The sequence below is a fragment of the Curtobacterium sp. MCLR17_031 genome (assembly GCF_003234775.2).
Classification (GTDB): Bacteria; Actinomycetota; Actinomycetes; order Actinomycetales; family Microbacteriaceae; genus Curtobacterium; species Curtobacterium flaccumfaciens.
Map to the genome: position 1 here is coordinate 3246859 of NZ_CP126270.1, position 230686 is coordinate 3477544.

The following is a 230686-nucleotide window of genomic DNA, read 5'->3' on the forward strand; positions in this document are numbered from 1 at the left end:
CCCGGGTTGGCGAACAGCGCGTACAGCTGCGTCTTCGGTTGGGCCGAACCCCCGACGGACTTCGCCGACCAGGCGAGCTGTTCGGCGAGGCACGGGTTCGTGGTGTTGCCGAGGGACTCGTTGACGCCCACGATGCCGAACGCCTGGTCGGTCGGCACCTGGCTGCCGCACTGCGGCCAGGAGATGTCGACACCCAGCGGCGTGACCGCTGCGGATGCACCCGACGACGGGCCGGCGACGGCGATGCCGGCGGCCACCACCACCGTGGTCGCGATGGTCGCGACGAGACGACTGATACGGAACATGCTCTCCCCCTGATCGGGCCGAACCGGTCGGCCGCGCCCCACCGGCGCACGGGGAGTCTAGGGCGGTGCGTTGGACAACACACCACCCCTGTCCGTGAACTGTGCCGAACGATCCACCTGGTTCGGCCTGTGGAGGACGATCCCCTCCACACGACCGCCAACGACAGAACGGCCCGGAACCTGTGGGTTCCGGGCCGTTCTCGTGGTTGCTACCTGGTGGAGCTAAGGGGATTCGAACCCCTGACCTTCTCATTGCGAACGAGACGCGCTACCAACTGCGCCATAGCCCCAAGTGCTCGACCACACTAGCACCCTCGTTCGGCCCAGCCGAAATCGCAGGTGGGCCTTCGGGCGTGCCGCGGGTCAGACCGCGCGGCGCCGTCGCATGATCGCGTCGAGGTCGGCCTGCTGGTAGGCGTCGTCGTCGAGGACACCCATGCCGGCCCACTTGCTCGGCGGCCCGGCGGGCTCGTCGGCGGGAGCAGGAGCGGCAGGAGCAGCAGGAGCAACGCCGGCCGACGCAGCGGGGGCCGCGGGGGCCCGGAGCCCGAGCCGTTCGGCCAGACGCCCCTGGTCGTGCGCGGACAGCGACGCCGCAGCCTCTTCGAGTTCGGGTCGCATCCGCGACACCCGCGCCAGCGACGGGTCGGACTCCCCGGCGCGGATCGCGGCCGCTTCGGCCTCGGCTTCCGCCTTGGCCGCGGCGACGCGCTCCTTCAGGCGGGCAGCGAGTTCCGCCGACGACTCGGGCGACGCGGCCGGAGCGGCCGGCCGCTCCACGTAGAGGGGCTTCGGCACGTGGTTCGGGGTCCAGGAGCGGTCTGCTGCAGGCTCGGCAGGCTGCTCGGTCGACAGGGGCGGCGCCGGGTCCGTCCAGGCGGTGGACGGCCGGGAGGCGCGGGTCGCGCCCGTCTCGGCGGCCGCGAGACGCTGCTTCCGCGCCGTCGCCACCTGGTGCAGCTGGGCCAGGACCGCTGCGGACCCACCGGCGGCGACGAGTCCGGCGACACCGACGAGCCAGAGTGACGGTGCCGTGACGAAGACCACGAGGGCGATGACGACGCCGAGCGTGCCGAACAGGGTCGCTCCGAGCCGGGAACGGCGCATGCGCATCGCGGTCAGGGCCGGCACGGCGGACGCCCGCTCGAGCACCGGTGCCTGCTCGGCCAGGCGGCGGGTGATCTCACGCTGCCGCGCGGCTTCGTGGGCTCGGACGATGGCGGTGCGCTTGGCCTCTTCGGACCGGGCGACGCGCTGCGCCTGGGCGAGGGACTTCGCGTTCATCTCGATGCGGACCTCGTCCGGCAGCTCGGCGGTCTGCGCGAGGATCCGGAGGGTCTGCTGCAGCCGGATGGCGTTCCGCTCCGTGGCCAGGTACTGGCGGCGGGCGGCCCACGACGGCATCAGGTAGACGAGCCAGAGGACGGCCGCGACGAGCAGGACGATGCCGCCACCCCACGAGCCGATTCCTGCCATGCGAACACGGTAGGGGCGGCGGTTCCCGCGCCGCGTCATTGCCGGACGCGTGTTGCGCGTGTCGGGGCGGAATCCGTGGGAGGCGAGCCGCGCCTCCAGGCCCGTCAGACGTGGGACGTCAGATGCGGGGCGTCGTGTCCAGCGGCATCGCCGCCTCGTCTCGTGCGGCGAGCGGCACGGCCCCCACGCCGGGCGGCACCTGCCCCTGCACCCAGCGCTCGAGGACGCCCCCGCGGACTTCTTCGGCCACCAGCGCGAAGCAGAAGTGGTCGCGCCAGTCCCCGTTGATGTGGATGTACCGGCGACGGAGTCCCTCGTACCGGAAGCCGAGCTTCTCGACGACGCGCAGGCTCGGGGCGTTCTCCGGCCGGATGCAGATCTCGATCCGGTGCACGCCGAGCGAGCGGAAGCAGTGGTCGACGGCGAGGGCGACGGAGATCGGCGTCACGTTGTGGCCAGCGGCGTCCTCGACGACCCAGTAGCCGATGGAGGCGCTCGCGAGCGAGCCGTAGGAGATGCCGGAGACGTTGAGCTGCCCGACGAAACGGCCGTCGAGTTCCATCGCGAACGGGAGTCCGAGTCCCGCGCGGGCGTTGGCCTGGAGCGCGCGGATGCTGCCCCGGACGTCGGTGGAGACGTGTCCGGAGGGGTTCGTGGCCTCCCAGGTGCGGAGCCACGAACGGTTCGTCGCGAGTGCCGCGTCGAGGTCGCGGGTGTCGCGGAGCCGGAGGGGCCGGATGGTGACCCGCCCGTGGGACAGGGTCGGGATCGTCGTCATCGCTGGGTTCCTCCGGGGTCCCGCCCCGGTGCGGGACGGGGTGTCCCGCCCGGGTCCGTGATCACCGGACCCGAGCGGGATGGCCGACTATTCGCCCGCGTTGAACTCCTTCAGCCACGACTTGAGGTCGGGGCCGAGGTCATCGCGGTCCGAGGCGAGCTGCACGATCGCCTTGATGTAGTCGAGTTTGTCACCGGTGTCGTACCGGCGTCCACGGAACACGACGCCGTACACGCCGCCGGTCCACTCTTCCGCGCTCGCCATCTTCATGAGCGCGTCGGTCAGCTGGATCTCGCCGCCCTTGCCCGGCTCCTGCTTCTCGAGGACGTCGAAGACCTCGGGACGGATGACGTAGCGGCCGATGATGGCCAGGTTCGAGGGCGCTTCGCCCTGCGGGGGCTTCTCGACGAGGCCGGTGATCTTCACCACGTCGTCGGTGTCGGTCGGCTCGACCGTGGCGATGCCGTACAGGTGCGTCTGCGACTCGGGGACCTCGAGCAGGGCCACGATCGTGGCGTTCTTCTCGCCCTGGACCTCGATCATGCGCTGGAGCAGCGGGTCACGAGCGTCGATGATGTCGTCACCGAGGAGCACGGCGAACGGCTCGCGGCCGACGTGCATCTTCGCGCGGAGCACCGCGTGGCCGAGGCCGAGCGGGTCACCCTGTCGCACGTAGTGCATGTCGGCGAGGTCCGTCGACTGGTTCACCTTCTGCAGCTTCTCGTGGTCGCCCTTCTTGCGGAGGGTCTCCTCGAGCTCCGACACGTGGTCGAAGTGGTTTTCGAGCGCGTTCTTGTTGCGCCCGGTGATCATCAGCACGTCGGTCAGCCCGGCACCGACAGCCTCTTCCACCACGTACTGGATGGCCGGCTTGTCGACGACGGGGAGCATCTCCTTCGGCATCGCCTTGGTCGCGGGGAGGAAGCGGGTACCCAGCCCTGCGGCCGGGATCACCGCCTTCGAAATCTGGAAGCCCATGCTCAGACCGTATCCGATCCCCCTTTCGAGGGCATGTCGTCGCTCCGGGGGACACGGGACCCCGCGTGTTCCCGGCGGGAAGCCGCAACCGTGCCCCTCGGTAGACTCCTGCGCATGATCGCCGATCTCGGGAACGAGAAGCGCGCCCTGCGAGCCGAACTCCGGCAGCGGCGGCGCACCCGGACCACGACCGAACGCGACGCGGACACCGAGACCCTGACCGCGACCCTGCAGCGCTTCGTCGAGGAGCGCCAGGTGACGTCCCTCGCCCTGTACCTGTCCGCACCGGACGAGCCGAACGTCCGGCCGTTCCTGAACTGGGCGTTCGGGCAGGGCATCCGCGTGCTGCTGCCGATCACCCGCGAGGACGGCCTGCTCGACTGGGCCGTGGGCGACGGCGAGAGCGAGACCGAGAGCCTGCTCGGCCTGCCCGAGGTCGTCGGCGAGGTCCTGTCCCCGCTCGCGATCAACGACGTCGACGCGATCCTGGCCCCGGCGGCGGCGGTCGGGCACGACGGCGTCCGCATGGGCTGGGGGCGCGGCTACTACGACAAGACCCTCGGGTCCATGGCGAACCGTCCGCCCGTCTATGCTGTGATCTTCGACGCGGAGTACCTCGACGAGGTCCCGCGCGAACCCCACGACGAACCCGTTGACGGCATCATCACGCCGTCGCGCATCATCACGTTCCGGAGCTGACGTGCCCACCTACTCGTACCGTTGCACCGAGTGCGACAACGCGTTCGACATCAAGCAGTCCTTCTCCGACGCCACCCTGACGGAGTGCCCGGTCTGCGGCGGCGTCCTGCGCAAGGTGTTCTCCCCGGTCGGCGTGACCTTCAACGGCGGTGGCTTCTACCGCACCGACTCGCGCCCGGCCCCGAAGTCCGAGGGCTCGTCGAGCACCCCCGCGAAGTCCGAGTCGAAGAAGTCGGAGCCGGCGAAGAAGGCCGAGTCGAAGCCCAGCGGCTCGAAGCCCGCCGCGTCCTGACGCGGCCTGCGCTCTCCGGATAGGTTGGGGCGCGTCGCCACTCGGCGGCCGTCCTCGACCCGGAAGGAGACCCTCGCATGAAGGGCTTCAAGGAGTTCCTGCTCCGCGGCAACGTCATCGACCTGGCCGTCGCAGTCGTCATCGGTGGTGCGTTCACCGCGATCGTCAACGCGATCGTCAACGCCGTGATCAATCCGGCAATCGGCGCGGTCTTCAACGCGTCCAGCCTGGACAAGGCGCTGCCCGTCGTCATCCCGACCGTGTCCGGCGGGAACGCGACGATGTACTTCGGTGCGGTCATCGGCGCGGTGATCAACTTCGTGATCGTCGCCGCGGTCGTGTACTTCGCGCTCGTCGTGCCCGTCAACCACCTGAAGAAGGTGGCGTTCGAGCGCGTCAAGAACGACGAGCAGCAGACCCCGCAGGACGTCCCCCCGACCGACGTCGAGGTGCTGCTCGAGATCCGCGACCTGCTCCGCCCGCAGAACGGCGGCGCGACCAGCACGGGGGCGCACATCGCCCCGTCGAACGCTCCCGAGGGGCCCGGCATCGGCGGCTCGACGAAGCTCTAACGCGCGACGGAACCAGGTTCCGGGCACAACACCACGGAGATCCGCGGTGCTGTGTCCGGAACCTGGTTTCGTTTGCGAGGGGGCCCGTCAGGCGGCGGGGACCGCGCGACGCTTCGCGAACATCGCGACGGCGTACTGCGCACCGGCGAGCACGTGCCCCGCCGTGCCGAGGTACACGAACACCAAGGCCACGACCCGGACCCACGGCGCGTTCTCGTCGACGGTGTGCACCGCGGAGAACAGCAGCACCGGCAGCCCGACGAACAGCAGGGCCGAGCGGATCTTGCCCGTCCACGTGACGTCGAGGTCCGGGTTGCCGTGGAACAGCACGCTCGACAGGACGACGAGCACCAGGTCGACGAGCACCACGACGGCCACCACCCACCAGGGCAGCAGGCCGACGAGCACCAGGGACAGCACGATCGCGATGATCGCCAGGCGGTCGGCGACGGGGTCGATGGCCTTGCCGAGCTTGGAGCCCTGGTCGAACCTGCGGGCGATGAAGCCGTCCGCCCAGTCGCTCACGCCGATCACGACGAGGGCGACGAGCGCCCACCCCGGGTGGCCGGCGACGACGAGGCCGATGAACACCGGGATCAGCACGAGGCGGAACAGCGTGATCAGGTTCGGCCAGGTCTGCCAGTCGGGGCGCTGTCGCGCGGTGTCAGTCATCACGGGCCAGGCTACCGGTTACCAGTGCGGGGGGACGTCGCGCCGGAGCTGGTCGTCGTTCTCACCGTCGCGGTGCCGCGCCGGTTCCGGCGGCGGTGCGGGGTCGTAGCCCGCCACCGGCTGGGTGGTGACGCGTCTGCGGCGCCGCACCGGGCCTCCCGGCTGGTCGGCCGTCTCGCCTCCGTCGGCGGCGGGACGGACGGGAGGCGCGGCTGACGACGCGTCGTCGACTCGCGTCCACGTGCCCACCAGCTGGTCCGTCTCCGGCGTCACCGGACCGGCGGGCCGCGAGGCCCGGCGGCTCATCGGCGGGCGGGGATCGGCGGTATCGAGATCTCCTGCGTGGCGCCGCGGTCGACCCCGAGCACGGACGCGACGGTGTCGGCGACGCGGTCCGGGTCGGAGAACAGCTGGAACGCGTGCACGCGCACGTAGTGCCAGCCGAGTCGGCGGAGGACCTCGGGGCGCAGGCGCAGGGACTCGCGCAACGATCCCTTGACCAGCGACGCATCGGTCTCGATCGTGACGCAGACCCCGCCGTGCGCGGCGACGAGGCCGAGCTTGCCGCGGTGTCCGAGCGCGACCGGGATGCCGCGCATCTCGAGGCGACGTGCGAGGTCGACGAGCAGCGGGTCGGAGTCGTCCGGCACGTACTCGGCGGTGGTGCGGGCACGCACCTCGGCCAGGATCTCGGCGAGGGCGACGGTGCCGTGGCCCATGCGCTCGGCCTCGATGTCCGACGGCTGGAAGCAGGTGACGATGACCATCGAGCGACGCGCACGGGTCATGGCGACCGCCAGCAGCCGCTCGCCGCCGGGCTTGCCGAGCGGACCGAAGTCGCGCAGCACGCGGCCGTGCGGGGTGCGGCCGTAGCCGATGGAGAACACGACGCGGTCGCGGCTCTGCGCCACCGACTGCTCGAGCGTCGCCACGATGAACGGCTCGGCACGGTCGCCGATGACGAACTCGGTCAGGTCCTTGTGGCCCTGGGCGGCGGTCAGCACGGCCTGCTCGACGCGCACGGCGTGCTTCGCCGACGCGGTGATGACCATGAGCGACTCGGTCGGTCGGGTGCGGGCGTGGTCGATGACGAGGCGGACCACGCGGTCGACCTCGGCGTCGACGCTCTCGACGGCACCGGACTCGGGGTCCGGGACGGCCTTGCCGTCGCTGACGTAGTCGAGCGCGATCGAGCCGTGGCCGAGGAACGAGCCTGCCCACGGCAGGGACTCGATCTTGCCGCCGTAGAAGCGACGGTTCACGAGCTCGGCCAGGTCCTCGCCGCCGGCGCGGTACGACCGCGACAGCGACAGCGTCGGCAGCAGGGTGGACAGCTTCGCCAGGGCGGAGTCGGCGTGGAACGCGTCGAGCGTGCCCTCGTCGACCTGCAGCGCCCGGTGCTCGGGGTCCACGGCGATGCGGAACGGCGACGGCGTCTGGGTGACCGGGTCGCCGAACACGACGGTCTGGCGGGCACGGCGGACGGCACCGACGGTCTCGGCGATCGTCACGGCACCGGCGTCGACCAGGATCACGGTGTCGAAGGGCATCGTGTCGGCGATCTGCGGCACCTCGTACGGGCTGGCGAGCCAGACGGGTGCGATCGACCGGGACAGGTGCGGTGCGGAGTCCTGCAGCAGGCGCGAGGTGATCGCGCCGTCGCGGAGCTGGGTCTTGAGCGCAGTCGCTTCTTCGGGCCAGTCGACGAGACCGACCTTCCAGTTCTCGGCGAGCTGCCACGCCAGGCCCTGGGAGACCCCGGCCGCGTGGGCGTCGTCCACCAGGCGGAAGTCGGCCTCGACCCGGTCGAGCATGTCGGTGTTGGCACCGAGCAGGGCACGGTCGGACTCGAGCATGGTCTCGAGGGCGGACTGCCACCAGGCGAGCTCGAGCTCGGCCGGCACCTGCACGTCCGGCACGTGCCGGTTCGCCAGGTCGGTGATGAGCGGCTCGAGCTGCAGGTCGCGCAGGGTCTGCATGAGCTCGGTGCGCTCCTGCAGGTTGTGCAGGACGTCGGACTCGGCGGCGAGCTCGGCGATGGTCGGGACGAGCTGGTCGACCGGGGTGTTCGCGAGCTGGCGGTCACGCTCGGTGCGGCCCAGCGGCTCGTCGAGGCGCGCGAGGTCCTCGGCGACGTTCGAGAACAGCACCTGGACGTCGGCGATGCCCGTGGGCACCTCGGGGTTCACGCCGGCGGCGACGTAGCGCTGCCAGAGCACCCGCTGCTGCTGGACGCGGGTCAGGGCCTCGTGCAGGTCGGACACGTGCACGCCCGGACGGACGTACTCGCGGGCGAGCTTCTTGAGCCGGCGACGGTTCGTTGACGACATCGGAGCGCCCTCGCCGCGGGGGGCGGTGGCGGCCACGAGCTCGGACACCGAGCGGTCGAAGACCACCGGCAGGAAGCGGTCGAGCGTGTCACGGATCTCGGTGAGCAGGCGCAGGTAGATGCCGAGCTCGTTGATCGTCGTGAACTGGCGCATGTGCGTCGAGCTCACCAGGTCGTGGGCGCGGCGGAGCAGGGTCGGCAGACCGTCGGCGTCGAGGTCCTTCGCGATGCGGTGCGCACGCTGGGCGCCATCGCTCGAACCGAACTTCGCGCCGTACCAGGGCGAGTCGTCGGGGCCGTAGCGGAACTCACCGAGGTTCGCGGCGCTGACCATCGTCTCGGCGACGCGCGAGCGGCCCTCGACCATCGAGGCGACGGACTGCTTCGACAGGCGCGCGGTGGTCGACGGGGCCACGGGCAGCAGCGACAGGCGCGACAGCTCCACCAGGCAGTCGAGCACCGAGACGCCGAAGTCGGGGTCCTTGCGGGTGAGCGAGCCGCGGTAGTCCTTGAGCACCTTGCGCAGGCGGACCAGGGCGTCATCCACCTCGCGGAGGTTCGGACGCGCGGCCTTCTCGTTCCGGGCGATGGCACGGACGACGTCACGGCGCAGGGTCGACGGCGTGACTGCGACCCCGGGCAGCTGGACCTCGCCGAAGCGGGCGGCGATGCCCCGCAGGGTGGCGCGGCGCGGGCTCACGACGAGCACGCGCTTGTTCGCGGCGACCAGGCCACCCAGGGCGTTCACGATGGTCTGGGTGCCACCGGTGCCTGGAAGGGTCTTCACGACGATGGAGTTGCCGGCCGTGATCTGCGCGATCACGTTCTCCTGCTCGTCGTCGGCGTCGAGCAGGAGCGTGTCGGTCTCCGGGCTGCGCTCGTCCGACGGGGTCTGCTCGACCGGGTGGTAGGACTGCTCGACCTGCCACTTCGCGCTCGGGTTGCCGGCGAGGGCGTCGAGCACGGGGTGCGACAGGTCGCCGGTGTCCTCGACCATGCCGGTGGCGACCTCGGCGAAGGTGGACACCACGAGGCGTGCGTGCACCGAGAAGCCGGGGATGTGCGCGGTCAGGCCACGCAGGCGGTCGATGACGGGGTTCGGCGTGAACGAACCGTCCTGCTGCGCGAGGGCCACGAAGGACTGCGCGTCGAGGATGACCCCGAACTGCTCGTGCAGGGCGTCGGCGAGGCCCGGGTTGAGCACCGGTTCGCCGAGCAGGCGCACCTCGAAGTCGCGTCCGTGCCGGCGGATCGCCAGGGGGCGCAGGAGCACCGGGCCGCGGAACTGCTCGTCGCCGTGCTTCCAGTCGGCCATGCCGATGCCGAGCTTCACGGCGTCGATGCCGCGCACGGTGGCGAGCTCGGTGCCCTTCGCCTCGACGTGTCCGGCGGCCACGCGGGCGGCACGGAGCGCCACCTCGTCGCGGATCAGGCTGGACAGCAGGGTCGTCTTGCCGGTGATGAACTGCGCGAGACCGCCCGGGTGGGTGGTCGAGAGCTCGATGCGGGCGCGCGGGTGGTCGCTGAAGTGCGTGAGCGGGCTCGTGCCGCCGACGCCGGTCAGCTGGGTGCGCCAGCCGTCCCACGTCGGTTCGGCCGCGTTGCCGGCCTGCAGCCGCGGGTCGCCGAGGCTGATCGCCTGCGGGCTCGTCATCTGCAGCTCCGGGCGGAGCGTGCGGTCCGGCTCGTCGTCGGTCCGTTCCTGGTCCACGTCCTGCTGCTCGTCTCGGTCGTCGTCGGGGCGCACGCGGGCACCCTCGACGGGGACGTCGTCGTTCACGTCGTCCTCACCGTCGGTCACCCTGTCCGCTCGCCACACATCCGACACTGTAGGCGGAACCGGACGGCCTCTCTGGCAATGAACCGAGGTTTCGGGGTTTCCGCACGGACGTGACCGCCGTGCGGCCCGACGTGCGCCGCCGTCCGACCCGACGTGCGGCGCGCCCGATCCGACGGCAGCCCCGTCCGGTGTGGTACCAACGGGGCATGGCCACCGACGACCGCACCGCTCCGTCCGCCCCCACGCCGAACCGGCGTCGATCGGTCCCCGCCGAGATCTCACGGTCGTGGCTGCTGGTGTCCGGCACCGCCACCGACCGGTTCGACAAGTCCCAGCGCTCCCGCGCCGACCAGATCATCCTGGACATCGAGGACGCCGTCGACCCCGCCGCGAAGCCCTCGGCCCGGCAGGGCGTCGCCGCCTGGCTGGCCGGCGGTGGCGAGGCCTGGGTGCGCATCAACGACGTCACCACGGACTTCTGGGCGGACGACGTCGAGGAGCTCCGCGGCCTGCCCGGGCTGCAGGGCGTCATGCTCGCCAAGACCGAGTCCCCCGCCCAGGTCACCGACACCTGGCACCGGCTCGGCGGCCAGACGCCGGTGATCGCCCTGGTCGAGTCGGCCCTGGGCATCGAGGAATCCGTGTCGATCGCCAAGGCGCAGGGCGCGTTCCGCCTGGCCTTCGGTTCCGGCGACTACCGCCGCGACACCGGGACCAGCGCCGACACGCTCGCGATGGCGTACCCGCGGTCGAAGCTGGTCGTCGCCTCGCGCGTCGGCGACCTGCCGGGCCCGATCGACGGCCCCACGGTCGGGTCGTCGCACCCGATCCTCCGCGAGCAGTCGCAGGTGGCGGTGTCGCTCGGCCTCACCGGGAAGCTCTGCCTGGACACCGAGCAGCTCCCCGTCATCAACGAGGTCATCTCCCCCACGCCGACCGACGTCGCCTGGGCGCAGGACTTCCTCGACGACTTCGAGGCCCGCGGCCGGGTCATCCGCGACGGTTCCGACCTGCCGCGGCTCGGTCGGGCGCAGAAGATCCAGCGGCTCGCACAGGCGTTCGGGGTCGAGGCGCGGTAGGACTGCACGCATGACCTGGTCCAACGTCCCCGGCCCTCCGCCGCAGTCCTCCTCCGGTCCCACGGACGCGCAGCGCGCGGCGTGGGAGCGCGGTGGCACCACGCTGTTCCCGCCGGCGAAGCTCGCCGACCGGATCTCGACGGTGCTGCTCCTGGTGTTCGGTGCCGTCATGACCGCGATCACGGCGGTCGTCGGCGTCGTCGCGATCGCCTCGGCCACGGCGGAGTGCGACGCCTCGTCGGGTTGCACACCCGGCGGGTACTTCGGTGGCGCGGCCATCGCGGTCGGTGGCGCCTTCGTCATCGGGGTCGCCACGGTCGTGCTGTCGATCGGCGCGTGGATCCGACGGAAGCCGTCGTGGTGGATCGCCGCGGTCGGCTTCGTGCTCGCGATCGTCGTCATCGTGTGGGGCGGGGTCGTCTTCGCGAACGCCGTCGACAGCGGTTCCGCCTCGTCGTCGGTGTCCGCCAGCGCCTGACCGGCGCACCGACACCACCCTCGCGACCGGACACCGTCGTCCGACGCGTGTCGGGTCGGAGAACGCGTGTGCGTTCCGCCCTGGAGGCGCGGGGCGGGGCCGCCACGCGCCTCCAGTCCGCAGCGGGGTAGCGTCCGGAGCATGGTGACGGTGTCGCGGACGACGGTCGCGGTGGTCGGTGGCGGCCCCGCAGGGGTCGTCCTCGGGCTGCTGCTCGCCCGCGCCGGCGTCGACGTGCGTGTGCTCGAGCGGCACGACGACTTCAACCGGGACTTCCGGGGCGACACGGTGCACGCCTCGACCATCCGGCTGCTCGACGAACTCGGCCTCGGAGCACCGTTCCGGGCGCTGCCGCAGTCACGCCTCGACGACTTCTCGCTGCCGATGCCGGACGGCTCACGACTGCTGCTCGGTGACTTCTCGCGTCTCGCACCGCCGTACGACCACGTGGCGATGGTGCCGCAGTGGGACCTGCTCGACCTGCTCGTGACCGCCGCCCGTCGGGAACCGTCGTTCCGCATCTCGATGGGCCTCGCGGTGACCGGGCTCATCGAGGAGAACGGGGTCGTGACCGGGGTCCACCTGCGGCCGCGGGACGGGACCAGCGAACCCGAGGAACTCCGCGCCGACGTCGTGATCGCCTGCGACGGGCGGAACTCGGTGCTGCGTCGCGCCGCCGGGCTCGTGCCGCGAGCGTTCCGGGTGCCGTTCGACACCTGGTGGTTCCGGTTGCCCCGGCACCCCGGGGACGCGGCGAGCGCCCTCACCCCCGCGTTCTCGGACCGGGACGTGCTGCTGAGCTTCCCGCGGCCGGACTACCACCAGGTCGCGTACTTCGCGCCGAAGGGCTCGGACGCGGCCCTCCGCGCCGCGGGGCTGACGGCCTTCCGGGCCCGGGTGGCGCGGCTCCGACCGGACTTCGCGGACCGGGTCGACGCGATCGCCTCGATGGACGACGTGCACGTGCTCGACGTGCGCATGGACCGCCTGCGCCGGTGGTGGCGCCCGGGTCTGCTCTGCATCGGCGACGCCGCGCACGCGATGTCGCCCGCCGGCGGGGTCGGCATCAACCTCGCGGTGCAGGACGCGGTGGCGACCGCGACGATCCTGGTGCCGGCGCTCCGACGGGGGCTCCGCGGTGACGGCCTCGACCGGGCGCTCGCAGCAGTCCAGCGTCGTCGGACCCCGCCCGCAGCCCTGGTGCAGGCCGCGCAGGCGGTGCTGCACCGGGTCGTGTTCGAGCGGGCCTTCGCCGGGCACCTGCAGGACGGTCCGCCGCTGCTCCCGGTGCTGCTCGCGCGCTGGGTCCCGCCGGTCCGGGGCCTCTACGCCCGCGGCATCGCGTTCGGCCCACTGCCGGAACACGCGCCGTCGTGGGCTCGTCGGTGACGGAGGCTCCTGGCGCGTCGGTGCGGGAACTGGGCGTCGGCGTCGGGGGCGGGCGCATGCTGGGCCGATGAAGCAACGAGTCATCGGAGACGTGTCCGTCAGTGCCATCGGTCTGGGCGGCATGCCCATGTCGATCGAGGGCCGACCGGACGAGCGTCAGTCCATCGCCACGATCCACGCAGCGCTCGAGAACGGTGTCACGCTCATCGACACCGCCGACGCCTACCACCTGGGCGGCCACGACGAGGTGGGGCACAACGAGGAGCTCATCGCGCGGGCCGTCCGGGAGTTCCACGACGACACCTCGGACGTGCTCATCGCGACGAAGGGCGGGCACCTGCGCCCCGAGGCCGGCAACTGGGCGCAGAACGGGCACCCGGAGTACCTGAAGGAGGCGGCGAAGGCCTCGGCGAAGCGGCTCGGCGTCGAGCAGATCGGCCTGTACCAGTTCCACCGCCCCGACCCGGGGGTGCCGTACGCCGACTCGATCGGGGCGCTCGCCGAGCTGCTCGACGAGGGTGTCATCCGGATGGCGGGCATCTCGAACGCCGACCCGGACCAGATCCGCACCGCGAACGAGGTGCTCGGCGGACGCCTGGCGTCGGTGCAGAACCAGTACTCGCCGAAGTTCCGGTCGGGTGAGCCGGAGCTCGAGCTGTGCGACGAGCTCGGCATCGCGTTCCTGCCGTGGAGCCCCCTCGGTGGCATCGGGAGCGCGGCGGACCTCGGCACGGCGTTCGAGGACTTCGCGTACATCGCCCGCGACCGTGGGGTCACCCCGCAGGTCATCGCCCTGGCGTGGGAGCTGCAGAAGAGCGACGTCGTCGTGCCGATCCCCGGTGCGTCGCGGCCGCAGTCGATCCTGAACTCGATCACGGCGCCGACCGTGCGGCTGCGGCCGGAGGACGTCGCACGCCTCGACGCCTCGCAGCCCGCGGCCGTCTGACGCCCGTTCCCCCGACGGGGGAAGCACGACGCCCCGCCGCTCCTGGTCCAGGAGCGGCGGGGCGTCGTCATGCGTGGCCGGGCGTGCGCCCGCTCAGCTCTTGGCGGGGCAGACCGCCGAGACCTGGTCGAGCGTGGTCTGCACCTCGGACTGGGCCTTCGTGACCTCGGCGGAGTCCTCGGCCGCGCCGGAGCGGATGGCCGAGCTGTAGCCCTTGGCCGCGCCGGAGAAGTCCTCGAACGTGTCGTGCACCTGGTCGTTCGAGACCTTCGTCAGCGCCGAGTCGATGCGCTGGACGAACTCGTCGACGAGCGCCGCACGGGCCTTCGGATCGGCCGGGGCAGAGCTGGAACCCTGCTCCTTGAGGAACGACGCGAGTTCGTTCTCGAGCAGCGAGCAGGCTTCCTGCTTGGTCTGGGCGGGTGCTGCTGCGGCGGTCTTCGAGGCCGACGGTGCGCTGGACGAGCCCGAGTCGCCCCCGGAGGAGCCGCCGTCGGACGAACCGCCGTCGCCACCCGAGCAGCCGGCGAGCAGCGTGAGTGCGAGGCCGGCGGTGGCGAGCGCGGTGAGGGTGCGGCGCATCAGGAGTTGCACTCCTTCTGGAACGCGTTGCCGGCGTCCTGGACCTTGGTGCTGGACTTCGTCAGGGCCGAGACGTCGGCCGACTGCGGGTCGTCGGCGATGTCCTCGATGTCGTCGACCAGGTCGCCGTAGGCCTCTTCGAAGGCGTCGCCCTTGGCCTTCAGGTCGTCGTCCGACAGGTCGTCGACGCCGTCGGAGATCTTCTCGTCGAGCTCCTTGAGCTTCGTGACGGCGGCGTCCGGGTCGGACTGCAGGTTCGCGGCCTCGGACTGGACGCCCTGGGCGGCCGACTTGACGGTCTTCTCGAACTGCGTGCACTGATCGGCCTTGGACGGCCCGGTCGAGCAACCGGCGAGCAGCGTGAGTGCGAGGCCGGCGGTGGCCAGCGCGATGAGCTTCTTGGGCATGGTGGAGAGTCCCCCTCGATCTGTCCGCACTCCCCCGGATGAGGTGCAGATCCGTCATCGAGCGTACAGGGAACATCCACAGGGAGACCGGCCGGGTTGTGAGCGACCGGCACCCGGCCGAAGGCACGTGGCGCGTACCGTCGAGGGCATGCGAGCCATCACGTTCGACGACGCTTCCATGTCCGTCACCGACCTGCCCGACCCGGAACCCGGTACGGACGAGGTCCTGATCGAGGTCGCCGCGGCCGGCGTCAACAACGCCGACCTGCAGCAGCGTGCGGGGAACTACCCGCCGCCGCCCGGGGCCTCGGAGGTCCTCGGGCTGGAGGTCTCGGGCACCGTGCGGGCCGTCGGTGCGGGCGTCACGACCGTGGCGGTGGGAGACCGGGTGTGCGCGCTGCTCTCCGGCGGCGGGTACGCGGCACTCGTGGTCGCGCCGGTCACCCAGGTGCTGCCGGTCCCCGAGGGCGTCGACCTGGTCGAGGCGGCCGGCCTGCCCGAGGCCGCCTGCACCGTCTATTCCAACATCGGCATGCTCGCCGGGCTCCGCCCCGGGCAGACGCTCCTGGTGCACGGGGGTACGGGCGGCATGGGGTCGCACGCGGTGCTGTGGGCGAAGGCCCTCGGTGCGACGGTGATCGCGACGAGCGGCGGCGACCGCAAGGTCGCCGCGTCCCGTGAGCTCGGCGCCGACCTGGTGGTCGACCACCGCACGGAGGACTTCGTGGAACGCGTCATGGCGTTCACCGACGGTGTCGGCGTCGACGTGGTGCTCGACGTCGTCGGACCGTCCTACCTGGAGCGGAACCTGCAGGCCCTCGCCCCGAACGGGCACATCGCTGTCATCGCCTCGGGCAGCGGCCGCACCGCCGAGCTCGACTTCGGGGTGCTGATGTGGAAGCGCGCGACGATCAGCGGCACGACCCTGCGCGCGCGGCCGCTCGCCGAGAAGGCCGCCATCGTCGAGGCGGTCCGCTACAACGTCTGGCCGCTGGTCGCCGCCGGCCGGGTGCGCCCGGTCATCGACTCGGTGCTGCCCCTGGCCGAGGTCGAGGAGGCCCACCGCCGCGTGCGCGACGGCGAGGTGATCGGCAAGGTGCTGCTGACGCCCTAGGCGTGCACGCGGGCGAGGAACTCGACGAGCGCCGGGTGCTGCGGGTGGTCGAGGACGTCGGCGGGGGATCCCTGCTCGACGACCTCGCCGCGGTGCAGGAACACGATCCGGTCGGCGACGTTCCGCGCGAAGTGCATCTCGTGCGTCGTCATCAGGATCGTCGAACCCTGCCGCTTCAGCTCCGTGACCAGGTCGAGCACCTCGCCGACGAGCTGCGGGTCGAGGGCGCTCGTGACCTCGTCGAGCAGCAGGAGTTCCGGGTCCGACGCGATCGCCCGGACGATCGCGACGCGCTGCTGCTGCCCACCGGACAGGCGGTCAGGGTACGCATCGGCGAACGAGCCGAGACCGATCCGGTCGAGCAGCCGGCGCGCGGTGTCCTCGGCCTGGGCCCGTCCGATGCCGTGCACCTGGCGGGAGGCGAGCGTGACGTTGTCGAGCACGCTCATGTGCGGGAACAGGTTGAACTGCTGGAACACCACGCCGATGCGCGCCCGCACGGCGTCGACGGCGACGCGCGGGTCGGCGATGTCCGTGCCCTGCAGCAGGATCTCGCCGTCGTCGATGCCCTCGAGCAGGTTGACCGTCTTGAGCAGCGTCGACTTCCCGGAGCCCGAGGCCCCGATGACGCAGATGACCTGGTGGCGGTGGACCGTCAGGTCGATCCCGCGCAGGACCTCGTGCTCGCCGAAGGCCTTGCGCAACCCGCGCAGTTCGAGGACCGCGGCGTCCGCACCGGACGCACCACGGGCCTCCTGGCCAGCCTCGCTCATACGGTCCCTCCGATCTGTTCGCGCCGCTGCTGGCGACGCGCGATCGCGTCCGTGACGCGGATCAGCGGCAGGCTGATCACCACGAACAGCAGCCCGGCGACGAAGTACGGCGTGAAGTTGTAGGTCTCGGCCTGCGCGATCTGGGCGGAGCGGACCGCGTCGACGGCCCCGAGGATCGACACCAGACCGACGTCCTTCTGCATCGACACGAAGTCGTTCATCAGCGCCGGGGTGACCTTGCGGATCGCCTGCGGCAGCACCACGAGCCGCAGGGTCTTGGCGTGCGAGAGTCCGAGCGACCGGGCGGCCAGGCGCTGCGAGGGGTGCACGGCCTCCATGCCGGCCCGGAGCACCTCGGCGATGTACGACGAGTAGGTCAGGGTGATCGCGATCGTGCCCCAGACCTCGGCGGGGAGCCGCGGGAACACCCCGAGCCCGGGGATGCCGTAGCCCACCAGGTAGAGCACGATGATGAGCGGCAGGCCACGGAACAGGTCCGTGTAGCCGGTCGCGAGCATCCGCAGCGGGAAGAACACCGGGTTGCGCAGGCCGCGGACGACCGCGAGCAGCGTGCCGAACACGGCGACGCCGATGGCGCTGAAGAACAGGATCCGGACGTTCAGCCAGAGGCCCAGCAGGATGTCCGGGAACGTGTCGACCGCGGTCTGCGGGTCGAAGAACGACTGCTGCACCGCTGCCCAGCCGGGGGTGTTCACGACGCCGAAGTACACGACGGCGAGCACGACCAGGGTGGAGACGACCGACACCACGACCGAGCGACGGCCACGCTGGCGGCGGTAGAGCCGACGCTCGAGCTCGACCTCGCTCGGCGCGGGTGCGGCGACCGGGGTGCCGGCCCCTGCTGGCAGGGTCATCCGGTTACTTCAGGACCGGCGTGCCGGTCTCCGACGACAGCCACTTGGTCTGCAGGTCCTGCAGGGTGCCGTCGTCGTCGAGGGTCTTCAGGGCCTTGTCGACCTTGCTCGTCAGCTCCGAGTCCTTCGGCAGGACGAAGCCGAACTGGTCGCCCTTGCCGTCGTCGGGGAACTGCGCGGACACGGTGCCGTCGTCGACCTGGGCCGAGGCCATGTAGAACGCCGTCGGCAGGTCGGTGACGATCGCGTCGATCTGCCCGGACTTGAGCGCGAGCACGGCGTCGTCGTTGGAGTTGAACACCTGCGGCGTGACTCCGAGAACGTCCTTGACGCTCGCGATGCTCGTCGAACCGGTCGCGACGCCGATCGCGTCCTGCTTGAGGGCAGCGATCGTGGTGTCGCCGGCGGCCTTCGACCCGGAGGTCGTCACGACCGCCTGGGTCGTCGTGTAGTAGGCGCTCGACATGTCGACGGCCTTCTTGCGCTTCGCGTCGATCGAGAACTGCTGGACGTTGAGGTCCCAGTCCTTCGGTCCCGGTGCGATGGCGCTGTCGAAGGTGCTGCGCTTCCACACGACGTCGGACTTGCCGTAGCCCATCTCCTTCGCGACCGCGTACGCCACGGCGGACTCGAAGCCCTTGCCGGACTGCGGCTTGTTGTCCTCCACCCAGGGCGAGTACGCGGGGTCACCGGTGGCGATCGTGAGCTTGCCGTCGGTCACGGTGCCGTCGGCGTTGCTGCTGCCCCCGGCGGAGCAGGCCGACAGGGCGAGGGCGGCGACCGCGGCGGTGGCGACGGCGAGGGTGAAGCGGAGGTGACGGGTCACGGTCGGGCCTTCGTGCGAGGGGGGCGGGGGCAGGTCGAAGTGTACTTCGCGGTGGGATACCAACGCGAAACGGTGTCGCGGTGCTACTCGGCGGCGGAGTCCCCGTCGTCGGCCATCGTGAAGTCGTCGAACGAGAAGCCCGGCGACACCAGGCAGCTCAGCAGCACCTCGCCGTCGCCCGGGATCGTCCGCTGCCACACCCCGCCGCGCACGAACGCCTGCGCGTCGTTCACCCGGTCGCGGCCGGCGTCCGGGCCGAGCGTGATCGTCGCGCCGGGCTCGGGGACGTCACCGTCGCCGCCGAGCTGCAGGTCGACGGTGTCCGGCCCGTGCCACATCCAGATCTCGTCGCTCGTGACCCGGTGCCAGGCGGAGGCCTCGCCCGGGGGCAGCAGGAAGTGGATCAGGGTGGCGGCGGGACGGTCCCCCGCGGGGGTGGTGACCGTCGCCGGCGAGGTCCAGGTGCGGACGTACCAGCCGCCCTCGGGGTGCGGTTCCATGCCGAGGGCGATCGCGCGCTTCGGCACGTCGAGCCACTCGATCAGCTCACCGGTGACGGTTCGGCGTGCGGCCATTCCGGGGTGGGGTGCGGACTCGGTCATCGTTCCTCCTGGTGCGGTGCGGGGATGTCCATGTGCGGGGAAGCCGGTTCGGTGACGACGCCCGCCGCGGCGCGGACGACCCCGCGGATCACCGTGGCGGCCGCCCGCCCGGCGCCGTCCTCGACGAGCTCGGCGAGCGCGTCCGGCACGGTCCGGGCGTCGACGTCGAAGACCGCCAGGTCGGCGCGCGCCCCGACGGCGAGGTGCCCGATGCGGTCCGGCCCGACGGCGAGCCCCATCGCGTGCGCACCACCGAGGGTCGCCGCCGCGAGCAGCCGCTCGTGCAGGTCACGGTGCCCGTAGCCCTGGGCGCGGGCGATCCGGTGCAGCGCGGTGACGTCGGCCATCAGGTCGAGGGACGGCGACGACGACAGGGAGTCGGTGCCGATCGCGATCGGGCTGCCCTCGCGCAGGTAGTCGGCGACGGGCGGCGGGTCGAGGCCGATGACGGCGTTCGACCGCGGGCACAGTGCGACGGCGGTGCCACGGGCACGCAGGAGCGCCCGGTCGGCGGCGGTCATGTACACGCCGTGGGCGATGTGGCAGTCCGGCCCGAGCACGCCGAGGCGGTCGACGAACGCGGTCGCGCTCGCACCGAAGCCCAGGGCCCGCAGCGCCCGGAACGACGGCACGTTCGCCAGGTGCCAGTCGTTCCCGTGGCCGACGCCGTCGACCCCGTCGAGCCCGGGGACCGGGCCGAGGGCGGTGCGCTCCCCCTCGAACGCCGCCTCGCCGAGGTGCAGGTGCAGCCGCAGACCGCGCTGCCGCACGATGTCGGGGAGCTCGAGCAGCGGAGCGACCTCGAGCGAGTAGGGCGCGTGCGGCGACAGGCCGGCACCGGGCGTCGTGGGGATGCGGTCGAGTTCGTCGAGCACCTGGTCGCGTCCGTGCGACTGCCAGGCGTCGTTCTCCCAGTCCATCACCTCCCAGTACGCGATGCCGCCGAGCCCGGCGTCCTGCAGGGCGGTCGAGGCCTCGATGTCGGTGACGATGTCCGCGATGCTCGTGACGCCGGCCAGGATCGACGCCCGTGCACCGTCCGCGGCTTCGGCCCGCCAGTCGTGCGGTTCGGCGTAGTCGACGTTGAACGCTGCGGCCCAGTCCTCGAACCCGTTGTACTGCCGTTGGCCGACACTGGCCATGCCGGTGTACTGGAGGTGCGAGTGCGCGTTCACGAGTCCGGGCAGGAGCGCGCCACGCCACTGCCGCTCGGTGAAGGTCGCGCCGGAACCGGTGAGCTGGTCGATGACCCACGACCGGTCGCCGACGTGCAGGATCCGACCGTCCTGCACGGCGACCGCGCCGTCCGCGATCGGTGGTGCGGTCATCGGGACGACGACGCGCGCCGAGTGCACCGTGACCGGGTGCTGTCGGGCGCTCACGCCGGGTCTCCGAAACGGTGCGTCCGGACGTCCGGCTCGCGGTCCGCCGGGTGCTCAGCGGGGAGGCCGGGAGGCAGGGGTCGGCTCCCGAAGGCGGCGAGCGCCGTGCGGGCGGTCACGTCGTCGACCGCGGGATCGATCGGCACGACGGCGCGCTCCAGTTCGTCGCCGCGCTCCAGGAGCATCCGGACGGCGCCGAGCTGCACGGCGAACGACAGGTCCATGATCTCGACCGGGTTGCCCTCGGCCGCGGTGATGTTGATGCAGCCACCGTCGTCGAGCACGATCGGCCCACCGTCGGCTCCGGGGAACACGAACCGCTCGGCCTTCGGCCCCACGTCCTGGCGTCGGGCCCCGGCGGCGAGCGCGTCGTCGATGGCGATCTCCTGGTCGACCCCGCCGGCGACGGCGAGGACCGCACCGCCCGCGCAGGCACGGAGCACCTCGAGGTCGATGGTGTCCTGCACCCCGGTGGCGCTCATCACGAGGTCGGCGTCACGCACCGCCTCGACGAGCGGGGCCACGGCGTACCCGGCGAACCGCGCCTGCAGGGCGCGGACCGGGTCGGTCTCGGCGACCGTCACCCGGAACCCGAGGGCGGTGAGCACCAGGGCGACCCCCTCGCCGACGTGCCCGAACCCGGCGACCGCCGCCGCGCCTCCCGGGATCACCCGGTGCGTGCCGGACGCGAGCCCGTCGACCAGGTCGAGCACCGCGAACACCGTCGACTGCCCGGTGCCGTACCGGTTGTCGAAGAACGTCTTGGTGCGGGCGTCGTTCACCGCGATCACCGGGATGCCGAGCTCGCCGCGCGCTGCCAGCACACGCAGGGGCCGCAGGCCGCTCGTGGTCTCCTCGGCGGCGCCGAGCATCGTCGGCAGCAGGTCGGGGCGTTCCTGGTGGGCGAGCCGGATGACGTGCGAGCCGTCGTCGAGCAGGATGTGCGGCGCGGTGTCGAGCATCGCGAGGGCCAGCTGCTTCTGCTCGGGGAGCGTCGCCGTGCTGCTCGCGAACACCGTCAGGCCGGCGGATCGCAGTGCGTCGGCGACGGCGTCGTCGGTCTCGTCGGCGTGGGCGTAGACGACGACCTCGGCGCCGGCGTCGCGGAGGAGCAGGCTCAGTACCGCCGTCTTGGGCTCGAGGAACATCGCGACGCCGATGCGGGTGCCGCGCAGGAGCCCGCCGTCGCGGAGTTCCGCGGCGACCGAGCGGGCGACCGGCATCGACCGTCGTGCCCAGCGCAGGCGTGCGTCCGCTGCGGGGTCGTCCTCGGGGTCGCGGCCGGTGGAGACGAGGAAGACGTCGTCGGAGAGCATCGGGACGGCGAGGACGCCGGGGCGGGCGGGTGCGACGGGGCCGAAGGCGTCCTCGTCGACGGCGGGCAGGTACCGGCCGGCGTCGATGACGACCAGGGTGGTGCCGCGCGGGCGGTCGGCGGCCTGCTCGACCGCGGGGGTCGATTCCTCGGGCGTGCCGAGGCACCAGAGCTGGTCGACGAGGTCGGACGGGTGCTGCGGGTTCGGTTGCTGCTGCTCGTCGGCCTCGTGCGCGCCGAGTGCGGTCAGCAGGTGCCGCAGTGCCGCGGCGTCACGGAGGTCACCGCCGACGATGCGGAACCGGCGGGCGGCGACGAGCAGGTTGGTCGCTGCGGCGAAGCGCCGCACGGCCCCCGAGGCCCAGGCCAGCGTCGCGGGGTCGGGTGCTGGCGGCATGTGCCAATCGTAGGGCGAGCGGGGCGCAGGTTCGGCGGCGCTGCGGGAATGCCCGGGGGCGCTCCGACGTACTCTCTGCACATGAACGATGCGACGACTGCCCCCGACCGCGTGACCATGTTCGGTGCCGACTGGTGCCGCGACTGCCGTCGGTCCAAGGCGCTGCTCGACACCCTCGGCGTGGACTACGAGTACGTCGACGTGGAGCAGGACCTGTCCGCGGCCGACCGTGCCGAGGCGATCAGCGGCCGGAAGAACATCCCCGTCGTGGTCCTGCCGAACGGCAAGCACTTCGTCGAGCCGTCGGACGCCGAGCTGCGTGCCGAACTCGAGGCCTCCGGCGTCGTCTGATCGCCACTGGCCGTTGCGACTCCACGCACCCAGCGACACCTCACGGGCACTGTGGCGCGTGAGGTGTCGCTGAGCGCGAGAGGTCGCCGCACCGGCACCCCGAGCGGACATCGGATGAATCGGGCATCATGAGCGCGTGATCATCGACGCTCACCACCACCTCTGGGATCCCGCCGACCGGCCGTACCCCTGGATGGACGACTCGGTCGCTCCGATCCGCCGCCGGTTCGACGTGGACGACCTCCGCGCCGCCGCCCGGAGCACCGACGTCACCCGGACGATCGTCGTGCAGGCCGTGCACGACCCCGGCGAGACCGCCTGGCTCCTCGAGCAGCCCGAGCCGGTCGCCGGGGTCGTCGGCTGGGTGGACCTGACCGCCCCGGACGTCGTCGACCGCATCGCCGCACTGATCGCGGGGTCCGGCGGGGGCCGGCCGGCCAGCAGCCAGCTGGCGGGCAACCGGCCGGCCAGCAGCCAGCTGGCGGGCGATCGGCCGGCCGGCACCCGCCTGGTCGGCATCCGCCACCAGGCGCACGACGAACCGGACCCGGATTGGCTCGCCCGGCCCGAGGTCGTCCGCGGAGTCCGTGCGGTGGCCGCCGCCGGCCTGGTGTTCGACGTGCTCGTCCGAGCGCGTGAGCACCGCGCTGCCCTCGCGCTGCTCGACGCCGTGCCCGAGGGATCGTTCGTCCTCGACCACGCCGGCAAACCCGACATCGCGGGCGGGGACCTCGGGTGGGTGAGCCGGATCGACGACTTCGCCGCGCGGCCGAACGTGGCCTGCAAGGTGTCCGGACTGTTCACCGAGGCCGGACCGGAGTGGCGCCGGCAGCCCGTCGACCGGTACGTGCGTGCCGTGGTCGAGCGGTTCGGCCCGGATCGGTCGCTGTTCGGGTCGGACTGGCCCGTCTCGACGCTCGCCACGACCTACGACGACGTGGTGCGGCGGACCACCGACGTGCTGGCCGACCTGACCCCGGACGAACGGCAGTCGGTGCTGAGCGGGACGGCGGAGCGCACGTACCTGCATGGGAGGACCCTCAGCACCCGCGACCTTGTCGGCAACCCGGCGCAGACATAGGATGTCTCTGGTTGCGCCGGTGCAGCCGGAGAGCGAGGAACGATGCAGTTCGCACGACTCGGCCCCGCGGGCGGCGAGATCCCAGTCGCGGTCGACACCGACGGCGAGGTCCTCGACCTCCGCCCGATCACGACCGACATCGGCGGGGCATTCCTGGCGTCCGACCCGGTCGCCCGCGTCCGGCACGCGCGCAGCGCCGGGGACCTCCGAGCGCTGCCGGACGCCGAGGGCCTCCGCCGCGGTGCACCGGTGGCCCGTCCCGGCAAGGTCGTCTGCATCGGCCTGAACTACCGCGACCACGCCGCCGAGACCGGCGCCGAGATCCCGACCGAGCCGATCGTGTTCATGAAGGACCCGATGACGGTGATCGGCCCGGACGACGAGGTCCTGATCCCCCGCGGCAGCGAGAAGACCGACTGGGAGATCGAACTCGCCGTCGTCATCGGGCAGACCGCCCGCTACTGCGACTCCGACGAGGCCGCGAGCGCCTGCATCGCCGGCTACGCCATCGCCAACGACGTCTCCGAACGGGCATTCCAGCTCGAGCTGGGCGGGCAGTGGGACAAGGGGAAGTCCTGCGAGACGTTCAACCCCCTCGGCCCGTGGCTGGTCACCCCCGACCAGGTCGACCCGGCGGCGCTCGCACTCCGGCTCACCGTCAACGGCGAGGTGCGGCAGGACGGCACCACCGCCGACATGATCTTCCGACCCGTCGAGATCGTCCGGTACCTGTCGCAGTTCATGGTGCTGTACCCGGGCGACGTCATCAGCACCGGCACCCCGGCCGGGGTCGCCCTGGCCGGACACGCGCCGTACCTGCAGCCCGGCGACGTGGTCGAGCTCACCGCCGACGGGCTCGGCTCGCAGCGCCAGACAGTGGGAGCAGCCTGATGGACGACACGACCGCCCAGACCGGCACGACGGGGACGCCCGGCACCCACGCGGGTCTCCGCGCGATCGTCACCGGCGGCGCCTCCGGCATCGGCGCGGCCATCGCGGCCGCACTGCAGGAGCGCGGCGCAGCGGTCGCCGTGCTCGACCTGCAACCGTCCGCCGCCGACGGACTCGTCTCCGTCACCTGCGACGTGTCGTCCGACGAGTCCGTCCGTGCCGCCGTCGCGTCGGCCGTCGACCAGCTCGGCGGTCTCGACGTGCTCGTGAACAACGCCGGCATCGGCGCCCAGGGCACGGTCGAGGACAACTCCGACGACGAGTGGCGCCGCGTGTACGAGGTCAACGTGCTCGGCGCCGTGCGCCTGTCCCGCGCCGCGCTCCCCCACCTCCGAGCGTCGGACAGCGCGAGCATCGTCAACACGTGCTCCGTCGCGGCCACCGCCGGGCTGCCCCAGCGGGCGCTCTACTCCGCCACGAAGGGGGCGATCTCCGCACTCACCCGCGCGATGGCCGCCGACCACGTCCGCGAGGGCATCCGCGTCAACGCCGTCAACCCCGGCACCGCCGACACCCCGTGGATCGCGCGACTCCTGTCGTCCGCGGACGACCCGGCCGCCGAACGCGCCGCGCTCGAGGCACGCCAGCCGCACGGACGTCTGGTGCAGGCGGCGGAGGTCGCCGAGGCGGTCGCCTACCTGACGAGCCCGCTCGCCCGGTCGACGACGGGCGTCGAGCTGGCGGTCGACGGCGGGATGCAGGCACTCCGGCTGCGGCCGGCCTGATGGTCGTCCCGCGGCTCCGCCGCACCGGCCTGGAGGCCCGTCCCGGGTATCGTCGGGACCTCCCGTCGCGCACGCGGCCGGGTCCACAGGAGGTGGTGACGTGGCGTCGTTGACCGACGATGCGATCGCACGCATCCAGCAGATGATCGTGAGCGGCGAGCTCCAACCCGGCCAGCGCCTCCCGCCCGAGAAGGAACTGAGCGAGTCGCTCGGCCTGTCCCGCAACAGTCTCCGCGAAGCCGTGAAGGCGCTCGAGCTGATCCGCGTGCTCGACGTCCGACGGGGCGACGGCACCTACGTGACGTCGCTCGAACCGGGCGTCCTCCTCGAGGCGGTGTCGTTCGTCGTCGACATGCACCACGACCGGTCGCTCGTCGACCTGCTCGAGGTGCGCCGCATCCTGGAACCGGCGTCCGCCGTCCTGGCGACGGCCCGTGCCACGGAGCAGCAGATCGACGAACTCGCGACCCTGATGCAGTCCGTCGGCGAGGACACCGGCGTCGAGGACCTCGTCGCCCACGACCTGCTGTTCCACTCGACCATCGCGGGCATCGGCGGCAACCAGTACCTGTCCGGGCTGCTCGACGCCCTGTCGAGCAAGACGGTGCGGGTGCGGGTGTGGCGCGGGCTGACGCAGAACGGCTCGGTGCAGCGGACCCTCGACGAGCACGCGGCCATCGTCGACGCCATCCGGCGCCGGGATCCGCAGCTCGTGCAGGCCCTCGTCGTGTCCCACGTCGAAGGTGTCGAGCGCTGGTTGCGGCGCTCCCTCGACTGAACCCGACAATCCTCCCAGGAACCTCGGAGTTGTGTCGGTCCTCGGCCCTGACTCCGGCAACCATGCCGCGGCAACCGCACCCACGAGGAGGACACCGTGCTCGGTCTCATCATCAGCTTGATCATCATCGGACTCATCGCCGGCGCTCTCGCCCGGCTCATCATCCCCGGCAAGCAGAACATCGGCATCCTCATGACGATCGTCCTGGGCATCGTCGGCTCGTTCGTCGGCGGGTTCCTCGGGTTCCTGATCTTCCAGCACGACCCGATGGACGGCTTCTTCCAGCCCGCCGGCATCATCGGCTCGATCATCGGCGCCATCATCGTGCTGTTCATCTACACGCGCGTCGCCGGCCGCGGTTCGCGCCGCTAGGCACCACGCTGCCGGTCCGACCGGCGCACCACCGAAGTCACCCCGAACCACGCAGACGCGTGGTTCGGGGTGACTTTCGTCGTACGTGGCGTCACATCGCGAGCAGGCCCGCTGCACGCAGGTCGTCCCAGAGCGCCTCGGGCACGACGGCGGCGGCCCGGGCGACGTTCGAGCGCACCTGGTCGGCAGACTGCACCCCGAGGGCGATCGCCGCGACCGCCGGGGCCCGACGCGGGAACGCCAGCGCGGCCTCGGGCAGCGTGACCCCGTGGCGCTCGCAGACGTCGGCGATGGAATTCGCCCGCGCGAGCAGCTGCGCAGAGGCCTCGGCGTAGTCGTAGGTCGCACCCGCCGAAGGGCGCTCCTGCCCGAGCAGCCCCGAGTTGTAGACCCCGACCGCCACGACCGCGACGCCCAGCGACGCGCACCGGTCGACGAGCGCCGACGCCGGTTGCTCGAGCAGGGTGTACCGCCCGGCGAGCATGACGACGTCGCAGAGCCCGGTGTCGACGGCCGCCGACAGCGCCTCGACGGAGTTCGACCCGACGCCGACCGCCCGCACGACGCCCTCGTCGCGGAGCTCGGCGAGCGTCGGCAGCGCCTGGGTCAGACCGTCGGTGAGTGAGTACACGTCCGGGTCGTGCAGGTAGGCGACGTCGACGTGGTCGAGCCCGAGGCGGCCGAGCGACTCGTCGAGCGAGCGCCGCACGCCCGACGGCGACGGGTCCCACTGCCGCACGGTGTCGTCCGGCACCGCGAAGCCCCCGGACGCCAGGTCGTCGCCGTCACCGCGCCCGGGCACGAGCACCCGCCCGACCTTCGTCGACACGAGGAAGTCCTGCCGGGGGTGCCCGGCGAGCGCCGCCCCGAGCCGCCGTTCGGACAGGCCCAGGCCGTAGTGCGGGGCGGTGTCGAACCCGCGCACCCCGGCGTCCCATGCGGCGTCGACCGTGGCGCGGGCGTCGTCGTCGGACACCGGACGGAGCAGGTTGCCGATGCCGGCCCCGCCGAACCAGAACGGACCGCGGTCCAGGTCCAGGTCGAGGGCCGTCACGGGTCCACCTGGTCCGCGTGGTGCACCTGGTCCGCCAGCGACCAGACCCGCGGGACCCCGTCGTCGTCGCCCGAGTAGTCGTCGTCCGCCTCGAGCAGCGGGTTGATCGTCTCCTGCCACTCGGCGTTGACCGGGTCGTCGGCGAGCGCCCGGCGCATCGCCCGGTGGTCCTCGACCTCGATCAGGTGGACCAGGTCGAGCCCGTCCCGCCAGATCGTCCAGTCGTGCACGCCAGCCTCGCGCAGTCGCGCCGCGAGCGCGGGCGGGACCGAGGCGTGCACGGTGTCGTACGCCGCCTCGTTCCCGGCCCGCAGTCGCGTCCGCGTCAGGATCCGCTGCATCAGTCGCGCAGGAACAGCTCGACGACGGGCACGGCGACGTCGGGCCGCACGATCGGCAGCGTCAGGGTGAGCGTGCCGGCGGGCTGACCGCCGAGCCCGGTGTTCTGCGCCCGGGTGCCCGGCGGGATCTCGCGGAAGTGGATCTCCGATGCGTCGTTGAGCAGCTGCGCGTACGCCACCCGGCCGGCGAGGTCGGGCAGGTGCACGTGCTCGAACGGCCACGCGAGCAGGTGCAGGTACAGGCGGTTGCCGTTCTGCGTGTAGACGGTGTTCCGCGGGGCGACGAACCGCGACGGCCCCGCCCCGTACACCGAGCGGGCGTGCTGGCGCATCCACGTCCCGATGCCGTCGAGTGTCTGCCGCGAGACCCCGTCGAACTCGCCGCGACCGGTCGGCCCGATGTTGAGCAGCATGTTCCCGTTGTTCGAGACCCCGTCGACGAGCATGCGGACGAGCAGGTCGACCGGCTTCAGGTTCAGGTTGTCGCGGTCGTAGCCCCACGAGCCGTTCAGCGTCTGGCAGGCCTCCCACGGCACCGGGACGCCGTCGACCTCCATCGGCTTGTCGGGCTGGTACTGCTCGGGGGTGACCAGGTCACCGGGGATGTCGAGCCGGTCGTTCACGATGATGCCGGGCTGCAGTCGCTTGGTCAGCGCCATGAGCTCCTCGGACCCCCACTCGTCCCGGCCCTTGCCGCCCCAGATGTCCTCGTGGTCGTTGTCCCGGTACGAGAAGTCGTAGAACAGGTAGTCGATCTGCCCGTAGTCGGTGAGCAGCTCCTCGACCTGACCGTGGAGGTACTCGCGGTAGCGCGACATGTCGCGGCCCTCGTTGAACGCCTCGATCTCCTCCGGCGAGTCGTCGCGCCGGGGGTGCACGCCGTCGACGGTGAAGTCCGGGTGGTGCCAGTCGATGAGCGAGTGGTAGAAGCCGACCCGCAGCCCCTCGGCACGGACGGCGTCGACGAACTCGCGCACGATGTCACGGCCGAACGGGGTGTTCGTGGACTTGTAGTCGGTCAGGGCGGTGTCCCACAGGCAGAAGCCCTCGTGGTGCTTCGTGGTGAGGACGACGTACTTCATCCCCGCCTGCCGTGCCCGACGTGCCCAGTCCGCGGCGTCGAACAGGTCCGGGTCGAAGTGGTCGAAGTACTTCTGGTAGTCCTCGTCGGTGATCCGTTCGCGGTTCTTGACCCACTCGTGCCGTGCCGGCAGGGCGTACAGCCCCCAGTGGATGAACATGCCGAACCGGTCGTGGGAGAACCACGCGGGGAACCCCGCGGAGTCGGTCGCGGTCTGCGGCTCGGCAGGTGCGGTGATGGTCATGAGGCCAGTGTTCCTTTCAGTGGAGGACGAGAGGGGGACGGTCGGCGGTGTCACCGGCCGCCGAGACCGCTGGTGACGATCCCCTTGACGAGGTGCTTCTGGAGCAGGATCAGCAGGACCACCGTGGGCAGCATCGAGATCACCGACGCCGCCATCACGAGGTTCCACTCGGAGCCCTGCTGCCCGAAGAACTGCTGCAGGCCGAGCGGGATGGTGCCACGGGCCTCGACGTCGTTGACGATGACGAGCGGCCAGAGGAACGAGTTCCAGTACGCGATGAACGAGAAGACGGCGAGGACCGCCATCGTCGGTCGGGCCAGCGGGAGCATCACCGAGAAGAACGTCCGGATCGCTCCGGCTCCGTCCACCCGGGCGGCGTCGTCGAGCTCCTGCGGCACGGTGAGGAAGAACTGCCGCACCAGGAACGCGCCGAGTGCCGTGAACGCCCACGGGATGATGAGCGCCTGGAACGTGTCGACCCACCCGAAGCCCTGCATCATCACGTACATCGGGATGACGAGGACGTCCTGCGGGATCATCAGCGTCGCCAGGAACAGGACGAACACCGTGTTCCGGCCGCGCCACCGCAGTCGCGAGAACGCGTAGCCGGACAGCACCGCGACGGCGACGTTGATCGCCGTGCCGGCCGCGGCGACGAAGACACCGTTCAGGATGAACCGGGCGAACGGCAGGTACGTGAACGCCTGTGCGTAGTTGCCCCATTCGATGGACGAGCCCCAGAGCGTCGGCGGGGTCGTGAACACGTCGGCCGACGGCTTCAGACTCGTCGCCACCATGTAGATGAGCGGCGAGACGAACAGCAGGGCCACCAGGCAGAGCAGCACGTAGCCCACCGCGTGGCGCACCCGGCCGGTCTGCCGGTGCGTGCGGGGCAGCGCCCGCGGGTTGATCGTCCGGTTGGACGAGGTCAGTTCAGTCATAGTGCACCCACCGCTTCTGTCCGAGGAACTGGATGGCCGTGATGCCGAGGATGATGACGAACAGCACCCACGCTCCGGCCGATGCGAGTCCGAGCTGCTGGGTCTGGAACCCCGTGTTGTAGATGTACTGCACCAGGGTCTCGGTGGCGGTGCCGGGGCCGCCCTTCGTCAGGACGAACGGCTGCACGAACACCTGGAACGAGGTGATCAGGGTCATCATCGTCGCGAAGAAGATCGACGGCGAGATGAGCGGGAACTTGATCCGCCAGAACATCTGCCAGGCGTTCGCCCCGTCGAGCTGCGCAGCCTCGATCTGGTTCTCCGGCACCGAGTCGAGCGCCGCCGAGAAGATCAGCATGTTGTAGCCGAACCCCTGCCAGACGCTCATCGCGACGACGGCGAGCATGGCCCAGTTGTCGTCGGCCAGGAAGTTCGGGGCGTTCACGCCGACGGTCGACTGCAGCGTCGCGTCGATGGCACCGCCCGGCTGGTACAGCATCCGCCAGACGACGACGTTCGCGACGATCGGCGTGATGGTCGGGATGAAGAACAGCACGCGGAAGACGTGCCGGTGGCGGATCTTCGGCGTGAGCCAGGCCGCGAGCCCGAGGGACACGACCAGGTTGAGCGGCACGTAGAGCACGACGAACAGCACGGTGTTCAGCGTCACGGTGCGGAAGATCGGGTCGGAGAACAGCTGCGCGTAGTTCGACAGGCCGGCCCACGAGCGTTCGCCGAGCATCGGCCAGTTCATGAAGCTCACGACGAGCGACGCGAGGATCGGGAACGCCGTGAACACGACGAGGCCGATCGAGTGCGGAGCGGCGAAGGCGGCGCCCCACCAGGAGCGGCGGCCGAGCTCGGCGTCGGCGCCGCTGTCCTTCCGGCGCGGGGCCGCCCCGGTCGCGACCGCGACCGCGGGGGCGGGCAGCGCCGCCTCGGCGGGTGGGTCCTGGATGGTGGTCATGCGACGGCCTCCTCGTCGTTCGCGCGGTCCTGGTCAGGGGATGAGACAGGCCGGGAGGCGCGGGGCGGGGTCCACCCGCGCCTTCCGTCCGTCAGGGGGTGACGCCCGTCACTGCGAGCCGAGCTGGCTCGCGATGGACGACATCGTCTCCTTGCCGGAGGTCTGTCCGTTCACCGCCTGCAGGGCGTACTGCGCGAAGAGCTGGTTGAGCTGGTCGCTCTGCTTGTTGCCGGGCAACGGGGTGGCGTTCTCGAGCCCGGTCTTCAGGGCGTCCTCGACCCCGTCGATGCCGGCGTTGTCGTACCAGGCCTGCTGCGCCGCGGTGCGTGCCGGGAAGGCGCGACCCTGCTCGGCGAGCGAGGTGAGCGTGGCCTCGTTCGTCATCGTGGTGATGGCCTTGAACGCCTGCTCGGGGTACTTGCACTGCTTCGAGATGCCGAAGCCCGACCCGGCGGCGAACGAGCTGGGGCCGTCCGTTCCCGAGGGGATCGTCGTGATGCCGAGGTCGAACTTGACCTTGGCCTTCTGGCTGATGATCGACCAGGGGCCGTCGCTGTACATCGCCACGTCACCGGACACGAACGCGTTGTCGTCGGTGGAACCGTCGGTGCTCGCCTGCGTGGCGTAGCCGTCCTTCACCAGACCGCCGATCCAGTCGAGCCCCTCGGCGAACTCCGCGTTCGAGGCGTCGAGCGTGCCGTCCTCGTCGATGACCCGACCGCCGTTGTAGCCGAGGACCATCGACTCGAGGGGGATGTCCTCGACGCTCGTGCCCCAGATCGGCGTGCCCGCGGCCTTGAGCTCCTTCGCAGCGTCCTCGAACTCGTCGACCGTCCAGCCCGGCTTCGGCTCGTCGACGCCCGCCTTCTCGAAGATGTCCTTGTTGTAGAACATGACCATGGGGCCGGTGTCGTACGGCAGCCCGTAGAGCTTGCCGTCGACCTTCATGCCGTCGAGCCCGGTCTGGTCGTACTCACCCAGGTCGAGGTCGGCCTGCTTCGCCATGTCGTCGATCGGCACGAGCACGTCCGTGTAGTTCGCGGCGCGGAGCGACTGGATGCTCACGATGCAGGGTGCGGTGCCGGTGGACAGCTGGGTGCGGAGCTTGGTCCAGTAGTCGTTGAAGGGTGAGCCCTGGATCGAGACGTCCACGTCGTCGTCGGTCTTGACCGTGTCGGCGACCTTCTGCCACGCGGCCTTGTCCTCCTTCCCGGCGATCCACATGGCCCAGGTGAGGGAGTCCTTCGACTGGCCGTCGCTGGCGTTGCTGCCAGCGGAACAGCCGGTGAGCACGAGCACGGCAGCTGCTGCTGCCGCCAGCCCGGCGGTGCGTCGTCGTTGCATCGGTGTCTCCACTTCGTCGTGGTGATGGGGTGTGCGGTGGGGTGTTCAGGCGACCCGGACGGCGTCCGGGACCCGATCGGGATCGGACTCGGCCCAGACCGGGCCGTCCGGGAACGCGTGGGTGGTCAGGGTGTCGGCGAGCATCTCGGTGCCGGCGCCGGGCGTGGTCGGCGGCCAGTAGCGGCCGTCGTGGACGTCGACCGGTGTCACGAAGTGCTCGTGCAGGTGGTCGACGAACTCGATGCACCGGGTGTCGAGGTCACCGGTCAGGGCGACCGCGTCGAACATCGACAGGTGCTGCACCGCCTCGCACAGGCCGACGCCGCCGGCGTGTGGGCACACACGGACGCCGTGCTTGGCGGCGAGGAGCAGGATCGCCAGGTTCTCGTTCACCCCGGCGACCCGGGTGGCGTCGATCTGCAGCACCGACATCGACCCGGCCTGGATCAGCTGCTTCGCGATCACTCGGTTCGCCATGTGCTCCCCCGTCGCGACCGGGATCGGGGCGATGCGCCGGGCGATCTCGGCGTGGGCGAGGATGTCGTCCGGGCTCGTCGGCTCCTCGACCCACGCGACGTCGAAGGGGCGGAGCCGGTCGATCCACGCCACGGCCTCGTCGACGTCCCAGCGCTGGTTCGCATCGATCGCGATCCGGACGTCCGGGCCGACGGTGGCACGGGCGATGCCCATCCGTCGGACGTCCTCGTCCACGTCGCCGCCGACCTTGAGCTTGATCTGGGTGAACCCGTCGTCCACGGCTTCCCGGCACAGCCGCGCGAGCTTCTCGTCGTCGTAGCCGAGCCAGCCCGGGGTCGTCGTGTAGGCGCGGTAGCCCTCACGCTCCAGGCGCGCTCGACGTTCGGCACGCATCGGTTCGGCGGCGCGGAACAGTTCGAGCGCCTCGGCCGGGGTGATCGCGTCGGTCAGGTACCGGAAGTCCACCAGGTCGACGAGCTCCTCGGGTCGCAGGTCGGCGAGCAGGGCCCACAGCGGCTGCCCCGCACGCTTCGCACGCAGGTCCCACAGGGCGTTGACGACGGCGCCGATCGCCATGTGCATGACGCCCTTCTCCGGGCCGAGCCACCGCAGCTGCGAGTCGTGCACCATCGCGCGCCAGGTACCGCCCATGTCGGCCAGGACCGCATCGGCATCGGCGCCGACGACGTGCCCACGGAGGGCTGCGATCGCCGACTCCTGCACCTCGTTGCCGCGGCCGATGGTGAAGACGAAGCCGGTGCCGACCAGGCCGTCGAGCGCGTCGGTGGTGAGCTCGACGTAGGCGGCGGAGTAGTCGGGTGCGGGGTTCATGGCGTCGGACCCGTCGTGCTCTCGCGAGGTCGGGAACCGGATGTCGTGCACGTGCAGACCGGTGATGCGGCTCATCTGTGTCTCCTGCCGTCCGGTCTCCGTCGACCGAACGGTGCAATCAAAACATCCGATGTCTCGTGCGTCAAGAGCCTTGTTCTTGCGGTTCTGGCGAAAGTGGCCGCCCAACCGTCCGATGACTGCGCGACCGACGGTGTGGACGCGACAACGGCCTGGAGGCGCGGTGCGGGTCCGACCCGCACCGCGCCTCCAGGCCGTGGTCGCCCCGCGCCGGGGGCGACGCGATGGTCACGCTGGTCAGGCGGTGGCGAGCCGCCCCATCTCGGCGACGACCGCGCGCAGCCGCGCAGCGAGCTCGTCGCGTGAGCCGTCCGCCGATCGGTGGGCGGACTCGATCACAGCGGCCATCACGAGGGTGGTCGCGGTCCGCGCGGTGTCCTCGTCGACGCGCTCTGCGGCGACCGCCAGCACGGTCTGCCGCGCGTGCGCCATCCACTGCATCATCGCCGGGACCATCTCGGGGCGGGCTCGGACGAGCTCCTTCATGCGCCGGCGGTCCTGCGGCAGGGTGACCGTGTGCGCGACGAGGTCGCAGAGGTCCGACACGAGCGGACCCGTCGCACCGAGGAACGCTGCGCGCGCCGCGTCCGGGACCGTCGTCGCCGGCAGTCCGAGGGCTGCCTCGGCCTTCGACGGGAAGTAGTTGAAGAACGTCCGCGGGGAGACCCCGGCGTCCGCGCAGATCTGCTCGACGGTCACCCCGGCGAGCCCGTGGTCGGTGACCAGGGCGAGTGCCGACCGGTGGATGGCGGACCGGGTCTGCTGCTTCTTGCGCTCCCGCAGGCCGCAGTCGCTCGCGACGAGGTCCTCGGTGGTGGTGGGCTGGTGCACGTGTTGCGCTCCGTCCTGCTCTCGGGCCCGTGCGACGCCGGGCCTCCGCGTCGTGTGACGGGGAGGCCCGGCGTGGTTCAGACCTGCGACCGACCGCCCTGGACGGGGATCGAACCGGTGACCGGTGCGGTGGGCGAGCCCATCGTGTCCGCGGCCCGCACGGCCTGCGCCTCGAGGTCGTCGGCGGTGCCGGCGTCGTCCGCCTGCTCCTGCAGGGCCGAGCTCTTGCGGAGCGGCGGCGCCTTGAAGAAGAAGCTCAGGACGAACGCGAGCAGGATCACCGCGAAGCCGACCCAGTAGACGGTCACGGCCGACGCGTTGAACCCGGACATGAACGGCCGGGTCAGGGCTGCGTCCGCACCGTTGAGGTACGACGTGTCGCTCGTCTCGGCGTTCGAGTCGCTCGAGTCGTTCGCGCCCTTGTCGATCTGCTCCGACAGCTCCGGTGCGAGCTGGTCCACCCAGTAGGTGCGCTGCGACGAGTCGGACCAGTCGACGACGAGCCGGCCGTCCTGCACGCTGGCGTGCGCCTTGTCGGCGGCGGCGGTGAGCGCCTGCTGCTGCACGGCGTCGGGAGCCCCGGCGGTGGCCTGGGTCACCTGGTCGGTGGCGGTGTCGAGGCCGGACTGCACCTGCTGCTGGAGCGGGGTGACGATCGGGTCCCAGATCTGGTCCATGACGCCCTGGTTCGCCTTCGCGCTGGCGATCTCCGGGTCGAGCGCCGCACTGAGGGCGGGCTTCAGGTTCGACTCGTCCGCTGTGGCGTGCAGGATGTTCGTCGGCATGAGCGAGAACAGGACGGACAGCAGGACGGCGGTGCCGAGCGTGCCACCGATCTGGCGGAAGAACGTGGCGGACGACGTCGCCACACCCATGTCGCGCGGCTCCACCGAGTTCTGCGAGGCCAGGGTGATGCTCTGCATGAGCTGGCCGAGCCCGAGGCCGATCAGGAACATGCCGATCATCAGGAACCACAGCGGCTTGTCGATCGTCATGAACGTCAGGACGACGTAGCCGAGCGACACCAGGGCCGTGCCGATGACCGGGAAGATCCGGTAGCGGCCGGTGCGGGCCACGATCTGCCCCGAAGCGATCGAGGCGATCATCAGCCCACCGATCATCGGCAGCGTCGCGAACCCGGACTCGGTCGGCGTCAGGCCGGTGACGATCTGCAGGTACAGCGGGATGGTGAGCATCGCGCCGAACATCGCGAAGCCGACCAGGAAGCCCAGGATGGTCGCCATCGAGAACGTGCTCGAGCGGAAGAGCTTGAGCGGGATGATCGCGTCGTCCTGCATGCGGGTCTCGATCACCAGGAAAGCGACGAGGCCGAGCGCACCGATGACGTAGCAGGCGATCGCGCTGGCCGAACCCCAGCCCCACGTGCGGCCCTGCTCCGCGACGAGGAGCAGCGGCGCGAGCGTGACGATGACCGAGGTCGCGCCCCACCAGTCGATGCGCGGCTTGGCCTTGGCCTCGCCGAACTTCGGCAGGTGCAGGAACGCGATCACCATGAGGAGCGCGGCGACGCCGATGGGCACGTTGATCAGGAAGACCCAGCGCCAGCCGGTGATGCCGACGATCGAGCTCGCACCGGCGAACAGGCCACCGATGAGCGGGCCGATCACGGACGAGATGCCGAAGACCGCCAGGAAGTAGCCCTGGTACTTCGCGCGCTCACGGGGCGCGAGGATGTCGCCCATGATCGCGAGCGGCAGCGACATCAGCGCACCGGCACCGATGCCCTGGAACGCGCGGAAGGCGGCGAGCATGGTCATCGACGTCGACAGGGTCGAGAGCAGCGACCCGAGGATGAAGACCGCGATGCCGAAGATGTAGAGCGGGCGACGGCCGAAGACGTCGGAGAGCTTGCCGTAGATCGGCGTGGTGATGGTCGACGCGATCAGGTAGGCCGTCGTGACCCAGGCCTGCTGGTCGAGGCCGTGCAGGTCGTCGCCGATCGTGCGGATCGCCGTGCCGACGATGGTCTGGTCGAGCGACGACAGGAACATGCCCGCCATCAGGCCGTAGATGACGAGCAGGATCTGGCGGTGCGACATGATCGGCTTGCCCGGCGTGCTCGCCGGGGAGTCCTGTCGTCCGCGCGACACCTCGACGGGTGCGGTGGCAGTGGACATGCGGAGTTCCTCACAGGGGATGTGGCGTGGTGGTCGTCGGCCTGGTCGGGACCCCGAACGGGTGTCAACCTTGCAGGCTCTGCAACTTTACACCGCAAGCACCTTTGCTGCCAACGCAAAGTTGCCGAGCATGCACGTTCGTGTACGGGTTCTCAGGTAGCGTCGGCGCATGGGGCGAACCACCTGGACCGATGTACCGACGACGCTGCGGCAGCAGGTGGAGGGGGTGCTGGGCGGTCCGGTCGTGACCGCCGAGTCCCAGGCGAGCGGGTGGTCTCCCGGCAGCGCCGACCGGGTGTCGACCGCGGCGGGACGACGGGCGTTCGTGAAGACCGTGTCGCGCTCGCGCAACGAGGCAGCCCTCGAGCTGCACCGCCGCGAGGCCGCCGTCATGGCCCAGCTGCCGACCACCGTGCAGGCACCACGGCTGCTCGACGCGCTGCACGCCACGGTCGACGGCGACGACTGGGTCGCGCTCGTGCTCGACGACGTCGCAGGCCAGCACCCGGGGCGGCACCTCGACGGATCGGACACGACGGCCGTGCTCGACGCACTCCACACGCTGCCGCCCGCGACCGGTGGGCTGGCGACGCTCCCCCGCATCGCCGAGGACCTGCGCGGTGAGTTCGGAGCCTGGGACCGGATGCTGGCCGACGACGCGGACGCCGTCCGTGTCGCCGGGGTCGTCCCGCCGCACGTCCTCGACGCCGGGCCCGCGATCGCCCGCGCGGCAGCGGGAGCCGCTGCACTCGTCGATGGCGAGCACCTGGTGCACGCCGACTGCCGAGCGGACAACCTGCTCGTCGACGACGCCGGGCTCGTCTGGGTGGTCGACTGGCCCTGGGCGAGCGTGGGCGCGCACTGGCTCGATCCGCTGACCTACCTGCTCGACACGCTCGTCCGCGGTGAGGACGCCGACGTCGAACACCACCTCGCCACGCACCCGGTCTTCGCCGGGGTGCCCGCCACCACGATCGACGCCGTGCTGGCCGGGCTCGCCGGGCTGTTCTTCGAGCACGCCCTGCCCCCGGCACCGCCGAACATGCCCATGATCCGCGACTTCCAGCGGCGCGAGGGCGTGGCCGCCGCCGAGTGGTTGCTCCGGCGCTGGGCCGACTGACAGCGCGCCCGCCCGAGCGGGGGACGCGTCTGTCCAGGGAGCGCAGCGCACCGGAGCGTACGGTCCACCGCATGACTGACGAGCACCGCACCCCGCGTCCCGAAGACGACGCCGCGCGCCTCGGTCTCGTCGTCGTCGGCGAAGCAGCAGCCCTGCAGTCCGGCGACGAGGCAGCACTGGACGCGAGCGAGCAGAACATCCGCGACACGATCGACGAACTGGTCGACGAGCCCCTGACCCCGCGGCAGGAGGAGGTCGTCGAGCGACTCGCCTCGGCCGGCGGCACCCTGACCGCCGGACTCAGCGGCGCCCTCGCCGCCCAGAGCGGTCGCAGTGTCGACGACGTGCTCGAGGGTGCGGCTCGCAGCGTCGTCTGGCAGCAGCGGCTCGCCGACGAGCGTGAGGACGCCGGCGCACAGCAGCGCGACCCGCAGAACGAGAACGGGCGCGACGAGGGCTGATCCCCCGTCGCGCCCGCTGCAGGCACCCGCCCGGCTACTCGGTCGGCTCGGCCGGTGGCACCGACTGCTCGCGCACGACGGCACGGGCAGCCGCCTGACCCGTCGTGGTGCTCTTCACGATGTCGCTCAGGGTGAACCCGGCGGTGGCACCGAGCAGCGCATCGACCTCGCTGAACTGGCTCACGACGCTCTTCGACAGTGCACCGGCGCCGTCGGAGGACACCACGGTGAGCGTGTCGATGTTGCTCATCGGAGCAGCAAGCTCGCGGGCGATGCTCGGCAGTGCCTCGATGGCCTTGACCCGCAGGACGGCCTCGGAGTGCTGCGCGAGTGCGTCGGCCTGCGCCTTGGTCGCATCGGCCTCGGCCTGACCCTTCGCACGGATCGCGTCGGCGGCGGCTTCACCCTCGGCGCGTGAGGCGTCGGCGGCGAGCTTGCGGGCGTCGGCCTCGGCCTTCGCCTCGGCAGCGACGGCCTCGGCGGAGATCCGGCGGGCCTCGGCCTGGGCGCGGGCGGTCTCGACCTGGGCCCCAGCGGCGGCTTCGGCCTCGACGCGGGTCTTGCGCGCCTGGGCCTCGGCGACGGCGGACACCTCGGACTCGAGCTCGGCACGGCGCAGTTCGGCACGCTTCTGCGCGGTGATCTGCTCCTGCTCGACGACGCCCTGGGACGCACGCGCCTGGGCGAGCGGGCCGGCGGCAGCAGCTTCGGCGGATGCACGGTCGGCGTCGAGCTGCAGCGCGGCACGACGGATGGCCAGCGTGTTCTCGGCCTCGGCGATCGCCTGGTCGGCGGTGGCGCGGGCTTCTCGCGCTTCGCGGTCGGCCTGGGCCTCGGCGTTCTCGGCCTCGAGTCGCACGCGTGCACGCTCGGCACGACCGAGGTCGCTGATGTACTCGTTGCGGTCCGAGATGCCCTTGATCTCGAACGAGTCGACGTCGAGCCCCTGGCTGTGCAGGGCGTCCTGCGCGACGGTGAGGACCGCGACGGTGAGCTGGTCGCGGTTCCGGATGATGGTCGACACGTCGGTCGCACCGATCGAGGCACGGAGCGAGCCGGACAGGACCTCGCGCGCGAAGTCGTCGATCTTCTTCTCCTGGCCGAGGAACCGCTGCGCTGCCGCCCGGATGGACGCGTCGGCCTCGCCCACCTTGACGAGCGCCACGGCCTCGACGTCGATGGTGACGCCACGGGAGTCCTGCGCGTTGACGTTGATGTCGATCGCACGCGAGCTGAGCGACAGCTTCGCGACCTTCTCGAAGAAGGGGCGGACGAGCACACCGGCGCCGAGCACGACCTTGATGCCGGACTCGACGGTCTCGGTGCCGTCGGCGTTCTTGACCTTGCGGGAGCGCTTGCCGGTGATGATGAGCGCTTCGTCGGCACCGGCGTTGCGGTACACGACCTTGGCGTAGATCAGCGCGATCACGGCGAGGACGATGATCCCCACGATGATCAGCGGGACGGCTCCGAGCGCGAACAGGACTTCCATGACTCCCCCTCCGGACCAGGCGCCAGCCTGGATTCCGCATCTGTTGTTCCGTTGGCTCCCATCCTAGGAGCGCACGCGGACAGCCGGGGCGCGCAGGGAAGGGTTGGGGACAACAGACGGGAGGCGCGGTGCAGGATCACCTGCACCGCGCCTCCCGGCCGTGTCGCGTCAGCGCCTACGCGCCCGCACGCCACCAGTCGTCGAAGGGCGTCGCCGGCACCTGGCGCTTGTGCTCCGTCGCGCGGTAGCGCGACTCGATCGCCTCGGCGACCTCGACCGGTACGTCGTGGCCCTGCAGGTACGCGTCGATCTCGGCGTAGGTGAGTCCGAGGTTCGCCTCGTCGGTCTGCCCGGGCAGTTCGTCGAGCAGGTCGGCGGTGGGTGCCTTCTCGTACAGGCGAGCCGGTGCGCCGAGGTGCTCGAGCAGCTGCCGCCCCTGGCTCTTCGAGAGCCCGGTGAGCGGGGTGAGGTCGACGCCGCCGTCGCCGTACTTGGTGAAGAAGCCCGTCACCGCCTCTGCCGCGTGGTCCGTGCCGACCACCAGCAGGCCGCGCTGCCCGGCGATCGCGTACTGGGCGACCATGCGCATGCGCGCCTTGACGTTGCCCTTGACGAAGTCGCTCAGCTCGACGCCCGAGGCCGCGGTGTCCTGCATGACCCCGTCGACCCCGTGCTCGATGTTCACGGTGACGCCCGGGTCGGCCGCGATGAACTGCAGGGCGAGCTGGGCGTCGTCCTCGTCGGCCTGCACGCGGTAGGGCATGCGCACGGTCGTGAACTCGGCGGGGTGCCCCTCGGCGCGGAGCGACTCGACCGCGAGCTGGGTCAGGCGGCCGGCCAGGGTGGAGTCCTGCCCGCCGCTGATGGCGAGGAGGTACCCCTTCGCCCCGGTCGTCAGCAGGTAGTCGCGCAGGAACCCGACACGACGGGCGACCTCCTGCTCCGGGTCGATGGTCGGCTGGACGTTGAGGTCCGCTGCGATGGCGGCTTGGAGTTCACGCACCACCCCAGTATCACGCCGATCCGGCTCCGTGGACCGGCGGGTTCCCGAAGACGTCGATCGGATCGCCCGGGAGCTCCCGGGGCGGCGGTGACCCGATCACCACCGCCCCGGGGATCCGCGACGACCCGAACGCGTCGCGGACCCGGTGAGGCGGACGCCGGTACCCGCCGGCGTCCGCCCTGGTCAGGCGCGACGAACTCGTCGCGCCGGGATCGCGGTGGGTAGTCCGTGGTGTGGCACGGTGCCTCCTCCCCCGACGGGCTCTCCGCCGCTGATCCGCCCCCGGTGGTGAGCCGGGGGATGTGGGGCCCGTCGAACGGGCCGAGGGCGGTTGGTGAGGCCGCTTGCTGTGGAAGGTATCAGGGTCCGGGCAGGACTCGACACCCCCGTTCTGGGGTCACGACTCTTACTGCCTTCGTTGACAGTTCGATGGCTAACAGTTAGAGTCCTGATCATGCAGGCACCGGACTTCACGACACCGCTCCAGCTCATGCGGTGGATCGGATGGGCACAGCGCAAGGGCGCCGAGGAGTGGGTCCGTGAACGCGACCTCACCCACGAGCAGTCCTTCGTGCTCGGGTACCTGCAGGAACACCCCGGCGCCATCCAGCGGGACGTCGCCGAGGCCACCCGGACCAGCGCGGCCAGCGTCTCGAGTCTCCTGCAGGGGCTCGAGCGGCGTGGCCTGATCGAACGACGACCGGACGCCACGAACGGGCGGACGAAGACGGTGCACGCCACCCAGGCGGGCATCGACCTCATCGCCGGGTTCACCGACGCGATGGTCGCCCTCGACGACTCCTTGCTCGCACCCCTCGACGAGGACGAACGCGACACCCTGCGGCGACTGCTGCAGAAGGTGACCGCGGAACTCGCGCCGCCGACCCGCTAGCCGCACCGCCGCACCACCGGCGCCACGCGCGCCACCGCACCGACCCGCTCACGCACCACGCGCCTCCCGGCCGGATCCGCCGGCGCGCCCTCGCGACCCCGCGATCCCGCGCCTTCCCGACCCGCGACCCTGCGATCCCGCGACCCCACCGGTCGCGCGCTCCCCCCTGCCGTGCCGGCGTCCGTCGGCGCGCCCACCGCCATGCCCGGAAGGGAACCGTCATGTCCACCACCACCACCACCGCTGCGGCGACGAACCGCTGGTACCTCTCCGCTGCCCCCATCGCCCGAGCCCTGGTGCACCTGTGCGTGCCGATGGCCGCCGCGATGGTCGTCAGCGCCCTGTACAACGTCATCAACGCGGGCTTCATCGGCGCCCAGCACGACACGTCCCTGCTCGCCGCGATCACCTTCGGCACGCCGCTGCTCGGCCTGGTGATGGCCGTGGGCGGGGTGTTCGGCGTCGGCGGCAGCGCGTTGATGTCCCGGTTGCTCGGCGCCTCGGAACACGATCCCGACAAGGCGCGGGACATCAAGCACGTCGCCTCGTTCGCCCTGTGGGGAGCCGTCGTGACCGGCGCCGTGCTCGGCGTCGTCGGACTCCTGCTGCTCCGCCCGCTCGTCGCCGTCCTCGGTGCCGACGCGGCAGCGGTCCCCGCCACGAGCGAGTACGTCGCCGTGATGCTCGCGTTCGTCCCCGTCCTCGCCGCGTCCTTCGCGCTCGAGCAGATCGTCCGCTCGGAGGGCGCCGCGAGGCAGGCGATGATCGGCCTGGTCCTGTCCACGGTCGGCAACCTGGTGTTCGACGTCCTGTTCATCCTGGGGCTGCACTGGGGTGTCGGCGGCGCCGCACTCGCGGTGGGCCTGGCCAACGTGGTGTCGATCGCCTACTGGGTGACGTGGCTGCAGCGGAACAGCGAGAACGTCAGCTTCGCGCCGAAGTGGTTCACCCTGCGGGCGGACATCCTGAAGCCCGTGTTCGGCATCGGCGTCGGCGAGCTGCTGCAGTCCGCGTTCCTCATCGTCACGACACTCGTCCTCAACAACCTCGCCGCCGCGTACGGTGACGACCCGCTGGCGGCGATGGGCGTCGCGGTCCGCATCGCCCAGGTGCCGGAGTTCCTGGTGATGGGCGTGACCATCGGCGTGCTGCCGCTGCTCGCCTACGCGTTCGGCGCGGGCGACGCCGATCGACTCCGCTCCGGCCTGCGCGCCGCGGCCCTGACCGTCGGCGGCATCGTGCTCGTCTTCTCCGGCACGGTCTTCGTGTTCCGCGAGCAGGTCTTCACGATCTTCTCCGGTGACCACTCGGTGCTCGCGATCGGCATGACGATCCTGACGGCACAGCTCGTCGCCGCCGTCGTCAACGGGTTCACGGGACTGCTCACCTCGCTGTTCCAGGCGACCGGGATGGTCATGCCCGCGATGGTGCTGTCGATGGCGCAGGGCGTGCTGTTCATCCCGATCGTGATCGCCGGCAACGTCTGGTTCGGGCTCGCCGGGATCATCTGGGCACTCACCGTCACCGAGGGCATCGTGTTCGTCGCCGCGGTCGTCCTCTGGCTGTCGACGCGGGGCCGCATCGCCCGAGGCCTGGCCGAGGGCAGCGCGGCACGCGCCGACGCCGCGCTGGAGGCCGCCCCCGTGGCGTGAGGCGCGTCGCCCCCGGCGTCACGCACCACGTGCGGACGGGAGGCCCGGTGCCGGTCCGGCGCCGGGCCTCCCGTCCGTCGCGTGGTCGCGTGACGTGCGCCGCGTGCGCTTGGTGAGCAGAAATGGTCGGGTGCGCGCGTGCGACCCGACCATTCCTGCTCACGAAGTGGGCTTGCGCCGCGCGCGCTCCGCGCTACGCGCTGCGACCGCGCCGCAGCAGCAGCACGACGACCGCGCCGGCCACCAGGACGGCTCCGGCGCCGAGGCCGATCCACACGCCCGGCGCGATGCCCGGCGACGAGGACGGAGCACCGTCCGAGGCTCCGGTGGCCGTCGCGGTGGCACTCGACGTCGGAGCGGTGCTCGCCGTCGGGGTCGGAGTGACGCTCGCGCTCGGGGTCGACACGGGCGCTGCAGCCCGGTACTCGAACGCGAGCGTGCCCTCGATCGGGTGGCCGTCCGGCGACACGTACCGCCAGAGCACCGTGTAGTTGCCCCGGTCGAGGTCGACCGCGCGGCGCATGGTCGTCCCGGAGACCGTCACGTCACCCGTGGCGACTTCGGTGCCGGAGGCATCCGTCACCTGGATCCGGAGTCCGGCGTCGAGGCCGGCGAGCGGCGCTTCCGAGAAGGTCAGGTCGACGGACTCGAGCGGTTCGGTGACGACCGCCCCGTCCGCCGGGGTACTGCTGGTCAGGGCCGAGTGGGCCGACGCGGGCTGGACACCGACGAGCGTCAGCAGTCCCGCCGCGACGATCGCCAGTGCCGCCGCCGTGGTTCGGGCTGTGCGCATGCGCAGACTCTACCGACGGTCGAGCGGCAGCCCGCTGGGGGTCAGAGCTGCTCGCCGAGGAAGTCCGCGTAGGTGGGCTCGTAGCGCGCTTCGCTGACGCTGACGAGCTGGTGGCCGGTTCCTTCGAGGCGTTCGGCGACGAGGGCGGCGAGGTCTTCGGGCGAGCGGAGGCCGTGGCGGTGCCAGGCGTTCTGGATGGTGGCGGTCATGGCGACCAGCCCTTCGTCGAGATGATGCGCATCTCGGATCCGTCCGGGTCGACCCGCTGTGCCAGACCTCACAGATCGTGAGGAGCATCGTGACGACGAGTCCCTGATGACTGACCCGGTACCGCAACGATACGGTCGCGCCGGAGCGCCGTCGAGGCGGATGCGTTTCGCGGCTGACCGACGCGGCGGACCGGCGAGGCGGGTGCGCTGTAGCGTCGGCCCATGGAGATCCTCTTCGTCCACGGCGCGCTCGTCCGCGACGGCGACTGGTGGTGGCAACCCACCGCCGACCTGTTATTCGACCGCACCGGTGTCCGCAGTCGATCGGTGGCACTGCCGTCCTGCGGCGAGGGCCCGTCCGGGCGCCCCGAAGGCGGTCTCGTCGAGGACGCGGCAGCGCTCCGGGCCGCGCTCGACCGCAACGACGGCGCGATCGTCGTCGGGCACTCGTACGGTGGCACGGTCATCGCCGAGGCCGGCCCGCACGATGCCGTCGAGCACCTGGTGTACGCGTCGTCCTACCTGCCCGACGTCGGATCGGCCCAGGCCGGGATCATGTCGGACGAGCCCGATCCGGTGGCGATCGGTGATGCCGGGGACGGAGCCCTGGCAGTGGTCGGGTACGACGCCTCGTCGTTCGGCGCGCGGTTCCTGCAGGACGCCGACCCGGAGGTGCAGCGAGCTGCGTGGGACCGCGTCACCGCCCAGTCCGCTGCCGCGTTCGTCACGCCGACCACCGCGGCGGGCTGGCAGGGCGTCGACTCCACCTACCTGGTCTGCACCGAGGACCGGAGCACCACCGTCTGCCTCCAGCGAGCGCACGCGGCACGGGCGACGCGGAGCGTCGACGTCCCCACCGGGCACCATCCCTTCATCACCCGGCCCGACCTGGTCGTCGAGCAGCTCGAACTGCTGCTCGGGAGCACCGCCGCCTGAGACGTCGCGACGACGGACGGGAGGCCCGGTGCCAGCTGGCACCGGGCCTCCCGTCATCAGTGCGTCGCGCCCAGGGCGCGGCTCCGCTCGATCAGTCGGTGCCGGAGTCGAAGGCAGCGCCCTCGGACGCGAGGTCCGTGCGACGACCCATCGCGTCCTCGGCGTCGGAGGCGACGATCGCGCCGCCGAGGATCTCCTCGGCCTCGCCCGCCTCGAGCTCGCCGACGAGCTCGGCCGTCGCGCCACCGATGAGGCCCGCGGCCGCGTACTGCTCGAGCCGCGAACGGGAGTCCGCGATGTCGAGGTTGCGCATGGTGAGCTGGCCGATGCGGTCGTCCGGTCCGAAGGCGGCGTCGCCGACGCGCTCCATCGACAGCTTGTCCGGGTGGTACGACAGCGCGGGGCCCGTGGTGTCGAGGATCGTGTAGTCGTCACCACGACGCAGGCGCAGCGTGACCTCGCCGGTGACGGCGGAGGCGACCCAGCGCTGCAGCGACTCGCGGAGCATGAGGGACTGCGGGTCGAGCCAGCGGCCCTCGTACATCAGGCGACCGAGACGGCGACCCTCGTTGTGGTACGAGGCGACCGTGTCCTCGTTGTGGATCGCGTTGAGCAGGCGCTCGTAGGCGATGTGCAGCAGCGCCATGCCCGGAGCCTCGTAGATGCCGCGGCTCTTCGCCTCGATGATGCGGTTCTCGATCTGGTCGGACGCACCCAGGCCGTGGCGGCCACCGATGGCGTTCGCCTCGTAGACCAGGGCGACCGCGTCGGTGTACTCGACGCCGTTGATCGCGACGGGGCGACCGGCCTCGAACCGGACGCTGACGATCTCGGTCGCGACCTCGACGTCGTCACGCCACGCGGCGACACCCATGATCGGCTCGACGATGTCCAGGCCGCTCGACAGCTCTTCGAGGCTCTTCGCCTCGTGCGTCGCACCCCAGATGTTCGCGTCGGTCGAGTACGCCTTCTCGGTGGAGTCGCGGTACGGGAACCCACGGGCGACGAGCCACTCGCTCATCTCCTTGCGGCCGCCGAGCTCCTCGACGAACTCGGAGTCGAGCCACGGCTTGTAGACGCGCAGACGCGGGTTGGCCATCAGGCCGTAGCGGTAGAACCGCTCGATGTCGTTGCCCTTGTAGGTGGAGCCGTCGCCCCAGATGTCGACGCCGTCTTCCTTCATCGCGCGGACGAGCATCGTGCCCGTCACCGCGCGGCCGAGCGGCGTCGTGTTGAAGTACGTCTTGCCGCCGGAGCGGATGTGGAACGCACCGGTCTGCAGGGCGACCAGGCCCTCTTCGACCAGGGCGCTCTTCGCGTCGACCAGTCGGGCGATCTCGGCGCCGTACTCGTGGGCGCGGCTCGGGACGGCGTCGATGTCGGGCTCGTCGTACTGGCCGATGTCGGCCGTGTACGTGCAGGGGATCGCTCCCTTCTCGCGCATCCAGGCAACGGCGCAGGAGGTGTCGAGACCCCCTGAGAACGCGATGCCGACTCGTTCGCCGACGGGGAGACTGCTCAGGACCTTGGACACGGGGTCAATCGTACGGGGCCAGCGGGCTCGACTACCGTCCGGGGCGACGGTTGTGGAGAACTCCGGGCCGCTAACAGGCCCAAGGGCACAATCAGGCTGACGGCGCATGCCGCCGACCGGCCGGCTGCGCGGCCTGGTCGACGTGTGAGAAATGCAGTCGGTCGCGACCGCGGTCATGGGGACCGTGGTCGCGGCCACCGTCATCTGACGACGGCGCTGATGCAGATCAGACGGCCGGCTCGAGACCGACGATGTCGGCGACGTCGTCGGGCTCAGTGAGATCGACTGCAAGCGCGGCTGGCTGCTCCACCTCGAGCGTCTCGACCCCACGGAGTTTGCGCGAAACCGCCCGTGTCCGAGTGCCGGCGTCCGCAACCGTCTTCTGGGCTGTGGCGAGCTGCTTCTCGAGCTTCTCCCAGACCATCCCGTACTTCTCGAACTCGCCCTTCGCAGCGCTGAGCACCTTCCAGACCTCGGAGCTTCGCTGCTCGATCGCCAACGTCCGGAAGCCCATCTGCAGGCTGTTCAACAGCGACATCAGCGTCGTCGGACCCGTGACGAGGACCCTGTGATCGTTCTGCAGCTTGCTCGCCAGCCCCGGCTGACGGATCACCTCAGCGAACAGCCCCTCGGTCGGTAGATACATGATTGCGAAATCGGTAGTTTTCGGCGGCGCGATGTACTTGGCAGAGATGATCTTTGCCTGGGCGATAATCGCGCGTTCGAGCATCTTGGCCGCACCGTCGATCGCTGGCTTGTCACCCTCGTCCTGCGCGTTCAGCAGGCGCTCGTAGTCCTCCTGCGGGAGCTTCGAGTCGATGGGGAGGTAGACCGCCTCTTCCGCAGTGCGCCCGGGAAGTTTCACTGCGAACTCAACGCTCTCGGCTGTCCCCTCCTTGACGACGACGTTCTGCTCGTACTGCTCGTGCGTCAGCAGGTCCTCCAGCTGACGCGAGAGCTGGACCTCGCCCCAACTGCCACGGCTCTTGACGTTCGTCAGGACCCGCTTCAGTCCACCAACGTCGGTAGCGAGCGCCTGCATTTCGCCGAGCCCACGCTGCACCAGTTCGAGACGCTCGCTGACGAGCGCGAACGACTCCCCGAGACGCTTTTCGAGCGTGCCCTGCAGCTTCTCGTCGACCGTCTCTCGCATCCGCTCGAGCTTCGCTTCGTTGCCCGTGCGAAGCTTGTCGAGCTCTTCGCGCAGCGACTCCTGCAGCTGCCGCTGCTTGTCGGAATTACTCGCCTGAAGCTGCTCAATCGTCGCCCTCACCGCGTCGAGCTTCTCTTCGTTGCCCGACTTCATCCGGCCGAATTCAACGCGCACCGACTCCTGAAGTTCCTGGTGCTTTGTCGAGTTCTGCTCGGTGAGGACACGAACACGTTCCGCGTTGCTCTCGAGCGCCGTGGCGTTCGACTGTTCAAGCTTCTCGACGGATTCGCGGATCTTCTCGAGCTTCGCCTCGTTCGCAGCGCGCAGTTCTTCAAATCGCTTCTCGACCGAGGAGCGAAGTACAGCATCAGCGGCGAGCGCGGCCTGCGAGTGCTCATGGAACTTGTCTCGGAGGTGAGCCAGCCCCTGGTCGAGGTTCGCACGGAGTTCCGTCTGGTTCGTCCGCTGCAACTCGACCGCATGGTCGGCCGCCATCTTCTGGTCCCCGAGTATCGCAGTTAGCCGAGCCTCAAGAGCGCGACTCCCGTCTCCGATGGCTGAGCCGAGCTCCTGTCGTTGCGCGCTCAGATCCTGCCGGAGCCCACTACCGACCGCAGCGAGCGCTCGCTCGTCGATCTGCGGAGCGGCGCTGCCGTTGCGACGGACCGCGAGCATGACGAGGACGATGATCGTCAAGACGAGATTGATCCCGAGCACGATGGTTGTAATGGTGAACACTGTCATCCCCTGACGGCCGCTTGCCTGGCCCCCAGGCACGATCACCCTAAGCCACCTCATCCCCGTATGGTGCCCCCAAAGTGCGGGTCGGGTACGCCGAACGCACGTGGTACGTCTGTTTGACGCCGAAAACAGCGCTCGGCTTCCGCAACACGCGTATTCAGACAGGTCGACATAGTTCGGTAGCTGGCACACCCGGTCCCGGACAAGGCCGGGGGACCCCGGTTGCACACCGGAGCCGTGCTCATGGTGCGCCCAACGGAAGCCTTCCGGAAATTTCGAAGCGCGCCGGAGATACCTGACGGCGATCATGGCGGATAGCCGTCGGGCGGATTGCGAAGCGAACGCATGTACCCCTTCCCAGAGGCACGCGATTCTCCAGAGCGCGGGCGGGTGCTTCTCCGGGGGCAACGGGGCGACCAGCCATCGTGACTGGGGTGGGCAACCACCGAGATTCCCCACGTTTCAAACGCAGACGATCGCCCTGCTCGATTCTGTCAACAGAACGAGCCGCGCCCCCTTGGGCCCCAAGCACAACAGCAACTTTCGATGCTAGCTCGTGAGACATGACTGACGAATCAATCCCTCCAGCGCTCTACAACGCCCGCAAAGGCGTCGTCGAACCAATCCTTCTTCCATTCCTTGTGGAACTTAACGTCGTTAGAGGCAGGCCGGTCTGTAATCTCATCAATACGAGTCAGCGACGGGAGCGCAACGGCGTCACCGATAAGGATCGCCTCTCGTTGTTCGAGCGATGCCAAGGAGTCTGTGATTGCAGACAAATTGTCCGGAAGAAGCCGCTTCACGTACCTCTGATCATTCGGGTTCGTCAGTCGCATGGCGACGAAGTTATTGCACTGAGAGAACACGGTCTCTGATATTTCCGACGGACGCTGGCTAACGATCATCAAGGAGATCCCATACTTGCGCCCCTCCTTCGCCACTCTTTCAATAGCCCGTTTAACCGAGCCGTACTTCGCGCCCTCACTTTGCGGAATGTAGTTGTGCGCTTCCTCGTAGACTAAGAGGTAGGGCAGTTCCAGGCCGTCTTTTGCGTGAAGCTTCTTGAAGTGGAAGCTAAAGGTAAAGACCAAGCGGGTGATCAGAGAGACTACGACACTAAGTACGTCGAAGGGAATTCCGCTGAGGTCGATAATTGTAATATTGCTTCTATCGTCCCCGTAGCCCATGAACTGTGCAATCAGATCCGAAAGATCGTCGGTTTTGTATTCAACTCCCTCGACGTTCTCTGGAGCGAGGAGGAAATCCAAACGATGGTCATTCTTGCGGCCTTCAAGTCGCATCAAGAACCGATTAAACTCCCCTGCAAAAGGGCCAGCAGTTGCCTTCGTGGCCGCGGCAGCGGACTGCTCCACGAAATCGACTTTCCGGTCAAAATACAGCCTCTCTCTATTCGATATCAGGCCGTCAACTTTCGACTTTGGCGCGTTCTCCCCATTCACCCTACTGATCGTCTCGGAGTTGAGATTGTCCAGGTACCGAGTGACTTCCTCCAGGGAAAAGTAAACTGGGGAGTCGTAGGACACTCTCGCCGGACTGATACCTGGATTGTTCTTTTGCTTATTGGCGATTACGGCACCGCGGAATTGGGAAACTTGATTGTGAGAGTTCTGCTCATTGCTCTCGATGAACATCTCCTCAAGCTCCTCGGCGTTCATCAGCCAATAAGGCAGCTTGATCTCCTCCGCACCAATAACATGCGCATCAGGGAACGCCGGCGCGTACTCACCGTGAATGTCAAAAATGATGACGTGAGAGTTATTCAAAACACCCGGGGCCCGTTCGCCGTCTCCGGCGCGCAAGCCCTCCTGGAGAATCGCAGCGACCGTCGATGACTTACCCGATCCGGTAGATCCCACGACTCCAATGTGCTTCCCGAAAAACCTGTCGCCGTGCAACGCAACTCGCACAGATTCGTCCTGAACCAAGGTGCCGAAAGAAAACCGATCGGCGGCTTCGACAGAGCTGTAGATCTTTTCGAGAAGATCCTTGCCGGCGATCGAAACATTCTGGGGCGGAATCGTGATCTGCTTGCCGCCACGCATAAATGTGCCGTTCTCAAGACGGCCGACCGGTTGCAGCGAGAGGACAAATTTCGGCCCAGTAGGTGCATCTTCGGCGCCAATGGCGTCCTTGATTCTGAACCCCTGGACTACCGCAATAAGCTTCGAATCCATGTCGTCGGAGATTTCGAGGTAGCTGCCAATTTGGATCTTCTCCTCGAGATCAGCATATGCCGCCGTCGAACTAACCTCGATCTCGATCGCATTGGGAGTTACAGCAACTACTTTCGCTAGGTCGTTCATATTCATGCAATCTCCTCCAAGAGATGCGCGTATTCTGCCGGCGCAAAGTGTCGCAGGGAAATAACCTGATCGGCAGCCTCAGCCATCCACGGCTGCTCGTCGCCGATGGAAATAAATCGAGAAAGTTCGAAGGTACTCGGATCGACGTTTTGATAATTCGACCGGCGAACCAGCCTTATCACGAAGGACGCTTTTGCTATTCTATCTCCGGACCCGCGGACATTAACGATCGGCGACTGAACAAAGAATTGCGGATGAAAATGCAGGTCCTCATGCCCGTCGTTGAAGGGTACGCCCGACTGGACCAGCGCAACTTTCAGGGCTCGAACAAATTCGGGTTCACCGTCGACAATCACGGTCCACGGCTGAGCGTTCTTAAGCCGACCAACATGCACCCGCCCCAGCGACGCACACAACTCGCTGATTTGCTTAATATTAGCCTGTGCGACCTCCACATAGAGGGCCCGCTTTTTTTTCGGATCATTAAATCCGCCCGCACGAAGCCTTTTCTTCTGCGCAGCCAAGTAACGGTCGGCTCCAATTGACTGCATATGCCACTTATCGAACAGAAGGTCCTTGACTTGCAGATGCTCCATTAGATCTCGTCGCACGACAGACCTCGCGGACTCTTCCTTCAGCATGGCACGAGAGTGCACGAATTCGCGTGCCTTCGCCAGATAAATGGCGACCACCTCGTCTTCGTCGCACCCCAGTGCATCCCTGAGCTCACGACGGAGGGCCTTTGCTTGCGTCGCGAAGGACTCTCCACGTTCGATGCGCAAGCGGGAGCAGAATTCTTCTAGATCCCCTTGCGACACACCTGTGAAGTATTCCACAACCCCTTCGGTTCTAGAATTGAGGGTCAGACACTCCTTCATCTGCGCAACAGAGAAAACTGTGGGCATCGAACGAAAGTCCCTGAAGTGCACGTGTAGTACATAGTTCCATCCCGCTCCCGTCTTGAAATGCTCAAGCATGAGACGGACGGGATCGCGCAATGTTTTTGGGGAAATATAGGATTGTCCCGCGAAGTACTTCACTTGGACAGCTTGACTCTCCCCAACCGAGTGCAGGTCGATGTCCTCAATACCCTCAATCTCCAACTGATCGAGAGGGTCCGCCCGTAATAACGCAATTGCCGTCTTGTCAAATTGGTATTCGTAGCCGGCAATCGCGGCGTGCGCCGACCGCGAGCTGGTTGATCCGGCAGTATTCTGAGTCATCCCATCCCCCATTGCGACTCGAGCGCGACGCATCCACAAAACGTTGTCTAGCACGAAATCGTTGACGCCATCCGCGCGCGACTCAAAGATGGCTAAATCGCGTCGATTACCCAATCGCTCACAAACCTTAGCGGGGCAATGACTGCCGAACAAGGGTGGCGGAAAGGAATAGCATTACTCGCGGCGAAAAGGTCCGGTTCGACAAGCCGATCGGACCACTCAAATCCCAGCATACAAGATGCATTTTGTCAATATCAGTGCCCCTGGAGGGACTCGAACCCCCAACCGTTTCCTTAGGACGGAACTGCTCTTCCATTGAGCTACAGAGGCTGGCCCGTCCACTCTAGCGGCGGAAGGGCCCCAGGAACGCGTGCAGTTCGTCGACGAACAGGTCGGGCTGCTCGAACGGCGCGAAGTGCCCGCCGCGGTCGAGTTCGTGGTGGAACACGAGGTTCGTGGTGCGCTCGAGCCACTCGCGCGGCGCCCGCACGATGTCGCCGGGGAAGATCGAGAACCCGGACGGCACCTCGACCCGTCGCTCCAGCTGCTCCGCCGGGATCGCCGCGTTCGCGTGGTACATCCGCATCGCCGAGCCGATCGTGGCGGTGGCCCAGTACTCGGTGAGCAGCGCCAGGACCTCGTCGCGCGTGTAGACCGACCACAGGTCCCCGCCGCAGTCGCTCCACGCCCGGAGCTTCTCGACGATCCAGGCCGCGAGACCCGCGGGTGAGTCGTTCAGCCCGACGGCCGCCGTCTGCGGCTTCGTCCGGTGCAGCATCGCGTAGGCACCCTCGGCGGTGCGCCACCGATCGGTCGCGGCGACGAAGTCCCGCTCGGCGGCGGACAACGTCGATGGATCGAGGCCTGGCCAGGCGAGCCCGCCGTCGATGCGGTGCACCGCGACGACCCGGTCGGGGTGGTCGAGTGCCAGGTAGCGGGCGACGTGCGTGCCGATGTCACCGCCGGACACCGCGAACCTTTCGTACCCCAGGTCCGTCATCAGCGTCGCCCACATGCCGGCCACCTGCCGGGCGTCGAGCACCTGGGGCGGTGCATCCGAGAAGCCGTACCCGGGCATGTCCGGCACGACGACGTCGTACCCGGCGGCGACGAGCATCGGCAGCACCTTGCGGTACCGCCACCCGGAGTCCGGCCAGCCGTGCGCGAGCAGGACCGGCAGGGCGTCGGGCTGCGGAGCGCGGGCGTGCAGGACGTGGACGCCGATGCCGTCGACGACGACACGGCGCGAGGGCAGCGCAGCGAGCTCGGCGCGGTGCGCGTCGAAGTCGAACCCGTCGGCCCAGTACTCGACGAGCGGGCGCAGGACGTCGAGGTCCACGCCGAGCGACCAGCCGACCCCGGCGGGTGCGTCCGGCCAGCGCGTGGCGCGCAGCCGCGCGCGCAGGTCGTCGATGGTCGCGTCGTCGATGTGCGGTGTCTCGCCCATGCGGCCGACGCTACTCAGCGCCACCGACGCAGATGGGCGAGCGGGGACTGGGCCGCTCCCCCTGGCGGACCGACTGCATGTCCGCACAGGCTGTGACGAGCCTCCCGGCGGCGTTCACCTGGCGGACACCCGTGCATCCTCTGCCCGCCACGGGGTGCGTCGACGCTGGTCGGACCGCGCCGGTCCCGGCGTGACGGCACGTACCCAGGAGTCCCATGATCTCGCTCGTCTGCCTCGACATGGCAGGAACCACCGTCGACGACGGTGGCGTCGTCCTCGACGCCTTCCGCACCGCGCTCACCGACGTCGGCCTCGAGCACGGGAGCTCGGAGCACGACCGCGCGGTGCAGTACGCGGTCGACACCATGGGCCAGTCGAAGATCGCCGTGTTCACGGCGCTGTTCGACGGTGACGGGGTCCGCGCCGAGGCGGCCAACACCGCCTTCGAGCGCGCCTACGCAATGACCCTCGACCGCGGCGTGCGGCCGGTGGACGGCGCCGTCGAGACGCTCGTCGCCCTCCGCGCAGCGGGGCGACGGATCGCGCTGACCACCGGGTTCTCGCCCACGACGCGCGACGCGGTGCTCGACCTGCTGGGTTGGCGGCCGCTGATCGACCTCGCGCTCTCCCCCGCCGACGCCGGACGCGGGCGCCCGTACCCGGACATGGTGCTCACCGCCGTGCTCCGGACCGGCACCGACGACGTCCGTGACGTGGCGGTCGTCGGGGACACCGTCGCCGACCTGCTCACGGGACACCGCGCCGGCGCCTCCGTCGTGGCGGGCGTGCGGACCGGGACGCACCAGGACGCCGACTTCGCGACGGTCGCGCACACCCACGTCCTCGACTCGGTCGCCGAGCTGCCGTCGGTACTCGCCGACGCCGACGCCGACGCCGACGCCGCCAGGGTGTGACGACCGCGTGACGACCTCACCGGTGCCGGAGGCCACCGGGGCCGCACCGTTCGCGGGCGTGGTCGGATGCTCCGCGACTGACGGTCCCCCTCAGCCGAGGACCGCGGGCGCGATGCCGAGGCCGGTCGTCATGCCGATGCCCGTGGTGACCGTCACGACGTCGACCCCGGGGACCGGCCGGTCGATGAGGAACTCCCGTCCCGGGGCCGAGGCGTAGACGCCCTGCCACCGGTCGATCACGGAGACCGGCGCACCGAACAGCCGCTCGGTCTCGGTGACGAGCAGCCGGAAGCCGTCCTCGTCCTGGAACGGCGGCGCGTCGACCCCGCGCTCGTGGGTGTCCCCGACGATGACGCTGCCGTCCGGCGGCGACGTGTACATCTGGTTGAGGTCCCACCGGATCCCCTCGGGCAGGTCGGCGGCGAGCCGGTCCCGCAGGGCACCAGCTCCGGGCATCGCGGCGAACCCCGAGTAGCGCAGCAGCGACCACCCGGTCAGCAGCGGTGTGGCGAGCGGGAAGGCGAGCGGGATCGTCGCACGCAGCATGTGGAGCCGGCAGCGGACCAGGCCGATCGACTCGGCGAGCTCCGGGAAGAGCTGGTCGAGGTCGTGGTTGGTGCAGACGACGATCCGGGTGCCCTCCACGACGCCACGACCGGTGCGGACGGCGCCGGTGGTGACCTCGAGCACGGGGGTGCGCCAGTGGAAGGTGACCCCCTGCTCGGCGAGCCAGCGCGCGATCGCGGGTGCTGCCTCCCGGGGGTCGACCTGCAGGTCGTGCGCCAGGTGCGCGCCGCCGAGGGCCGAGCCGGGGTCGACCGGAACCGCCGCTGCGATCTCGGCCGCGTCGGCCAGCCGCAGGTCCGCGCCGGAGTCGCGGTACTCCTCGAGCACCGCCAGCTCCTCGGGGCGACGGGCGACGACGTGTGCACCGCGTTCGCGCGCCGTGAACCCGGCGAGCTGCGCGAGTGCGAGCCAGCGGCGGCGTGCTTCCTGGGCGTACCCGGCTGCCTCGCCGGTCTGCGGGGTGACGCAGGCGTGGCCGAAGTTCCGGACACTCGCACCGACGACCGCGCCCGCGCGGTCGACCACTGCCACGCGGGCACCCTGCCGGAGCGCCTCGTAGGCCATGCCGAGCCCGACGATGCCCGCGCCGACCACGACGACGTCGTACCGTTCGGTCAGCGGCTGGTGGTCCGTCTCGGTGTCGAGTGCGGTGCGTGCGGAGCGGGGCATGAAGACCTTTCGGGCGCCGCGGAGCGCCGGTCCGGTGCGGATGCCGCAACTGTCGCAGGTCAGCGGTGGGGCGGGGTTCCGTCCCGGTGCACACGGCGTGGACGGCAGGTGAAATCGATCGGCGCCCGTCCCGACAGCCCGGCCGGGTCAGCTGGCCTCGGTGCCGCCCGGCGTGGCGCGGTGGTCACGGCGACTGCGGAGTGTCTCACGCGCCACGCTGATCGCGATCGCGACCGAGAGCGCGATGAGGATGATCTCGATGACTCCGGTGGTTGCCGGGGGCTCGGCGCCCTCGTGGTCGCGGCCCGCGGTCTGCAGGAACAGCGCGGCGTCGTTGAGCCCGTGCAGGAGCATCGGCACCCACAGCTTCCCGGTGGCGCGGCGGGCCGCGTAGAAGAGGGCTCCGTCCATGCTGAGGAACGCCACCTGGACCAGGACCAGGCCGAGCGGGAGTCCGGCGATCACGAAGCCGACCACGTGGGCGAGGCCGAACATCACCGAGGAGACGATGAGGACGACGAACTCGGAGTGGTGTGCGCGGAGCGCGGTGACGAGGATCCCGCGGAAGAACAGCTCCTCGCCGACGCCGACGCCGAGCGCACCGATGAGCACGACGACGATGATCCCGACCGACGCCTCGGACCACGGCACGAGGCTGTACAGGATCACTGTCGAGACGAGGGACAGCACCGGAGCTGCGAGCCACCACCAGCGCCGGGGTCGGCCGACGGCGACGGCCGGTTCTCGCCAGATGTCGTTCCACCAACCCGAACGTCGGGCGAAGAACACTCCGGCGGCGATCATGATGCCGACCGGGATCCAGGTGCCGGCGAGCCAGTCCGCGATCGGGTGGTTCTCCCCGTCGACGACCACACTGAGCAGGTTCCCCACCCCGGCGGCCATGAGGACGTAGACCACACAGGCGACGAGGGCGATCCAGAACAGCCGCGGGACCTCGCGACGCCCATCGACTTCGGCGGTCATGCGGCCACTCCCTGCTGGTCGGTCTCGGTCTCGGTCCCGGTCTCGGTCTGGGGGCTGCTGACTCGGCCCTTGATGAAGAAGAGCACCAGGAGTGCGAGCACCGGGTAGGCGAAGTTGAAGATCCCCGCGAAGCCGATCAGCCCGGCGTCCCCGGCGGCCGCAGCGGTGGTGTCGATGCCACCGGTCGCCAGGATCGTGGTCGGGTCGGTCGCCGCGTGCAGGAGCATCGCGGGGACGATGCTGCCCGTGACCCGCATCGACAGGTAGAACATCATGCCGGCGCCGAACGTGTACACGACCGTGACGGCCACCGTGACGAGCGGTGTCCCTCCGATGGCGTTCGAGGCGTGCATCAACCCGAACAGCAGCGACGACAGGAGCGCGACGGTGCGTTCGGTGTGGTGCCCGCGTCGGAGGAGGTTCACGGCGACGCCACGGGCGATGAGCTCCTCGGCGAACCCGATGCACAGACCGAGGAACAGCACCGCGAAGACCACGGAGACCGAGTACGACGACCAGTTCGTCGCGACGAGCCGGATCACGATCGGGACGAGCAGCAGGACGACGGCGATCCACATCCACCCGCGTCCGGGCAGTGGCTGGCGACCGAAGACCTCGCGCCCCCATCCGAGCGTGCGGACGAAGACCAGGGTGAGCAGCCCCATCACGATGATCGGCAGGGCGACGCCCACGACGGCTCCGCGGGGTGAGCCGAACAGCTCGTCCGCGGTGATCCCACTGGCGAGGGTGTGGGCGTTCAGCCAGCCGAGCCCCTCGTAGACGGCGAGGTAGAGGATGACGGCCAGCACCGCGCGCCACCAGCCGCCGCGGTTCCAGAACCGCTGCCACGGGTTCCGTCCCGCTGCCGTCTCGGTCGACTGCCGTGCTCCTGCGGCCATGCTGTCCTCGTGGGTCTCGGTCGTCGGGGCGTCTGGTGACTGGTCCTCACGTCAGCGTAGTGCGAGCCCGGAACGCTCCGGGGGCCATGGACGCGCGACGGACGGACTGGAGGCCCGTGGCGGCGTCGCCACGGGCCTCCAGTCCGTCTCCTGGTGCGTACCGACAGCCGCTACGCGGCCACGAGGTACTCGTCCCACTCCGCCTGCGGACGCTCGATGCCGCGCACGACCCACGAGGACCCGTGCGGCACCTTCGGCGGGAACCGGAGGCGCCACCCCATCTCCTGCGGGGTGCGGTCACCCTTGGTGTTGTTGCAGGCCAGGCAGCAGGCGACGAGGTTCTCCCACGAGTCCTGCCCACCGCGCGACCGCGGCTGCACGTGGTCGATGGTGGTGGCGTGCCGGCCGCAGTAGGCACAGTGGTTGCTGTCCCGACGCAGCACACCGCGACGGGACACCGGCACGAGCCTGGAGTGCGGGATGCGCACGTAGCGGGTGAGGATGATGACGGACGGACGGTCGTAGCTCGACGTCGACCCGGTCACCGGGTGTTCGACGTCGGCGGCGACGATGGCGGCCTTCTGGTTCATGACCAGCACGAGGGCTCGTCGGAACGAGATCACCGCGAGGGGCTCGTAACCGGCGTTGAGGACGAGAGTGCGCATGGGTTCCCTTCCGACGTGCCTGGACGGCTTCCAGGCGCTGCGGGTGCGTCGGACCGACGACGCGAACGGGTGAGGACGACCTGTTCACACCCCTGGAACCACGAAGAGCACCACCCGGATGGGCAGTGCTCTCGTCATGCAGGGGCGTGCTCGTGCACGCAGACTGTACTCGACCATATGTCGACGCGCGCGCGCCGACCCATGGTGCGGGTCGTGCGGAACATCGACATGAGGGTCTCCTGTTCGCGCCGGTGCGGACCGGTGCAGCGTCAGGTTAACCCAGAAACCGGCCCGGCACGAGGGTGTGCGGGCCGGTTCCGGTGAAGTTCACACGCCGGAGAGGTGGTGGTCGCTAGATGCCGAAACGGACGATGTGGTAGTCGCTGGTCCAGATCTGGCGAATCTGCACGGTGCCGCCGGGCTTCGGGGCGTCCATGATCATGCCGTTCCCCATGTAGAAGCCGTCGTGCGCCTCGTTGTTGAAGATGACGACGTCGCCGGGCTGCGCCTCGGACTCGGGGATCGTGGTGCCGGCCTGGTCCTGCAGCGGCACGGAGTGCGCGAGGTTGATGCCGTACTGGGCGTACACGAACATGATGAAGCCGGAGCAGTCGAAGCCCGACGGGTCCGCGCCACCGAAGACGTACGGGGTGCCGATGTACTGCTTGCCCGTGGCGACCACGGCCGGCAGCGAGAACGGGGTGTCGGCGGCCGACGAGCTGGCCGCGTACTCGGCGGCGGTGGGCCCGGTGTACGAGGAGTACTGCTTCGCGGTCGCGGCGCGGGCGGTCTGGGTCTGCTCAGCCTGCTCGGCGGCTTCCTTCGCAGCGGCAGCCTGGTCGGCGGCGGCCTGCTTCGCGGCCTTCTCGGCGTCGAGCGTCGCGGTGGACGTCGCGCCGAAGCCGTCACGGCTCGTGTCGGCGAGCGCCACGGCGTCGGAGACCGACAGCTCCTGGCTCTGGGTGGCCCGCACCTGACGCTGGGCATCGGCGGCGGCGGTCGAGTTGCTCGAGGTCGTCGCGGCGAAGGCCGGGGCGACCGCGACGGTGCCGAACATGCCAGCGGCCACGGTGAGGACGACCGGCGCGAGGAACTTGCGCTTGCGCGACGACGAGCTGGCCTTCGCGGTGCTCGCGGCTGCCGCGGCCTGCGCGGCACGACGACCACCGGGCAGCGGGGCGGAGCGCACCGGCACGACCTTGCGGACCGGGCGGCCCTCGGTCTCGCGCACGGCCCGCCGGGTGAGCGGGGCGGTGGTGGCGTTCTCGGTGTTCGTCGGGTTCGCGGGCGTCTGGTCGTCCGCGGCGGTACCGGTCTGCGTCAAGAGGTGTGTCTCCAACGTCTCGTCATCACGCCGCCGTGGGTGTCCGGCGGTGTGCAACCCCATCCGTTCGTCATCGTTTCCGATCGAGGCAGGAGACGGGTTCGAGACGTCCTGCCACGGGTCTCCGGCTCAGGGGCAGCGCGGCGACTCGGACGAGTGTACGGAAGCGTCGTTACCGAGTCGAGACCAAACGCCCCGCAGGTAACGAAACGGTAAAGACTCTCAGGAACGACCAGGAACGGTCAGCCGCGTTCGATGTAGACGTGCTGCGCGACCTCGATCGGCAGCTCGATGCCCGAGTCCTCGCCCTCGACGCGGACCGCGACGTACGCTCCCGCGCGCTGCACGCTCGCCACGCGCCCCGGCATGACGCCGGCGGTGCGGAGCTGGTGCAGGAGCTCCGGTTCGAACTGCACGGGCTCGCCCAGGCGTCGAACGACCCCGGTCGTGACGGCGTCGGTGCCCTCGGTCGCGGCGACGATGTTCTGGACGCCGTCGAGGAACCCGGCGGCCGCGGGGCCACCGATCTCGGCCAGCCCCGGGATCGGGTTGCCGTACGGGGATTCCGTCGGGTTGCCGAGCATCTCGAGCAGGCGGACCTCGACCTGCTCGCTCATGACGTGCTCCCACCGGCAGGCCTCGTCGTGCACGAAGGCCCAGTCGAGTCCGATGACGTCGGCCAGCAGGCGTTCGGCCAGACGGTGCTTGCGCATCACGTGCGTCGCGCGGGAACGACCTTCGTCGGTGAGTTCCAGGTGCCGGTCCCCGGAGACGACGACCAGGCCGTCGCGCTCCATGCGGGCGATGGTCTGCGAGACCGTCGGGCCCGAGTGTCCGAGGCGCTCGGAGATGCGCGCGCGCAGCGGCACGATCGCCTCTTCCTCGAGGTCGAGGATGGTGCGAAGGTACATCTCCGTGGTGTCGACGAGATCGGTCACGGTCCGCCTCTCATGTCTGGGCCCAGCGCCGACCACACTACTTGTTCGCACCGACGAACACCGACCGGCGCCCGGGTGCACGTGAGAAAGGGTCATCCGACGCGGTCAACGGGCGGGCCGGACCCTCCCCGTCCGGCCGGTACACGGGCTCGGGCGGGCGGATCGTCATCGGTAGGATCGGTGCATGGCAGACATCGTCATCCCGGCCGAACTCCTCCCCACCGACGGTCGCTTCGGCTGTGGTCCGTCGAAGATCCGCGGCGCCCAGCTCGAGTCCCTCGTGACGCGCGGCGCCACGATCCTCGGCACCTCGCACCGCCAGAAGCCCGTGAAGGACCTGGTCGGCAGCGTCCGCTCCGGCCTCGCAGACCTGTTCCAGATCCCCGAGGGCTACGAGGTCGTCCTCGGCAACGGCGGCTCGACCGCGTTCTGGGACGCCGCCGCGTTCGGCCTCATCGAGCGCCGTGCCGAGAACCTGTCCTTCGGCGAGTTCGGGTCGAAGTTCGCCAAGGCCGCAGCGGCCCCGTGGCTCGAGGCGCCGCACGTCGTCGAGGCGCCGGGTGGCTCCCTCGCCGCACTCGAGCCGGTGGAGGGTGTGGACGTCTACGCCTACCCGCACAACGAGACCTCGACGGGCGTCATGGCTCCGGTCGTCCGCGCCACCGGTGACGCCGGCGCCCTCACCGTCGTCGACGCGACGAGCGCCGCCGGTGGCGCCCTGTTCGACGTCAGCGCCACCGACGTCTACTACTTCGCCCCGCAGAAGAACTTCGCCTCGGACGGCGGGCTCTGGCTCGCGCTGCTCTCCCCCGCCGCGATCGAGCGGATCGAGCGCATCGCCGCCTCCGACCGGTACATCCCGGAGTTCCTGTCGCTCAAGAACGCCGTCGACAACTCGCGCCTGAACCAGACCCTGAACACCCCGGCGATCTCCACGCTGCTGCTCCTGGACGAGCAGGTGCGGTGGATGAACGAGTCCGGCGGCCTGGCGTGGGCGGACCTCCGCACGAAGGCCTCGTCGTCGACGATCTACGACTGGGCCGAGGCCAGCGACTCCGCGACCCCGTTCGTCTCCGACCCCGCCGCTCGGTCCCAGGTCGTCGCCACGATCGACCTCGACGACTCGATCGACGCCAAGGCCGTGGCCGCGACCCTGCGCGCGAACGGCATCGTCGACACCGAGCCGTACCGGAAGCTCGGCCGCAACCAGCTGCGCGTCGCGACGTTCACCGCGATCGACCCGGACGACGTCGCGAAGCTCGTGCGCGCGATCGACTTCACGATCGACGCCCTGCGCTGACGTCGGGGACACCCGCCGGAACGAGGACGGGCCCGGCACCACCGGATCGGTGGTGCCGGGCCCGTTCGTCGGTCCGGGTGAGTCAGGCGCGGTGGAAGTCCGGGTCGGCCTCGCCGGCGTCGAGCTGGTCGACCTCGAGATCGGCGTCGGGCTCGAACGGCTGCACGCGGCGGGCACGGCGACGACGGGGCGGCTGCGGGGCCTCGTCCTCGGTGTCGGTGTCGCTCACATCGGCGAGCGCATCGACGTCCACACCCTCGATGTCGTCGTCGTCCGACTCGTCGAGGTCGTCCTCGTCGGCGTCGAACTCGTCGTCATCGTCGTCGTCCGACTCGTCGTCGTCCTCGTCGTCGTCATCCGAGTCGTCGTAGTCGTCGTCCTCGTCCGAGTCCTCGTCGTCGTCCTCATCCGACTCGTCGTCGTAGTCCTCGTCGTCCGACGCGTCCTCGGCGCCGTCCTCGCCCTCGTGCTCCTGCGCGGCCCGGTACTCGGCCAGTCGCTCGGACCACGGCACCCACTCGGGCGCGACGAGCGAGCCGTCCCCGGGCATCAGCTCGACCTCGAGCACGGTCGGTTCGTCGTCGCCGACCTTGGCGACGCTGACGGTCCACCGCCACCCGGGGTAGCCGGGCAGACGGTTGGCGAACAGGACGGACACGACGCCGTCCCCTTCGTCCACCGTGCCGACGGGTGCGCCGACGGTCGACTCCGGGGTGACCTCGAGCAACGCCTCGCGTGCCAGGTCGGTGTAGTTGATGGACGCTACGTCGATGGACGCTGCGTCAGGAGCCGTCTCGGCCCCTGCTGTCTCGGACTCGGTCATGGGGTCACGCCTCCAACTGGTCTGCGACGTGCCGCAGGATGGCGGCGATGCGATCGCCGTTCTTCGGGTAGCGGCCGTGGCGGAGGTCTCCGCTGATCCGGTCGAGTTCCTTCACCAGGTCCTCGACGATCACGGCCATGTCGTCCGCGGAGCGACGGGTCATCCGCGACAACGACGGCTGGGGCTCGAGCAGCCGCACGGACAACGCCTGCGACCCCTTCTTGCCCTGGACGACGCCGTACTCAAGCCGCGTGCCGGCCTTGACGGTCACGACGCCGTCGGGCAGCGAGGACGCGTGCAGGAACACCTGGTCGCCGTCGTCTCCGGTGATGAAGCCGAAGCCCTTGTCGTCGTCGTAGAACTTGACCTTGCCGGTGGGCATGCGTGGACTCCTCGAGGTCGTGGTACGGCCGTGGTGCGTCGGATATCCTGGGTCGATGGCCAAGCCGACCCGATCAACCGGGAACCCGCAGGACTCCGCAGAACCCCCGGTGACGTTCAATCGTACCGAACGCGCTCTGGCGTTCATGATCGGTGGGATCATCATCCTCGGCCTGCTCTGCTTCGTCGCGATGATCATCATGTGGCTCACCGCTCCCAGCGCCCAGGGTGCGATGCCGTGGCCGGTGGTCATGGCGATCCCGCTCTACGGCTTCCCGATCGCCATGGTGCTGGTCTTCACGCTCCTCGGCATCACCTGGACACGTCGCGCACGAGCGAACCGGACGGCTCGCTGACGTCCGCCCCGGACGCTGGCACCGGACGATGACGACCACCGCCGACCTCGCCGCCCGACTCCGGGCGATGCCGGACGATGCGCTCGAGCGCCTCGTCGCGGCGAGGCGACTCCCCACCGCTGCACTCGCCGAGACCGGCCCGCAGCGCATCACCGACTTCTTCGACCTCGCCGAGGCGCTCCGCAGCGACGACGCCGTGGACGCCGCCGTCGAGCACCTGCCGCGCGCCACGATCCTGGCGCTGCGTGACGGCGGCGCCGTCGAAGCGCTCGGCCCCGCGATCGAGCTCGGCCTCGCCGACGAGGACGGCGCCGTCGACGACGCGGTCGCCGCACGTGTGGCCGCGCACCCCGACCTCACCGCGCTCAACGAGCGGACGGGAGGCCCGGAGCAGGTCCGCCCCGCTGCTCCCGCCCTCGACGACGCGGCCCTCGAGCGTGCGCGCACCACCGGCGCGGAGCAGGCGTTCGCGACGATGACGGTGCTCGCCGAGCTGCTGCGGGCGGTCGACGCCGGCGCCGTCCGCGAACTCGTCAAGGGCGGGATCGGCATGCCGCTGGCCCGCACCCTCGCCGAGCGCATCGGCACCGATGCCGAGCTCGTCGCCGGTCGCCTGGCGCTGCTCGACGACATCGGGTTCGCCGACCCCGACACCGGACGCTGGATCGTCACCGACGCCGGGCACGCGTGGTTGCTCGCCGGCTGGCCGGAGCGCTGGGTGTCGCTGGTGGCCGCGTGGTCGGACACGCTCCCGCCCGCCGTCCACCAGGTGCTCGAGCTGGCCGACGGGGACCTGCGCGACCTCGTGCCGCTCGGGCGGTGGGCGTACCCGGCGGGGTCCCGCTGGCTCGACGCCCTGCTGCTCGACGTCGCCGGCACCGCGGCGTCGCTCGGCCTGGCGGTCGACGGCATCGTGACGAGCACCGGCCGGGCGCTCCTCGACGGCGACGCCGAGCAGGCCGCCGACGACCTGCCGGGCACCGTCGAGCGGGTCTACCTGCAGCACGACCTCACCGTCATCGCACCGGGGCCGCTCGCGCCGGTGGACGACGACGCCCTGCGCACCGTCGCCGTGCTCGAGGCACCGGGCCTCGCGGCGCGCTACCGCATCTCCGAGGACACCCTGCGCGCGGCGTTCCGGGCCGGACACTCCCGCGACGACCTGCTGTCCCTGCTCGGACGACTGTCGGCGACCGGGATCCCGCAGCCCCTCGCCTACCTGATCGACCAGGTGGCCGGACGCGACGGCAGCATCGTCGTCGACCGGGGGCCGGGCGGCGTCGGGACCGAGGTCCGCGGCACCGCCGACCAGCTCGACCTCGTCGGGGTGGACGCCGAGCTCCGGCAGCTCGCGTGGGAGCGACCCGACCTGACGACGCTGACCACGCGCTACCCGCCGCACGTCGTGCACACCGCACTCGAGGACCAGCGCTACCCGGCCGTCCTGACGACCGCAGCCCGCCCGGAGGCGCACCACGGGCCTCCCGGCCGGCGCAGCCCCACCGGACGCTCGCCGGAGCAGTCGGCGCACGCACTCGTCGAACGGCTCCGCCTGACGACACAGCGCGGCGACGCGGAGCCGGAGCAGGAGTGGCTCGGTCGGCAGATCGACCTGGCCGTGCGCGGACGCACGCCGATCCGTGTGACCGTCCGGATGCCGGACGGCTCGGAGCGGCCGTTCTCGATCGTGCCGACCTCGGTCGCGGCCGGACGCGTCCGCGGGCGGGACACGGCCGTCGACGTCGAACGGACCCTGCCGCTGTCGCTCGTCGTGTCGGTCGAGAGCGACGCCTGAGCCGCGCGGTCACCCGCACGCAGGTGCCGACGGCTAGGCTGGCAGGTCATGAACGGACCGCTGATCGTGCAGAGCGACCGCACCGTGCTCCTCGAGGTCGCGCACCCCGATGCCGAGGACGCACGCCACGAGCTCGCGGCCTTCGCCGAGCTCGAACGCGCTCCCGAGCACGTGCACACCTACCGGATCACCCGCCTCGGACTCTGGAACGCGCGCGCCGCGGGCCACGACGCCGAGGCGATGATCGACACCCTGGAACGCTTCGCCAAGTTCCCCGTGCCGCAGAGCGTCACGGTCGACATCCGCGACACGGTCTCGCGCTACGGACGACTCGTGATCCGTCGCGAGGAACGACCCGACGCCCCCGTGATCGCGAACTCCCCCACCGAGGAACTCGAGCAGCTGCCGCTCCTGCTCCTCACCGCCGAGGACCCGTCGGTGCTGGCCGAGGTCATCCGGTCGAAGCGCATCAAGCCGTTGCTCGGTGACATGCGGTCCTCGACCGAGGTCGAGCTGCAGCCGTGGGCGCGGGGGCAGATCAAGCAGGAGCTCGTGAAGCTCGGCTGGCCGGCGGAAGACCTGGCGGGCTACACCCCGGGCCAGCCGCACCCGATCGACCTGGACACGGCCGAGTGGCACATGCGGCCGTACCAGGAGCAGGCGGTCGACACGTTCTTCGCCCAGGGCTCCGGCGTCGTCGTGCTGCCCTGTGGCGCGGGCAAGACGCTCGTCGGCGCTGGTGCGATGGCGACCGTCAAGGCGACCACGCTCATCCTCGTGACGAACACCGTCTCGGCGCGACAGTGGCGCACCGAGCTCCTCAAGCGCACGACCCTGACGCCGGAGGACATCGGCGAGTACTCGGGCAGCGTCAAGGAGATCCGGCCGGTCACGATCGCGACCTACCAGATCCTCACCGCCCGCCGGAAGGGCGAGTACACGCACCTGTCGCTCCTCGACGCCCTCGACTGGGGGCTCATCGTCTACGACGAGGTGCACCTGCTGCCCGCGCCGGTGTTCAAGCTGACCGCCGACCTGCAGGCCCGCCGACGCCTGGGCCTGACGGCGACGCTCGTGCGCGAGGACGGCCGCGAGGGCGACGTCTTCTCGCTCATCGGGCCGAAGCGGTACGACGCCCCGTGGAAGGAGATCGAGGCGCAGGGCTACATCTCGCCGGCCTCCTGCTACGAGGTCCGCATCGACCTGCCGCACCAGGACCGCCTGGAGTACGCGGCGTCGAGCGACGACGAGCGCTACCGGCTCGCCGCGACGTCCCCGGCCAAGACCCCGGTGGTGCGGGAACTCATCGAGAAGCACCGCGGTGAGCAGATCCTGGTGATCGGGCAGTACATCGACCAGCTCGACGAACTGGCTGCGTCGCTCGACGCCGCGGAGATCACGGGGGCGACCCCGGTCGACGAACGGGAGCGGCTGTACGACGCGTTCCGGTCCGGCGAGGTCGACGTGCTCGTCGTCTCGAAGGTCGCGAACTTCTCGATCGACCTGCCCGACGCGACCGTCGCCATCCAGGTCTCCGGCTCGTTCGGGTCCCGGCAGGAAGAAGCACAGCGGCTCGGCCGGCTCCTCCGCCCGAACAAGGACGGCCTGCCCGCGTCGTTCTACACGCTCGTGGCCCGGGACACCGTCGACCAGGACTTCGCGCAGAACCGGCAGCGGTTCCTGGCGGAGCAGGGCTACTCGTACACGATCCTCGACGCCGACCAGGTCCAGACGCCCGTGGGCTGACGCACGAACCGCTCTCAGGAAACCCCGAGGGAACAGTCAGAAGATAAGACCATGAGCGATGGCCCCAAGATCCTGATCGTCGACGACGAGCCGAACATCCGCGACCTCCTGACGACCTCGTTGCGCTTCGCCGGCTTCGCCGTGCGTGCGGTGGGCAACGGAGCACAGGCGATCTCCGCCGTGCTGGAAGAAGAGCCGGACCTCATCATCCTCGACGTGATGCTGCCCGACATGAACGGCTTCGGCGTCACCAAGCGCCTGCGTTCCTCGGGCTACACCTCGCCGATCCTGTTCCTGACGGCGAAGGACGACACCGAGGACAAGATCACCGGCCTCACCGTCGGCGGCGACGACTACGTCACCAAGCCGTTCTCGCTCGACGAGATCGTCGCCCGCATCAAGGCCATCCTCCGTCGCACCATGAACGACGAGGAAGACGCGATCATCCGCGCCGGCGAGCTCACGATGGACCAGGACACGCACGAGGTCACGATCGGCGATGCCCAGATCGAGCTCTCGCCCACCGAGTTCAAGCTGCTCCGCTACCTCATGCTCAACCCGAACCGCGTGCTGTCGAAGGCGCAGATCCTCGACCACGTGTGGGAGTACGACTTCAACGGCGACGCGGGCATCGTCGAGAGCTACATCTCGTACCTGCGCCGCAAGCTCGACCAGTACTCCGCCGAGCCGATCATCCAGACCAAGCGCGGCTTCGGCTACATGCTGAAGGCGTCCAAGGCCTCGTAGCACCATCACCTCTTCACGGCGGTCGTCCGGTTTCACCGGGCGGCCGCTGTCTATCGTTGGGGCAGCATGCACACGCGAATGAACCACTGGTGGGACGGGATCTCCCTGCGCACCAAGATCACCGGGATCACGGTGCTGCTCGTCGCGCTCGGATTGCTCGTCGCCGGTCTCGGCACGATGACCGTGCTGTCCACCTACCTCATGCAGCAGCTCGACAACACGGTCAAGCAGACGACCGAGCAGCTCGAGGGCCAGAACATCAGCGACGGCGAGCAGTACTGCAAGCTGTCCGTCGTGGTGTCGCAGAGCGCCTACGTCGCCGCGTACGACGCCGACGGTGACCGGATCTGCCAGACGAAGGCGTCGAGCCGGCCCGACGTCCGCGAAGCCACCCTGGTCGAGGCCTCGCAGGCGAACCAGCGCATCTCGCTCTACGACAGCCAGCACAACCACGAGTGGCGCGCGCAGATCATCCCGGCATCGCTGCAGAACCAGTCCGACGGCACCACCGAGACCGGCTACGTGCTCATCGCGGTCTCCAGTGCCGGTACCGACGAGACCATCGGCAAGTTCACCGCGATCTTCCTCGGGTTCGGTGCCTCGGTCATCCTGCTCGGCGCCATGCTCACCCGGCTGCTCGTCACCGCGACCTTCGACCCGCTGCGCGACGTCGAGGACACCGCCGCACGGTTCGCCGCGGGCGACTTCAACCAGCGCCTCGAGGCCGACACCCCGAACACCGAGGTCGGCCGCCTCAACCGCTCCCTCAACGTCATGCTCGAGCGGATCGACTCCGCGTTCGAGGACCGCGAGCGCACCATCGCCCAGATGCGGCGATTCGTCGGGGACGCCTCGCACGAGCTCCGCACGCCGCTGGTGTCCCTGCGCGGGTACGCCGAGCTGTACCGGATGGGCGCCCTGCGCAAGGAAGAGGACGTCGCCCAGGCGATGGAGCGCATCGAGAAGGAAGCGCAGCGGATGGGCCTGCTCGTGCAGGACCTGCTGCAGCTCGCCCGCATCGACGAGTCGAAGCCCCTCGAGCTCGGCCCGGTCGACCTCGTCGCCATCGCCCGTGACTCGGCGCTCGACACGATGGCCTCCAACCCCGACCGCGAGATCCAGGTCCTCGTCGAGGACTCCCTGACCGGCGAGAGCGTGCCCCAGGCCGTGCGCCCATCGGCGTCGTCGTCGTCCATCGGGTCTCCGGACTCCGGCGAAGCACCGCCCGTGTCGCCCACCTCGGCGAACACCACCGGGCCGATCGCGTTCTCGCGCCAGACCATCGCGCGCCTCCGGGCCCGTCGGACCCGCGCCATGAACATCGACGCCGGCGCCGCACCGACCGACGAGACCACACCGCTGCCCACGGTCGTGCTGCCGAAGCGCCCGCCGATCGTCCTGGCGGAAGAGAACAAGATCCGCCAGATCGTCACGAACCTGATGGGCAACGCCATGCGGTTCACGGCGAACGACGACCCGATCGAGATCGGCATCGGCGTGGACGACGAGCGCGGCATGGCACACCTCGACGTGATCGACCACGGTGAGGGCATCCCGCCGCAGCTGCGCGAGAAGATCTTCCAGCGCTTCTGGCGTGCGGACACCTCGCGCGCCCGGGACACCGGCGGCTCGGGCCTCGGGCTCGCCATCGTGTCCGGCATCGTCGCGGCGCACCACGGCTCCGTCGAGGTCTTCGACACCGAGGGCGGCGGCGCCACCTTCCGCGTCTGGCTCCCCCTGCTCCCCCGCGACTTCGCCGCCTGACCCGCGTGACCCACGCCGGCTGCTGCGGCCTGGGCGCTCGCGTCCCGTGGCCCGTGCGGTCACAACACCCCGTCCGACGCCGCCGAGTGGTCACGATCTGTCGTCTGCGCTCCCGCTGACCGACAGTTCGTGACCGGCCGGCGCACAGCCAACGACGTGTCGTGACCGCCCGGCGATGAGATCTTCGGCGTGGCTATCACAGCCGTCACGCGGAGCGTCGACGACTTCCGACCGCTCGGACCTCGAACGCCTGGCGGAGTCGCTCGAACAACACCGCGGGTCGGTGTGCGTCCGATGCGGTCGCGTGGATCACGAGCCAGTCGTTCACCACGAACCCGTTGTCCCGTCGTTGATCGTGTCGGAAGGTGTCGCGCTCCCGGTGGTGATCGCCGTCGTACTCCAACGCGATGCGGAACTCCGGCCACGCCATGTCGACGCGTCCGAGGAACCGCCCCGCACCGTCGTGCACGTCGACGTTCAGCTCCGGCTCGGGGAACCCCGCTTCGACCACGGCCAGACGGAGCCAGGTCTCCTGCGGCGACTCCGCCCCGGCCCGGACGAGGTCCAACGCCCGCCGAGCAGCGAGCGCGAAGCGTGTGCCGGGGCGGATCGAAACACGGAGGTCGTCCGCCGTCGCCAGCCCGGCTGGTCCGACGAGGTGGTCCGCGATCGCGACCAGCGCGTCACGTTCGAGCACGGCGGCGCACTCGAACCACATCTGCGCCGGGACACTGACCAGGAACCCGCGGTGTTCGACCGTCCTCGGCCCGTCAAGGCGGTGCGCGACCACGCCGGGCCGACGCATCCGGCACCCGTCCCTCGCGGTCGAGACGTGCACCGGCCCGACCGTGCGCACCGACCGCGGCAGTGGCGCACCCCAGATCGCGGCGGCGGTCGTGTGGCTGAAGAACTGATCGGGACGCATGACCAGGGCGACGGCGTCGATGAAGTCGACCGAGTCGATCGGGGCACGGACACCGTGGACCGGGGCTGCCAGGTCGGTGCGTCGGAGTCGTTCCGGATCGATGCCGTGCCCCACCGCATCGGCCACGCGGAAGGTGGATCGGTCGAACGGAGCAGGGAGGCGACGGGCAGCTGGCATGCCGTCATGGTCGTTGCGGGGCACGCTAGCCGGCCACGCGCACTCGCAACCTGTGGAGAACGAGGTGAGCCGGGCCTCCTGTGCGGGAGAGACGACCCCGGACACGCGCAAGCCGCACGCGCGAGCCGGCCACGACTCCCCGCTCCTGCGCCGGCCGACGGTCACGATGCGTCGACTGGAACGGGCCGAACCGACGGTTCGTGACCGCTCGGCGGACCTGAGCGGGGTGGCGTGACCTCCCGGCCCCGACCCCGCCCAACCGCCACCCACCCCCGCACACGCAGAAGGGCCCCACACGCGCAGCGTGCGGGGCCCTTCTGTCAGGCGGACTTAGAAGTCCATGCCACCCGTCGGGTCGCCAGCCGGAGCAGCAGGGGTGCGCTCGGGCTTCTCGGCGACGACGACCTCGGTGGTCAGGAACAGACCGGCGATCGACGCAGCGTTCTGCAGCGCCGAACGCGTGACCTTGGCGGGGTCGATGATGCCGGCGGCGATCAGGTCGACGTACTCGCCGGTCGCGGCGTTGAGGCCCCAACCCGACTCGAGCTCGCGGACCTTGGCGGCGACGACACCCGGCTCGAGACCGGCGTTCAGCGCGATCTGCTTGAGCGGCGCGTCGATGGCCACGCGGACGATGTTCGCACCGGTCGCCTCGTCACCCTCGAGCTCGAGGGCCTCGAGTGCGACGGCACCGGCCTGGATGAGGGCGACGCCACCACCGGCGACGATGCCCTCTTCGACGGCAGCCTTCGCGTTGCGGACGGCGTCCTCGATGCGGTGCTTGCGCTCCTTGAGCTCGACCTCGGTCGCGGCACCCGCCTTGATGACGGCGACGCCACCGGCGAGCTTCGCGAGGCGCTCCTGGAGCTTCTCGCGGTCGTAGTCGGAGTCGGTCGCCTCGATCTCGGCACGGATCTGGCGGACACGGCCGGCGATCTGCTCGGCGTCGCCGGCACCCTCGACGATCGTGGTCTCGTCCTTGGTGATGACGACCTTGCGGGCACGACCGAGCAGGTCGAGCGTCGCGTTCTCGAGCTTGAGGCCGACCTCTTCCGAGATGACCTGGCCACCGGTCAGGATCGCGATGTCCTGCAGCATGGCCTTGCGGCGGTCGCCGAAGCCCGGGGCCTTGACGGCGACGGACTTGAAGATGCCGCGGATCTTGTTCACGACGAGCGTGGCCAGGGCCTCGCCGTCGACGTCCTCGGCGATGATCAGGAGCTGCTTGCCCGCCTGGATCACTTTGTCGACGACCGGCAGGAGGTCCTTGATGTTCGAGATCTTCGAGTTGACGATCAGGATGTAGGCGTCCTCGAAGACGGCTTCCTGACGCTCGGGGTCGGTGACGAAGTACTGCGACAGGTAGCCCTTGTCGAAGCGCATGCCCTCGGTGAGCTCGAGCTCGGTGCCGAAGGTGTTCGACTCCTCGACGGTGACGACGCCTTCCTTGCCGACCTTGTCGATGGCCTCGGCGATGAGCGCGCCGATGGTCGGGTCAGCGGCCGAGATCGACGCGGTCGCGGCGATCTGGTCCTTGGTCTCGATGTCCTTCGCGTTGGCGAGGAGCTGGTCGGAGACGGCGGCGACGGCCTTCTCGATGCCGCGCTTGAGCGACACGGGGTCGGCACCGGCGGCGACGTTGCGGAGGCCTTCGCGGACGAGCGCCTGGGCGAGGACGGTCGCGGTGGTCGTTCCGTCACCGGCGACGTCGTCGGTCTTCTTGGCGACCTCCTTGACGAGCTCCGCACCGATCTTCTCGTACGGGTCGTCGAGCTCGATCTCCTTGGCGATGGAGACACCGTCGTTCGTGATCGTGGGGGCGCCCCACTTCTTCTCGAGGACGACGTTGCGGCCGCGCGGGCCGAGCGTCACCTTCACGGCGTCGGCCAGCTGGTTCAGGCCGCGCTCGAGGCCACGGCGGGCCTCCTCGTCGAAAGCAATGATCTTAGCCATGTGGTTTTTCGTCCCTCCCGGACGTCGTCTTGGGGGTCGTGCTGGCACTCAGCGTGAGCGAGTGCCAACGCCGATTCTGGCACTCGCCGGGTGTGAGTGCAACACAGTCGGGAGGCTCGTGACGACTTCCCAGGACACGTCGCGTCCGGTGGACCCCGCACCACCGCCGCGGTCGCGCCCCCCGCGCCGGTCACCGTCCCCGCACACGACGAACGCGCCGCCCCTGACGGGACGGCGCGTTCTGGAAGTGGTGCTGCTCAGGCGGGGCGGACGGACTCTGCCTGCGGGCCCTTCGACCCGGTGCCGACGTCGAAGACGACGGCCTGGCCCTCCTCGAGGACCTTGTAACCCGACATGTCGATGGCCGAGTAGTGCACGAACACGTCCTGGCCCCCTCCATCCACGGTGATGAAGCCGAAGCCCTTTTCAGCGTTGAACCACTTCACGGTTCCGTTGGCCATGATCTCTTGCTCCCTGGTACTGCAGTGCGGAACGACGTGATCGTCGTCTGCATGGGACTCTGACCGAACCCGTCCGATCAGGCAAGAGGTGTGACGTTGTTTCACGTCGATTCCGTCAGAAATCAACGTGCCCGAAACACGGCCGTCACACAATGCGCGGAAAACGCGGCGCGACGCCCCGCAGAGCGACCGATCAGCCGGTGTAGTCGGCGCCGAGGACGACGCTCACGTCGGCGTTCGGGAACGCCGCCGACTGCTGCACGGCCGTGACGCCGAGCTGCTTCGCGATGCCCTGCGCGACCGCCGCCTGCGACGCCTGCTGGTAGTAGACGATCGTCGACGTGGAGCCCGTCGTGCCGGCGTCACCGGTGGAGGCGACCTGCCAGCCGGCGCCGGTCAGCGCCGCGCTCGCTCGGCTGGCGAGGCCCGTGGTGGTCGTGCCGTTCAGGACGACGACGGTGGTGGTGCCCTGCTGCGCCGGCGTCGCGGCCGCCGCACTGCCCGATCCCGACCCTGCAGAGCCGGAACCGGCCGACGAGGACGCGGACGGCTTGGACGTCGCCGAGGGCTTCGCGGTGGCGGACGCCGACGTGGAGGCCGAGGGGGAATCCGAGCTGTTGAAGGAGTAGCTGCCGTTCAGCAGTGCGAGGACGAGCACCCCGATGCCGACGAGCACACCGGTGGCGAGCGCCGCCCAGGCGAAGGCGATCCAGCCGCGGCCGCGACGCTGGGCACCGCGGTGCGCACCGACCCGCGGGCCGTCGGCGACGTCGTCGAACCGGTCTCGGGGGAATCTCGTGCTCATCGTTCCTCTTCACGTCCTTCGGGAGCTGCACCGGGCGCGACGAAGCTGCGTGTCGCCCGGGCGCTGGTGCGCGCGTGACGGAGCCGCTGCAGCCGGCTGACGAGCTGCGGGTCGTACGCGAGTGCCGCGGGCGAGTCGATCACGCGGTTCAGCACCTGGTAGTAGCGCGCCGCCGACATCTCGAACTCGACCCGGATCTCCGCTTCCTTCGTGCGGTCGTGCCGTGCCCGGTCCTGCTCGAACGACAGCACGCGCTGGGCGAGCTCGCTGAGCTGCTCAGTGCTGCGTTCGTCGGTGGGGCTGGTCACGGCGGTTCCGATCACGGTCGGGTAACGGGTCTCGCACATCGTAGGGGTGGAGTCGATCCGGACCCTGGCACGGCGCTGGACTGTCGCGAACACCGGTCACAGGTTCGGCGCGCGGAACCAGCGCACACGTGTCCCGAACGGGTCGGAGACGGCCACCGCGTCCCCGTCGAGCGAGACCGTCGCGAACGCGTCCGGGTCAGCGGCGTCGAGGTCATCGGGGAGCGTCGCCGCCACCCCGCGCAGGATCCCGGTGCGCTCGAGGGCGATCCAGTGCACCCCCCGCTCACGGATCCGGTCGACGAACCGCTGCCGGTCCGCGCCCGGCACGTAGACCAGGGTCCCGGTCGTGAGGACGACCGGTTCGACGTCGTCCGGCAGGGCGTCCAGTGCACGGTCGAGGTCACTCGGCAGCGTGCCCCGGATCCGCACGGGAGGCACGGCGAGCGTCGAGCGCGCCGCCTCGCGCATCAGGGCGATCCGGTCCGACGCCTCGGGCGGGACGGCCTCGACCAACCGGTCGAACGCGCCCGGTGCGGCGAGGTCGATCGGGTTCGGGTCGAGGGCGATCCGCGCGCCGATCCGGATCGGCCTGCTCGCCGGAGCCGGGAGGCCCCCGGAGACGTCCGCGACGAGACGGACCGCGGGTTCGTCGACCGCCGTGTGCATCCGGACGAGCTCGTCGTGCGCCCCGCCGTGGTCGTCGCGCCCCGAGGAGTCGGGGCGCGACGACCGCACCGGGGCGCGTTCCGCCGGCACCCGGGACTCCGACGTCCGGTACTCCAGGGTCACCCGGTCCGGGATCGAGCACAGCCCGGCGGCGGCCCCGGCGTCGACCAGGCCGAGCGGCCGTACGGACCGTTCGGCGAGCGCCGCGAACAGCGGGACGACCGGGGCGAGCCGTTGCGGGTCGTTGGCCTGCACCGTGGCGGAGGCGAGGGCCGTGACCAGCGTGGGGCGGGCCTCCAGGCCGAGCGCGCGCAGCGCACCCGGGTCCGACGGGTCCGCGCCCAGCCGCCGCGCGACCGCGAAGAACAGTTCCGGCTGCCGCTGCTGCTCGGGGACCTCGGCGAGGAGCGCGACCAGCGAGTCGTCGAGCGACCGGGCCCAGGCGGCGTACGACGGCGAGACCGCCTGGATGCGGTCGGCGTACGCGTCGTACCGGGCGCGGGTGTCCATCAGCGCCCGGGCCGGTGCATGCCGACGTGGCGGATGCCGGCCTCCACGTACGGCTCCCCGAACCGTACGAAGCCGTACCGCTCGTACAGGGCGGCGACGTACTCCTGAGCGTGCAGGACGAACGGGTCGTGTCCGTGTTCGTCGAGGACGGCGGCGACGAGCCGCCCGGCGATCCCCTGTCCACGATGCTCCGGGTCGGTCGCGACGCGGCCGATCACCCACGCCGGCGGCGCTGCGCCGTCGGGGTGGACCTCGTCGACTGCCGGGCGGATGAGCCGCAGGTACCCAACCGCATCGGTGTCCGTGCCGAACCACCAGTGCTCGGTGTCGGGCTCGCGGTCACGGCCGTCGAAGTCCTCGGCGGTGACCCGCTGCTCGAGCGCGAACACGCGGTTGCGCACGACGACGATGCCGTACAGTTCGTCCGTCGTCAGACGGGTCCAGCGGGCGTGGTGCACGGAATGCTCGGACATCGTGGCGAGTTTAGTGAAGTGGTCGGGAGTGCCCGGAAGAGCCCGGCCGGAAGCAGGAGGAACCAATGGCATACAACGTCGACAAGTCCGACGCCCAGTGGCGCGAGGAGCTCTCCCCGGACCAGTACGCCGTCCTCCGCCAGGCGGGGACCGAACGACCGTGGACCGGTGAACTCCTCGACGAGGAGCGCGCCGGCGTCTACACCTGTGCGGCCTGCAACGCGGAGCTGTTCAAGAGCGGCACGAAGTTCGACTCCGGCTGCGGCTGGCCGTCGTTCTACGAGTCGGTGAACCCGGACGCCGTGCAGCTCATCGAGGACAACTCCCTCGGCATGGCCCGCACCGAGGTCCGTTGCGCGAACTGCGGTTCGCACCTGGGCCACGTGTTCCCGGACGGGTTCGGCACCCCCACGGGTGACCGGTACTGCATGAACTCGATCTCGCTGAACTTCTCGGAGAAGTCGGGCGAGTGAGCCCCGGACGCCCTCACCGGTAGGATGAGCGGCGTCAGCCGGCATGGCGCAATTGGTAGCGCACCGTACTTGTAATACGGGGGTTGCGGGTTCAAGTCCCGCTGCCGGCCCCAGACGAAGCGATGCCCCGGGCGAAGTCTCGCCCGGGGCATCGGCACACGGAACGCGGATCAGGGGGCGTTCCGGGCGCTGGACGCGGTAACCAGCCGGTCGTGCGACGAGGATGACACCTCACCGACCCGCGCGTCCACACCCTGACCCCACATCCGCGGAAATCCGCACGATGTGCACGAACGCGCAGCGGTCCTGTCCGCTCAGCGCCCGCCGGTGATCTTCCGCTCCCGCTGCGCGACGCCGGCCGTGCCGTAGGGGTAGTCGTCGATGCGGGGAGCGCTGGCGTCGGTCAGCCGGGCGAGCTCGTCGTCGGTGAGCACCAGGTCGGCGGCACCGAGGTTGTCCTCGAGCTGCGACAGGGTGCGGACGCCGAGGATCACGCTCGTGACCGCGGGCCGGGCCAGCAGCCAGGCCAGTGCGACCTGCGACTTCGACGCGTCGTGGGCGTCGGCCACCTCGGAGACGGCGTCGAGCACCTCCCACGTGCGCTCGTCGCCGTTGCGGGCCTCCCACGCCTCCATGCCGCGCTCCGGGTTCTCGCCCAGTCGGGTGGCGCCGGTCGGGGCCTCGTCGCGCTGGTACTTGCCGGAGAGCCAACCGCCGGCCAGGGGCGACCAGGGCAGCAGCCCGATGCCGGCGTCGAGGCAGGCGGGCACGACCTCGTGCTCGATGTCGCGGACGAGCAGGTTGTACTGCGGCTGCAGGGTGACCGGCGGTGCCCAGCCGTGCGCCTTCGCCTCGTAGACGGCCTTGGTGACCTGGTAGCCGAGGTAGTTCGAGAACCCGTAGGAGCCGATCTTGCCGGCGGACACGGCGTCGTCGAGGAACCGCAGGGTCTCGTCGATGGGGGTCAGGGCGTCCCACGCGTGCATCTGGTACAGGTCGATGTGGTCGACGCCGAGCCGTTCGAGCGAGGCGTCGAGGGCCACGCGCAGGTGTCGTCGGGACAGGCCGAGGTCGTTCGGGCCGTCGCCCTGCGGGAACCGGCCCTTGGTGGCGAGGACGACCTGCGCGGCCTCGGTGGGGTGTGCTGCGAGCCAGCGGCCGATGATCCGCTCGGACTCGTTGCCGGAGTAGACGTCCGCCGTGTCGACGAGCGTGCCTCCGGCGGCCACGAAGGCGTCGAGGATGGCGTGTGAGGTGGGTTCGTCGGCTTCGCTGCCGAACGTCATGGTGCCGAGGGTCAGCGTCGACACCGATGTCCCGCTGTTGCCGAGGAGTCTGTAGTCCATGGCGGGGACGGTACGCCCGGTGCCGTCCGACCGAGGGGACCCACGAGTACCCCTCAGCGCGGGGCGGACAGGAACCGCAGTGCCGCTTCGCGGAACGGCCGCGAGGTCGGGGCGTTGAAGTGGTTGCGCCCGGGGATCTCGAAGAAGGTGGCGTCCGGCGCGGCCTCGGCGAGCCGGACCGCGCTGTCGCGGATGCCGTCCTCGCTGCCGGCGGCGATCAGGAGCGGCTGCGCCGGGGCGTTCTCCGGGGTCGGCTCGATGCTGTTCCGCATCCCCTCGACCATGGCCACGAGCGCGCCGAGGTCGTTGCCCTCGACGTTGCCCGCCATCGTCAGGTAGCCGTTCGTGACGCGGTCCTCAATGGGGGTGCCGTCGGCGATGTACGCCTTCGCCTGGTCGACGCGGACGCGACGCATCGGGTCGGCGTCCGGGATCCCGCCGAACACCGCACGCGAGATCCGGCCGGGCAGGCGTTCGGCGGTGTGCCAGCCGACCCGTGCGCCGAGCGAGTAGCCGAGGAACGCGACGTCGTCGAGCAGGTACGTGTCGATGACCGTGGTGACGTCGGCGACGAGCAGGTCCATCGAGTAGGCACCCGGGTCGTGCGGCTTCGCGCTCGCGCCGTGCCCGCGCTGGTCGAGTGCCAGGACCCGGTAGCCGGCTCGGACCAGGTGCCGCGTCCAGCCCGAGGCGTGCCAGTTGAGCACCGCACCGGAGGCGAAGCCGTGCACCGCGATGACGGCCGGGGCGTCGGGGTCGCCGAAGTCGTAGGTCGCGAGTCGCAGCCCGTCGGGCGACATCACGAACCGGGGGCGGGGCGCTTCGGGGACGAGTGACATGTCCTCTCAAGCGTATCGGGGCAGTGTGGTGGCCATGGACGGCTACGGCGGCGATCAGATCCGGGCGGCGGAACGCCCCCACCTCGACGCGGGGGAACCCCTGATGCAGCGGGCCGCCGACGGGCTCGCGCGCATCGGCGGCGAGCTGCTGGACGACCCGGCCGTGCGGCCGGTCGACGGACCGGGGTCCGTCCTCGTGCTCGCAGGCAGCGGCGACAACGGTGGCGACGCCCTGTTCGCGGGTGCTCGCCTGGCAGCGGCCGGGAGGCACGTGGCGGTCCTGCGCGTCGGCTCCCGTGTCCACGAGGCCGGCCTGGCAGCGGCGCTGGACGCCGGCGCGCGTCTGCTGGACGGCCCGTCCGGCGCCTCGGGACCGAACGCGGGCGGAGCGGCGGACATCCTGCGAGCCGCCGGCCGGAGCGACGGCGAACGCCTGGCGGACGTCGCGACCGAGGCGGCGCTCGAGGCCGACCTGGTGCTCGACGGCATCCTCGGCATCGGGGTGCACGGCGCGAACGCACTGCGGTCCCCCGCTCGGGAGGTCGTGGACGCCATCCGTGAGCTCGCCCGCGACCAGCGTGCGCCGTTCGTCGTCGCGGTGGACGTGCCGAGCGGCATCGACGTGGACACCGGCGGCGTCGCGGACGACCACGTCCTGCACGCCGACGTCACCGTCACCTTCGGCGGGGTGAAGGCCGGCCTGTTGACCGGACCCGCCGCCACCCTCGCCGGGCGGATCGAACTCGTCGACGTCGGGATCGGTGCGGACCTGGCGACGACGGAGCCGCTGATCCGCACCTGACCCCTCGCCCGTCAGTGCGTCAGTGCGTCAGTGGTGCTCGTACAGCACGGGCTCCGGCAGACCGTGTTCGGCGCGGATGCTGCGTGCGATGCCCTCGATGGCGACCAGGGCGTCGACCACGAGCTCGGGCGTCACCGGGAACGGCATGTTGTGGATGGTCTCGCCCTCCACCGTCGCAGCCTCGGCCACGGCGCGCAGCACGTCACGGTCGTCCACCGTCAGGCCGATCTCGGTCAGGGTGTTCGGCAGGCCGACCTTCGTGGTGAAGACGACGAAGTCCTCGATCTCCTCGGCCGGGGCACCCTCGAGCACCAGCTGCGCGATCGTCCCGATGTTCACCTTCTGCCCGTGCGCCAGGCCGTGCGCCTGCGGAGCCGCGGTCAGCCCGTTGTGGATCGCGTGGGCGGCGGCGAGCCCGCCGGACTCGAAGCCCAGGCCGGACAGCAGCGTGTTCGCCTCGACGACCTTCTCGAGGGCCGGGGTGACGACCTTGGCCTTGACGGCCTCGATGGCCTGCAGGGCGTTCTCGTGCAGGAGCTTCCACGACAGCTCGGCGAGCGCGACGCCGGTCTGGGTCTGCAGGCCGCCGGCCATGGTGTCGGCGTTGGCGCGCTTCGCGGCACGGGCCTCGACCCAGGTCGCCAGCGCGTCGCCGATGCCCGCGACCAGGAACTGCACCGGCGCGTTGGCGACGAGCCTGGTGTCGATGAGCACCAGGTCCGGGTTGTGCGGGAAGAAGCGGTACTCGATGAACTCGCCCTCGGCGGTGTAGATGACGGCGAGCGCCGAGGTCGGGGCGTCGGTGGACGCAGCCGTCGGCACGCTGGCCCACCGGATGCCGGCGAGGTGCCCAGCGGCCTTCGCGGCGTCGATGGCGGAGCCGCCGCCGAGCCCCACGATGACGTCGGCGTCCGTCGCGCGGATCTGCTCGACGAGCTCGTCGACGGCTTCTGGGGTGGCGAAGCGGCCGAACCCGACACGCTCCACGGCCAGGTCGGCGGACCGGAAGCTCTCGGAGACGGCGGTCTCGACGATGCCCCAGACCACGTCGTCGGCGACGATCAGGGGCCGCTTGCCGATCGGGGCGATGAACTCGCCGACGCGGGTGATCGCGTCCTTGCCCTGGACGTAGCGGGCGGGGCTCATCACGGTGCTGATGGGAGTGGCCATCGTGCGGTTCCTTCCGGTTGTACGACAGGTGTACGACAGGTGTCGGGGTGGCCGACGCCGCCGACGGTACGCGGGGCCGCTGATCGGGAGGTGCTGATCGGTAGGTTCGGGATCATGACGTTCAACGACGACTCGCAACTCCGGGGCGGCAAGGTCAAGCGGCGGGGTCGCACCACGGCGATCGGCGGAGGTGCCGTGGGCGTCGGTGCCATCGTGGTGTTCCTGATCCTGCAGTTCACCGGCGTCGACGTGAGCGGGATCGTCGGCGGCGGCAACGGCCTGACGACGATCCAGCAGGAGGGCGAGTCTGCCGACGCCGCCCCCGAGTGCCGGACCGGGCGCGACGCCAACCTGCGCGTCGAGTGCCGGATGGAGGGCGCGGCCGAGTCGCTCGACGCCTACTGGACCTCCGAGGCGCGGTCGCTCGGCATCTCGTACACGTCACCGGAGTTCTTCCTGTTCCAGGACTCCACCGACACCTCGTGCGGGCAGGCCTCGGCCGCGACCGGTCCGTTCTACTGCCCACCGGACCGTGCGGTCTTCCTCGACACCGCGTTCTACGACGACCTGCAGTCGCAGTACGGCTCGTCCGGCGGTCCGCTCGCGCAGATGTACGTCGTCGCCCACGAGTGGGGGCACCACATCCAGCAGCTGCAGGGGTCGTTCGCGAACACCGACCGCTCCGGCACGGGGGCGTCGTCGGGCAGTGTCCGCGTCGAGCTGCAGGCGGACTGCTACGCCGGGGCCTGGGTCGGCGACGCCGCCACGACCGAGGACGCGAACGGCGAGACCTTCTTCGAACCGATCACCCGCTCCCAGATCACCGACGCCCTGTCGGCGGCGAGCGCCGTGGGCGACGACAGCATCCAGGAGCGTGCGACCGGCCGCGTCGACCCGGACTCGTTCACGCACGGGTCGAGCGAGCAGCGACAGCGCTGGTTCCTGCGGGGCTACCAGCAGGGCGCGACGAGCTGCGACACCCTGAGCATCCCGGGTTCGGCCCTGTAGCCGCACCGTCGAACCACGGGAGGCCCGGTGCCAGCTGGCACCGGGCCTCCCGTCCGTGGTCAGCGCGTCAGCGCTCGTCCAGGCGTCAGCGCTCGTCCAGGCGTCAGCGCTCGTCCGGCCGTCAGCGCTTGGTCGGCGTGGGCGTCGGGGTCGCGCTCGGCGTGGGCGTCGGGGTGGCGTCGGTCGCCCCGGCGGCCGTCACCACGAAGGTGCGGAAGTCGTCGTTCGTGACCGGGGTGGTCAGTTCGTAGCGCTGGCCGTTGACGAGCACGAGCGGCGTGCCGGGGAACTCCTTGAGCGTCGACCCGGGGATCGTGCCGTCGGACACCGCCGTCGTCTGCTCGTCCACCCACTTGGCGTAGTCCTGGTCGGCGATGCAGCTCCGGACGGCGCTGCGTTCCTGCAGCCCCTGCACGCCCGTGACGACGTCGGTGAGCTCCGCGTCGGTCAGACCAGGGGTGCCCTCGTCCGGCTGCTTCGCGAAGAGCGCCTGGTTCACCGCGTAGAACTGGTTCGGGGAGTGCTCGGCGACGCAGGCGGCGGCGTTCGCGGCGCGGAGGGAGTACTTCGTGCCCTGCGAGCGGTTCGACAGGACCGCGACCGGGTGGATGTCCACCGTGGCCGCACCGGAGTCGACGAGGTCCTTGATGTAGTCGCCGTTCGCCTGCTCGAACTGGCCGCAGCCCGGGCAGAGGTAGTCGACGTACAGGGTGATCCGGACGGTGCCGGCGCCGTCGGTCGCGGCGCTGCTCGGCGACACGGAGGCCGATCCGGACGCTGACGCCTCGACGGGCTTCAGGTCCTGCCCGATGGTGATGCCGCCCTGCGACATGGTCGACGGGCCGGGGCCGGCGGGCTTCACGGAGTCGACCAGCACGAGCGTGACGATCGTCGCGGCGGCGAGGAGCACGACCCCGAGCCCGATCTGCAGGCCGAGCCGGACACCACGCTGGCGTCGCTTCTGCTGGGTCCGGGCACGCTGGGCTCGCTGGCGGGCGGCTTCACGGCGCTCGTTCCGCGCGGCGCGGGCGGCACCCTCGGGGCGGTTGTTCATCGGTGCGTCGTCCTCCTGATCGGTGTCCGCTCGGCGTTCCCCTGCTCGGCGGACGGACCCGGCGATTGTAGTGGGGCGCTCTGGGAAGCCGCCGACCAAGGGGGAAAACACTGGCGCACCCGGGTGAACTCGTGTTGTATGAACCTCGACAGTCGACGGCGACTGTCCGGGGCCCGTACGGGCACACCGCTTCACTCGGATCGTCCGGCACGTACCTGCCGGTGAAGGAAGGACCGAACGCTCATGGCGTCCGTCACCTATGACAAGGCAACCCGTCTCTACCCCGGAGGCAACCGTCCCGCGGTCGACTCCCTCGACCTGGACGTCGCCGACGGCGAGTTCCTCGTCCTCGTCGGCCCCTCGGGCTGCGGCAAGTCCACCTCGCTCCGCATGCTGGCCGGCCTCGAGGAGGTCAACTCCGGTCAGATCCGCATCGGCGACCGCGACGTCACGGACGTCCCGCCGAAGGACCGCGACATCGCGATGGTGTTCCAGAACTACGCGCTGTACCCGCACATGACCGTCGCCGAGAACATGGGCTTCGCGCTCAAGATCGCCGGCGTCGGCAAGGAAGAGCGCGCCACCCGCGTGCAGGAGGCCGCCAAGCTCCTCGACCTCGAGGACTACCTCGGCCGCAAGCCGAAGGCGCTCTCCGGCGGTCAGCGTCAGCGCGTCGCGATGGGCCGTGCGATCGTCCGTCAGCCGCAGGTGTTCCTCATGGACGAGCCGCTGTCGAACCTCGACGCCAAGCTCCGCGTCCAGACCCGCACGCAGATCGCGTCGCTGCAGCGTCGTCTCGGCGTCACCACGGTCTACGTCACGCACGACCAGACCGAGGCCCTCACCATGGGTGACCGCATCGCGGTGCTCAAGGACGGCATCCTGCAGCAGGTCGGCACCCCGCGCGACCTGTACGAGAAGCCGAACAACGTGTTCGTCGCCGGCTTCATCGGTTCGCCGGCCATGAACCTGCTGCCCGCCGACGTCATCGAGGGCGGCATCAAGTTCGGCACGCTCAACCACGCGATCGACCGCGACACCCTGTCGAACGCCCGTGCCGCACAGATCACGGTCGGCATCCGCCCCGAGGACGTCATCGTGTCGCAGTCCGGCGAGGGCCTGCCCGTCACGGTCGACGTCGTCGAGGAGCTCGGCGCCGACGGCTACCTCTACGGTCACGCCGACGTGAACGGCCAGCGCGCCGACATCGTCGCCCGTGTCGACGGTCGTGCGCACCCGTCGATCGGTGACACGATCGTCATCACGCCGAAGCAGGGCCACGTCCACGCCTTCGACACCGAGTCGGGCGACCGCCTCGACGACAAGGCCGTCGTCAGCGCGTAACCAGCGCACTCCCCCGAGAGCCCGCGCCCGCCTCACAAGGGCGGACGCGGGCTCTCGGCTGTCCCCGACACCAGAGGAACCACCGTGCCCGACTCGATGTCCATCACCGCCGCCACCGTCGACCCCGGCCTGCTCGACCTGCCGTGGGACCTGCCGCTCGCCGACTGGCCCGACGACACGATCGTCGCGCTGCCGAAGGGCATCTCGCGGCACCTCGTGCGGTTCGTGCACCTGAGCGGGTACGTCGCCGCGGTGAAGGAGACCGGCGAAGAGGTCGCCCGGTCCGAGTACGAGATGCTCCGGACCCTGCAGCGGATGGACGTGCCGTGCGTGGACCCCGTCGCGGTCATCACGAACCGCGTCGACGCCGACGGTGAACCACTGCACCCCGTGCTGGTGACCCGCCACCTGCGGTTCTCCCTGCCCTACCGCGCGCTCTACTCGCAGACGCTGCGCCCCGAGACCGCCACTCGTCTGGTCGACGCCCTCGCGCTGCTGCTCGTCCGCCTGCACGTCATCGGCTTCTACTGGGGCGACGTGTCCCTGTCGAACACGCTGTTCCGTCGCGACGCCGGCGCCTTCGCCGCGTACCTGGTCGACGCCGAGACCGGCAAGCTCTACCCCGGCGGGCTGTCGAACGGTCAGCGCGAGAACGACCTCGAGGTCGCCCGCGTGAACATCGCCGGCGAGCTGCTCGACCTCGAGGCAGGCGGGCGACTCGACGAGAACGCCGACCCCGTCGACGTGTCGAACCGCATCGTCGCCCAGTACCGGACGCTCTGGACCGAGCTCACCGGCACCGAGCAGTTCGACATCAAGGAACGCTGGCGCATCAACGACCGCGTCGAGCGCCTGAACGAGCTCGGCTTCGACATCGAGGAACTGTCGATCCACACGACCGAGGGTGGCTCGCAGGTCCGGATCCAGCCGAAGGTCGTCGACGCCGGGCACCACCAGCGGCGACTGCTGCGACTCACCGGGCTCGACGCCGGCGAGAACCAGGCCCGGCGCCTGCTCAACGACCTCGACTCGTACCGCGCCCGCAACGGCCGTGACGAACTCGACGAGGAGATGGTGGCGCACGAGTGGGTCTCACGGGTCTTCGAGCCCGTCGTCCGCTCGATCCCCCGTGACCTGCGCGGCCGACTCGAACCCGCCGAGGTGTTCCACGAGCTGCTCGAGCACCGCTGGTTCATGTCCCAGCAAGAGGAACGTTCCGTCTCCCTGCCCGAGGCCACCACGGCCTACATCAACGACGTGCTCCGACACCGTCGCGACGAGCGCCTGCTCATCAACCCGCCGACCTCGTCGATCACCGTGCCGATCCCGGTGCTGGACGACGACGACGCCGACGAGTCCGACGAGTCCGACGACGTCGACGACTGGCGCGCCACGGTCTGACGCGGTCCCCGCTCGGTCACGACACCCCGCCGGGCGGGCGTCGACCGGTCGCAGACCGTCGCCTGCGGCGTCGCGCAGCGACGACTCGTGACCACACGGCGGGCACCAGCCAACGCGTCCTGACCGTTCGGGGGTCGGCAACGCGACCGCCTGGAGGCCCGGCGCGGGTCCCGGAGACCGGCGCCGGGCCTCCAGGCCGTCACGCCCGACCCCGCTGGTGGTGACGTTGGACGTCGAGCGGTCACGACACCCCGCCGGGTGGGCGCCGACCGGTCGCAGACCGTCGCCTGCGGCGTCGCGCAGCGACGACCCGTGACCACACGGCGGGCACCAGCCGACGTGTCCTGACCGTTCGGGGGTCGGCAACGCGACCGCCTGGAGGCCCGCCCCGCGTCCCGGAGACCGGCGCCGGCCCTCCAGACCGTTACGCCCAGCCCCGCCTCGCACCGTGAGCAGGAATGGTCGCCTCCCGCTCGGGGAGGCGACCATTCCTGCACACGAAGTGCTGGGCTACACGGTGCGACGGCGCCGCGCGACCTCCCACAGGGTGACGCTCGCGGCGATGCCGGCGTTCAGGGACTCGGTGGCGCTCGAGATCGGGATCGACACGATGGCGTCGCAGGTCTCGGTGACCAGGCGCGACAGGCCCTTGCCCTCGGAACCGACGACGATCACGATCGGGCGGTCCGCGAGCTCGAGGCCGTCGAGCTCCACGTCACCGTCGCCGTCCAGGCCGAGGACGAACAGGCCCATCGACTTGAGCGACTTCAGGGTCTGCGTGAGGTTCGGGGCCATCGCGACGGGCGTGCGTGCCGCGGCACCGGCCGAGGTCTTCCACGCCGACGCCGTCACTCCGACCGAACGACGCTGCGGCACGATGACGCCGTGTCCGCCGAAGGCCGCGGTCGAGCGGATGATCGCGCCGAGGTTGCGGGGGTCGGTGATGCCGTCGAGCGCGACGAGCAGCGGGACCTGGTCGCGCGAGAACGCCTGCTCGACGATGTCCTCGGACACGGCGTACTGGTACGCCGGCACCTTGAGGGCGACGCCCTGGTGCACGCTGTCGTGTCCGGTGATGCGGTCGAGTTCGGGACGCATGAGCTCGATGATCGGCACGCCACGGTGGTTGGCGAGCGCGAGGATCTCCTTCACGCGGTCGTCGACCTCGATGCGCGACGCGATGTAGAGCGTCGACGACGGGGTCTTCGTGCGCAGGGCCTCGAGCACGGAGTTGCGCCCGGTCACCAGCTCGGAGTCGTCGGTCTTGCGTGCCGGCGGACGGCCCGTGCGACCCTGCGGGGTGCTCGAGGAACCGTGACGGCCCTTGGCCGCCTCGAAGCGGTCCTTCGCGGCCTTGCGCTTTCCGGCGGGGTGGTACGGGCGGTCCTCGGCCTTCGGGGTCGGCTTGCGGCCCTCGAGCGCCTGGGCGCCCTGTCCGCCGGAGCCGACCTGCTTGTTGCCCTTGCGACCGGTGCGGACGGCGCCGGGCCGACCCTTCTTGCTTCCCGAGACGTTCTTCATGCGTAGCTCCTGTTCGGCACTGCCGTGTTCAGGCGATGCTCCAGCGTGTTCCGGACGGCGTGTCCTCGATCGTGATGCCCGCGGCGGCGAGGTCGTCGCGCACGCGGTCGGCCGCGGTGAAGTCCCGTGCTGCCCTGGCGTCCGCGCGCTCCTGCACGAGGCGTTCGACGAGGGCGGCGAGCGGGCCTGCCGAGGTGTCGTGGCCGCCGCCCGACCAGTGGGCGGCTCGCGGGTCGATGCCGAGCACCTCCACCATCGCAGCCACCTGATGGTACGCGGTCCCGAGCGTTTCCGCATCGTCGGCGTCCAGGGCAGCGTTGCCGGTGCGTACGGTCTCGTGCAGCACGGCCAGGGCCTGGGGCACGGAGAGGTCGTCGTCCATGGCCGCGGCGAAGGCCTCGGGCACGGCCGGGGCGTCGGCGAGGTGGACACCCTCGAGCCGGGTCTCGGCGCGCTCGAGGAACCCGGCGATGCGGTCGTACGCCGCCTCGGCCTCGGTCAGGGACCCCTCGTGATGGTCGATCGACGAGCGGTAGTGGGCGGCACCGAGGAAGTAGCGCACGACGGCGGGACGGGCGGATCCGAGGAAGTCCGCCGCGAAGATCGAGTTGCCGAGCGACTTCGACATCTTCTGCCCCTCGACCGTCACCAGACCGTTGTGGAGCCAGTACGAGGCGAACGGGTCCCCGGCGGCCGTGGACTGCGCGAGCTCGTTCTCGTGGTGCGGGAAGCGCAGGTCGAGCCCGCCGCCGTGGATGTCGAACGCGGGGCCGAGGTACCGGCGCGACATCGCCGAGCACTCGATGTGCCAGCCCGGGCGGCCGGCGCCCCACGGGGAATCCCAGTTGGCGGTCGAGGGCTCGCCGGGCTTCGCACCCTTCCACAGCGCGAAGTCACGGGCGTCGCGCTTGCCACGCGGATCGGCGTCGGCGGCCTCGACCATGTCCTCGCGCCGCTGCCGGGTGAGCACCCCGTAGTCGGCCCAGCTGCCGGTGTCGAAGTAGACGTCACCCGAGCCGTCGTCGGCGGCGTAGGCGTGCCCGCGGTCGACGAGGCGCTGGATGATCTCGTGCATCTGCGGCACGCTCGCGGTGGCACGGGGCTCGTAGGTCGGGGGCAGGATGCCGAGGGCGTTGTACGCGGCCGTGAACTCGAGCTCGACCCGGTAGGCGCGGGCGAACCACGCCTCGTCCGTGCCGGCAGCCAGGTCGAGGACCTTGTCGTCGATGTCGGTGACGTTGCGCACCAGGGTCACCCGGTACCCGCGGTGGGTGAGCCACCGACGCCAGATGTCGTAGACGAGCGCGGACCGCAGGTGCCCGATGTGCGGCGACGACTGCACCGTCGGACCACAGACGTAGACGCTCACGTGTCCGTCGACCAGGGGCACGAGGTCGACGACGGCTGCGGCGCGGGAGTCGTAGAGGCGAACGGTCACGCCTCAACCCTAATCGGCGCGGGGCCGCGGTTTCAGGAGGGACGCACGAGTGCCGTGGCGATCGCCGCGAGCCCCTCGCCACGGCCGGTGAACCCGAGCCCGTCGGTCGTCGTGCCGGACACGGCGACGGGCGCACCGACGACCGCGGACAGGGTGTCCTGCATCTCGTCGCGGCGACGACCGATGCGCGGCCGGTTGCCGATGACCTGCACGGTGACGGACACCGGCACGAGCCCGGCGTCGGCGAGCAGCGCGACCGCGCCGCGCACGAACACGTCGCCCGTGGCGCCGGCGTACTGCGGGTCAGCGGTGCCGAAGCGTCCGCCGATGTCGCCGAGGCCCCCGGCGGAGAGCAGGGCGTCGCACACCGCGTGCGCCACCGCGTCACCGTCGCTGTGGCCGGAGAGGCCGGGTTCGCCGGGGAAGTCGAGCAGCCCCACGCGGCAGGGTGAGGCGTCGTCGAAGGCGTGCACGTCGACCCCGAGCCCGAGTCGGACCGCGACGGCGTCCGACTGGCTGGCACCCGCCGCACCGGCAGCCGCAGCGGTACCGGCACCAGCACCAGCACCAGCACCAGCACCGGCCCGCGCCCGCACGATCGACTCGGCCCGGCCGAGGTCCCACGGCGTCGTGATCTTGAAGGCGTCGGCGTCACCCGGTACGAACCGGACGGTGCCCCCGACGGCCTGGAACACCCCGGCGTCGTCCGTCTCGGACTGCGACGCCACCGCGTACGCCCGCCGCAGTGCCGCGAGCGGGAAGCCCTGTGGCGTCTGCACCCCGACGAGCGCCGCACGGTCGACGGTCTCGACGACGACGTCACCGTCGACCCGCTTCACCGTGTCCGTGACGGGGAGCGCCGGCACGACGCCCGCACCGTCCCCGGCGGCGACGGCGTCGAACACCCGCGAGAACTGTGCCGCGGGCGTGAGGCACCGGGCCGCGTCGTGCACGAGCACCGTTGCGACGGAGTCCGGCAGGACGGCCAGGCCGGCCTCGACCGAACCGTGGCGATCTGCGCCTCCTGGGACGACGGCCGTGTACGCGACCGCCGCTCCCGCGACGGAACCGACCACCTGCCGGCACTCGTCCAGGTGCGACGCCGGTGCGACCACGACGACGAGCGTCGGCGACGGCAACGCGAACAGGGGTTCGAGCGCCCGCGCGAGCATCAGCGCACCGGCCACGGGCACGAACGCCTTCGCGGTCCCGATGCCGAGCCGGGTGCCGGAGCCCGCCGCAACGACGACGACCGCCCGGTCCACCCCTTCGGGGAACCGTGCGGTCGTCGTTCGTGCTGTCGTGTTCAGTGCGCTGTCGTCAGGCTCAGGAAGCCAGGACCTCGTCGAGGACGGTCGATGCCTTGTCCTCGTCGGTCTTCTCGGCCAGCGCGAGCTCGGAGATCAGGATCTGCCGGGCCTTGGCCAGCATCCGCTTCTCACCCGCGGAGAGCCCGCGGTCCTGATCGCGCCGCCAGAGGTCGCGGACGACCTCGGACACCTTGATGACGTCACCGGAAGCGAGCTTCTCGAGGTTCGCCTTGTAGCGGCGTGACCAGTTGGTGGGCTCTTCCGTGAACGGCGCCCGGAGGACCTCGAACACCTTGTCGAGCCCTTCCTTGCCGATCACGTCGCGGACGCCGACCAGGTCGACGTTGTCCGCCGGGACCTCGATCGTCAGGTCACCCTGCGTCACCCGCAGTTTCAGGTAGACCTTTTCCTCGCCCTTGATGACGCGAGTCTTGACTTCAGAGATGGTTGCCGCCCCGTGATGGGGGTAGACGACGGTCTCGCCGACCTCGAATTGCATGTATCAGGCTCCGTTCCCAGACATCCAGTTTACCACAAGGGCCGTTCCGGTAAGGGGACCCTCAACGCTCACCCCTCCCGGTGATCGCTAGGATGGGCGCGGGGACCGCCCGGTCTCCATCGTGACTTACGGAGGAATCTCTTGCGACCTCGGGTACTCGTGTCCGTCGCCGTTGCGGCAACCATCGCGCTCGGCGCCACCGGGTGCGAGTTCATGTCGCCGGCCCACACCGTCGACATCAAGCAGATCACCGACGGCGTGGACGTCTCGACCGGCAAGGTCGACGTGCGGAACGCCCTCCTGATCTCGGACGACGGTGAGAGCGCCCGCTTCATCGGCACGCTCGTGAACAACGACGACCAGGACGACTACACCGTCTCGATCGAGATCGGCGGCGACACCCAGACCGTCGACGTGCCGGCGAACACCCACGTCGACCTCGCCATGGCCGCGGGTGCGGGCAGCGACGACGAGTCGAGCGTGCAAGAGGGCGACACCACGCAGGGCACCACCGCCGGTGACGCCGAGCCGATCGTGTTCGACAACGCGGACGCCAAGCCCGGTTCGCTCGTCAAGGTCTACTTCAGCTACCCGGACGCCGAGGGCACCTCGGCCAACGTGCCGGTGCTGACGAGCTCGCAGGAGGAGTACCAGACCCTCGCGCCGAGCCCGACCCCGACGCCCACCTCGACGTCCCCGTCCGAGAGCGGCGCACAGTCGACCGGCGAGGCCGTGCCCGGCACGCAGCCGACCGACTCGCAGACGGATTCGTCCGAGGGTGACAACGGCACCAACTGACGCCGACGGGCGCGGCTGACACCGCGCCCGAGCCGTTCGCACAGGAGGCCCGGTGCGAGTCCCAGGGACTCGCACCGGGCCTCCTGTCCGTCCGTCTCAGGCCTCGATGCGGTACCCGAGACCGCGGACCGTCACCAGGATCTCGGGGGTGGACGGGACCCGCTCGATCTTCGAGCGGATGCGCTTGATGTGCACGTCGAGGGTCTTGGTGTCGCCGAAGTAGTCGGAACCCCACACCCGGTCGATGAGCTGCCCGCGGGTCAGCACACGACCGGCGTTCCGGAGCAGCAGCTCGAGGAGCTCGAACTCCTTGAGCGGCATCGGGGTCTCGGACCCGTCGACCGACACCGTGTGCCGCTCGACGTCCATCCGGATGCCGCCGACCTGCAGGATCCCGCTGTCCGCCGGGTCGTCCTCGGTCCGGCGACGGAGCACGGCACGGATCCGGGCCAGGAGCTCCCGGGTCGAGTACGGCTTCGTCACGTAGTCGTCGGCGCCGAGCTCGAGCCCGACGACGATGTCCACCTCCGAGTCCTTCGCGGTGAGCATGATGATCGGCGCGTTCGACCGGGTCCGGATCTGCCGGCACACCTCGGTGCCGCTCAGGCCCGGCAGCATGAGGTCGAGGAGCACCAGGTCGGGGTTCTCCGCGTCGAACTTCGACAGCGCGGTCACGCCGTCGGCAGCGACGGAGGTCTCGTACCCCTCACGCTGCAGCAGGAACTCCAGGGGCTCGCTGAGGGCCGGCTCGTCGTCGACGATGAGGATCTTGGTCACGATGGCTGCTCTTCCAGTTGCTCTTCGAGTGCTGTGGTCAGTTCGGGATCTGCCTCGGGCAGACGGATGGTGAAGGTCGAGCCCTTGCCGGGCTGCGACCAGACGCGCACGTCACCACCGTGGTTGCTGACGACGTGCTTGACGATCGCGAGCCCGAGGCCGGTGCCCCCGGTGGCGCGCGACCGTGCGGGATCGACACGGTAGAACCGTTCGAAGACGCGGTCGAGGTCGGCCTCGGGGATGCCGACGCCCTGGTCGGTGATGGCGATCTCGACGAAGCCCTTCGAGGACCGGACGCCCACACCGACGCGGGTGTTGTCCGGCGAGTACTTCACCGCGTTGGCGATGAGGTTCGACACCGCGACCTGCAGCAGCCCGCGGTCGCCCATCACCCGCAGCTTCGACTTCTTGGCGCGGATGATCTCGATCGAGCGGGCGCGGGCGACGACCTCGTTCGCGTCGATCGCGGCCTGCACGATCTTGTCGATGCCGGTCTCCTCGCTGTTCTCGAGCGCGTCGACGGACTGCAGCCGGGACAGCTCGATGATGTCCTTCGTCAGCGCTCCGAGCCGCTCGGACTCGGTGATGAGCTGCGCGGCGAACTTCTTCACGTGCACGGGGTCGTCGGCGGCGAGGACGAGGGTCTCGGACAGCAGGCCGATGGCGCCGATCGGCGTCTTCAGCTCGTGCGAGATGTTGGCGACGAAGTCGCGGCGGACCTCGTCGATGCGCCGGCTCTCGGTCAGGTCGTCCGCCGTGAGCAGGACGTACCGGTTGCCGAGCTGCGCGGCGCGGAAGCTGAGGTAGCCGATGAGCTCCCCGTGGCGACCACGCGGCAGCTCGAGGTCCTCCGACCCCATCTCCCCGCTCTTGCGCACCCGGTCGATGAGCTCGAGCAGTTCGTGGTGCACCAGGCGTCGGCGCACGACGAGCCCGGCCGTGAGGGCCTGGGGGGATGCCGCGACGACGGTGTTCGAGGGGTCGATGACGACCGCCGGGTTGTGCATCGTCGCGATGACCGCTGCGACGCCGTCCGGCAGGGTCCGCTCCGCCACGTCGGCAGCACGTGCCGTCCGCTCGGCGGTGATGATCAGCACCACGACGCCCGCGCCGAAGACCCCGCCGAGGAGCATCGACAGTGGCACGAGCCACGCGTTGTCCATGCCGCCAGTGTAGGGATGGTCATGCGGGGTTCCGGTACCGTTCACCGTCTGCGGAAGGCCAGAACGCGAAGCGTTCAGCCCCGCGTCACCGTTCGTTCACCTGGGCTGACGACACTCGTCCGGTACGCAGAGAGAGGTACTCCCCCATGCGCGAAGTCTTCCAGCAGGAACTCCAGGACGTCCAGGAGCGACTGACCGAGATCGCCGGGCTCGTCGAGTCCGCCATCACCCGAGCCACGCAGGCCTTCAGCGACTCCGACGTCGCCCTCGCCGAAGAGGTGATCGCCGACGACGAGAAGATCGACCTCGCTGCGAACAGCCTCGACGAGATCGCGATCGACATCCTCGCCCGCCAGGCCCCGGTCGCCCGCGACCTGCGCGTCGTCGTCACGGCCCTGCGCGTCAGCTCCTCGCTCGAGCGCATGGGCGACATGGCCGAGCACATCGCGCAGCTCGCCCGCCAGCGCTTCCCCGAGAAGGTCGTGCCGAAGGGCCTCCGCAGCACGTTCAAGGAGATGGGCCGGCACGACGTCGCCATGGCGCAGAAGCTCACGCGACTGCTCGCCACCGAGGACATCGCGCTGTCGGCCGAGATCCGCGACGAGGACGACGCCGTCGACGAGCTGCACGCCAGCGTCTTCGACTTCGTGCTCGGCGAGGCCTGGAAGGGCGGGCCGATCGACACCGTCGACGCCACCCTGGCCTCCCGCTACCACGAGCGCTTCGCCGACCACGCGGTCTCGATCGCCAAGAAGGTCGAGTACCTGGCGACCGGCGACTGGACCGGCGCGTCCACCTCGACCGCGGCGGTCTGACCCGACCCGATCGGTCTGACCCGGCCCGATCGGTCTGCGAGGATCGTGGCATGGCCCAGGTCGCGATCATCGTCAACGGCATGCCCGGTTCCGGCAAGAGCAGCATCGGCACGGCACTCGCCGAGGTGCTCGGTTGCCCGTTCCTGTCGAAGGACCGCATCAAGGAGCCCCTCGCCGACGTCGTCGGCCCGATGATCGCCTCGCGGCCGCTCGGCGGCATCGCGATGGACACGATGTGGTCCATGGCGCAGGCCGTCGAGAACGGGGTCGTCCTCGACGCCGTCTGGCTGCCGTCCCGTGACCGCGACCTCCTGGAGGCCGGACTCGCGTCCGCCGGGTCGCCTCGCGCCGTCGAGGTGTGGTGCGACACGGACCGCGCCACCGCCGAGGAGCGGCTGCGCGACCGGTACGAACCGGGCACCGTGCCGGTGCGGCACGAGGTGCACGGGGACCTGGCCGGCGTGCTGGCCTTCTGGGACGAGCACGGCGACGACGCCCGGCCCGTCGGACTGCCCGGCGTCCCGGTGATCCGGGTCGACACGACGAAGCCCTACGACGTCGGCGCCCTGGTGCAGGAGATCGCGTCGCACTTCGTCTGATCAGCCACGGCTCGTCGAGCCGACCACGCTGCCGGAGCGACAGGTCGTCGACGGGGCGATCCGTTCCTCCTGGCAGAGCGACAGGAGTCGGCGGAACGTCGGCGGCCCACTGTCGCCCTCGCGAAGCCCCGCACACGCAGAACGCCCCGCCCGATACCGGACGGGGCGTTCTGCGTGGGTGCTACTTCTTGGCGCCCTGGGCGGCCACGGCGGCGGCGCCGGCTGCGGCGGCCTCGGGGTCCAGGTAGTACGCGGGCTTCGTCGGCGTGAAGTCGTCGTCGAGCTCGTACACCAGCGGGATGCCCGTCGGGATGTTCAGGCCGGCGATGTCGTCGTCGGAGATGCCGTCGAGGTGCTTCACGAGCGCACGCAGCGAGTTGCCGTGGGCCGTCACCAGCACGGTCTTGCCGGCGGCGAGGTCCTTCGTGATGTCGGACTCCCAGTACGGCAGCAGGCGGTCGATGACGAGCTTGAGCGACTCGGTGCGGGGCAGCTGGTCGCCGAGCTCGGCGTAGCGGCGGTCACCGAACTGCGACCACTCGGCGTCGTCGGCGATGGGGGGCGGCGGGACGTCGAACGAGCGGCGCCACTCCATGAACTGCTGCTCGCCGTACTCGGCCAGGGTCTGGGCCTTGTCCTTGCCCTGCAGGTCGCCGTAGTGGCGCTCGTTGAGGCGCCAGTCGCGCTTCACCGGCAGCCAGGCCAGGTCGGCCTGCAGCAGCGCGATGTCCGCCGTCTGGATCGCACGGGTCAGGAGCGAGGTGTACAGGACGTCGGGGACGATGCCGGACTCGGCGATGAGGTCGCCGGCTCGCTTCGCCTCCTTCTCGCCCAGCTCGCTGAGCCGGACGTCGACCCAACCGGTGAACAGGTTCTTCTGGTTCCAGTCACTGTTGCCGTGACGGAGCAGGACGAGCGTGGAGGTCATGCCTCCGAGTCTACCGAGCGGTACCGGCCCCGTACCCTTGACGCATGCCCATCGGGAACGTGACGCGCGGGACGACCGGGTACAACCGGCTCCGCCGCGTCGACCGGTGGATCGCGACCCTGCCGGTGCTGCGCCGGACGGACGACCCGCTCGTCGCCGACGTCGGCTACGGGGCCTCACCGACCACCACCCTCGAGCTGCGCGACCGGCTGGCGGCCGTCCGACCCGACGTCGAGGTGACCGGCATCGAGATCGAGCCCTCGCGGGTCGCGCTCGCGAATGCCGGGACCCGCGACGGCGTGACGTTCCGCCTGGGGGGCTTCGAGACGCCGACGCCCGGGCAGCGCCGGCCCGCCGTCATCCGGGCCTTCAACGTGCTGCGGCAGTACGACGAGTCCGCGGTGGTCGGGTCGTGGCGGATCATGCAGGACCGGCTGCAGCCCGGCGGTGCGCTCGTCGAGGGGACCTGCAACGAGGTCGGTCGTGTCGCATCGTGGGTGACCCTCGACGACGTCGCGCCGCAGACCTTCACGGTGTCGCTCCGGCTCGCCGGGCTCGACGTGCCCTCGATCGTCGCCGAGCGGCTGCCCAAGGCCCTGATCCACCGCAACGTGCCCGGGGAGCGGGTGCACGCGTTCCTGCGCGACCTCGACCTGTCGTGGGCGGTCGCCGCACCGCTCAGCACGTACGGGCCCCGGCAGCGGTGGATCGCCACCGTGCGCGGGATGCGTGACCGCGGCTGGCCCGTGCAGCACGGGGTGACGCGCTGGCGGCTCGGTGAGCTCAGCGTGCCGTGGTCGGCCGTCGAGCCCGCCTGACGCCAGCGGGGAGCTCTACGAGCGCTTGACGGCTCCGAGGCGGGGCAGGCGGGGGACGTTCGCCGTGGCACCGGCCTCGGGCGGGACGATGGTCTCCTGCGCGGCGGTCACCACGACGTCGTCGGCCTCGAGCCGCAGGGTCGCGGTGGGGTCGAGGGAACGCTTCACCACGGCGAGCCCGATCGGACCGAGCTCGTGGTGGATCGCCGAGGCCGAGAGCCGACCGACCTGCTTGTCGTCGAGCAGCACCGGGGTACCGGGCGCCGGCAGCACGCCGTCGGACCCGTCGAGGTGCAGCAGCACGGCCCGACGCGGGGGGTGCCCGAGGTTGTGGACCTTGGCGACGGTCTCCTGACCGCGGTAGCAGCCCTTCGACAGGTGCACGGCGGAACGCAGCCAGTCGAGCTCGTGCGGGATCGTCCGCTCGTCGACGTCGGACAGGGTCGGGCGCCAGGCGGCGATCCGCAGCGCCTCGTACGCGAGCAGCCCCGCGACGGGCACGTCCGACGCGGCGATCGCGACCGCGGTGCCGGGGGTGACCACGGCGATGCGGAGGGTCCAGTCGGAGCCGGGGTGGGCCTCCTGGTCGGCGTAGCCCCATCCGCCCGGCGTGACGGCGCCCCACGGGTCGACCCACTCGGCGACGGGCGGTTCCGGCAGTTCGACGGACGCGAACGGGGCGTCCGCCCCGAACCAGCCGAGGGTGACGAAGTCGTCGGAGCGGTCGGCGACCTCGACCCGGAGCATGAAGCGCATCGAGTCGAGCCACCCGGCGAGCGGCGCAGCGTCAGCGCGCTCGGTGAGCAGCCAGACCGTCGCACCGTCGTCGACGACGCGAGCCGCGTGCTCGACGCGTCCGGCCTGGTCGAGGACGAGCGTCTCGGTGCTGACACCGGTCGGCAACCCGGTGAGCTGCTGCGAGGTGATCGAGTTGAGCCACGACAACCGGTCCGGTCCGGAGACGGTGACGACACCGAGTCCGAGCTCGACGACGGCCCACCCCCGGGTCAGCAGACGCTGCTCCCCGATCGGGTTGCCGAAGTGCGCGGCGACGGAGTCGGCCGCGACGAAGGCGTCACGCGCGGCGAACACCGACATCAGTCGACCTTCGCGAGCTGCCCCGAGGCGTGCGAGGTGAGTTCGCGACCGAGCGCGGCGATGTCCCACGCCCAGAAGAGCTTGCCCTCGACCAGCCCGTACAGGCGGGTCGCGGCGGAGTAGTCCTTCGCGTTCGGCGAGCGCAGCACGGCATCGGTCGACAGGTCGATCCGGCCCTTCAGCACACGGCCGACGTAGAGCTCGTTGACGCCCGTCGGGTGGATGATCGCGGCCTCGACGTCGAAGCCGTCCGTGGTGTTGCGGAGCGCCTCGACGCTCTCCACCGTGCTGAAGGGGGTGGGCCCGTCACCCAGGAGCATCGCGGGGCCGCGGTCGCCGGGCTCGGTGGGACGGTCGATCCGCCAGTAGCCCATCTCGGCGGCGAGCGGGGTGTGGTCGTCGTCGAGCAGCCAGGTGGTCGACGAGTAGTTCAGGTACGGCAGGCCGTCGTGGCTGAAGCTGACGCGCTGGCCGAACTCGTAGTTCCGGACCTCGTCGTCGTCACCGACCGGGTACTCGACCACGCCAGTGCCCTCCCACACGCCGACCAGCCACGACAGCGGGACGAGTTCGGGGGCGAGGCCCTCGGGCAGCTCGATCAACGCTGGCCCTTGAACAGCTTCACGACGACGACCACCGAGATGAACGCGATCGCGAGCGACGCCAGGCCGAGGAGGCCGACGTAGAAGAGCTCGAGCGCAAGCAGCGAATCCATGCTCGGAGTCTACGCGGCTCGGCTCAACGCGCCAGGAGCACCACCGCGGTGACGAGGACCACGACGAACGCCCCGGACGACGCGATGCTGATCCGTTCGACCAGACCGTCCTTCGTGGCGGTGATGAGCTGCAGCACGAAGCTGACCATCACGCAGGCGACGAAGACGAGCAGCAGCCAGGCGAAGGCGTCGCGCTCGGCCACGGTCAGCACGAGCACGGCTCCGACGACCGCCAGCACCCAGACCGGCAGGACGGACGTCAGCCGCAGGCGACGCTGGTCGGTGGGGTGCACGGGCTCGGTCACGCGCTCCATCATGTCAGGGACGTGCGGAACGCACGCACCGCACGGTGCGGTGCTCGCGCCGAGCGGTGCGGGATGACGCGCAATCCGTCCGGCCGGATAGGTGGTTCGCGAGCATCACTAGGATGTGTCCACGACGTCATCCACCTCCGGAGGTCCTGTGGCACAGCTCCTGGTACTCACCTCGACCGCGCCCGGAGACGTCCTGCCGAGCCTGGGCCTCCTGAGCCACCGGATCCGCCACGTGCCGGCCGAGGCCGCACAGCTGGTCAACGCCCCGCAGAGCGACCTGATGTTCGTGGACGCCCGCACCGACCTGGTCAGCGCGAAGGCCCTGTGCAAGATCCTCGCCTCGTCGGGGTCGACCACTCCGATCGTGCTCGTCGTCACCGAGGGCGGGCTGACCGCGGTGAACAGCGACTGGAACGTCGACGACGTCGTGCTCGAGAGCGCCGGCCCGGCCGAGATCGACGCCCGCATCCGGCTGTCGGCCGGTCGTGCGGCGAAGGGCCAGACGAGCTCGAAGATCCAGGCGTCCGGTGTCGTCATCGACGAGGCCAGCTACTCCGCCAAGGTGCGCGGCCGGCCGCTCGACCTGACGTTCAAGGAGTTCGAGCTCCTGCGCTTCTTCGCCACCCACCCGTCACGCGTCTTCACCCGCGAGCAGCTGCTCAGCGAGGTCTGGGGCTACGACTACTTCGGTGGCACCCGCACGGTCGACGTGCACGTCCGACGACTGCGCGCCAAGCTCGGCGACCTCGAGTCGCTCATCGGCACCGTCCGCAACGTCGGGTACCGCTTCAACGTCTACGACGACGAGGCCGAGCGCCTGATGGGGCAGTAGTGCTGCCCGACCTCGGCAGCTACGTCGCCCCCGGCGAGGCTCCCCCGTTCTCCGATCAGACCCTGGTGGACGTCCGCGCGGGGCGCGCGACCGTCCTGACCGTCGACCACGGGGTCGCGGTGGTCCGTGACGGTGAGCTTGAGGTGGTCGTCGCCCAGGAGGCCCGTGGCCGGGGCATCGGCACGGCCCTGGTGACGCAGGCGCTCGCGCTGGGCGGCGGGGCCGCTCCCCGGCTCGCGTGGGCGCACGGGGACCACCCTGCAGCGCGAGCGCTGGCCGACCGGTTCGGCTGGCGCGCGGTCCGCACGCTGCTGCAGCTCCGGGCGCCCGTCGCCGACTCCGATGTGGACGTCGCCGCCGACGCTGATGCCGACGTGGCGCTGCCCGACGGCTACTCGCTGTCGGCGTTCCGCCCCGGCACCGACGACGAGACCGACTGGCTCGCACTGAACGCCGCCGCCTTCGCCCACCACCCCGAGCAGGGTCGGATGACGCTCGACGACCTGCACGCACGCGAGGCCGACGACTGGTTCTCCGGAGAGGACCTGCTGCTGCTCCGCGACGCCTCCGGGCAGCTGGCCGGCTCGTGCTGGCTCAAGGTCGAGGACGGCATCGGCGAGTTCTACGCCGTCGCCGTCCGGCCCGACCTGCAGGGGCAGCGACTCGGCGGAGTGCTCATGCGTGCGGGCACCGCTCGGCTGCGCGGCCGCGGCCTGACCGCCGCCGCACTGTACGTCGAGGGGGACAACGAGCCGGCGCTGGCGCTGTACCGGCGGTCGGGGTTCACGCAGCACGCGATCGACGTGCAGTACGCGGCACCGTCCCCGTCCGGCCGGTAACATTGCGTGGCCGGCGAGGGGTCGGCCAGTGGGGGAATCGGGGAACGCGTGGCGCAGGACCGTCAAGGGCAGTACGGCCAGGGTGAACCGCTCGGCGCGTCCTACCGACTGGTCGAACTGCTCGGGACCGGCGCCACCGGAGAGGTCTGGCGGGTCGAGCACTCCGCGACCGGCGAGGCCTTCGCCGCCAAGCTCCTGCGTGCCGAGCTCGCCGCCGACCCGCAGATCGTCGAGCGCTTCGTCCGCGAACGCTCGGTGCTCCTCGCCCTGCAGCACCCGTCCATCGTGCGCGTCCGCGACCTGGTCGTCGAGGGCGACCGGCTCGCGATCGTCATGGACCTGGTGCCGGGTGGGTCCGCCCGCGACCTGCTCGCGTCGAACGGTCCGCTCCTCCCGCGGGACGCCCTGACGATCACCGCCGAGACCCTCGACGCACTCACCGCGGCGCACGAGCAGGACATCACCCACCGTGACGTGAAGCCCGACAACGTCCTGCTCCAGACCGCGTGGGCCCCCGGTGCCACCGGTGCCGTCCGGGTCACCGACTTCGGGATCGCGTCGGTCGTCGCCGAACGCGAACGCACGACCACCGGGCTCCTCGGCACGCCGCAGTACATGGCACCCGAGTCGATCAGCCACGGACGTTCGGGTCCGGCCGCCGACGTCTACGGTGCCGGGGTCATGCTCTACGAGCTGCTGTCCGGTCGCACGCCGTTCGCAGGCCCGGGCACGGACTTCGCCGTGGCCTACCGCCACGTCACCTCGAACCCACCCCCGCTCGACGTGCCCGACGCCCTGTGGGCCGCGGTGTCCGCCCTGCTCGCGAAGGACCCGAACGCCCGGCCGTCGGCGGCGGACGCGGCGGGGACCCTCCGTCGGCTCGCGCGGTCCCTCGCGTCGGCACCCGCACTGGTCGCCTCCAGCGACCCGGACTCGTTCGACGAGGTCGAGCGCCCGGCGACCGTCGTCCGTGGGGTCCGTCCCGACGACGCGACGGGATCCCGGACCACCGCCACCGAGGACGACGCCGCGGTCGTCGGGCCGGCCCCGGAGCTCGGCCCCGCCGGGTCGCAGACCGTCATCCGGCCGATGGCGCGGCAGCCGTTGCCCGCCGCACCGGCCGCTGAGCCCGAACCGAAGCGCCGGTTCGCCCGGCCCGAGTGGCTGACCGACCGTGCGCTCCTGTTCGGCGGCATCGGCGTCGTGCTCGTCGCCGCGCTGGTCGTCGGTGGCGTCGTGTGGCTGCCCGGGGCCCTCCGGAAGACGCCCGGCACCGGTACCGCGACCGCGCAGGCCGCCAACGCCTACCAGCAGGACCGGCCACTGCCCACCGGGCTGGCGACCACACGGCGCGCCACCATCGACCCGGCGAAGGGCACCGTGGACCTGCGCGTCACGTACGCCGCGCAGGCGGCCACCCTCAGCGGACCGTTCCTCGAGGTGCTGCCGGGTGCCGGGTCGGGAGCCTCCTGCCCCGCGGTCACCTGGTCCGGCGAGGGGATCACCGCGAAGCGCAACCAGCCGTCACTGACCGGCGTGGACACCGCCTGCGCGTGGAGCCTGTCCGGCGTCGAGGTCCCCGCCGGCGGAGACGTCACGGTCGAGGCCTCGGTGCCACTCCCTGTCAAGGACGGTGCAGCGTTGCAGACCTGGCTCGACGGCGTCGGCGAGGCGACCACCGCAGCCGTGACCGACGACGCCGTGCGCGGGACCGCCTACCCCGTCCAGCGGCTGCAGGGCGTCGAGGTCCGGACGCCCGACCGGACGGTCAGCCAGACGGCGCTGCCGGTGACCCTGGTGCCGGTCTGGCCGAACGGTGCCGACGAGCTCAACCCGCTGTACCGCAGTCCGAGCAGCGGGCGCCCGTCGCAGATGCTCGTCGACGTGGCCGGCGGGGAGTCCGGCGTGCGGTTCGCCGACGGCTGCTCGGGCGCGTTGGCCGTGTCGTCCGACGGGCTCGTGGTCACCGCACTGTCCGTCGCCCCGTCGTGCACCGTCCGGGCGACCGTGGGGAACTTCACGAACCTCGAGAGCTCGCCCTTCGGGATCACGACGCGCGACTGAGCGTTTCCGTCACGTCCGTCGCGCGACCAGCAGGCGGACTGGAGGCCCGTGGCGGGGTCGCCACGGGCCTCCAGTCCGTCAGTCGGTCGGGTCAGCTGCCGGCTGACGCGGTCTGGACGAGGCGGACGGCCCCGCCGGACGACGCGTAGCCGCGACCCACGGTCAACGCCACCGGTGCACGGCGCGGGAGCGTGACCCCCAGGAGCTCGCCGTCGTAGTCGACGTCCGGCTGCAGGAGCACGCCGCACCGCGACTTGCGGACGGCGCGGGTCCAGTGGCTGTAGAGCGACCGGAGGTCGGCAGACCGACCGGCGGCGACCACGCACAGACCGGGACGCTCCGTCGCGAGCAGGGTGGCGATCGCCTGGTCGCCGTCGTCGAAGCGTTCGGCGTCGTCGATGAGCAGCAGGACCGGACCGCGCTCGAGCCGCAGGCCGGCCAGCAGTGCAGGGACCTCGTCGGGTCCGACGGCGATGCGGTCGAACGCTCCCGAGGCGAGCGGCGACCGACGGTCACAGATCGCCCAGACGGCCGGGCGGACGCCCTCTGCAGCGCGCGCCAGTGCCGCCAACGCCAGCAGGACGGTCGACTTGCCCGAGCGGGCCGGCCCCGCGACGAGCACGTGTTCGCCGTCGTAGACCTCGAGCGTGGCCGGAGCGAGGTCGTCCTCGGCGATCCCGACCGGCAGCCGCCACGGCTCGTTGGTGAACACCGCGTGCGCGCCGAGCTCGTCGACCAGGACAGCGTCGGGGAGCCGCCCGACCGCACTCGCCTTCGGAGCGGTGCCGGACCAGCGTTCCGCGAGGCGCTCGACCGCCTGCGCGAGCGGGACGTCGGGCGTCGCCACGTGCGACTGCAACCGCATGACCGAGTCGATGAAGCGACCCGGCACCGGCGGCGGGACGTCCTTCGGGCGGACGCCGATCGAGGCGTAGTCGTACGGGTCCGCCAGGCGGAACATCCACTTCTGGGTGGTCACTTCGTCCATCGCGGACGGCACGGCCTTGGCCCGCGTCGTCGACACGGCGAACGAGATGCCCAGCGCGGGCCCCTCGGCGTAGACGCGGTACAGGGCGTCGAGCAGCAGCTGGCCCTCGAAGTCCTGGTACTCGTCGCGCAGGGCCGCGAGACCGTCGATCAGCACGACGGCACGGCGGCCTCCCGGAGTGGCACGACGGCGCTCGAGCTCGACGCGCAGGTGACGGAGGAACCGCGCCTGCAACTCCCCCGCGCCGGCTCCGGAGCCGACGTAGGCCGTGGTGTGCGGCAGCCGGGCGAGCGGAGCCAGGTCGCCCGGCCCCATGTCGAGCACCAGCAGGTCGAGGTCCTCCGGGCTCGTTCGGTCGGCGAGCTGCAGGGCGAGGGTGGCGAGCGCGGTGCTCGTCCCGCTGCCGGGGATGCCCATGAGCATGAGGTTGCCCTCGTCCAGGTCCCATCCGGTGGTGACCTGACGCTGGTGGTCGGGGTCGTCCGCCAGGGCGACGGGCACCGTCCGCGACGTGTCAGCGGCGTCGGCTGCTGCCAGCGCACCCAGCTCGACGCGGTCGCCGAGTGCCTCGGGCCAGATCGGGCGCGGCGGGGCGTAGCCGGCGGCGGCGTTCGCCTGCCCGATCGACTCGATGAGCTGGTCGAGGTCGGTCACGTCGGACGCCGTCGGAGCCGGGGCGGGCATCGGCGCGGGAACGCCGAAGACGTCCGTCGGCCGGACCGACACCGGCTGTTCGGCGCGTTCGTCACGGGCGCGGCCGGTGACGAGGGCTGTCTGCACCGGGGTGATGTCGTCCTGCCCGAGCTTCACGTAGGCACGACCGGTCTGCTGGCGACCGATGCCTGCGGCCGCGGGGACGCCGATCACGTTCGTGGAGTCCTCGCGGCTCTGCACCCGCAGCGCGACACGCATGTTGGTGTTCGCCAGGATGTCCTCGCTCACCACGCCGGCCGGCCGCTGGGTGGCCAGGATCATGTGGACGCCGAGTGTGCGCCCGACCGCCGCGACGGCGACGAGCGAGGTCAGGACGTCGGGGAAGTCCTTCGCCAGCATCGCGAACTCGTCCACGACGAGGAGCAGGCGCGGCATCGGCTCGTCCGGCTTCGTCGCCAGGTAGGCGTCGAGGTTGTCGATGTCCGCCCCGGCCGCGGCGAACACCCGCTGCCGTCGCTCGAGCTCGGCCTCGAGCGCACGGATCGCCCGGTCGGCGAGCTGCTCGTCGAGGTTGCTGATCGTGCCGATGGTGTGCGGCAGCCGCTCGCAGGCGGCGAACGCGGCTCCGCCCTTGAAGTCGACGAGCAGGAAGTTCAGGCGCGTGGGGTCGTTCCGCGCGGCGAGCCCGGCGACCAGCGACCGCAGGAACTCGCTCTTGCCCGAACCCGTCGTGCCACCGACCAGGCCGTGTGGTCCGTCGCGGACGAGGTCGATCTCGAGGACGCCGCTCTCCGACGACCCGATCGGGGTCGAGAATCCGGTGCGGGCGTCCCAGGCCGCGCGGATCGCATCGGCGGGGCTCGTGCCCGTCGGGGTTCGCGCGACCGTGTCGTCCCCCGCGAGCAGCTCCGGCAGGCGGACGAGCGACGGCAACGACGCACCCGGCACCAGCAGTTCGGGGTCGTCGAAGTGCGCCACGCCGCGGGCGCTCCGTTCGGCGGTCTCGGCGCTGAGGCCGGCGAGCACGACGTCCTCGACTCGGGTCCGGTCCTCCGGCCGGTAGACCGTCGCGGCGGCGTCGGCACCGACCGTGGTGATCGTCGTGCAGGCCGCGGGGAGCTGCTGCTCGTTGGTCGCGATGACGATCCCGCTCACCCGTCGGGGCTGCTCGCCGGGACGGAGCGACTGTCCGGGCACGGTGCGCCCTTCGCCGAGCAGGTTCCGGGCGGGTGCGTCGCGGCCCTCGGTGAGCACTTCGGAGTCGACCACGACGAGCAGGTTCGGGGTCGGGAGTTCGTCGAGCGACTCCCGCAGCCCGCGCAGTACCGCTGCGCTCTGGTCGCGCTGGGCCGACATCCAGCGGGCACCGGTGCTGCTCCCCGCCACGCGCGCGTGCGGCAGCCAGGAGGCCCATCCCCAGTCGTCCGCGCGGCCGGCGTCGCAGAAGACACCCACCGTCAGGTCGGCGGGCCCGCAGTGCACGGTGGCCTGCGTGAGCAGACTGCGCGCCAGCGCGAGCGCGCCCTCGCGGTCGCCGACGATCCCGACGACGCCAGCGTCGGACAGGTCCGCCACGACCGGCGCAGCGGTGAGGCGGCTGTCGGCGATGGCGACCTTCGCCTCGTCCTCGAGCTTGGACGACGCCGCCCGCTGATCGAGTCCGGGGCGCCAGGGTGCGTCACCGGTGCCGGCGTGCAGGCTGAGGAAGTCAGCGTCCTCGGAGCGTCGCTGCCACAGCAGGGTGGTGGGGAGCTCGGCCCGGCGGACGACGGTGGCCGGGTCGGGGACGAGTTCCTGCCGACGGGCCGCCTCGACCGCCGCGGCCTCGGCGATCTCACCCCGGAAGGACTCCACAGCCTCGGCGAAGCGGGTGTCCTCCTCCTTCAGGTTCTTCGCCCGACGGTGCTTCTGCTCGAACCACATGCCGATCGCGGTGACCGGTGACAGCAGCGCGAACAGGGCGAACCGGGCGTCGCCGAGCAGGAGCACCATCGCGCCGGCGAGGACCAGTGGCGCTGCGACGGTGATCCAGCTGAACTTCGAGGCCTGCGGCACCTCGCGCTTGGCCGGCGGGTCGACGGTCTCGGTCTCGGTGTTCCGCCCGGCTCGGGGCGGGCGGTTGAACGGCGCGGTCGCCGCGGGCGTCAGGTTGGCCAGCGAGCCCGCGGCCGGCACGGGGACCTCGTCCAGCGCTGGCCGGACCAGCAGCACGGCGCCGCCCACGATGACGCTCGTGGTCCCGGTGAGCAGGACTCCGTCGGCATCGATGCGCTCGCCCGCGATCACGGTGCCGTTCGTCGAACCGGCGTCACGCACCCGGACCCCGTCGTCCTCGCGCTCGATCGTGCAGTGCTCCCACGAAGCGCTCTCGGTGGGCAGCACGACGTCGGCTTGCGGCGCCCGGCCCACGACGAGCTTCCGGCTGCGCGGGACCGGTACGACGAGACCCGCGTCGAGTCCCCCGGCGAGGGTGACGCTCCACCCGTCGATCGTCTGCGGACGCTCCTGCGGCGCGCGGCCGATGCGGGATCCCTCGAGCAGGACGAGGTCACGCAGCGGGGTCGCCGCACTGGTGCGGTGACCGTCGACCGCGAGGGTCGTCTCGGCGCCGAGTTCGACGCCGATCGCCGCCGCGATGAGTTCCCCCAGCGAGGACGCGCCGGACCACCCGTCGACCTCGACCGCTTCACGTCGGTCGTCGAGCTCGATCAGCAGGCGCATGCTCGCGGTGTCCTTCTCGGGGTTGTGCGTGGGTGGGTCAGCGTGCGGTGGAGTCCTCGAACCACACCAGTGCGGTGGACTGTGCGGCATCGGATCCGGAGTCGTCGCCGTTCGACGCGGTGTCCGGTCGGAGCCCGAGTGGCTGTGCCGAGGCCGCCAACACCGTCGCGGGCGCACCGAGCGCCTGCTGCCGCGTGAAGTCGAGCGCCGGACCGGCGATGCCCGCCGCGGAGTCGAGGTCCAGCGCGGCGAGGGCATCGGTCACGTCGGAGGGCTCCGTGCTGCCGGCCTTGCCGACCGCGCGGACCAGGGCGACGACGGCATCGTGGCTGCGGGCGTCCGCTGCCCCGGCCATCGCCGAGAACGGCCGGTCGCCCGTCAGGTTCTGGGCGTCGGCATCGTCGGCGAGCACCCGGACCCCACCGAGGAACGCGGACATCGCCCGACCTTCGGCGTCCGAGGAGAGCGCCCGTGCGTCGTCGGTGGCCACCCCGACGGTGCGGAAGGAGCCGCTCAGGCTGCCGCCGGCATCGATGAGTGCGGCGCCGAAGGCCGGACTCGTCGCGTCCGGGGTGAGGACGACCGGCACGGTGACGTCAGCGGCCTGCAGCGCCGCCACCAGGGCACCCTGTCGTTGCGCGGACCCGCTGACGACGACAGCGTCCGAGTCCGGCGCGGCCTTCGGATCGGCGTCCGAGGCCTCGTCGGTGCTGTCGTCTGCGTCGGTGGCGCCGGTCCGCGAGGCGATGGTCGCAGCGAGCCCAGCGGTGTCAGCGGTGTCGTCGCCGTCGAGGACGTGCGCCACCCGGAGGCCTGCGGGCGCACCACCGCCGAGGTCCACCAGGAGCGGCGACTTCGCGTCGCCGAGCGCCGTCGTCATCGCGACGCCGATCGACTTGGCGGTCGGGGCGGTCGACCACGAGTCCTTCTCGGCAGAGGCGTAGGGCACCACCACCGGGATGTGCTTCTCGGCCGCGGTCGACAGCGCTCCGGACACGTGCTTGCCGGACGACGCGACGACGATGCCCGCGACTCCGCTCTTCGCCAGGGACTCCACCGCCGTCTTCGCGCCCGCGGAGGTCCCGCCGTCGTTCTTCGTGACGAGGGTGATGTCGGTCCCACCGAGCGCCAGTCGTCGCTCGGCGACCAGGGCGCCCTGCGCCGCCTCGTTCCACTCGGAGCCTTCGCCGTCGCCCAGGGTGACGACGACGCCGATCTTCGTGGTGTCGGGGACGTGCTTGACGGTGATCTCCACCGGCACCGTGGCCGGGACGGCTTCGGCCGGCGTGCTGCTGCTGATCGCCCGGAAGGTCAGGACGGCGGCGACCACCGCGGCGACCAGGAGCACCGCGATGGCGGCGATGACCAGCGGACGGCGGTTCCGCGGACGCCCCGCCTCGGTGCCGTCGGACTCGTCGATCGTCTGGTCGCTCATCGGTCCGCCCCGATCCGGAAGGTGTACAGCGTGGTCGAGGTCGCGCTGGACGGCACCTCGAGCTGGAAGGCGGGCAACGTCGTCGCGGCGTCGAGGGAGGCTCGGAACTGCTCCTGCTGGAGCAGGATCCCGGCCACGTCCTCGGCGCGGACGTTCGCGTAGCCCGCGGCGTTCTGCGAGGCCAGGGCGAGCTGGTAGTCGGCGGAGTCGGACTTCGCCGCGCTCGTGGCCATCGCGCCGAGGATGCCGGATCCGTTGACCTTGCGGTCGCCCAGGTCGAGCATCACCCGGTTGAGGTCGCCGGTCAGCAGCGTCGACGCTCCCTGCACGTCGCGCGTCGAGGCGCTCGTGCTCGCAGCGATCTGCTCGAGACTCGAGGCCGTCTGACGGTCCACGGCGGAGGAGAGCTCCGAGCCTTCCTGCTCGAGCGTGCCCTTCTGCTCGTCGATCGTGCCCTTCGAGTCCTTCGTGACTTCGCCCGAGGTGGACCGGAGCCCGGAGATCGACTTGTCGAAGGCCGAGATGACCGCGTCACGGCTGCCCTTCGCAGTCTCGCTGACCTGCCGCACCTGCTGGTCGATGATCTTCTGGACGTCCTTCTCGGACTGGGTCGATGCGTCGGCGAAGGCCTTGCGGACCGCGTCCTGCAGCTGGGTCTGCTGCGTGCTGATCGCGGTCAGCTGGGTGCCGACCACAGCGCTCGACTTCGTTGCCTGCTCGACGAGTTCCTGGAGCTCCTGTGCCGCTCCCTCGACCGAACCACCGTCGTCGCGCACCGCCCGGCGGACCTCGGCGATGCCGTCGTCGAGCGCGTCGACGTCGTCGGACAGCGTCGTGACCGCGGCACCGATGCCGGTCTCGGAGCGGAGATCGGTCGCCGCGACGACCGCGTCCCACTGCTTCGCCTGGTCCGTGAGGCGTTCGTCCATCGGGGTGCTGAAGCGTCCACCGGGCCGCAACGTCGTGCCCTCCTCGGCACCGGGGCACGGCGTGGCGGTCAGGTACCCCCGAAGCGCATCGGCCTGCTCGGCGTCGAGCTGGTCCGTCGCCGCGAGGGCGCAGAGCTGGTCGGCGACCTCGAGGTTCTGCGCCTGCATCGAGGTGCTGAACAGACCGTCGCCGGCGTTGCCCACCAGCCCGCGCGCGGCGACTGCCTGCCGGTTCACGGTCGTGACGGCATCACGCACGGGGCCGAGGTCGTCAGCGGTCTGGTCGCGGAGGTCCTGCAACGCCTGCAGGGTGCGCGCGACCTCACCGGTGCCGTCGGCGCCGAGGGCCTGCACGGCGGTGTCGATCTCGCCGAGCTTGGCGCGCAGGGCGTCCGACTGCTCGATCGCCGTGTCCGCCAGCTTGGGGTCGAGCTGGTCGGCGAGCTGCTGCCCGGTGCTGACCAGACCGATCAGCGAGGTGCTCACCGCACGCGACGAATCCCAGAGCGCGCAGGTCAACGATCCACGGGCCTCCTGAGGGGCACACGTCGTCTCGTCCGGCGACGCCGGGCCGACCGCTCCCGCCAGCTGCGCACTGACCTGCTGCTTGCACGCCTCGCTCGCATCGGCGTAGCCGGTGAGCTGCGCCGAGACGCGGAGGAGGTTGCCGTAGACACTGCCCCCGGCGGACGGGGTCTTCGGCGTGGCCGCACAGCCGTTGCCGTCGAGCACCGTTACCGGCGCGGTCGCGGACGTGTCACCGAGCAGGCCATCGAGGCTCGTCGTCGTCTGCTGGAGCTGCTGCAACACCGTCGACTGTGTGGCCTTGACCGTCGCACCGAGGTCGCTGTTGAGCGAGCCGAGCTGTCCGGACAGGGACTGCATCGTGCTGGCCAGAGAGGAGCTGCTCTCCTTGAGGCGCTCGGCCGTGCTGACGCCGAGGGTCTCCGACGTCGTCTCGAGGTTCGACCGGACCTCGGTGATGGTGCCACCGGCACGCGCCAGCACCTCGTTCACCTGCGAGATCAGGTCGATCGTGCGGCGCTGGAGCGCGAGTTCGGAGTCACTGTCGGACCCGAAGGCCGCGTTGACGACGCCCGTGGAGGACAGGTCCGTGGACAGCCCGGGCTGCGCGGCGACGTCGATGGTCGGAGCGGTGAAGTCCTCGACGTCGGCGACGAGGTGCAGCGTGCTGCTCGCGCCGGAGGTCGGCGGAGCGAGCAACCGGCCCCACTGGACGACCGCGTCGCCGTCCTCGTTGGTGCTCACGACACCGTCGGTCGACGAGCCGGAGTCGGCCGAGTCCGTGACGACGCGGTCGGCGGCGGTCCCCGTCAGCACGGTCGACGCCGCGATGCTGAAGGGCGCGCCCACGAGTGCCGGGGTCGAACGCGACGTGCCGGCGACGTCGTAGGTCAGGTTCTTCGACGTGACCGTCAGGTTCTCGATCGTCAGGTCGATCGACACCCGACCCGAGTACCCGTCGAGGTCGGCCAGGTCCGTGCCGGTCTTCTTCGTGGTCGAGTACTGCGTCGTGATGCGCAGTGGCAGGTCACTCGCCGCCTTCGCGGGGTCGTGCTCCGTCGTCGCGGACGAGGAGTCCTTGCCTGCGACGGAGATCGCAGTGTCCGAGATCGAGGTGATCGAGCCGTCCGCGGCGAGGCGCGTGTCGACGGCCTGCAGGACCCGCGAGGGGTCGGCAACAGGCTTGTCGTCGGAGGTGCAGCCGGCGAGCACCAGCGCAGCGATCCCCGTGACGGCGACCGTCCCCGCGATCCGTCGTCCGGTCCGTCGTGCTCCGGTGTTCCCGGCACGCTGGTTCATCACGGTCTTCCCCCCAAGAGAATCGTCGAGCACATCGATGCTAGTTGCTGAACGGCGCCGGATCCGGGCTGGTCTCCCCCGGGAGCCACCCCCGTTCGGGCCACAGCTCGCTACTGAAATCCAACATAGAGCATCCGCGAGGGCGCTCGGACCAGTCCACCGGGCGCTGATACTCTGCACGCATGATCCAGGGGGACCAGGGCGTCACGCCCTTCGAACGACGGCGCACGAACGCACGACCGGGGGCGGACCGGTGAACATCAACCTGTCGCCGGTGCTCATCGCGCTGATCGCCATGATCGCCATCCCGGCCGCCGTCAGCGCGCTCGTCCGTCAGAACGACCGGAAGCGGCCACCGTCCACCGTCGTGGGCGACGAGGCGTACGGCGTGCTCTTCACCGTCCGTGCGCGCCGGTTCAGCTACCTGCTGCTCCGGATCATCGGGATCGTCGTCATCGTCGTCGGCGGGTTCTTCTTCCTGGTCACGCTCAGCCTGCTCGACGACCCCGACGCGATCGGCATGCTCATCGCCGGCATCGGCATGGTGCTGTTCGGGATCCTGTTCGTCTACCTCGGCGTCGGGCAAAAGCGCCGTCGCGTCGAGGCGTACGACTCGCAGCTGGTCGTGACGCCGATGTTCCGTGCCGCGCGGACCGTCGACCCGGCGGCGATCAAGCGCATCCGGCCCACCACCAACCGGTTCGGCGGGCTCGACATCAAGGTGAACGGCCAACGCGGCGTGATCAGCGTCCTGTCGATCGACGCTGCCTACCCCGAGCTCTGCGCATGGCTCGAGCAGCGGGCGCCGGCGCAGTGGGGTGAGTTCGTCGGGGCCTTCGGGCGCTGAGCGGCGCGCTGCTGCTGCACTGGGCCGACGGACCTACTGTGTTCGCACGGGCTCGAAGCTCTTCACGTACACGGCCTGGCGGATCGTGTTCAGGAACTCCCGCATCGTGAAGGAACCCTCGCCGACGTCGAACCGGTAGCGCTCCCCCTCGATGACGCCCCGCGCCAGTTCGTCCTCGTTGTCGCGGTTCACGCCCCAGGTCTGCACGAGCGTTCCGCAGTCGGACGTCTCGAACACGACCTGCGACGTCGACGAGCCCACGCCTTTCAGGGAGCGAGACGAGTCCGCACTGCTGTGCGCGGAGCTGACGGTGCAGACGACGTGCACCCGGTGTCCTACGTCGTAGACCTTCAACGTGATCGGCCCGACGAAGAAGCCCAGCAAGGGAACGAGCACGACGAAGGCGAAGACGATCGAAGCCATGATCCTGTCTCGCCGTACGCGTCTTCGCCGTGCGAGTCGTTCAGCCCCGGAGTCTCTCAACTGCCACCCCGATGTCCGTCGCCCGGTGCGGTCAAACTTCACGTCGCACCGCTTCGGAAAAGGCCAACACCAGCGCCCCCAGCTCGCTCTCGTAGGGCCAGCTGTCGGCAACAAGGCGGGCTGTGCCCTGTATCCCCCTGCGGTACGCCGGATGGTCGGGCCGCTGCTCGAACGCGGCGACGAGAGCGGATCGTACGGCGGCTATCTGCACAGCCGACGCGGCATCCTCGACTGCGCGATCGTCGAGTTGCTTGAGCAATTCCGACAAGGTCATGTTCTGCCGTGCCCCTTCAGCGCTGGAACAGCGAGTCCATCACGGGAATGTGCGCGTCGCCCGCAGCAGCGCGGAGAGTGACCGCTGGAACGCTTTGGTCGCAGGGACATCGCCCGCGCCGTCAGGCGTGACCACGAACATGTCGCCCATGCCCCCTGCCCCCGAGTTCGACGCGGAGTAAATCCTTCGGTAGATCCGCCGCCGAGCAAGCCACGCTTTCTCGACGCGGAGCGCCTCGGCGTGGCGGAGGTAAAAGCCCTCCGCTTCACGAGCCTCCATCCGACCGAGGAATCCGGCTACCTCGTTGCACAGTGCGACGACCTCGTCCCGTGCGCTCCTTCGTCTCAACATCACCGCTCCGCCTCACTCGTCGTTTGGGCTGTCACGCGATCCACGCCGGGGCGTCTCCGAGGCGAGCACGCCGGTGTAGCTGTAGATCTCCGGCGCTACCTTCAGGATCTTGAGGCCGGCACGCAGCCTGAACGAGCCAGCACCGACAGTGAATCGGTAGCGCTCGCCTGGTTCCACCGCGGACGCTATTCGCTGCATGCTGGACCGATCCACGCCTTTCAGGTAGAGGAGATTCCCGCAATTCGTGTGGAAGGTGACCTGGGGTTGTGTACCGCCGGCTCCCTTCGCGGATCGGGAAGACGAAATGCTCGCCTCTGCCGAATCGACCCGACACACGACCTTCATGCGGTGCCCATCGTCGTACGACGCGAGAATCGACGGGCCGAAACCGAACGTGGTCACCGGGAGCCCGATGATCAAGAACAACAGTCCGACGGCCTGCGACCGCTCAAGAAAGACACGGGCAGGGCTCTTGTGAGGGCGACGAAGCGTGTGATCAGGAGCAGCGCTCACCAGGTCTTGTTCCTTCCCTACCTCGAAGGGCGGACATGAAGTAGCCCACTAGGACATCCAGCACGGGTTCGACAATCAGTGAACAGACGGTTGCCAACTCGAGCCCTAACGGGCCATCGGAGCGTAATGGGTCGATTACGCGACACGCTTCGCCCGCGCCTTCCAAGCCCTGTATCGCAGGTGCGAGGCATGGCAAGCTGAAGCGAAGCTGCGCAGAACAAATGAAGGTCTAGCTAGCGCCTAACTGCCTCCAATTCATGAAAAGACGAACAAACCGATGAACAGCACTGCGAGCATAAAGCGCACACGAGCCGGAACCGGTGGCTCAGGCTCGCCGGACGAACCCCGCCAAGCCACCGAGGACCGAGTACGGCGTCGCCGCGAGAGCATGATCACCAGCGAGCACGAGGGGCAAGGCGATTTCGGATCCGCCGATCGTCGCCGCAGCGATGAGAATGCCGCGATGCTGCTCGACGTCACCCGCGTGCGGGGGTCCGACCGGTAGAGACCTTGCGTGAACGCCGAGGTTGCGTCGCACGCTACTCCTGGGTTGCCTTGAAGTCGCGCACATCAGGTGCGACCTTGACCAGCTGAAGAACCGAGCGCAACCGGTAGGTCCCCTCTCCAACTATGAATCGGTAGCGTTGCCCCACCTTGAACTCGTCGGCCACCCGATCGACATTGTGCTTGTTAAGACCTGAGTCGATCAGCAACCGCCCACAGCCTTTTGTCTCGATGACAACTTGACTACCAGAACTCCCGACGCCCTTCAATGAACAACTCGAAGCACTCCCGGCTTTTGCTGATTCAACAGCGCAAGTTACTGGCATTGGATGAGAATCGTCGTACACACCCAAAGCGATCGGCGCTACAGAGAATGCCAAGATCGGTAGGACAACGACGAGGAAGAGCAAGAGTAAGAGTAAGAGTAAGAGTAAGAGTAAGAGTAAGAGTAAGAGTAAGAGTAAGGCGATGGTGCGGTTCCGAAATACACGCCGCCCGACGTCCGTCCCGAGCCGGGTCTCCGTATTCGGCACCGTTACGCTCTCCTTCTCTCGTCGCCCGACACTCATGGGGCACGATGTGAACTGACGGTAGGATCCCGCGCCCCTGCAAGGAACCCTGTTCCAAACAGTCTGGACAAGGTTCGCTCGACTCTGATCCCCGCCCGACCGGACCAACTCATTTGCCATGGCACCAACGCCGCCTGCACTGTGGTTCACCACACCACCGATCAAAGCGGCAGCTCCTGGAGAGCTGAGGTCCAAGTTCTTAACGATCTTAGCTCCGAGCCCCCCGGACCCCAGGCTGAAGCCCGCACCCAGACCGAAGCCGGACAGCGTCGGACTCGGGCGACACCACCCGAGGATCCGTCAAGCGCGGTGATCCGCGCATCGGCATCGCCGTCAAAGCCCCCGAAACGGTTCAAGCTTATTCGTGAGCTACGTAGGACTGCACAATCACCGGTGTACGGAAGGTGTGGAGCACTTCCCGCCACTTGAATGACCCAGCCCCAATGCGGAATTGCACGCGTCCGGCGGAACTCAACTCGTCCGCGATCTCCTGCTTGTTCTGCTCAGTCACCCCGCGTCGCAGGACCAGGGGCCCACAATCCTTCGTATCGACTTCAACCTGATCGAACAGGGTTCCGACACCCCTCGAGGAGGTCGAGCCACCCGATGAGGCCTCAGCCTTCCGAACTTCGCAAGTCTCCTCAATCTGGTGCGATCTGTCATACGCTTTGAAAAGTTGCCCGCCACCGACTATGCCGATCGTGACGACAACCGCAAGACCGAGAACGGAAAAAACGAGAATATTTCCTCTTTTTTGTTTCCTCCGCAGGGCACCAGCGCTCCGAGCTTCTTGTTCCAATTGCCGCCCCTTTTCCGTTTACCCAGCTACGCGCCTCGGCGTCGAGTACGTCTGGCCTTCTGCGCCAGACAACAGCCCGTTGGTAAATCCTTGCACAGGCCCGTCGCCTCCGGGCCGCATCCATTCGTTCACGCCGCCCTGCAAGCCGCCCACGAAGTGATCGACTCCAGCCGTCACTCCCTTCTTCACCAGCAGGACGTTGGGTGCCTCCGCATGCCGCGGAATCCTCACGTGGCTTCCGTTCGGCGTCGGGAACCGAGGGTCGATGTGGATGTTTGACAAGGCGAGGTTACTGGCCTTGGATGATGCCCAGCTTCCACCGAGGCCTGTTCCGAAGCCCGTAGCCGCGGACGCCACGTAGCCCGAAGCGTCTCCCTGCCAGTTGGTCTGCGTGCCGTACTGCAACGTGTTGGAAGTCATGCCGGACGCGCCTGAAGATATCGCTGCTTGGCCCGCGTCCGAGAGGACCCGCGAACCAACGTTGTTGATCCAGGGCGTTACGGCACGACTCGCGGCTGACGCAGCCTTTGACAGGCCGGCCGCAGCAACCCCACCTGCCAGACCGGACGCCGCGCCGATACCGCCCTGGATGGCGACCTTGCCCCAGTCCACCCGACCGGTCTCTTGCTTCTGCGAGATCACCTCGACGCCGCCACTGACCATGGCGCCCGACGCCATCATCAACGCGACGCCAGCTGGCCCACCGACCCCGGTGAACATCAGACCGACACCCAACGCGATCACAGCACCTGCAGCAACGTACTCCCAGTTGTCTTCCCACCAACCTCCATCGAAGATTCCCTGGTTCGCATCCCGGTACGCCTGCATGTCGGCATCGGTCGCCGGCCGCAACCCGAGCGGGTCGACGGCTTGCAACGGGTCGTTGCCCGCGTAGGAGTACGGGTTCCCCGACCACGCGGCACCCAGGATCGGAGACAGCGGATCGACCGACAGGAAGCCCCGCGCCGCAGGGTCGTACACACGGGCACCCAGCCACTCCAGCCCTGCGACGGACACCCCACCCGAGCCGGTCAGGGACACCCCCGCGGGCAGCCCGACGTCGGTGACGGCAGCGAGCGCAGCCCACGGGTCCGCAGCATCGGTCGCGCGAGCACTGCGCCAGGCGGGCTGCGTCACGGCATCGCCGATCGCGGCGACACCCCCCGGCAGGTCGAGCAGCGACGTGTCGGCGATGCTGATGAGCGACGGCACGACCGCGGCGGAGTCCCACCACGTGGCGACCCCACCCACCTCGGCGAGCTCACCGAGCGCGTCGACCCAGACGTCGAGCCGACCGGTCTCGGCGTACGAAGCGTCGCGGTCGACGACGGCAGCGAGGTACCCCAGGTCGGACCACGCGTACTCGGTGGTCGAACCATCGGCTGCGGTCCGCCGGATGCGTCGGCCGAGACCGTCGTGGACGTACTCGGTCCGGCCGGCCTCGGTGATCGTCGCGACCAGCTGTCCGGCAGCGTCGTAGTCGTGGCGCGTCTCGACACCACCGACGGTCTCGGCGACGAGTCGCCCACCGTCGTCGTAGGCCCACGTCGAGTCCCCGGCGCGCACGAGCTGCCCGGCGGCGTCGTACTCGTACGACACCGCTCCGGACGGTCCGTCGACCGCGGTGATCCGCGCGTCGGCATCGCGCTCGATCCGCGTGCTGGTGGCACCGTCGAGCGTGGTCGAGGTGTGCGCGACGAGGGCGCCTCCCTCGTACGACCACGACTGCACCAGGTCGCCCGTGGCCGCCTGGACGATACGACCCGAGGCGTCGTAGGTGAACGCGCCGGCAGCGGTGCCGTCACGGTCCACCCCGACCACACGGCCGACGGCATCGCGCCGGTAGGTGGTGCGGGTGCCGTTCGGGTCGACCCGAGCAGTGCGGTTGCCGTCGGCGTCGTACTCCCACGCGACGGACTGGTCGCCGCGGGCTCGGCGGACGAGCAGGCCACGGCGGTCGTGCTGGAGCTCGTGCTCGATCGTCCGGCCTGCACCACGGGTGTGGTCCGACACGACGACAGTTCGGTGGACGGTGTCGCGGGTGATCTCAGCCTGCACCGCACCGTCGACGAGCACGGCCCGCTGGCGGCCGGCTGCGTCGTACGTCCACTCGGTGGTGCGGCCGTCGGGATCCGTCTGCCGGATCTGGCGCCCGGCCGGGTCGTAGGCCGCCGTGGTCGTCCGTCCGAGCGGATCGGTGACGGCGACCACGTGGTCGGCGGCGTCGTACTCGCGTCGGGTGGTGCCGCCGGCAGGGTCGGTGATCGTCACCAGGCGCCCGCGCTCGTCGTACTCGAACGAGGTGACCCCGTCGAGACCGTTGACGACCTGGATCAGCTGCCCGGCGGGGTCGTAGCGGAACCGACGACGGCCGAAGCGTGCGTCGTGGCTGGAGACGAGCCTCCCGGCCAGGTCGTAGCGGAACCGCGCGGTGCCGGAACCCGGAGTCGTCTGCGTGACCACGCGCCCGACGGCGTCGTACGTGATCTCCTCGACCTCGCCGGTGGGCAGGGTCCGGGCCACGACACGGGAGTCCGCGTCGTAGGTGAGCGTCGTCCGCGCCCCCGCGGCGTCGGTGGCTGCGGCGGGACGCCCGCAGGCGTCGTACTCGTACGTCGAGCGCGCGCCCGAGGGGGCGACCAACGCGACGACGCGACCGGCGAGGTCGCGCTCGAGTCGGGTCAGCCCGCCTTCGCCGTCGACGAGTTCGACGGGGCGACCGGCGGCGTCGTAGGTGATGAGTTCGGAACCGGTCTCGTCAGACGTGGACTCGACGGGTCGGCCGTACTCGTCGAACCGGACGGTCGCTGTGTCGAAGGCGTCGCGCAGCGTCACGACGCCGGTCGCGACGTCGTCCGAGAACTCCTGGCGGACGCCCGTCGGGTCGACGGTCGCCGTCAGCTCGCCGACGACGTCGTACTCGCGACGCCAGGTCGCGCCGGCGGGGTCGGTGACGGCCTGGAGGCGCGACAAGGCGTCGTGCGCGAACGTCCAGACCGCGCCGCCCGGCAACGCGAGCGCCGCCAGGTTCCCCTGGTCGTCGAAGGTCCGTGAGACGCGGCGACCCAGTGGGTCGGTCGTGGTCGCGAGTTCGCCGTTCGGGGCGTACTCGAGCGTCGTCCGTGCTCCGAGCGGGTCCGTGATCGCAGCGATCCGCGCTCCGGCGGCGTACTCGAAACGCCAGACCGCTCCGTCGGCGTCACGTCGTTCGACGAGGAGCCCGGCGGCGTCGTAGCGGTACTCGCTCCGTGCGCCGGAGGGGCTGATCGCGGCGGCCGGGTGACCGGCGGCGTCGCGCTCGATCCGAGCGGTGTCGCCGACGGCGTTGGTGGTCGAGACGAGCTCACCGAACGCGTCGTAGGAAAGCGTCAGGACCACGCCGGTCGGGTCGACGACGTGGGTGAGGGAGCCGTCCTGCCAGGTCAGCTCCGTCCGACCGCCGACCGGGTCGACGATGACCGACGGGTCGCGGTCGTCGCCCACGTACTCGTAGCTCACGACGGCGCCGGCCTCGGTGACGACCGTCGTCACGCGGTCCTGGTCGTCGTACCCGTAGGTCAGGTCGCCGCCGGACGGCGTGACGGTCCGGGTCTTCCGGCCTCGGTCGTCGTACGCGTGGACGGTCACCGACCCGTCGCGCTCGGTCGCCGACACCAGGTTGCCGTGCCGGTCGTAGCTCATCGACTGGCGTCGGTCGTCGGAGTCGATGATCCCGACGAGACGCCCCTTGGCATCGGCGATGTAGGAGTTCGACCGCGAGCCGTCGTGGTCGGACACCACCGTGACCCGGCCGGGCAGGTACGCGAAGCGCACCGTGCGGCCGTGCGGGCTGATCTGTTCGACCACGCGGCGCTGGTCGTCGTAAGTGTTGTCGACCTCGACGACACCGGCCGCGCTCGTGACCGTCGTGATGAGGTCGTCGTCGTTCCAGCCGTAGGTCCGGGTGCCGACGGCGTCGGTCACCGAGACGAGTCGGCCGCGCTCGTCGTACCCGTACTCGACCCGGCGACCGTCGGAGGCGCGGAGCACCGCCACTCGGCCGTCGACGTGGTCGATGTCGATCGAGCGCCCGCGCTCGTGCAGCAGGCGCACGACGACGTCGTCGGCGTCCCGCTCGATGCGGACCGCGGTGCCGGCACCGCCGCGCTGTCCGAGCCACAGCCCGGACGGCGAGAAGTCGATGCGCTCACCCTGGTTGTCGCGGACGACGAGCCGGTCACCCTCGGCCGCGAGCCAGCGGTTCTCGCCGACACCGCGCGCCCACCCCTCGCCGTCGCGCGGGAACCGGACCTGACGACCGTCGGCGCCGACGAACGACGCGCCTTCGTCGTCGAGGAGCAGGCGGGTCTCGAGGATCGACGCCCACCCCGGACCGAAGAGCCCGACGTGCTGGTCGAGGGAGTTGTACATGCGGGTCACCTGCAGCGCCGCAGACGCACCGGTGAACGCCAGGTCGAGCTCCGGCTCGAGGAAGTTGCCCGTCGTGGTGTTCACCGGGTCCATCGAGAAGCCGGTGGTGGGCTGGGCGCCGTAGGCCGTCGGCGGCTCGAACTGCAGATCGGTGCGGGTCTGCGAGACGCCGGCCGCGGCGAGCGCGGCTGCGAGCCCGGAGTCCGCGACGGTCGAGACCTCGCCCTCGCCGCCGGCGGCCGCGAAGGCGTCGGCGACGGTGTTGGCCCACGTGACGTCCTGGTCGTTCGCCGCGATCCACTGCTCGAACGCCGTCACGACGCTGCCGGCGTCGATGTGCGCCCACGAGCACTTCGTGGCGAAGTCGGCGAGCTTGCCGCGGAGCGCCCCGGGCTTGCCGTCGAGGGCGCGGTTCAGCGTCGAGGAACCGGTCGCGAACGAGCGGAGGTCAGCGGGCCGGGCGGACGACGTGCCGCCGCCACCACCACCGCCGGCCCCGGGGTTCGGGGTCTCACGCGGCTTCGTCGTCACGGCCGGCGGGTCGAACTTCGGCGCCGGTTCGTTCTCGACGGTCGGCATCGGGTCGTAGTGGACCGTGTCGTTGAGGAAGTCCTGGAAGCCGTTGCGGCCGTCCTCGCGCTCCTGCCACTCGCGGGCGGTCTTGCGGCGCGCGCGCTCGTCCGCGGCGGCGGCCTTCATGGTGTCGATCCACCCGGCGATGGTCTCGAGGGCGTCGACGATGTTGGTGGCATCGCTCGATGCCGTCCCCGCGTTCTGCGTGAAGAGCTGCGAGAAGTGCCCGCGGAACTCCTGGGAGGCGGTCGTCACGTACGACTGCCTCGATGCCTTCTGTCCGCTGATCGCGTCAGCCGACGTGGTCAGCGAGCTCTTCAGCGCATCCGCGGTGGCATCGTCGAACTCGATCGGATCCGTGTTGGCGTGGATCTTCGCCATGGTCGTCCCCCCAGGGTCGGTGCTGGTCGTGCTGATCGTGCTGGTGAAGCGGCCCCACCGACCGCGAACGCCCGGACCGCCGCGAATGCGACGGTCCGGGCGGGAACAGGCCGGTGCTTACGCGCCGCCACCTGCGGTGAAGATGTCCTGCGAGATCTTGTCGAGCTGCGTGCGGAGCTGCTCGAGCTCGGTCTTCGCCTTGTCCAGAGCAGCCTTGGTCTCCGGCCAGGTGGACCCGCGGAACGTCGCCGCGAGCGGGCCGTCCCAGACATTCGAGTCGGACAGGATCCGGCCCTGGGCGTCGAGCTGCGAGATCTGGTCGGTGAAACCACCGTTGATGATCGACTGGACCTGACGGATGGCGGTCTTGGCCTGCTCGGTCGAAAGGACACGCGACATGATGAACCTCTTTCATTCGTAGCTGCACCCCCGCGCAGTGGAATCCCCCCGGAGGCTCTGACACGGCCCACCATACCCACAAACCCAGGCAGATGTCACCGTCGGTATATCGTGATCCTTCCTCCACATCCGAACGGTTCACCGCCGGTTTCCACAGCGTCCACCGAGGCCCCTCCGGTGGCAGGGGCCGGGTGGCAGGATGTGGGGATGGACACCGAACCGCAGCTCGACGGCGAATCCGTCGCACCCGACCTCGACGACTTCGACGAAGTCATCGAGATCGAGCACGAGTCACTGCCGACGGACCGCTACTTCGACCGCGAGCTGAGCTGGCTGCGGTTCAACCAGCGCGTGCTCGAGCTGGGTGAAGACCGCACGCAGCCCCTGCTGGAGCGGGCGAACTTCCTGGCGATCTTCGCGTCCAACCTCGACGAGTTCTTCATGGTCCGCGTCGCCGGCCTGAAGCGCCGCATCGACACCGGCATCGCCGTCCCGACCAACGTCGGCCGTGCCCCCAGCGACGTCCTGCGGGACATCGCGAAGAAGGCCCACGAGCTGCAGGACCGGCACGCCCAGGCCTTCATCGGGTCGCTCAAGCCCGACCTCGACGCCGCGGGCATCCACATCGAGCACTGGTCCGACCTCGACGAAGCCGACCGGCAGCGGATGCGGGAGTACTTCAACGAGCAGATCTTCCCGGTGCTCATGCCCCTGGCCGTCGACCCGGCGCACCCGTTCCCCTACATCTCCGGGCTCTCGCTCAACCTGGCGGTGCGGGTCCGCAACCCGAAGTCGCAGCGCCAGGAGTTCGCGCGTCTCAAGGTGCCGCAGAACTTCTCCCGTTTCATCAAGCTCCCCGACGACAACTCCGGCCGGATGCGCTTCATCCCGCTCGAAGACCTCATCGCGAACCACCTCGACGACCTGTTCCCGGGGATGGAGGTCCTCGAGCACCACGTGTTCCGGGTCACCCGCAACGAGGACGTCGAGATCGAGGAGGACGAGGCCGAGAACCTCATCCAGGCCCTCGAGCGCGAGCTCCTGCGCCGCCGGTTCGGTCCGCCGATCCGCCTCGAGATCACCGAGGACATGGACCCGGTGACCCTCGACCTGCTCGTGCGTGAACTCGACATCACCGAGGAAGAGGTCTTCCGGCTGCCGTCGCCGCTCGACCTCGGCGGACTGTTCGAGATCTCCAAGATCAACCGTCCGGACCTGCACTACCCGAAGCACGTGCCGACCACCCCGGTGCAGTTCCAGCCGGGTGAGCCGAACACCAAGCCCGACCTGTTCCGCGCGATCAAGGCGAACGACGTCCTGGTCCACCACCCCTACGAGTCCTTCGCCACGAGCGTGCAGGCGTTCCTCGAGCAGGCCGCGGCCGACCCGAACGTGCTGGCGATCAAGCAGACCCTGTACCGAACCTCCGGCGACAGCCCCATCGTCGAAGCGCTCATCGACGCCGCGGCCGCCGGCAAGCAGGTCCTCGCCCTGGTCGAGATCAAGGCCCGCTTCGACGAGCAGAACAACATCACCTGGGCCCGGAAGCTCGAGAAGGCCGGCGTGCACGTCGTCTACGGCCTGGTCGGGCTGAAGACGCACTCGAAGCTCGTGCTCGTCATCCGGCAAGAGGGCGGGACGCTCAAGCACTACAGCCACATCGGCACGGGCAACTACAACCCCAAGACCTCGCGCATCTACGAGGACATGGGCCTCTTCACCTCGGACGACACGGTTGGCAAGGACCTCACCCGCCTGTTCAACGAGCTGTCCGGCTACGCCATCGAGAAGAAGTTCAAGCGCCTGCTCGTGGCACCGCTGCACCTGCGGAAGGGCCTGCTCAAGCGCATCCAGACCGAGGCCGCCAACGCCCGTGCCGGCAAGCCCTCGGGCATCCGGATCAAGGTCAACTCGATGGTCGACGAGCAGATCATCGACGCGCTGTACCTGGCGAGCCAGGCCGGGGTGCCGATCGACGTGTGGGTGCGCGGCATCTGCTCGCTCAAGCCGGGCATGGAAGGCGTCAGCGACACGATCCGCGTGCGGAGCATCGTCGGGCGCTACCTCGAGCACTCCCGTGCGTTCGCGTTCCACAACGACGGCGACCCCGCGGTGTTCATCGGCAGCGCCGACATGATGCACCGCAACCTCGACCGACGCGTCGAGGCGCTCGTGCGGCTGGTCGCTCCGGACCACATCAACGAGGTCCAGGAGATGTTCGACCTGGCGATGGCCGACACCGCCAGCTCGTGGCACCTGGAGTCCGACGGCGAGTGGACACGGCACTCCACGGACGATGCGGGCCGTCCGCTCGAGGACGTGCAGAATGTGACCATGCGGAAGATCTCGGCCCGGAAGCGCTCGACTCGGTGAGCGGCGGTCCCTCGGGCCCCGTCGTCGCTGCGGGTGCGGTCGTCTGGCGCGAACAGGACGGCACACCCCTCGTGCTGCTCATCCACCGTGACCACCACAAGGACGTCTCCTTACCCAAGGGCAAGGTGGACCCGGGCGAGGCCGTCCCGACGACCGCCGTGCGCGAGATCGACGAGGAGACCGGCTACCGCGTCCACCTCGGCGCACCGCTCGGCACCGCCGAGTACGTGCTGCCGAACGGTCGCGACAAGGTCGTGCACTACTGGGCGGCCCGGGTCTCGGCCAAGGAGTACGCCCGCGCGGGCGCCTTCGTGCCGAACCACGAGGTCGCGGCGCTCGAGTGGGTCACCATCGACGACGCCCGCAACCGTCTGACGTACGAGCGGGACGTCGCGATCCTCGACCGGTTCGCCGAACGCGCCGCCGCCGGACAGCACCGCACGTTCGCCCTGATCACCCTGCGCCACGCGAAGACGGTGTCCGGCTCGGACTGGGACGGCCCCGACGCCACCCGTCCGCTGCTGCCCGTCGGCCGTTCACAGTCCAAGGCCGCCGCGGCACCGGTCGCGGCGTTCGGCCCGAAGAAGATCGTGAGCAGCACGGCGGCGCGGTGCCTCGCGACCGTCGAGCCGCTCTCCGCCGCGACGAAGCTCGGGGTCTCGAGCACCGCCGACATCAGCCAGGACGCCCACGACCGCGGCGCCGCCGACGTCAAGGGCGTCGTCCGGCGTCGGCTCGACAAGGGCAAGACCGCCGTGTTGTGCTCGCACGGTCCGGTGCTGCCCGACATCATCGCCAGGATCGCCACCGCGACCGCCGATGACTCCGGCCGCTTCGACCTGCGCCGCGCCGCGATGCTGTCCGTCGGGGACTTCTCCGTCATGCACATCGCCGGGGACACACTCGTCGCGGTCGAGACGCACCGCAACACGATCCCGGCGTAGCCGGCGACCACCGGACCGCAGTGCCGCCGGACCGCAGCGCAGACGCCCGGCACCCGACCACACGACGGGGCCGCGCCGCGCCCGGGAACGCGATCCGGGCCTCCCGACCGCTCGTCCGCGATCATGCGTGCGCATCTTCCGAACGAGCGCACAGTGCCCCCGATCCTGCTCCCTGCGGGGGAGCGGCGCACGCCGCCCCGACGTCGACAACCCCTCGTTCACCTTCCGTTCACCAACGGGGGTGATTGCGGTCACCTCGCGTCCCTACAGTCGCTCCCGGGTCGGCACCGGCCCAGGGACCGCAGTGGTCCCACTGCATTCCATTCCCGAAGGGACCCCTGTGAACATCAAGCGAATCGGTTCGATCGCAGCAATCGCGATCGCCGGCGCAGTCGTGCTCTCCTCGTGCGCGGCGAACGAGGACGCGGGCAGCACCGAGTCCTCCTCCTCCAGCGGCAGCGACTACTCGAAGCTCTCCGGCACCCTGACCGGCTCCGGCTCGTCGGCACAGCAGACCGCGCAGGCCACCTGGGCCGCCGGTTTCCAGAACGAGGCCTCGGGCGTCACCGTGAACTACACCCCGGACGGCTCCGGCGCAGGCCGCGAGAACTTCATGTCGGGTGCCGCGGACTTCGCCGGCTCCGACGCCGCGCTGAAGGACGAGGAGCTCTCGGGCAAGTTCGAGTCCTGCAAGGCGGACACCAAGGGCATCGACATCCCCGTCTACATCTCCCCGATCGCCATCGCGTACAAGGTCGACGGCGTCAGCGACCTGACGCTCGACGCGAAGACCATCGCGGGCATCTTCTCGGGCAAGATCACCAAGTGGGACGACTCGGAGATCGCCGACCTGAACAAGGACGCGAAGCTGCCGGACGCCGACATCACGGTCGTCCACCGCTCGGACGACTCGGGCACCACGCAGAACTTCTCGGAGTACGTCTCCGCGAACGCCTCGGACGTCTGGACCGAAGAGCCCAGCCAGACCTTCCCGTACTCGGTCGGTGACAGCGCGAAGGGCACCTCCGGTGTCGCCTCCGCGATGGGCAACGCCACCAACGCCATCACCTACATCGACGACTCCGGTGCGGGCGACCTCGACCGCGCGAAGCTGATGGTCGGCGACAAGGCGACCGAGATCTCGGCCGACGGCGCCGCGCAGGTCGTCGCCGACTCGAAGATCGCGACCGGCCGTGAGGACAACGACCTCGCGATCGACATCGACCGCAAGGACACCGCTGACGGTGCCTGGCCGCTGGTCCTCGTCTCCTACGCCATCGCGTGCCAGGAGTACAAGGACGCCGACAAGGCCGAGCTCGTGAAGGGCTACCTCGACTACGTCGTCTCGAGCGCAGCTCAGGACGCCGCTGCCAAGGAGGCCAAGTCGGCCGCCCTCTCCTCCGACCTCGCGTCGAAGGCCAAGGACGCGGTCGCTTCCATCAAGTAAGGCCCCCTGAGCGCCCGGACGCCGGTCCCACCCACTCGACCGGCGTCCGGGCACTCAGCCGTCCAGGACCCCACCCGGACGCGCACCACCACCCCAGAACCCGTCGCCTCCCCCGGCGTTCCTCCGACAGGAGTACCCCATGACGACCGCACCGGCCCAGCCAGGGGCCACCGTCACCCCGACCAAGCCGAAGCCCGTCGTCCGTGTCGGCGACCGCGTCTTCTCCGCCGCCTCGGTCATCGCCGGCGGCCTCATCCTCTTCGTGCTCGTGCTCGTCGCCGCGTTCCTCGTCTGGCAGAGCATCCCGGCCTTCTCCGCCAAGGTCGGCGAGCTGCCGGGCAAGGCCACGAACTTCTGGGACTTCGTCGGCCCCCTGGTCTTCGGCACCGTCTGGTCCGCGCTCATCGCGCTCGTGATCGCCGTGCCGCTGTCCCTCGGGATCGCCCTCTTCATCTCGCACTTCGCGCCGCGTCGACTCGCGCCGGTCCTCGGCTACGTGATCGACCTGCTGGCCGCGGTGCCGTCGGTCGTCTACGGCCTCTGGGGCATCGCCGTGCTGGCGCCCCTGGTGAAGCCGTTCTACGTCTTCCTGAACGAGTACATCGGCTGGTTCCCGCTGTTCTCCGGCCAGGTGTCCGGCACCGGCCGCACGATCCTGACCGCGTCGATCGTCCTCGCCGTCATGGCGATCCCGATCATGACCGCGGTCATGCGTGAGATCTTCCTGCAGGCCCCGACCCTCAACGAGGAAGCGGCCCTGGCCCTCGGCGCGACCCGCTGGGAGATGATCCGCCTGTCGGTCCTGCCGTTCGCGAAGTCCGGCATCGTCTCCGCGATCATGCTCGGCCTCGGTCGCGCGCTCGGCGAGACGATGGCGATCGCGCTGGTGCTGTCGGTCTCGACGAACGTCACGTTCCAGATGCTGACGTCGCAGAACCCCTCGACGATCGCCGCGAACATCGCCCTGCAGTTCGCCGAGGCATCCGGTACGGCCCTGAACGCGCTCATCGCGTCGGGTCTGATCCTCTTCGTCATCACCCTGGTCATCAACATGCTCGCGCGGTACATCGTCCGCAGCCGAGTCAGCTGAGAGGTCGCACCCGATGTCCCTCGCGCTCCGTCAGACCGGCACCGCCGGCAACGTCTACGCCAACGGCAAGCTGCACGCCTCCGTCCCGTGGCTGCTGCTCGTCGGCAGCTGGGTCGCCCTTGTCCTGGTCTTCGCCCTGCTCAACGCGGGTGGCGCCGTCAAGGACTTCAACGTCGTCGCCGCGATCTTCCTCGGCACGGTCCTGTTCGACGTCCTCATCGTCGTCATCTCGCGCATCGTCGAGGGTGGCCGCAAGGCGGTCGACCGCCTGGTCACCTCGCTCGTCATCACGGCGTTCGTCATCGCGGTCCTGCCGCTGGTGTCGCTGCTCTGGACGGTCATCGCCAAGGGCGTCGCCCGCTTCGACGCGAACTTCTTCTCGTACTCGATGCGCGGGGTCATCTCCGAGGGCGGCGGCGCGGTCCACGCCCTCATCGGCACGCTCGAGATCACGCTGTTCGCGGCGCTCATCTCGGTGCCGATCGGCCTGCTCACCTCGATCTACCTCGTCGAGTACGGTCGCGGCGCACTGGCGAAGGGCATCACGTTCTTCGTCGACGTCATGACGGGCATCCCGTCGATCGTCGCCGGTCTGTTCGCCTACGCGCTCTTCGCGCTGTTCCTCGGCCCGGGTGCCCGCTTCGGCCTGGTCGGCTCCGTCGCCCTGTCGGTGCTGATGATCCCGATCGTCGTTCGCTCCACCGAAGAGGTGCTGAAGATCGTCCCGATGGAACTCCGCGAGGCCTCGTACGCCCTCGGGGTGCCGAAGTACCTCACGATCCTCAAGGTCGTGCTCCCCACCAGCCTCGCCGGCATCACCACCGGCGTCATGCTCTCGATCGCCCGCGTCATCGGTGAGACCGCCCCGCTGCTCGTCACGGCCGGCTTCACCGCGAGCATGAACTACAACCTGTTCCGCGACCCGATGATGACCCTGCCGGTGTACGCGTACACGCAGTACTCGCAGCAGGGCGCCAACCCGGTGCCGTTCGTCGACCGGGCCTGGACCGCGGCCCTCGTGCTCATCCTGATCGTGATGCTGCTCAACCTGCTCGCCCGGTTCATCACCCGTCTCTTCGCCCCCAAGCTCAGCCGCTGACCCTCCGCCCCCGCGGAACCAGCGACACCACCCACCCAGAAGGATCAACGTGTCCAAGCGCATCGAGGTCGACGGCCTCAACGTCTACTACTCGAAGTTCAAGGCGGTCGAGGGTGTCGACATCACCATCGAGCCCCGCACCGTCACGGCCTTCATCGGCCCGTCGGGCTGCGGCAAGTCCACCTTCCTCCGCACCCTGAACCGCATGCACGAGGTCATCCCCGGCGCATGGGTCGAGGGCTCGGTCAAGATCGACGGCGACGACCTGTACGGCGCCGGCGTCGACCCCGTGCTCGTCCGTCGTCAGGTCGGCATGGTCTTCCAGCGTCCGAACCCCTTCCCCACGATGTCGATCCGCGACAACGTGCTGGCGGGCGTGAAGCTCAACAACAAGCGCGTCTCCCGCTCCGAGGCCGACGACATCGTCGAGCGCTCGCTGCAGGGTGCGAACCTGTGGAACGAGGTCAAGGACCGCCTCGACAAGCCCGGCATGGGCCTGTCCGGTGGGCAGCAGCAGCGTCTCTGCATCGCCCGCGCGATCGCGGTCGAACCGGACGTGCTCCTGATGGACGAGCCCTGCTCGGCCCTCGACCCGATCTCGACCCTCGCCATCGAGGACCTGATCGAGGAGCTCAAGAAGGAGTTCACGATCGTGATCGTGACCCACAACATGCAGCAGGCGTCGCGCGTCAGCGACAAGACGGCGTTCTTCAACATCGCCGGCACCGGCGCCCCCGGCAAGCTCATCGAGTTCGACGACACCGCGACGATGTTCTCGAACCCGTCCGTGCAGGCCACCGAGGACTACGTCTCGGGCCGCTTCGGTTGATCGGCATCCGTCCGTCGCACTGACGGACGGCCTGGAGGCCCGGTGCACGTCCGCCACGGACGCGCACCGGGCCTTCGTGGTTGCGCCGGGTGCGACGGCGACCCGCGGGACGTGCGCATGTTCCGACGATCCACGCGTCGATCGACTCGTGGTTCGTCGCTCGATGCGCACGCAGACGTTGCGTGCGCATGTTCCGACAGTCCGCGCGTCGATCGACTCGTGGAACGACGAAAGGTGCCCGCGCATCGACTGCACGGGCACCTTCCGGAATGCGTCAGGCCGTGGTGGTGGGGACCGCCATGATCGGCGAGGTGGTCGGCTGCTCGGAGCCGCCCTCGGGCTCGACCGTCATGCCGATCGTCGCGCCCTCGGACATCGCGCCCTTGAGCACGGCGGAGTGCACACCGTCAGCCGCACCGTCGACCAGGCCGGCCGACTTGATGGTGCCGCCCTGCTCCTCGGAGCCGATGTACCAGAGCTCGTACGTCTTGCCCTTCGGTGCCTGCTCGACACCGTCGAGGATCACCGCGGACTTGCCGAGGTCGTTCGACCACACGACCGTCGCCGAACCGCCGCCCGCGACCTTGGTCGTGGTGCGCTGGAAGTCTGAGGCGGCGTAGATGCGGTCGAGACCGCTCGAGGCCTGGGTGGTGCCCGTGCCGGAGCCGTTCGGGTCGAAGATCGACCCGACGCCGAGTCCGCCGAAGAAGACCGCGGCGACGGCGGCTGCGGCCGTCAGCATGACCGCCGGACGCTGGAACCAGCGGCGGCGAGCCTCGGAGGAAGCCCGGCCACCGGCGGTGGGGCCGTCGGCGATCGAGGCGACGTGCCTGGCGGGCTCGGGACGGGCCTCCTGGACGGAGGTGGTCTCGGCGACCGGGGTCTGGTCGGCCGTCGCGTCGGCGAGGGGCGCAGCCTGGGGGGTCGTCGCGATCCGGGCCAGCAGCGACGCCTTCAGCGACGCGGGGGGCTCGATCGGTGCGACGGCGTAGGCGAGCTGCAGCGCGGTCTCGCGCAGCGAGTCGTTCTCGGCCTGCAGCTCGGGGGACGTCCGGAGGGCGTCCTCGAGGAGCGCGCGCTCGTCGTCGGACAGCGCGTCGAGTGCGTGGGAACCCGTCATCAGTGCGGGGTCGTCGTGGCGTTCGGTCATGAGGTCACCCCCATCTCGTCTCGGAGTCGGATCATCCCGTCACGGAGACGGGTCTTGACGGTGCCGATGGGGACACCGAGGTGTTCGGCCATCTCGCTGTGCGAGTAGCCGCCGTAGTACGCGAGTTGCACGGCCTGCCGCTGGAACTCGGTGAGCTTGGCCAGCGCTCGGCCGACGCGCTCGTGCTCGATGCGGATCTCGACGGACTCGGAGACCTGGTCGAAACCGGCCTCGAGGTCGCGGATGCCGATCTTGGTGTCGCGGTCGTGCGACGACTGCGAGGCACGGACCCGGTCGACCGCTCGGCGGTGGGCCATGGTGAGGACCCAGCTGGCGGCCGTCCCGCGCTTCCGGTCGAAGCGGGTGGCCTGCTGCCAGACCTCCAGGAAGACCTCCTGCGTGACCTCTTCCGACTGCGCGCGGTCCCGGAGGAGCCGCGTGATCAGACCGAGGACCCGACCAGAGAGTGCGTCGTAGAGGTCCGCGAAGGCGGCTTGGTCACCGGCGGCGACCCGGGCGAGGAGGTCGTCCGGCGATGCCTGAGCTGGCTCTGACGAGCTCCAGCGTTCGGTGTCGCTATCCACGAGGGCAAGCATTGCAGGTTTCCCTCCTCTCGGTTGCTTTCGTTGACCAGGCGGGTAGCACGAAGCCTCCGCATGGGCGGTCGAGACGAGGGGCCGGCGTGACCAACAGGGAATTGACCGGCGGTGCCGGTCCGGGTCACACCGGGCCTCTCGCTTCGTGACGGGCATTCCGTCCGTCACGCAGATGATTCGGTGCGGTCCCCGCTGTGGATTGGATGGGGGTCGGGATTTCTCGGCGGGATGGGCGCGGCGGGCCTGCACAGGGGTGCGCGCGGGCACGCCCGGGGCCGGTTCTGTCCACCATGAGTGAACAGGGTCGAGTGATCAGCCGACGTCTCGTAGACTTGGTCTCGCCGGGCCGCAGCAAGCCCCGGGCTCCAAAATTCGCCGCTTCGAGCGGCCTCGCGCCGAGAGGCGCTTCTGCGGCCCGGTCTTTTCATGCCCGGACGCCGTCGTGTCCGGATTTTCTGCTGCGCGGCCCTGGAGGCCCGGTGCGGGTCCGTCCCGCCGCTCGCTCAGTCCAGGCTGTCGCGGCGCCAGAGCGCCGCCGCCTCGGTCAGGTCGGCCGCCAGCTCCGTCAGGCGGAGTGCCCGCGTCGTGAGTTCGCTCGCGCGCTCGGACGCCACCAGGTCGGACTCGTCCGCCACGGCTGTCGCGCCGGCGGCGGTCAGTCGGCAGAACGACGCCCCGCGGTCGAGCGCCACCGCGAGGTCGCCCGTGTACAGGCCGTGCAGGATGCGGTCGGCGAGCGTCAGGATCTCGGCCGGGCCCGTCGGTTCCTCGGCACCCGCGACCGCCTGGTCGATCGTGCCGATCTGCGCCGTGCCCCGCTCGAACAGGTACGCGATCTCCTCCGGGTTCTGCCGGATGACGATGCGCACCAGGTACACCCGCCAGAGCGCCCCCGGCAGGGTGTGCGCCCCGACCCGCGCCCACAGCTCCGCGATGGCGTCGATGCCGTGCACGTCGGTGTAGGTGACGAGCCGCTCGACCACGGCCGGGTCCGGGTCCTCGCGCACGCGGTGCAGCAGGGCGTTCGCGGTCTCGTGCGCGACACGGTTCACGAGCGCCGGGTCCTCACCGCCCTGGATGGCGGCGAACTCGGCGTCGGTGAAGTGGACGGGACGGTGGTGATCGCGAGGCACCGCAGCAGTGTAGGCGCGGCCGGTGACACGCCCGCGTCCCGTTCGCCCAGAACGCAACCGCTGCGCCACGCGTACCGTGTTGCGGCAGGGAGGCGCTCCTCCCTGCACGTGAAGGAGAGGATCTTCCATGAACGCCCTGCTCATCATCCTGGCTGTGATCGCAGTCATCCTGCTGTTCGTCGGCGGGTTCGCTGCGAGCCTCAAGTTCCTGCTCTACGTCGGCATCGTGCTGCTGATCATCGCGGTCATCGCGTGGCTGCTGCGGACGCTCACCGGACGCCGAGGCTGACCCGGACCGACGGTTCCTTCCTGGAGGCCCTCACCCGCTAGCCTTGCGGGTGAGGGCCTCTAGCTCAGTTGGTAGAGCACCGGACTTTTAATCCGAGGGTCGTGGGTTCGAGCCCCACGGGGCCCACCTCCCAGTCTCGCTTCGCACTCTTGTCTAGAATGCGACGGATGGGCCGACGATCGCAGCGCGAGCGGCCGGGCACCCCCACCGGCCCGGCGACGATGCGCCGACGCCGCCGGAAGCTGGTGCCGGCACTCGCCCTCGGCGCGATGGCACTCGGGGTCTCCGGACTCCTGCTGATCCTGCCGAGCGTCTCGAGCGCCTGCCAGCCGGTGTCCTCGTCGACCTCCGCCTCGGCCGTCGCTGCCCCCGGCGTCTCGGCCGATCGCGTCGCCGCGGCGATCGAGCCCGGGTCACGCGTCCTGATCGTGGGTGACTCGTACACCTCGGGTCGGGGCTCGGCCAGCGGACTCCGCGGTTGGGCACAGGACCTCAGCGAGGACCGTGGGTGGACGGCCAAGATCGACGGGTACCCGGGCACGGGCTACGTCGACACCGGTCGGACCGGTTCGTCGCACTACACGTACGGGCCACGCCTCGAGCGGCACGCTGCGTTCGACCCCCAGCTCGTGATCGTGCAGGGCAGCCAGAACGACTGGCTCGTCGACTCGGACACCCTCCGCGCCACGGTGGAGCGGACCCTCCGCACGGCGCAGCAGACCTGGCCGGACGCCGTCGTCGTCGCGCTCGGCCCGTCAGCACCGCTCCCGTGGGCGAACTCGACCGTCGGTGTCGCCGCATCGGTCTCCGCGGGTGCCGCCGCCGCAGGTGTCCCCTACGTCGACGCCCTCGCCGGCAGGTGGTTCACATCGAGCAACAGCCCGGGGTACTCCGCCGTCGACGGCGGACACCCGAACGACGCCGGCTACCAGTACCTGGCGGACCGCGTCAGCGAGTCCCTCGACGCCCTCGGCGCACCCGTCGGCAGCGCCCGCTGCGTCTGAGCGACGCCATCTGCTCCTGAACGGGGTACAACCCGTCCCCAGCCGGCTCATGGGAGATCCCCTGCCCACCACAGCCCGCCCTCAGCGGATTGTTGGGCTGCCGCCGATAGTGTCGTTCCCGGATCCGTTCACCGGATCCTGCAGCACAGCACCACCACGAACGAACGGGGTACACCGTGATCGAGCCCATCGAAGCCACGCAGACCAGCACCACCGGTGACGCGCGCCGCATCGTCGAGCTCGCAGCAGCGACCAACACGACGATGAGCAACGAGCTCCTGCTCGACACGCTCCGCCGCAACGCCCAGGTCACGACCCGCCACATCCGCAAGGACTTCATCGAGGTCGCGACGGCCACCGCCGTGCTCGGCTACGTCTGCCGGCAGCGCAAGGACTTCATCGCGCTCCGTGGCGACGACCCGGCGTGGGCGCACGAGGTCGGCCGGTACGCTACCGAGTCCCTCGCGGTCGAGGCACTCCGGATGCGCCGCGGCTGACGCCCGGCGTCCGACACGAACACAGAAGGCCCCGCCGGACACCCGGCGGGGCCTTCCCCGTGTCGGCGGTGCACGCCGACCGGAGTCCTCAGGACCAGACGCGACGGATCCCCCACGAACCGGTCCAGGTCTCGTCCGGCTCGAGCCAGCGCAGGCCCTCGCCCGAGTTCAGGGCGTTCGCGGGTGCCGTCATCGGTTCGACCGCGACGGCGAGGCCCTTCCCGTTGCCCCGCGGGTACTCGCGCGAGGTGAAGACCTGCACGTAGGGGAACGAGGCGTCCTGCCAGAGCTCGACCCCGTCGCCCTCGGGCCCGTGCATCGTCGTCCTGCGGATCCCGTCGGCGTCGGGGGTGACGTCCGTGTAGGCGGTGTCGAGGTCAGAGTCCCCGGCACGTCGCCCCTGGCGCAGGTCGTACGGCGTGCCCTCGACCGGCACCGAACCGTTCGGGACCTTCTGCTCGTCGACGGTGAAGGCGGTCGCGGCGTCGAGCGTGACGACCAGGTCGTCGGCGGGGGTGTCACCGGCACGCAGGTACGGGTGGGCGCCGACGGCGAAGGGTGCGCGGACGCCCGAGCGGTTCGTGACCTCGTGCGTGACACGGATGCCGTCGTCGACGAGTTCGTGCAGCACGCGCGTCTCGAGGGTGAAGGGCCACCCGTGCTGCGGGTGGATCGTCGCTTCCTGCTGGATCGACGTCTCGGTCTGCGACACCACCCGGTACGGGGCGAACCGGAGCAGTCCGTGCGACGCGTTGCCGTACTTCGGCTCCGAGACGTCGAGCTGCTGCCGCTTGCCGTCGAGCTCCCACACACCACCGGCGACGCGGTTCGGCCAGGGCGCCAGGACGATGCCGTTCGCCCCCGGCGGCTGCTCGGTCACGGGGAACGGCTCGGTGATGTCGAAGCCTGCGACACGGAGTTCGCGGATGCCCGCGGCGACCTCGGTGACCACGGCTTCGACGACCCCGTCGGGTCCGGCGTGGTGGAGGCGGTACTGACCACCCGTGGGTGCTGCGGTCATGGGGTGTTCTTCCTTCCGGCTGGTTCGGTGTGCTGCTCGCCGTCGGCGACGATCACCTCGGCCCCGGCCGCCCGGATCGTGGCGACCGCGGCGGCGTCGGCCTCGGCGGTGACGACGACGTCGATGTCCTCGAGCGCGCGGACGACCCCGATGTGGGCCCGGCCGAACTTCGACCCGTCCGCGACCACGACCGTACGCCGGGCCGTCGCCGCGAGCATCCGCTTGGCCTCGGTCTCGGGCAGGTTCACGTTCGTCAGACCGTGGTCGACGTCGAGTCCGGTCCCGCCGAGGAACACGAGGTCCGCGGCGATCATCGGCAGTACCGTCCCGTTGAAGGGGGCGACGAGCGAGTGCTGCAGGGGCCGGAGAGTGCCGCCGGTGACGATCACGGTGAAGCGCGGGACAGCTCGCTCGAGCGCGAGCGCCGTGGTGAGGGAGTTCGTGACGACCGTGACGCCGGTGAGCTCGGTGCGCGCCACGAGGGCCTCGGCGATGGCGGCCGGCGTGGTGCCGACGTCGAGGACGACGCACTCCCCCGGGCGGACCAGCGCAGCGGCCGCACGGCCGATGGCGGCCTTGGCCACCTGGTGCTCGACGGCTGTCTCCTCGAAGGGGCGCTCGGTGGACCCGGCCCCGAGGCGGACCGCGCCTCCGTGCACCCGCCGGATCCGGGCCTCCTGGTCGAGGACGGCGAGGTCCTGGCGGACCGTCACCTCGCTGGTGCCGAGGGACGCGGCCAACGCGGCCGTCCGGACCATGCCGGGGGCGCCGTCGACGATCGCGACGATGCGGTCCTGCCGGAGGGGCGCGGGCAGCGCGCCGGCGAGGAAGGAGAGGTCGGCGTCCGTCATGTGCACAGTTTCGCTTGCTTCCGATGTCTTTCGCAACGCTTCGGATGGGCGCTAGGCTGTTCCGGTGATCACCAAGCGCGTGACGAAGCTCGCGGACGGCCGCGACCTCTTCTACTTCGACGACGCCGACTCGACGCTGCCCGCAGAACGCAGCATCGACGAGCGCGTGCTCGACCCGCGGCCCGAGACCGCGCGGATGCGGCAGGACGTCCTGACGGGCGAGTGGGTTTCGATCGCGGCGTCCCGGCAGAACCGGGTGTTCCTGCCGCCGGCCGACCAGGACCCGCTCGCACCCCAGAGCCCGGCCAACCCGTCCGAGATCCCGAGCCGCTACGACGTCGCCGTGTTCGAGAACCGCTCGCCGTCGTTCGGCCCGCTGCTCGAAGCCGACGACGCCCCCGAGTCGCTCGAGTCCCTGAGCGACGTCGGCCTGAACCGCCAGCTCCGCTCGGTCGGCCGGTGCGAGGTCGTGTGCTTCTCGCCCGAGACGTCCGGGTCCTTCGCCTCCATCTCCGAGTCGCGTGCCCGCACCGTCGTCGAGGCCTGGGCCGACCGCACCGCCGCACTCTCCGCGATGCCGGGCATCCAGCAGGTGTTCCCCTTCGAGAACCGGGGCGAGGCGATCGGCGTCACGCTGCACCACCCGCACGGGCAGATCTACTCGTACCCGTACATCACGCCGCGCACCCAGCGCCTGCTCGCGAGCATCGAACGGTTCGGTCCGGACCTGTTCGAGCAGCACCTCGCGAACGAGCGGGGTTCCGAGCGGGTCGTCCTCGCTGGCGAGCACTTCACCGCCTTCGTCCCGTTCGCCGCGCGCTGGCCCATCGAGATCCACATGCTGCCGCACCGCCACGTCCCCGACTTCGCCGGTCTGACCGACGCCGAGAAGGACGAGCTGGCGCACATGCACCTCCGGCTCACGCGTGGGCTCGATGCGCTCTACGGCGACCCGACGCCGTACATCGCCGCGTGGCACCAGGCACCGGTGCACACCGCCCGCGACACCGTGCGGCTGATGCTGCAGATCACCTCGCCGCGACGTGCGGCGGACAAGTTGAAGTTCCTGGCCGGCAGCGAAGCCGCCATGGGCGCCTGGATCGGGGACCTCGTGCCCGAGAAGGCGGCCGAGTTCATCCGACAGGGAGTCGAGCGCGCATGACGTTCCAGCAGGTCTACGGGTACGAGCCGACGGTGCGGTACTCCGCCCCGGGTCGCGTCAACCTGATCGGTGAGCACACCGACTACAACGACGGCTACGTGCTGCCCTTCGCGATCGACCGTCGCACCACCGCCTCCATCGCGCAGCGCGACGACCGGACCATCCGTGTCGCCTCCGCCTTCGACGCCTCGAGCGAGCCGATGGCGCTGTCCCTCGACGATCTGTCGCCCGAGGCCATGGACGGCTGGTCGGCGTACGTCTTCGGCATCGCCTGGTCCCTGCGCGAGCAGGCCGGTGCCGATCTGAGCGACAAGACCGGGTTCGACGTCTTCATCGAGTCCGACGTGCCGGTCGGTGCGGGCCTGTCGTCGAGTGCCGCGATCGAGTGCGGTGTCGCGCTGGCGTTCAACGACCTGTGGGAACTCGGCCTCGACCGGAAGACCCTGGCGCGGGTCGGGCAGTACTCGGAGAACCACGCCGTCGGTGCCCCCACCGGCATCATGGACCAGTCCGCCTCGCTGCTCGGCCAGCAGGACGCCGTCGTGTTCCTCGACTGCCGCACGCTCGACACCGCCGTCGTCGACCTGGCGCTCGAGGCGAACGGGCTCGAGGTCCTGGTGATCGACACCCGCGTCGAGCACGCCCACGCGACCGGTGGCTACGCGGCTCGTCGGGCCTCCTGCGAGAAGGGTGCGCGGGTGCTCGGTGTCGAGGCACTGCGTGACGTCAGCGTCGAGGACCTGCCTCGTGCGCAGGAGCTCCTGGACGACGAGACCTTCCGCCGGGTCCGGCACATCGTGACCGAGGACCAGCGCGTCCTCGACACCGTCCGCACGCTGCGCGAACAGGGTCCCCGGGCGATCGGTTCCCTGCTCGTCGCGTCGCACGAATCGATGCGTGACGACTTCGAGATCTCCGTGCCGGAGCTCGACCTGGCCGTCGCGACCGCCGTCGAGCACGGTGCCGTCGGTGCCCGCATGACCGGTGGTGGGTTCGGCGGTGCGGCGATCGCGCTGGTCGACCAGGAGTCACGCGGGGCGATCACCGCCGCCGTCACCGCCGCCTTCGCCGACGCCGGGTACCGCGATCCGAACGTGTTCACGGTGCACGCCGCGCAGGGCGCCCGGCGCGACTGACGGCTGCGGCGGGCTCGGCCGCTCGGCCGCTCGACGTTTCGCGCTCAGCGACAGGTCACGCGGCGATCAGCCCGTGGACTGTCGCTCAGCGCGAAAGAACGGCAGCACCCGACCGCAGCGCGCCCCCGCCTGCTCAGCCGAGGTAGTCCGCGTACCGGACGTACTCCACCACGTTCCCGAGCACGAACGGGTGCGTCTGACCGTGCTCCACGGCCCACTCCACCCACGCGGTCTGCGCCGGCATGAGCAACCACACCAAGGCGGTGGTCCCGAGCACGGCCGCCAGGGTCAGGCCCATCACGGTGTGCTCGTCGAAGCGGGCTGCACCTCGGCGGGCGATCGCGACGACGAACCCGGCGACCGCGAACCCCACCGTCGCGAGCGTCCACCCGAACCAGGGGCCCGACGTGAACGTGTACTCCTGGCCGGCGTGCGCGAGTGTCATCGACCAGGTCGACCCCGGAGCCTGGAACAGCACGCAGAGCGCCACGATCACGATGAGCCACCGGGCGTCCTTGGTCAGTTGCGACGGCTCGGGCCGGGCTCGCATCACCGGCGTCGTCTGCAGTCGTTCGTCCCCCATGCCGCGACCGTAGCACCGGCTGGGCGCACTTCGTGAGCAGCAGTGGTCGGGTGCGATGACGCCACCCGACCATTGCTGCTCACCATCGGCGCGCGACCGCCACGCTACGACAGCTGGCGCTCGGCGGCCTCGACGACGTTCTTCATGAGCATCGCGCGGGTCATCGGCCCGACACCACCGGGGGTCGGCGACAGGAAGCCCGCGACCGACGCGACGGCGGGGTCGACGTCGCCGTGCAGCTTCGCCTTGCCGGTCTCCTCGTTGACCACGCGGGTGATCCCCACGTCGATGACGGCAGCTCCGGGCTGGACCCAGTCCGGCTTGACGAGCCCGGCGACCCCGGCTGCGGCGACGATGATGTCGGCGCGACGGCACTCCGCGGCGACGTCGGCGGTCAGCGAGTGCGTCAGGGTCGCGGTCGCCTCGAGCCGCGTGAGGAGCAGGCCGAGCGGTCGTCCGACGGTCAACCCCTGCCCGATGATCGTGACGTGTGCGCCGCGGATGGGGATCTCGTACGCGTCGAGCATCGCGACGATGCCCCGAGGGGTGCACGGCAGCGGTGCATCGATCGTGCCGGCACCACCGGGCACGGCGAGCACCAGCTCGCCGAGGTTCGTCGGGTGCAGGCCGTCGGCGTCCTTCGACGGGTCCATCAGCTCGAGCATCGGCGTCGGGTCGATGCCCTGCGGCAGCGGGAGCTGCACGATGAACGCGGTGACCCGGGGGTCGTCGTTCATCTGCAGGATCGCGGCCCGGATGTCGGCAGCGGACGCCGTCTCGGGCAGGTCGATGCGGTGCGAGTCGAGCCCGATCGACGCCGAGTCGCGGTGCTTGCCCGCGACGTAGGACATCGAGCCGGGGTTCGAGCCGACCATGATCGTGCCGAGACCCGGACGGATGCCGTGCTCGTGCAGGCGGTCGATCCGGCCCCGGAGTTCGTCGAGCGTCCGGGCGGCGAGGGCCGTGCCGTCGATGCGGACGGCACTCCCTTCACCGGCCCAGAGCTCGCGCGGGAGCGCCGCGCTGACCGAACCGCTCACGCGTAGAGCGGGAACGCGTCGGTCAGGACCTTCACGCGGGCCGAGAGCGCTGCGACGTCCGGGTTCGGCATGAGGGTCAGCGCGATGATGTCGGCCACCTCGGTGAACTCGGCGTCGCCGAATCCGCGGGTCGCCAGCGCCGAGGTGCCGATGCGGACACCCGAGGTGACCATCGGCGGGCGCGGGTCGAACGGCACGGAGTTGCGGTTCACGGTGATGCCGACCTCGTGCAGCAGGTCTTCGGCCTGCTTGCCGTCGACCTCGGACGCGCGCAGGTCGACGAGCACCAGGTGCACGTCGGTGCCGCCGGTGAGCACGTCGATGCCTGCAGCCTTGGCGTCGTCAGCGGTCAGACGGGCGGCGAGGGCCTGGGCACCGCGGATCGTGCGCTCCTGGCGGTCCTTGAACTCCGGGGTGCCGGCGAGCAGGAACGCGGTGGCCTTCGCGGCGATCACGTGCATGAGCGGGCCGCCCTGCTGGCCCGGGAAGACCGCGGAGTTCAGCTTCTTGAACAGGGTCTCGTCGTTCGACAGGATGATGCCCGAGCGGGGGCCACCGAGGGTCTTGTGGACCGTCGACGAGACGACGTGCGCGTGCGGCACCGGGGACGGGTGCAGACCGGCGGCGACGAGGCCGGCGAAGTGCGCCATGTCGACCCAGAGCTTCGCGCCGACCTCGTCCGCGATCTCGCGGAACTTCGCGAAGTCGAGCTGGCGCGGGTAGGCGGACCAACCGGCGATCAGGACCTTCGGCTGGTGCTCGATGGCCTTGGCGCGGATGTCCTCGTAGTCGACCTCGAACGTCTCGGGGTCGACGCCGTACGCCACGGCGTTGTAGATGCGGCCCGAGAAGTTGAGCTTCATGCCGTGGGTCAGGTGACCGCCGTGGGCGAGTTCGAGGCCGAGGATGGTGTCGCCGGCCGAGGCGATGGCGTGCAGGACGGCCGCGTTCGCCGTGGCACCGGAGTGCGGCTGCACGTTCGCGTACTCGGCACCGAAGAGCGCCTTGGCACGGTCGATGGCGAGCTGCTCGGCGACGTCGACGTACTCGCAGCCGCCGTAGTAGCGCTTGCCCGGGTAGCCCTCGGCGTACTTGTTGGTGAGCACGGAGCCCTGCGACTCGAGCACGGCGCGCGGCACGAAGTTCTCGGACGCGATCATCTCGAGGGTGTCGCGCTGGCGGCCGAGCTCCTGCTGCAGGACGGCGGCGATCTCGGGGTCGACCTCGGTGAGCGGGGCGTTGAACGCGGCGCGGGCGGCGGCCTGCTCGGCCACCTCGGCCGAGTCGGAGACGAACGGGGGCAGATCGGCAATGGACACGGGACTCCTACGGTGTGCGGACGACCAGCTGGTCGCACTCGGACGGTCGGTCGGTGCAGCCCAGGCGTACGGCCGCGCACCGTGTCTTTGTCGCTCCCCGATGGTGACCCATCCAACGCCAGTCGCGACCTCACGATCGTACCGAGCCACCGCACCCTGTGTCACCCTGGATGCATGACGCTGCTCTCGCCCGACGTGGACGAACGGACCACCACGGACGAACGGACCAGTGCGCGGGCGGACACCCCGTGGGTCACGGTGGTGTGGGACGACCCGGTGAACCTGATGTCGTACGTCACCTACGTCTTCCAGCGGCACTTCGGGTTCTCGCGCGAGCAGGCCGAGCGGCTCATGCACCAGGTGAACGACGACGGCCGGGCGATCGTGGCGACGGGCCCGCGCGAGTCGATGGAGGCCCACGTGCAGTCCATGCACGGCTACGGGCTGCAGGCGACCGTCGACAAGGCCCCCGAAACGTGATCCCGTTCGTCCGCCGCGCCGACGGCGTCCACCTCGGCCTGTCCTCCGGCGAGCGCGACCTGCTCGCCTCGCTCACCGAGCAGCTGCGGCAGGTGCTCGGCGGTGACCTGTCCACCGACCCGATCAGCGAACGGATGTTCCCGGACGCCTACCCCGGCGACGACGAGGCGAGCGCGGAGTTCCGGAAGTACACGCAGTCCGACCTGCTCACGCAGAAGACGACGAACGCCTCGATCGTGCACGACTGGCTGACGGGCACCCGCGACGGTTCGCTCGACGTCGAGGACGAGCAGGCGTGGCTCCGCACCCTCACCGACCTGCGGCTGACGATCGCCGATCGGCTGGGCATCGAGGACGCCGACGACGAGGAACGCTCGGTCGAGGCCGACGCGGGCGTCGGCCTGCGCGACGTCTACGACTGGCTCGGCTACGTGCAGGAACACCTGGTCGTCACGCTCACGTCGCGCTGACGGCCACGGCCTGGAGGCTCGGATCACCTCCGGTGCGGCGGGTCACCCCAGCAGGTCGTCGCGGTGGGCTCGCGCCCAGTCGGCCAGGCTCCGGGGTGCGGTGCCGGTGATGCGCAGGACGTCGTCGCTCATCACGTCGACGCCGTCGAGGCCGCGGCGGACGACCCGGCCGAACTGCTGCCGGAGCCCCTCGGCCTGCCAGGCGGGCACCCCGCTCAGGCGCAGCACGCCGGCGTAGACCCGGCTCGGCAGGTGCAGGGCGCGCACGGGTCGGCCGAGCCCGGTGGCGAGCGCGGCGGCGACACCCCGCGCGTCGAGCAGATCCGGCCCGGTGAGCACCGGTTCGGTGCCGTCGTGGCCGTCCTCCGTCAGCACCCGGGCGGCGGTCCGGGCGATGTCCTCGGTGTCGATCCAGCCGATCACCCCGCGGCCGGTGGTGTGCGGGAACCACCCCCGTCGGATCGCCGGCGCCGAGGGCTGCACGTTCGTCATGAACGACGAGGGGTGCAGGATCGTCCACGCCAGCCCGCTCTCGCGCACCAGCCGGTCGATGTGCCAGGCGGCGCTCGCCCACGACATCGGGGAGTGCTCGGCGGCGTCCCCGCCCGACAGCTGCACGATCCGGCCGATCCCTGCACGCTGCGCCGCACGGACCCCGGTGGTGCCCTGCTCGCGCTGCCGCTGGCTGACCGGCGTCACGAGGAAGAACCGGTCGACCCCCTCGAGCGCCGCGGTGAGCGCGTCCTCGTCGTCCAGGTCGGCCAGACGTCCGTCGATGCCCCGCGCCCGGAGCGCGTCGACCTGTTCGGGCCGCCGGACCACGGCTCGCACCGTCACCCCGGCCGCCCGCAGCAGCTCCGCGGTCTTGCCCCCGACGTCCCCGGTCACGCCGGTGACCGCCACGATCTCGCCCATGTCTGCTCCTCGTCCCACTGATCCGTTTTAGTATCAGTTTCCTGATACCAGAACGTACGCCGGTACGATCGCCCCGTGCCCCAGGAACTCCCAGCCCCGAGCGACGACGTCGACGGCATCGTGGCGTGGACGGTGATCCGGGCCGCACGGACGCTCTCCCGGCGGCTCGCGGCCGAGCTGGCGCCGCTCGGGTTGACGCCCGTGGAGTTCGGGGCGCTCATCCAGCTCGCGGCGGCGGGCGAGCTCAGCCAGGCCGACCTGGCGCGAGCGGTCGGCGTCCGACCGCAGAGCATGACGACGCTCGTCGGGGGGCTCTCGACGCGGGGACTCGTGGAGCGGGGCGCCGCACCGGGCCGGGGACGGGCCTCCCGGATGCGGCTGACCGACCAGGGCGAGGCGCTGCTGGCACGCGCCCACCCGATCGTCCGGGCGAGCAACGCGTGGTTCGGCGACGGTGCGGAACCGATCTCGGCGACCCTGCTCCCGCTGCTCGAGCCGGACGCGGGCGACGACGGGTCCGCCGTTCCCTGAGCAACATCAGAAGGCAAACTTGCAAGGCGGGCTGGTGACAGACTAGCCTCCGGGCGTGACCGACACACCGGAGACCGACCCGACCGACCTGGCCGACGCCGTCCTGACGATGCACGGACGCCTGCGGCGGTCGTTGCTGGCCTCGAAGTCGGACGACGTCACGGCGTCGCAGACCGCCGCTCTCGGACGCCTGCTGCGGCACGGGCCGGCCACCATCGCCGACCTGGCCCGAGCCGAGGGTGTCCGACCGCAGTCGATGGGCGCGACCGTCCAGGCCCTGGTCGACCTCGGCCTGGCCGAGCGGCAGCCCGATCCGACGGACGGCCGGCGGTCGATCGTCAGCGCGACGGCGGCCGGTCGGGACGCCCGCCAGGCCGCCTGGGCCGCGCGGAACCGCGAGCTCGCCGAGCGGCTCGCGACCCTGCCCGAGGCGGACCGCCGCGTCGTCGCGCGGGCGATGGACCTGCTCGGGCCGATCGTCGATCCCTGATCCGCGCACCCCTCGTCCCATCCTGCAACCGGAAGAAGCGCCCTCACGTCCACCACCACGACCCCCGACACGACCACGGGCAGCGGCTTCGGCCCGAAGCTCCTCATCCCGGTGCTCGTCGGGCCCCTGCTCAACCCGATCAACACCACGATGGTGTCGGTCGCCCTCACCCCGATCTCCCGTGACCTGGGCATCGGTGCGGCGCAGGCGATCTGGCTCGTCGCGGCCCTGTACCTGGCGAGTGCGATCGCGCAGCCCACGATGGGCAAGCTCGCCGACCGGTTCGGCCCGAAGAAGGTGTTCCTGACCGGGCTCGTCGTCGTCGGGATCGCCGGGGTGGTGCCCGAGGTGCTGACCGGGTTCGGCGGCGCCGTGTTCGCCCGGGTGCTCATCGGCATCGGGACGTCGTCGGCGTACCCGGCGGCACTCACCACGCTCCGGCAGCACTCCGTCCGGATCGGGAAGCCCACGCCGCCGCTCGTGCTCGGGGCGCTGTCGATCACGTCGCTCGTGTCCGCTGCCGCCGGCCCACCGCTCGGCGGGGCGCTCATCGCCGCGTTCGGCTGGCACGCGATCTTCCTGGTGAACGTGCCGCTCGCGGTGTTCGGCATCGTCGTGGCGACGCTCTGGCTGCCGTCCGACCGACTGCGTCCGCGCGACGACGCGGAGTTACCGGTACTGCAGGCGCTCGACCCGCTCGGCATGGTGCTGATGACCGGGACCGTCTCGGCGCTGCTCGTCTTCCTGCTCGACCTGTCCGCCGGGCTGTGGTGGCTGCTCGCGGTGGCCGTCGTGCTGCTCGGCGCCCTGGTGGCGTGGGAGCTCCGGGCCGTGCGACCGTTCGTCGACGTACGGCTGCTCGCCCGGAACGGCGCGTTGTCCCGCACGTACGGCCGCCTGTTCCTGACGTACCTGCTCGCCTACACGATGACCTACGGGTTCTCGCAGTGGGTGCAGGACGTCGCGGGCTACCCGAGCGACGTCGCCGGGTACATCCAGCTGCCGGCCGCGATCGTCGCCGGGGTGGCCTCGTTCGTGGTCGCACGCAAGACGGCGATCCGCGGGCCACTCGTCGTCGCCGCACTGGTGCCGATCGTCGGCGGTGTGCTCCTGCTCTTCCTGCACACCGGGTCGCCCGTCGTCCTGCTCGCCCTGACCCCGGCGCTGTTCGGGGTGCCACAGGCCCTGGCGTCGGTGTCGAACCAGGCGGCGCTGTACCGGCTCGTCCCCGCGGAGTACATCGGCACCGCGGCCGGGCTGTCCCGCACCGCGGTGTACATCGGGGCGATCGCGGCGTCCTCGCTCATCGGTGGCGTGTTCGGCCAGGCCCCGACGACGCCGGACCTGCACGTGCTGGCGTGGGTGATCCTCGGCGTCGCGGTGCTCCTGACGGTGCTGACCCTGGCGGACCGCCGCCTGCGGGACGCCGACGCCGGGCGCCCCACTACCGCCGCGCCCGACGCTGCGCCCGCGCCTGACGCTTCGTGAGCACGAATGGTCGAGTCGCCGCGACGCACTCGACCATTCCTGCTCACGAAGCACCTCCCCCGCGGCCGGTACCCTGATCCGGTGACCGACCCGACCCCCACGCACTGGACCCTGACGCTCGTCTGCGACGACCAGCCCGGGATCGTGCACGCCGTCTCCGGAGCGATCGTCGCCGCCCAGGGCAACATCACCGAGTCGCAGCAGTTCTCCAGCGCCGACACGAACACGTTCTTCATGCGGCTGCAGGTGATGGCGCCGGTGGACCGCGCCGCTTTCGAGGCAGCGCTCGCCCCCGTCGCCGCCCGCTACGACGCCCGCGTCCAGCTCGACGTCGTCGGGCGTCCGCTGCGCACCCTCGTGCTGGTGTCGAAGGCGGGCCACTGCCTGAACGACCTGCTCTACCGGCAGCGCGGTGGACAGCTGCCGATCGAGGTCCCCCTCGTGCTGTCGAACCACGCGGACCTGTCCGAGCTCGCCGCGTTCTACTCCGTGCCGTTCGAGCACCGCCCGGTCACCGACGCCGAGTCGAAGGAGCAGATGGAGCGACGCGTGCTGCAGGCGGTGGAGGAGCACGACATCGAGCTCGTCGTCCTCGCCCGCTACATGCAGATCCTGTCGCCCGAGCTCTGCGCCGCGCTCGAGGGCCGTGCCGTCAACATCCACCACTCGTTCCTGCCCGGCTTCAAGGGCGCGAACCCGTACCGGCAGGCGCACGCCCGCGGGGTGAAGCTCATCGGGGCGACCGCGCACTTCGTGACCAGCGACCTCGACGAGGGCCCGATCATCGAGCAGAACGTCGTCCGCGTCGACCACACCAAGGAACCGGCCGAGCTGGTGTCCATCGGGCAGGACGAGGAGTCCCGCACGCTCACCCAGGCGGTGCGCTGGATCGCGGAGGACCGCGTCCTGCTCGACGGCGCCCGCACCATCATCTTCAAGTAGGCAGCACCATGACCAACGCCCCGCAGTCCCCCGTCGACTGGGAATCGGTTCCCGACCCGGCAGCCGTCCGGCAGCCGCGACGGCGATTCGAGGCCTGGATGGTCCTGCGGATCGCCGTGATGGTGTTCGGCCTGCTGTCCCTGGCCTTCTGGGGCTACTGGTCGTGGCAGCTCCCGCTCCCCGGCTACCTGTTCATGGTCGGCGCCCCGCTGTTCGCCGCGGTCGTCTGGTACTTCTTCCGGTCGCCGCGGTCCCCGATCGAGACCGACATCGTCGGCAAGACCATCGTCGAGGTCGCCCTGGTCGTCGCCGCAGGCGCGACCTGGATCTCCATCGGGCACCCGGTCGTCGGGATCGTCTTCATCGTGATCGCCGCCCTGAGCGGCCTGATCGCGTTCCGCATGGAGACCGCATGAGCACCACGGGCCTCCAGACCGGCCAGGAGGCCCAGCGCACGCTGGTCCGCGCAGCCCGCGTCGTCGACGCAGCCGGCACCACGGCCGACGGCTGGGTCCTGGTCGTCGGCGACACGATCCACGCGACCGGCTCCGGCCCCGAGGCCCCCGCCGCCGACCGGGTCGTCGACCTGGGCGACGCGGTCCTGACGCCCGGCTTCGTGGACCTGCACGGGCACGGTGGGGCGACCGAGGCGTACGAAGACGACTCGTTCGACCGTTCGCTCGCGATGCACCGTTCGCACGGCACGACCCGCTCCGTCCTGTCGCTCGTTGCGAACCCGGTCCCCGCCCTCACGGCGTCGCTGGCCCGCGTCCGCGCCGTGATGGCGAGCGACCCGCTCGTGCTCGGCGTGCACCTGGAGGGACCGTTCCTGTCCCCGCACAACAAGGGTGCGCACAACGAGTCGTTCCTGATCGACCCGACACCCGCCGCGGTCGACGCGCTGCTCGAAGCGGGCGAGGGCGTCATCCGCCAGGTCACGATCGCGCCCGAGCTGCCCGGAGCCCTCGACGCCGTCCGCCGGTTCGTCGCGGCCGGCGTCACGGTCGCCGTCGGCCACACGGTCGGCACGTACGACCAGGCCCGTGCCGCCTTCGACGCCGGGGCGACGATCCTGACCCACGCGTGCAACGCGATGCCCGGGCTGCACCACCGCGCACCGGGGCCGATCGGCGCTGCCGTGGCGGACGACCGTGTGACGCTCGAGCTCATCCTGGACGCCGTGCACGTGCACCCGGTCGTGGCGGAGACGCTCTTCCGGGCGACGCCGGGTCGTGTGGCGCTGATCACCGATGCGATGGGTGCCGCCGGCGCTGCGGACGGGTCGTACCGGCTCGGGTCGCTCGACGTCACGGTGACCGACGGCGTCGCACACGTGGCGGGGACGGAGACCATCGCGGGGTCGACGCTGACGCAGGACGTGGCGCTCCGCAACGCGGTCTCGCTCGCCGGGCGGACCCTGCCCGAGGCCGTGGCGGCGCTGACGAGCGTGCCGGCCGGCGCGCTGGGGCTCGGCGACCGTCTGGGTCGGCTGGCGCCGGGGTTCGCCGCCGACCTGGTGGCGCTGTCGCCGTCGCTCGAGGTCGAGCGCGTCTGGGGCGGCGGGCGCGAGCTGCGCTGAAGCGCGCACGGCGCAGACGGCTCGCTCGGACACGTCACGGCAGGTCGGTCGGGCGGGGGTTGAGGGGCTCACCGAACCGTGGGGCCCGGCCCGGGACGCAGTGCCCGTCGATGGACACGTCCGCGTACGAATCGAACGCCTGGAAGAAGATGGCGAACCCGTCTGCTGCTGTCCCACCGAGGTACCCCTTCGGGTAGCTGATGACCGTCCGCTCCGGCGAGAGTTCCGTGTCGTGCTGAACACGCGCGCCCTCGTACCCGATGTTCGCGAGTGCCCTCGCGACTCCTTCGGCAACCTGATCGGGCGTGCCCGGGAGCGGAAGTCTCCGGGTGCTCGCGTAGGTGTACTGCGCAGCGTCCTCGCCATCACCTCCGCAGAGGTTCCACCCTGGGTCCTCGTCACCCCAACCCTCCTGCCCGACGACCGAGCGCACGGCGGCGAAGATGTCCAGGACGTCCTGGTGCGACTGTTCGACGTTCATCGACGTGTCCTTCTGCATCGGGGAGTGCGGGACGGGGCCGGTGCACCCGGCAAGGAGCGCGGTGACCACCAGGGCTCCGGCGAGGGCGGCGCCCCGCGGTTCAGAGCATCGGGTCACCGGTGCCCCCGGTCTGCCAGCCGTACATGAGCCAGTCGTCCTTGGTCTGCTGCCGCATCCGATCGAAGGGGCCGCCGCGCTCCGGGATCTCGTCTCCGAGTCCCATCGCCGCTCGTGCAGCGTTGTGCTGGGCGGTGGTCCCGTTGTCGAAGTAGGAGTACCTGCCGTCGTCGTCATCGCCGTCGAACGGCCCGTGGCGGGTGACGCCGTGCAGGGTGCCCGACCCACGACCCTCGGTCTCGGAGCTGAACGCGTGCGCGTCCCACGTGGACTCGGTCGGGTCACGCCGACCGGACAGGTTCTGCCCGGTGACGGCCCAGCCGTCCTTCGCGCCCTGGCTGGCGAAGACCTGCCCCTCGGGCACGTGCAGCGCGGACGCGTTCGGTACGGCGTCCGTCACACCGGCCGAGCCGAGCAGCACCACGTGGTCGGCGTGGGTCTTCGTCAGGGCGATGGTCGCCACGGTCGTGCCGTAGGAGTGCCCCATGACGGTCAGGTCGGCGTCCCGCCCGGCAGCCGCTCGTGCCGCGTGGAACCCGTCGAGGTCGGCGACGAGTCGCTCGGCGCCCGCTCGCGCTCGGTCGTCCGCCAGGACGGTCCGGAAGGACGGGTCGTCGGCCATCGGCGGGTGGTAGCCGATCCAGGACACGACGGCGATGTCACTGCGGCGGATCCCAGCCACACGGGCCTCCTCACGACGCATCCCGCGGGCGATCGCGCTGTAGTCCTGCACCGTGCCGTCCTGGTACGTCGCGGTGTTCATGCCCGGCACGATGACGCTGACGTGCGTGGCACGGTCGAGGTCGCCGGCGACGATCTGCGCGAGCGGAGGTCGGTCATCGATGAGCGACACCAGTGACACGGTGCTGGCCGCGAGGGTGTCCTGGATGTTCCGGTAGGCGTCGCGCTGCCGTTCCCAGACGAGCAGCTGCTCCCGCGCCTTCGCCGCTTCGGCCGGGTTCCGGGCCGCGTCGTGCCGTCCACGCCAGTGGCGGACCTGCTTCCGCGCGTGTGCGAGCCGGTCAGCCAACACCGTCGTGTTCGCCCGTGCCCGCGCCCAGGAAGCGACGCCGTTCAGGGTGCCGATGACCGCCGGCATCGCCGCGACGAACGCCCGCTGGACCGCGGACGGCACACCGTCGACGCCCGACATCGCCTGCCACCACCCGGCCACCTGCGCAGGGTCGAGTCCGGCGAGCCGCTTGGCGACCCGTGCGTCGTCACCGAGCGCGGCGACGGTCTCCGGGTCGAGCGTGCCGAGCCAGGTGAGGAACTGCCCGTCACTCATCGCGGACACGACCGTGGCGGAGACCAGCTTGCCGAGCACCGCCCGGTCCTCGAGGGCGGAGGCTGCCGCTCGGTCGGCTGCGGCTCGGCGGGCGACGAGCTCGTCCCACTGCGCCGCCAGCCGAGCATCCAGCCCGGCCAACCACTCGCCGCTGCGCTCCAGCTGCTGCAGGAGCGCACGGTCCGACTCGACCGCATCCGGTCCGGACGCCACCACGGTGGCATCGCGGATCGCCCGCTCGTTGGCCGCGATGTCGTCCGCGGTGTTCCGCCGGGTCGTCTGCAGGCTCGCGGCGTCGTCCTGGATCTCCCGCACCTGGCGCGCGTAGGTGGCGAGTGCGGCCGACGCCGCGTCCAGCCGCGCCGCGACGCGCTGGGCACTCGCCGGCATCGCCGCCGCCGTCACGAGGAACCGCTGTTGCGCCCGCCCCGCCCAGCCGGACGCCGCGTGCTCCGCGGCGACGAGCACGTGCCGGGCGCCGTCACGGACCGTGTCCGAGTGGTCGTCGTGCCGACGGGCGATCCGCTGGATGCCGTCCGGGTCGCCCGCGACGGGGTCCGCGCTCACCGGACCCGCCGGGCGAGGTCGGCATCCGCACGCAGGACCGCTTCGGCGGCCGCGGTCACGTACTCGCGCAGCGTGTCCGCGTCGTCACCGAGGGAACGGATCATCGCGTCGTGCGCCCTGGCCGACGCGACGAACGCGGACTCGACCGCCCCCGAGCCGAACGCACCGCCGTCCGAGTCGGACAACGGGCGCTCAGAGCGGAGGTCGGTGACCGCCTGCCCCGCCGCTCGCGCGACCGCCTGCATGGTCGGCAGATCGACCGTCAGATCCCCCATGGTGCCCCCTCGTGTTCCCCGAGGAGGTCAACATATCACCGCTGAAGTACGGTGTGTCAAGCGAACTCAGTGGTCGATCGGACGCCCCCGCTCGCCGCTCGCCCAGCTCGTGTCCGCCGCGTCCCCGACCCGCAGGGACAATGCGCCGCCCCGCGTCACGAACGACGCCGGCACCCAGGACCGCTCGTGCGTCCACCCGTTCAACCGCGCGCCCTGCACGTACGGTTCGGTCCCCGAGGACCGGATGACGATCCGCTCGCCGCTGGAGCGCCGGATGTCGACCGTGCTGAACGTCGGGCTGCCGACGAGCATCTCCGCTCGCCCGGGCGTCTGCGGGAACAGGCCGATCGAGGCGAAGACGTACCAGGCGCTCATGGTGCCGAGGTCGTCGTTGCCCGGCAGGCCGCCTGGGCCGGTCGAGTAGGCGTCGTCCACGACCTGCCGCACGGTCTCCTGCGTCTTCCAGGGCTTGCCGAGCGCGTTGTACATCCACGGCGTGTGGATGTCGGGCTCGTTCGTCGGGTCGAACTTCGTGGCGTCGCCACCGGTCACCGCGAACGCACCGGTGCTGTCGTGGAAGAACTCGTCGAGCCGAGCGGTTGCGGCGTCGTCACCGCCGAGCGCGCTCGACAGGCCCCGCACGTCCTGCGGCACGAGCCAGGTGTACTGCGCGCTGGTGCCCTGTGCGAACCCGGTGCCGGTCGAGGGCGACCAGTCGGGCGTCCACGATCCGTCGGCCTGACGAGCAGCCTGGTAGCCGACGGCGGCGTTGAAGGTGTTCTTCCAGTAGGTCCCCCGCTCCGCGAACATCCGGGCGTCCGACCGCAGCCCGAGGGAACCCGCCCAGTACCCGAGCGCGCTGTCGGAGATCGAGTCCTCGAGAGTCTCGGCCGCACCACCCCAGCAGGAGCAGTCGTCGTTCGCCGCGTACTGGCGCTCCAGGTACTCGTCGAGTGCGGGCCGCTGCGCCAGGCACTGCCCCGGGCACCCGATGTCGCTCTCGGCGTCCGCGTTCTCGGCCGTCGCCTGGCGCTTGAGCGAGGCGTAGGCGGCCCGGACGTCGAAGTTCCGGACGCCCATCGCGTACCAGGTGGCGAGCGTCGCGGCCGAGGGGTCGCCGGTCATCACGTGCGTCGGCGCTCCGAGGTGCAGCCACCGGTCCCACACCCCGCCGTTCTGCTCGGCGAACCGCAGCATCGACTGCGCCATGTCCCCGGCGACGTCCGGCCGCAGCAAGGCCAGCAGCTGGATCTGCGCCCGGTACTGGTCCCACCCGGAGTACGTGCCGTAGACGGCCCGGTGTCCGCGGTCCATCCGGTGCACGCGCAGGTCGGGCCCGAGGTAGCGCCCGTCGCGGTCGTTCAGCGTGTTCGGCTGCATGAGTGCGTGGTAGACCGACGTGTACAGCTGGGTGGTCCGGTCCGCCGTGCCGCCACCGACGCGCAGGCGCGACAGTTCACGGTTCCAGGAGGCCCGCGTGCCGGCCGCCACGCTGGCGACGGTCGAGCGCTTGGTCACCTCACCGTCACGGTTCGCGACCGCTCCGGCCGCGCTCACGTACGAGATGCCGATCTTCGCCTGCACCGTCGCTCCGCGACGCGCATCGAACCCGACCCACGCGCCGGAGCCGCGTCCGGCGCGGTCGGCGCCGGTCAGGTAGCCCTCCCCACCGGAGGAGGACGTGCCTCCAGGCTGGACCGTGCCGTCCTTCCAGGTGCCGGTGCTCGCGAACGCCGTGTCGAAGGTCGCGGTGAAGTAGAGGCGGTAGTAGCTGCGGCGGTCCGGGTTGGTGGCGCCGCCGCCGTTCGCGCGGCGGCTGCAGAAGCCGCCGGTCAGGACGCTGCCGCTGACCGTGCGGGTGCGGGGGTCGACGCGGGTGACCGCGGCCTCGCTGCCGTTGATCGAGTTCGACGTGCGGAAGAGCAGGTTCGCGTCCTTGCCGGCCGGGAACGTGAACGCGCCGACGCCGGCACGGGTGGTCACGGCCAGGTCGGTGCGGACGCCGTTGTCGAGCGTGACGCCGTAGCGGCCGGGGCTCGCGGACTCCTGGTCGTGCGAGTACCCGGCGGCGTAGACGGCGTCCTTCGAGTCGGCTGACGGCGAGGTCGTGACCGGGGTCGTGACCGGCATGATCGGCACGTCTCCCGCGGCACCCGGCGCACACCCGGCACCGTTCAGGTGCGTCAGGCTGAAGCCGCGCAGCCGGTTCACGTCGTACGAGTAGCCGTTCGCGACCGGGGTCGACGTCTGGTCACCCGCGGTGCCCGTGGGGCTCCACTGCATCATGCCGAATGGCGCGGTGGCCCCGGGCCAGGTGTTGCCGTTGTTGCTCGTGCCGATGAAGGGGTCGACGTACCGCGCGGGATCGCTGACGGTGCGCCCGGCCTGCGTCGAGGGCGTGGCCACGGCCGGCGCGGCGACGATCGCCGTGCCCAGCAGTGCGGCGATCGTGGCCACCGCGGCGAGCGGGAGCGGACGGACGAGCGGGCGACGGTGCACGCGAGATCGGTTCACGTCCGTGACGCTAGCCCCCTCGGACGGGGGACGCCGCCCGCGTCACCGAGCGCTCTCCCGCTGTTCACGTCGGGTTCGGCGTCGGGCCCCGCCCCGCCCGGTCAGACGATGGTGCGGGCGGCGACCTCGTCGACGAAGGTGCGGACCCGCTGCCGGAACACCGGGTCGGTGGCGGCCCCGCGGACGGGCACGACGTGCAGCCGCCGGTCACCCCGACGCAGCGCCGGCCCGACGAACACCCCCTCGGCGACGTCCGGCGCGGTGGCCGACCAGAGCGTCGAGCGAGCGCCGTCCTCCGCGGTCCGGGCCATGCTGCGGGCGATCATGCCGCCGAGGCGCTGCGCGAGGGTCTCGGCCTGGTCGTTCATCCCCGTCGCCGCGATGCCTGGGTGTGCGATGACCGAGCGGACGTCCGAGCCGGCCGCGCGGAGCCGCTCACCGAGGTCGACCGCGAGCGCCGTCGCCGCCGTCTTCGAGTCGGTGTACACGGCGAGCTGGGAGTAGTCGCTCGGATCATCCACCCCGCCCGGTGCGGGCACGCGGCGGGTGCGCTGCGACAGGTTCGACCCGACGAGGACGACCCGGGGCGACGGTCCGCCGAGTACCGGGAGCATCGCGTCGGCGAGCACGGCCGGCCCGACGACGTTGGTGGCCCAGGTGCGTTCGATGCCCTCGTCGGTCAGCGCGAACGCGCCGAGCGTCGCGCCGGCGTTGTTGACGAGGGCGTCCACGACGATGCCGTCCGCCGCGAGCTGCCGGGCGAACGCCGTGACCGAGGCGACCGATGCGGTGTCGACGACCCGCGCCTCCAGGCCGACGGGCAGGACGCGAGCCGCATTGTCGGGGTTGCGGACCGCCGCGATGACGCGTGCTCCGGCGGCTGCGAGTCGGGTCGCGACCACCAGACCGAGTCCGCCGGTCGCGCCGGTGACCACCACGGTCCGGCCGTGCTGGTCGGGCATCGCGGACGGTTCCCACTCGAAGGTGTCCATGGTCGTCTCCTGCTCAATCGTCGTACGGAATCGGATGATCCATCCGGAACGCTAGCACAAGCGGATAGAGTGTCCGTATGACGATCGCGATGGCCCGACCCGAAGCGCTGCGCTCCGATGCGCAACGCAACCGGACCGCGCTGCTCGACGTCGCCCGGTCGTTCGTCGAGCGGGGCGAGCAGCCGCTCCTCAACGCCGTTGCACACGAGGCCGGTGTGGGTGTCGGGACCGCCTACCGGCACTTCCCGTCGCAGCAGCACCTGCTCGAGGCGCTCGCGATCGACGCGCTCGAGGACATGCTCGACCTCGTCCGTGTCGCCGTCGCGCTGCCCGACGCGGCGGACGCGCTCCGGGGGGTCGTGACGGCTGCGTTCCGGGGCATGGTCGACGACGCGGCCCTCGGTGACCTGCTGACGAACGGCGGGTTCTCGTGCGCCGACACCGCGGCGCTCGCGGGCGACCTGGTCGAGTCCGTCGACGCGCTGCTCATGCGGGCACGGGCCGAGGGGCTCGTGCGTGCCGACGTCGACGCGGACGACCTGCGACGGCTGCTGTGCGGGATGCGGGTGGCCGCCGTGGCGGGTGGCTCCCGGGTGCACGACCCCGAGCGCTACGTCGAGGTGCTGCTGGCGGGCCTCCGCCCGGCCTGACCACCACCCTCGCGCCCCGCGTGCCTCGCTGTCAGGATGGGCGCATGAGCGTCATGGTGTCCGTCTTCGATGCGTACCGGTCCCGCACGAGCGAGAAGTACACGGCCTACCCGCCGGACGTGCTCCCCATGTTCGTCGCCGAGATGGACAGCATGCTCGCCGAACCGATCCGCGACGCGCTGGTCACGGCGGTGACGAACGGCGACACCGGGTACGTCGGGCACGGCCGGGCCCTGCCCGAGGCGTTCGCCGACTTCGCCGAGAGCCGGTGGGCGTGGCGGGTCGACCCCGACCTGGTCCGCACCACCACGGACGTGTCGGTCGCGGCGGTCGAGGTGCTGCGCCGGGTCATCGAGCCGGGCGACCAGGTCGTCATCATGCCGCCCGTGTACCCGCCGTTCTGGGAGTACGTGTCCGAGGCCGGCGGCACCGTCACCGAGGTCCCGCTGCTCGCCCCCGCGGGCCCGGCCGACCCCTTCGACACCACGGCCGGCTGGCGGATGGACCTGGACGGCCTCGCGCAGGCGTTCGCCGACGGAGCCCGCACGGTGCTGCTCTGCAACCCGCACAACCCCCTCGGCCTGGTGCACGACCGCGAGTCGCTCGTCGCACTCGCGAACCTGGCCGCCGAGTGGGACGCCGTCGTGGTGTCCGACGAGATCCACGCGCCGCTCGTGCACGCCGACGCGGTGTTCACGCCGTTCCTGGAGTCCTGCCCCGAGGCCGCGTCGCTCGGCGTCGCCCTGACGAGTGCGAGCAAGGCCTGGAACCTCGCCGGCACGAAGTGCGCGATGATGATCGGCGCCTCGGAGCGGGCCCGCGCGTGGTTCGACGGACTGCCGACCGAGGTCGTCGAGCGCACCGGCATCCTCGGCTACACGGCGAGCGTCGCGGCCTTCAGCGAGGGCGGGCCGTGGCTGGCGTCGCTGCTCACCGAACTGGCCGCGAACCGGCGCACCCTGGCCGAGCGGATCGGCGACGTGCTGCCCGGCGCCGAGTACCGGCAGCCGCAGGCGTCGTACCTGGCGTGGCTCGACCTGCGGGCGCTGCCGTGGGGCGACGACCCCGCGGCGGAGCTCGTCGACCGGGCGAAGGTGGCGCTCGGCTCCGGCCCGGCGTTCGGACGGCAGGGCCGGGGCTTCGCGCGGCTGAACTTCGGGTGCTCGGCGGAGACCCTCGACGAGGGACTCAGCCGCCTCGCCGCAGCCGCTCGGGCCTGAACCCGAGCTGCGTCGACCGGCGTGTGGCTGCCGCGAGACGCCGGCGTGTGCGTTCGACGCCCCGCAAGCGTCGAGACACCGCGGGATTCGGCGGCGTCTCGACGCTTCGGCGGCGCCGGGGCAAGACGCCGGCGTGTGAGTGGAGAGAAGGGCGCAGCGCCTACTCGAACCGCTGCCAGGCCGGCTTGTTGGCGTACGTGTAGCGGTAGTAGTCGGCGAGCTGCAGCCCGGCGGCGGCTTCCTCGTCGACGACGACGGTCGCGTGCTCGTGCAGCTGCAGGGCCGAACCGGGCACGAAGGAGCTGAGCGGCCCCTCGATCGCAGCGGCGACGGCCGCGGCCTTCGACGAACCCTGGGCGACGAGGACGAGCTCGCGGGCCTCGAGGATGGTGCCGAGCCCCTGCGTCATGCAGTGCGTCGGGACCTGCTCGGGCGAGTCGAAGAAGCGCGCGTTGGCGTCCCTGGTCGACGGCGCGAGGGTCTTGATGCGGGTACGCGAGGCGAACGACGAGGTCGGCTCGTTGAACCCGATGTGGCCGTTGGCCCCGATCCCGAGGATCTGCACGTCGATCCCGCCCGCGGCACGGATCGCGGCGTCGTACTCCTTGGCCGCGAACTCCAGGTCGGCGGCACGGCCGTCCGGCACCCGCACGCGCGAGGCGTCGAAGCCGAGCGGTTCGACGACGTCGCGGGCGATCACGGCCGCGTACGACTCGGGGTGCTCGAGTGGGATGCCGACGTACTCGTCGAGGGCGAACCCACGAGCCTCGGCGAACGAGATCTCGCCCGCCTGCACCCGGCGCTGCAGGTCGGTGTAGATGCCCTGCGGGCTGGATCCGGTGGCGAGACCGATGACGGCGGACGGCTTCTTGGCGACGACGGACGCGATCTTGGCCGCGGCGACGCGACCGACCTCGTCCGGCGTGGGCAGGATGATGATCTCCACACGGCAAGCCTACTGGTCATGACCAGTCTGCGACAGGGGTCGTGTGGGTAGCGTGGAGGCATGCCGACCCCCGACTTCGTCCTGTCCCTGCGCGAGAAGATCGGTACGGCGCCGCTCTGGCTGTCGGGCGTGAGCGCCATCGTGACCCGCGGCTCCGGCACCGATCGCGAACTGCTCGTGGTGCGGCGTGCCGACACGGGCGCGTACACCCCGGTCACCGGGATCGTCGACCCGGGCGAGGAACCCGCCGTCGCCGCCGAACGCGAGGTCCTGGAAGAAGCCGACGTCGTCGCCGTCGCCGAACGCCTGGCCTGGGTGCAGGTGCTGCCCGAGATGACCTACCCGAACGGCGACCGGTCGCAGTACCTCGACCTGGTCTTCGCCTGCCGGTACGTCTCCGGCACGCCGAACCCCGCCGACGGCGAGAACACCGAGGCGTTCTGGGCTCGGCTCGACGCCCTGCCCGACATGTCGGAGAACATGCGGGCACGCGTCGAGGCCGGGCTGGCGGACGAGCGCGAGGCGCGCTTCCAGCGCTGACCCCACCGGCCTGGAGGCGCGGTGCCAGGCCGCCACGGGCCTCCCGTCCGCGTCCCCCGTCGTTTCGGGCACAACGACAGTCCACGCGTCTGGCCGCGCGAGGACTGTCGCTCAGCGCGAAACGTCGCCGCCGCAGCCGCCGCTACGCGAGCGGCGCGACCGCCACGGGTGCGCCGAGCAGGCGCACGGCGACGGGGTCGCCGGTCGCCCGGCGGTCACCGACCTCGTGCTGGACGGTCACGACGGTGTCGTCGTCCAGGCGGACGGTGGTGCGGCGGATCGAGCCGAGGAAACTCGAGGTGACGACGGCGCCGGTGATGCCCTCGGGGGCGAAGGCGATGTCCTCCGGCCGGACGTAGGCGAGCACCGGCCCGTCCGGAGCCGAGGAGTCGAGGGCCGGCACCCGGAAGCCGTACACGAAGACGTCGCCCCCGCGCAGGTCGCCCTGCAGCCGGTTCGACTGACCGACGAAGTCCGCCGTGAAGGCCGACGACGGGGTGCGGTAGAGCTCCTCGGGCGTGCCGACCTGCTCGATGTCGCCCGCCTGCATCACCGCGATCCGGTCGGAGACGGCGAGCGCCTCCTCTTGGTCGTGGGTGACGAACACGGTGGTGATGCCGAGGTCGCTCTGGATGCGGCGGATCTCGTCGCGCAGCGAGACCCGGACCTTCGCGTCGAGGGCCGACAGCGGCTCGTCGAGCAGGAGCACCCGGGGGCGGGTGACCAGGGCGCGGGCCAGGGCGACGCGCTGCTGCTGCCCGCCGGAGAGCTGGTGCGGGTACCGCTCGGCGAACTCGCCGAGGCGGACCATGTCGAGGGCCTCGACCACGCGGCTCTTGCGCTCTGCGGCGGGGACCCGGCGCATCTCGAGGCCGAAGGCGACGTTCTGCCGCACCGTCATGTGCGGGAACAGCGAGTACTGCTGGAACACCATGCCGATGTCGCGCTTGTTGACCGGGGTGTCGGCGACGTCCTGACCGTCGATGCGGATCGAGCCGGCGTCGATGGCCTCGAGGCCCGCGAGCGCGCGGAGCGCCGTCGTCTTGCCGCAACCGGACGGGCCGAGGAGCGAGACGAACTCCCCCGGCTCGACGCGGAGGGACAGTCCCGCGAGTGCACGGTGTGCGCCGTAGTGCTTCTCGACGGCGTGGAGTTCGACGACGGCACCGGTGGTGGCGAGGGACGCCGGGGCTGCCGGAGCGGTGACGGTCATGCGGACTCCTCGAGGCGGGGACGACGGGTGGTGCGGGTGCGGCGGACTCGGCCCGTGCGACGGGTCCCGATGCGGCCGATGAGGACGAGCAGCACGAAGCCGAACGCGAGCGCGGCGACCGAGAAGATCGCGGCGACGTACGGGTCGGTCCCCTGCACGAGCACGAGCCCGGTCTGGAACGTGCTGCGGGAGAGGAACGCGGCGAGGGTGTACTCGCCGAGGACCACGGTGATCGTGAGGAAGCACGCGGCGGTGATGCCCCGACGCAGGTTCGGCAGGAGCACGCGCCAGGTGACGGTCCACCACGAGGCACCGAGTGAGCGAGCCGCCTCGGACAGGACGATCAGGTCCGTCGCGGTGATGGCCGCGGCGATCGGGCGGAACGCGAACGGCAGCGTGATGATGCCGATCGCGAACGCCAGCGTCCAGGAGCCGGACCCGAACACCTGCGAGACGACTTGGTACACGGGGATGAACCCGACGACGAGCACCACGACCGGCACGGTGATCGGCACGATGCAGACGAACTCCAGGATGCTCCGGAGCCTGGGGTAGCGGAGCGCGGTGATGATCTGGGCCGGCAGCAGCACGAGCAGCACGATCCCGACGGTGATCACGGCGATGAGCAGCGACGCCCCGAGCCCGTCGAACACCGGCTGGTAGGTGAACGCGTTGGCCGGGTCACCGATCGCCGCCCAGTGCGCGAAGGTGAGCCCGCCGTCGGTGCCCTGCCGGAAGGTGAACTGCAGCAGGGCGACCAGCGGCACGGCGAACAGGAGCCCGATCACGGTGAGCACGATCGCTGCCGCACCACGGGACGGGGCCGTGCCGAAGCGGCGGACGCGGGACGGGCCTCCGAGCCGAACCGGCTTCGCCGGGCGGACCGGCCGGACCGGGGCCGCCGCGCTCATCGCTGCCACCGTGCGGCACGGCGCTGCAGCAGCGAGTACGCGCCCATCACGACCGCCATCACGACGACCATGCCGAAGGCGAGCACCCCGGCGACGTTCTGCAGGCCGGCGAGCGTCTCGCTGGTGAGCTGCGTGCGGATCGTCAGCGGCACGATGCCGCCCTGCGAGATGAGGGCCGCGGCGGTGGCGAACGACGAGAAGCCGTTCGCGAAGAGCAGCAGGAGCGACCCCCAGAACGCCGGCGCCAGGACCGGCAACGCGATCCGGCGCCAGTACGTCAGGCGCGAGGCGCCGAGGGTCGCGGCGGCCTCGCCCCACTGGGCCTTGACGCCCTCGAGTGCGGGCATGAACGTGAGGACCATGAGCGGCACCTGGAAGTAGACGTAGGGGATCACGAGCCCGGGCACCGTGTACAGGAAGGCGCCGTCCGCGTTGAGGTCGACGTGGAAGACCGTGACCAACCACGTCGTGACGAGGCCCTGCACGCCGATCGTGGCGATGAACGCGAACGCGAGCATGACCCCGCCGAACTGGGCGAGGACGCTCGCGGCCGAGTCGATCATCGACCGGACCAGTCCGTCCGGCCGCAGTGCCGAGAGGGCCCAGCAGACGACCGCGCCGAGCACGGCACCGATGACCGCGGAGGCGGCGGACAGGCCGAACGACCCGCCGAACGCCCGCAGCACGGACGGGTCGGCGAAGGCCGCGAGGTTCGCGAACGTGAACGCTCCGGAGCCGTCGAAGAAACCGCTGCCGATCGCGATCACGGCGGGGACCGCGAGGAACAGCAGGACGTAGGCGGCGAAGGGGGTCAGCCCCAGCCAGGCGAGGCCGACGCGGCGCCGGACACGGGGTCCGGCGCCGCGTCGGACGGCATCGGCGGACGCTCGTGCGGACGTCGGGCGCACGGGGCTCGTCGCGCTCGTCGCCGGTGCGGCGTCGGTCGCGGCCGTGCCGCTCGCCGCGGGCGCGTCTGCCGATGCGGTGGTCATGCTGCTCAGGAACCCATCGTCGAGGACCACTTGGCCTTGAGCACCTTGGCGGCGTCGGCGACCTGCGCGTCGGTCAGTTCGACGTAGTCCTTCGGTGCGCCACCGGCGGCGTCGAGGGCGTCCTGGTCGACCTTGCCCGACTTCGTCAGCGCGGCGAGGGTGGACGGGAAGGCGCCGGCCTGCAGGTACAGGTTCTGGACCTCGGGGCTGGCGATGTACTCCTCCCACAGGCGGGCGGCCGCGGGGTGCGGGGCGTCCTTGTTGATGGCCTGCGAGTAGTACGAGCCGAGCGCCTGCCCCTTCGGGACGACGGTCTTCCAGTCCTTGTTGCCACTCGCGCCCGCTGCCGGGCCCCAGGCCAGGTTGTTGTACGACCACTGGACGACGACCGGGGTCTCACCCGAGGCGACGGTGGCCTGCGTCGGCAGCACGTTCTGGAAGTTGCCGGCCTGCTTGAGCTTGCCGAAGAAGTCGACGCCCTTGGTGATGTCGTCGGCCGAGCCGCCGTTCTCCAGCGCCGCCAGGTACACCGCGGACGCGGCCTGGTTCGCCTGCGTCGGGTCGCCGCCGATCGAGACCTTGCCCTTGTACTCGGAGCCGAGCAGGTCCGTCATGTCCTTCGGGGCGTCGGAGATCTTCGACGAGTCGTACCCGATCGACATCAGGCCGGTGTAGTCGCGTGTCCAGGCGCCGTCCTCGTCCTTCAGGTTCGTGGGGATGTCGTCCCAGTTCGCGACCTTGTAGTCGGCGAACAGGTCGAGGTTCTCCTGCAGCACGGCGTTCCCGAGGTCGAGCACGTCGGGGGCGGTGGACTGGCCCTTCTGCGACTTGACCGCGGCGACCTCGTCGGCGCTCGAGCCGTTCGGGTTCGCGGAGTTGATCTTGATGCCGTACTTCTTGGTGAAGCCGTCGATGATCTTGCCGTAGTTGGCCCACGTCGGCGGGAGCGTGATGACGTTGAGCTGGCCCTCGGCCTTGGCGGCCTTGACCAGGGCGTCCATGCCGCCGGCGGACTCGGCGCTGGTGGTGGTCTTCCAGTCGGCGTCGCCGCCGGAGCCGGCGGTCGCCGAGCTCGTCGCCGAGCATCCGGCGAGGGTGACGACTGCTGCGGCGGCCAGGGCGATGCCGGCCAGGGTGCGCTTGTGCTGCACGGGTGGGCCTTTCGGGTGGGGGAAGGTGCTGCGGGGACCGGGTGTCCGGGTTCTGGTCGATCGTGGACGCGGCCGGTTTCCGGCCCGTGCTCCGGTGGTGAACGACGGCGGAACAGCGGGTGCGGCTGTACGCTTTGCTCGTTCTGGGCGCATGGTCGCGCCCACACCAGGCTTGGAGGCACGGATGCGGTTCACGACGACGGTCCTGCTGGCACGGAAGACGGCGACCGGACTCCCCGTCCCGGAGTCCGTCATCGAGGCGCTCGGATCCGGCAAGCGCCCCGCCGTGGTCGTCACGATCAACCGGGGCTACACCTACCGCTCCACCGTCGGGGTCATGGACGAGCAGTTCCTGGTGCCGCTGTCGGCCTCGCACCGTCCGGCCGCCGGGATCACCGCCGGGGACACCGTCGAGGTCTCGCTCGAGGTCGACACCCTGCCCCGGACCGTCGACCTGCCGGAGGACCTGGCCACCGCGCTGCAGGAGGCAGGGGTGCGTGCGGCGTTCGACACCCTGTCGAACTCGCGGCAGCGGGCGCTCGCCGCCCCGGTCACGCAGGCGAAGGCCCCGGAGACCCGGGCCCGGCGGATCGAGAAGGCCGTGGAGTCCCTGCGGGGGTAGGGGTCGGTCGGGGTCGGGGCCTGGTCGAGGTCGGGCGGCCCGGTCGTTCCGGGCGTACCTGGTCGTTCCGGGCGTACCTGGTCGTTCCGGGCGTACCTGGTCGATTCGGGCGTACCTGGTCGATTCGGGCGTACCTGGTCGATTCGGGCGTACCTGGTCGGAAGTTCTCGCCAGGTATGCCCGAAAGCACCGGGTACCGAGGGCGTTCTGGGAAAGAACGGGCGCGCTCAGGCCCCGAGTTCGACCAGGACCCGCGGGATCTCGGTCACGAGTTCGCTCGCCAGGTACCCGAGCGGCCCGACCTGCACCGCGAGTCGGTCACCTGCGGCAGCGTGCACGTAGGACGCCCACGCCACGGCCTGTGCCGGATCGGCGCCGCGGGCGAGCAGGCCGGTGACCGCACCGGAAAGCACGTCGCCACTGCCGCTCGTGCCGAGACCGCCGGAGCCGGTGCCCTTGAGCCACGCCCGACCCTGCGGTGTGGCGATGGCGTCGCCGAGGGCCACGACCGCTCCGAAGCGGTTCGCGATCGCGACGGCGTCGGCCACGTCGTCGTCGCTGCACTCCCGCCCGAGCAGGCGTTCGGCTTCACCGGCGTTCGGCGTCATCACCAGCCGTCCACGCAGCGGTTCGAGGCGGTCCCGCACGTCGGCAGCCACACCGAGAGCGAAGGCGTCGAGTACGACGGTGGTCTGCGGACCGACGACGTCGGCGAGCCCGGCCACGAGGTCGCGGGAACCGTCCGGCTCGTCGAGACCCGGCCCGACCAGCACGGCATCGGCGCTCGAGGCGCTGTCCGCGATGCCCTCGATTGCACCGACGGCGATGTGACCGTCCTGGTCCTCGTCGAGGGGTTCGACCCCGGACTCGGGCACGACGACCGCGACCTCGTTCGCGACGCTCCGGCCGACCGCCAGGGTGAGGCGACCTGCGCCGACGCGGAGTGCGGCGAGCGCGGAGAGCATCGCGGCGCCGGGAGTCCGAGCGGCGCCGCCGACGATGAGCACCTGCCCGCGGCCGTACTTGCCGGCACCTGGTTCGGGCAGTGGCCAGTCCCGCAAGAAGTTCGGGGTGACGGGTTCAGTGGACATGTTCGTCGTCCTTCCGGCCGGTGTGCTGGGTGACCTCGTCGTCGTCCAGGTGTCCGACCGAGGAGAACTCCTCGAGCACCCACGGCGATCCGGCATCGTCACGACGGAGTCGGGTGAGGGAGGCGTTCGCGACGGCGTGGGTCCGGGCGAACTCCATGAGTGCCGGCTCGTCGAGGTCCAGGCACACCGCGACGGCGAGCATCACCACGGCGTCGTGCGCGGCGATCACCAGGCGCTCGACACCGTCGACCCGCTCGAGGTCGCCCAGGAGCGACCTAAGCCGGAGCATCACGTCCGCCCACGACTCCCCGCCTGCCGGCCGGTGGTAGTACTTGCCGAGCCACTGTCGGCGGCGTTCCTCGTCCGGGTACCGGTTGCGGACGCCCTGCAGGGTCAGCAGGTCGAGGACGCCGAGTTCACGGTCACGGAGGCGCTCGTCCACCCGCTTCTCGGGCTCGGCGAGGCCGGCTGCCTCGAGCGCGATCGCGATGGTCTGCTGCGCACGGAGGTACGGCGACACCCACAGCGCGACGGGGACATCGTCGATCCCGCGGTCGGCGAGCTCCTGGCCGAGGGCACGGGACTGATCGGTGCCGAGCGGGCTGAGCGGGACGTCGGCGTCCCGGAACTCGACGTCGATGACGTCGTCGCCCGCGGCTTCGGCCCGAGCCGCTGCGACGTTCGCGACCGATTCGCCGTGACGGACGAGCCAGATCTCCTGCACTGCCATGCCGCCACGCTAGCCAGAGCGTGCTGTGCCGGTTCACCGCCACCGGACGGTCACCCCGTACGGAGCCGAGCGCTCCGGACCGGTCGGACAGCGCACGGGAGCCCCGCCGCCCGGAGTCGCAGCGCCAGCGCATCGAGGTCGAACAGGTCTCGCCATTCGAGCCGGATGATCGTCCGCACACCCGGCACGGTGAGCAACCGGCCGTGCCGCCGCTTCTCGTCGAGGAACACCTCGGTCGGACTCCGGCCGCCCAGGTAGCGCTCCTGGGAGTACTTGGCCCGTCCGTCGATCTCGACGATGACCCCGTGGTCCGGGAACCAGAAGTCGACTGCGGACCGACGGCCGTCGACGACGAACTCCTGCTGCAGCAGCGGGTCCGGAAGCCCGAGCTCCCGGAACACGACCCGAGCGAGCGACTCGGCCGGTGACCCGGAGCGAGCATCGGCCAGGTCGAGCACCTGCTGCGCCAGCGCGCGGGCGCGAGCCTTCGGAGGAACCGCTCGTCGGAGGTCGTCTGCGTCGACGCCACGTCGCAGCGCGGCGTCCGCGATCACGACGCCCGCCCGCAGGTCGCCGGACATCGCGATGTCGACGACGGTCCGGGGAACGGAGGTGACGGCGAGCGCACCGACCGTGATCCGTTCGGCCCGGCCGACGGGTCTCGTGTGCAGGACCAGCTCGGCGCTCCTGCCCCGGTACATCGACTCGGGCACCGTCGCGTGCACCGGGACGTCCCACCCGCCGAGCGCCGGGAGACCGTGCACGGCCGCGGCGGACAGGTGCGATGCCGTCGCCCGTGTGCCGAGGCGGCCGAGCCGCGCGAACACCCGGGTGACGTACCGCTGACGAGGCCCGGCGGCGTCCCACGCGGCACCGTCGACGAAGGCGTTCAGCCCGACCCGGACCAGGCGGCCCACACCCTGGATCCGGGTCCGGCGGCGCAGGGTGGTGGCGTCGAGGCCGGCCTCGTGCATGGCGGAGGCTCGGAGGATGGGCAGCGACTCGTTCATGCACGTGACGATGCCGGACCGGCCATCCGTTCCGGAGGCCGATGTCGGGAACTGTGGACGGGCCTCCAGGCCTGGGCGGTTGTGGAGGGGAGACGTTCCTTCCCAGAACGGCCGCGATACCAAGCGGAATCGGGCATACCTGGCCAGAAGTTCCGACCAGGTACGCCCGATTCGACCAGGCCACCCGCCCCACCCGACGCAGCCCATGCGCTCCCTCGCACCCGCACCCACGCAACACGGCGCCGAACGGAACGCACCCGTGTCCCGTCCGGCGCCGCGGTCTCTCCCCGACCGAACGCCGGGCCCGCTGCCTCAGGCCCGACGCACGCGCAGCGTCACGATCTCGAACGGACGCAGGGTCAGCACGACCGGCTCCCCGGCCGACCACGAACGCTCCAGCGGCCGTTCGAGCAGGTCGACCTGCGCCACCGACGCAGCGTCGAACCCGAAGGAGACCCCGACGTCAGCAGCCCGGCCCCCGAGTCCTTCGTACAGGCGCACGACGACGTCTCCCGAGCGGTCCTCGGCGAGCTTGACGGCCTCGACGAACACCTGCGGCGACGACACCGTGACGAGCGGCGCGACCTCGGCCGACCCGGGGACGCTCCGCACCGGCAGGTTCAGCCGGTACCCGGAGTCGGCGGCGTCGAGCACCGAGGCCCCGATCCGCAGCACGGTCTGGAACACGTGGTGCCCCTGGTCGGCGTTCGGGTCCGGGAACGTCGGCCCGCGCAGCAGCGACTCCCGCACGAGCGTGGTGATCCCGCCGTCCGGCCGGGTCTCGCGTGTGATGTCGTGGCCGTAGGTCGAGTCGTTCGCCACGGCGACGCCGAACCCGGGCTCCGCGACGTGCACCCAGCGGTGTGCCGAGGTCTCGAAGCGGGCGTGGTCCCACGAGGTGTTCTGGTGCGTCGGCCGGTCGATGTGCCCGAACTGGATCTCGCTCGAGGCCGACGATGCGAGCACGTCGATCGGGAACGCGAGCTTCAGCAGCTTCTGGTGCTCGTGCCAGTCGACCTCGGTCTCGACGGTCAGCTCCGGTTCGCCCTGCACGGCGGAGTAGCGCGTGGTGAGCGTCGATGATCCGAAGGACCGTTCCACGACGAGCTCGTCACCTGCGATCGCGACCGACGACGCCGACAGCACCGTGCCGTTGCGCTGGTACGCGCGGTCGATGTCCCACGCCTCCCACTGGTTCGGGGTGTCCCGGAAGACCGTGTACTCCGCCGCCGCGGCGCCTGGTGCGATCGCGTCACGTCCGGTGGCGTGGTCGACGAACGAGACGACGTGCCCGGCAGCGTCGATGGTCGCGGCGACGACGCCGGTGTCGAAGACGAAGCGGTCGCCGCTCCGGACGGGAGGCACGGGTCGCGGCGCGTGGACGACCGAACCTGCCAGGGCGGTCACGTCCCCCGCCGCGACCGGCGAGGCGTTGAAGCGCACGACCGACGCGGTGTCGTCGGCAGTGCCGGCGAGCGCCGTCGTCGCGCTGCCGATCAGCCCCTCGAGCACCTCGGCGACCCGGGCGTACTGCTCCTCGGCGTTCTCGTACACCCACGCGATCGAGGACCCGGGCAGGATGTCGTGGAACTGCTGCAGCAGGACGGTGTGCCAGGCGTCCTCGAGATCGGCGTACGGGTACTCGCTGCCGAGCCGGACCGCCGCCGTCGCCGCCCAGAGCTCGGCTTCGCGGAGCAGGTGCTCGGAGCGGCGGTTGCCCTGCTTCGTGCGGATCTGCGACGTGTAGGTGCCGCGGTGGAACTCGAGGTACATCTCCCCTGACCAGACCCCGGGCGTCGGCAGTTCGGCCTCGAGCTGCTCGAACACCTGCGCCGGCGTGCCGAGTGTCACGTGGGGTGACCCGTCGAGGTCGTGCTGGCGGTGTGCGGCACCGACCATCTCGCGGGTGGGACCGCCACCGCCGTCCCCGAAGCCGTACAGCAGCATCGAGGTGTTCGCGGTGCCGCGTTCCTTGTTGTTCCGTTCGCCGCGGCGCAGGTCGGCGGGCGAGACGTCGGAGTTGTAGGTGTCGGCCGGGGGCAGGTGCGTCAGGACGCGCGAGCCGTCGATGCCCTCCCAGTGGAACGAGGTGTGCGGGATGACGTTCGTCTCGTTCCACGACGGCTTCTGGGTGACGAACCACTTCGATCCGGCGGCGCGGACGATCTGCGGCAGGGCACCCGAGTAGCCGAACGAGTCGGGGAGCCAGGCCTCGGGGGTGTCGATCCCGAACTCCTCCAGGAAGAAGCGCTTGCCGGCGACGAACTGGCGGGCCAGGGCCTCACCGCCGGGCAGGTTGGTGTCCGACTCGACCCACATGCCGCCGACCGGGATCCACCGCCCCTCGGCGACGCGCTGCTTGATGCGGGTCCAGATGGACGGGTACTCGTCGCGGATCCAGGCGTACTGCTGGGCGGACGAGCAGGCGAAGGTGAAGTCGGGGTCGCGGTCCATCAGGTCGAGCACGTTCGAGAACGTCCGGGCGCACTTGCGCTTCGTCTCGCGCACGGGCCACAGCCAGGCGGAGTCGATGTGGGCGTGCCCGACAGCGATCGCACGGTGGGCGGCGGGGCTGGCGGGGACGGCGAGCACGGGCGCCAGGACCTGACGGGCGTCCGCGGCGGTGCCGGCGACGTCGTCCGGGTCGAGTGCGTCGGCGGCGCGTTCGAGTGCCCGCAGGATGTCGGCGCCCCGGGTGCCGTCGGTGGGGAGCTCGGCCATCAGCCCGCGCAGCACCCAGAGGTCCTGCTGCAGTTCCCACACGGTGTCGTCCCGCTCGACGACCTCGAGGGCCTTCAGGCGGTAGATCGGCTCGTCACCGGCGGTGGAGCGCGAGCCGAGCGGCGTCGCGCCCTGGAACGAGTCACCGCCGATGTCCGGGTTCGCCCCGGCCTCGATCCAGAGCTCGAAGGACTCCCCCGGGCCGACCTCGAGCGGCACGGTGTCGTTCCGCGGCTCGATCGCCTTGATCGTGGAGCCGTCGGCGCGGAACGCGAGTCCCTCGGCCTGGAACCCGGGCTGCCGCTTGGTGAACCCCAGGTCGACGAGGAGTTCGGCGGTGGTCCCCGGCGCGGTGCCGAAGTCCGCCGGCACGGTCCCGGTCACCCGGAACCACGTCGTGCCCCACGGGCGTCCGCCCCAGTGCGACCCCACCGTGAACGGTGTGTACGTCTCGCCCACGGCGGCGTCGAACGGCACCGGCTCGCCCGGCACCTCCCACGCCTCGATCGTCACCGGCGCCGAGCGACGGAGGACGGCGGGGTCGACACGGTCGCGCACGAGGCGGGCGATCCGGGCCTCGACGAGCGGTTCGTCCTGGTGCATGTGCTTCCTTTCGAGAGTGTGCCGGGGTGGACCGGCGGATCAGCCCTTGATGCCGCCGGCGAGGGCGTTGCCGCCGCCGAGGCCTCGGGACACGATCACGTAGAGGGCGATGACGGGCACGGAGTAGACGATCGAGAACGCGGCGAGCTGGCCGTACGCCACCGCCCCGTTCTGCCCGAAGAAGTTGAAGATGCTCACCGCGGCGGGCACCTTCTCGGGCGAGAGCAGCAGGACGAACGGGACGAAGAAGTTCCCCCACGCCTGGATGAACACGAAGATGAACACGACCGCGATGCCCGGACGCATGAGCGGGATGACGATGCGGGTCAGGGTGGTGAGCATCGAGGCGCCGTCGGTCCACGCCGCCTCTTCGAGCGAGATCGGCACCGAGTCCATGAAGTTCTTCGCCATCCAGATCGCCATCGGCAGCGACGTGGCGGCGAGGAAGAAGATGCAGCCCCACACGTTGTCGATCAGGTTGAGCGACACGAACAGTGCGTAGACGGGCACCATCATCGCGGTGATCGGCAGGCCGGTGCCGAACAGGATGCTGTACAGGAACGGCTTGTTGACGCGCATCTTGTACCGGGACAGCGGGTACGCGGCGAGCAGGGCGAACACCACGGTGACGACCGCGGTGCCGCCGGAGAGCAGCAGGCTGTTCGCGAGCGGGATGAACGACAGCTCGGGGGTGAGCACCTTCGCGAAGTTGTCGAGCGTGAACTGCGAGGGCAGCTTCACCGACAGCGAGGCCTGGGTGTCGAACGAGGCGAGCACGAGCCAGAGCAGCGGCACCGCGAAGCACACCGCGATGACGAGCAGCACGACGTTCGACACCCACCGCATGGTGCGGCCGCGCGGGGACGTCATGTGCATCGACCCCGGTGCGGTCACCGAGCGGGTCGTGGTCTGGTCGAGGGACGGGGCTGTCATGGCCATCAGTCCACCTCCGGCTTGAGGGCTCGGATGTAGATGATCGAGAAGACCGCCCCCACCACGAGCAGGATGGTCGCGATCGCCGTCCCGAAGCCGAGCTGCGAGAACTTGAACGCCTCCTGGTACGCCAGGATCGGCAGGGTCGACGAGTTCGTGCCCGGACCGCCGCCGGTCATCACGAAGATCAGCGTGAAGACCGACAGGGTCTGCAGCGTCGTGAGCATGAGGTTCGTCGAGATGCTCCGGCGGATCACCGGGAGCGTGATGTAGACGAGCCGCTGCCAGCCGGTGGCTCCGTCGACCTCGGCGGACTCGGTGATCTCCTCGGGGACCTCCTGCACGGCGGCGGAGTAGACGAGCATCGAGAACGCGGTGCCGCGCCAGATGTTCGCCAGGATCACGGCGAGCATCGGGTACGTGTAGAGCCAGTTGGCGCCGGTGATCCCGATCGACGCGAGGAACGTGTTGAGCGTCCCCTCGTCGTTGAAGAACGCGTACGCCGCGAACGACGCCACGATCTCCGGCAGGACCCACGCGGCCACCACGAAGGTGCCGACGATCGCCCGGACGGCCTTGTTCGCCGAGCGCATGAGCAGGGCCAGTCCGAGGCCGAGCACGTTCTGTCCCACCACGGCCGAGGCCAGCAGGAAGACGACGGTCAGGATGACGGACTTCGGGAAGTCCGGGTCCTGGAACAGCTCGACGTAGTTCTGGAAGCCGACGAACTGCTGGTCGGCCGCACTGGCACCGGTCAGGGCCGAGTTGGTGAACGACCCGTAGAACGACGAGATGACGGGGCCGAGCAGGAAGATGACGAGGAGGACCAGGGCGGGCAGGAGCGGGACCGCTCGTCCGACGTTCCGCAGTGGTCGCCGCTTGCGCGGCACGGGTGGATCGGTGCGCTTCGGCGCACCGGGCGCCGACAGCGTCGGCGCGAGGGGGGTGCTGGACACGATGGGTGCCTTCCGGGTGCGGAGGGGTTCCGAAGGTGGGGAAGAGCGGACGGGAGGCGCGGTGCGGGACCGCCCCGCGCCTCCAGTCCGTCAGTGGGTGACGTCCGTCAACCAGCGGAGACGGTGTTCTCCTTGCCGACCACCTGCGTGACGGCCTTGTCGTAGGCGGCAGCCGCGTCCTTCGGCGACTGCTGACCGGTCATGACCGCTTCCATCGCGACCTGGATCGCGTTGGACACCTGCGAGTAGTCACTCGTCGCGGGGCGGAAGTTGGTGTTCTCCACCAGCCCCGAGAAGAACTTGAACGTCGGGTTCGCCGCCGTGTAAGCCGGGTCGTCCGCGACGTCCTTGCGGACGGCGATCTGACTGTTCTCGGTGTCGTACTTCAGCGAGCCGTCCTTGTCGAGGAAGCTCGTGATGAAGTCGAACGCCGCCTGCGGGTTCTTCGACTTCGCGCCGACCGCCAGGGTCCAGCCGCCGGACATCGAGTTGTAGCCGGGAGCCTGCCCGTTCTGGGTCGGCATGGGTGCCTGGCCCATCACGTCGTTCCACTCGGGCCACGGCGCGGTGCCGGACTTCAGCCACGTGCCGGACTGCCACGAACCGTCCAGGTCGATCGCGAGCTTGCCCTTCGGCAGCCACGTCTGGGCGATGGTCGTGCCGACGTTCGTGTCGAGCGCCTGCTGCGGTGTCGGGCCGAGGCCGCCCTGGTAGACGTCCTTCACGAACTTGAGCGAGTCCTCGAACTGCTTCGAGCCGGTGACCCACTTCTTGTCCTTGTACAGGGTGTTGCCGGAGCCGTCGGCGCCGTACAGGAGCATCTCGAAGCCCTGCATGGTCGAGGCCTCGCCCTGCGCCTTGCCCGAGTAGATGTTGAACGGGATGACGTCGGGCTGCTTCTCCTTGATGGTCTTCGCCGCCGCGAGCACGTCGTCCCACGTCTTCGGCTTCCACGGGACGTCGAGCCCGGCCTTCTTGAAGATGTCCTTGTTGTACCAGAGGGCTCGGGTGTCGGTGCCCATCGGGACGCCGTAGATCTTGCCGTCGTCACCCTGCCCGGCCTGCTTGGCGTTGTCGAAGAACTGGTCCCACTCGTCCCACTTGTCCGTGTACTTGTCGAGTGGCAGCAGGTAGCCCGCCTCGGCATCGGCCTTGACGAGGAACGTGTCCTCGTACATGACGTCCGGGGCGGTGGCCGGCGCCTTGTTCATGAGCGCGAGCTTCGTGTAGTAGTCGTTGCCCTGCGCCTGGATGGGCACGAGGGTGACCTTCTTGCCGGGGTTGTCCTTCTCGTACTGCTTCTTGACGACCTTCATCTGGGCGTCGAGCTGCTGGAAGGCGCCGAACTTCTGGTACGCGATCTTGATCGTGTCGCTCGAGGCGGACCCCGAGCTCGAGCAGCCAGCCAGACCGACTGCGGCCACGGCCACAGCTGCGAGTCCGGCGATGATGCGGGTGCGTTTCATCGGTGCTCCTTTGCACGGGTGATGTCCGCGGGCACCATCGCCCGCGCGCAGGATTAGTCCACCGTATTGACTTAAACCTGTCAAGGAGTTTCTCGGGCCGATTCGGGCGTACCGGGTGGATTCGGGCGTACCGGGCGGATTCGGGCGTACCGAGTGGAATCGGGCGTACCGGGTCGGAAGTTTCGACCAGGTACGCCCGATTCCACTTCCCATCGCGCGCGTCCTGGGAAAGAACGTCCGTCAGGAGGTCGGCGTCGCGCTCCCCGTCACCGTGATCCCGCCGGCCTCGGGCACGTCCACGAGCAGCAGACTCGGACGCCCGACGTGCCGCCCCTGCCGGATCGTGACGCGGTCGCCCGGCAGCACTGCACCGATCTGCCGCAGGTACGCCCCGGTGGACGCCGCTGCCGATCCCGTCGCCGGGTCCTCGGTGATGCGCCCGGCGGGGAACAGGTTGCGCGCCTCGTACTCCCGGTCGCCGGTGCGGTGCAGCACCGTGACCGTCCCCGCCCAGCCGGCCTCGCGCTTGAGCTCGGCGAGGGGCCCCGGCGCGAACCGGAACTGGTGGAACAGCTCGCGGTCGTGCAGCACGAGCACCGGGTGCCAGTTGCCGGCGAAGGACTCCAGCACGGGGAACCCCGGAGCGATGTCCGCGGCCGAGAGCCCGAGCAGGTCGAACAGCCGCGCCAGCAGACCCGGCTCGATGTCCCGCGTCGCCGGCTCGACGCTCGTCATCGCGACCTGCACCGCGCCGTCCGCACCGACGGTGGCATCGAGGGTGACCTCACCGGCCAGGGTCGTGAACACCCGGCGGCCCGGCCCCTCGCGCTCCGCCAGCGCCACGGCCAGCGCGACGGTGGCGTGCCCGCAGAACGGCACCTCGGCGCTCGGCGAGAAGTAGCGGACCCGCGGCCCGGTCGACGTCGCACCCACGACGAAGGCGGTCTCGGGGTACCCGACCTTCCGGGCAATCGCGAGCATCCGGTCGTCGGACAGTCCGGCCGCGTCGAGCACGAGCCCGGCGGGGTTGCCACCGCCCGGCTCGGCGGCGAAGGCGGTGTACCGGAGGATCTCCTGCTGCATGCCCCGACGCTACTGCGGCGTCACGACCGGGTGCGCGGGCCGATCACCGACGGGTGGCCCGGACTGCTGCGGCGCCGCGGGTGGCTCCGAGGGCAGCGCGAGGAACACGGCGAGCACGATGTAGCCGGCGGGCACGAAGCAGAGCAGGACCCACCACCCGGAGCGGTTCGTGTCGTGGAGCCGCCGCATCGCGATGGCGATCCAGGGCAGCAGCGACGCGAGCCCGACGACCACGAAGACCCCCAGTGCGATCTGGGCGAAGACCGGCATCGACGTGAGCAGGAACCACCAGACCGGGAACGGGTTGAAGGACTGCATCGCCTGGTCGAGGACGCGCGCTTCCTCCGGGCTCGGCATCGGTGGGGGCGTCGTGAAGAGTCCGATGCCGTACATGATGTTGATCGCAGCGGAGATGATCGCCCACCACAGCGCCCACCACCAGAACTCGGCACGAGCGGCACGACCCCGGAACACGACGTACCCCCGCCAGAACCGCGAGAACGAGGCGGGGAAGGAGGCCTGGTGCCAGGGGACCCCGACCGGTGGCTGCTGCGTCTGGTGCACCGGACCTGCTTACCGGGGCGACCTGGGCCCTCCTGACCACTCCTCGGCAGGCCCGGCGTGGCGGGTGGGGGTAACCCCCGACCACTTCCGGGTGTGCACGTGATGTTTCAGCGTCGCCTCCGTCGTGAGACTGGATCCATGAGCACCGACACGCGCCCCACCACCGCCCGCCGCACCCTCCGGATCGCCCTCGCCTCCACCGCCGCGGTGTCCGCCCTGCTGCTGACCGCCGGCTGCAGCGCGATCCAGGACATCGTGCCGAACAAGACCCCGCAGAAGCACTTCGACGCGTACTCCGACGCCCCGCGCTCCGGGGAGTCCGAGGACCTGGCCTTCTTCATGCCGAAGTGGGTGCCGGAGGACGCGAAGGACATCGACGTGCGCCTCCACGTCTCGCAGCCCGGGTACGTCATCGGGTTCGCGTCGAAGGACGGCGTCGACGTGGACGACTGCACCCCGCTCGACGAGTCGTACGGGGGCACGGCGATGACCGCCGACTTCCTGCCGGAGGAGCTCCCGACCAAGGGCCTCGTCACCTGCGGCGACGGCCGCGCGGTCACCGAGATCGACGGCCGCTGGTACGGCTGGACCACGAAGGACGCCATCCCCGGTCAGGACGACACCCAGACCATGCACGGGTCGGCGGACTGACCGCAGCCACCCACCGGTCTGGAGGCGCGTGACAGCCCCGCACCGCGCCTCCAGTCCGTCGCGGGGTCGCGCCCACCGCGCATGGTGAGCAGGAATGGTCGGGTCCGCTGTGCGAACCCGACCATTCCTGCTCACGAAGTGCCCCCGTGGGGCGTGGGGACTACTCCGCAGCCACAGTCCGACGTCGGCGACGCACGATCAGCACGCCCGCGCCCGCCGCGAGCAGCAGGAACGCCACCAGCGCACCGGCACCGAGGCCTGCGGCACCCGTGAACGCGAGCTGCCCATCCGTGGTGATCGTGATCGGGGTCCACCCGATCAGACTCCCGTCGGCAGCCGTCACCGCCAACCGGTGCGCACCAGCCACCGTGTCCGCCGGGATCGTCACCCGAACCGTCCCGTCGGATGCGACCACAGCCGTGCCGATCAGCGTCGGTTCCGAGAACAGCCACACGTTCACCGTGTCACCGGCCGGCGCCGTCCCCACCGTGACCGTGATCGTCTCCCCCGCACGAGCGGTCGCCGGAGCCGACACCCCGCCACGGTTCGCCTCCGTCAACACCGACTCCGACGGCGCCACCGGAGCAACCGGGGCAGCCGAGGGACCCGGGGTCGGGACCGCGGTGGGCGTCCCACCCGGGGTCGGGATCGGGGTCGGCGTCGTGCCGCCGTCGCCCGGCGTCGGAGTCGGCGTCGGCGTGGGCTCCGTTCCCGGATCGGTGTCGCCGCCCTCGCACGGGTACGTCCCCGTGCGGAGCGAGAACCCGTCCGTGTCGTTGTCGTCGGCGTAGAAGGTCGCGCGCTCCCCGTCGGTGCAGACGCCCGAGATCGCGAAGCCCTCGTTGGCGAGCGTGCGGTCGGCAGCCGACGGCGCCTCGTACAGCGTCGACGCGGCGAAGGCCCCGTCGGTCACCTCGAACAGCGCGGTCCGGCCGGAGCACACCTCGTCGCAGACCACCCAGAGCGCGTCGAGCGTCGGGTCGAACTGCACGTCGGCGACGACGGCGAGCGAGGTCGCGATCGTGGCGACCCGCGCCGAGGACCCGTCGTCCATCAGGGCGTAGGCGTACACGCTCGCGGTGCCCTCGACCCCGACGAAGAACAGGCCCTCGCCGTGTCCGGCGTAGCTCGACGGTGCGTAGGCGGCGCCGGTGCGCTCGTCGGCGAAGCCGTGCGCGGTGAGCCAGGTGTCCGGGATCCAGGTGACGCCCTCGAGCCCGGCGTTCGCGCCGAGCCCGGGGAAGTCCGCGGCGAGGTTCCACTCGTCCGTGGCCCGCAGGGTGCCCTCGGCGCCGTCGGTCGTGGCGTAGCGCAGGACCGACGGGCGGCTCGTGCTCGACACGTCGTTGTTGCGCTCGGTCGACACGTAGACGGCGCCGGGGTCGTCGCTCGTGACGGTCACGCCCTCGGCGTCCGGGGTGCCCGTGCCGTCGGCGTAGCGCAGGTCGGTGCCCGCGGCGTTCGACGGCGCCCAGCCGCCCGTGCCGTCCGAGGTCAGGTGGTAGAGCAGGCCGTCGCCGTTCTGCACGGCCCAGAGCTGCCCGTCCCGCGAGCTCCCCGAGGTCGTCCAGTCGAGGCCGCTCAGGTCACCGGTGAAGGTGTCCTCGTCGTCGAGCACGGTCTCGTCCGGGCCGCCGGGCCAGGCCTCGGCGGTGACGACGCCGGCGAACCGGTTCGCCGCGCCCTTCGTGGGCGCTGCCGTCTCGGCGAAGTCGCCGGTGCCGTCGGGGTTGCGGCCGTACGTCGTGGCGGCGTGCGCCGTCCACGAGGTCGAGTCGACGACCGCACCGCGGGCGTCGAAGAGCCGCGCGGAGTCCGCCTTGCCGAGTCCGAAGCCGAACGCCGCCTCGTCGAGGACGGTGAAGCCCCCGGCTGCGACGGTCGTGCCCGCGGGGATCGTGTACGCGTGGTCGTCCTCGCTGTCGCGCAGCACGTACCCGCCCAGGTCGACGGTGGTGCTGCCGGTGTTGGTCAGCTCCACCCAGTCGCCGGGGGTGCCGTCCTGCGACTCGACCTCGTTGATCCGCACGGGCGAGGAGCAGTCGTTCGCAGCCCCCTTGGTCGAGGCCGTGGTGTCCACGAGCGGCCCGACACCGTCGGCGCAGCGAGCGTAGGTGACACCCGCGTGGGTCGTCCAGGCGTACCGGAGCACCAGGTCACCGGCGGGGTCGTACAGGCGCGCGGTGTCCGCACCGCCGAGCCCGAAGTCGAAGCCGGGGGCGGTCGCGGACAGCTGGTCGACGACGAAGTACCCGCCGGCGGCGATCGTCGAGCCGCTGGGCAGCACGTACGCGTCGTGCGAGCCGTCGGAGTCGAGGAACGCGTACCCGGTCAGGTCGATCGCGGTGCCCGAGGTGTTCTTGAGCTCGACCCAGTCGGTGTCGTCGGCGTTCGACTCGACCTCGTTGACGACGAGGCCGTTCGCCGCGACGGCGCCGACGGCCGGGTCGTCGTCACCGACGGCGGCGAGGGCCGGGCTGGCGGTGACGACACCGACGGCGACGACCAGGGCGGTCGCGACGGCGGCGCCGATGCGCAGGGTGGGCGGGCGCAGGGCGGGAGCGCGCATGCAGGGTCCTTCTCGGGGGAGCGAGCGGGCGGAGACCTGCACGACTGTTCAGCATCCACGCGACCGCCCGGTGGCCGCGGGGTGAACGGGCGGTGTCCCGGGTCGCGCCCGTTGCCCTGGACCCGCCGCGTGCGGACGGGAGGCGCGGGGCGGGCCCGCACCGCGCCTCCCGTCCGCCCTGCGGTCGCGCTCACCGCATCCGGTGCGCAGAAGACGTCGGGTCCGCACGGCGAACCCGACGTCTTCTGCACACTCGTTGCTCGAGGTGTCAGCGCTCGGTGACCTCCGAGAAGTCCGGCGTCCCGTCGGGCAGCGCGGGCAGGGGCGTGCCGTCGACGTAGCGGGGCCAGGCCAGGGCGCGGGAGGCCGACGGACGGGACGCGTAGCGACGCCCGTCGGACGCGACGACCGTTCCGGGGGCGGGATCGGAGGCGGAGGCAGGAGCGGGCGCAGGTGCGGGAGCGGACGGCAGCGGCACCTCGGGTGCGGGTGCGGGAGCGGGAGCCGCGGGCGTCGGCGTCGCGCTCCACGCCGGCTGCTGCTCGGGCACCGGCCACGTCGCCGACGGCAGCGTGGCTCGGGGCCGGAACAGCGCGTTGCTCAGGGGCACCACGACGGTCCCGAGCAGGTCGAGGATCACCACCACCCAGACGAGCCGCCAGTAGCCCCGGGCGTAGTCGACGTCCGGCGCGAGCAGCGGGATCGAGAGCAGCAGTGCGAGCAGGGCGATGACGCCGACGGTGGCCTTCGCGACGACCTGCAGGACGGGCGTCGGGTACCGCCGGTGGATCACGAGGAGCAGGTGGACGTGCAGGAGCGCCACCCGGGCGACGCCGACGAGCCAGATCCAGTGCCAGAAGTGCTCCAGGACGAACCAGATGCCGTCACCGGAGACGCCTGTCGGCACGATCCACACCTTGTACAGACCGGCGACCAGCAGGTACATCGACGTGGCGATGCTCGCGAACGCGAAGATCCCGGACCGCCTGGACGACACGTCGGCGTCGTACCAGGACAGCAGCGCGAAGACGACCACCACGACGATCGTCAGGAGCAGCTGCACCGCAACCCGTCCGAAGTCGCCGAGCAGCACCGCGGCGATGCCGACCAGGCCCGCGGCGACGACCGCGCCGATGATCGTCCGGAACACGAGCGGGCGTACCCTCGCCCACCGCGGGTCCATCGTGCCGTCCGTGTCGTTCGCGCTGTCCGTGCTGGCCGTGCTGTCCGTCATGTGTCCCCCGTCGATCCCGCGCACCTGGCGGCTGCGTCGGATCGCAGCGTAGCGGGCCGGGGCGGAGTGCTCCGGCCGGGCAGGCCGCCGAGCGACGACGCCCCTGCCGTCAGCGCCGGATGAGCAGGGTGCTGGCCCTCGGCGAGAGCGCGGCGTCGAGGACCAGGCAGGCGGCACCAACGGCGGCGACGTCGGCACCGCGGTCGCTCTCCACCACCTGCACGGCGTGCTTCGGCACGAGCAGCGGTGACCCGACGATGGCGGTCCGCGCAGCCGGCAGGGCAGCACTCGCGATGCGTGACCAGAACGGGCCGCCGAACACCACGCGGTCGATGTCGAGCAGGTTCACGATGAGGACGACGGCGTTGCCCATGACGGTGCCGGCATCGGCCGCGAGCGTGACGGCGGTGTCGTCCCCGTCCGCGATGGCCGCGGCGAGCTCGTCCCACGCGGCGTTCACGGCGTCGACATCGGCGGCGTCGGCGGCGTCGGTGGCATCGGTGGCGTCTGCACCAGCATCCGCCTCGGCGACCGCGCCGCCGCCTGACAGTGCGAGCCCGCGCGACCGCGCGACCCGCACCAGCCGGTCCGGCGCGACGGCTGCACCGACCTCGCCGCGCGTGCCCGAGCCGTCCGGGGTGCCCGCGAGCGACCCCTGGTCGACCATGATGTGCCCGGCGTCACCAGCGTTCGACCCCACCCCGCGCACGGGTTCGTGGTCGACGACGAGCCCGACGCCGAACCCGGTGCCGAAGTACACGAACGCGAAGTTCCGGGCCGAGGACTCCCCCGCCAGGAACATCTCGCCGACCGCGGCAGCCGTGACGTCCTTCTCGAGCAGGACCGGGTAACCGGTGGCCTCGGCGAGCGCATCGCGCAGCGGCACGTCCCGCCACCGGGGCAGGAACGGCGGGTCGACCACGATGCCGGCCTCGACGTCGATGGGTCCGGGGCTCGCGATCCCGACGCCGAGCACGCTGTCGACGGCCACCCCGGCGTCGGCGACGAGCCCGTCGACGGCCGAGGCGATGGTGCGCACCACCTCCGACGGGTCGTCGGCGGTGGGGGTCGAGGTCGTGGACGCGGCGACGACGGTGCCGGCGAGGTCGAGCAGCACGTAGGTGACGACGGCCGGGTCGACGTGCACGCCGACCGCGTACCGGCTGCCCGGTTCGAGCCGCAGGATGGTGCGGGGCTTGCCGCGGCCCGAGACGACGGTGCCGGACTCGACGATCATGCCGGCCTCGATCAGGAACCGGGTGACGTTCGACACGGTCTGCGCGCTCAGGCCGGTGCGGGCGGCGAGTTCGACGCGGCTCAGGCCGTCGGGCGAGCGGCGGACGGCGTCCAGGACCACGGTGCGGTTGAACCCGCCGATCGACGGGAGGTTCGCTCCGCGTCGATGCTCTGCCATGCCGCGACCATACCGCGACGCCGCTCGGGCACCCGCTCGCGTGGTCCGGTCAGAGCGCCCTGTCCTGGATCAGCCCGCCGGACGTCCGGTCGACGACCGCACCACGAGCGAGACCGGGAGCGTCGCCCCCTGCAGCGCCCCGTCGCCGATCGCCGCGAGCAGCCGTTCCACCGCCACGGTGCCCATCAGGGCGGTCGGTGAGTGCACGGTCGTCATGGGCGTGGGCAGCTGCGCCACGACCGAGATGTCGTTGTAGCCGACGATCGACAGGTCGTCGGGAACGCGGAGGCCGCGTTGCCGCGCGGCGCCCATCACGCCGATCGCCGCGGTGTCGTTGACGGCGAAGATCGCGGTCGGTGGGTCCGACAGCGAGAGCAGCGTGTGCGCGCCGACGACGCCTCCCTCGACCTCGAAGTCGCTGTGGACGACGAGCGCGTCGTCGACGACGAGGTCCCGCCGCTCGTGCGCCAGGCGGAACCCGGCCGCCCGCTCCACGGCGGTGCTGGCGTGGCGCGGCCCGGCGATGACGCCGATGCGGCGGTGCCCCAGCGCGAGCAGGTGTTCCGTCGCCATCCGGCCGCCCTCGACGTCGTCACCGACCACGGCGGGCATCCAGTCCCCGGGGTGGCGGTTCGTCGCGATGACCGGCACGGGGAGGTCGATCAGCCGAGGGTTCGGGGACGACAGGTGGAGCGAGCTGACGATGAGGCCGTCGACCTGTCGGGAGAGCAGGAAGTCGACCGCGTCCAGTTGCGCGCCCATGTCGTCCGGCGGCGTCGTGAGCAACAGCTGGTACCCGGCTGAGCGGGCGGCCGACTCGACGGACTGGCAGATCGTCGCGATGACCGTGTCGGCGAGCCGTGGCATCACGACGCCGATGGTGTTCGACCGCCGGGTCCGGAGCGATGCTGCGAGTCGGTTGGGGCGGTACCCGAGCTCGGCCGCCGCCGCGATCACCCGCTGCGCCGAGGCGCTCCACCCCTTGGTCGGCTCCGCCTGTCGGAGCACGCGCGACGCCGTCGAGATGTGCACGCCGGCGAGCGCAGCGATGGCCTGGAGGTTCACGTCACCACGACGATCCTGCTGACCGTGTCCGGCCGGGTCGTCGCTCGTACTGCCCATCCGTCGAGTCTAGGTGACAGATCGTCGTCACACCGGACGGCGCGAACGTTTGCAGGCGCCGCACCCGACGACAGCCCGGGCGAGCCGAAACACACTGGTTACACGGTTGGACGTCGATCGAAACAGTCGACTGTCAGGATTCCGGTCAATGCAAACGATTGCACAAATTGCAGCAACGACGAGAGACGGTGTCCCATGGTGAAAGAGATCTTCGTGTCCTTCGGCGTCGACATCGACGCGGTCGCAGGCTGGCTCGGCTCCTACGGAGGGGCGGATTCCCCCTCGGACATCCAGCGCGGGATCTTCGCGGGACGGACCGGCGTCCCCCGTCTGCAGAAGGTGTTCGACCGCGCCGACATCGCAGCGACCTGGTTCATCCCCGGCCACTCGCTCGAGACCTTCCCGGACCAGTGCAAGGCCCTGTTCGACGCCGGCCACGAGATCGGTGCGCACGGGTACAGCCACGAGAACCCCGTGGCGATGACCGAGGCGCAGGAGGACGCGGTGATGGAGCGCTCGGTCGAGCTGATCACGCGACTCACGGGTCAGCAGCCGACGGGCTACGTCGCTCCGTGGTGGGAACTGAGCAGCTACACGCCCACGCTCCTGGAGAAGTTCGGGTTCAGCTACGACCACAGTCAGCAGCACAAGGACTTCGTCCCCTACTACTCGATCGTCGGCGACCAGTGGACACCGATCGACTACTCGCAGGACCCGCACACGTGGATGACGCCGCTCGTCCACGGGAGCGAGATCGACCTCGTCGAGATCGCGGCGAACTGGTACGTCGACGACCTGCCCCCGATGATGTTCATCAAGTCGAGCCCGAACAGCCACGGCTTCGTCAACCCGCGCGACGTCGAGCAGATGTGGAAGGACCAGTTCGACTGGGTGTACCGCGAACTCGACTACGCCGTCTTCCCGATCACGATCCACCCCGACGTCTCCGGGCGGCCGCAGGTCCTGCTCATGATCGAGCGGCTCATCGAGTACATCGGGGGCCACGAGGGCGTCCGGTTCGTCACGATGAACGAGATCGCCGACGACTTCCGCGTCCGCTTCCCGTTCGCGCAGCCCGAGCGCCCACGCGAGTACTGATGTGCGGCGGATGTGGCGGCAACGGCGGGCACCGTGACTGGTACGCCGCCGGTGTCGAGGACACCGCCGCGGCGCGCAAGCGGGCGCAGCTCCGGCTGGCCGCCTGGGCGACCCGGCTCTTCGCGGACGATCGGATCCGCGTCCACGAGGTCCCGGGCACCGTGCGGCTCGTGATCGTCGGGCCGACCGGCAAGCGCGTCGTGGCCCAGGGCGTCGACGGGGTCCTGGACGCGGTCGAACAGGTCGGCGCCGGGCGCACGGACTGGTCGGCCGTCGCCACCCGCGTCCGCAGGGCCGACCCGCGTGACGACACCGACTGGGAACACCGCAGCCTCGCCCGCGCGGTCGATCGACGAAGGGACACCCTGCCGTGACGGACCCCACGCTCCCCCGGATCGTGTACCTCGCCCTCGGCGGGACCATCGCGAGCGTCACCTCGGGCGATCCGCGCGACTGCGGCGCCGTGCCGCGGATCGCAGCCCGCGACCTCCTCGCCGGTGTGCCGGCCATCGCGCAGGTCGCACGGGTCGAGGCCCGCCAGCTCGGCATGGTGCCCTCTCCCTCGCTCGACTTCGACGACGTGCAGCGGGCCCTCGACGCCGCGCGCGACGCCGTCGCCTCCGGAGCCTCGGGCGTCGTGCTGTCGCAGGGCACGGACACCATCGAGGAGACCGCGTACCTGCTCGACCTCGCCTGGGACCGCCCCGAGCCCCTCGTGCTGACCGGAGCGATGCGCCACGCCTCCTCGCCCGGCGCGGACGGCCCGGCGAACCTGTTGGCGGCCGTGTGCGTGGCCGCGGCACGGGCAGCAGTGGGACGTGGCGTCCTCGTCGTGCTCGACGACGAGGTGCACGCCGCCGGGACGGTCCGCAAGACGCACACCTCGTCGACCGGTGCCTTCGCCTCACCGGGTTCCGGTCCGCTCGGACGGGTCACCGAGGGCTCGCCCGTCTTCCACGCTCCGGCGTCCCGAGCGCCCGCGCTCACCACACGCGTCGCACCGCTGCCACCGGTGGCCCTGCACCGGGTCACCCTCGCCGACGACGGCCGGGTCCTGTCGACCCTGGACGGACTCGGGTACCGCGGCGCGGTCATCGAGGGCTTCGGCGGCGGGCACGTCGCCGAGCGCACGGTCGACGCCGTCCGCGCACTCGCCGCGCAGATGCCGGTCGTGCTGGCGTCGCGGACCGGCGCCGGTGCGACCCTCACGACGACGTACGGCTTCGCGGGCGGCGAGATCGACCTGCTCGGCGCCGGGCTCGTCCCCGCCGGCAACCTCGACGGCCTCAAGGCGCGTCTCCTGCTGGCCGCGCTGCTCGCCCTCGACACCCCGGACGACCGCATCCACGCGGCGTTCGCCGCCCACGGCCGGGGCTCGCCCCCGACCGGCCACCCCTGACCGCACCCACGCTCCGCCTCCGCCCGTCAGCCCGCGCCGCGACACCGTCGCAGCGCCGCACCGCCGTACCGAGAGGAAGACCATGTCCACCACGACCATCCACGAGCCCGAGGACCTCGAGCTCGCCACCGGGACGTTCCCGACGATCGGGCCGAAGGAGACCAAGCGCGGCGCGACCCTGGCATTCTTCGCCTGGACCCTCGCCGTCTACGACTTCATCATGTTCGGCACGCTCCTGCCCCGCATCGCCGAGGACTTCGGGTGGAACGAACAGACCGCCCTGCTGGCGAACACCCTCGTGAGCGTCGGTGTCTTCGTCGTCGTCGTCCTCGTCGGTCTGTTCGTGGACCGACTCGGCCGGCGCCGCGGCATGATGATCACGATCGGCGGCGCGGCCCTGTCGTCGCTGCTGACGGCGGCGTCGACGGGGGTCGCCTCGCTCGTCGGCTTCCGGGCTCTGAGTGGCTTCGGGATGGCCGAGCAGTCGGTGAACTCCACCTACCTCAACGAGGTCTTCGCGCTCACCGAGCTCGAGGGCGTCAAGAAGCGTCGCGGCTTCTTCTACAGCCTCGTCCAGACCGGGTGGCCGATCGGCGCGCTCCTCGCCGCCGCGTTCATCGCCGGCATCAACGGGCTGTTCGGACAGGAGTCCTGGCGGCTCGCGTTCCTCATCGCCACCGTTCCGGCGCTGTTCGTGCTGTTCCTGCGCAAGGGCATCAAGGAGACGCCGCAGCACCGTCTGAACACGTACCTGCGGCAGCTGCGGAAGTCCGGTCGCACCGAGGAAGCCACGGAGGTCGCCGCCCGCTTCGGCATCGTCGACGAGGGTCCGAACCCGCTGCGGGCGATCTTCGGCCGACGGTACGCACGCAACACCGTCGTGCTCTCGATCGCGTGGATCGTGAACTACTTCGGCATCACCACCACGAGCGTGCTCGGGACGACGATGCTCGAGGGCGTCAAGGGTGTCGACGCGAGCATGTCGCTGCTCATCATCGTGCTGTCGAACGTGGTCGGCGCCGCCGGCTACCTGTTCCACGGCTGGCTCGGCGACATCATCGGCCGCAAGACCACGATCGTCGTGGGCTGGGTGCTCGCGGGTGTCTGCTGGACCCTCTTCGTGCTCGGGCCGGACGACTTCGGCTACGTCCTGGTCACGTACATGCTGACGCTGTTCTTCCTGCTCGGACCGTACGCGTCGCTGCTCTTCCTGCAGGCGGAGTGCTTCGACTCGAGCTGCCGCGCCACCGGGTCCGCGTTCGTCACCGCGATGGGACAGCCCGGCACCATCATCGGCTCGGCTGTGCTGACGGCCCTCGTCGCCGGGAGCATCGGGCTCGGCCCGGCCGCCCTCATCGTCGGTGCGGGCGGCATGGTCCTCTCCGGTCTGATCATGCTCGGCACGAAGCGCGTGGCGGTGATCGACCATTGAACGCCACGACACCGACCGGCGTGTACTCCGAGTTCTCGGGCAGCGTGGTCGTCATCACCGGCGCCGCGAGCGGGATCGGCGCGGCCCTCGCCGTGCAGCTCGCCGAGTACGGCGCGAACATCGTCATCCCCGTGTTCGCGGGTGACCCGCACGATCCCACACCCGTCGTCGACGCCGTCGAGGCGGCCGGGGGCAGTGCGCTGACGGTCACCGCGGACGTCCGCAGCACCGAGGACGTCGACGCCGTCTTCCAGGCGGCCGTGGACCGCTGGGGTCGCGTCGACCACGTGGTGGCGGGAGCGGGGGTCCTCCGTCGGCAGCCGCTCGACACCATGACCGACGCGGCGTGGGACGACATCCTGCAGGTGGACCTGCACGGTGTGATGCGCACGCTCCGGGCCGGTGCCCGGCACCTCGACCGGGGCGGGTCGATGGTGGCCGTGTCCTCGATCGCGGGCGGCGTGTACGGCTGGGTCGCACACAGCCACTACGCCGCGTGCAAGGCGGCGGTGATCGGCCTCGCCCGGAGTGCGGCAGCCGAGCTGGCGCCGCGCGGGATCCGGGTGAACACCATCGTCCCGGGGCTCATCGAGACGCCGCAGTCCTCGGACGCCCAGAACTCGCTCGGCCCGGCGGGCCTCGCCGCCGCGGGTGCGCGGATCCCGTGGGGTCGTGTCGGCCACGCCGACGAAGCAGCCGCGGCCATCCGGTTCCTGCTCAGCCACGAGGCGCGCTACGTCACCGGGCAGGAACTCGTCGTCGACGGCGGCCTGACCATCCTGATGGCCGACTGATGCGCGACGGGACGGTGTTCGACCTCACCGGGACGACCGCCCTGGTGACGGGTGGCGCGAGCGGCATCGGGCTCGCGATCGTGGAGACCTTCGTCGCCGCCGGAGCGCGGGTCGTCGCCGCGGACCTCGACGCCGACGGCCTGGCGGACCTCGCCGAGCGGCTGGGCGTCCGGACCATCGTGCTCGACGTCACCGACGAGGACCGGGTCGAGGCCGCCGTGGCCTCGGTCGACGAGGAGTCCGGCGGGATCCAGGTCCTGGTGAACGCCGCCGGCGTGCTCACGCAGGCCCCGCTCGAGGAGCTCACCACCGCTGACTGGGCGCGCGTCATGGCGATCGACCTGACCGGGGTCTTCCTGGTGATGCGAGCAGTCGGTCGGCGGATGCTCCGCGACGGGCACGGGCGCATCATCAACCTCGCCTCCCAGCTGGCGATCAAGGGCGGCTCCGAGGTCGCGCACTACGCGGCCGCGAAGGCCGGGGTCATCGCGCTGACGAAGAGCGCCGCGATCGAGTGGAGCGGACGGGGCGTGCTCGTCAACGCGATCGCACCCGGCCCGATCGTGTCCCCGATGACGGATCGGATGACGGCGCAGTGGCGGACGGACAAGGCCGCGGAGCTCCCGATCGGACGTTTCGGGGTCCCGGCCGAGGTGGCGCCGACCGCCCTGCTGCTCGCGTCGTCGCCAGCGGGGGACCTGTACACCGGGCAGACGCTCGGCCCGAACTCGGGTGACGTCATGCCGTGAGCACCACACGCCGGTCGGCCGCCCGGTTCCGCCGCGGCAACGGTGCGGTCTCGGTCTGCCGTCGTCACTGGCTTCCGCAGGGTCTGCACCGTTACCCTGGCCGCATGTCCGACCTGCGCCTGGAAGAACTCTCCGCGAAGACCGCTGCCGCGGCCAACTCCCTGACGCTCAAGCCGGGCCAGGAACAGTTCGTGCAGCCGACCACCTACGGGGTCGCCGAGTCCGACGTCAAGCCGAGCTCCGCGTGGACCCGTGTCGTCCTCGACGACGACGAGGTCCTCGGCCTGATCATCGGTTCGTTCGACGCCGACAACGCGCAGGAAGAGCTGCGCAGCTGCATCTGGCGCGTCAACGTGGCGGCGAGCGCACAGGGCCGGGGCGTCGGTCGCTTCGCCGTGCACGGGCTGGCGGACGAGGCACGCAGCCGTGGGTTCGAGCGACTGACGGTCGTGTACGAGCCGGGCGGCGACGACAGCCCCGAGGCGTTCTTCCGCGCCGTGGGGTTCGAGGTCGTGCGCGAGACCCAGTACGGCGACCACTTCGCGGTCCTGACGCTCTAGCACTCCCCGTACGACGTGCCCTCCGACGACGTGGCATCCGACGACGCCCCCGTCGACTTCGGCGCCGCCGTCGCCGAGGTGGTGCGGATGATCCCGCCGGGTCACGTCATGACGTACGGCGACGTCGCCGCAGCCCTCGGGTCGCGGGCGTCGCGTGCCGTCGGCAAGGTGATGGCGCACGAGGGCGCCGACCTGCCGTGGTGGCGCGTGGTGCGCGCGGGTGGGCACCCGCCGCTGCACCACGAGGCCCGTGCGCTCGAGCACTACCGCGTCGAGGGGACGCCGCTCGTGCAGGGGACGACGGCCTGGAGGCTCGACATGCGTCGTGCGCGCTGGTCACCCGCCACGGACGCGGACGACCCGTTCTGATCCCCGGCCGCGCAGGCCGGCCCGCCAGGGCCCACCGTCAGCGGTCGAAGCGCGCACCCTTCGGGTTCGCGGGCAGCAGGCACAGCACGTACACGATGAGCGAGCCGAGGCCCGGCAGCACGTGCAGGAACTGCCAGAAGCCGGACAGGTTGGCGTCGTGCAGCCGTCGGGCGCCGAGGGCGAGGGAGCCGATGAGCGTCGCGAGCACCCACAGCATGAACAGGTACGAGCCGACGGGGTTCTCGAGCACCGGGGTGTCCGGCGTGAACACCTGCGGCACGAGCTGCAGCACGAGCCCGATCGCGAACGACGTCAGCCACCACCACCAGAACTCGGCGCGCGATGCCCGTCCGGTGAACACGGTGTACTTCCGCCAGAACCGTCGGACGGCCTCGGTGAAGGGGGCACCGTAGAAGGGGTCGTGCAGGGCGACGCCGCCGGGCTGCACCACGCTGTCGTTGCTCATGGAGCAAGCCAACCACGTGGTGCAGCCCGACCGGGGCCTAGACGAGCGAGTCGCGCCAGGCCGCGTGCAGCTGGGCGAACCGCCCGGTGCCGGCGATGAGGTCGGCGGGGGTGCCGTCCTCGACGATCCGGCCGTGTTCCATCACGAGCACCCGGTGGGCGATCGCGACGGTGGACAGCCGGTGCGCGATGATCACCGCGGTGCGGTCGGCGAGCAGGGTCTCCAGACCCTCTTGCACGAGTCGCTCCGAGGGGATGTCGAGCGACGCCGTGGCCTCGTCGAGGATGAGCACCTTCGGGTCCGCGATGAACGCCCGCGCGAACGAGAGCAGCTGCCGCTGACCCGCCGAGACACGGCCGCCGCGCTTGTTCACGTCGGTGTCGTACCCGTCGGGTAGCGCCATGATGAACTCGTGCGCGCCGACGGCCTTGGCGCTCGCCTCGATCTCCTCACGCGACGCACCGGGCTTGCCGAGCGCGATGTTGTCCGCGACGGTGCCGGAGAACAGGTACGCCTCTTGTGTGACCATGACGATCGCGCGGCGCATGTCCTTCGTGTCGAGGTCCCGCAGGTCCACACCGTCGAGCTTGACCGAGCCCTGGGTCGGGTCGTAGAAGCGCGCCATGAGCTTGGCGAGCGTCGACTTGCCGGCACCGGTGGACCCGACGAGGGCGATCGTCTGCCCCGACGGGATGTGCAGGTCGAACTCCGGCAGCACGACCTTGCCCTGGTTGTAGGCGAAGACGACGTCGTCGAAGTCCATCTTCCCGGTGGCGTCCGCCAGGCGGGTGGGCTTCACGGGGTCCGGCACGCTCGGCCGTTCCTCGAGGACACCCGAGATCTTCTCCATCGCCGCCGACGCCGACTGGTACCCGTTGTAGAACATCGCGAGTTCCTGCGCCGGGTCGAAGAAGCGCTTGGCGTACAGCGCGACCGCGAGCAGCGCACCGACCTCGAGCGTCCCGCCGACGATCCGGAAACCACCGACGATGACGACCGCGGCGAGCGTGGCGTTGCCGATGAGCACGAGCACGGGGTCGAAGGTCCCGAACAGGTTGAACACCTTCGTGTTCGCCACCCGGTAGTCCTCGACGTAGCCGCCGTACTCGTCACGGTTGCGGGACTCCTTGCGGAACGCCTGCACCGCGCGGATGCCCGTCATCGTCTCGACGAAGTGCACGATGACGCGCGCCGAGGTGACACGGGTGGAGCGGAACAGCGTCTGCGAGTTCGTCTGGAACCAGCGGATCAGGAACCAGAGCGGCACGAGCGACACCGCGAGCACGAGCCCGGACGTCGGGTCGAGCAGCACCAGGGCCACGGCGGTGAACGCCATGTACAGCACACCCTGGATGAGCTGGTTCAGCCCGGAGTCGAGCAGCTCGCGGATCGAGTCGAGGTCACTCGTCTGGCGCGAGATGATCCGGCCCGACGTGTAGGTCTCGTGGAACTCGAGCGAGAGCCGCTGCGTGTGCAGGAACACCCGCTTGCGCAGGTCGAACAGGATCGCCTGGCTGATCCGTGCCGCGAGCACCGTGTACCAGGCAGTGAGCACCGCGCCGAGGACGGCCACGACGATGTACGTCGCGACGACCCCGAACGCCGGCACCCAGTCGTTCTGGTCCATCACCGCGGGCAGGGCGTTGTCGATGCCCCACGCGATGAGCGCCGGACCCGCGACGGTGCCGGCGGTCGAGACCACGACCACGATCCCGAGCAGCACCAGCCGGAGCTTCAGCGGTGCGGCGAGGGACCCGAGCAGGGCGAGGGACCGGCGCCGCAGACGCTTGCTCTCGGCCTTCGTGAAGTCCTCACGCTCCTCGCCGCGCACGCCCATGGTGGTGATCGAGGCGGTGACGGGGGCGGCAGCCTGCTCGTCCGGAGCTTCCTGCGGGACGGACGCCGTTCCTCCCGGCAGGTTCTGGTCGGTCTGCTGGCTCATGCCATCGCCTCCTGTCGTGCGGTCGCGTCGTCGTCGTCGAGCGACGAGATGACGTAGCGGTAGTGCTCGTTGGTGGCCATCAGGTCGTGGTGGGTCCCGACGGCCGTGACGACGCCGTTCTCCATCAGGGCGACCCGGTCGGCCAGCGTCACCGTCGACGGACGGTGCGCCACGATGAGCGACGTGGTGTCGGCGAGCACGCGTCGCAGGCCCGCCTCGACCCGTGCCTCGGTGTCGACGTCGAGCGCCGACAGCGGGTCGTCGAGCACCAGGACCGACGGCCGCGCGGCGATCGCGCGGGCGAGTGCCAGACGCTGGCGCTGCCCACCGGACAGCGACAGCCCCTCCTCACCGACCCGGGTGTCGACGCCGTCGGGCAGGTCGTCCACGAAGGACGCCTGCGCGATGTCGAGCGCCTCGCGCATGAGCGCCTCGGCCTCGGCACCCTGCACGTCCGGTCGACCGAGCAGCACGTTCTCACGCACGGTCGACGAGAACAGGGTGGCGTCCTCGAAGGCGACGCCGACGTGCCGGCGCAGTTCCTCGCGGGTGAGGTCGCGGATGTCGACCCCGTCGATCGTCACCGAACCGCCGGTCACGTCGTACAGACGCGGCACGAGCGAGAGCAGCGTCGTCTTGCCGCAGCCGGTGAGCCCGACGAGCGCCATGGTCTCGCCCGGCTGCAGCTGCAGTTCGACGCCGTTGATCAGGTCCGGGTACTGCGGTGCGGAGTCCTGGTACCGGAAGTGCACGCCGTTGAACGACAGCGCACCGTGCGGCTCCGCGATCGTCTTCGGGTGCTCCGGGTCCGTGATGGTGTTCTCGGAGTCCATGACCTCGAAGAAGCGGTCGACCGCTGTGCGGGTGTCGAACGTCATCGAGAGCAGGAAGCCGATCGACTCGATCGGGAACCGCAGCACCGTCGCCGTCGCGAAGAACGCGAACAGCTGGCCGACGCTGAGCTGCCCCTGCGATGCCAGCCAGATGCCGGCGAGCAGGCACAGCGCGAACGCGACGTCCGGCACGAGCAGCAGCCACAGCCAGATGCCCGCGATGGCCTTCGCCTTCTTGATCTCGGTGCCGCGCAGGGCCTCGGCCTGCTCGCTGAACTCCTCGAGCTTCGCCCCGCCGCGACCGAAGGCCTTGAGCACGCGGATGCCGTGCACCGACTGCTCGACGCTCGTGGCGAGGTCACCGACCTGGTCCTGGCTGCGGCGTGCGACGGCGGAGTACCGGCGCTCGAACAGCAGGCCGTTGATCCACAGCGGGATCGACGCGATCAGGAAGATCAGCCCGAGGATCCACCCGAAGGTGAACAGCACGACGAAGCCGACGACGATCGTCACGATGTTCACGACGAGCAGGACGACGCCGAAGGCCAGCCAGCGCCGGATCAGCGACAGGTCCGACACGGAGCGGGACAGCAGCTGCCCGGACTCCCAGCGGTCGTGGAACGCGACCGGCAGGTCCTGCAGCTTCGCGTAGAGCGAGTTGCGCATGCTGGTCTCGATGCGGGTCGAGGGGCGCATCACCAGCCGGCGGCGCGAGGCGATGAAGAACGCCTCGAGCACACCGAGGGCGAGCACCCCGAGCCCGGCGGGCCAGATCTGTGCCGAGTCGCGCGACGACAGCGGACCGTCGACGAGCCACTGCAGCACGTAGGGGATTGCGAGCGCCACCAGGGAGGCTCCCATCGCTGCGGCCATGCCGCCGATGAGGCGCCCCTGGTAGGGCTTCACGTAGGGGTAGATCCGCGCGATCGCGCGGAAGGTGGACGGGCGCGCCGTGGTGGGCGACTTGGACATGCGTTGCGTCCTCATGCGTCTGCCGGGTCCCCGGGTCGCGCTGCGCGGTGCGTGCTCGCTGCTTGCTTGCTGCTTGCTTGCTGCTTGCTCGCTTGCTGCTTGCTTGCTCGCGTCGCGCGGCTTCGGCCTGGAGGCTCGGTGTGGCGTTGCGTGGTGATCATCGGCCGGGCGCGTGGTCGCGTCTCCGCCGTCACTCGCGTGACGTCGGTCGGGCCGGAGGCACCGAGGGACAGTCGTCCCCCGGGTTCAGGCGGGTGGTTCGCGGACGCCGGTGGTGCTGCGTCGCGGGGCCGTGGGAACGGCCCGACTAGACGGCGGCCGCGGCGCGGGGCCGCGGTGCGATCAGGGATCGCCGTGCGGGAGTGGTCCCCACGACGGACACGAGACCTGCACGGGCGGCCGTCGCCACGGTTCCGGTCATGTTGTCCATCGTCACTCCAGTCGTCGTCTTCGTCACCGTTGTGTCCGCGGTGCCGCCGGTCCCGAGGGATCGTCGGCTGCCTGCCGCGGAGCCTTACAGACTATTCACAGTGACTCACGGCGCGCAATGGTTCGCCACCGATTGTTCACATCAGTGGAAGAAGTGGCGCTCGCTCGTGAAGTACATCGTGACGCCGGCGGCCTTCGCCGCGGCGATGACCTCGTCGTCGCGGACGCTGCCACCGGGCTGCACCACCGCACGGACACCGGCGTCGAGCAGCACCTGCAGGCCGTCGGCGAACGGGAAGAACGCGTCCGACGCCGCGACGCTGCCGGTCGCACGGTCACCCGCACGGTTCACCGCGAGGTGGCAGGAGTCGACCCGGTTGACCTGGCCCATGCCGACACCGACGCTCGCACCATGGTTCGCCAGCAGGATGGCGTTCGACTTCACCGAACGGCTCGCCTTCCACGCGAAGGCCAGGTCGGCGAGGGTCTGCTCGTCGGCGGGCTCGCCGGCGACGAGGGTCCAGGTGGCCTGGTCGAAGCCCGTGAAGCGGTCGGCGTCCTGCACCAGGAACCCGCCGGAGATCTGCTTGACCTCGCGGTCGGCGAGCGCGAAGTCGGCCGGCAGCGTGAGCAGGCGGATGTTCTTCTTGCGCGACAGGATCTCGAGCGCCTCGGGGTCGAACCCGGGGGCGACGACGACCTCGGTGAAGATGTCCTTCACGGTCTCGGCCATGGCCACGGTGACCGGGCGGTTCGCGGCGATGACCCCGCCGAACGCCGAGAGCGGGTCGCAGGCGTGCGCGGCGGCGTGGGCCGAGGCGATCGGGTCGGCGGAGTCGGCCGGGGCGATCGCGATGCCGCACGGGTTGGCGTGCTTGATGATCGCGACGGCGGGCTCGTCGAAGTCGAAGGCCGCACGGACCGCTGCGTCGGCGTCGACGTAGTTGTTGTACGACATCTCCTTGCCGTGCAGCTGCGTTGCCTGCGCGATGCCGGTGCCGTCCGACGTCGTGTAGAGCGCCGCGGCCTGGTGGGCGTTCTCGCCGTAGCGCAGGGTCGCCGACAGCTCGGCCTCGACCGCCAGGTGCTCGTCGAACGCACCGGGGGTCCGGATGTCGCCGGCGGTCGTCGGGGCTGCAGCGGCCGTGACGACGTCGCTCGCGAAGTACGACGCCACCGCGGTGTCGTAGGCGGCGGTGTGCGCGAAGGCCTGGGCGGCGAGGCGCTTCCGGAGCTCGAGCGTGGTTCCGCCGGCACGGACGGCCTCGACGACCTCGGGGTAGGACGCCGGGGACACGACGATCGCCACGTTCGGGTGGTTCTTCGCCGAGGCGCGGACCATCGCGGGGCCGCCGATGTCGACGTTCTCGACCACGGTCGCGGTGTCGGCACCCGACGCCACGGTCTCGACGAACGGGTAGAGGTTCACGACGACGAGCTCGAACGGCGCGATGTCGAGGTCGGCGAGCTGCTGCTCGTGCGACTCGAGCCGCAGGTCGGCGAGCAGGCCGGCGTGCACCGACGGGTGCAGCGTCTTCACGCGGCCGTCGAGGGACTCGGGGAACCCGGTGACGCTCGCGACGTCGGTGACGGCGTACCCGGCGTCACGGATGGCCTGGGCGGTGGAGCCGGTCGACACGATCTCCACCCCGGAGTCGGCCAGGGCACCGGCGAGCTCGAGCAGGCCGGACTTGTCGCTCACCGAGATGAGTGCACGGCGGACCGGGACCACGTCACGGTCGCGGTAGAGGCTGGGGTCGGCTGCGTGCACGCTCATGCGCTCGGGGTGCCCTTCAGGTCGGTGGTGCCGTTGGCGATGTCGAGGATGGTCTGGATGAGCAGGCGGCGCTCGACCGGCTTGATGCGGTCGTGCAGCGTCGACTCGGTGTCCCCCGGCAGCACCGGGATGCGCTCCTGCGCGAGGATCGGCCCCGTGTCGACGCCGTCGTCGACCGCGATGACGCTCGCTCCGGTCTCGGTGACCCCGGCGGCCAGGGCGTCCCGCACGCCGTGGGCGCCGGGGAACTCCGGCAGGTACGCCGGGTGGGTGTTGATGATCCCCGGGGCGAACTCGGACACCACGGCCGGGGGCAGCAGGCGCATCAGGCCGGAGAGCACGAGCAGGTCGGGCGACCACGGGCGGATCTGCTCCGCCAGGGCCTGGCCCCACTCGGCGCGGGAGTCGTAGCGGGTGAACGGCACCGTGAAGGTCGGGATCGAGAACTCCTCGCCCAGCCCGAGCCCCTCGGCGTCGCGGTCGGCACCGATGGCGACGACACGGGCGGGGTACTCGGCGTCGAAGGTCGCTTCGAGCAGGGCTCGGAGGTTCGACCCGGTACCGGAGATCAGGACGACCAGTTCGAGCACGGCACCAACCCTACCGGGAGGCACGGCGTCGGCGGGCGCGGTTACCGGTCGTCCTTCGGCTGTCGCCACCAGGGCAGTTCGTCCTCGGGGATCTGGTCGGTGACGTCCCACTTCGCCGGGCGGGACGGCTCCGCCGGCTTCGAGGCGGGCGCTCGGGTGTCGAGCGCGACGTCCACGCGGTCCGCCTCGGCCGTCTCGTCGACGTCGTCGCGGCCGGCCACGAACTCCTCGGTGTTCCACGGGAACGCGGGCTGCGCGTCGGTCGGCACCGCGGTGGGTGCGGGTGTGGACGCGGTGGGCCGCTCGGAGCTGGGTCGATCCGGCTCGGCGTCGGAGCCGGTCACGCGGTCGCGGAGTACACCGGCTCGTCCCCGGACGCCCTCGGCCGCACCGGCCAGGCGGTCGCGGAGGCCACCCAGGGCTGCTCGTCCGGCACTGCGGCGCTCCGGTTCGGGCTCGGCGGCCAGGCGGTCGGCGGCCACCGCGTCGGTCTTCGCCCAGTCGGGGAGCTCGACGTCGTGGTCGGTGTCGCCGGCGCGCGGTGCGACGGGCGCGGGTGTGACGGGCGTGGGTGCGGAGGCGGGCCGTGCGGGTGCGGAGGCGGGCTCGCTGCCGATCGGCTCGGTCACGTGTTCGGTCGTCGCACGGGGCCGTGCAGCGGTCGACCCGTCGTGGGACTCCTCGACCACGAAGCGGTGCACGTCGGTGGTGCGCCCGGCGCCGGCCTGGTCGAGCGCGGCGAGCAGGGACCCCTCGCCGACGTCGACACCGGCGCGCTCCGCGTCGTGGGCATCGTCGGATTCGTCGGCCTCGGTCCAACGCTCCCGCGTCCATCCACGGTCCGGCAGCCGGACCAGGTCGCTGCCCGCGGCGAGGGCGATGATCGCCGGCAGGCCGATCTCGAGTGCGGCGAACCCGCCGACCGCGAGGGCGTTCGGGCCGACGTCGGCAAGGCGCCCGGGGCCGAACGAACCGGAGGACACCCAGGCGATGAGCCCCGTGAGCACCCCGGCCACGAGTCCTGCGACGACACCGCCGAGCGCACGGTGCAGCGCGGAGTCGGCGGCGCCCAGGGCCCGCACCAACCGCGGCCGCATCGAGCCGCCGATCGCGAACCCGGCGATGACCGGCACGAGGATCCAGACGAGCCCGAAGGTGTGACCAGAGGTCGGCAGCGCGCCGAAGACCGGCAGGCCGGGGATCGGGCCCAGGGTCGTGGCGATCGGGGACACGCTCGACCCGGTGCCGATCGCGAACCCGGGGCCGATCAGCCACGAGGTGGCCCACCCGACGAAGTCCGGCAGGAACGCGAGCTGCCCGACGGTGAGTGCGACGCCGCCGATGACCCCGGCGTGCGACTGCTCGTACAGGGTGATGACCTCGGCGAACGAGGTGAAGAGGAGCAGGCCGACGAGCACCGCGGCGACCCCGACGACCACGGCGGTCGCGGCGGTCCCGGCGCGCAGGCCGAACCCGGCGACGGACCGCCAGACGGCGGGGATGCGGTCGACCAGGTCGATGATGCGCTGGGTGCCGGCGTCGGCGGGCAGGTCACGGCGACGACGGCAGACCTCGGAGGCGGCGAGTGCGGGGATCCCGAACCAGAGCGCCGGCAGCACCACGGCCTGCCAGAGCGTGGGGCGGGTGGCAGCCGAGGTCGACGACAGGGCGACGGCCAGACCGAGGAGCGCGACGACGGCGGTCCCGACCAGCAGCCCGGTGGTGCGGTGCTCGGTCTCCGCGAACCGACGTCCGGCGCGGGCGCCGAGCCAGGCCGTCACGACCGCGAACCCGAGGGCCGCCAGGGTCACGTGGATGGGGTCGGCTGCGCCGCTGACCCCGGTGCTCTTGGCGAGTGCGGACCCGAGCAGGAACGAGACGTCGACGCCGTGCCCGACGAGCCAGACGCTGCCGGTGGCCTTCCAGAACACGTCCCAGTCGACCTGCAGGCCGTACTCGAACCCCCAGAGCAGCGTCAGGGGCACGAGGGCGATCCCGATGCCGACGCCGACCGTCACGACCGCCTCGATCGCGGCGAGCAGAGCGGTTCCCAGGCGGTTCATCGCAGCGAGGATACGTGAGCCGCAGCCGGAACGACGGGAGGCTCGGCGCGGAACCCGCACCGAGCCTCCCGGCTTCGTCCCGACCGTCTGCCGGGCGCTGGCCGCTAGCGAGCGGCGACGACCTCGCGCAGCAGCGCGGCGGTCTCGGACGGCGTCTTGCCGACCTTGACGCCGGCGGCCTCGAGCGCCTGCTTCTTCGCCTCGGCGGTACCGGCCGAACCGGACACGATCGCGCCGGCGTGGCCCATCGTCTTGCCCTCGGGAGCGGTGAAGCCCGCGACGTAGCCGACGACCGGCTTCGTGACGTGCGCCTTGATGAACTCGGCCGCACGTTCTTCGGCGTCGCCACCGATCTCACCGATCATCACGATGGCCTCGGTCTCGGGGTCGGCCTCGAACGCGGCGAGCGCGTCGATGTGCGTGGTGCCGATGACCGGGTCGCCGCCGATGCCGATGGCGGTCGAGAAGCCGAGGTCCCGGAGCTCGTACATCATCTGGTACGTCAGGGTGCCGGACTTCGAGACGAGCCCGATCGGGCCCTTGCCGGTGATCGTCGCCGGGGTGATGCCGACGAGGGACTCCCCCGGGGTGATGATGCCGGGGCAGTTCGGCCCGATGATCCGGGTCGTGCCGCCCTTCGCCTTGGCGTGCGCCCAGAACTCGGCCGAGTCCTGCACGGGGATGCCCTCGGTGATGACGACGACGAGCGGGATCTCGGCGTCGATGGCCTCCATCACCGCGTCCTTCGCGAACGCCGGCGGGACGAAGACGATCGAGACGTCGGCACCGGTGGTGTCGATGGCCTCGCGCACCGAGCCGAAGACCGGCAGCGACACGTCGCCGTGGGTGACGGTGGTGCCGGCCTTGCGGGCGTTCACGCCGCCGACGACGTTCGTGCCGGCCTTGAGCATCAGGGCGGTGTGCTTCGTGCCCTCGCCACCGGTGATGCCCTGGACGATGACCTTGGAGTCCTTGTTGAGGAAGATCGACATGGTCAGTCCCTTCAGGCCGCTGCGGCGGCGAGTTCGGCGGCCTTCTCGGCCGCATCGTCCATGGTCGCGGCGACGGTGACGAGCGGGTGCGCTGCCTCCGCCAGGATCCGGCGACCCTCTTCCACGTTGTTGCCGTCGAGGCGCACGACGAGCGGCTTGGTGGCCGCGTCGCCGAGGATGCCGAGCGCGGCGACGATGCCGTTCGCGACGGCGTCGCAGGCGGTGATGCCGCCGAAGACGTTCACGAACACGCTCTTCACCTGCGGGTCGCCGAGGATGACGTCGAGGCCGTTGGCCATGACCTCGGCCGAGGCGCCGCCGCCGATGTCGAGGAAGTTGGCGGGCTTCACGCCGCCGTGGCGCTCACCGGCGTAGGCGACGACGTCGAGCGTCGACATGACGAGCCCCGCGCCGTTGCCGATGACGCCGACCTGGCCGTCGAGCTTGACGTAGTTCAGGCCGTGGGCCTTCGCCTTGGCCTCGAGCGGGTCCTCGCTGGCGGTGTCCTCGAGGTCCTTGTGGCCCTCGTGGCGGAAGTCGGCGTTCTCGTCGAGCGAGACCTTGCCGTCGAGTGCCAGGATCTGACCGTCGCCGGTGCGGACGAGGGGGTTCACCTCGACGAGGGTCGCGTCCTCGCCCTTGTAGACGTCGTAGAGCTTGACGAAGACGTCGGCGACGGCGTCCTGCAGCTCCGATGGGAAGTTCGCCTGCCGAGCGATCTCGAGCGCGGCGGCCTTGTCGATGCCCGTCAGCGGGTCGACCTCGACCCGGGCGAGCGCCTCGGGCTTCTCGACGGCGAGCTGCTCGATCTCCATGCCGCCCTCGACGCTGGTGAGCGAGAGGTAGGAGCGGTTGGCCCGGTCGAGCAGCACGGAGAAGTAGAACTCCTCGGCGATGTCGGCACCCTGGGCGACCATGACGCGCTGGACGGTGTGGCCCTTGATGTCGAGGCCGAGGATGGCCTGCGCGTGCTCGAACGCCTCGTCCGGGGTCTTCGCGACCTTCACGCCGCCGGCCTTGCCGCGACCGCCGACCTTCACCTGCGCCTTGACGACCACGACGCCACCGATCTTCTCGGCCGCCGCCTTCGCCTGCTCGGGGGTGTCGGCGATGATCCCCTGCAACACGGGGACGCCGTAGGACTCGAAGAGGTCCCTGGCCTGATACTCGAAAAGATCCACGCTGTTCTTCTTCCCGCACGGTTCGTGCGATCGGCATCGGTTTCCCGGTCGCGCACTCCACATCGAGGGTCGCTCGATGTCGAGACAACGGCCGCCACGCAGCCTAGCGCTGCTCGGTGGACGGCCGGTGCACGGATGCCGGGCCCCGGTCCGCTCCGACGCGCGTGAGCCGCTGCGCGCACCGCTGGGACCGGCCCGAGCTGGCGCTCGGCACTGTGGATCGGTGCAACCCGAACTCCGTACCCGCGCCACCGAGGTCTTCGGCTGGAAGCTCCGCCCCGACCAGGAGTCCGTCATCCACGCGGTGCTCGAACACCGCGACGCCCTGGCGGTCATGCCCACCGGATCGGGGAAGTCCGCGATCTACCAGGTCGCCGGCCTCGGGCTGGACGGCCTGGTCGTGGTCGTCTCCCCGCTCGTGGCGCTGCAGGAGGACCAGGTGGTCGGGCTCGAGCACCATCCCGACGCACCCCGCGCCGTCGCCCTGAACGCCACGAAGAAGGCGCGGGACGTCGCCGACGCGTGGGACGCCGTCGCCGCGGGCGAGATCGGCTACGTGTTCCTCGCCCCCGAGCAGCTGGTGAAGGACGACGTGCTCGAGCGCCTCCGCGATGCCGGGGTCGCACTGGTCGCCGTCGACGAGGCGCACTGCATCTCGTCGTGGGGCCACGACTTCCGACCGGACTACCTGGCGCTCGGCGAGGTCGCGGAGCGCCTGGGCCGCCCGCCGGTGCTCGCCCTGACCGCGACGGGGTCCGCTCCGGTCCGGGACGACATCGTCGAGCGGCTCGGCATGCGCGACCCGTTCGTGCTCGCCTCGGGGTTCGACCGTCCCGGCATCCGACTCGAGGTGGTCCGGCACGCCGAGGACGCCGAGAAGCGCCAGGCCGTGGTCGACCAGGTCGCCGAGCTCGACGGTCCCACGGTCGTCTACGTCGCCACCCGCGCGGCGACGACGGAGTACGCCGACGCCCTCGCCGCCCGCGGTCGTCGTGCGCAGCCGTACCACGCCGGCATGCGGGTGGCGGAGCGCGAGGCCGTGCACACCGGGTTCCTGGACGGCGACGTCGACGTGGTGGTCGCGACGAGTGCCTTCGGCATGGGCATCGACAAGCCCGACGTCCGGTACGTCGTGCACGCGGACGTCCCCGAGTCGATCGACGCCTACTACCAGGAGATCGGGCGAGCCGGGCGGGATGCCGAACCGGCCGGCGCCACCCTGCACTACCGCGCCGAGGACTTCGGCCTGCGCACGTTCTTCGCGTCCGGCTCGCCGCGGCCCGCCTCGGTCCGGGCCGTGTTCGACGCCGTCCCGGCGACCGGCTCGATCGCCCGCTCCGCACTGGTGGACGCCGCTGGCCTGTCGGCCCGCACCGCCGGTCGCGCACTGAACGCCCTGCTCGACGCCGGCGCCCTGCGCGACGACGTCGACGGTGTCTCCCGGGTGCCGGACGGCCCGCAGGACGCCGACCGTGCGGCACGTGCGACAGCCGACCGTGCCGCCGAACGGGAACGGGTCGAGGAGTCCCGCATCGCGATGATGCGCCAGCTCGCCGAGACGACCGGGTGCCGCCGGCAGTTCCTGCTCGGCTACTTCGGCGACGAGCTGCCGGAGCCGTGCGGCAACTGCGACACCTGCTCGTCCGGCACGGCCCGGGACGCCTCCGCCCACGTCGCCGACGGTGCGAACGACGCCGCCTGGCCGCCGGATGCCCGCGTCGAGCACGCCGAGTGGGGCACGGGCGTGGTGATGAGCACGGAAGAGGACCGCATCACGGTGTTCTTCGAGTCCGCCGGGTACCGCACCCTCGCACTCGCCGACGTCGAGGAACGCGACCTGCTCGAACGCGTCTGACAGCGGCCCGGACGAATCGCACCGACGGCCAGCGCACGGGCCCGGACGGCCCGGCCGGCCCGGGCGGGGAAGGCGCGGTCGCTCGACCACCCGTCGGCGACCGCGCTCCACTCCCCCGAGCATCGGCGATGCTGCCGTGGCGGTGTGACCGGAAGGTGACCCCCGGGTGAACACGACACGAAACCGGACGGCCGCCAAGCGCCGGCGGGTAGGCAGGAAGCCCGCAACGGAAAGGAACCACCATGAGCGACCCCGGCATCAGCCCCGTCGACGACTTCGAGTCCCAGCAGCGTCGCGACGACGACATCGATCGTGAGCACGTCGGCCCGTACGAGGTGGACGAGGCCGAGGAGTCCCTCGAGACGGTGACGAACGACGCGGTCGCCGGTGAGACGGTGGAGCCGCAGCCCGGTGACGGCTCCGACGACGGTCCGACCGGCGGATCCCCGCGCGAGGGCTCGCCCGACCTGTGGGAGCACGAGAACGAGCAGGACGAGGACCGCGCCGACCTCGGCAACGACCTCGGCACGAAGCCGCTCTGAGCGCTGACCTGATCAGGCTCCCCCGGAACACGGCTCGGTAGCATCGGGCCGTGTTCCGACGAGTCCGCTCCAGCGTCCGCAGCATGCCGTCGGCAGCGCGGCTGCTGGCGGTCGCGGCGATGCTGCTGGTCGCCGCCGCGGCACACCTCGCCGCCCGCTCGGAACCCGGTGGCCGCTGGGTCCCGCTCCTCGTCGTCGGCGTCGTCGGTGCGGTCGTCACCGGATCACCGACCCGCCTCTGGCCGCTCCCCGCGATCTGGCTCGTCGCGACGCTCCTCGCCCTGACCGGTGATGCGCCCGTCGACACCTCGTACGCACTGGTCGCCCTGGTCGTCGGCGCCGTCGCGCTCCTGGCGGCGATCGCCGCGGACCTGTGGCCGGTCCTGCGGGCGCGACGCCGACGCGGTGCGGCGTGAACACCCCACGGCCTGGAGGCACGACACACGACCCGCACCGTGCCTCCCGTCCGCCTGCTGGTCGCGCGCACGACCGTCACCTGCGTCGGTTCCTCGCCGACAGCACCCCCGTGGCCGCGGGCGGCCGCGCCATCCTGCTGCAGATCGCCGACCCGGTCGTCGCGGCCGGTGTCCGACGGCACTCGGACTTCGCCAGGCGACCCCAGCAGCGGCTCGCCCACACCCTGATGTTCGTCTACGCCGTCGTCATCGGGACGGAGACCGATTCGGCGACCGCAGCGGGCTTCGTCAACCGTGCGCACCGGCCCGTCGCGGGCGCCGACGACGTCGACCGGCAGCTCTGGGTGGCCGCGACCCTGTTCGACTCCGCCCGCCGGGCACACGACCTGTTCGGCACACGCGTCTCCGCGGCCCGAGCCGAGCAGGTCCTCGCCGCCTACGCCCCGATCGCAACCGCGCTGCGGGTGCCGCCGGAGCGTTGGCCGACCTCGGTGGCGGCGTTCGACCGGTACTGGCAGCAGACGCTCGACGGACTCGAGGTCACCGACGACGCCCGCGGGGTCGTCCGTGACCTGCTGCACCCGCGGTTCGCGCCGCTGTGGGTGCGGGCGGCGATGCCCCTCGTCCGCATCGTGACCGTGGGGATGCTGCCGGAACGGGCGCGCTCGGCGTACGGCTTCGCGTGGGGGCCGCGGGAGGAACGGCGCTTCCGGCGCACCGTCCGGGTGGTGGCCGGGGTGCGGGCGCTGGTGCCGGGGGCCCTGCTGGGGCTGCCGGGGCCGCTGCTGCTGCGGGCGATGCGGCGGACCGCTGGGCGACACGCCACGGTACGGTAGCGGGCATGTCGGTCGACCACTTCGCCATCACGGTCCCGCGGTCCTGGTTCGAGCTCCCGGTCGAACCGGAACGCCGTGACGACCGGATCAGCGCCCTCGTGCAGGAACGCATCGAGGACCACCGGGAACTGTGGGACCACCGCACCGAGATCGTCCGGGTGCTCCGCCGATTCGCCCGCTCGGCGTGGGACAGCGGCGCGCGGTACTGCGCCGCGTTCGCCGAGCCGAGCGAGGACGGCATCGTCTCCGGTGCGCTCACCGTGACGGTCCTGCCCGCGCCCGAGGCCGGCGGCGACCCGCTCGCCGCGCTCACCGACCACGTCGCAGCACTCGGCGGTGACGACGACGGCATGCACGTCGACGTGCACGAGGTCCCCCGCGTCGGCCGGGTGCCGCGCGTCTGGGGTGTCTCGACGGTGCAGGCACCGGACGGCCGCGGGTCGTTCGACGTCGTGCTCATGCAGACGTTCGTGCCCGCCGGCGACCAGGTCGCCCTGGTCAGCGTCTCGTCGCCCGCGACCGACCTGGCCGAGCCCCTGTACGAACTGTTCGAGACCGTGACCGACACCTTCGAGCTCATCGACTCCGCCGCGGTCGGCAGCGAGGCGTCCTGATGCGCCTCTGGCCGTTCCGGAAGAAGCGCAAGGTCGTCGAACCCGTCGTCGAACGGGTCGACGAGCGTGACCTGGCACAGATGGCACAGCGCGGCGAGCTCGCCCGGTCGGTCACCACACCACCCCCTGCTCCGCGTGCGAGTGCCGACCGGGTCCGGGCGACCGTGGCGCAGCTGCCCGGCCGACCGCTCGGGTCGTCCGGCGGCACCACCGCCCGTCGTGACGCCGCCCCCGCCCGCCAGGCAGCGGCTGCCGTGCTCGTCCTCGACGGCGCCCAGCGGGTGACCGTGTCCGGCGGCGGGCTGATCGGCCGTGACCCCGCAAGCGCCCACCCGGACGGCGGACACGCCCACATGATCGCCCTGGAGGACCCGGAGCGGCTGCTCAGCCGCACGCACCTGGAGTTCGGGTTCGGCGCCGAGGGCTCCCTCTGGGTGCTCGACACCGCGTCGGCGAACGGCGTCGAGCTGCAGCGCCCGGGGTTCCCCGCGGCGATGCTCGTGCCGTCGCAGCGCACGACCGTGCAGCCCGGCGACACCGTGGTGTTCGGCGGGCACACGCTCCGCGCCGAACCCGCCGTCGGACTCGTCAGCGAGACGCCGCTGGGCTGAGCAGGCCCCGGACCGGGCCGGCTCCGGGGTGCGCGGGCTCCGGGCTGCGCCCCCGCGGCCGACGCCCCCGCGGCCGACGCCCCCGCGGCCGGCGCCCCGCGGCCGGCGCTAGTCGCCGGCCGGTACCTGCACGAGTCGGAGCGCCTGGTCGGCGTCGTTCAGCAGCGCCCGGCCCGCGACGCGGTCCTGGGTGACCAGGCTCTTCGACAGCTTCGTGCCGATCAGGTCGCCGTCGACGGTGCTGAGCGGCGCGAGGAGCATGCCCCGACGGGCCTTCTTCGCGTCGACCTGCCAGCCGCGGAACCCGCTCGCCACACCCTCGACGTCACCGGCCAGGACGAGCCCGACCGAACGACCCCGGTCGGAGTCCATGATCGCCCGGAACACCGGTTCGGCCGGCGACTCCTTCAGGGCCTCGGCGTCGTCGACCAGCACGAGCGTGAAGCCGTCCGAGCCGGTGTCGATCGCGGCGGACAGCCCCTCGGCGCCGATGGCGCCGTCGGTCACGACCGTGACGCGAGGGGCTCCGTCGAGTGCTCGGAGCGGGGACTCCCGCGGTGTCACCGCGACGACCGACCCACCCGCCGACAGCACGTGGCGCGCCATCGCGACGAGCGCGGTGCTCTTGCCCGAGCGGGGGCTGCCGCCGACGATGAAGACCGGGGTGTCCTGCACGAAGTCGTGCGTGAACAGCCGGAGCTCGTCGCCGCCGACGCCGAGTGCGACCCGGCCGACCGACGCCTCGGCCGACGGCAGGTACCGCACGGCGTCCGTGAAGGTGATGGAGCGCGGGAGCACGTCGATCCGGAACGGCTTCGGGGCGTCGGCCGGCACGTGCGCACGGACCTCGTCACCGATGCCCCGCAGCGCGGCGGCCTGGTCGCGGCCCCCGAGTCCGCCGGGCAGCACGGCGACCTGGGTCTCCGTCGCCGTGGCGTTCCGGAACCCGCGCCCCGGTGGGATCGACTCCGGGAGCTTCTTGCCGTTGATGCCCTCGTAGTTGTAGTCGCCACGGTCGGCCAGGGCGAGCAGCAGCTTCCGCTCCACCTGGCTCGACATCCGGCCGGACGTCAGGGTGCGGTCGCCGGAGACGACCAGGTGCACGCCGACGCCGACGCCCTCGCGCAGCAGGGTCTGGACGGCGTCGTGCAGCGCACCGTTCTCGGCGTCCGCCAGGGTCGCCATGAAGCTCTCCCACTGGTCGAGGAACACGACGATGTGCGGCATCGGCACGGTGCCCGCGTCGGTCCGCTGCTCGGCGATCGACGAGTACCCACCGGCGGCGAAGGCGGCCTGGCGCTCCTGCACCGTGCGGAGCAGGATGCCGAGCAGTCGCGAGACCCGGTCGGGTTCGTGCCGCTGCACCACGGCACCGCAGTGCGGCAGCGCCCCGAGGGCCAGCAGCGCGCCGTTGCCGCAGTCGATCCCGTACATGTGGACGTCGCCGACGCCGAGCCGCAGGGCCATCGCCCCGGCCAGGGTGCGGAGCGTCTGGCTGCGACCCGAGCGGGGCGAGCCGATGACGAACAGGTGGCCGTCCGCGTCGAGGTCGAACACCGCCGGGCGCTGCCGCTGGTCGCCCGGGTGGTCCTCGACGCCCCAGGCGACCGCCAGGGGTGCCAGGTCGCCGGTGCCGGTCGCCTCGACGTCGTCGAGCCCGACGACCTCGCCGAGCGGCGGCAACCAGGGCTTCCGCTGCTCGGGGGTGCCGAGGGCGCGGGTGGCGTCGTCGATCGACGCGACGAGGACGCTCAGGTCGGTGACCTCCACGTCGCTGGCCGCGGCCTCGACGGCGGCCGGGCGGGGGGCTGGATCGCTGTACGAGGCGAAGGTGAGCTCGCGGACCAGGGCGGGCCGGGCCTCCTGGTCGTCCGAGCCGGGCCGGCGCCCACCCACGCGACCGGACTGGAACGGCAGCAGCGAGGCAGCGCCGAGCCGCACGTAGGCGCGCCCCGGGGTCGACTTCGCGATCCGCGCGGCGTCGTTCGCGCCGATGACGTCCTGGCTCTCCGACTGGTCGGTGACCCGCAGCGCGATGCGGAGGTTCGTGTTCGCGCGGATCTCGGGCGACACGACGCCGCCCGGACGCTGCGTGGCGAGGATCAGGTGGATGCCGAGCGAGCGACCGCGCTGGGCGATGTTCACCAGGCCCTTGACGAAGTCGGGCAGCTCGCGGGCGAGCGAGGCGAACTCGTCGATGACGATGAGCAGCCGCGGCAGGCTCGGGATCGTGTCCCCGTTCGCCGCGCGCTTGGCCTGCAGGTCCTGGTAGTCCTCCAGGTCCTTCGCCCCGACCTCGGCGAGGGCGTGCTCGCGGGTGCGGAGCTCGGCGCCGAGCGACTCGAGCGCGCGCTCGACCTGGTGCGTGTCGAGGTCGGTGACCATGCCGACCGTGTGCGGCAGGTCCACGCAGTCCTTGAAGGCCGCACCGCCCTTGTAGTCGACGAGCACGAAGTTCATCTCGTCCGGCCGGTTCGCCACGGCGAGGGACGCCACGATCGTCTGCAGCAGCTCGGACTTGCCGGAACCGGTGGTCCCGGCGACCAGGCCGTGCGGGCCGTCGTTCCGCAGGTCGATCGCGAACGGCCCGTCGATCGACGCCCCCACCACGGCGGTGGTGCTGCGGCCGCCGAGCAGCCAGCGTGCCTGCACGGCCTCGGACGTCGGCGGTTCGAGCTGGAGCACGTCGAGCAGCCGGGCGGACGACGGGATGGCGCCGTCCTGCACGTCCGGGCTGGCGTCGACGATCGGCGACAGCGACCGGGCGACCCACTCGAGCCAGTCCTGGTCGACCAGGTCGGGGCGTGCGTCGTCGATGCGCTCGCTGCGCTGCTGGGTGACCCGCACCCGGTCGTCGCGGACGACCACCACGGCGTCGCACTCCTCGGGCAGGAGCCGCTCGTCCAGGTCGAGGCAGATGCTGAACACCCCAACCGACGGCCCCTCCTTGAGCACCTGCACGAGCGAGGGCATCGCGCGGAGCCGGCGCGCGCCGTCCATCACGACGACGATCTCGTCGGCCGGCGGGGTCTTCTTGCCGATCCCGGCTTCCTTGCGGGCGTCGATGATCGCGGCGAGCTCGGCGATCGCCCGCGCGGTCGACGCGGCGTTCGAGGCGATGCTCGTCATCGGCTGGTCCGCACCGTCGCGGCGGACGTGCGGCAGCCAGGACATCCACTCCCACAGCGACGTGCGCGTGGTGTCGGTGAGCAGCGTGAAGGTGACGTCCTTCGGGCTCTGCAGTGTCGCGAGCTGCGCGACCACCCAGTTCGCGAGTCGTCGGGCGTCGTCGTCCGGGCCGGCGATGCCGATCACGCCGCGCTCGGCCAAGCGGATGCGCACCGGCACGTCCGTCGCGTCCCACGCGACGGTCCGCTTGTGGGACAGCTGCTCCGGGTCCTCGATGGTGACCTCGGAGCGCTGGGTCGCCGTGCCGACGCGGACCAGCAGGTGGTCCGGATCCGTCCGGCGTCGCTCCCACAGGCGCGGCAGGGGCGTGACCGCCGTCTCGTAGACGGCGGCGGGGTCCGGCGCGCTCGCGATCCAGCGTGCACGTTCGGACTGGAGGCTCTCGGTCGCGTCCGCCTCGATCCGCGCCTTGGTGTCCTCGTACTCCACGACGCGTTGCCGGTACGTCTTCTTGCCCTGCCGGCGGCCCTGGAGGCCCGTGATGATCATCAGGATCGGCGACAGCAGGGCGATGAGCAGGTAGATCCAGCGACCGGTGGTCGACACGAACATGACCGCCATGCCCATCGGCGCCAGCGCCATCAGGATGGGGAGCGCCCGGGCCGGGGGTTCGGTCGGCGGCGGGGGCAGCTGGTAGCGGGTGTGCTCGTCCGGCGGCAGGATGCGCGGCGGCCGGTTGTACTCGAGCGACATGCCGTCGTCCGCCAGGGACAGGTGGGCGCCGCGGTTCGGGGCGCGGCCGAAGCCGAGCAGGACCCCGCCGACCGCGAGCTGTGCGGTCTCGGGCCAGTCGGTCTCCTCGGTGACCGGCTCGCCGTCCAGCAGCGCCCCGGAGTAGCCGTTCGCCGGGCGCACCTTCGCGCCGTCGGCCGTCACCGTGACGAGCAGGGCGATCTCCGGCACCGTGTCGGACCCCGACGCCTCGGCCTCGACCTCGTCCGTGGTGCTCACCGGTACCCGCACGTGCGCGGACGGCGACGTACCGATGGTCACCGTGCCGGTGCTGACCCGCACGATCGTCCCCGCGTGCAGCCCGGACACGATCCGGACCTCGGCGTCGGTCAGCGGGCGGAGCGGCGGCGGCGGCACCTGCTCGAGGCTCCGGCGCACCACCACGCCCTCGCGGACGCCCGACTCGGCGACCGACGCCGAGAGGTCGAGCGGCTGCTCCCCGACGAAGTACACCGGGGTCCGGCCGGAGGCGACGACGTCCGTGGCGATGAGGCGCTCGGCCTCGGCCACCAGCTCGCGCACCGCCCGGGACTCGTCACCGTCCACGTAGACGTTCGCGGTCTGGCCGCTCTCGCGGTCGACCATCGTGAACGTGAAGGTCATGGCATTCCCCCGTAGCGTTGACTTCGTGTCGCAGGACGATGGTAGTGTCCCCTGCAACACGCCCCGTTGGGGGGACAAACGAAACTCCGGGGAAAGGGAGTCACACCGTGGCGAACATCAACGTCTCGTACGCAGACCTCGAGGCAGCAGCCTCCGACCTCAAGGCGGGCCAGGCAGACATCGAAGACCGTCTGTCGGCACTGCAGCGCAAGATCCAGCAGCTCATCTCGGACGGCTACGTCACCGACAAGTCGTCGGTCGCGTTCGGCGAGTCCTACGACGAGTTCAACCGTGGCGTGACCCAGACGGTCCAGGGGCTCGAAGGCCTCTCCACGTTCCTCTCGAAGGCCTCGCAGACCCTGTCCGAGACGGACGAGTCGCTGGCCTCCGGCCTCAAGGGCTGACACCGTCGTCGACCCCGTGCCCCGCGATCGCGTGGGGCACGGGGTCGTCGCGGTTCCTGTGGCGCCGTCCTGACGGCGCCGGTTCGTGATCGGGGAGGGATTGTTCCGTGGCAGGCAAACTGCTGGTTGACCTGATGGGGCTCGGGGAGCTCCAGAACGACCTGACGACCGTGCACAGCACGCTCGAGCAGGCGCACAAGCGTGTCGACGCGTCCGACGACGAGATCGGTTCGGGGACGGTGCAGAACGCTCTGCACGACTTCGACCACCGCTGGGGCGACAAGCGGGACAAGATCAGCGAGTCGACGAAGGCGTTGGCGGACATGCTGAGCTCGTCCATCGAGACCTACACCGAGACCGACGAGCAGCTGGCACAGGCCCTGCAGGTCAACGACGAGAACGGCGGCGGCGGACCCGCTGCCTCGAGGGCGCAGTAGTCATGGGGCGGCCGTCGGGGTGGGACGTTGTCGATCAGGGTGATGATCCGGTCAAGGGTGATCCGTCGACGTTGCGGATGATGGCGCGGGAGTACCAGCGCATCTCCGACGCGGCCGCTGACGCCTCGACGCGGCTGCAGTCGGTGAAGGGCTCCGGGTGGCTGACCGACTGGGAGGGTGAGGCCGCTGATGTGTTCGTCGACGCGATCGAGGACACCCCGTCGGACCTGACCAAGCTCGTCGATTCGTACGAACTCGCCGCGACGGCGTTGTCGGGGTGGGCTGACACGGTCGATGACACCCAGTACCGGGCTGATGGTGCGTTGGCGGACGCGAAGGACGCCACCGGGGACCTCGCCGCAGCGCAGGACCGGTTGGCGGATGCGCAGTCGACGTTGTCGCACTACGAGTCCGCGTCGAAGGACCTGTCGAAGGTCGCGGACGAGTACCCGGCAGGCTCCGACGTGCCGGACGGGGTGGATGTTCCCTCGCCGGCGCAGTTGCGGGCAGCGTCCGACAACGCTTCCGTCGCGCAGGGTTCCGTGAGCTCGGCGCAGGGGGACATCTCGGCGGCGCAGTCGCGGATCGATGCGGCGAAGCGGCTCGTGGCGGATGCGAAGAGTGATTGGCAGGACGCGGAGCAGCGGACCGCGACGAAGATCGGTGAAGCTGCGGACGCGGGCCTCGGGAAGCAGTCCTCGTGGGACAAGTTCTTCGGGTCCGAACAATGGGAGGCCGTCGTCTCCATCGCGAAGGTCGTCGTCGCTGTCGGCGGCATCATCGTCATGATCGTCGGCGGACCGCTCGCATGGATCGTGCTCGGTGCAGCGTTGCTCGTGCTCGCCGACACCCTGTACAAGATGAGCAAGGGCACCGCCGACGGGTGGGACCTCGCCTTCGCGCTGCTCGACTGCATCCCGGGGATGAAGGGGATCACCACCGCGAGCCGATTGCTGTCCGCCGCAGGCGACGCGCGCAAGGCGTTTTCGCTCGCTCGTTCGACCGGGACGCTCGGGCCCCTGGCGGGCCGGACACTCAGCGGTGCTCGTCGCTACGGCAAGATGGCCATCAAAGAGGTCCCGCTCGCAGTGAAGCAGTTCGCGTCGAACCCCGCGCGACGAATCGAGCGCATGGCGTTGCAGGTTCGCTACTTGACCCCTGCGAACATGGTGCGCAGTACGGTCGACGCTGCGAAGGGATTCGCAAACGGCTACACGGTGGGGGGCCAAGGTACGGGCATCACCGGCAGGCTCCTCGAGGGGCTCCAGAAGTCCGACTCGGCGTTCGCACGAACGGTGAATTCCGGCTACAACGCCCATGTGTCGGAGATCGCCCGCACCGATCCTGCGCGAGCGAGTCAACTGTGGCAGGGTGGCGGCGGCTACTACGGCGTCGATGACATGACGAACGTCGTGGCCGACTCAAAGGGTGTCGACGGGTTTGCCTCGACTCCGGACTTCGACGGGTCCGGTGCGTCCTATGCGGTACCGAACAGTCCGGTCGTCGACTCCGCGACATTCCACGAATCCGTCCAGGTAGGAGCGAGCACCGGCTACGCGACCCCTTATCGCGAGTTCGTCTCGGAGACCCACATCGGCCCGGGCTCGACCTACGCGATCGGCCATGCAGGAGCCAACCCACAGTTCGGCGGCGGGGGCGGCATGCAGATGTTCAGCTCGGACATGATCGGGCACAACCCGTCTCCGTTCCCGGCACACGGCGGATCAGCACACGCCTGGTCCCCTATGGACAGTTCCGTACGAACCGTCGGAGAATCGGTTGCAATGCGCAATCTCCTCCATGTCCCATGGCGCGCCTACGCGTACACCGCCCCGCTGGCCTCGAGTGATTGAGTCGACCAGTCCGGCGAGCCTGCCGACCTTCATCAGTGTCGGCCCGGTGTCCAACAGGCGGTTCGACGACGACGGACGCCTCGTGATCGAGCGGGATGGGGTCGAGGACGGCAGTTGGAACGGCACGTCCATGGAGCAGTACGTCGCGCCCGCTGCCGCGCTCGCCTTGATCCTCGACGTCCTCGACCCCGAGGTCGACGAGCGAACCGGAATTGAGCATCGTTTTATCCTCAATTCGCGTGAGGACGAGCGCGGTGACATGCGCGGCGGCCGCTCCCCGATATCACGGTGGGCATACGGTGCCCTCGTCGACTACCCGCTCGACACGCAGCTCCTCGCGGAACGCGCGAGTCTCGTTCACACCCGCCGATCTGGCCACCCTGCCTTCGACAACGAGTACTTCCGCTACCCGACCGCCGGACGGTTCGTCGAGCAGCTCGGGCCCGGAGCAACTTGGTACCGAAACGGTAGGCGCGACTACTTCGACCAGGTGCTCTCGTTCGCCAGCGATCCCCAAGCAGATCGGCTCGTCAAGAAGTATCGCCGGCTCTGGGAGCGAGCTGAAATGCGCTGGTCACGTCTGGGAACCGAGGAGCAACGACGGCGAGAAGGCCCGTGGACCTGAGCGACCCGGCCGAGCTCACGCTCTGGCGACGTGCGGTCGACCTCGACCTGTGGATGTTGGCGACCGAGGACGGCGCGCCGGCGGTCATCGCCCCGGGTGACGGGTCCTCCCCCACTGTCGCGCTCGCGTTCCTCGCCCTCGATCAGGCTCAGGCAGCCGCCCCGGACGACGCGGTACTCCTCCACACGACGTTGTGGTCGGCGCTCCGTGCGACTCCGTCCGACGTGGGCGTCCTGCTCCAGCCGGGTCAGGCCGACGAGGAGGTCCTGCTTCCCGATGACATAGACCGGATCATCGGTGGACCGCGGGATCGCGCGCCGATGCTCTCACCTCGCGACCTGGCGATCACGTCGATGATCCCGGCAGCAATCGTGGACAACACCCTGATCCCGAAGCCGGACGGCTTGCCCGTGGGTGTACTCCTCGACCAGTCCAGACGCTCCACTGACGGATTGGCCCTGGCCGCAGGGCCGTCGATGCAGATCGAACTCGACACATTTACAGCAGCGGCACTCGTCCGTGCAGCGAGTCCGTTCCCGATGGGATTCGACATAGTCGTCGGTGCCCCGAAGCCGGAGCAGTACCCGGCGCTGACCGACTTCCGCGCGCAGTACGACGGGGTGCCGATCAGCACGGTCGGTGTCATCGTCGAGCGGGTGTCCGAGCGGATCGTTGTCCTCGCCGACACCGACGACCCCGATGAACTCGGACGCATTCGTGTCCGGGCCGCATCGCTCGTGCCACTGCCCGTCTTCGTGACCGACCGCAGGTCCTCACCGGAGCGGGTGTGGGTGCTCGGGCGTACCGACAGCCCCGTGTCATGACGCTGACCGGGCAAGCAACTTCGGGTCGGACGACAGTCAAGGCCGTGCCGATGGCACGTGTGGCAAAGGTCGCCGATGACGAGTTCGTGGCTTTGCCCGGAGGGCTGAGCCGTGGCGGAATCCAGCCTGACCAATACATCGACGATGGTGGTCCGCTCTCCGCAGGTGCCGATGTCTCGCTCCGCCCAGCACCGGTCGCTGCCGTGGGTTTCACCGAAGCACTCACTGACCACCTGGGGTGGACAGCAACCGCCACTCGCGCACGTGGCACGGCGCTGATGCCAGGTCGATGAGGACGGGGCTCACAAGGGCGGGCAGGTCCCTGCTGCCGACATCGAGGTCTTGGCGGGCGCGGCCGGAGCCGGAACCGGATGGTCGTCTCCGCACGATGACGTCCCCGGACCCGCTCTGGCCGGAGTACGGTCGTCTGCTCACCTTCATGAACTGGCTCGAAGACCGCTCCTTCACGATCGCCGAGCATCGCGGGCCATCCCGTCAGCGAGGCAATGAACTCCTCGTTGACAGACGATTCACCGCCGTCGGAAGGCCGTGTTCGATCGCTGACCTCGAGAAGGAGTGGTCCTTCGGCGAAGGGATTGAACTCGTCGACCGCCCGGGCGGCCCTGGGACACCGATCGCTCGACTTCGAGACGGAGTACGAGCGGGTGACTACCGGTACTCGGTCGATTTGCGGATGGCGGTCAACGGAGACACGCTCGTGAACGACGACCGAGACACAGCCTTTCGCGCACTGATCCGTCTCGGTCATGCGCTCGCTGCCACCCCCACGTGGAACGGTCGCGACGTCCCCGCTGAGCACCCCGCCGGGGCCGGATGGGGACGCCTGCCGTACATCGTTCGATCAATCCAACGGGAGGGCGGTCGGCTCTCCCCTCGCGCTCCGAACCGGCGCTTCTCGAAGGCTGTGGAACACTCCGGGACCATCCTCATGCGGGGCCGCTCCACTCTGGAAGACCTCCGACTTCCCGACGGCATGGCGGCGGAACGTTTCGACGACGGAACGACACTGGTGCGGGACTTCCCCGGTGGGTTCGCGAGTGAGCGGGCGCGTTTTGCACTCGTCATCCTGCCGGATGCCTGATGTCCTTGCGCTGCACCCCAGCGCCACGAACATGCTCGTAGGGTGGTGAGCGTGCGCATCGCTGCTGTCCCCGTACCCGATGACCTGCACCTAGCGATCGACGACAGCGGCCGGCCCGCCACGATGCCGTACGACCGCGGCGTCGTCGTCGAGTTCGCGTACTCCATCGCCGGGGACCGCCCGCCGGCTGTCGGCACCGGTTCACGGCGGGTGAGTCGTCAGTCGCTGATCGAGGACGAGCGCAGCGGTCGCGCGATCGTGTTCGTCGACGTGGCCGCCGATCATTGGGAGGGGTTGCCCGTCACCGAACGCCCCCGCGCGCGCCGGGGTCTCCTGCCGATCCAGTCGCGAGCAGCACACGCCAGGCGGATGTCAGCATCCAGCGGTGTCTGGGCCGAAGTGGTCCTCGGGGTGTCCGTCCCGAACACCGCATGGGAACTGTTCACCTTCAACGCCACCGGGCCGCGACTGCACCTGGTGATCGACCCGGATCCCGCCCGGTGTCGCACCGAGATCCTCCGGGCACTCGGAGACCGACCGCACCCGGAGATCACCATCGTCGATTCCGTTGACGCCGTTCCACGTGCCTGGCGGAATGCCGCCCGCGCACTCCTCCACGGACAGCACGATGGCTGAGGCTGCGGCTGCGCCTCGTCACGGCTGTGACACGCGCCTCTGGCACCTGAACATCGACAGATCCGATGTCGCCGAAGCGGTCCGGTCGCGGATCGGCCTGCTCAGCGATCGAGCCGTGTTGGCCGAGGAGGCCGGGTACCATCGCCCGCCCAGTCCGACCGCCCATCAATCGGACTCAGCGGGCACCCTCCTCGCGATTGGACCGGGCGTCACGGCGCCCACCGCACTCCTGTTCAACCGAGAGGTGATCGGCCGATGACGATGCCGAGCGCAGATCGGACGGCGATCGAGCCGGGGTGTTCGGTCTGCACCGCTGCAGTTGCGCGGCACGGCAGGGTCGAGACGGCGATCGGCGTCAGCCACCAGCAGCGGACCTCGTACTTCCGCTGCGTCGCCTGCGACACCTACTGGGGACAGGACGAGCGCTCGCTCCGCGTCGTCGGGGAAGCCGACGTGCCGCTCGACCTGACGAGCGACTGGCGCGACGGCGACGGCAACCTCCGAGCAGCACCGCTCCCGCCGTACCGCCCATTTGCGCGGCACGCCGATCTCCCGACGGAGATCACCACGACGGCCTTCGGTGACCAGGAGCACCCGCCTGCCGTCATCGACATCCCGTTCGCCCACGAACTCCTCAACTCGGTCCCCGCTGGTCCCCTCGCCGAGCGCGTTGCCGTCTGCCGACAGCTCGCGCGGTTGGCGGAAGCCGTCTCGCCGTCTCTGGGCCCGGCAGAACGAGCGTGGACCTTCCGCCGCGTCGAGTACACCGACTCGCTCGGGCACCGTCACGTCGGCTACGGCTTGGAGCTCGACCGGGTTGCGACGTTCGACGAGATCGCATCCCGCGTCAGGTTCCCCGGGTTCGGACCGGGCGTCTTCTCGGCGACTCCGCGGAACGCCACGGTGTCCGAGTCGGGAACCCTGATGACCATCGGTCCGGGAGGCGCGATCGCCCACCCGGGCGTCCCGTTCTTCAATGCGCTGCGGCTCGGTGCGTGACATGACGACCTACGAACGAACCGCTCACAGGAACGGCACGAGCGCGCCGGCGACCGTGATCGTCGAGATGGACCTGACGAACCCCGATCATCATGTGCGCTACACCGTGACCGTGTTGCTGCTGGGCGCAGAGCACGCGGCCACGGCGTACGACGCCTTCGAGGCACTGAGCCTGGTGCGCGAGGCGCTCGACGACGAAGGCTGGCTCCTGGGCGTGCAGGGAGCCCGCGTCGACGTGTGGCCGAGTGGGATGGCGCGACAGCAGGGCGGTGGCATGCGGGCGTACCGACTCCGCCGCGGTCGTCAGCCTCGGTTCAAGGACCTCGTCGACGTGTTCGCCCCGGCCGACGAACACCTCGGCACCGTGCAGGCGCAACGCGCGTTCGTCGCAGCGAAGTTCCCCGACGCCTGACCGGGTGCTGGCGACGACCGTCCGTGACTCCCTGAACACCGAGCCCCCGCGCACGGTTGGGTGGGTACATGTCCTCTGCCCCGCTCTCCGGTGACGACTCCCTGCACCTGCCCGAGTTCGACAACCCGCCAGCGTCTCCGCTCGACCTCGCTCGCGAGTGGCTGTCCGCGGCGAAGGACCGACAGGTCTCCGAGCCGCTCTCGATGACCCTCGCCACGGCCGGTGCCGACGGCCGCGTGTCTGCTCGCACCGTCGACGTAAAGCGGATTGCGACCAACGGACTGGTCTTCGGCACGTCGGAGGACAGCCCGAAGGGCCGGCAGCTCGCCGAGAACCCGCACGCAGCCCTGCAGGCCTACTGGCGCGAGACGATGCAGCAGCTCCGGTTCGAGGGCCACGTCGTCCGACTGTCGGACGCCGAGTCCGACGCCCTGTTCGCGGACCGCTCTCCGAAGTCACGCGCCGCGACGGCCATCGCCGACCAGTCCGCCGTGCTCGAACCCCGCACCCTGCAGGACCTGATCGACGACGCGAACGACCTGCTCGACGACTCCGGCGACGACGTCCCCCGGCCGGCACGGTGGGTTGCCTGGCGTCTCGAGCCCGACATCGTGGAGTTCTGGCACGGCAGCCGTGACCGGATGCACCGACGACTGCAGTACGCACTCGCCGAGGGCGCCTGGACGGCCACACGCCTCCAGCCGTAGTCGGCGCGGCTTCGGTTGGTGCGAGATTGGCCACTCCGTGCGCGCTCGTTGCGCTGCACGGAGTGATCAGCCTCGCACCGAGCGCCACTGTCCCCGGCCGCCGAGCCCGCGCTCCCTACCGCCCGATCGGGTTCACCATCTCCCCCGCCCGGATGAGCGACGCCGACTGGTCCGCCAGGTCCACCATCGACAGGGTGTTCCGCAGCTGCAACCGGTTCAGGCACGAGTGCTCGAACGTCGGCACCCGCAGGTCCAGGGGACGCCGGCGGTCCGGGTGCGCGGCGGCGTGGGCGTCGATGCACTCCCCCACGACCTGCCAGAAGCGGGACTCCGGCAGCACCGCGTCGTCGTCGAGGATCGCAGCGACGAACCGCAGCACCCCGTCGAACACGTCGGTGAACACCGCGAGCGCGGCCTCGTCGTCGGTCACCGGGTGCACGATCCGGTCGATGTCGGCGGGCACCGGGCGGTCGTCGTGCCGACCGAGCACGGCGGCCTCCTCGCCGATGTCCTTCATCACGGCGCGGACCACGACGCCGTCGCGCACCACGAGCACCAGGTTCTCGCCGTGCGGCATGAACACCAGGTCGTGCACGGTCAGGCAGTGCACGACGGGCAGCAGGTAGGCGTCGAGCCAGCGCCGGACCCAGACGTCGGCGGGCAGACCGGAGGCCTCGATCAGCGCCGAGACCACGGCGTTCCCCGAGGCGTCGCGGTGCAGCAGCGCCGCCATCGTCAGCAGTCGCTCACCGTCCGCCAGCCGCGGCAGCGGACTCTCCCGCCACAGTGCCGCGAGCATCTTGCGCTGCGGCGAGGACACGTCGACCCGGTGGTAGGCGTCTCCCGTGTAGCCGATGGCGGCGTGTTCCCGGAGGACCGAGAACCCGGCGGCGGCGAGCGTGGGGTCGGCGGAGACGATCGACTCGACCCAGTCGTTCACGGCCGGGGTGTTCCGCATGTACGCGGGCGACATCCCCCGCAGGAACCCCATGTTCTGCACGGCGAGCGCCGTCTTCACGTACGAGCGTGCCGGCTCGGTGCGGTTGAACGCGGTGCGGATGGACTGCTGCGGCTGGTACTCGTCGGGTCCCTCGCCCAGGTCGACCAGGTCCTGTCGGCCCAGGTCGGGTGCGAAGGTCACGGCGATCCGGTGCTGCCACTGCCACGGGTGCACGGGCAGCCACACGTACTCGTCGGGGTCGAGCCCGCGACGCTCCAGCGTGGCACGGAACCCGGCCACGACCGCCGGCGACAGCTCCGACCGCCAGTGCGCCTGCTCGGTCCGGTCGGCGGCGAGCGCCAGGTGCGTGTGCTCGCGTCGGGCGGCGAGCCACCGGTACCGGAACCGGCCGCCGGACTCCGGCGCGAACGCCCGGTACTCGTCGAGCCCGAACCCGATCCGGCCGTTGGCGGCGACGAACGCCGGGTGCCCCTCGGTCATCGCCGCCTCGACGTCCTGGAACGACGCGACGACGTCCTCGACGGACCCGGACGACCCGGCCCCGCCCCGCCCCCGCGCCAGCTGCCCGGCCGACGGACCGCCCCGCCGGTGCTTCGCTGCGGCACTCGCCAGCGTCGACGCGATCTCCTCCAGGTACGTCCCGAGCAACTCGTCGGGGATCCCGAGCACCTCGTGCAGTTCGAGCACGAGCTCCTGCGCGCTGAGTGGTGCCGACGCCCCCGCACGGGTCCGCGTCAGCGAGGCCTCGTCCATCGACCAGTGCTCGAGCACGTGCTGCCGCGCCCGGAACCGGTAGGTCGACTCCCCCGCCTCGAGCCGCCAGCCGTCCCCGTCGGGCACGGGTGCGATCAGCCGTTCGTGGGTGAACTCCGCGATCGCCTTCGCGACGTGGTGCCGTTCGGCGGGCTCCAGGTGCTCGGGCCGCAGGTGCGCGGCCGGCCCGTCGTCATCGGGGACGCCGATGCGATCGGTGTCGAGCACTGACAGCAGGGCCCGCTTGCCGTCGACGTCCACCTGGCGCAGCGCGCGGAACCCGACCTCGGCGTTCTTCGCCTGCACGGCGGTGTTCCGCACGTCCGGTTCGACGACGACCCGGCGCGCGCCGAGGGCGTCCCGGCAGTGCTCGACGACGGCACGCATCACCGCGCTGGTCAGGCCGTGCACACGACGGTCAGCGGGCGCCGGCGCGACGAGCAGGTGCATGCCGACGTCGCCGGGTTCGGCCGCCCACACGTCGGTGAGCAGGACGGCGGAGGGGTCGTAGGTCTCCGCCAGGAAGCACGGCTCGCCGTTCCGGCGGCCGAGCCACGCTGCCTGCGCGGGGTCCGCCTGCACGCCGGCCAGGTAGGCACGCACGGCGTCCACGTCGAGGTCACCCATCTCCCACCACGACGACGCCGGGTGGGCGAGCCACGACTGCACGACGGCGGCGTCGCGTTCCGGGTCCACGGGTTCGACGGTCAGGAGGCCCGGCTCGGCTCCCCCAGGCGCGGTCGCGTCCGGTGCCGTGGTGGTCACGATCGGGGTCATGCGGAGACCTCCGCGCGCTCGGTCGCGGGGTCGGCCGGCGCGCGCTCCGCGGCGCCGGGGTGGGCGGTGGACGGCGCTGCTGCTGACTGCCCCGAGGCGGGCAGGCCGAACTCCTGGAAGGCGATCCGGGCCTCCAGGCCGTACACGGGGCGACCCGCGACGGACCGGATGATCGACGCGTTCCGCCACGCACCCATGCCGAGGTCGGGCGCGGTCAGGCCGTGCGTGTGCTCCTCGGCGTTCTGCACCCAGATGCGTCCGCCCAGGGTGTCGACGTGGTGGTCGCGCGCGACCGCCAGGCGACCGCGGGAGTCGCGGGCGACGAGGTGCTCGACCGGGTCGAGGAACCGCGGGACCCGCGGGGTGTACCCGGTGGCCAGCACCAGCTGCTCGACCTCGTGCTCGTACGTCTGGTCGAGCTGCTCGTGGCGGAGCGTCAGGCGGTACGTGCCGCGGTCGGCGAGCCAGGCGGCGTCGACGACGCTCGTCTCGGTCCGGAGCGTCGTCGGGACGGGGCCGCGCGCACTGATCCGGTAGAGCTGGTCGTACAGGTCGTCGACCAGGTCGGCGCTGATGCCCTTGTACAGGCCGCGCTGCTCCCGCCCCAGGCGGTCGCGGACGGCTTCGGGCAGCCCGTGGAAGTGGTCCGTGTACTCCGGGCTCGTCATCTCGAGGGTGAGTTTGGTGTCCTCCATCGGGAAGAACCGGGGCGAGCGCGTGATCCAGTCGAGGCGGTAGCCGTCCTGCCGGATGTCCTCGAGCAGTTCGCGGTAGACCTCGGCGGCGGACTGCCCGCTGCCGACGACCGCGATCGACCTGGCGTCGCGCAGGGCGTCGCGGTTCGGCAGGAACTCGGCGGAGTGCACGGCCGGCCCGCCGATCCCACGCAGCGGGGCGGGGACGGACGGCTCGGTGCCGATGCCGACGACGACGTGGTGTGCGCGGTACGTCTCGGGACCCTGATCGGTCTCGGCGTGCACCGTGAACGTGTCGGTGACCGGGTCGTGCTCGACGGCGGTCACCCGGCGGCCCCACCGCAGGGTGTCGAGCCGGTCGGCGGCCCAGCGGCAGTAGGCGTCGTACTCGCTGCGCAGGGGGTGGAAGTCCTCGCGGATGTAGAACGGGTACAGGCGCCCGGTCTCCTTGAGCCACGCGAGGAACGAGAACGGTGAGGTCGGGTCGGCCATCGTCACCAGGTCGGCGAGGAACGGCACCTGGATCGTGGCGTCGTCGAGCATCATGCCGTGGTGCCAGGCGAAGCCGTCAGCCGCGTCGAGGAACACCGCGTCGACGTCGGCGATCGGGTCGGTCAGGCAGGCGAGGCCGAGGTTGAACGGGCCGATGCCGACGCCGACGACGTCGTGCACGGCGGGGTCGGCGGTGCGGTCGGCGGTGCGGTCGGCGGTCATCGGGTCGCTCCTTCCGGGGCGGTGGTCATGGCTCGGACGCGCGCGGCCGTCGCGACGACGTGCTCCAGCGACGCGCGCATCTGCTCCGGCGTCGTCTCGGGGTTGAGCAGCGTGAGCTTGTTGCACGGCCGGCCGTCGATGACCGTCTTGGCGATGAGCACCCGGCCCTCGGCGAGCAGGGCCGAGCGGATCGGGGCGACCAGCGCGTCGGCGGCCTCGTCGGTCATGCCGGCGGGCTGCCAGCGGAACAGCACCGTGCTGAGCTGCGTCGGCGCGACGAGCACCAGGTCCGGGTGCTCCTCGACGATCCGGTGGGTGGCCGCGGCGAGCTCGATGACGGCGTCGAACGCCGCACCGATCGCGTCGGCACCGGTCGCCCGCAGCGTGGCCCAGAGCTTCAGGGCGTCGAACCGGCGGGTGGTCTGCAGCGACTTGTCGACCTGGTTCGGCTCGGCGGCGTCCTCCGGGTTCAGGTAGTCGGCGTACCACGCGGTGCGCCGCAGGTCCTCCGGGCGCTGCACGAGCAGGGCGCTCGACGACACCGGCTGGAAGAACGACTTGTGCAGGTCGGCGGTCACGCTCCGGGCCCGTTCGACGCCGTCGAGCAGGTGCCGGCGGGTCGGGGACACGAGCAGACCGCAGCCGTACGCGGCGTCGACGTGCAGCCACACTCCCTCCAGATCACAGACGTCCGCGATCGGCTCGAGCGGGTCGATGACCCCGCGGTCGGTGGTGCCGGCAGTGGCGACGACGGCCATCGGCGTCTGCCCGGCTGCGCGGGCGGCGGCGATCGCCTCGGCGAGGGCAGCGGGCACCATCCGGCCGGCGTGGTCGGTGGCGACGGCGACCACGGCCTCGAGCCCGAGCAGCCGCGCCGACTTCGCGATGCTGAAGTGGGTCTCCGCGGTCGTGAACACGGTGCCGCTGCTGCCGAGGGCCTCGCGCGCCAGCAGCAGGGCCTGCAGGTTCGACTGCGAGCCGCCCGAGGTGAAGATGCCGTCCCCCGCGGCGAACCCGATCCGACCGGCGAGCCAGGCGACGACGTGCCGCTCGATCTCGGTGCCGATGCGGGACTGGTCCCAGGTGTCGACCGACGGGTTCACGGCGGCCAGGACCGATTCGGCGGCGACCGCGGGCAGCGCGACCGGGCAGTTCAGGTGCGCGAGGTACGCCGGGTCGTGGAACCACACGGCCTCGCGGACGAACAGCTCGTCGAGTTCGGCGAGTGCGCGGTCCGTCCCGAGGGGTTCGGCGTCGAGGTCGACGTCCTGCACCCGGGCCCGGAGGACCTCGGGAGCGGTGTCGGTCGTCGGACGGTCGGCGGCGGCGAAGCGGTCGGCCAGACGGTCCACCGTGGACGTCACGGCGGAGCGGTAGCGCTCGGCGGTGGCGGTGGTCAGGAGTTCGATGGGAGGTGTCACGTTAGGTAAGGCTAACCTCACAAACCGCGATCGTGCCACCCGAACGAGGGGCGCGCCGAACGGCCGGGCGTGTCAGACGCCCGTCTGTCGGGTCGTCAGGCGTTCATGAACTCGCTCGGCTGCAGCGCCCGGCCGACGATGCGCACGTCGCCGATCGACCCGACGAACACGTTGTCGAGCTTGTCGCCGTAGCGGTACCCGCCGAGCAGCCACGGCTTGCCGATCGTGCTGAGACCGCGGTTCGGGGTGGACGGGTTCCGCACGACCGGGCACCCGTCGACGTACAGCACGGTGTGCGTCCCGTCGTTCACCACGGCCACGTGCCACCAGGCGCCGAGCGGCAACTCGTGCCCCCAGTTCGTCAGCGATCCGTCCTGGCTCGTCGGGTACACGCACCACTGCAGTTCGCGGTCCCCCGACAGGCTCAGCGTCACCGCGGGCTCGTCCGGGTCGCCGTCGGCTCCGGTCGCCTTCCCCACCTGGCCGGCGCTCGAGTACTGCGACAGCAGGGCGCTGAACCCGTTCGTGCTCGGGTCGAACGTGGTCGGCAGCGCGAAGAACGCCTCGACCGTGTAGCCGCGGGGGAAGTGGGTCCGGTTGAGCGGTGCCGTGTCGACGGTCTGCAGGTGGTCGCCGCCGGTCTTGCCGCCCTGCAGCGCGAGGCTGCCGGCGCCCGGCTGGTCGGGGTGGTGCGCCGCCGTCCAGCGCAGCGCCCCTGCGACGGCGCCGGTCCGGCGGGCGACCACCAGGTCGTTGCCCTTGCCGCTCTGGTCGCGCACCCGCGTCGTCGGCGCGAGCGCCGCCCCGTCCGGGTTGCCGTCGAACCGCCAGTACGCGAGCGTCCCCGGCACCAGCATGCGTGCCGCCGGCCGGGAGGCCCGTGGTGCGACCGGCGCGAAGCCCGCGAAACGCGCGTCGAAGTCCACGGCCATGGTGAAGCGGTCGACGTCGCCGCTGAGGGTGACCTCCTGGGCTGCGAGTTCGTTCGCGTCGCCGAGACCGCCGGCGAGCAGGAACGGCGACAGCGTCTCGACGTCGATGACGTTCCGCTCGAGGTCGACGTGGTACAGCCGGATCATGGCCGCCCCGCCGTAGTAGCGGTTCTGGTAGTTGGTCAGGTGCAGGGCGACGTCGTGCCCCACGGCGTTCTTCACCGTCGTGCGGCCCGGACCCCAGTAGTGCCCGTTGAGCGTCAGGAAGACCTGGTCGTGCTTCGTGATGAAGGAGTCCCAGAGCTGCTGCCCGTAGGGGTCGAACGCCGCCCCACCGCTGGCGTCCGAGTCGACGAGGGCGTGCGTCGTGAGGATGACCGGAGCGTGCGGCCGGGCGGCGAGCACGGAGCTGGCCCAGGCGAGCCCGCTCGCGCTCGTCCGCCAGTCGAGCGCCAGGACGACCCACTCGCGGCCGGCCGCGGTGAACCGGTGGGCGGTGTTGTAGCCGTCGGGGCTCGAACCGATCCAGCCAGGGGCCTTCCGGAACCGCTGCGGACCGAACACGTCGAGGTACGGGGTGCGGCCGCGCTGGTCGTCGGTCGAGGAGTCGACGTCGTGGTTGCCGGCGAGCACGCTGTAAGGCGCCCCGGCTCGGTCGAGCACGTCGAAGACCGCACCGGACGCGCGCATCTCGGACGCCGCACCGTTCTGGGTCAGGTCGCCGAGGTGCACGAGGAACACCGTGTTGTGCCGGGCCTGCTCGCGGACGACGTACTCGAGCGAGGCGCGCATCGGTGCCTGGTCGACCGCGGCGCCGTCGAACATGTACTGCGTGTCCGGCATCACCGCGACCGTGAAGCGCGGCGAGGTCGTGTCCGGGTGCCACCGTCCGGTGTGTCCGCGCGCCACCGCTGCCTGCGCGGCCGCGGCCGATCCGCCGAGCACTGCCGGGGCCACCGCGGGTGCCGCGTTCAGCGCATCGGCGACGGCCGGGACGCTCCCGAAGCCGTTCGACGCCACGAGTCCGGCGGCACCGGCGAGCCCGGATCCGACCAGGAAGCCCCGGCGGGAGACCGGGATGCGCTTGCTGCGGTCTCCGGCGTGGTCGTGGGCGTCGTCGCGGTCGTCAGGGCTGTTCTGCACAGCACCGCACCGTACGGATCGCGGGGGAACGCCCCGGGTCCGTTCCGTGAACTCCAGACCGGCTGCGGCTGCCGGTTCGGTGTGGACCGGTGAGGGCTCCTACAGCTTCTCGATCGGGGCGATCTTGATGAGGAGCTTCTTGCGGCCCGCGGAGTCGAACGCGATCTCGGCGATGCGCTTGGCACCCTGCCCCGTCACCGCGGACACCGTGCCCTCGCCGAAGTCGACGTGCTTGATGCGGTCGCCGGCGACGAGTTCCATGTCGCCGTTGTCGCGCACCTGCCCGGACACCCGGTTCGCCCACTCGGTCTTCGGGCGGGTCTTCGAGGCCGCCGCTGCGCGGTCGTACGAGCCGCCGCCCCAGCCGCCACCACCGCGGTAGCCGCCGCCACCGCCGCCGCCACCGCCGAAGCCGCCGTCGCGCTTGGCGTTCAGGGCGCGGGGCTGCGTGCCACCACGGCTGTTCGCCATGCCCGGGGACTGCTTCCACTCGATGAGCCCCTCGGGGATCTCCTGCAGGAAGCGCGAGGGCATCGCCACGTTCACGTCGCCGAACTGGGCACGGGTCATCGCGAGGGACAGGAACAGGACCTTCTTGGCACGGGTGATGCCCACGTAGAACAGCCGGCGCTCTTCGGACGGGCCGCCGGGTTCGTTGGCGGACATCCGGTGCGGGAGCAGGTCTTCCTCGACACCGGTCAGGAACACCGCGTCGTACTCCAGGCCCTTCGCGGTGTGCAGGGTCATCAGCGAGACCGTGCCCGAGGAGTCGTCGAGCTCGTCCGCCGCGGCGACCAGCGAGACCTCGGTCAGGAAGTCCGACAGCGTGCCCTCGGGGTTGTTCTTCTGGAACTCACGCGTGACGGCCACGAGCTCGTCGATGTTGTCGGCGCGGGCGGCGTCCTGCGCGTCGGGCGACTTCCGCAGGTTGTCGAGCAGCCCGGAGCCGTCGAGCAGCTGCGTCAGGGTGTCGACCACCGGCTGCGTCGGGGCCTTCTCGGACACGGCGTCGAGCAGCGCCGCGAACTCGGTGATGGCGTTGCGCACCTTCGGCCCGAACCCGAGCTCACCCGCGTGCCGCAGGGCGTCGCGCATGGTGGTCTCGTGCTCGTCGGCGTAGCGCTGCAGCGTGGTCTCGGTGACCGAGCCGATGCCGCGCTTGGGCACGTTGAGGATGCGGCGCAGCGCCATCGGGTCGGCCGGGTTGGCGACCGTGATCAGGTACGCCATGGCGTCCTTGATCTCGGCACGCTCGTAGAACTTGGTGCCACCGAGCACCCGGTACGGGATCGCCGCACGGATGAAGATCTCCTCCAGCGCACGGGTCTGCGAGTTGGTCCGGTAGAACACCGCCATGTCGCGGTAGTCCATGCCGTCTTCACGCAGGCGCTGGATCTCGTCGGCGACGAACTGCGCCTCGTCGTGACCGGTGTACCCGGTGAAGCCGACGATCTTCTCGCCGGCGCCGACGTCGGTGAACAGGCTCTTCGCCTGGCGGTCGAAGTTGTTCGCGATGACGGCGTTCGCCGCGTCGAGGATGTTCTGCGTCGAGCGGTAGTTCTGCTCGAGCAGGATCGTCTTGGAGTTCGGGAAGTCCCGCTCGAACTCGACGATGTTGCGGATGTCCGCCCCGCGGAAGGCGTAGATGGACTGGTCGGAGTCGCCGACCACCGTCAGGGACGCGGGGGCGATCGAGCCGTCGGTCTCGCGCATCCGGGCGACGTGCTGGCCGGAGTCCTCGAGCTTGTCGACCTGTTCGACCGGCACCGGGCGGGTGAGCTCGCGGATCAGGGCGTACTGGGCGTGGTTCGTGTCCTGGTACTCGTCGACCAGGATGTACCGGAAGCGGCGCTGGTACAGGGCGGCGACGTCCGGGAATGCCCGGAACAGGAACACCGTCTGGCCGATGAGGTCGTCGAAGTCGAACGCGTTCGCCCGGCGGAGTTCGTTCGTGTAGCGCCGGAACACCTCGGTGAACATGACCTCTTGCGGGTCGTTCACGTTGATGTTGCGCGCGTAGGTGTCGATGTCCTGCAGCTCGTTCTTGAGCTTCGAGATCTTCGACGCCGCGGCGCCGACGGTCAGCCCGAGGGAGTCGGCCTCGAGTTCCTTGATGATCCGCTTCAGCAGCGCCTTGGAGTCGGCGGAGTCGTAGATCGTGAACGACTGCGGGAACCCGAACCGCTCGGCTTCGCGTCGCAGGATGCGCACGCACGCCGAGTGGAACGTGGAGATCCACATCCCCTCGGCCTCGCCACCGACCAGGGCCCGGACGCGCTCGCGCATCTCGGCGGCGGCCTTGTTCGTGAACGTGATCGCCAGGATCTGCGACGGCCAGGCTTCGCGGTTGGCGAGCAGCAGCGCGATGCGGCGGGTGAGCACGCTCGTCTTGCCGGAACCGGCGCCGGCAACGATCAGCAGGGACTCGCCGCGGTACTCGACGGCTTCCTTCTGCTGGGGGTTCAGACCCGCGGTGAACGGGTCTTCGTACGCGCGGGCACCGGCGCCCGGCTCGGGCGTCGATTCGAAGGGGTCGAGCACGATCGTCATGTTCGGGACATTCTAGGCGAGACCCCCGACAGCGACCTCGTGCGGCAGGATGGCGCCGTGGCGATCACACCGGACCGACCTGACGTCTTCGTGCTCCCTGCGATGTCGGCCGCGATCCCCACCACCCAGGACGTCCTCTGCATCCTGCCTCCGGACGGGCGCGACGCCCCCGCCGCGATCATCGAGAGCCACCGTCGGGCCCGTGCTCAGCGGTCTCGGCAGGACACGGCGGGGTGCCTGGTCCCGCTGTCGGTCGGTCTGGTCGCCGCAGGGCTGTGCCTGGCCGCACTCGGGGCTCTCGCTGCGTCGACGTTCCCGAGGAGTGCCCGGCTCCTCGTCGCCGTCGTGGTGTTCCTCGTCGTCTCGTCCGCCGTCGCGGTCCTCGTCGATCGGCGGCGACGGCGACGGCCACCGGTGCAGCCCCTCCCGGTGACACCGATCGACCCTCGGGTCGCCCGTCTCGCGCCCGGGGACCTGCCCGCGGCCGAGGTCATCCGCGCCTCGGCAGTCCTGCAGTCGCTCGACCGTGCTCGTGCCGACCTCCGGAAGGGCGAACACGACGCCGACCTGACGGACGCGCAGCGGACCGTCCAACCCGGCGACCGGAGCGCGTGGTTCTTCCGGCCCGAGGACCTGGCCGGGCTCCGCACCGCTGCCGCGTCCGCACGCGAGGAGGCCACCGAGGTCCTCCGGTCAGCCGGCATCCCGCTCGAGGCACTCGAGGACTGACCGGGCACGCACCGCGAGGTCGGGGTGGTCGGCGAACACCCCGTCGAGTCCGGTGCGGATCACGGACGTGAACCACCGCTCCCAGTCGCCGAACGCCGCGACGTCCCCACCACGACGCAGCGGCGACGGCAGGAACCGGTTCTCCGGCCGGAGGGTCCACGTGTACACCGCGAGCCCCACGGCGTGGGCGCGGTCGACGATTGCGCTGCGCACCGGCGTCGGGTCGTCGAGTGCGACGCTGTCGACGCCGGCCATCAGGGTGCCGAGGTCGACGCTGATGCCGTGGAACTCGGTCGCGAACGACGCCAGCGCGTCCTCGGAGCGCTCGGCGGCGTAGGTGGGGGCGAGCGACCCGTGGGACGCGACCTCGTCCGCGGCGCTGCCACGGGCCTCCTGGAGGTACACGAGCCGACCACCGGTCCCCCGCTCGCGCAGGTCCCGCAGCACGCCCTTCTCGAAGCTCTCCACCGTGAGCCGCTCATCCTGCCGCCACCCGGCCTCGCCGAGCGCGGCGTCGACGAGTGCACCCATCGGGAACCCGGCGCGGTCGAAGGACGCGGCGTGCTTGACCTCGGCGACGAGCCCGACCGGGCGGGGCGCCGCGTCGAGGATCGCGAGCAGGTCGACGAGCCGCAGGATCGGCTGCGCACCGTCGTGCTCGGCGGATCCCGGACGCAGCACCGGCAGGCGCTCGCGGGTGCGGAGCGTCTGCAGCTCGGCCCACGTGAAGTCCTCGGTGAACCAGCCGGTCAGGGTCTGGCCGTCGACGGTCTTCGTCGTGCGCATGTGCCGGAACTCGGGGTGGTCGGCGACGTCCGTGGTGCCCGAGACCTCGTTCTCGTGCCGGAGCACGAGCACGCCGTCCTTCGTGGGCACCAGGTCCGGTTCGATCGCGTCGGCGCCGAGTTCGATGGCGAGCTCGTACGCGCTCCGCGAGTGCTCGGGGCGGTAGCCGGACGCACCGCGGTGGGCGATCACGAGGGTCATGGCGCGACCCTACTGGCCGCGGGTGAGCAGCGGGGCGCCTGTGTCGCGGGACACACCCGGCGCTCCGAGGCCCGTCGTTCCCAGCGACGACGCCGAGCATCACCGCATGACCGTCCGTTCGCTCTCCACCGCCGTCGAGGCCCGGATCGACCGGGCCGCACGCCGCGTGCTCGACGCCGGGCACCAGCCGCACCGGCCCGTCCGGGTGTTCGTCACCGAGTTCCTGGTGTTCGGCGCGAAGCAGGCCTGGGCGTGCGCGTTCGGGGCGCTGCTGCTCGCGACCATGGCCGTGGTGCACCTCACCGTGCCGGCGGCGATGCGGAACGACGTCCTGACGATCGCGGCCGTGCTGCTGCAGGTCGGCATGCTCGTGTTCGGGCTCGAGACCGTGCGGGAACTCCGGGTCGTCCTGCTGTTCCACGTCGTCGGCACCGCGATGGAGGTGTTCAAGACCCACATGGGCTCGTGGACCTACGAGCCCGGAGGGCTGTTCGTCGTCGCCGGGGTGCCGCTGTTCTCGGGGTTCATGTACGGCGCCGTCGGGTCGTACATGGTGCGGGTCTACCGGCTGTTCGACCTGCGGTTCGACCGGTACCCGCGGCAGTGGCTGCTGGCGGTCGCGGCGGGCGGGATCTACCTGAACTTCTTCGGCCACCACTTCGTCGCCGACGCCCGGTACGTGCTGCTCGCGCTCGTGCTGCTGCTCTTCGCCCGCACGACCATGCACGTTCGGATCCACCGGGCGACGCTGCGGATGCCCGTCCTCGTGGCGATGGCCCTCGTCGCGGTGTTCATCTGGGCGGCGGAGAACGTCGCGACCTGGGCCGGGGCGTGGAGCTACCCGGCGCAGCTCGCGGTGTGGCAGCCGGTGGCGCCGACGAAGATCGTGGCGTGGTTCCTGCTCATGACGATCTCGGTCGCGCTCGTCACCTGGCTCTACCCGGCGCTGCCGTCGGAACCGGCGCGCTCGACGGGCTCGACGGGCTCGACGGCAGACTCTCGACGTCCTCGGGGCGCGCGTGCAGCGGGCGACCCTAGGCTTCCCTCGACGGAGCCCGCTGGGCCGCGTCCGCTCGCCGCGAATCCTCAGCCTTCCGCGACCGAGCGCCCCTAGGCTGAGAGGACTCGAATCTCCTAGGAAGAGGACACCATGGCCTTCAAGCCCGGTTTCGACCAGTCCCCCGCCTTCAACGCACAGGGGGCAAACACCTGGGGCGGGCGCGGCGCTGGTCAGCAGCAGGCCGGCTGGGGACAGACCCCGCAGCAGGCCCAGGGCGGCATGACCCCCGAGCAGCTGCAGTACATGTACGACCGTCCGACTGCGTCCCCGGTGGACACCGACCGCATGTCGTACGAAGACACCATCGTCAAGACGCTGCTCGCGTTCGGCGTGCTCGTCGTCGGCGCGGTGGCCGGTTGGAACCTGCCGCCGGCCGTCTGGGTCGTCGGCGCGCTCGTCGGGTTCGTCCTGGCGCTCGTCAACACCTTCAAGAAGAAGCCTTCGCCGGGTCTGATCCTGACGTACGCGTTCTTCGAGGGGCTGTTCGTCGGCGGTATCTCGAACTACTTCCAGACCGCGTTCCCCCAGGCCGACGGCATCGTCGCGCAGGCGGTGTTCGGCACGCTCGGTGTGTTCTTCGTCACCCTGCTCCTGTTCCGCTCGGGCAAGGTCCGCGCGACCCCGAAGGCCACGCGCTTCTTCCTGATCGCGATGGTCGGGTACATGGCGTTCTCCCTGGTGAACCTGGTCCTGATGTGGACCGGCGTGACGCAGAGCGCGTTCGGCCTGATGGGCGTGACGCTCTTCGGCATCCCGCTCGGTGTGCTGATCGGCATCTTCGTGGTCGTCATGGCGGCGTACTCGCTGATCCTCGACTTCGACCAGATCAAGACCGGTGTGGAGCGCGGGGCACCCCGCATCTACGCCTGGACCGCGGCGTTCGGTCTGATCGTGACGCTCGTCTGGCTGTACCTCGAGATCCTGCGCATCCTCGCCATCATCGCGAGCAGCTCGCGCAACTAGTACCACCGCACACGCGAAGGGCCCCGGCGCTGCCGGGGCCCTTCGTCGTTGCCGGGCCGGTGGGCGCGAGAGCGGCAGCGGGACGGCGGTCCCGGGGGCGGTCCCAGTGGTCACGACCCCCCGCCGGTCGCCCGCCGAGTGGTCACGAAGTGTCGCCCGGGCCGGGGCCAGCCGACAGTTCGTGACCCCTCGGCACCGGGCCCGCGGGGTGTCGTGACCACTCGACGGCCCCGGCAGCACCCACGCCCCCGGCTCCAGCCGCCCGAGGTCGCACAACACGCCGCACGCCTAGCGCCTGGGTCCCACGAACTGCCGTCCGACCTCCCGGCAGACGGCAGTTCGTGCGACCCCGCCACCGCCACCGCCCCCCGGACGCACGAAGGCCCGGCACGCGTGACGCGTACCGGGCCTTCGTCGCTCAGGGGAGCCTTACTCCCACTCGATCGTCCCCGGCGGCTTCGACGTGACGTCGAGCACGACCCGGTTGACGTCGGGCACCTCGTTCGTGATGCGGTTCGAGATCTTCGCGAGGGTGTCGTACGGCAGACGCGTCCAGTCGGCGGTCATGGCGTCCTCGGACGAGACCGGACGGAGCACGATCGGGTGTCCGTAGGTCCGGCCGTCGCCCTGCACGCCCACGGAACGGACATCGGCGAGCAGCACGACCGGGCACTGCCAGATCTCCTGGTCGAGGCCGGCCGCGGTGAGCTCTTCGCGGGCGATCTTGTCGGCCGCGCGGAGCAGTTCGAGCCGCTCCTTCGTCACCTCGCCGACGATGCGGATGCCCAGGCCCGGGCCGGGGAACGGCTGGCGACCGACGATGACCTCGGGCAGCCCGAGCTCGCGGCCGACCGCGCGGACCTCGTCCTTGAACAGGGTGCGCAGCGGCTCGACGAGCTCGAACGTCATGTCCTCGGGCAGGCCGCCGACGTTGTGGTGCGACTTGATGTTCGCGGTACCCGCTCCGCCACCGGACTCGACGACGTCGGGGTAGAGCGTGCCCTGCACGAGGAACTTGACCTCGGCATCGGAGTCGGACGCCTTGGCCTCGAGCACGAGTGCCTCGGCCGCGCCCTCGAACGTGCGGATGAACTCGCGCCCGATGATCTTGCGCTTCTGCTCGGGGTCACTCACGCCGGCGAGGGCGTCGAGGAACTGCTGCTCGGCGTCGATCGTGATGAGCCGGACGCCGGTGGAGGCGACGTAGTCCTCTTCCACCTGCTTGCGCTCGTCGGCACGCAGGAGCCCGTGGTCGACGAAGACGCAGGTGAGCTGGTCGCCGACGGCCTTGTGCACCAGGGCTGCGGCGACGGCGGAGTCGACACCACCGGAGAGCCCGGCGATGACCCGCGCGGAGCCGACCTGCTCGCGGATGCGGGCGACCTGCTCCTCGATGACGTTGCTGGAGTTCCAGTCGCCGGGCAGGCCCGCGGCACGGTGCAGGAAGTTCTCGAGCACGGCCTGGCCGTACACGGAGTGCTTGACCTCGGGGTGCCACTGCACGCCGTAGAGCTTGCGCTCGTCGGACGCGAACGCCGCGACGGGCGTCGACGCGCTCGAGGCGAGCACCTCGAAGCCGGCCGGTGCCTTGGCCACGGAGTCGCCGTGCGACATCCAGGTCACCTGGTCCGCCGGCTGGTCGCCGAGCAGCGTGCTGGTGCCGGGGGCGAGCGTCACGTCGGTGGCGCCGTACTCGCGCAGACCGGTGTTCGCGACCTCGCCACCGAGGGCGGTCGCCATGGCCTGGAAGCCGTAGCAGATGCCGAGCACGGGGACACCGAGGTCGAGGATGTCACCGTCGAGGGACGGCGCGCCTTCTTCGTACACGGACGACGGACCACCGGAAAGCACGATGGCCGCCGGGTCCTTGGCGCGGATCTCGTCCGCGGTGATGGAGTGCGGCACGATCTCGCTGTAGACGTTCGCTTCACGGACCCGACGCGCGATGAGCTGCGCGTACTGGGCCCCGAAGTCGACGACGAGGACGGGACGCTGTTCGGTCTCGCTCACCGAGCGGCCTCCTTCTCACGCTGCTGGGCAGCGATCAGCTCGTGGTAGGTGTCCATGGCCCGCTGCTGCATGCGGTGTTCGACCACGAAGGACATGAACGGGATGATGCCCCCGAGGGCGATGAGCAGGAAGCGCGACGGCCTCCAGCGCATGATGCTCCACAGACGGAAGTCCGTGAAGAGGTAGAGCACGTACAGCCAGCCGTGAGCGATGAGGATCGCGATCGACAGGTTGAACGTGCCCGGGGTCTCGCCCGCCGTGCCGTTGGGCACGAAGAACGGACCGTTGCCGAGCTGCATCTCGAGCTGCAGCGGCGTGTACTTGATGATGACCTCGACCACCAGGGCGAGCAGCAGCACACCGGTGATGTACGCCGAGACGCGGTACCACTTCACCGCCCCCGGGATCTTGGGGATGTCACGGGTTCGGACGGTCAGGGCCATGCCGGCAATCCTACCGTCGGAGCGCGTCGGCTTCGGTGGCG

Annotated in this window: 210 protein-coding genes, 4 tRNA genes and 1 riboswitch (2 of these 215 running past the window's edge); of the genes, 92 read left to right on the forward strand and 122 right to left on the reverse strand. The window is 70.7% G+C overall.

Annotated elements, in window-relative coordinates; translation table 11 throughout:
* The 5 genes from DEI96_RS15345 to galU all read right to left on the reverse strand — a co-directional run.
* Positions 1-305, reverse strand: partial view of a glycoside hydrolase family 25 domain-containing protein gene (locus DEI96_RS15345; protein WP_071404019.1) — the beginning only. 523 nt of this gene lie to the left of the window's left edge; only the first 305 of its 828 coding nucleotides appear in the window; it begins with the start codon at positions 303-305; the stop codon falls past the left edge of the window.
* Positions 306-519: 214 nt separating this feature from the next.
* Positions 520-595, reverse strand: a tRNA-Ala gene (locus DEI96_RS15350).
* Positions 596-668: 73 nt separating this feature from the next.
* Entirely contained in the window at positions 669-1781 is a 1113-nt protein-coding gene (locus DEI96_RS15355; protein WP_111024333.1) for a hypothetical protein, read from the reverse strand.
* A 118-nt stretch (positions 1782-1899) separates the two neighbouring features.
* Positions 1900-2559 carry a GNAT family N-acetyltransferase gene (locus DEI96_RS15360; protein WP_110865431.1) on the reverse strand — a complete coding sequence of 220 codons (660 nt, stop codon included), beginning with the start codon at positions 2557-2559 and terminating at the stop codon, positions 1900-1902.
* Between the two features lie 87 nt (positions 2560-2646).
* Positions 2647-3537, reverse strand: a complete 891-nt coding sequence (gene galU, locus DEI96_RS15365; RefSeq protein ID WP_027466560.1) for a UTP--glucose-1-phosphate uridylyltransferase GalU — start codon at positions 3535-3537, stop codon at positions 2647-2649.
* A gap of 114 nt (positions 3538-3651) precedes the next feature.
* On the opposite strand from galU, the gene DEI96_RS15370 reads away from it, so the two are divergent.
* From DEI96_RS15370 to mscL, 3 genes are all read left to right on the forward strand, one after another.
* Positions 3652-4236: a 5-formyltetrahydrofolate cyclo-ligase gene (locus DEI96_RS15370; RefSeq protein ID WP_111024332.1), complete on the forward strand. Its 585-nt coding sequence runs from the start codon at positions 3652-3654 to the stop codon at positions 4234-4236.
* 1 nt (position 4237) lies between these two features.
* Complete coding sequence (locus DEI96_RS15375; RefSeq protein WP_111024331.1) at positions 4238-4528, forward strand: FmdB family zinc ribbon protein; 291 nt, start codon at positions 4238-4240, stop codon at positions 4526-4528.
* Positions 4529-4605: 77 nt separating this feature from the next.
* Positions 4606-5100, forward strand: a complete 495-nt coding sequence (mscL, locus tag DEI96_RS15380; RefSeq protein WP_111024330.1) for a large conductance mechanosensitive channel protein MscL — start codon at positions 4606-4608, stop codon at positions 5098-5100.
* An 87-nt stretch (positions 5101-5187) separates the two neighbouring features.
* On the opposite strand, the gene DEI96_RS15385 is transcribed toward mscL, so the two are convergent.
* Positions 5188-5772, reverse strand: coding sequence for a CDP-alcohol phosphatidyltransferase family protein (locus DEI96_RS15385; protein WP_071244104.1), 585 nt, complete (start codon positions 5770-5772; stop codon positions 5188-5190).
* 302 nt (positions 5773-6074) lie between these two features.
* On the reverse strand, positions 6075-9902 hold the full coding sequence (locus tag DEI96_RS15390) for an ATP-binding protein (protein WP_111024328.1): 3828 nt from the start codon (positions 9900-9902) through the stop codon (positions 6075-6077).
* Positions 9903-10087: 185 nt separating this feature from the next.
* Between DEI96_RS15390 and DEI96_RS15395 the strand changes: the two genes are divergently transcribed.
* The 4 genes from DEI96_RS15395 to DEI96_RS15410 all read left to right on the forward strand — a co-directional run bounded on the left by DEI96_RS15395 (position 10088) and on the right by DEI96_RS15410 (position 13773).
* The gene (locus DEI96_RS15395) at positions 10088-10960 is read left to right on the forward strand and encodes an HpcH/HpaI aldolase/citrate lyase family protein (RefSeq protein ID WP_111024340.1); all 873 of its coding nucleotides are present in this window, start codon (positions 10088-10090) and stop codon (positions 10958-10960) included.
* 10 nt (positions 10961-10970) lie between these two features.
* Complete coding sequence (locus DEI96_RS15400) at positions 10971-11438, forward strand: DUF6264 family protein (RefSeq protein WP_111024327.1); 468 nt, start codon at positions 10971-10973, stop codon at positions 11436-11438.
* Positions 11439-11579: 141 nt separating this feature from the next.
* Positions 11580-12827 (forward strand): FAD-dependent oxidoreductase, encoded by a 1248-nt coding sequence (locus DEI96_RS15405; RefSeq protein WP_111024326.1) that lies wholly within the window; start codon positions 11580-11582, stop codon positions 12825-12827.
* A 67-nt stretch (positions 12828-12894) separates the two neighbouring features.
* Positions 12895-13773: an aldo/keto reductase gene (locus tag DEI96_RS15410; protein ID WP_111024325.1), complete on the forward strand. Its 879-nt coding sequence runs from the start codon at positions 12895-12897 to the stop codon at positions 13771-13773.
* A gap of 93 nt (positions 13774-13866) precedes the next feature.
* Here DEI96_RS15410 and DEI96_RS15415 read toward each other — a convergent pair whose 3' ends face one another.
* Both DEI96_RS15415 and DEI96_RS15420 read right to left on the reverse strand, forming a co-directional pair.
* Positions 13867-14355 carry a hypothetical protein gene (locus DEI96_RS15415; RefSeq protein WP_111024324.1) on the reverse strand — a complete coding sequence of 163 codons (489 nt, stop codon included), beginning with the start codon at positions 14353-14355 and terminating at the stop codon, positions 13867-13869.
* Positions 14355-14762: a hypothetical protein gene (locus DEI96_RS15420; protein ID WP_111024323.1), complete on the reverse strand. Its 408-nt coding sequence runs from the start codon at positions 14760-14762 to the stop codon at positions 14355-14357. Before DEI96_RS15420 ends, DEI96_RS15415 begins: the two co-directional genes overlap by 1 nt.
* Before the next feature lie 148 nt (positions 14763-14910).
* Here DEI96_RS15420 and DEI96_RS15425 point away from each other — a divergent pair, with 148 nt between their 5' ends.
* Complete coding sequence (locus DEI96_RS15425) at positions 14911-15876, forward strand: NAD(P)H-quinone oxidoreductase (protein ID WP_111024339.1); 966 nt, start codon at positions 14911-14913, stop codon at positions 15874-15876.
* Here DEI96_RS15425 and DEI96_RS15430 read toward each other — a convergent pair.
* The 6 genes from DEI96_RS15430 to DEI96_RS15455 form a co-directional block, all read right to left on the reverse strand.
* Positions 15873-16649, reverse strand: a complete 777-nt coding sequence (locus DEI96_RS15430; RefSeq protein WP_111024322.1) for an amino acid ABC transporter ATP-binding protein — start codon at positions 16647-16649, stop codon at positions 15873-15875. The genes DEI96_RS15425 and DEI96_RS15430 overlap by 4 nt on opposite strands.
* Positions 16646-17524: an amino acid ABC transporter permease gene (locus DEI96_RS15435; protein WP_111024321.1), complete on the reverse strand. Its 879-nt coding sequence runs from the start codon at positions 17522-17524 to the stop codon at positions 16646-16648. Before DEI96_RS15435 ends, DEI96_RS15430 begins: the two co-directional genes overlap by 4 nt.
* A gap of 4 nt (positions 17525-17528) precedes the next feature.
* Positions 17529-18350, reverse strand: coding sequence for an ABC transporter substrate-binding protein (locus DEI96_RS15440; protein ID WP_110865420.1), 822 nt, complete (start codon positions 18348-18350; stop codon positions 17529-17531).
* An 83-nt stretch (positions 18351-18433) separates the two neighbouring features.
* On the reverse strand, positions 18434-18952 hold the full coding sequence (locus tag DEI96_RS15445) for a cupin domain-containing protein (protein WP_245164783.1): 519 nt from the start codon (positions 18950-18952) through the stop codon (positions 18434-18436).
* On the reverse strand, positions 18949-20334 hold the full coding sequence (locus tag DEI96_RS15450; protein ID WP_244993254.1) for an amidohydrolase family protein: 1386 nt from the start codon (positions 20332-20334) through the stop codon (positions 18949-18951). Before DEI96_RS15450 ends, DEI96_RS15445 begins: the two co-directional genes overlap by 4 nt.
* Entirely contained in the window at positions 20331-22046 is a 1716-nt protein-coding gene (locus DEI96_RS15455) for an adenosylhomocysteinase (RefSeq protein WP_111024319.1), read from the reverse strand. Before DEI96_RS15455 ends, DEI96_RS15450 begins: the two co-directional genes overlap by 4 nt.
* Positions 22047-22127: 81 nt before the next feature.
* On the opposite strand from DEI96_RS15455, the gene DEI96_RS15460 reads away from it, so the two are divergent.
* The 6 genes from DEI96_RS15460 to DEI96_RS15485 all read left to right on the forward strand — a co-directional run bounded on the left by DEI96_RS15460 (position 22128) and on the right by DEI96_RS15485 (position 26304).
* Positions 22128-22397, forward strand: coding sequence for a glutaredoxin family protein (locus DEI96_RS15460; protein WP_111024318.1), 270 nt, complete (start codon positions 22128-22130; stop codon positions 22395-22397).
* A gap of 136 nt (positions 22398-22533) precedes the next feature.
* Positions 22534-23478, forward strand: a complete 945-nt coding sequence (locus DEI96_RS15465) for an amidohydrolase family protein (RefSeq protein ID WP_220039133.1) — start codon at positions 22534-22536, stop codon at positions 23476-23478.
* 42 nt (positions 23479-23520) lie between these two features.
* Positions 23521-24369, forward strand: coding sequence for a fumarylacetoacetate hydrolase family protein (locus tag DEI96_RS15470; protein ID WP_111024316.1), 849 nt, complete (start codon positions 23521-23523; stop codon positions 24367-24369).
* Complete coding sequence (locus DEI96_RS15475; RefSeq protein WP_111024315.1) at positions 24369-25154, forward strand: SDR family NAD(P)-dependent oxidoreductase; 786 nt, start codon at positions 24369-24371, stop codon at positions 25152-25154. Before DEI96_RS15470 ends, DEI96_RS15475 begins: the two co-directional genes overlap by 1 nt.
* A 100-nt stretch (positions 25155-25254) precedes the next feature.
* Entirely contained in the window at positions 25255-25932 is a 678-nt protein-coding gene (locus DEI96_RS15480) for a FadR/GntR family transcriptional regulator (RefSeq protein ID WP_110862381.1), read from the forward strand.
* A 96-nt stretch (positions 25933-26028) separates the two neighbouring features.
* Positions 26029-26304, forward strand: coding sequence for a GlsB/YeaQ/YmgE family stress response membrane protein (locus tag DEI96_RS15485; RefSeq protein WP_027466577.1), 276 nt, complete (start codon positions 26029-26031; stop codon positions 26302-26304).
* 91 nt (positions 26305-26395) lie between these two features.
* On the opposite strand, the gene DEI96_RS15490 is transcribed toward DEI96_RS15485, so the two are convergent.
* From DEI96_RS15490 to DEI96_RS15530, 9 genes are all read right to left on the reverse strand, one after another.
* Positions 26396-27358, reverse strand: coding sequence for an aldo/keto reductase (locus tag DEI96_RS15490; protein WP_111024314.1), 963 nt, complete (start codon positions 27356-27358; stop codon positions 26396-26398).
* A complete protein-coding gene (locus DEI96_RS15495) occupies positions 27355-27699 on the reverse strand; it encodes an L-rhamnose mutarotase (protein WP_110865414.1) in 345 nt (114 codons plus the stop codon). The genes DEI96_RS15490 and DEI96_RS15495 overlap by 4 nt, the downstream gene beginning before the upstream one ends.
* Positions 27699-29024 carry an alpha-L-fucosidase gene (locus tag DEI96_RS15500; RefSeq protein ID WP_111024313.1) on the reverse strand — a complete coding sequence of 442 codons (1326 nt, stop codon included), beginning with the start codon at positions 29022-29024 and terminating at the stop codon, positions 27699-27701. Before DEI96_RS15500 ends, DEI96_RS15495 begins: the two co-directional genes overlap by 1 nt.
* A 50-nt stretch (positions 29025-29074) precedes the next feature.
* Entirely contained in the window at positions 29075-29965 is an 891-nt protein-coding gene (locus DEI96_RS15505; RefSeq protein ID WP_111024312.1) for a carbohydrate ABC transporter permease, read from the reverse strand.
* Positions 29958-30932, reverse strand: coding sequence for a carbohydrate ABC transporter permease (locus DEI96_RS15510; protein ID WP_111024311.1), 975 nt, complete (start codon positions 30930-30932; stop codon positions 29958-29960). The genes DEI96_RS15505 and DEI96_RS15510 overlap by 8 nt, the downstream gene beginning before the upstream one ends.
* Before the next feature lie 108 nt (positions 30933-31040).
* Entirely contained in the window at positions 31041-32276 is a 1236-nt protein-coding gene (locus DEI96_RS15515; protein WP_244993259.1) for an ABC transporter substrate-binding protein, read from the reverse strand.
* Between the two features lie 45 nt (positions 32277-32321).
* A complete protein-coding gene (locus DEI96_RS15520) occupies positions 32322-33659 on the reverse strand; it encodes an enolase C-terminal domain-like protein (RefSeq protein WP_111024309.1) in 1338 nt (445 codons plus the stop codon).
* Between the two features lie 240 nt (positions 33660-33899).
* Positions 33900-34493: a TetR/AcrR family transcriptional regulator gene (locus DEI96_RS15525; protein WP_111024308.1), complete on the reverse strand. Its 594-nt coding sequence runs from the start codon at positions 34491-34493 to the stop codon at positions 33900-33902.
* A 77-nt stretch (positions 34494-34570) separates the two neighbouring features.
* Positions 34571-36631 carry an MDR family MFS transporter gene (locus DEI96_RS15530; RefSeq protein ID WP_111024307.1) on the reverse strand — a complete coding sequence of 687 codons (2061 nt, stop codon included), beginning with the start codon at positions 36629-36631 and terminating at the stop codon, positions 34571-34573.
* A 169-nt stretch (positions 36632-36800) separates the two neighbouring features.
* On the opposite strand from DEI96_RS15530, the gene DEI96_RS15535 reads away from it, so the two are divergent.
* Both DEI96_RS15535 and DEI96_RS15540 read left to right on the forward strand, forming a co-directional pair.
* A complete protein-coding gene (locus DEI96_RS15535) occupies positions 36801-37751 on the forward strand; it encodes a phosphotransferase family protein (protein ID WP_111024306.1) in 951 nt (316 codons plus the stop codon).
* A 71-nt stretch (positions 37752-37822) separates the two neighbouring features.
* Positions 37823-38212 (forward strand): hypothetical protein, encoded by a 390-nt coding sequence (locus DEI96_RS15540; RefSeq protein WP_110893574.1) that lies wholly within the window; start codon positions 37823-37825, stop codon positions 38210-38212.
* Between the two features lie 34 nt (positions 38213-38246).
* Here DEI96_RS15540 and DEI96_RS15545 read toward each other — a convergent pair whose 3' ends face one another.
* Together DEI96_RS15545 and nadE are read right to left on the reverse strand one after the other, a co-directional pair.
* Positions 38247-39704, reverse strand: coding sequence for an SPFH domain-containing protein (locus DEI96_RS15545; RefSeq protein ID WP_111024305.1), 1458 nt, complete (start codon positions 39702-39704; stop codon positions 38247-38249).
* Positions 39705-39879: 175 nt separating this feature from the next.
* Entirely contained in the window at positions 39880-40707 is an 828-nt protein-coding gene (gene nadE / locus DEI96_RS15550) for an NAD(+) synthase (RefSeq protein WP_110863289.1), read from the reverse strand.
* A 454-nt stretch (positions 40708-41161) separates the two neighbouring features.
* Between nadE and DEI96_RS15555 the strand changes: the two genes are divergently transcribed.
* Together DEI96_RS15555 and DEI96_RS15560 are read left to right on the forward strand one after the other, a co-directional pair.
* Positions 41162-41599, forward strand: a complete 438-nt coding sequence (locus DEI96_RS15555; RefSeq protein WP_111024304.1) for a MarR family winged helix-turn-helix transcriptional regulator — start codon at positions 41162-41164, stop codon at positions 41597-41599.
* A 221-nt stretch (positions 41600-41820) separates the two neighbouring features.
* Positions 41821-43251, forward strand: coding sequence for an MATE family efflux transporter (locus tag DEI96_RS15560; protein WP_111024303.1), 1431 nt, complete (start codon positions 41821-41823; stop codon positions 43249-43251).
* A 193-nt stretch (positions 43252-43444) separates the two neighbouring features.
* Here the strand turns inward: DEI96_RS15560 and DEI96_RS15565 are convergent, their stop codons facing one another.
* Together DEI96_RS15565 and DEI96_RS15570 are read right to left on the reverse strand one after the other, a co-directional pair.
* Entirely contained in the window at positions 43445-44044 is a 600-nt protein-coding gene (locus DEI96_RS15565; protein ID WP_111024302.1) for a copper resistance CopC family protein, read from the reverse strand.
* A 41-nt stretch (positions 44045-44085) separates the two neighbouring features.
* Positions 44086-44253, reverse strand: a complete 168-nt coding sequence (locus DEI96_RS15570; protein ID WP_155896891.1) for a hypothetical protein — start codon at positions 44251-44253, stop codon at positions 44086-44088.
* Positions 44254-44475: 222 nt separating this feature from the next.
* Between DEI96_RS15570 and DEI96_RS15575 the strand changes: the two genes are divergently transcribed.
* Positions 44476-45189: an alpha/beta hydrolase gene (locus DEI96_RS15575; protein ID WP_111024301.1), complete on the forward strand. Its 714-nt coding sequence runs from the start codon at positions 44476-44478 to the stop codon at positions 45187-45189.
* 91 nt (positions 45190-45280) lie between these two features.
* Here DEI96_RS15575 and argG read toward each other — a convergent pair whose 3' ends face one another.
* From argG to DEI96_RS15605, 6 genes are all read right to left on the reverse strand, one after another.
* A complete protein-coding gene (gene argG, locus DEI96_RS15580; RefSeq protein WP_042540079.1) occupies positions 45281-46723 on the reverse strand; it encodes an argininosuccinate synthase in 1443 nt (480 codons plus the stop codon).
* Positions 46724-46949: 226 nt separating this feature from the next.
* Positions 46950-48620: a DNA recombination protein RmuC gene (locus DEI96_RS15585; RefSeq protein ID WP_258372915.1), complete on the reverse strand. Its 1671-nt coding sequence runs from the start codon at positions 48618-48620 to the stop codon at positions 46950-46952.
* Positions 48621-49192: 572 nt separating this feature from the next.
* Positions 49193-50947, reverse strand: a complete 1755-nt coding sequence (locus DEI96_RS15590) for an ATP-binding protein (RefSeq protein ID WP_111024300.1) — start codon at positions 50945-50947, stop codon at positions 49193-49195.
* Positions 50944-52164, reverse strand: a complete 1221-nt coding sequence (locus DEI96_RS15595; protein ID WP_146246941.1) for a hypothetical protein — start codon at positions 52162-52164, stop codon at positions 50944-50946. Before DEI96_RS15595 ends, DEI96_RS15590 begins: the two co-directional genes overlap by 4 nt.
* Positions 52165-52422: 258 nt before the next feature.
* Positions 52423-52494: transfer RNA gene (locus tag DEI96_RS15600), tRNA-Arg, on the reverse strand.
* 13 nt (positions 52495-52507) lie between these two features.
* Positions 52508-53611 (reverse strand): epoxide hydrolase family protein, encoded by a 1104-nt coding sequence (locus DEI96_RS15605; RefSeq protein ID WP_111024299.1) that lies wholly within the window; start codon positions 53609-53611, stop codon positions 52508-52510.
* Between the two features lie 215 nt (positions 53612-53826).
* Between DEI96_RS15605 and DEI96_RS15610 the strand changes: the two genes are divergently transcribed.
* Complete coding sequence (locus DEI96_RS15610) at positions 53827-54525, forward strand: HAD family hydrolase (RefSeq protein WP_111024298.1); 699 nt, start codon at positions 53827-53829, stop codon at positions 54523-54525.
* Positions 54526-54615: 90 nt separating this feature from the next.
* On the opposite strand, the gene DEI96_RS15615 is transcribed toward DEI96_RS15610, so the two are convergent.
* The 6 genes from DEI96_RS15615 to DEI96_RS15640 all read right to left on the reverse strand — a co-directional run bounded on the left by DEI96_RS15615 (position 54616) and on the right by DEI96_RS15640 (position 60571).
* Complete coding sequence (locus tag DEI96_RS15615) at positions 54616-55761, reverse strand: TIGR03364 family FAD-dependent oxidoreductase (RefSeq protein ID WP_111024297.1); 1146 nt, start codon at positions 55759-55761, stop codon at positions 54616-54618.
* A 147-nt stretch (positions 55762-55908) separates the two neighbouring features.
* Positions 55909-56745: a CPBP family intramembrane glutamic endopeptidase gene (locus DEI96_RS15620; protein WP_111024296.1), complete on the reverse strand. Its 837-nt coding sequence runs from the start codon at positions 56743-56745 to the stop codon at positions 55909-55911.
* Positions 56742-57644, reverse strand: a complete 903-nt coding sequence (locus DEI96_RS15625) for a CPBP family intramembrane glutamic endopeptidase (protein WP_111024295.1) — start codon at positions 57642-57644, stop codon at positions 56742-56744. Before DEI96_RS15625 ends, DEI96_RS15620 begins: the two co-directional genes overlap by 4 nt.
* Positions 57645-57814: 170 nt before the next feature.
* Positions 57815-58309 (reverse strand): HNH endonuclease, encoded by a 495-nt coding sequence (locus DEI96_RS15630; protein ID WP_111024294.1) that lies wholly within the window; start codon positions 58307-58309, stop codon positions 57815-57817.
* 352 nt (positions 58310-58661) lie between these two features.
* Positions 58662-59633: a C40 family peptidase gene (locus DEI96_RS15635; protein ID WP_181440564.1), complete on the reverse strand. Its 972-nt coding sequence runs from the start codon at positions 59631-59633 to the stop codon at positions 58662-58664.
* Between the two features lie 242 nt (positions 59634-59875).
* The gene (locus DEI96_RS15640) at positions 59876-60571 is read right to left on the reverse strand and encodes an iron-dependent transcriptional repressor DtxR (protein ID WP_071404062.1); all 696 of its coding nucleotides are present in this window, start codon (positions 60569-60571) and stop codon (positions 59876-59878) included.
* Positions 60572-60755: 184 nt separating this feature from the next.
* On the opposite strand from DEI96_RS15640, the gene serC reads away from it, so the two are divergent.
* Positions 60756-61871 (forward strand): phosphoserine transaminase, encoded by a 1116-nt coding sequence (gene serC, locus DEI96_RS15645; protein ID WP_111024292.1) that lies wholly within the window; start codon positions 60756-60758, stop codon positions 61869-61871.
* 82 nt (positions 61872-61953) lie between these two features.
* Here the strand turns inward: serC and DEI96_RS15650 are convergent, their stop codons facing one another.
* On the reverse strand, positions 61954-62694 hold the full coding sequence (locus DEI96_RS15650; RefSeq protein ID WP_111024291.1) for a DUF3027 domain-containing protein: 741 nt from the start codon (positions 62692-62694) through the stop codon (positions 61954-61956).
* A gap of 4 nt (positions 62695-62698) precedes the next feature.
* Positions 62699-63076 carry a cold-shock protein gene (locus tag DEI96_RS15655; RefSeq protein ID WP_017888041.1) on the reverse strand — a complete coding sequence of 126 codons (378 nt, stop codon included), beginning with the start codon at positions 63074-63076 and terminating at the stop codon, positions 62699-62701.
* A 109-nt stretch (positions 63077-63185) separates the two neighbouring features.
* On the opposite strand from DEI96_RS15655, the gene DEI96_RS15660 reads away from it, so the two are divergent.
* The 5 genes from DEI96_RS15660 to DEI96_RS15680 all read left to right on the forward strand — a co-directional run bounded on the left by DEI96_RS15660 (position 63186) and on the right by DEI96_RS15680 (position 69483).
* Positions 63186-63431: a multidrug ABC transporter ATPase gene (locus tag DEI96_RS15660; protein ID WP_110863079.1), complete on the forward strand. Its 246-nt coding sequence runs from the start codon at positions 63186-63188 to the stop codon at positions 63429-63431.
* Between the two features lie 28 nt (positions 63432-63459).
* Positions 63460-65226 carry a helicase-associated domain-containing protein gene (locus DEI96_RS15665; protein WP_111024290.1) on the forward strand — a complete coding sequence of 589 codons (1767 nt, stop codon included), beginning with the start codon at positions 63460-63462 and terminating at the stop codon, positions 65224-65226.
* 48 nt (positions 65227-65274) lie between these two features.
* Positions 65275-66972 (forward strand): DNA repair helicase XPB, encoded by a 1698-nt coding sequence (locus DEI96_RS15670; RefSeq protein ID WP_111024289.1) that lies wholly within the window; start codon positions 65275-65277, stop codon positions 66970-66972.
* Positions 66973-67023: 51 nt separating this feature from the next.
* Positions 67024-67719 carry a response regulator transcription factor gene (locus DEI96_RS15675; protein ID WP_017888045.1) on the forward strand — a complete coding sequence of 232 codons (696 nt, stop codon included), beginning with the start codon at positions 67024-67026 and terminating at the stop codon, positions 67717-67719.
* Positions 67720-67785: 66 nt separating this feature from the next.
* Positions 67786-69483 carry a sensor histidine kinase gene (locus DEI96_RS15680; protein ID WP_110863081.1) on the forward strand — a complete coding sequence of 566 codons (1698 nt, stop codon included), beginning with the start codon at positions 67786-67788 and terminating at the stop codon, positions 69481-69483.
* A 205-nt stretch (positions 69484-69688) separates the two neighbouring features.
* On the opposite strand, the gene DEI96_RS15685 is transcribed toward DEI96_RS15680, so the two are convergent.
* The 7 genes from DEI96_RS15685 to DEI96_RS15715 all read right to left on the reverse strand — a co-directional run bounded on the left by DEI96_RS15685 (position 69689) and on the right by DEI96_RS15715 (position 75761).
* Entirely contained in the window at positions 69689-70585 is an 897-nt protein-coding gene (locus DEI96_RS15685; RefSeq protein ID WP_146246940.1) for a putative endonuclease domain-containing protein, read from the reverse strand.
* A 330-nt stretch (positions 70586-70915) separates the two neighbouring features.
* Entirely contained in the window at positions 70916-72538 is a 1623-nt protein-coding gene (gene groL / locus DEI96_RS15690; protein WP_017888048.1) for a chaperonin GroEL, read from the reverse strand.
* A 257-nt stretch (positions 72539-72795) separates the two neighbouring features.
* Positions 72796-72999: a cold-shock protein gene (locus DEI96_RS15695; protein ID WP_017888049.1), complete on the reverse strand. Its 204-nt coding sequence runs from the start codon at positions 72997-72999 to the stop codon at positions 72796-72798.
* A 193-nt stretch (positions 73000-73192) separates the two neighbouring features.
* The gene (locus DEI96_RS15700) at positions 73193-73804 is read right to left on the reverse strand and encodes a LytR C-terminal domain-containing protein (protein WP_071404071.1); all 612 of its coding nucleotides are present in this window, start codon (positions 73802-73804) and stop codon (positions 73193-73195) included.
* The gene (locus DEI96_RS15705) at positions 73801-74112 is read right to left on the reverse strand and encodes a DUF3263 domain-containing protein (RefSeq protein WP_241660403.1); all 312 of its coding nucleotides are present in this window, start codon (positions 74110-74112) and stop codon (positions 73801-73803) included. The genes DEI96_RS15700 and DEI96_RS15705 overlap by 4 nt, the downstream gene beginning before the upstream one ends.
* A gap of 96 nt (positions 74113-74208) precedes the next feature.
* Entirely contained in the window at positions 74209-75288 is a 1080-nt protein-coding gene (locus tag DEI96_RS15710) for a DUF2332 family protein (RefSeq protein WP_111024148.1), read from the reverse strand.
* The gene (locus DEI96_RS15715; RefSeq protein WP_181440558.1) at positions 75288-75761 is read right to left on the reverse strand and encodes a GNAT family N-acetyltransferase; all 474 of its coding nucleotides are present in this window, start codon (positions 75759-75761) and stop codon (positions 75288-75290) included. The genes DEI96_RS15710 and DEI96_RS15715 overlap by 1 nt, the downstream gene beginning before the upstream one ends.
* 65 nt (positions 75762-75826) lie before the next feature.
* On the opposite strand from DEI96_RS15715, the gene msrB reads away from it, so the two are divergent.
* Both msrB and DEI96_RS15725 read left to right on the forward strand, forming a co-directional pair.
* Positions 75827-76234 (forward strand): peptide-methionine (R)-S-oxide reductase MsrB, encoded by a 408-nt coding sequence (msrB, locus tag DEI96_RS15720; protein ID WP_027466599.1) that lies wholly within the window; start codon positions 75827-75829, stop codon positions 76232-76234.
* A 37-nt stretch (positions 76235-76271) separates the two neighbouring features.
* Positions 76272-76347: transfer RNA gene (locus tag DEI96_RS15725), tRNA-Thr, on the forward strand.
* Positions 76348-76548: 201 nt separating this feature from the next.
* Here DEI96_RS15725 and DEI96_RS15730 read toward each other — a convergent pair.
* Both DEI96_RS15730 and DEI96_RS15735 read right to left on the reverse strand, forming a co-directional pair.
* Entirely contained in the window at positions 76549-77580 is a 1032-nt protein-coding gene (locus DEI96_RS15730; RefSeq protein ID WP_111024147.1) for an aldo/keto reductase, read from the reverse strand.
* 53 nt (positions 77581-77633) lie between these two features.
* Positions 77634-78419: an alpha/beta fold hydrolase gene (locus DEI96_RS15735; protein WP_071244025.1), complete on the reverse strand. Its 786-nt coding sequence runs from the start codon at positions 78417-78419 to the stop codon at positions 77634-77636.
* A gap of 34 nt (positions 78420-78453) precedes the next feature.
* On the opposite strand from DEI96_RS15735, the gene DEI96_RS15740 reads away from it, so the two are divergent.
* Positions 78454-79221 carry an NAD(P)H-hydrate epimerase gene (locus tag DEI96_RS15740; RefSeq protein ID WP_111024152.1) on the forward strand — a complete coding sequence of 256 codons (768 nt, stop codon included), beginning with the start codon at positions 78454-78456 and terminating at the stop codon, positions 79219-79221.
* 27 nt (positions 79222-79248) lie between these two features.
* Here the strand turns inward: DEI96_RS15740 and DEI96_RS15745 are convergent, their stop codons facing one another.
* Positions 79249-80391 carry a glycerol dehydrogenase gene (locus DEI96_RS15745; protein WP_111024146.1) on the reverse strand — a complete coding sequence of 381 codons (1143 nt, stop codon included), beginning with the start codon at positions 80389-80391 and terminating at the stop codon, positions 79249-79251.
* Between the two features lie 114 nt (positions 80392-80505).
* Between DEI96_RS15745 and ypfJ the strand changes: the two genes are divergently transcribed.
* Complete coding sequence (gene ypfJ, locus DEI96_RS15750) at positions 80506-81399, forward strand: KPN_02809 family neutral zinc metallopeptidase (protein WP_111024145.1); 894 nt, start codon at positions 80506-80508, stop codon at positions 81397-81399.
* 121 nt (positions 81400-81520) lie between these two features.
* Here ypfJ and DEI96_RS15755 read toward each other — a convergent pair whose 3' ends face one another.
* The gene (locus DEI96_RS15755; protein ID WP_111024144.1) at positions 81521-82453 is read right to left on the reverse strand and encodes a DsbA family protein; all 933 of its coding nucleotides are present in this window, start codon (positions 82451-82453) and stop codon (positions 81521-81523) included.
* A gap of 243 nt (positions 82454-82696) precedes the next feature.
* Here DEI96_RS15755 and DEI96_RS15760 point away from each other — a divergent pair, with 243 nt between their 5' ends.
* The gene (locus DEI96_RS15760) at positions 82697-83797 is read left to right on the forward strand and encodes an ABC transporter ATP-binding protein (RefSeq protein WP_071244017.1); all 1101 of its coding nucleotides are present in this window, start codon (positions 82697-82699) and stop codon (positions 83795-83797) included.
* Positions 83798-83881: 84 nt separating this feature from the next.
* Positions 83882-85198 carry a DUF4032 domain-containing protein gene (locus tag DEI96_RS15765; protein WP_111024143.1) on the forward strand — a complete coding sequence of 439 codons (1317 nt, stop codon included), beginning with the start codon at positions 83882-83884 and terminating at the stop codon, positions 85196-85198.
* A 510-nt stretch (positions 85199-85708) separates the two neighbouring features.
* Here the strand turns inward: DEI96_RS15765 and rlmB are convergent.
* From rlmB to DEI96_RS15785, 4 genes are read right to left on the reverse strand one after another with little or no spacing between them, the layout of a single operon-like run.
* Positions 85709-86719 carry a 23S rRNA (guanosine(2251)-2'-O)-methyltransferase RlmB gene (gene rlmB, locus DEI96_RS15770; protein ID WP_111024142.1) on the reverse strand — a complete coding sequence of 337 codons (1011 nt, stop codon included), beginning with the start codon at positions 86717-86719 and terminating at the stop codon, positions 85709-85711.
* Positions 86720-86747: 28 nt separating this feature from the next.
* Positions 86748-88157 carry a cysteine--tRNA ligase gene (gene cysS / locus DEI96_RS15775; protein ID WP_111024141.1) on the reverse strand — a complete coding sequence of 470 codons (1410 nt, stop codon included), beginning with the start codon at positions 88155-88157 and terminating at the stop codon, positions 86748-86750.
* A 32-nt stretch (positions 88158-88189) separates the two neighbouring features.
* Positions 88190-89467, reverse strand: coding sequence for a 2-C-methyl-D-erythritol 4-phosphate cytidylyltransferase (gene ispD, locus DEI96_RS15780; RefSeq protein ID WP_502866299.1), 1278 nt, complete (start codon positions 89465-89467; stop codon positions 88190-88192).
* A gap of 16 nt (positions 89468-89483) precedes the next feature.
* Entirely contained in the window at positions 89484-89966 is a 483-nt protein-coding gene (locus DEI96_RS15785; RefSeq protein ID WP_017888066.1) for a CarD family transcriptional regulator, read from the reverse strand.
* Between the two features lie 141 nt (positions 89967-90107).
* On the opposite strand from DEI96_RS15785, the gene DEI96_RS15790 reads away from it, so the two are divergent.
* Complete coding sequence (locus DEI96_RS15790) at positions 90108-90764, forward strand: hypothetical protein (protein ID WP_128780543.1); 657 nt, start codon at positions 90108-90110, stop codon at positions 90762-90764.
* Between the two features lie 96 nt (positions 90765-90860).
* Here DEI96_RS15790 and DEI96_RS15795 read toward each other — a convergent pair whose 3' ends face one another.
* Together DEI96_RS15795 and DEI96_RS15800 are read right to left on the reverse strand one after the other, a co-directional pair.
* Positions 90861-91541, reverse strand: coding sequence for a response regulator (locus DEI96_RS15795; protein ID WP_027466611.1), 681 nt, complete (start codon positions 91539-91541; stop codon positions 90861-90863).
* Entirely contained in the window at positions 91538-92704 is a 1167-nt protein-coding gene (locus DEI96_RS15800; protein WP_071404724.1) for a sensor histidine kinase, read from the reverse strand. The genes DEI96_RS15795 and DEI96_RS15800 overlap by 4 nt, the downstream gene beginning before the upstream one ends.
* A 146-nt stretch (positions 92705-92850) precedes the next feature.
* On the opposite strand from DEI96_RS15800, the gene phoU reads away from it, so the two are divergent.
* A complete protein-coding gene (phoU, locus tag DEI96_RS15805) occupies positions 92851-93519 on the forward strand; it encodes a phosphate signaling complex protein PhoU (protein WP_027466613.1) in 669 nt (222 codons plus the stop codon).
* Positions 93520-93569: 50 nt separating this feature from the next.
* Entirely contained in the window at positions 93570-94118 is a 549-nt protein-coding gene (locus DEI96_RS15810; protein ID WP_111024139.1) for a P-loop nucleotide/nucleoside kinase family protein, read from the forward strand.
* A gap of 181 nt (positions 94119-94299) precedes the next feature.
* On the opposite strand, the gene DEI96_RS15815 is transcribed toward DEI96_RS15810, so the two are convergent.
* Positions 94300-95046, reverse strand: a complete 747-nt coding sequence (locus tag DEI96_RS15815; RefSeq protein ID WP_071244006.1) for a phosphoglyceromutase — start codon at positions 95044-95046, stop codon at positions 94300-94302.
* Between the two features lie 44 nt (positions 95047-95090).
* Between DEI96_RS15815 and DEI96_RS15820 the strand changes: the two genes are divergently transcribed.
* A complete protein-coding gene (locus tag DEI96_RS15820; RefSeq protein ID WP_111024138.1) occupies positions 95091-95864 on the forward strand; it encodes a class I SAM-dependent methyltransferase in 774 nt (257 codons plus the stop codon).
* A 15-nt stretch (positions 95865-95879) separates the two neighbouring features.
* Here DEI96_RS15820 and ygfZ read toward each other — a convergent pair whose 3' ends face one another.
* From ygfZ to DEI96_RS15835, 3 genes are all read right to left on the reverse strand, one after another.
* Positions 95880-96962: a CAF17-like 4Fe-4S cluster assembly/insertion protein YgfZ gene (gene ygfZ / locus DEI96_RS15825; protein ID WP_111024137.1), complete on the reverse strand. Its 1083-nt coding sequence runs from the start codon at positions 96960-96962 to the stop codon at positions 95880-95882.
* Positions 96962-97564 carry a heme-binding beta-barrel domain-containing protein gene (locus DEI96_RS15830; protein WP_027466617.1) on the reverse strand — a complete coding sequence of 201 codons (603 nt, stop codon included), beginning with the start codon at positions 97562-97564 and terminating at the stop codon, positions 96962-96964. Before DEI96_RS15830 ends, ygfZ begins: the two co-directional genes overlap by 1 nt.
* 136 nt (positions 97565-97700) lie before the next feature.
* Positions 97701-97982: a hypothetical protein gene (locus DEI96_RS15835; RefSeq protein WP_128780538.1), complete on the reverse strand. Its 282-nt coding sequence runs from the start codon at positions 97980-97982 to the stop codon at positions 97701-97703.
* Positions 97983-98139: 157 nt separating this feature from the next.
* Here DEI96_RS15835 and DEI96_RS15840 point away from each other — a divergent pair, with 157 nt between their 5' ends.
* From DEI96_RS15840 to DEI96_RS15850, 3 genes are read left to right on the forward strand one after another with little or no spacing between them, the layout of a single operon-like run.
* Positions 98140-98823, forward strand: coding sequence for a response regulator transcription factor (locus DEI96_RS15840; protein ID WP_017888078.1), 684 nt, complete (start codon positions 98140-98142; stop codon positions 98821-98823).
* Positions 98823-99662, forward strand: a complete 840-nt coding sequence (mshD, locus tag DEI96_RS15845) for a mycothiol synthase (RefSeq protein WP_111024136.1) — start codon at positions 98823-98825, stop codon at positions 99660-99662. The genes DEI96_RS15840 and mshD overlap by 1 nt, the downstream gene beginning before the upstream one ends.
* A 48-nt stretch (positions 99663-99710) precedes the next feature.
* Positions 99711-101726 (forward strand): serine/threonine-protein kinase, encoded by a 2016-nt coding sequence (locus DEI96_RS15850; protein WP_111024135.1) that lies wholly within the window; start codon positions 99711-99713, stop codon positions 101724-101726.
* 91 nt (positions 101727-101817) lie between these two features.
* Here DEI96_RS15850 and DEI96_RS15855 read toward each other — a convergent pair whose 3' ends face one another.
* Genes DEI96_RS15855 through DEI96_RS15865 form a run of 3 tightly spaced genes read right to left on the reverse strand, consistent with a single transcriptional unit; the run spans position 101818 to position 110277 of the window.
* Complete coding sequence (locus tag DEI96_RS15855) at positions 101818-106089, reverse strand: type VII secretion EssC family protein (RefSeq protein WP_111024134.1); 4272 nt, start codon at positions 106087-106089, stop codon at positions 101818-101820.
* 37 nt (positions 106090-106126) lie between these two features.
* Entirely contained in the window at positions 106127-107524 is a 1398-nt protein-coding gene (locus DEI96_RS15860) for an ABC transporter substrate-binding protein (RefSeq protein ID WP_111024133.1), read from the reverse strand.
* On the reverse strand, positions 107521-110277 hold the full coding sequence (locus DEI96_RS15865; protein ID WP_111024132.1) for a hypothetical protein: 2757 nt from the start codon (positions 110275-110277) through the stop codon (positions 107521-107523). The genes DEI96_RS15860 and DEI96_RS15865 overlap by 4 nt, the downstream gene beginning before the upstream one ends.
* A 253-nt stretch (positions 110278-110530) precedes the next feature.
* Here DEI96_RS15865 and DEI96_RS15870 point away from each other — a divergent pair, with 253 nt between their 5' ends.
* Positions 110531-111124, forward strand: a complete 594-nt coding sequence (locus DEI96_RS15870) for a hypothetical protein (RefSeq protein ID WP_111024131.1) — start codon at positions 110531-110533, stop codon at positions 111122-111124.
* Positions 111125-111157: 33 nt separating this feature from the next.
* Here DEI96_RS15870 and DEI96_RS15875 read toward each other — a convergent pair whose 3' ends face one another.
* The 6 genes from DEI96_RS15875 to DEI96_RS15900 form a co-directional block, all read right to left on the reverse strand.
* Entirely contained in the window at positions 111158-111547 is a 390-nt protein-coding gene (locus DEI96_RS15875; RefSeq protein WP_111024130.1) for a hypothetical protein, read from the reverse strand.
* A 91-nt stretch (positions 111548-111638) separates the two neighbouring features.
* On the reverse strand, positions 111639-111881 hold the full coding sequence (locus DEI96_RS15880) for a hypothetical protein (RefSeq protein ID WP_111024129.1): 243 nt from the start codon (positions 111879-111881) through the stop codon (positions 111639-111641).
* A 363-nt stretch (positions 111882-112244) separates the two neighbouring features.
* Positions 112245-112745, reverse strand: a complete 501-nt coding sequence (locus DEI96_RS15885; RefSeq protein ID WP_146246931.1) for a hypothetical protein — start codon at positions 112743-112745, stop codon at positions 112245-112247.
* Positions 112746-113284: 539 nt separating this feature from the next.
* A complete protein-coding gene (locus tag DEI96_RS15890) occupies positions 113285-113659 on the reverse strand; it encodes a hypothetical protein (RefSeq protein ID WP_146246930.1) in 375 nt (124 codons plus the stop codon).
* 976 nt (positions 113660-114635) lie between these two features.
* Positions 114636-119981, reverse strand: a complete 5346-nt coding sequence (locus tag DEI96_RS15895; protein WP_111024126.1) for a DUF6531 domain-containing protein — start codon at positions 119979-119981, stop codon at positions 114636-114638.
* Between the two features lie 117 nt (positions 119982-120098).
* The gene (locus DEI96_RS15900; RefSeq protein ID WP_027466625.1) at positions 120099-120380 is read right to left on the reverse strand and encodes a hypothetical protein; all 282 of its coding nucleotides are present in this window, start codon (positions 120378-120380) and stop codon (positions 120099-120101) included.
* 207 nt (positions 120381-120587) lie between these two features.
* Between DEI96_RS15900 and DEI96_RS15905 the strand changes: the two genes are divergently transcribed.
* The 6 genes from DEI96_RS15905 to pstB all read left to right on the forward strand — a co-directional run bounded on the left by DEI96_RS15905 (position 120588) and on the right by pstB (position 128162).
* Positions 120588-122753, forward strand: coding sequence for an RNA degradosome polyphosphate kinase (locus DEI96_RS15905; RefSeq protein WP_027466626.1), 2166 nt, complete (start codon positions 120588-120590; stop codon positions 122751-122753).
* Positions 122750-123697, forward strand: coding sequence for an NUDIX hydrolase (locus DEI96_RS15910; protein ID WP_111024125.1), 948 nt, complete (start codon positions 122750-122752; stop codon positions 123695-123697). Before DEI96_RS15905 ends, DEI96_RS15910 begins: the two co-directional genes overlap by 4 nt.
* Before the next feature lie 340 nt (positions 123698-124037).
* Positions 124038-125144, forward strand: coding sequence for a phosphate ABC transporter substrate-binding protein PstS (gene pstS / locus DEI96_RS15915; RefSeq protein ID WP_111024124.1), 1107 nt, complete (start codon positions 124038-124040; stop codon positions 125142-125144).
* A gap of 139 nt (positions 125145-125283) precedes the next feature.
* Positions 125284-126234, forward strand: a complete 951-nt coding sequence (gene pstC, locus DEI96_RS15920) for a phosphate ABC transporter permease subunit PstC (protein WP_071404716.1) — start codon at positions 125284-125286, stop codon at positions 126232-126234.
* Positions 126235-126247: 13 nt separating this feature from the next.
* Positions 126248-127333: a phosphate ABC transporter permease PstA gene (pstA, locus tag DEI96_RS15925; protein WP_111024123.1), complete on the forward strand. Its 1086-nt coding sequence runs from the start codon at positions 126248-126250 to the stop codon at positions 127331-127333.
* 49 nt (positions 127334-127382) lie between these two features.
* The gene (pstB, locus tag DEI96_RS15930) at positions 127383-128162 is read left to right on the forward strand and encodes a phosphate ABC transporter ATP-binding protein PstB (protein ID WP_027466631.1); all 780 of its coding nucleotides are present in this window, start codon (positions 127383-127385) and stop codon (positions 128160-128162) included.
* Between the two features lie 274 nt (positions 128163-128436).
* Here pstB and DEI96_RS15935 read toward each other — a convergent pair whose 3' ends face one another.
* The 3 genes from DEI96_RS15935 to DEI96_RS15945 form a co-directional block, all read right to left on the reverse strand.
* Positions 128437-129312 carry an anti-sigma factor gene (locus DEI96_RS15935; protein WP_111024122.1) on the reverse strand — a complete coding sequence of 292 codons (876 nt, stop codon included), beginning with the start codon at positions 129310-129312 and terminating at the stop codon, positions 128437-128439.
* Complete coding sequence (gene sigK / locus DEI96_RS15940) at positions 129309-129908, reverse strand: ECF RNA polymerase sigma factor SigK (protein WP_027466633.1); 600 nt, start codon at positions 129906-129908, stop codon at positions 129309-129311. Before sigK ends, DEI96_RS15935 begins: the two co-directional genes overlap by 4 nt.
* 503 nt (positions 129909-130411) lie before the next feature.
* Positions 130412-131041 (reverse strand): hypothetical protein, encoded by a 630-nt coding sequence (locus DEI96_RS15945; RefSeq protein WP_027466634.1) that lies wholly within the window; start codon positions 131039-131041, stop codon positions 130412-130414.
* A gap of 127 nt (positions 131042-131168) precedes the next feature.
* Here DEI96_RS15945 and DEI96_RS15950 point away from each other — a divergent pair, with 127 nt between their 5' ends.
* The 4 genes from DEI96_RS15950 to DEI96_RS15965 all read left to right on the forward strand — a co-directional run bounded on the left by DEI96_RS15950 (position 131169) and on the right by DEI96_RS15965 (position 132831).
* The gene (locus tag DEI96_RS15950; RefSeq protein WP_017888098.1) at positions 131169-131330 is read left to right on the forward strand and encodes a hypothetical protein; all 162 of its coding nucleotides are present in this window, start codon (positions 131169-131171) and stop codon (positions 131328-131330) included.
* Positions 131331-131383: 53 nt separating this feature from the next.
* A tRNA-Lys gene (locus DEI96_RS15955) sits at positions 131384-131456 on the forward strand.
* Positions 131457-131497: 41 nt separating this feature from the next.
* Positions 131498-132334: an SGNH/GDSL hydrolase family protein gene (locus DEI96_RS15960; protein WP_181440557.1), complete on the forward strand. Its 837-nt coding sequence runs from the start codon at positions 131498-131500 to the stop codon at positions 132332-132334.
* A gap of 176 nt (positions 132335-132510) precedes the next feature.
* Complete coding sequence (locus DEI96_RS15965) at positions 132511-132831, forward strand: hypothetical protein (protein ID WP_027466636.1); 321 nt, start codon at positions 132511-132513, stop codon at positions 132829-132831.
* 88 nt (positions 132832-132919) lie between these two features.
* Here the strand turns inward: DEI96_RS15965 and DEI96_RS15970 are convergent, their stop codons facing one another.
* Together DEI96_RS15970 and DEI96_RS15975 are read right to left on the reverse strand one after the other, a co-directional pair.
* Positions 132920-133852, reverse strand: a complete 933-nt coding sequence (locus DEI96_RS15970; RefSeq protein ID WP_111024120.1) for an aldose 1-epimerase family protein — start codon at positions 133850-133852, stop codon at positions 132920-132922.
* A complete protein-coding gene (locus tag DEI96_RS15975) occupies positions 133849-134703 on the reverse strand; it encodes a DeoR/GlpR family DNA-binding transcription regulator (RefSeq protein WP_111024119.1) in 855 nt (284 codons plus the stop codon). The genes DEI96_RS15970 and DEI96_RS15975 overlap by 4 nt, the downstream gene beginning before the upstream one ends.
* A gap of 64 nt (positions 134704-134767) precedes the next feature.
* Between DEI96_RS15975 and galT the strand changes: the two genes are divergently transcribed.
* Positions 134768-135865, forward strand: a complete 1098-nt coding sequence (gene galT, locus DEI96_RS15980; protein WP_027466639.1) for a galactose-1-phosphate uridylyltransferase — start codon at positions 134768-134770, stop codon at positions 135863-135865.
* Complete coding sequence (gene galK, locus DEI96_RS15985; protein ID WP_111024118.1) at positions 135862-137001, forward strand: galactokinase; 1140 nt, start codon at positions 135862-135864, stop codon at positions 136999-137001. The genes galT and galK overlap by 4 nt, the downstream gene beginning before the upstream one ends.
* Before the next feature lie 133 nt (positions 137002-137134).
* On the opposite strand, the gene DEI96_RS15990 is transcribed toward galK, so the two are convergent.
* From DEI96_RS15990 to glyA, 3 genes are all read right to left on the reverse strand, one after another.
* Positions 137135-137584 (reverse strand): hypothetical protein, encoded by a 450-nt coding sequence (locus DEI96_RS15990; protein ID WP_111024117.1) that lies wholly within the window; start codon positions 137582-137584, stop codon positions 137135-137137.
* A 104-nt stretch (positions 137585-137688) separates the two neighbouring features.
* Positions 137689-138624, reverse strand: a complete 936-nt coding sequence (locus DEI96_RS15995; RefSeq protein WP_071404707.1) for a tetrahydrofolate dehydrogenase/cyclohydrolase catalytic domain-containing protein — start codon at positions 138622-138624, stop codon at positions 137689-137691.
* Complete coding sequence (gene glyA, locus DEI96_RS16000) at positions 138621-139898, reverse strand: serine hydroxymethyltransferase (RefSeq protein ID WP_111024151.1); 1278 nt, start codon at positions 139896-139898, stop codon at positions 138621-138623. The genes DEI96_RS15995 and glyA overlap by 4 nt, the downstream gene beginning before the upstream one ends.
* 96 nt (positions 139899-139994) lie before the next feature.
* Positions 139995-140079: riboswitch (ZMP/ZTP riboswitch) on the reverse strand.
* A gap of 38 nt (positions 140080-140117) precedes the next feature.
* On the opposite strand from glyA, the gene clpS reads away from it, so the two are divergent.
* Positions 140118-140423, forward strand: a complete 306-nt coding sequence (gene clpS, locus DEI96_RS16005; RefSeq protein WP_111024116.1) for an ATP-dependent Clp protease adapter ClpS — start codon at positions 140118-140120, stop codon at positions 140421-140423.
* The gene (locus DEI96_RS16010) at positions 140420-140893 is read left to right on the forward strand and encodes a DUF2017 family protein (RefSeq protein WP_111024115.1); all 474 of its coding nucleotides are present in this window, start codon (positions 140420-140422) and stop codon (positions 140891-140893) included. Before clpS ends, DEI96_RS16010 begins: the two co-directional genes overlap by 4 nt.
* 42 nt (positions 140894-140935) lie before the next feature.
* On the opposite strand, the gene DEI96_RS16015 is transcribed toward DEI96_RS16010, so the two are convergent.
* Positions 140936-141808 carry an NAD(P)H-binding protein gene (locus tag DEI96_RS16015; RefSeq protein WP_111024114.1) on the reverse strand — a complete coding sequence of 291 codons (873 nt, stop codon included), beginning with the start codon at positions 141806-141808 and terminating at the stop codon, positions 140936-140938.
* Positions 141809-141883: 75 nt separating this feature from the next.
* Between DEI96_RS16015 and DEI96_RS16020 the strand changes: the two genes are divergently transcribed.
* From DEI96_RS16020 to nagA, 6 genes are all read left to right on the forward strand, one after another.
* Positions 141884-142339: a MarR family winged helix-turn-helix transcriptional regulator gene (locus DEI96_RS16020; protein ID WP_111024113.1), complete on the forward strand. Its 456-nt coding sequence runs from the start codon at positions 141884-141886 to the stop codon at positions 142337-142339.
* A gap of 55 nt (positions 142340-142394) precedes the next feature.
* Positions 142395-142829, forward strand: a complete 435-nt coding sequence (locus DEI96_RS16025) for a MarR family winged helix-turn-helix transcriptional regulator (protein ID WP_220039132.1) — start codon at positions 142395-142397, stop codon at positions 142827-142829.
* A 111-nt stretch (positions 142830-142940) separates the two neighbouring features.
* Positions 142941-144317 (forward strand): MFS transporter, encoded by a 1377-nt coding sequence (locus DEI96_RS16030; RefSeq protein WP_111024112.1) that lies wholly within the window; start codon positions 142941-142943, stop codon positions 144315-144317.
* Positions 144318-144398: 81 nt separating this feature from the next.
* On the forward strand, positions 144399-145259 hold the full coding sequence (purU, locus tag DEI96_RS16035; RefSeq protein WP_110861849.1) for a formyltetrahydrofolate deformylase: 861 nt from the start codon (positions 144399-144401) through the stop codon (positions 145257-145259).
* A gap of 8 nt (positions 145260-145267) precedes the next feature.
* Positions 145268-145675, forward strand: coding sequence for a YrdB family protein (locus tag DEI96_RS16040; protein WP_111024111.1), 408 nt, complete (start codon positions 145268-145270; stop codon positions 145673-145675).
* On the forward strand, positions 145672-146838 hold the full coding sequence (gene nagA / locus DEI96_RS16045; protein WP_111024110.1) for an N-acetylglucosamine-6-phosphate deacetylase: 1167 nt from the start codon (positions 145672-145674) through the stop codon (positions 146836-146838). The genes DEI96_RS16040 and nagA overlap by 4 nt, the downstream gene beginning before the upstream one ends.
* A 34-nt stretch (positions 146839-146872) precedes the next feature.
* Here nagA and DEI96_RS16050 read toward each other — a convergent pair whose 3' ends face one another.
* From DEI96_RS16050 to DEI96_RS16070, 5 genes are all read right to left on the reverse strand, one after another.
* Positions 146873-147319, reverse strand: coding sequence for a hypothetical protein (locus DEI96_RS16050; RefSeq protein ID WP_258372882.1), 447 nt, complete (start codon positions 147317-147319; stop codon positions 146873-146875).
* Positions 147320-147419: 100 nt separating this feature from the next.
* The gene (locus tag DEI96_RS16055) at positions 147420-149291 is read right to left on the reverse strand and encodes an alpha/beta hydrolase (protein ID WP_111024108.1); all 1872 of its coding nucleotides are present in this window, start codon (positions 149289-149291) and stop codon (positions 147420-147422) included.
* The gene (locus tag DEI96_RS16060) at positions 149288-149566 is read right to left on the reverse strand and encodes a hypothetical protein (protein ID WP_111024107.1); all 279 of its coding nucleotides are present in this window, start codon (positions 149564-149566) and stop codon (positions 149288-149290) included. The genes DEI96_RS16055 and DEI96_RS16060 overlap by 4 nt, the downstream gene beginning before the upstream one ends.
* Positions 149567-149632: 66 nt before the next feature.
* A complete protein-coding gene (locus DEI96_RS16065) occupies positions 149633-152080 on the reverse strand; it encodes a GH92 family glycosyl hydrolase (RefSeq protein WP_258372881.1) in 2448 nt (815 codons plus the stop codon).
* Between the two features lie 101 nt (positions 152081-152181).
* On the reverse strand, positions 152182-153072 hold the full coding sequence (locus DEI96_RS16070) for an SDR family NAD(P)-dependent oxidoreductase (protein ID WP_111024105.1): 891 nt from the start codon (positions 153070-153072) through the stop codon (positions 152182-152184).
* Positions 153073-153149: 77 nt separating this feature from the next.
* On the opposite strand from DEI96_RS16070, the gene DEI96_RS16075 reads away from it, so the two are divergent.
* A complete protein-coding gene (locus tag DEI96_RS16075) occupies positions 153150-153722 on the forward strand; it encodes a TetR/AcrR family transcriptional regulator (protein WP_111024104.1) in 573 nt (190 codons plus the stop codon).
* 44 nt (positions 153723-153766) lie between these two features.
* Complete coding sequence (locus DEI96_RS16080) at positions 153767-154942, forward strand: MalY/PatB family protein (RefSeq protein WP_111024103.1); 1176 nt, start codon at positions 153767-153769, stop codon at positions 154940-154942.
* Positions 154943-155102: 160 nt separating this feature from the next.
* On the opposite strand, the gene nagB is transcribed toward DEI96_RS16080, so the two are convergent.
* Positions 155103-155888, reverse strand: a complete 786-nt coding sequence (nagB, locus tag DEI96_RS16085) for a glucosamine-6-phosphate deaminase (RefSeq protein WP_111024102.1) — start codon at positions 155886-155888, stop codon at positions 155103-155105.
* A 60-nt stretch (positions 155889-155948) separates the two neighbouring features.
* Here nagB and DEI96_RS16090 point away from each other — a divergent pair, with 60 nt between their 5' ends.
* Complete coding sequence (locus tag DEI96_RS16090) at positions 155949-156428, forward strand: NUDIX hydrolase (RefSeq protein ID WP_111024101.1); 480 nt, start codon at positions 155949-155951, stop codon at positions 156426-156428.
* Between the two features lie 142 nt (positions 156429-156570).
* On the opposite strand, the gene DEI96_RS16095 is transcribed toward DEI96_RS16090, so the two are convergent.
* From DEI96_RS16095 to DEI96_RS16110, 4 genes are read right to left on the reverse strand one after another with little or no spacing between them, the layout of a single operon-like run.
* Positions 156571-157641: an ABC transporter ATP-binding protein gene (locus tag DEI96_RS16095; RefSeq protein WP_111024100.1), complete on the reverse strand. Its 1071-nt coding sequence runs from the start codon at positions 157639-157641 to the stop codon at positions 156571-156573.
* Positions 157638-158552, reverse strand: a complete 915-nt coding sequence (locus DEI96_RS16100; RefSeq protein ID WP_111024099.1) for an ABC transporter permease — start codon at positions 158550-158552, stop codon at positions 157638-157640. Before DEI96_RS16100 ends, DEI96_RS16095 begins: the two co-directional genes overlap by 4 nt.
* Positions 158549-159544 (reverse strand): ABC transporter permease, encoded by a 996-nt coding sequence (locus DEI96_RS16105; protein ID WP_258372878.1) that lies wholly within the window; start codon positions 159542-159544, stop codon positions 158549-158551. The genes DEI96_RS16100 and DEI96_RS16105 overlap by 4 nt, the downstream gene beginning before the upstream one ends.
* A 5-nt stretch (positions 159545-159549) precedes the next feature.
* The gene (locus DEI96_RS16110) at positions 159550-160695 is read right to left on the reverse strand and encodes an ABC transporter substrate-binding protein (RefSeq protein WP_111024097.1); all 1146 of its coding nucleotides are present in this window, start codon (positions 160693-160695) and stop codon (positions 159550-159552) included.
* A gap of 184 nt (positions 160696-160879) precedes the next feature.
* Here DEI96_RS16110 and DEI96_RS16115 point away from each other — a divergent pair, with 184 nt between their 5' ends.
* The gene (locus DEI96_RS16115; protein ID WP_111024096.1) at positions 160880-161317 is read left to right on the forward strand and encodes a YdeI/OmpD-associated family protein; all 438 of its coding nucleotides are present in this window, start codon (positions 160880-160882) and stop codon (positions 161315-161317) included.
* 227 nt (positions 161318-161544) lie between these two features.
* Here DEI96_RS16115 and DEI96_RS16120 read toward each other — a convergent pair whose 3' ends face one another.
* From DEI96_RS16120 to DEI96_RS16160, 9 genes are all read right to left on the reverse strand, one after another.
* The gene (locus DEI96_RS16120) at positions 161545-162408 is read right to left on the reverse strand and encodes an NAD(P)H-hydrate dehydratase (protein WP_111024095.1); all 864 of its coding nucleotides are present in this window, start codon (positions 162406-162408) and stop codon (positions 161545-161547) included.
* Complete coding sequence (locus DEI96_RS16125; RefSeq protein ID WP_111024094.1) at positions 162398-163138, reverse strand: histidine phosphatase family protein; 741 nt, start codon at positions 163136-163138, stop codon at positions 162398-162400. The genes DEI96_RS16120 and DEI96_RS16125 overlap by 11 nt, the downstream gene beginning before the upstream one ends.
* A gap of 50 nt (positions 163139-163188) precedes the next feature.
* Positions 163189-164148: a hypothetical protein gene (locus DEI96_RS16130; protein WP_111024093.1), complete on the reverse strand. Its 960-nt coding sequence runs from the start codon at positions 164146-164148 to the stop codon at positions 163189-163191.
* Positions 164149-164460: 312 nt separating this feature from the next.
* Complete coding sequence (locus DEI96_RS16135) at positions 164461-167472, reverse strand: alpha-mannosidase (RefSeq protein WP_111024092.1); 3012 nt, start codon at positions 167470-167472, stop codon at positions 164461-164463.
* 39 nt (positions 167473-167511) lie between these two features.
* Positions 167512-168405: a carbohydrate ABC transporter permease gene (locus DEI96_RS16140; protein ID WP_371830315.1), complete on the reverse strand. Its 894-nt coding sequence runs from the start codon at positions 168403-168405 to the stop codon at positions 167512-167514.
* A gap of 5 nt (positions 168406-168410) precedes the next feature.
* Complete coding sequence (locus DEI96_RS16145) at positions 168411-169361, reverse strand: carbohydrate ABC transporter permease (RefSeq protein ID WP_110894824.1); 951 nt, start codon at positions 169359-169361, stop codon at positions 168411-168413.
* Between the two features lie 107 nt (positions 169362-169468).
* Complete coding sequence (locus DEI96_RS16150; RefSeq protein WP_071404684.1) at positions 169469-170827, reverse strand: extracellular solute-binding protein; 1359 nt, start codon at positions 170825-170827, stop codon at positions 169469-169471.
* Between the two features lie 240 nt (positions 170828-171067).
* Positions 171068-171910: a PhzF family phenazine biosynthesis protein gene (locus DEI96_RS16155; RefSeq protein ID WP_111024091.1), complete on the reverse strand. Its 843-nt coding sequence runs from the start codon at positions 171908-171910 to the stop codon at positions 171068-171070.
* 9 nt (positions 171911-171919) lie between these two features.
* Entirely contained in the window at positions 171920-172474 is a 555-nt protein-coding gene (locus DEI96_RS16160; RefSeq protein WP_111024090.1) for a DUF805 domain-containing protein, read from the reverse strand.
* Positions 172475-172612: 138 nt separating this feature from the next.
* Between DEI96_RS16160 and DEI96_RS16165 the strand changes: the two genes are divergently transcribed.
* Complete coding sequence (locus tag DEI96_RS16165) at positions 172613-173125, forward strand: hypothetical protein (RefSeq protein ID WP_111024089.1); 513 nt, start codon at positions 172613-172615, stop codon at positions 173123-173125.
* A 160-nt stretch (positions 173126-173285) separates the two neighbouring features.
* Here the strand turns inward: DEI96_RS16165 and DEI96_RS16170 are convergent, their stop codons facing one another.
* The 4 genes from DEI96_RS16170 to DEI96_RS16185 form a co-directional block, all read right to left on the reverse strand.
* On the reverse strand, positions 173286-175694 hold the full coding sequence (locus DEI96_RS16170) for a lamin tail domain-containing protein (RefSeq protein ID WP_284183615.1): 2409 nt from the start codon (positions 175692-175694) through the stop codon (positions 173286-173288).
* Between the two features lie 268 nt (positions 175695-175962).
* Positions 175963-176928, reverse strand: coding sequence for a hypothetical protein (locus tag DEI96_RS16175; protein WP_146246964.1), 966 nt, complete (start codon positions 176926-176928; stop codon positions 175963-175965).
* 109 nt (positions 176929-177037) lie between these two features.
* Complete coding sequence (locus DEI96_RS16180; RefSeq protein WP_111024789.1) at positions 177038-178342, reverse strand: ROK family transcriptional regulator; 1305 nt, start codon at positions 178340-178342, stop codon at positions 177038-177040.
* 69 nt (positions 178343-178411) lie between these two features.
* Positions 178412-179464 carry a LacI family DNA-binding transcriptional regulator gene (locus DEI96_RS16185; protein WP_220039148.1) on the reverse strand — a complete coding sequence of 351 codons (1053 nt, stop codon included), beginning with the start codon at positions 179462-179464 and terminating at the stop codon, positions 178412-178414.
* Positions 179465-179659: 195 nt separating this feature from the next.
* Between DEI96_RS16185 and DEI96_RS16190 the strand changes: the two genes are divergently transcribed.
* The 8 genes from DEI96_RS16190 to DEI96_RS16225 all read left to right on the forward strand — a co-directional run bounded on the left by DEI96_RS16190 (position 179660) and on the right by DEI96_RS16225 (position 185865).
* Positions 179660-180562, forward strand: coding sequence for a polysaccharide deacetylase family protein (locus tag DEI96_RS16190; RefSeq protein ID WP_111024790.1), 903 nt, complete (start codon positions 179660-179662; stop codon positions 180560-180562).
* Positions 180562-180936, forward strand: a complete 375-nt coding sequence (locus DEI96_RS16195) for a hypothetical protein (RefSeq protein WP_111024791.1) — start codon at positions 180562-180564, stop codon at positions 180934-180936. The genes DEI96_RS16190 and DEI96_RS16195 overlap by 1 nt, the downstream gene beginning before the upstream one ends.
* Entirely contained in the window at positions 180933-181961 is a 1029-nt protein-coding gene (locus DEI96_RS16200; protein ID WP_111024792.1) for an asparaginase, read from the forward strand. Before DEI96_RS16195 ends, DEI96_RS16200 begins: the two co-directional genes overlap by 4 nt.
* Positions 181962-182043: 82 nt before the next feature.
* Entirely contained in the window at positions 182044-183393 is a 1350-nt protein-coding gene (locus tag DEI96_RS16205; protein WP_175330793.1) for an MFS transporter, read from the forward strand.
* Positions 183390-184187, forward strand: coding sequence for an SDR family NAD(P)-dependent oxidoreductase (locus DEI96_RS16210; RefSeq protein ID WP_258372990.1), 798 nt, complete (start codon positions 183390-183392; stop codon positions 184185-184187). The genes DEI96_RS16205 and DEI96_RS16210 overlap by 4 nt, the downstream gene beginning before the upstream one ends.
* Positions 184187-184936, forward strand: a complete 750-nt coding sequence (locus DEI96_RS16215; RefSeq protein ID WP_111024793.1) for an SDR family NAD(P)-dependent oxidoreductase — start codon at positions 184187-184189, stop codon at positions 184934-184936. The genes DEI96_RS16210 and DEI96_RS16215 overlap by 1 nt, the downstream gene beginning before the upstream one ends.
* Before the next feature lie 104 nt (positions 184937-185040).
* A complete protein-coding gene (locus DEI96_RS16220) occupies positions 185041-185496 on the forward strand; it encodes a GNAT family N-acetyltransferase (RefSeq protein ID WP_027466669.1) in 456 nt (151 codons plus the stop codon).
* A 30-nt stretch (positions 185497-185526) separates the two neighbouring features.
* Entirely contained in the window at positions 185527-185865 is a 339-nt protein-coding gene (locus DEI96_RS16225) for an MGMT family protein (RefSeq protein WP_111024811.1), read from the forward strand.
* 37 nt (positions 185866-185902) lie between these two features.
* On the opposite strand, the gene DEI96_RS16230 is transcribed toward DEI96_RS16225, so the two are convergent.
* From DEI96_RS16230 to sucC, 8 genes are all read right to left on the reverse strand, one after another.
* On the reverse strand, positions 185903-186331 hold the full coding sequence (locus DEI96_RS16230) for a DUF805 domain-containing protein (RefSeq protein WP_110863162.1): 429 nt from the start codon (positions 186329-186331) through the stop codon (positions 185903-185905).
* A gap of 37 nt (positions 186332-186368) precedes the next feature.
* Complete coding sequence (locus tag DEI96_RS16235; RefSeq protein WP_111024812.1) at positions 186369-188168, reverse strand: ABC transporter ATP-binding protein; 1800 nt, start codon at positions 188166-188168, stop codon at positions 186369-186371.
* 101 nt (positions 188169-188269) lie between these two features.
* A complete protein-coding gene (locus tag DEI96_RS16240; protein ID WP_027466673.1) occupies positions 188270-190078 on the reverse strand; it encodes an ABC transporter ATP-binding protein in 1809 nt (602 codons plus the stop codon).
* Positions 190079-190649: 571 nt separating this feature from the next.
* Positions 190650-192284, reverse strand: a complete 1635-nt coding sequence (gene purH / locus DEI96_RS16245; protein WP_111024794.1) for a bifunctional phosphoribosylaminoimidazolecarboxamide formyltransferase/IMP cyclohydrolase — start codon at positions 192282-192284, stop codon at positions 190650-190652.
* The gene (purN, locus tag DEI96_RS16250; protein ID WP_071404669.1) at positions 192281-192874 is read right to left on the reverse strand and encodes a phosphoribosylglycinamide formyltransferase; all 594 of its coding nucleotides are present in this window, start codon (positions 192872-192874) and stop codon (positions 192281-192283) included. Before purN ends, purH begins: the two co-directional genes overlap by 4 nt.
* Positions 192875-192915: 41 nt before the next feature.
* Positions 192916-194937, reverse strand: a complete 2022-nt coding sequence (locus DEI96_RS16255; RefSeq protein WP_111024795.1) for a cell division protein PerM — start codon at positions 194935-194937, stop codon at positions 192916-192918.
* Positions 194938-195041: 104 nt separating this feature from the next.
* Complete coding sequence (sucD, locus tag DEI96_RS16260) at positions 195042-195929, reverse strand: succinate--CoA ligase subunit alpha (protein ID WP_071404667.1); 888 nt, start codon at positions 195927-195929, stop codon at positions 195042-195044.
* An 11-nt stretch (positions 195930-195940) separates the two neighbouring features.
* Entirely contained in the window at positions 195941-197110 is a 1170-nt protein-coding gene (sucC, locus tag DEI96_RS16265; RefSeq protein ID WP_111024796.1) for an ADP-forming succinate--CoA ligase subunit beta, read from the reverse strand.
* Between the two features lie 223 nt (positions 197111-197333).
* Here sucC and DEI96_RS16270 point away from each other — a divergent pair, with 223 nt between their 5' ends.
* The 6 genes from DEI96_RS16270 (at position 197334) to DEI96_RS16295 (ending at position 201984) form a co-directional block, all read left to right on the forward strand.
* Positions 197334-198965, forward strand: coding sequence for a RecQ family ATP-dependent DNA helicase (locus DEI96_RS16270; RefSeq protein WP_111024797.1), 1632 nt, complete (start codon positions 197334-197336; stop codon positions 198963-198965).
* Positions 198966-199207: 242 nt separating this feature from the next.
* The gene (locus DEI96_RS16275) at positions 199208-199507 is read left to right on the forward strand and encodes a hypothetical protein (RefSeq protein WP_035809242.1); all 300 of its coding nucleotides are present in this window, start codon (positions 199208-199210) and stop codon (positions 199505-199507) included.
* Between the two features lie 50 nt (positions 199508-199557).
* On the forward strand, positions 199558-199923 hold the full coding sequence (locus DEI96_RS16280) for a hypothetical protein (protein WP_146246965.1): 366 nt from the start codon (positions 199558-199560) through the stop codon (positions 199921-199923).
* On the forward strand, positions 199920-200759 hold the full coding sequence (locus tag DEI96_RS16285; RefSeq protein ID WP_181440595.1) for an oxygenase MpaB family protein: 840 nt from the start codon (positions 199920-199922) through the stop codon (positions 200757-200759). Before DEI96_RS16280 ends, DEI96_RS16285 begins: the two co-directional genes overlap by 4 nt.
* Positions 200760-200764: 5 nt before the next feature.
* A complete protein-coding gene (locus DEI96_RS16290) occupies positions 200765-201373 on the forward strand; it encodes a hypothetical protein (RefSeq protein ID WP_071404663.1) in 609 nt (202 codons plus the stop codon).
* Positions 201373-201984 carry an FHA domain-containing protein gene (locus tag DEI96_RS16295; protein WP_071404662.1) on the forward strand — a complete coding sequence of 204 codons (612 nt, stop codon included), beginning with the start codon at positions 201373-201375 and terminating at the stop codon, positions 201982-201984. Before DEI96_RS16290 ends, DEI96_RS16295 begins: the two co-directional genes overlap by 1 nt.
* Before the next feature lie 108 nt (positions 201985-202092).
* Here the strand turns inward: DEI96_RS16295 and DEI96_RS16300 are convergent, their stop codons facing one another.
* Complete coding sequence (locus DEI96_RS16300) at positions 202093-206508, reverse strand: FtsK/SpoIIIE domain-containing protein (protein ID WP_111024800.1); 4416 nt, start codon at positions 206506-206508, stop codon at positions 202093-202095.
* 107 nt (positions 206509-206615) lie between these two features.
* Here DEI96_RS16300 and DEI96_RS16305 point away from each other — a divergent pair, with 107 nt between their 5' ends.
* The 10 genes from DEI96_RS16305 (at position 206616) to DEI96_RS16350 (ending at position 214507) form a co-directional block, all read left to right on the forward strand.
* Positions 206616-206912 carry a WXG100 family type VII secretion target gene (locus DEI96_RS16305; protein ID WP_071404660.1) on the forward strand — a complete coding sequence of 99 codons (297 nt, stop codon included), beginning with the start codon at positions 206616-206618 and terminating at the stop codon, positions 206910-206912.
* Between the two features lie 107 nt (positions 206913-207019).
* The gene (locus DEI96_RS16310; protein ID WP_128780490.1) at positions 207020-207349 is read left to right on the forward strand and encodes a DUF6507 family protein; all 330 of its coding nucleotides are present in this window, start codon (positions 207020-207022) and stop codon (positions 207347-207349) included.
* Between the two features lie 2 nt (positions 207350-207351).
* Positions 207352-209202, forward strand: a complete 1851-nt coding sequence (locus DEI96_RS16315; RefSeq protein WP_111024801.1) for a WXG100 family type VII secretion target — start codon at positions 207352-207354, stop codon at positions 209200-209202.
* 130 nt (positions 209203-209332) lie between these two features.
* Entirely contained in the window at positions 209333-209827 is a 495-nt protein-coding gene (locus tag DEI96_RS16320) for a hypothetical protein (protein WP_284183616.1), read from the forward strand.
* The gene (locus tag DEI96_RS16325) at positions 209818-210651 is read left to right on the forward strand and encodes a hypothetical protein (protein ID WP_111024803.1); all 834 of its coding nucleotides are present in this window, start codon (positions 209818-209820) and stop codon (positions 210649-210651) included. The genes DEI96_RS16320 and DEI96_RS16325 overlap by 10 nt, the downstream gene beginning before the upstream one ends.
* A 439-nt stretch (positions 210652-211090) precedes the next feature.
* Positions 211091-211753, forward strand: coding sequence for a hypothetical protein (locus DEI96_RS16330; protein WP_146246967.1), 663 nt, complete (start codon positions 211091-211093; stop codon positions 211751-211753).
* A gap of 51 nt (positions 211754-211804) precedes the next feature.
* A complete protein-coding gene (locus tag DEI96_RS16335) occupies positions 211805-212389 on the forward strand; it encodes a hypothetical protein (protein WP_146246968.1) in 585 nt (194 codons plus the stop codon).
* A gap of 255 nt (positions 212390-212644) precedes the next feature.
* Positions 212645-213388 carry a hypothetical protein gene (locus tag DEI96_RS16340; RefSeq protein WP_111024805.1) on the forward strand — a complete coding sequence of 248 codons (744 nt, stop codon included), beginning with the start codon at positions 212645-212647 and terminating at the stop codon, positions 213386-213388.
* Position 213389: 1 nt separating this feature from the next.
* Positions 213390-213800, forward strand: coding sequence for a hypothetical protein (locus DEI96_RS16345; protein WP_146246969.1), 411 nt, complete (start codon positions 213390-213392; stop codon positions 213798-213800).
* A 68-nt stretch (positions 213801-213868) separates the two neighbouring features.
* Complete coding sequence (locus tag DEI96_RS16350; RefSeq protein ID WP_111024807.1) at positions 213869-214507, forward strand: pyridoxal 5'-phosphate synthase; 639 nt, start codon at positions 213869-213871, stop codon at positions 214505-214507.
* A 115-nt stretch (positions 214508-214622) separates the two neighbouring features.
* On the opposite strand, the gene DEI96_RS16355 is transcribed toward DEI96_RS16350, so the two are convergent.
* The 5 genes from DEI96_RS16355 to DEI96_RS16375 form a co-directional block, all read right to left on the reverse strand.
* Positions 214623-216998 carry a GNAT family N-acetyltransferase gene (locus DEI96_RS16355; RefSeq protein ID WP_284183617.1) on the reverse strand — a complete coding sequence of 792 codons (2376 nt, stop codon included), beginning with the start codon at positions 216996-216998 and terminating at the stop codon, positions 214623-214625.
* A complete protein-coding gene (locus tag DEI96_RS16360; protein WP_111023314.1) occupies positions 216995-218407 on the reverse strand; it encodes a lysine N(6)-hydroxylase/L-ornithine N(5)-oxygenase family protein in 1413 nt (470 codons plus the stop codon). The genes DEI96_RS16355 and DEI96_RS16360 overlap by 4 nt, the downstream gene beginning before the upstream one ends.
* Entirely contained in the window at positions 218404-219828 is a 1425-nt protein-coding gene (locus DEI96_RS16365) for a pyridoxal phosphate-dependent decarboxylase family protein (RefSeq protein ID WP_111023313.1), read from the reverse strand. Before DEI96_RS16365 ends, DEI96_RS16360 begins: the two co-directional genes overlap by 4 nt.
* A gap of 95 nt (positions 219829-219923) precedes the next feature.
* On the reverse strand, positions 219924-221903 hold the full coding sequence (locus DEI96_RS16370; RefSeq protein ID WP_111023312.1) for a LamG-like jellyroll fold domain-containing protein: 1980 nt from the start codon (positions 221901-221903) through the stop codon (positions 219924-219926).
* A gap of 99 nt (positions 221904-222002) precedes the next feature.
* Complete coding sequence (locus tag DEI96_RS16375) at positions 222003-224453, reverse strand: ATP-dependent helicase (protein WP_110863185.1); 2451 nt, start codon at positions 224451-224453, stop codon at positions 222003-222005.
* A gap of 57 nt (positions 224454-224510) precedes the next feature.
* Between DEI96_RS16375 and DEI96_RS16380 the strand changes: the two genes are divergently transcribed.
* A complete protein-coding gene (locus DEI96_RS16380; RefSeq protein WP_111023311.1) occupies positions 224511-225182 on the forward strand; it encodes a hypothetical protein in 672 nt (223 codons plus the stop codon).
* Here DEI96_RS16380 and DEI96_RS16385 read toward each other — a convergent pair.
* The gene (locus DEI96_RS16385) at positions 225147-226169 is read right to left on the reverse strand and encodes a glycerophosphodiester phosphodiesterase family protein (protein ID WP_111023310.1); all 1023 of its coding nucleotides are present in this window, start codon (positions 226167-226169) and stop codon (positions 225147-225149) included. The two genes, DEI96_RS16380 and DEI96_RS16385, sit on opposite strands and share 36 nt — an antisense overlap.
* A gap of 106 nt (positions 226170-226275) precedes the next feature.
* On the opposite strand from DEI96_RS16385, the gene DEI96_RS16390 reads away from it, so the two are divergent.
* Together DEI96_RS16390 and DEI96_RS16395 are read left to right on the forward strand one after the other, a co-directional pair.
* Positions 226276-227283, forward strand: a complete 1008-nt coding sequence (locus DEI96_RS16390) for a DUF817 domain-containing protein (RefSeq protein ID WP_111023309.1) — start codon at positions 226276-226278, stop codon at positions 227281-227283.
* 36 nt (positions 227284-227319) lie between these two features.
* On the forward strand, positions 227320-228192 hold the full coding sequence (locus tag DEI96_RS16395; protein ID WP_042539759.1) for a Bax inhibitor-1/YccA family protein: 873 nt from the start codon (positions 227320-227322) through the stop codon (positions 228190-228192).
* 429 nt (positions 228193-228621) lie between these two features.
* Here DEI96_RS16395 and guaA read toward each other — a convergent pair whose 3' ends face one another.
* The 3 genes in view from guaA to DEI96_RS16410 are tightly spaced (at most 10 nt apart) and all read right to left on the reverse strand, a layout consistent with a single transcriptional unit that may run on beyond the window.
* On the reverse strand, positions 228622-230202 hold the full coding sequence (gene guaA, locus DEI96_RS16400; RefSeq protein WP_111023308.1) for a glutamine-hydrolyzing GMP synthase: 1581 nt from the start codon (positions 230200-230202) through the stop codon (positions 228622-228624).
* Positions 230199-230645, reverse strand: a complete 447-nt coding sequence (locus DEI96_RS16405) for a DUF3817 domain-containing protein (protein ID WP_017885467.1) — start codon at positions 230643-230645, stop codon at positions 230199-230201. Before DEI96_RS16405 ends, guaA begins: the two co-directional genes overlap by 4 nt.
* A 10-nt stretch (positions 230646-230655) precedes the next feature.
* Positions 230656-230686 carry the 3' end of an SURF1 family cytochrome oxidase biogenesis protein gene (locus DEI96_RS16410; RefSeq protein ID WP_017885468.1) on the reverse strand. The gene runs 746 nt beyond the window's last position, so only the last 31 of its 777 coding nucleotides appear in the window; its start codon lies beyond the right edge, outside the window; it ends in the stop codon at positions 230656-230658.

Coding starts and splice junctions, on each gene's coding strand:
- DEI96_RS15355 (WP_111024333.1), bottom strand. CDS start 1,781: ATGGCAGGAATCGGCTCGTGGGGTGGCGGCATCGTCCTGCTCGTCGCG.
- DEI96_RS15360 (WP_110865431.1), bottom strand. CDS start 2,559: ATGACGACGATCCCGACCCTGTCCCACGGGCGGGTCACCATCCGGCCC.
- galU (WP_027466560.1), bottom strand. CDS start 3,537: ATGGGCTTCCAGATTTCGAAGGCGGTGATCCCGGCCGCAGGGCTGGGT.
- DEI96_RS15370 (WP_111024332.1), top strand. CDS start 3,652: ATGATCGCCGATCTCGGGAACGAGAAGCGCGCCCTGCGAGCCGAACTC.
- mscL (WP_111024330.1), top strand. CDS start 4,606: ATGAAGGGCTTCAAGGAGTTCCTGCTCCGCGGCAACGTCATCGACCTG.
- DEI96_RS15385 (WP_071244104.1), bottom strand. CDS start 5,772: ATGACTGACACCGCGCGACAGCGCCCCGACTGGCAGACCTGGCCGAAC.
- DEI96_RS15395 (WP_111024340.1), top strand. CDS start 10,088: ATGGCCACCGACGACCGCACCGCTCCGTCCGCCCCCACGCCGAACCGG.
- DEI96_RS15400 (WP_111024327.1), top strand. CDS start 10,971: ATGACCTGGTCCAACGTCCCCGGCCCTCCGCCGCAGTCCTCCTCCGGT.
- DEI96_RS15405 (WP_111024326.1), top strand. CDS start 11,580: ATGGTGACGGTGTCGCGGACGACGGTCGCGGTGGTCGGTGGCGGCCCC.
- DEI96_RS15410 (WP_111024325.1), top strand. CDS start 12,895: ATGAAGCAACGAGTCATCGGAGACGTGTCCGTCAGTGCCATCGGTCTG.
- DEI96_RS15415 (WP_111024324.1), bottom strand. CDS start 14,355: ATGCGCCGCACCCTCACCGCGCTCGCCACCGCCGGCCTCGCACTCACG.
- DEI96_RS15420 (WP_111024323.1), bottom strand. CDS start 14,762: ATGCCCAAGAAGCTCATCGCGCTGGCCACCGCCGGCCTCGCACTCACG.
- DEI96_RS15425 (WP_111024339.1), top strand. CDS start 14,911: ATGCGAGCCATCACGTTCGACGACGCTTCCATGTCCGTCACCGACCTG.
- DEI96_RS15430 (WP_111024322.1), bottom strand. CDS start 16,649: ATGAGCGAGGCTGGCCAGGAGGCCCGTGGTGCGTCCGGTGCGGACGCC.
- DEI96_RS15435 (WP_111024321.1), bottom strand. CDS start 17,524: ATGACCCTGCCAGCAGGGGCCGGCACCCCGGTCGCCGCACCCGCGCCG.
- DEI96_RS15445 (WP_245164783.1), bottom strand. CDS start 18,952: ATGACCGAGTCCGCACCCCACCCCGGAATGGCCGCACGCCGAACCGTC.
- DEI96_RS15455 (WP_111024319.1), bottom strand. CDS start 22,046: ATGCCGCCAGCACCCGACCCCGCGACGCTGGCCTGGGCCTCGGGGGCC.
- DEI96_RS15460 (WP_111024318.1), top strand. CDS start 22,128: ATGAACGATGCGACGACTGCCCCCGACCGCGTGACCATGTTCGGTGCC.
- DEI96_RS15470 (WP_111024316.1), top strand. CDS start 23,521: ATGCAGTTCGCACGACTCGGCCCCGCGGGCGGCGAGATCCCAGTCGCG.
- DEI96_RS15475 (WP_111024315.1), top strand. CDS start 24,369: ATGGACGACACGACCGCCCAGACCGGCACGACGGGGACGCCCGGCACC.
- DEI96_RS15495 (WP_110865414.1), bottom strand. CDS start 27,699: ATGCAGCGGATCCTGACGCGGACGCGACTGCGGGCCGGGAACGAGGCG.
- DEI96_RS15500 (WP_111024313.1), bottom strand. CDS start 29,024: ATGACCATCACCGCACCTGCCGAGCCGCAGACCGCGACCGACTCCGCG.
- DEI96_RS15505 (WP_111024312.1), bottom strand. CDS start 29,965: ATGACTGAACTGACCTCGTCCAACCGGACGATCAACCCGCGGGCGCTG.
- DEI96_RS15510 (WP_111024311.1), bottom strand. CDS start 30,932: ATGACCACCATCCAGGACCCACCCGCCGAGGCGGCGCTGCCCGCCCCC.
- DEI96_RS15515 (WP_244993259.1), bottom strand. CDS start 32,276: ATGCAACGACGACGCACCGCCGGGCTGGCGGCAGCAGCAGCTGCCGTG.
- DEI96_RS15520 (WP_111024309.1), bottom strand. CDS start 33,659: ATGAGCCGCATCACCGGTCTGCACGTGCACGACATCCGGTTCCCGACC.
- DEI96_RS15530 (WP_111024307.1), bottom strand. CDS start 36,631: ATGTCCACTGCCACCGCACCCGTCGAGGTGTCGCGCGGACGACAGGAC.
- DEI96_RS15535 (WP_111024306.1), top strand. CDS start 36,801: ATGGGGCGAACCACCTGGACCGATGTACCGACGACGCTGCGGCAGCAG.
- DEI96_RS15540 (WP_110893574.1), top strand. CDS start 37,823: ATGACTGACGAGCACCGCACCCCGCGTCCCGAAGACGACGCCGCGCGC.
- DEI96_RS15545 (WP_111024305.1), bottom strand. CDS start 39,704: ATGGAAGTCCTGTTCGCGCTCGGAGCCGTCCCGCTGATCATCGTGGGG.
- DEI96_RS15555 (WP_111024304.1), top strand. CDS start 41,162: ATGCAGGCACCGGACTTCACGACACCGCTCCAGCTCATGCGGTGGATC.
- DEI96_RS15560 (WP_111024303.1), top strand. CDS start 41,821: ATGTCCACCACCACCACCACCGCTGCGGCGACGAACCGCTGGTACCTC.
- DEI96_RS15565 (WP_111024302.1), bottom strand. CDS start 44,044: ATGCGCACAGCCCGAACCACGGCGGCGGCACTGGCGATCGTCGCGGCG.
- DEI96_RS15570 (WP_155896891.1), bottom strand. CDS start 44,253: ATGACCGCCACCATCCAGAACGCCTGGCACCGCCACGGCCTCCGCTCG.
- DEI96_RS15575 (WP_111024301.1), top strand. CDS start 44,476: ATGGAGATCCTCTTCGTCCACGGCGCGCTCGTCCGCGACGGCGACTGG.
- DEI96_RS15585 (WP_258372915.1), bottom strand. CDS start 48,620: ATGACAGTGTTCACCATTACAACCATCGTGCTCGGGATCAATCTCGTC.
- DEI96_RS15590 (WP_111024300.1), bottom strand. CDS start 50,947: ATGAATATGAACGACCTAGCGAAAGTAGTTGCTGTAACTCCCAATGCG.
- DEI96_RS15595 (WP_146246941.1), bottom strand. CDS start 52,164: ATGACTCAGAATACTGCCGGATCAACCAGCTCGCGGTCGGCGCACGCC.
- DEI96_RS15605 (WP_111024299.1), bottom strand. CDS start 53,611: ATGGGCGAGACACCGCACATCGACGACGCGACCATCGACGACCTGCGC.
- DEI96_RS15610 (WP_111024298.1), top strand. CDS start 53,827: ATGATCTCGCTCGTCTGCCTCGACATGGCAGGAACCACCGTCGACGAC.
- DEI96_RS15615 (WP_111024297.1), bottom strand. CDS start 55,761: ATGCCCCGCTCCGCACGCACCGCACTCGACACCGAGACGGACCACCAG.
- DEI96_RS15620 (WP_111024296.1), bottom strand. CDS start 56,745: ATGACCGCCGAAGTCGATGGGCGTCGCGAGGTCCCGCGGCTGTTCTGG.
- DEI96_RS15625 (WP_111024295.1), bottom strand. CDS start 57,644: ATGGCCGCAGGAGCACGGCAGTCGACCGAGACGGCAGCGGGACGGAAC.
- DEI96_RS15630 (WP_111024294.1), bottom strand. CDS start 58,309: ATGCGCACTCTCGTCCTCAACGCCGGTTACGAGCCCCTCGCGGTGATC.
- serC (WP_111024292.1), top strand. CDS start 60,756: ATGGCAGACATCGTCATCCCGGCCGAACTCCTCCCCACCGACGGTCGC.
- DEI96_RS15650 (WP_111024291.1), bottom strand. CDS start 62,694: ATGACCGAGTCCGAGACAGCAGGGGCCGAGACGGCTCCTGACGCAGCG.
- DEI96_RS15655 (WP_017888041.1), bottom strand. CDS start 63,076: ATGCCCACCGGCAAGGTCAAGTTCTACGACGACGACAAGGGCTTCGGC.
- DEI96_RS15665 (WP_111024290.1), top strand. CDS start 63,460: ATGACGACCACCGCCGACCTCGCCGCCCGACTCCGGGCGATGCCGGAC.
- DEI96_RS15670 (WP_111024289.1), top strand. CDS start 65,275: ATGAACGGACCGCTGATCGTGCAGAGCGACCGCACCGTGCTCCTCGAG.
- DEI96_RS15675 (WP_017888045.1), top strand. CDS start 67,024: ATGAGCGATGGCCCCAAGATCCTGATCGTCGACGACGAGCCGAACATC.
- DEI96_RS15680 (WP_110863081.1), top strand. CDS start 67,786: ATGCACACGCGAATGAACCACTGGTGGGACGGGATCTCCCTGCGCACC.
- DEI96_RS15685 (WP_146246940.1), bottom strand. CDS start 70,585: ATGCCAGCTGCCCGTCGCCTCCCTGCTCCGTTCGACCGATCCACCTTC.
- groL (WP_017888048.1), bottom strand. CDS start 72,538: ATGGCTAAGATCATTGCTTTCGACGAGGAGGCCCGCCGTGGCCTCGAG.
- DEI96_RS15695 (WP_017888049.1), bottom strand. CDS start 72,999: ATGGCCAACGGAACCGTGAAGTGGTTCAACGCTGAAAAGGGCTTCGGC.
- DEI96_RS15700 (WP_071404071.1), bottom strand. CDS start 73,804: ATGAGCACGAGATTCCCCCGAGACCGGTTCGACGACGTCGCCGACGGC.
- DEI96_RS15710 (WP_111024148.1), bottom strand. CDS start 75,288: ATGGACACCCGCGCCCGGTACGACGCGTACGCCGACCGCATCCAGGCG.
- DEI96_RS15715 (WP_181440558.1), bottom strand. CDS start 75,761: ATGTCCGAGCATTCCGTGCACCACGCCCGCTGGACCCGTCTGACGACG.
- msrB (WP_027466599.1), top strand. CDS start 75,827: ATGGCATACAACGTCGACAAGTCCGACGCCCAGTGGCGCGAGGAGCTC.
- DEI96_RS15730 (WP_111024147.1), bottom strand. CDS start 77,580: ATGGACTACAGACTCCTCGGCAACAGCGGGACATCGGTGTCGACGCTG.
- DEI96_RS15735 (WP_071244025.1), bottom strand. CDS start 78,419: ATGTCACTCGTCCCCGAAGCGCCCCGCCCCCGGTTCGTGATGTCGCCC.
- DEI96_RS15740 (WP_111024152.1), top strand. CDS start 78,454: ATGGACGGCTACGGCGGCGATCAGATCCGGGCGGCGGAACGCCCCCAC.
- DEI96_RS15745 (WP_111024146.1), bottom strand. CDS start 80,391: ATGGCCACTCCCATCAGCACCGTGATGAGCCCCGCCCGCTACGTCCAG.
- ypfJ (WP_111024145.1), top strand. CDS start 80,506: ATGACGTTCAACGACGACTCGCAACTCCGGGGCGGCAAGGTCAAGCGG.
- DEI96_RS15755 (WP_111024144.1), bottom strand. CDS start 82,453: ATGAACAACCGCCCCGAGGGTGCCGCCCGCGCCGCGCGGAACGAGCGC.
- DEI96_RS15760 (WP_071244017.1), top strand. CDS start 82,697: ATGGCGTCCGTCACCTATGACAAGGCAACCCGTCTCTACCCCGGAGGC.
- rlmB (WP_111024142.1), bottom strand. CDS start 86,719: ATGAAGAACGTCTCGGGAAGCAAGAAGGGTCGGCCCGGCGCCGTCCGC.
- DEI96_RS15785 (WP_017888066.1), bottom strand. CDS start 89,966: ATGCAATTCGAGGTCGGCGAGACCGTCGTCTACCCCCATCACGGGGCG.
- DEI96_RS15800 (WP_071404724.1), bottom strand. CDS start 92,704: ATGGACAACGCGTGGCTCGTGCCACTGTCGATGCTCCTCGGCGGGGTC.
- phoU (WP_027466613.1), top strand. CDS start 92,851: ATGCGCGAAGTCTTCCAGCAGGAACTCCAGGACGTCCAGGAGCGACTG.
- DEI96_RS15810 (WP_111024139.1), top strand. CDS start 93,570: ATGGCCCAGGTCGCGATCATCGTCAACGGCATGCCCGGTTCCGGCAAG.
- DEI96_RS15815 (WP_071244006.1), bottom strand. CDS start 95,046: ATGACCTCCACGCTCGTCCTGCTCCGTCACGGCAACAGTGACTGGAAC.
- DEI96_RS15820 (WP_111024138.1), top strand. CDS start 95,091: ATGCCCATCGGGAACGTGACGCGCGGGACGACCGGGTACAACCGGCTC.
- ygfZ (WP_111024137.1), bottom strand. CDS start 96,962: ATGTCGGTGTTCGCCGCGCGTGACGCCTTCGTCGCGGCCGACTCCGTC.
- DEI96_RS15855 (WP_111024134.1), bottom strand. CDS start 106,089: ATGCGCCTGCTGATCGAGCTCGACGACCGACGTGAAGCGGTCGAGGTC.
- DEI96_RS15860 (WP_111024133.1), bottom strand. CDS start 107,524: ATGAGCGACCAGACGATCGACGAGTCCGACGGCACCGAGGCGGGGCGT.
- DEI96_RS15865 (WP_111024132.1), bottom strand. CDS start 110,277: ATGAACCAGCGTGCCGGGAACACCGGAGCACGACGGACCGGACGACGG.
- DEI96_RS15875 (WP_111024130.1), bottom strand. CDS start 111,547: ATGGCTTCGATCGTCTTCGCCTTCGTCGTGCTCGTTCCCTTGCTGGGC.
- DEI96_RS15880 (WP_111024129.1), bottom strand. CDS start 111,881: ATGACCTTGTCGGAATTGCTCAAGCAACTCGACGATCGCGCAGTCGAG.
- DEI96_RS15895 (WP_111024126.1), bottom strand. CDS start 119,981: ATGGCGAAGATCCACGCCAACACGGATCCGATCGAGTTCGACGATGCC.
- DEI96_RS15900 (WP_027466625.1), bottom strand. CDS start 120,380: ATGTCGCGTGTCCTTTCGACCGAGCAGGCCAAGACCGCCATCCGTCAG.
- DEI96_RS15905 (WP_027466626.1), top strand. CDS start 120,588: ATGGACACCGAACCGCAGCTCGACGGCGAATCCGTCGCACCCGACCTC.
- pstC (WP_071404716.1), top strand. CDS start 125,284: ATGACGACCGCACCGGCCCAGCCAGGGGCCACCGTCACCCCGACCAAG.
- pstA (WP_111024123.1), top strand. CDS start 126,248: ATGTCCCTCGCGCTCCGTCAGACCGGCACCGCCGGCAACGTCTACGCC.
- DEI96_RS15935 (WP_111024122.1), bottom strand. CDS start 129,312: ATGACCGAACGCCACGACGACCCCGCACTGATGACGGGTTCCCACGCA.
- sigK (WP_027466633.1), bottom strand. CDS start 129,908: ATGCTTGCCCTCGTGGATAGCGACACCGAACGCTGGAGCTCGTCAGAG.
- DEI96_RS15950 (WP_017888098.1), top strand. CDS start 131,169: ATGAACGCCCTGCTCATCATCCTGGCTGTGATCGCAGTCATCCTGCTG.
- DEI96_RS15960 (WP_181440557.1), top strand. CDS start 131,498: ATGGGCCGACGATCGCAGCGCGAGCGGCCGGGCACCCCCACCGGCCCG.
- DEI96_RS15970 (WP_111024120.1), bottom strand. CDS start 133,852: ATGACCGCAGCACCCACGGGTGGTCAGTACCGCCTCCACCACGCCGGA.
- DEI96_RS15975 (WP_111024119.1), bottom strand. CDS start 134,703: ATGACGGACGCCGACCTCTCCTTCCTCGCCGGCGCGCTGCCCGCGCCC.
- galK (WP_111024118.1), top strand. CDS start 135,862: ATGACGTTCCAGCAGGTCTACGGGTACGAGCCGACGGTGCGGTACTCC.
- DEI96_RS15990 (WP_111024117.1), bottom strand. CDS start 137,584: ATGGGGGACGAACGACTGCAGACGACGCCGGTGATGCGAGCCCGGCCC.
- clpS (WP_111024116.1), top strand. CDS start 140,118: ATGACGCTGCTCTCGCCCGACGTGGACGAACGGACCACCACGGACGAA.
- DEI96_RS16015 (WP_111024114.1), bottom strand. CDS start 141,808: ATGGGCGAGATCGTGGCGGTCACCGGCGTGACCGGGGACGTCGGGGGC.
- DEI96_RS16040 (WP_111024111.1), top strand. CDS start 145,268: ATGACCAACGCCCCGCAGTCCCCCGTCGACTGGGAATCGGTTCCCGAC.
- nagA (WP_111024110.1), top strand. CDS start 145,672: ATGAGCACCACGGGCCTCCAGACCGGCCAGGAGGCCCAGCGCACGCTG.
- DEI96_RS16050 (WP_258372882.1), bottom strand. CDS start 147,319: ATGAACGTCGAACAGTCGCACCAGGACGTCCTGGACATCTTCGCCGCC.
- DEI96_RS16060 (WP_111024107.1), bottom strand. CDS start 149,566: ATGGGGGATCTGACGGTCGATCTGCCGACCATGCAGGCGGTCGCGCGA.
- DEI96_RS16070 (WP_111024105.1), bottom strand. CDS start 153,072: ATGGACACCTTCGAGTGGGAACCGTCCGCGATGCCCGACCAGCACGGC.
- DEI96_RS16075 (WP_111024104.1), top strand. CDS start 153,150: ATGACGATCGCGATGGCCCGACCCGAAGCGCTGCGCTCCGATGCGCAA.
- DEI96_RS16080 (WP_111024103.1), top strand. CDS start 153,767: ATGAGCGTCATGGTGTCCGTCTTCGATGCGTACCGGTCCCGCACGAGC.
- DEI96_RS16090 (WP_111024101.1), top strand. CDS start 155,949: ATGCCGACCCCCGACTTCGTCCTGTCCCTGCGCGAGAAGATCGGTACG.
- DEI96_RS16095 (WP_111024100.1), bottom strand. CDS start 157,641: ATGACCGTCACCGCTCCGGCAGCCCCGGCGTCCCTCGCCACCACCGGT.
- DEI96_RS16100 (WP_111024099.1), bottom strand. CDS start 158,552: ATGAGCGCGGCGGCCCCGGTCCGGCCGGTCCGCCCGGCGAAGCCGGTT.
- DEI96_RS16105 (WP_258372878.1), bottom strand. CDS start 159,544: ATGACCACCGCATCGGCAGACGCGCCCGCGGCGAGCGGCACGGCCGCG.
- DEI96_RS16115 (WP_111024096.1), top strand. CDS start 160,880: ATGCGGTTCACGACGACGGTCCTGCTGGCACGGAAGACGGCGACCGGA.
- DEI96_RS16120 (WP_111024095.1), bottom strand. CDS start 162,408: ATGTCCACTGAACCCGTCACCCCGAACTTCTTGCGGGACTGGCCACTG.
- DEI96_RS16125 (WP_111024094.1), bottom strand. CDS start 163,138: ATGGCAGTGCAGGAGATCTGGCTCGTCCGTCACGGCGAATCGGTCGCG.
- DEI96_RS16130 (WP_111024093.1), bottom strand. CDS start 164,148: ATGAACGAGTCGCTGCCCATCCTCCGAGCCTCCGCCATGCACGAGGCC.
- DEI96_RS16135 (WP_111024092.1), bottom strand. CDS start 167,472: ATGCACCAGGACGAACCGCTCGTCGAGGCCCGGATCGCCCGCCTCGTG.
- DEI96_RS16140 (WP_371830315.1), bottom strand. CDS start 168,405: ATGACAGCCCCGTCCCTCGACCAGACCACGACCCGCTCGGTGACCGCA.
- DEI96_RS16150 (WP_071404684.1), bottom strand. CDS start 170,827: ATGAAACGCACCCGCATCATCGCCGGACTCGCAGCTGTGGCCGTGGCC.
- DEI96_RS16155 (WP_111024091.1), bottom strand. CDS start 171,910: ATGCAGCAGGAGATCCTCCGGTACACCGCCTTCGCCGCCGAGCCGGGC.
- DEI96_RS16165 (WP_111024089.1), top strand. CDS start 172,613: ATGAGCACCGACACGCGCCCCACCACCGCCCGCCGCACCCTCCGGATC.
- DEI96_RS16170 (WP_284183615.1), bottom strand. CDS start 175,694: ATGCGCGCTCCCGCCCTGCGCCCGCCCACCCTGCGCATCGGCGCCGCC.
- DEI96_RS16175 (WP_146246964.1), bottom strand. CDS start 176,928: ATGACGGACAGCACGGCCAGCACGGACAGCGCGAACGACACGGACGGC.
- DEI96_RS16180 (WP_111024789.1), bottom strand. CDS start 178,342: ATGGCAGAGCATCGACGCGGAGCGAACCTCCCGTCGATCGGCGGGTTC.
- DEI96_RS16185 (WP_220039148.1), bottom strand. CDS start 179,464: ATGGGCAGTACGAGCGACGACCCGGCCGGACACGGTCAGCAGGATCGT.
- DEI96_RS16190 (WP_111024790.1), top strand. CDS start 179,660: ATGGTGAAAGAGATCTTCGTGTCCTTCGGCGTCGACATCGACGCGGTC.
- DEI96_RS16195 (WP_111024791.1), top strand. CDS start 180,562: ATGTGCGGCGGATGTGGCGGCAACGGCGGGCACCGTGACTGGTACGCC.
- DEI96_RS16205 (WP_175330793.1), top strand. CDS start 182,044: ATGTCCACCACGACCATCCACGAGCCCGAGGACCTCGAGCTCGCCACC.
- DEI96_RS16215 (WP_111024793.1), top strand. CDS start 184,187: ATGCGCGACGGGACGGTGTTCGACCTCACCGGGACGACCGCCCTGGTG.
- DEI96_RS16220 (WP_027466669.1), top strand. CDS start 185,041: ATGTCCGACCTGCGCCTGGAAGAACTCTCCGCGAAGACCGCTGCCGCG.
- DEI96_RS16230 (WP_110863162.1), bottom strand. CDS start 186,331: ATGAGCAACGACAGCGTGGTGCAGCCCGGCGGCGTCGCCCTGCACGAC.
- DEI96_RS16235 (WP_111024812.1), bottom strand. CDS start 188,168: ATGGGCGTGCGCGGCGAGGAGCGTGAGGACTTCACGAAGGCCGAGAGC.
- DEI96_RS16240 (WP_027466673.1), bottom strand. CDS start 190,078: ATGTCCAAGTCGCCCACCACGGCGCGCCCGTCCACCTTCCGCGCGATC.
- purH (WP_111024794.1), bottom strand. CDS start 192,284: ATGAGCGTGCACGCAGCCGACCCCAGCCTCTACCGCGACCGTGACGTG.
- DEI96_RS16255 (WP_111024795.1), bottom strand. CDS start 194,937: ATGAACCGCCTGGGAACCGCTCTGCTCGCCGCGATCGAGGCGGTCGTG.
- sucD (WP_071404667.1), bottom strand. CDS start 195,929: ATGTCGATCTTCCTCAACAAGGACTCCAAGGTCATCGTCCAGGGCATC.
- DEI96_RS16275 (WP_035809242.1), top strand. CDS start 199,208: ATGAGCGACCCCGGCATCAGCCCCGTCGACGACTTCGAGTCCCAGCAG.
- DEI96_RS16290 (WP_071404663.1), top strand. CDS start 200,765: ATGTCGGTCGACCACTTCGCCATCACGGTCCCGCGGTCCTGGTTCGAG.
- DEI96_RS16295 (WP_071404662.1), top strand. CDS start 201,373: ATGCGCCTCTGGCCGTTCCGGAAGAAGCGCAAGGTCGTCGAACCCGTC.
- DEI96_RS16300 (WP_111024800.1), bottom strand. CDS start 206,508: ATGACCTTCACGTTCACGATGGTCGACCGCGAGAGCGGCCAGACCGCG.
- DEI96_RS16315 (WP_111024801.1), top strand. CDS start 207,352: ATGGGGCGGCCGTCGGGGTGGGACGTTGTCGATCAGGGTGATGATCCG.
- DEI96_RS16320 (WP_284183616.1), top strand. CDS start 209,333: ATGGAGCAGTACGTCGCGCCCGCTGCCGCGCTCGCCTTGATCCTCGAC.
- DEI96_RS16330 (WP_146246967.1), top strand. CDS start 211,091: ATGAACTGGCTCGAAGACCGCTCCTTCACGATCGCCGAGCATCGCGGG.
- DEI96_RS16340 (WP_111024805.1), top strand. CDS start 212,645: ATGACGATGCCGAGCGCAGATCGGACGGCGATCGAGCCGGGGTGTTCG.
- DEI96_RS16345 (WP_146246969.1), top strand. CDS start 213,390: ATGACGACCTACGAACGAACCGCTCACAGGAACGGCACGAGCGCGCCG.
- DEI96_RS16350 (WP_111024807.1), top strand. CDS start 213,869: ATGTCCTCTGCCCCGCTCTCCGGTGACGACTCCCTGCACCTGCCCGAG.
- DEI96_RS16355 (WP_284183617.1), bottom strand. CDS start 216,998: ATGACCCCGATCGTGACCACCACGGCACCGGACGCGACCGCGCCTGGG.
- DEI96_RS16360 (WP_111023314.1), bottom strand. CDS start 218,407: ATGACCGCCGACCGCACCGCCGACCGCACCGCCGACCCCGCCGTGCAC.
- DEI96_RS16375 (WP_110863185.1), bottom strand. CDS start 224,453: ATGACGATCGTGCTCGACCCCTTCGAATCGACGCCCGAGCCGGGCGCC.
- DEI96_RS16385 (WP_111023310.1), bottom strand. CDS start 226,169: ATGACCCTCGTGATCGCCCACCGCGGTGCGTCCGGCTACCGCCCCGAG.
- DEI96_RS16390 (WP_111023309.1), top strand. CDS start 226,276: ATGACCGTCCGTTCGCTCTCCACCGCCGTCGAGGCCCGGATCGACCGG.
- DEI96_RS16395 (WP_042539759.1), top strand. CDS start 227,320: ATGGCCTTCAAGCCCGGTTTCGACCAGTCCCCCGCCTTCAACGCACAG.
- DEI96_RS16405 (WP_017885467.1), bottom strand. CDS start 230,645: ATGGCCCTGACCGTCCGAACCCGTGACATCCCCAAGATCCCGGGGGCG.